General features: G+C 71.4%; 209 protein-coding genes, 1 tRNA gene and 1 riboswitch (1 of these 211 cut by a window edge). Of the genes, 114 read left to right on the top strand and 96 right to left on the bottom strand.

What is annotated here, in order from left to right:
- Positions 1-545, top strand: partial view of a thiazole synthase gene (locus RBR11_RS12180; RefSeq protein ID WP_308489616.1) — the 3' portion only. Its footprint begins 286 nt before the window's first position; 545 of the gene's 831 nt are visible here — the last part of the coding sequence; the start codon falls outside the window, past its left edge; its stop codon occupies positions 543-545.
- Between the two features lie 140 nt (positions 546-685).
- Positions 686-1,834, top strand: coding sequence for a ThiF family adenylyltransferase (locus RBR11_RS12175; RefSeq protein WP_373889795.1), 1,149 nt, complete (start codon positions 686-688; stop codon positions 1,832-1,834).
- A 92-nt stretch (positions 1,835-1,926) separates the two neighbouring features.
- Here RBR11_RS12175 and RBR11_RS12170 read toward each other — a convergent pair whose 3' ends face one another.
- From RBR11_RS12170 to RBR11_RS12140, 7 genes are all read right to left on the bottom strand, one after another.
- A complete protein-coding gene (locus tag RBR11_RS12170; RefSeq protein WP_308489614.1) occupies positions 1,927-2,772 on the bottom strand; it encodes an endonuclease domain-containing protein in 846 nt (281 codons plus the stop codon).
- Between the two features lie 285 nt (positions 2,773-3,057).
- A complete protein-coding gene (locus RBR11_RS12165) occupies positions 3,058-3,861 on the bottom strand; it encodes an HpcH/HpaI aldolase family protein (RefSeq protein WP_308489613.1) in 804 nt (267 codons plus the stop codon).
- A complete protein-coding gene (locus RBR11_RS12160) occupies positions 3,846-4,631 on the bottom strand; it encodes a 2-keto-4-pentenoate hydratase (RefSeq protein ID WP_308489612.1) in 786 nt (261 codons plus the stop codon). Before RBR11_RS12160 ends, RBR11_RS12165 begins: the two co-directional genes overlap by 16 nt.
- A 150-nt stretch (positions 4,632-4,781) precedes the next feature.
- Positions 4,782-5,957 (bottom strand): 3,4-dihydroxyphenylacetate 2,3-dioxygenase, encoded by a 1,176-nt coding sequence (gene hpaD, locus RBR11_RS12155; protein ID WP_308489611.1) that lies wholly within the window; start codon positions 5,955-5,957, stop codon positions 4,782-4,784.
- Positions 5,958-6,088: 131 nt separating this feature from the next.
- Positions 6,089-7,627: an aldehyde dehydrogenase gene (locus RBR11_RS12150; protein WP_308489610.1), complete on the bottom strand. Its 1,539-nt coding sequence runs from the start codon at positions 7,625-7,627 to the stop codon at positions 6,089-6,091.
- A 54-nt stretch (positions 7,628-7,681) separates the two neighbouring features.
- The gene (locus RBR11_RS12145; protein WP_308489609.1) at positions 7,682-8,365 is read right to left on the bottom strand and encodes a GntR family transcriptional regulator; all 684 of its coding nucleotides are present in this window, start codon (positions 8,363-8,365) and stop codon (positions 7,682-7,684) included.
- Positions 8,362-9,894, bottom strand: a complete 1,533-nt coding sequence (locus RBR11_RS12140; RefSeq protein ID WP_308489608.1) for a fumarylacetoacetate hydrolase family protein — start codon at positions 9,892-9,894, stop codon at positions 8,362-8,364. The genes RBR11_RS12145 and RBR11_RS12140 overlap by 4 nt, the downstream gene beginning before the upstream one ends.
- Before the next feature lie 186 nt (positions 9,895-10,080).
- Between RBR11_RS12140 and RBR11_RS12135 the strand changes: the two genes are divergently transcribed.
- A complete protein-coding gene (locus RBR11_RS12135; protein WP_308489607.1) occupies positions 10,081-11,463 on the top strand; it encodes an MFS transporter in 1,383 nt (460 codons plus the stop codon).
- Between the two features lie 412 nt (positions 11,464-11,875).
- On the opposite strand, the gene RBR11_RS12130 is transcribed toward RBR11_RS12135, so the two are convergent.
- The gene (locus RBR11_RS12130) at positions 11,876-12,574 is read right to left on the bottom strand and encodes an IclR family transcriptional regulator (protein WP_308489606.1); all 699 of its coding nucleotides are present in this window, start codon (positions 12,572-12,574) and stop codon (positions 11,876-11,878) included.
- A gap of 146 nt (positions 12,575-12,720) precedes the next feature.
- Between RBR11_RS12130 and RBR11_RS12125 the strand changes: the two genes are divergently transcribed.
- Positions 12,721-14,589, top strand: coding sequence for an FAD-dependent monooxygenase (locus RBR11_RS12125; RefSeq protein ID WP_308489605.1), 1,869 nt, complete (start codon positions 12,721-12,723; stop codon positions 14,587-14,589).
- Positions 14,590-14,759: 170 nt separating this feature from the next.
- On the opposite strand, the gene RBR11_RS12120 is transcribed toward RBR11_RS12125, so the two are convergent.
- Positions 14,760-15,650, bottom strand: a complete 891-nt coding sequence (locus RBR11_RS12120) for a PhzF family phenazine biosynthesis protein (protein ID WP_308489604.1) — start codon at positions 15,648-15,650, stop codon at positions 14,760-14,762.
- 141 nt (positions 15,651-15,791) lie between these two features.
- Between RBR11_RS12120 and RBR11_RS12115 the strand changes: the two genes are divergently transcribed.
- The 6 genes from RBR11_RS12115 (at position 15,792) to RBR11_RS12090 (ending at position 20,553) form a co-directional block, all read left to right on the top strand.
- Complete coding sequence (locus RBR11_RS12115; protein WP_308489603.1) at positions 15,792-16,094, top strand: urease subunit gamma; 303 nt, start codon at positions 15,792-15,794, stop codon at positions 16,092-16,094.
- 10 nt (positions 16,095-16,104) lie between these two features.
- Positions 16,105-16,446 carry an urease subunit beta gene (gene ureB, locus RBR11_RS12110; RefSeq protein ID WP_308489602.1) on the top strand — a complete coding sequence of 114 codons (342 nt, stop codon included), beginning with the start codon at positions 16,105-16,107 and terminating at the stop codon, positions 16,444-16,446.
- A 1-nt stretch (position 16,447) separates the two neighbouring features.
- The gene (locus tag RBR11_RS12105) at positions 16,448-18,151 is read left to right on the top strand and encodes an urease subunit alpha (RefSeq protein ID WP_308489601.1); all 1,704 of its coding nucleotides are present in this window, start codon (positions 16,448-16,450) and stop codon (positions 18,149-18,151) included.
- Positions 18,152-18,261: 110 nt separating this feature from the next.
- Positions 18,262-18,912, top strand: a complete 651-nt coding sequence (locus RBR11_RS12100) for an urease accessory protein UreF (protein WP_308489660.1) — start codon at positions 18,262-18,264, stop codon at positions 18,910-18,912.
- A 22-nt stretch (positions 18,913-18,934) separates the two neighbouring features.
- Positions 18,935-19,747 carry an urease accessory protein UreG gene (gene ureG / locus RBR11_RS12095; protein WP_308489659.1) on the top strand — a complete coding sequence of 271 codons (813 nt, stop codon included), beginning with the start codon at positions 18,935-18,937 and terminating at the stop codon, positions 19,745-19,747.
- A gap of 14 nt (positions 19,748-19,761) precedes the next feature.
- The gene (locus tag RBR11_RS12090; RefSeq protein WP_308489600.1) at positions 19,762-20,553 is read left to right on the top strand and encodes an urease accessory protein UreD; all 792 of its coding nucleotides are present in this window, start codon (positions 19,762-19,764) and stop codon (positions 20,551-20,553) included.
- A 150-nt stretch (positions 20,554-20,703) separates the two neighbouring features.
- Here RBR11_RS12090 and RBR11_RS12085 read toward each other — a convergent pair whose 3' ends face one another.
- From RBR11_RS12085 to RBR11_RS12075, 3 genes are all read right to left on the bottom strand, one after another.
- Entirely contained in the window at positions 20,704-22,350 is a 1,647-nt protein-coding gene (locus tag RBR11_RS12085) for a thiamine pyrophosphate-binding protein (RefSeq protein WP_308489599.1), read from the bottom strand.
- Between the two features lie 405 nt (positions 22,351-22,755).
- A complete protein-coding gene (locus RBR11_RS12080) occupies positions 22,756-24,279 on the bottom strand; it encodes an ATP-dependent DNA ligase (protein ID WP_308489598.1) in 1,524 nt (507 codons plus the stop codon).
- A 69-nt stretch (positions 24,280-24,348) separates the two neighbouring features.
- A complete protein-coding gene (locus tag RBR11_RS12075) occupies positions 24,349-24,768 on the bottom strand; it encodes a pilus assembly protein CpaE (protein WP_308489597.1) in 420 nt (139 codons plus the stop codon).
- Positions 24,769-24,842: 74 nt separating this feature from the next.
- On the opposite strand from RBR11_RS12075, the gene RBR11_RS12070 reads away from it, so the two are divergent.
- The gene (locus RBR11_RS12070; protein WP_308489596.1) at positions 24,843-27,050 is read left to right on the top strand and encodes a RecQ family ATP-dependent DNA helicase; all 2,208 of its coding nucleotides are present in this window, start codon (positions 24,843-24,845) and stop codon (positions 27,048-27,050) included.
- Between the two features lie 144 nt (positions 27,051-27,194).
- Here RBR11_RS12070 and RBR11_RS12065 read toward each other — a convergent pair whose 3' ends face one another.
- The 8 genes from RBR11_RS12065 to RBR11_RS12030 form a co-directional block, all read right to left on the bottom strand.
- Positions 27,195-28,619: an amidohydrolase family protein gene (locus RBR11_RS12065; protein WP_308489595.1), complete on the bottom strand. Its 1,425-nt coding sequence runs from the start codon at positions 28,617-28,619 to the stop codon at positions 27,195-27,197.
- A 1-nt stretch (position 28,620) separates the two neighbouring features.
- Positions 28,621-29,523, bottom strand: a complete 903-nt coding sequence (locus RBR11_RS12060; RefSeq protein ID WP_308489594.1) for an acetamidase/formamidase family protein — start codon at positions 29,521-29,523, stop codon at positions 28,621-28,623.
- Positions 29,523-30,467 carry a branched-chain amino acid transaminase gene (locus tag RBR11_RS12055; protein ID WP_308489593.1) on the bottom strand — a complete coding sequence of 315 codons (945 nt, stop codon included), beginning with the start codon at positions 30,465-30,467 and terminating at the stop codon, positions 29,523-29,525. The genes RBR11_RS12060 and RBR11_RS12055 overlap by 1 nt, the downstream gene beginning before the upstream one ends.
- A gap of 218 nt (positions 30,468-30,685) precedes the next feature.
- Positions 30,686-31,774, bottom strand: a complete 1,089-nt coding sequence (locus RBR11_RS12050; RefSeq protein WP_308489592.1) for an ABC transporter permease — start codon at positions 31,772-31,774, stop codon at positions 30,686-30,688.
- On the bottom strand, positions 31,771-32,718 hold the full coding sequence (locus RBR11_RS12045; RefSeq protein WP_308489591.1) for an ATP-binding cassette domain-containing protein: 948 nt from the start codon (positions 32,716-32,718) through the stop codon (positions 31,771-31,773). The genes RBR11_RS12050 and RBR11_RS12045 overlap by 4 nt, the downstream gene beginning before the upstream one ends.
- Position 32,719: 1 nt before the next feature.
- Entirely contained in the window at positions 32,720-33,565 is an 846-nt protein-coding gene (locus RBR11_RS12040; protein ID WP_308489590.1) for an ABC transporter ATP-binding protein, read from the bottom strand.
- Positions 33,565-34,548 carry an ABC transporter permease gene (locus RBR11_RS12035; RefSeq protein ID WP_308489589.1) on the bottom strand — a complete coding sequence of 328 codons (984 nt, stop codon included), beginning with the start codon at positions 34,546-34,548 and terminating at the stop codon, positions 33,565-33,567. The genes RBR11_RS12040 and RBR11_RS12035 overlap by 1 nt, the downstream gene beginning before the upstream one ends.
- A gap of 19 nt (positions 34,549-34,567) precedes the next feature.
- Entirely contained in the window at positions 34,568-36,046 is a 1,479-nt protein-coding gene (locus tag RBR11_RS12030; RefSeq protein ID WP_308489588.1) for an ABC transporter substrate-binding protein, read from the bottom strand.
- A 391-nt stretch (positions 36,047-36,437) separates the two neighbouring features.
- Here RBR11_RS12030 and RBR11_RS12025 point away from each other — a divergent pair, with 391 nt between their 5' ends.
- The 11 genes from RBR11_RS12025 to RBR11_RS11975 all read left to right on the top strand — a co-directional run bounded on the left by RBR11_RS12025 (position 36,438) and on the right by RBR11_RS11975 (position 46,490).
- Positions 36,438-38,762 (top strand): arylsulfatase, encoded by a 2,325-nt coding sequence (locus RBR11_RS12025; protein ID WP_308489587.1) that lies wholly within the window; start codon positions 36,438-36,440, stop codon positions 38,760-38,762.
- Between the two features lie 165 nt (positions 38,763-38,927).
- Positions 38,928-39,752, top strand: coding sequence for an MBL fold metallo-hydrolase (locus RBR11_RS12020; RefSeq protein WP_308489586.1), 825 nt, complete (start codon positions 38,928-38,930; stop codon positions 39,750-39,752).
- Positions 39,753-39,762: 10 nt separating this feature from the next.
- Entirely contained in the window at positions 39,763-40,581 is an 819-nt protein-coding gene (locus RBR11_RS12015; protein WP_308489585.1) for an MBL fold metallo-hydrolase, read from the top strand.
- A gap of 37 nt (positions 40,582-40,618) precedes the next feature.
- A complete protein-coding gene (locus tag RBR11_RS12010; protein ID WP_308489584.1) occupies positions 40,619-41,290 on the top strand; it encodes a cysteine hydrolase family protein in 672 nt (223 codons plus the stop codon).
- Between the two features lie 20 nt (positions 41,291-41,310).
- Positions 41,311-42,015 (top strand): MBL fold metallo-hydrolase, encoded by a 705-nt coding sequence (locus RBR11_RS12005; protein WP_308489583.1) that lies wholly within the window; start codon positions 41,311-41,313, stop codon positions 42,013-42,015.
- Positions 42,012-42,824, top strand: coding sequence for an MBL fold metallo-hydrolase (locus RBR11_RS12000; RefSeq protein ID WP_308489582.1), 813 nt, complete (start codon positions 42,012-42,014; stop codon positions 42,822-42,824). Before RBR11_RS12005 ends, RBR11_RS12000 begins: the two co-directional genes overlap by 4 nt.
- A 99-nt stretch (positions 42,825-42,923) precedes the next feature.
- Positions 42,924-43,847, top strand: a complete 924-nt coding sequence (locus RBR11_RS11995) for a polysaccharide deacetylase family protein (protein WP_308489581.1) — start codon at positions 42,924-42,926, stop codon at positions 43,845-43,847.
- Positions 43,844-44,254: a cupin domain-containing protein gene (locus tag RBR11_RS11990; RefSeq protein WP_308489580.1), complete on the top strand. Its 411-nt coding sequence runs from the start codon at positions 43,844-43,846 to the stop codon at positions 44,252-44,254. The genes RBR11_RS11995 and RBR11_RS11990 overlap by 4 nt, the downstream gene beginning before the upstream one ends.
- The gene (locus RBR11_RS11985; protein ID WP_308489579.1) at positions 44,251-44,982 is read left to right on the top strand and encodes an aldolase/citrate lyase family protein; all 732 of its coding nucleotides are present in this window, start codon (positions 44,251-44,253) and stop codon (positions 44,980-44,982) included. Before RBR11_RS11990 ends, RBR11_RS11985 begins: the two co-directional genes overlap by 4 nt.
- 115 nt (positions 44,983-45,097) lie before the next feature.
- Entirely contained in the window at positions 45,098-45,715 is a 618-nt protein-coding gene (locus RBR11_RS11980; RefSeq protein WP_308489578.1) for a helix-turn-helix domain-containing protein, read from the top strand.
- Positions 45,716-45,719: 4 nt separating this feature from the next.
- Positions 45,720-46,490: a maleate cis-trans isomerase family protein gene (locus RBR11_RS11975; protein WP_308489577.1), complete on the top strand. Its 771-nt coding sequence runs from the start codon at positions 45,720-45,722 to the stop codon at positions 46,488-46,490.
- 6 nt (positions 46,491-46,496) lie between these two features.
- On the opposite strand, the gene RBR11_RS11970 is transcribed toward RBR11_RS11975, so the two are convergent.
- Positions 46,497-47,390 (bottom strand): polysaccharide deacetylase family protein, encoded by an 894-nt coding sequence (locus tag RBR11_RS11970; RefSeq protein WP_308489576.1) that lies wholly within the window; start codon positions 47,388-47,390, stop codon positions 46,497-46,499.
- Positions 47,391-47,469: 79 nt separating this feature from the next.
- Here RBR11_RS11970 and RBR11_RS11965 point away from each other — a divergent pair, with 79 nt between their 5' ends.
- Genes RBR11_RS11965 through RBR11_RS11955 form a run of 3 tightly spaced genes read left to right on the top strand, consistent with a single transcriptional unit; the run spans position 47,470 to position 50,413 of the window.
- A complete protein-coding gene (locus tag RBR11_RS11965; RefSeq protein WP_308489574.1) occupies positions 47,470-48,837 on the top strand; it encodes a hypothetical protein in 1,368 nt (455 codons plus the stop codon).
- Positions 48,834-49,004, top strand: a complete 171-nt coding sequence (locus tag RBR11_RS11960; RefSeq protein ID WP_308489573.1) for a hypothetical protein — start codon at positions 48,834-48,836, stop codon at positions 49,002-49,004. Before RBR11_RS11965 ends, RBR11_RS11960 begins: the two co-directional genes overlap by 4 nt.
- Positions 49,001-50,413 carry an amidase gene (locus RBR11_RS11955; protein WP_308489572.1) on the top strand — a complete coding sequence of 471 codons (1,413 nt, stop codon included), beginning with the start codon at positions 49,001-49,003 and terminating at the stop codon, positions 50,411-50,413. The genes RBR11_RS11960 and RBR11_RS11955 overlap by 4 nt, the downstream gene beginning before the upstream one ends.
- A 70-nt stretch (positions 50,414-50,483) precedes the next feature.
- Here RBR11_RS11955 and RBR11_RS11950 read toward each other — a convergent pair whose 3' ends face one another.
- The 3 genes from RBR11_RS11950 to pdhA are packed head-to-tail and all read right to left on the bottom strand — an operon-like array spanning position 50,484 to position 54,102.
- The gene (locus RBR11_RS11950) at positions 50,484-51,944 is read right to left on the bottom strand and encodes a dihydrolipoamide acetyltransferase family protein (protein ID WP_308489571.1); all 1,461 of its coding nucleotides are present in this window, start codon (positions 51,942-51,944) and stop codon (positions 50,484-50,486) included.
- Entirely contained in the window at positions 51,941-52,969 is a 1,029-nt protein-coding gene (locus RBR11_RS11945; RefSeq protein WP_308489570.1) for an alpha-ketoacid dehydrogenase subunit beta, read from the bottom strand. Before RBR11_RS11945 ends, RBR11_RS11950 begins: the two co-directional genes overlap by 4 nt.
- Positions 52,966-54,102, bottom strand: coding sequence for a pyruvate dehydrogenase (acetyl-transferring) E1 component subunit alpha (gene pdhA, locus RBR11_RS11940; RefSeq protein WP_308489569.1), 1,137 nt, complete (start codon positions 54,100-54,102; stop codon positions 52,966-52,968). The genes RBR11_RS11945 and pdhA overlap by 4 nt, the downstream gene beginning before the upstream one ends.
- A 152-nt stretch (positions 54,103-54,254) precedes the next feature.
- Between pdhA and RBR11_RS11935 the strand changes: the two genes are divergently transcribed.
- Together RBR11_RS11935 and RBR11_RS11930 are read left to right on the top strand one after the other, a co-directional pair.
- Positions 54,255-54,692, top strand: coding sequence for an Lrp/AsnC family transcriptional regulator (locus RBR11_RS11935; protein ID WP_308489568.1), 438 nt, complete (start codon positions 54,255-54,257; stop codon positions 54,690-54,692).
- Between the two features lie 53 nt (positions 54,693-54,745).
- Entirely contained in the window at positions 54,746-55,255 is a 510-nt protein-coding gene (locus tag RBR11_RS11930; RefSeq protein WP_308489567.1) for a phosphoribosyltransferase, read from the top strand.
- Between the two features lie 50 nt (positions 55,256-55,305).
- Here RBR11_RS11930 and RBR11_RS11925 read toward each other — a convergent pair whose 3' ends face one another.
- The gene (locus RBR11_RS11925; RefSeq protein ID WP_308489566.1) at positions 55,306-55,956 is read right to left on the bottom strand and encodes an HAD-IA family hydrolase; all 651 of its coding nucleotides are present in this window, start codon (positions 55,954-55,956) and stop codon (positions 55,306-55,308) included.
- 88 nt (positions 55,957-56,044) lie between these two features.
- On the opposite strand from RBR11_RS11925, the gene RBR11_RS11920 reads away from it, so the two are divergent.
- The 9 genes from RBR11_RS11920 to RBR11_RS11880 all read left to right on the top strand — a co-directional run bounded on the left by RBR11_RS11920 (position 56,045) and on the right by RBR11_RS11880 (position 65,472).
- On the top strand, positions 56,045-57,223 hold the full coding sequence (locus tag RBR11_RS11920; RefSeq protein WP_308489565.1) for a DUF998 domain-containing protein: 1,179 nt from the start codon (positions 56,045-56,047) through the stop codon (positions 57,221-57,223).
- A 97-nt stretch (positions 57,224-57,320) separates the two neighbouring features.
- A complete protein-coding gene (locus tag RBR11_RS11915) occupies positions 57,321-58,166 on the top strand; it encodes a metallophosphoesterase family protein (protein WP_308489564.1) in 846 nt (281 codons plus the stop codon).
- 102 nt (positions 58,167-58,268) lie between these two features.
- Complete coding sequence (locus RBR11_RS11910; RefSeq protein ID WP_308489563.1) at positions 58,269-59,264, top strand: MurR/RpiR family transcriptional regulator; 996 nt, start codon at positions 58,269-58,271, stop codon at positions 59,262-59,264.
- Positions 59,265-59,365: 101 nt separating this feature from the next.
- Positions 59,366-60,514, top strand: coding sequence for an ABC transporter ATP-binding protein (locus RBR11_RS11905; RefSeq protein ID WP_308489562.1), 1,149 nt, complete (start codon positions 59,366-59,368; stop codon positions 60,512-60,514).
- 61 nt (positions 60,515-60,575) lie between these two features.
- Entirely contained in the window at positions 60,576-61,925 is a 1,350-nt protein-coding gene (locus RBR11_RS11900) for an extracellular solute-binding protein (protein ID WP_308489561.1), read from the top strand.
- Positions 61,922-62,680, top strand: coding sequence for a tyrosine-protein phosphatase (locus RBR11_RS11895; protein ID WP_308489560.1), 759 nt, complete (start codon positions 61,922-61,924; stop codon positions 62,678-62,680). Before RBR11_RS11900 ends, RBR11_RS11895 begins: the two co-directional genes overlap by 4 nt.
- Before the next feature lie 20 nt (positions 62,681-62,700).
- Positions 62,701-63,606, top strand: coding sequence for a phosphodiesterase (locus RBR11_RS11890; protein ID WP_308489559.1), 906 nt, complete (start codon positions 62,701-62,703; stop codon positions 63,604-63,606).
- Between the two features lie 2 nt (positions 63,607-63,608).
- A complete protein-coding gene (locus RBR11_RS11885) occupies positions 63,609-64,565 on the top strand; it encodes a carbohydrate ABC transporter permease (RefSeq protein WP_308489558.1) in 957 nt (318 codons plus the stop codon).
- 10 nt (positions 64,566-64,575) lie between these two features.
- A complete protein-coding gene (locus tag RBR11_RS11880; protein WP_308489557.1) occupies positions 64,576-65,472 on the top strand; it encodes a carbohydrate ABC transporter permease in 897 nt (298 codons plus the stop codon).
- A 13-nt stretch (positions 65,473-65,485) separates the two neighbouring features.
- Here the strand turns inward: RBR11_RS11880 and RBR11_RS11875 are convergent, their stop codons facing one another.
- Both RBR11_RS11875 and RBR11_RS11870 read right to left on the bottom strand, forming a co-directional pair.
- Positions 65,486-66,784 carry an MFS transporter gene (locus tag RBR11_RS11875; protein WP_308489556.1) on the bottom strand — a complete coding sequence of 433 codons (1,299 nt, stop codon included), beginning with the start codon at positions 66,782-66,784 and terminating at the stop codon, positions 65,486-65,488.
- 77 nt (positions 66,785-66,861) lie between these two features.
- Complete coding sequence (locus RBR11_RS11870; protein WP_308489555.1) at positions 66,862-67,554, bottom strand: GntR family transcriptional regulator; 693 nt, start codon at positions 67,552-67,554, stop codon at positions 66,862-66,864.
- A 173-nt stretch (positions 67,555-67,727) separates the two neighbouring features.
- Between RBR11_RS11870 and RBR11_RS11865 the strand changes: the two genes are divergently transcribed.
- The 6 genes from RBR11_RS11865 (at position 67,728) to RBR11_RS11840 (ending at position 74,135) form a co-directional block, all read left to right on the top strand.
- Positions 67,728-68,714 carry a LysR family transcriptional regulator gene (locus RBR11_RS11865; RefSeq protein WP_308489554.1) on the top strand — a complete coding sequence of 329 codons (987 nt, stop codon included), beginning with the start codon at positions 67,728-67,730 and terminating at the stop codon, positions 68,712-68,714.
- A 1-nt stretch (position 68,715) separates the two neighbouring features.
- Positions 68,716-69,609, top strand: coding sequence for an N-acetylglucosamine kinase (locus RBR11_RS11860; RefSeq protein ID WP_308489553.1), 894 nt, complete (start codon positions 68,716-68,718; stop codon positions 69,607-69,609).
- A complete protein-coding gene (gene murQ / locus RBR11_RS11855; protein ID WP_308489552.1) occupies positions 69,599-70,549 on the top strand; it encodes an N-acetylmuramic acid 6-phosphate etherase in 951 nt (316 codons plus the stop codon). The genes RBR11_RS11860 and murQ overlap by 11 nt, the downstream gene beginning before the upstream one ends.
- Positions 70,550-70,744: 195 nt before the next feature.
- Entirely contained in the window at positions 70,745-72,190 is a 1,446-nt protein-coding gene (locus RBR11_RS11850; RefSeq protein WP_308489551.1) for a glyceraldehyde-3-phosphate dehydrogenase, read from the top strand.
- A 272-nt stretch (positions 72,191-72,462) separates the two neighbouring features.
- The gene (locus RBR11_RS11845; RefSeq protein WP_308489550.1) at positions 72,463-73,131 is read left to right on the top strand and encodes a response regulator transcription factor; all 669 of its coding nucleotides are present in this window, start codon (positions 72,463-72,465) and stop codon (positions 73,129-73,131) included.
- Positions 73,128-74,135 carry a sensor histidine kinase gene (locus RBR11_RS11840; protein WP_308489549.1) on the top strand — a complete coding sequence of 336 codons (1,008 nt, stop codon included), beginning with the start codon at positions 73,128-73,130 and terminating at the stop codon, positions 74,133-74,135. The genes RBR11_RS11845 and RBR11_RS11840 overlap by 4 nt, the downstream gene beginning before the upstream one ends.
- 29 nt (positions 74,136-74,164) lie before the next feature.
- Here RBR11_RS11840 and RBR11_RS11835 read toward each other — a convergent pair whose 3' ends face one another.
- The 3 genes from RBR11_RS11835 to RBR11_RS11825 are packed head-to-tail and all read right to left on the bottom strand — an operon-like array spanning position 74,165 to position 76,966.
- The gene (locus RBR11_RS11835; protein WP_308489548.1) at positions 74,165-74,992 is read right to left on the bottom strand and encodes an FAD:protein FMN transferase; all 828 of its coding nucleotides are present in this window, start codon (positions 74,990-74,992) and stop codon (positions 74,165-74,167) included.
- On the bottom strand, positions 74,989-75,528 hold the full coding sequence (locus tag RBR11_RS11830; protein WP_308489547.1) for an FMN-binding protein: 540 nt from the start codon (positions 75,526-75,528) through the stop codon (positions 74,989-74,991). Before RBR11_RS11830 ends, RBR11_RS11835 begins: the two co-directional genes overlap by 4 nt.
- Before the next feature lie 25 nt (positions 75,529-75,553).
- On the bottom strand, positions 75,554-76,966 hold the full coding sequence (locus RBR11_RS11825; RefSeq protein WP_308489545.1) for a ferredoxin reductase family protein: 1,413 nt from the start codon (positions 76,964-76,966) through the stop codon (positions 75,554-75,556).
- A gap of 244 nt (positions 76,967-77,210) precedes the next feature.
- On the opposite strand from RBR11_RS11825, the gene RBR11_RS11820 reads away from it, so the two are divergent.
- The 3 genes from RBR11_RS11820 to RBR11_RS11810 all read left to right on the top strand — a co-directional run bounded on the left by RBR11_RS11820 (position 77,211) and on the right by RBR11_RS11810 (position 81,348).
- On the top strand, positions 77,211-78,275 hold the full coding sequence (locus RBR11_RS11820; RefSeq protein WP_308489544.1) for a winged helix DNA-binding domain-containing protein: 1,065 nt from the start codon (positions 77,211-77,213) through the stop codon (positions 78,273-78,275).
- A gap of 145 nt (positions 78,276-78,420) precedes the next feature.
- Complete coding sequence (locus RBR11_RS11815; protein WP_308489543.1) at positions 78,421-79,851, top strand: aldehyde dehydrogenase family protein; 1,431 nt, start codon at positions 78,421-78,423, stop codon at positions 79,849-79,851.
- A 3-nt stretch (positions 79,852-79,854) separates the two neighbouring features.
- Positions 79,855-81,348, top strand: a complete 1,494-nt coding sequence (locus tag RBR11_RS11810) for a GMC family oxidoreductase (protein WP_308489542.1) — start codon at positions 79,855-79,857, stop codon at positions 81,346-81,348.
- Here the strand turns inward: RBR11_RS11810 and RBR11_RS11805 are convergent.
- Positions 81,345-81,968, bottom strand: a complete 624-nt coding sequence (locus RBR11_RS11805) for a TetR/AcrR family transcriptional regulator (RefSeq protein ID WP_308489541.1) — start codon at positions 81,966-81,968, stop codon at positions 81,345-81,347. The two genes, RBR11_RS11810 and RBR11_RS11805, sit on opposite strands and share 4 nt — an antisense overlap.
- 219 nt (positions 81,969-82,187) lie before the next feature.
- Between RBR11_RS11805 and RBR11_RS11800 the strand changes: the two genes are divergently transcribed.
- From RBR11_RS11800 to RBR11_RS11780, 5 genes are read left to right on the top strand one after another with little or no spacing between them, the layout of a single operon-like run.
- A complete protein-coding gene (locus RBR11_RS11800) occupies positions 82,188-83,192 on the top strand; it encodes an ABC transporter substrate-binding protein (RefSeq protein WP_308489540.1) in 1,005 nt (334 codons plus the stop codon).
- 5 nt (positions 83,193-83,197) lie between these two features.
- The gene (locus RBR11_RS11795; RefSeq protein ID WP_308489539.1) at positions 83,198-83,977 is read left to right on the top strand and encodes an ABC transporter permease; all 780 of its coding nucleotides are present in this window, start codon (positions 83,198-83,200) and stop codon (positions 83,975-83,977) included.
- On the top strand, positions 83,977-84,813 hold the full coding sequence (locus RBR11_RS11790) for an ABC transporter permease (protein WP_308489538.1): 837 nt from the start codon (positions 83,977-83,979) through the stop codon (positions 84,811-84,813). Before RBR11_RS11795 ends, RBR11_RS11790 begins: the two co-directional genes overlap by 1 nt.
- A complete protein-coding gene (locus RBR11_RS11785; RefSeq protein WP_308489537.1) occupies positions 84,810-85,592 on the top strand; it encodes an ABC transporter ATP-binding protein in 783 nt (260 codons plus the stop codon). Before RBR11_RS11790 ends, RBR11_RS11785 begins: the two co-directional genes overlap by 4 nt.
- Positions 85,593-87,902: an arylsulfatase gene (locus RBR11_RS11780; protein WP_308489536.1), complete on the top strand. Its 2,310-nt coding sequence runs from the start codon at positions 85,593-85,595 to the stop codon at positions 87,900-87,902.
- Positions 87,903-87,956: 54 nt separating this feature from the next.
- Here the strand turns inward: RBR11_RS11780 and RBR11_RS11775 are convergent, their stop codons facing one another.
- The 3 genes from RBR11_RS11775 to RBR11_RS11765 are packed head-to-tail and all read right to left on the bottom strand — an operon-like array spanning position 87,957 to position 91,940.
- Positions 87,957-89,600, bottom strand: coding sequence for an amidohydrolase (locus tag RBR11_RS11775; protein ID WP_308489535.1), 1,644 nt, complete (start codon positions 89,598-89,600; stop codon positions 87,957-87,959).
- Position 89,601: 1 nt separating this feature from the next.
- Complete coding sequence (locus tag RBR11_RS11770; RefSeq protein ID WP_308489534.1) at positions 89,602-90,450, bottom strand: MoaF C-terminal domain-containing protein; 849 nt, start codon at positions 90,448-90,450, stop codon at positions 89,602-89,604.
- A gap of 47 nt (positions 90,451-90,497) precedes the next feature.
- A complete protein-coding gene (locus tag RBR11_RS11765; protein ID WP_308489533.1) occupies positions 90,498-91,940 on the bottom strand; it encodes an APC family permease in 1,443 nt (480 codons plus the stop codon).
- A 217-nt stretch (positions 91,941-92,157) separates the two neighbouring features.
- Here RBR11_RS11765 and RBR11_RS11760 point away from each other — a divergent pair, with 217 nt between their 5' ends.
- The 3 genes from RBR11_RS11760 to RBR11_RS11750 all read left to right on the top strand — a co-directional run bounded on the left by RBR11_RS11760 (position 92,158) and on the right by RBR11_RS11750 (position 94,452).
- Positions 92,158-92,904, top strand: coding sequence for an SDR family NAD(P)-dependent oxidoreductase (locus RBR11_RS11760; protein ID WP_308489532.1), 747 nt, complete (start codon positions 92,158-92,160; stop codon positions 92,902-92,904).
- 47 nt (positions 92,905-92,951) lie between these two features.
- A complete protein-coding gene (locus tag RBR11_RS11755) occupies positions 92,952-93,761 on the top strand; it encodes an SDR family NAD(P)-dependent oxidoreductase (protein ID WP_308489531.1) in 810 nt (269 codons plus the stop codon).
- A gap of 211 nt (positions 93,762-93,972) precedes the next feature.
- On the top strand, positions 93,973-94,452 hold the full coding sequence (locus RBR11_RS11750) for a DUF3465 domain-containing protein (protein ID WP_308489530.1): 480 nt from the start codon (positions 93,973-93,975) through the stop codon (positions 94,450-94,452).
- Positions 94,453-94,531: 79 nt separating this feature from the next.
- Here the strand turns inward: RBR11_RS11750 and RBR11_RS11745 are convergent, their stop codons facing one another.
- The 10 genes from RBR11_RS11745 to RBR11_RS11700 all read right to left on the bottom strand — a co-directional run bounded on the left by RBR11_RS11745 (position 94,532) and on the right by RBR11_RS11700 (position 106,284).
- Positions 94,532-96,016: an HNH endonuclease signature motif containing protein gene (locus RBR11_RS11745; protein WP_308489529.1), complete on the bottom strand. Its 1,485-nt coding sequence runs from the start codon at positions 96,014-96,016 to the stop codon at positions 94,532-94,534.
- A gap of 243 nt (positions 96,017-96,259) precedes the next feature.
- Positions 96,260-96,952, bottom strand: a complete 693-nt coding sequence (locus tag RBR11_RS11740; protein ID WP_308489528.1) for an ABC transporter ATP-binding protein — start codon at positions 96,950-96,952, stop codon at positions 96,260-96,262.
- The gene (locus RBR11_RS11735) at positions 96,949-98,754 is read right to left on the bottom strand and encodes a branched-chain amino acid ABC transporter ATP-binding protein/permease (protein ID WP_308489527.1); all 1,806 of its coding nucleotides are present in this window, start codon (positions 98,752-98,754) and stop codon (positions 96,949-96,951) included. Before RBR11_RS11735 ends, RBR11_RS11740 begins: the two co-directional genes overlap by 4 nt.
- Complete coding sequence (locus RBR11_RS11730) at positions 98,741-99,601, bottom strand: ABC transporter permease subunit (protein WP_308489526.1); 861 nt, start codon at positions 99,599-99,601, stop codon at positions 98,741-98,743. Before RBR11_RS11730 ends, RBR11_RS11735 begins: the two co-directional genes overlap by 14 nt.
- A 153-nt stretch (positions 99,602-99,754) precedes the next feature.
- Positions 99,755-100,927: an ABC transporter substrate-binding protein gene (locus RBR11_RS11725; RefSeq protein ID WP_308489525.1), complete on the bottom strand. Its 1,173-nt coding sequence runs from the start codon at positions 100,925-100,927 to the stop codon at positions 99,755-99,757.
- An 82-nt stretch (positions 100,928-101,009) separates the two neighbouring features.
- Positions 101,010-101,399 (bottom strand): nuclear transport factor 2 family protein, encoded by a 390-nt coding sequence (locus tag RBR11_RS11720; protein ID WP_308489524.1) that lies wholly within the window; start codon positions 101,397-101,399, stop codon positions 101,010-101,012.
- Positions 101,400-101,446: 47 nt separating this feature from the next.
- Positions 101,447-102,247, bottom strand: a complete 801-nt coding sequence (locus RBR11_RS11715) for a MoaF C-terminal domain-containing protein (protein WP_308489523.1) — start codon at positions 102,245-102,247, stop codon at positions 101,447-101,449.
- A gap of 189 nt (positions 102,248-102,436) precedes the next feature.
- Positions 102,437-103,393 (bottom strand): AraC-like ligand-binding domain-containing protein, encoded by a 957-nt coding sequence (locus RBR11_RS11710; RefSeq protein ID WP_308489522.1) that lies wholly within the window; start codon positions 103,391-103,393, stop codon positions 102,437-102,439.
- 136 nt (positions 103,394-103,529) lie between these two features.
- Positions 103,530-105,524 carry a primary-amine oxidase gene (locus RBR11_RS11705; protein WP_308489521.1) on the bottom strand — a complete coding sequence of 665 codons (1,995 nt, stop codon included), beginning with the start codon at positions 105,522-105,524 and terminating at the stop codon, positions 103,530-103,532.
- Between the two features lie 175 nt (positions 105,525-105,699).
- A complete protein-coding gene (locus tag RBR11_RS11700) occupies positions 105,700-106,284 on the bottom strand; it encodes a TetR/AcrR family transcriptional regulator (RefSeq protein ID WP_308489520.1) in 585 nt (194 codons plus the stop codon).
- 56 nt (positions 106,285-106,340) lie between these two features.
- Between RBR11_RS11700 and RBR11_RS11695 the strand changes: the two genes are divergently transcribed.
- Both RBR11_RS11695 and RBR11_RS11690 read left to right on the top strand, forming a co-directional pair.
- Positions 106,341-106,916 (top strand): hypothetical protein, encoded by a 576-nt coding sequence (locus RBR11_RS11695; RefSeq protein ID WP_308489519.1) that lies wholly within the window; start codon positions 106,341-106,343, stop codon positions 106,914-106,916.
- Positions 106,917-107,151: 235 nt separating this feature from the next.
- The gene (locus tag RBR11_RS11690; protein ID WP_308489518.1) at positions 107,152-109,323 is read left to right on the top strand and encodes an arylsulfatase; all 2,172 of its coding nucleotides are present in this window, start codon (positions 107,152-107,154) and stop codon (positions 109,321-109,323) included.
- Positions 109,324-109,341: 18 nt separating this feature from the next.
- On the opposite strand, the gene RBR11_RS11685 is transcribed toward RBR11_RS11690, so the two are convergent.
- From RBR11_RS11685 to RBR11_RS11660, 6 genes are all read right to left on the bottom strand, one after another.
- Complete coding sequence (locus tag RBR11_RS11685; protein ID WP_308489517.1) at positions 109,342-110,553, bottom strand: multidrug effflux MFS transporter; 1,212 nt, start codon at positions 110,551-110,553, stop codon at positions 109,342-109,344.
- A complete protein-coding gene (locus RBR11_RS11680) occupies positions 110,550-111,494 on the bottom strand; it encodes an alpha/beta hydrolase (RefSeq protein WP_308489658.1) in 945 nt (314 codons plus the stop codon). Before RBR11_RS11680 ends, RBR11_RS11685 begins: the two co-directional genes overlap by 4 nt.
- A gap of 92 nt (positions 111,495-111,586) precedes the next feature.
- Positions 111,587-112,582 carry an alpha/beta hydrolase gene (locus RBR11_RS11675; protein WP_308489516.1) on the bottom strand — a complete coding sequence of 332 codons (996 nt, stop codon included), beginning with the start codon at positions 112,580-112,582 and terminating at the stop codon, positions 111,587-111,589.
- A 46-nt stretch (positions 112,583-112,628) separates the two neighbouring features.
- The gene (locus RBR11_RS11670) at positions 112,629-113,600 is read right to left on the bottom strand and encodes an aldo/keto reductase (RefSeq protein WP_308489515.1); all 972 of its coding nucleotides are present in this window, start codon (positions 113,598-113,600) and stop codon (positions 112,629-112,631) included.
- 7 nt (positions 113,601-113,607) lie between these two features.
- Positions 113,608-114,708, bottom strand: a complete 1,101-nt coding sequence (locus tag RBR11_RS11665; RefSeq protein ID WP_308489514.1) for a zinc-binding dehydrogenase — start codon at positions 114,706-114,708, stop codon at positions 113,608-113,610.
- A 58-nt stretch (positions 114,709-114,766) separates the two neighbouring features.
- The gene (locus tag RBR11_RS11660) at positions 114,767-115,486 is read right to left on the bottom strand and encodes an SDR family NAD(P)-dependent oxidoreductase (RefSeq protein WP_308489513.1); all 720 of its coding nucleotides are present in this window, start codon (positions 115,484-115,486) and stop codon (positions 114,767-114,769) included.
- Positions 115,487-115,585: 99 nt separating this feature from the next.
- Between RBR11_RS11660 and RBR11_RS11655 the strand changes: the two genes are divergently transcribed.
- From RBR11_RS11655 to RBR11_RS11620, 8 genes are all read left to right on the top strand, one after another.
- On the top strand, positions 115,586-116,542 hold the full coding sequence (locus tag RBR11_RS11655; protein WP_308489512.1) for an aldo/keto reductase: 957 nt from the start codon (positions 115,586-115,588) through the stop codon (positions 116,540-116,542).
- 249 nt (positions 116,543-116,791) lie between these two features.
- Positions 116,792-118,321, top strand: coding sequence for an ABC transporter substrate-binding protein (locus tag RBR11_RS11650; protein ID WP_308489511.1), 1,530 nt, complete (start codon positions 116,792-116,794; stop codon positions 118,319-118,321).
- A gap of 93 nt (positions 118,322-118,414) precedes the next feature.
- On the top strand, positions 118,415-119,356 hold the full coding sequence (locus RBR11_RS11645) for an ABC transporter permease (RefSeq protein WP_308489510.1): 942 nt from the start codon (positions 118,415-118,417) through the stop codon (positions 119,354-119,356).
- On the top strand, positions 119,353-121,161 hold the full coding sequence (locus RBR11_RS11640; RefSeq protein ID WP_308489509.1) for a dipeptide/oligopeptide/nickel ABC transporter permease/ATP-binding protein: 1,809 nt from the start codon (positions 119,353-119,355) through the stop codon (positions 121,159-121,161). The genes RBR11_RS11645 and RBR11_RS11640 overlap by 4 nt, the downstream gene beginning before the upstream one ends.
- Positions 121,158-121,991: an ATP-binding cassette domain-containing protein gene (locus RBR11_RS11635; RefSeq protein WP_308489508.1), complete on the top strand. Its 834-nt coding sequence runs from the start codon at positions 121,158-121,160 to the stop codon at positions 121,989-121,991. The genes RBR11_RS11640 and RBR11_RS11635 overlap by 4 nt, the downstream gene beginning before the upstream one ends.
- A gap of 77 nt (positions 121,992-122,068) precedes the next feature.
- Positions 122,069-122,656 (top strand): TetR/AcrR family transcriptional regulator, encoded by a 588-nt coding sequence (locus tag RBR11_RS11630; protein WP_308489507.1) that lies wholly within the window; start codon positions 122,069-122,071, stop codon positions 122,654-122,656.
- 46 nt (positions 122,657-122,702) lie between these two features.
- Positions 122,703-123,410: an alpha/beta fold hydrolase gene (locus tag RBR11_RS11625; protein ID WP_308489506.1), complete on the top strand. Its 708-nt coding sequence runs from the start codon at positions 122,703-122,705 to the stop codon at positions 123,408-123,410.
- Positions 123,411-123,483: 73 nt separating this feature from the next.
- Entirely contained in the window at positions 123,484-124,467 is a 984-nt protein-coding gene (locus RBR11_RS11620; RefSeq protein ID WP_308489505.1) for a methyltransferase, read from the top strand.
- Between the two features lie 117 nt (positions 124,468-124,584).
- On the opposite strand, the gene RBR11_RS11615 is transcribed toward RBR11_RS11620, so the two are convergent.
- Entirely contained in the window at positions 124,585-125,910 is a 1,326-nt protein-coding gene (locus tag RBR11_RS11615; protein ID WP_308489504.1) for an amidohydrolase, read from the bottom strand.
- Positions 125,911-126,028: 118 nt separating this feature from the next.
- Positions 126,029-127,468, bottom strand: coding sequence for a helix-turn-helix domain-containing protein (locus RBR11_RS11610; RefSeq protein WP_308489503.1), 1,440 nt, complete (start codon positions 127,466-127,468; stop codon positions 126,029-126,031).
- A 110-nt stretch (positions 127,469-127,578) separates the two neighbouring features.
- Here RBR11_RS11610 and RBR11_RS11605 point away from each other — a divergent pair, with 110 nt between their 5' ends.
- Positions 127,579-129,447 (top strand): phosphoenolpyruvate carboxykinase (GTP), encoded by a 1,869-nt coding sequence (locus RBR11_RS11605; RefSeq protein ID WP_308489502.1) that lies wholly within the window; start codon positions 127,579-127,581, stop codon positions 129,445-129,447.
- A 423-nt stretch (positions 129,448-129,870) separates the two neighbouring features.
- Here RBR11_RS11605 and RBR11_RS11600 read toward each other — a convergent pair whose 3' ends face one another.
- From RBR11_RS11600 to RBR11_RS11570, 7 genes are all read right to left on the bottom strand, one after another.
- A complete protein-coding gene (locus RBR11_RS11600) occupies positions 129,871-130,074 on the bottom strand; it encodes an AsnC family protein (protein ID WP_308489501.1) in 204 nt (67 codons plus the stop codon).
- A gap of 68 nt (positions 130,075-130,142) precedes the next feature.
- Positions 130,143-130,583 carry a hypothetical protein gene (locus tag RBR11_RS11595; RefSeq protein ID WP_308489500.1) on the bottom strand — a complete coding sequence of 147 codons (441 nt, stop codon included), beginning with the start codon at positions 130,581-130,583 and terminating at the stop codon, positions 130,143-130,145.
- Positions 130,584-130,599: 16 nt separating this feature from the next.
- Complete coding sequence (locus RBR11_RS11590; protein ID WP_308489499.1) at positions 130,600-132,081, bottom strand: aldehyde dehydrogenase family protein; 1,482 nt, start codon at positions 132,079-132,081, stop codon at positions 130,600-130,602.
- Positions 132,078-133,289 (bottom strand): amidohydrolase, encoded by a 1,212-nt coding sequence (locus RBR11_RS11585; protein WP_308489498.1) that lies wholly within the window; start codon positions 133,287-133,289, stop codon positions 132,078-132,080. The genes RBR11_RS11590 and RBR11_RS11585 overlap by 4 nt, the downstream gene beginning before the upstream one ends.
- Complete coding sequence (locus tag RBR11_RS11580; RefSeq protein WP_308489497.1) at positions 133,282-133,953, bottom strand: DUF1028 domain-containing protein; 672 nt, start codon at positions 133,951-133,953, stop codon at positions 133,282-133,284. The genes RBR11_RS11585 and RBR11_RS11580 overlap by 8 nt, the downstream gene beginning before the upstream one ends.
- Complete coding sequence (locus tag RBR11_RS11575; RefSeq protein WP_308489657.1) at positions 133,950-134,384, bottom strand: RidA family protein; 435 nt, start codon at positions 134,382-134,384, stop codon at positions 133,950-133,952. The genes RBR11_RS11580 and RBR11_RS11575 overlap by 4 nt, the downstream gene beginning before the upstream one ends.
- Complete coding sequence (locus tag RBR11_RS11570; protein ID WP_308489496.1) at positions 134,384-135,706, bottom strand: flavin-containing monooxygenase; 1,323 nt, start codon at positions 135,704-135,706, stop codon at positions 134,384-134,386. The genes RBR11_RS11575 and RBR11_RS11570 overlap by 1 nt, the downstream gene beginning before the upstream one ends.
- 111 nt (positions 135,707-135,817) lie before the next feature.
- Here RBR11_RS11570 and RBR11_RS11565 point away from each other — a divergent pair, with 111 nt between their 5' ends.
- Positions 135,818-136,741, top strand: a complete 924-nt coding sequence (locus RBR11_RS11565) for a LysR substrate-binding domain-containing protein (protein WP_308489495.1) — start codon at positions 135,818-135,820, stop codon at positions 136,739-136,741.
- Between the two features lie 94 nt (positions 136,742-136,835).
- Here RBR11_RS11565 and RBR11_RS11560 read toward each other — a convergent pair whose 3' ends face one another.
- The 9 genes from RBR11_RS11560 to RBR11_RS11520 all read right to left on the bottom strand — a co-directional run bounded on the left by RBR11_RS11560 (position 136,836) and on the right by RBR11_RS11520 (position 146,552).
- A complete protein-coding gene (locus tag RBR11_RS11560) occupies positions 136,836-138,782 on the bottom strand; it encodes a primary-amine oxidase (RefSeq protein ID WP_308489494.1) in 1,947 nt (648 codons plus the stop codon).
- A gap of 76 nt (positions 138,783-138,858) precedes the next feature.
- The gene (locus RBR11_RS11555; protein ID WP_308489493.1) at positions 138,859-140,394 is read right to left on the bottom strand and encodes an APC family permease; all 1,536 of its coding nucleotides are present in this window, start codon (positions 140,392-140,394) and stop codon (positions 138,859-138,861) included.
- Between the two features lie 229 nt (positions 140,395-140,623).
- Positions 140,624-140,986: a Fe-S protein gene (locus RBR11_RS11550; RefSeq protein WP_308489492.1), complete on the bottom strand. Its 363-nt coding sequence runs from the start codon at positions 140,984-140,986 to the stop codon at positions 140,624-140,626.
- Between the two features lie 85 nt (positions 140,987-141,071).
- On the bottom strand, positions 141,072-141,545 hold the full coding sequence (ribH, locus tag RBR11_RS11545) for a 6,7-dimethyl-8-ribityllumazine synthase (RefSeq protein ID WP_308489491.1): 474 nt from the start codon (positions 141,543-141,545) through the stop codon (positions 141,072-141,074).
- Positions 141,542-142,831: a GTP cyclohydrolase II gene (gene ribA / locus RBR11_RS11540; RefSeq protein ID WP_308489490.1), complete on the bottom strand. Its 1,290-nt coding sequence runs from the start codon at positions 142,829-142,831 to the stop codon at positions 141,542-141,544. The genes ribH and ribA overlap by 4 nt, the downstream gene beginning before the upstream one ends.
- On the bottom strand, positions 142,828-143,484 hold the full coding sequence (locus RBR11_RS11535) for a riboflavin synthase (protein ID WP_308489489.1): 657 nt from the start codon (positions 143,482-143,484) through the stop codon (positions 142,828-142,830). Before RBR11_RS11535 ends, ribA begins: the two co-directional genes overlap by 4 nt.
- Positions 143,484-144,554 (bottom strand): bifunctional diaminohydroxyphosphoribosylaminopyrimidine deaminase/5-amino-6-(5-phosphoribosylamino)uracil reductase RibD, encoded by a 1,071-nt coding sequence (gene ribD, locus RBR11_RS11530; protein WP_308489488.1) that lies wholly within the window; start codon positions 144,552-144,554, stop codon positions 143,484-143,486. Before ribD ends, RBR11_RS11535 begins: the two co-directional genes overlap by 1 nt.
- A gap of 53 nt (positions 144,555-144,607) precedes the next feature.
- Positions 144,608-144,761: riboswitch (FMN riboswitch) on the bottom strand.
- A gap of 70 nt (positions 144,762-144,831) precedes the next feature.
- Complete coding sequence (locus RBR11_RS11525) at positions 144,832-145,707, bottom strand: Fpg/Nei family DNA glycosylase (RefSeq protein ID WP_308489487.1); 876 nt, start codon at positions 145,705-145,707, stop codon at positions 144,832-144,834.
- A gap of 50 nt (positions 145,708-145,757) precedes the next feature.
- A complete protein-coding gene (locus RBR11_RS11520; RefSeq protein WP_308489486.1) occupies positions 145,758-146,552 on the bottom strand; it encodes an IclR family transcriptional regulator in 795 nt (264 codons plus the stop codon).
- Positions 146,553-146,723: 171 nt separating this feature from the next.
- On the opposite strand from RBR11_RS11520, the gene RBR11_RS11515 reads away from it, so the two are divergent.
- From RBR11_RS11515 to RBR11_RS11485, 7 genes are all read left to right on the top strand, one after another.
- Positions 146,724-148,262 (top strand): ABC transporter substrate-binding protein, encoded by a 1,539-nt coding sequence (locus RBR11_RS11515; RefSeq protein ID WP_308489485.1) that lies wholly within the window; start codon positions 146,724-146,726, stop codon positions 148,260-148,262.
- 55 nt (positions 148,263-148,317) lie between these two features.
- Positions 148,318-149,124, top strand: coding sequence for an ABC transporter ATP-binding protein (locus RBR11_RS11510; RefSeq protein ID WP_308489484.1), 807 nt, complete (start codon positions 148,318-148,320; stop codon positions 149,122-149,124).
- Entirely contained in the window at positions 149,121-150,116 is a 996-nt protein-coding gene (locus tag RBR11_RS11505) for an oligopeptide/dipeptide ABC transporter ATP-binding protein (RefSeq protein WP_308489483.1), read from the top strand. Before RBR11_RS11510 ends, RBR11_RS11505 begins: the two co-directional genes overlap by 4 nt.
- Positions 150,113-151,060 (top strand): ABC transporter permease, encoded by a 948-nt coding sequence (locus RBR11_RS11500; RefSeq protein ID WP_308489482.1) that lies wholly within the window; start codon positions 150,113-150,115, stop codon positions 151,058-151,060. Before RBR11_RS11505 ends, RBR11_RS11500 begins: the two co-directional genes overlap by 4 nt.
- Entirely contained in the window at positions 151,057-151,926 is an 870-nt protein-coding gene (locus RBR11_RS11495; protein ID WP_308489481.1) for an ABC transporter permease, read from the top strand. Before RBR11_RS11500 ends, RBR11_RS11495 begins: the two co-directional genes overlap by 4 nt.
- The gene (locus RBR11_RS11490; protein ID WP_308489480.1) at positions 151,923-153,308 is read left to right on the top strand and encodes a serine hydrolase domain-containing protein; all 1,386 of its coding nucleotides are present in this window, start codon (positions 151,923-151,925) and stop codon (positions 153,306-153,308) included. The genes RBR11_RS11495 and RBR11_RS11490 overlap by 4 nt, the downstream gene beginning before the upstream one ends.
- A 193-nt stretch (positions 153,309-153,501) precedes the next feature.
- On the top strand, positions 153,502-154,401 hold the full coding sequence (locus RBR11_RS11485; protein ID WP_308489479.1) for a hypothetical protein: 900 nt from the start codon (positions 153,502-153,504) through the stop codon (positions 154,399-154,401).
- A gap of 209 nt (positions 154,402-154,610) precedes the next feature.
- Here the strand turns inward: RBR11_RS11485 and trpS are convergent, their stop codons facing one another.
- Positions 154,611-155,615 carry a tryptophan--tRNA ligase gene (gene trpS / locus RBR11_RS11480; RefSeq protein WP_308489478.1) on the bottom strand — a complete coding sequence of 335 codons (1,005 nt, stop codon included), beginning with the start codon at positions 155,613-155,615 and terminating at the stop codon, positions 154,611-154,613.
- Between the two features lie 55 nt (positions 155,616-155,670).
- Here trpS and RBR11_RS11475 point away from each other — a divergent pair, with 55 nt between their 5' ends.
- Both RBR11_RS11475 and RBR11_RS11470 read left to right on the top strand, forming a co-directional pair.
- On the top strand, positions 155,671-156,321 hold the full coding sequence (locus RBR11_RS11475) for an SRPBCC family protein (protein ID WP_308489477.1): 651 nt from the start codon (positions 155,671-155,673) through the stop codon (positions 156,319-156,321).
- Entirely contained in the window at positions 156,243-157,004 is a 762-nt protein-coding gene (locus tag RBR11_RS11470) for a DUF4166 domain-containing protein (RefSeq protein ID WP_308489476.1), read from the top strand. The genes RBR11_RS11475 and RBR11_RS11470 overlap by 79 nt, the downstream gene beginning before the upstream one ends.
- A 16-nt stretch (positions 157,005-157,020) precedes the next feature.
- Here the strand turns inward: RBR11_RS11470 and RBR11_RS11465 are convergent, their stop codons facing one another.
- The 7 genes from RBR11_RS11465 to sdhC all read right to left on the bottom strand — a co-directional run bounded on the left by RBR11_RS11465 (position 157,021) and on the right by sdhC (position 162,752).
- The gene (locus RBR11_RS11465) at positions 157,021-157,914 is read right to left on the bottom strand and encodes an exodeoxyribonuclease III (RefSeq protein WP_308489475.1); all 894 of its coding nucleotides are present in this window, start codon (positions 157,912-157,914) and stop codon (positions 157,021-157,023) included.
- A 10-nt stretch (positions 157,915-157,924) separates the two neighbouring features.
- Positions 157,925-158,809 (bottom strand): YihY/virulence factor BrkB family protein, encoded by an 885-nt coding sequence (locus tag RBR11_RS11460; protein ID WP_308489474.1) that lies wholly within the window; start codon positions 158,807-158,809, stop codon positions 157,925-157,927.
- Positions 158,806-159,108 carry a hypothetical protein gene (locus RBR11_RS11455; protein ID WP_308489473.1) on the bottom strand — a complete coding sequence of 101 codons (303 nt, stop codon included), beginning with the start codon at positions 159,106-159,108 and terminating at the stop codon, positions 158,806-158,808. The genes RBR11_RS11460 and RBR11_RS11455 overlap by 4 nt, the downstream gene beginning before the upstream one ends.
- A 94-nt stretch (positions 159,109-159,202) precedes the next feature.
- On the bottom strand, positions 159,203-159,982 hold the full coding sequence (locus tag RBR11_RS11450; protein ID WP_308489472.1) for a succinate dehydrogenase iron-sulfur subunit: 780 nt from the start codon (positions 159,980-159,982) through the stop codon (positions 159,203-159,205).
- Positions 159,982-161,808, bottom strand: a complete 1,827-nt coding sequence (gene sdhA / locus RBR11_RS11445) for a succinate dehydrogenase flavoprotein subunit (RefSeq protein ID WP_308489471.1) — start codon at positions 161,806-161,808, stop codon at positions 159,982-159,984. The genes RBR11_RS11450 and sdhA overlap by 1 nt, the downstream gene beginning before the upstream one ends.
- 69 nt (positions 161,809-161,877) lie before the next feature.
- The gene (locus RBR11_RS11440; RefSeq protein WP_308489470.1) at positions 161,878-162,318 is read right to left on the bottom strand and encodes a succinate dehydrogenase hydrophobic membrane anchor subunit; all 441 of its coding nucleotides are present in this window, start codon (positions 162,316-162,318) and stop codon (positions 161,878-161,880) included.
- Positions 162,318-162,752 carry a succinate dehydrogenase, cytochrome b556 subunit gene (gene sdhC / locus RBR11_RS11435; protein ID WP_308489469.1) on the bottom strand — a complete coding sequence of 145 codons (435 nt, stop codon included), beginning with the start codon at positions 162,750-162,752 and terminating at the stop codon, positions 162,318-162,320. Before sdhC ends, RBR11_RS11440 begins: the two co-directional genes overlap by 1 nt.
- Positions 162,753-162,921: 169 nt before the next feature.
- On the opposite strand from sdhC, the gene RBR11_RS11430 reads away from it, so the two are divergent.
- The 9 genes from RBR11_RS11430 (at position 162,922) to RBR11_RS11390 (ending at position 173,466) form a co-directional block, all read left to right on the top strand.
- Positions 162,922-163,737, top strand: a complete 816-nt coding sequence (locus RBR11_RS11430; protein WP_308489468.1) for an aldo/keto reductase — start codon at positions 162,922-162,924, stop codon at positions 163,735-163,737.
- 45 nt (positions 163,738-163,782) lie between these two features.
- Complete coding sequence (locus RBR11_RS11425; RefSeq protein ID WP_308489467.1) at positions 163,783-164,898, top strand: mannose-1-phosphate guanylyltransferase; 1,116 nt, start codon at positions 163,783-163,785, stop codon at positions 164,896-164,898.
- A gap of 237 nt (positions 164,899-165,135) precedes the next feature.
- Entirely contained in the window at positions 165,136-166,251 is a 1,116-nt protein-coding gene (locus RBR11_RS11420; RefSeq protein ID WP_308489466.1) for a BMP family lipoprotein, read from the top strand.
- 114 nt (positions 166,252-166,365) lie between these two features.
- Complete coding sequence (locus RBR11_RS11415; protein ID WP_308489465.1) at positions 166,366-167,880, top strand: ABC transporter ATP-binding protein; 1,515 nt, start codon at positions 166,366-166,368, stop codon at positions 167,878-167,880.
- A complete protein-coding gene (locus tag RBR11_RS11410) occupies positions 167,877-169,223 on the top strand; it encodes an ABC transporter permease (RefSeq protein WP_308489464.1) in 1,347 nt (448 codons plus the stop codon). Before RBR11_RS11415 ends, RBR11_RS11410 begins: the two co-directional genes overlap by 4 nt.
- Positions 169,220-170,506, top strand: coding sequence for an ABC transporter permease (locus RBR11_RS11405; protein ID WP_308489463.1), 1,287 nt, complete (start codon positions 169,220-169,222; stop codon positions 170,504-170,506). The genes RBR11_RS11410 and RBR11_RS11405 overlap by 4 nt, the downstream gene beginning before the upstream one ends.
- Before the next feature lie 10 nt (positions 170,507-170,516).
- Positions 170,517-170,912, top strand: coding sequence for a cytidine deaminase (locus RBR11_RS11400; protein ID WP_308489462.1), 396 nt, complete (start codon positions 170,517-170,519; stop codon positions 170,910-170,912).
- Complete coding sequence (locus RBR11_RS11395; RefSeq protein ID WP_308489461.1) at positions 170,909-172,201, top strand: thymidine phosphorylase; 1,293 nt, start codon at positions 170,909-170,911, stop codon at positions 172,199-172,201. Before RBR11_RS11400 ends, RBR11_RS11395 begins: the two co-directional genes overlap by 4 nt.
- A 149-nt stretch (positions 172,202-172,350) precedes the next feature.
- Positions 172,351-173,466: an adenosine deaminase gene (locus tag RBR11_RS11390; protein ID WP_308489460.1), complete on the top strand. Its 1,116-nt coding sequence runs from the start codon at positions 172,351-172,353 to the stop codon at positions 173,464-173,466.
- Between the two features lie 45 nt (positions 173,467-173,511).
- Here the strand turns inward: RBR11_RS11390 and RBR11_RS11385 are convergent, their stop codons facing one another.
- The 3 genes from RBR11_RS11385 to RBR11_RS11375 form a co-directional block, all read right to left on the bottom strand.
- The gene (locus tag RBR11_RS11385) at positions 173,512-174,462 is read right to left on the bottom strand and encodes an NAD-dependent epimerase/dehydratase family protein (protein ID WP_308489459.1); all 951 of its coding nucleotides are present in this window, start codon (positions 174,460-174,462) and stop codon (positions 173,512-173,514) included.
- Positions 174,459-174,620, bottom strand: coding sequence for a hypothetical protein (locus RBR11_RS11380; protein ID WP_308489458.1), 162 nt, complete (start codon positions 174,618-174,620; stop codon positions 174,459-174,461). The genes RBR11_RS11385 and RBR11_RS11380 overlap by 4 nt, the downstream gene beginning before the upstream one ends.
- Before the next feature lie 82 nt (positions 174,621-174,702).
- Positions 174,703-175,290 carry a GNAT family N-acetyltransferase gene (locus RBR11_RS11375; protein ID WP_308489457.1) on the bottom strand — a complete coding sequence of 196 codons (588 nt, stop codon included), beginning with the start codon at positions 175,288-175,290 and terminating at the stop codon, positions 174,703-174,705.
- A gap of 665 nt (positions 175,291-175,955) precedes the next feature.
- Between RBR11_RS11375 and RBR11_RS11370 the strand changes: the two genes are divergently transcribed.
- Positions 175,956-176,630, top strand: a complete 675-nt coding sequence (locus RBR11_RS11370) for a hypothetical protein (RefSeq protein WP_308489456.1) — start codon at positions 175,956-175,958, stop codon at positions 176,628-176,630.
- 107 nt (positions 176,631-176,737) lie between these two features.
- Here RBR11_RS11370 and RBR11_RS11365 read toward each other — a convergent pair whose 3' ends face one another.
- Positions 176,738-178,432 carry a phospho-sugar mutase gene (locus RBR11_RS11365; protein WP_308489455.1) on the bottom strand — a complete coding sequence of 565 codons (1,695 nt, stop codon included), beginning with the start codon at positions 178,430-178,432 and terminating at the stop codon, positions 176,738-176,740.
- Complete coding sequence (locus RBR11_RS11360) at positions 178,429-179,259, bottom strand: purine-nucleoside phosphorylase (protein WP_308489454.1); 831 nt, start codon at positions 179,257-179,259, stop codon at positions 178,429-178,431. The genes RBR11_RS11365 and RBR11_RS11360 overlap by 4 nt, the downstream gene beginning before the upstream one ends.
- Positions 179,260-179,393: 134 nt before the next feature.
- Between RBR11_RS11360 and RBR11_RS11355 the strand changes: the two genes are divergently transcribed.
- Positions 179,394-180,842 (top strand): NAD(P)H-quinone dehydrogenase, encoded by a 1,449-nt coding sequence (locus tag RBR11_RS11355; RefSeq protein ID WP_308489453.1) that lies wholly within the window; start codon positions 179,394-179,396, stop codon positions 180,840-180,842.
- A gap of 80 nt (positions 180,843-180,922) precedes the next feature.
- Here the strand turns inward: RBR11_RS11355 and RBR11_RS11350 are convergent, their stop codons facing one another.
- The gene (locus RBR11_RS11350) at positions 180,923-182,689 is read right to left on the bottom strand and encodes an acetyl/propionyl/methylcrotonyl-CoA carboxylase subunit alpha (RefSeq protein WP_308489452.1); all 1,767 of its coding nucleotides are present in this window, start codon (positions 182,687-182,689) and stop codon (positions 180,923-180,925) included.
- A gap of 77 nt (positions 182,690-182,766) precedes the next feature.
- Complete coding sequence (locus RBR11_RS11345) at positions 182,767-183,426, bottom strand: Maf family protein (protein WP_308489451.1); 660 nt, start codon at positions 183,424-183,426, stop codon at positions 182,767-182,769.
- Between the two features lie 90 nt (positions 183,427-183,516).
- Here RBR11_RS11345 and RBR11_RS11340 point away from each other — a divergent pair, with 90 nt between their 5' ends.
- The 4 genes from RBR11_RS11340 to RBR11_RS11325 are packed head-to-tail and all read left to right on the top strand — an operon-like array spanning position 183,517 to position 187,752.
- Positions 183,517-184,818, top strand: a complete 1,302-nt coding sequence (locus tag RBR11_RS11340; protein WP_308489450.1) for a class I SAM-dependent RNA methyltransferase — start codon at positions 183,517-183,519, stop codon at positions 184,816-184,818.
- 48 nt (positions 184,819-184,866) lie between these two features.
- Positions 184,867-185,532, top strand: coding sequence for a response regulator transcription factor (locus RBR11_RS11335; protein ID WP_308489449.1), 666 nt, complete (start codon positions 184,867-184,869; stop codon positions 185,530-185,532).
- Positions 185,522-186,745, top strand: coding sequence for a sensor histidine kinase (locus tag RBR11_RS11330; protein WP_308489448.1), 1,224 nt, complete (start codon positions 185,522-185,524; stop codon positions 186,743-186,745). Before RBR11_RS11335 ends, RBR11_RS11330 begins: the two co-directional genes overlap by 11 nt.
- A gap of 14 nt (positions 186,746-186,759) precedes the next feature.
- Positions 186,760-187,752, top strand: a complete 993-nt coding sequence (locus RBR11_RS11325; RefSeq protein ID WP_308489447.1) for a hypothetical protein — start codon at positions 186,760-186,762, stop codon at positions 187,750-187,752.
- A gap of 418 nt (positions 187,753-188,170) precedes the next feature.
- Here RBR11_RS11325 and RBR11_RS11320 read toward each other — a convergent pair whose 3' ends face one another.
- A complete protein-coding gene (locus tag RBR11_RS11320; protein ID WP_308489446.1) occupies positions 188,171-188,395 on the bottom strand; it encodes an acyl-CoA carboxylase subunit epsilon in 225 nt (74 codons plus the stop codon).
- The gene (locus RBR11_RS11315) at positions 188,392-189,981 is read right to left on the bottom strand and encodes an acyl-CoA carboxylase subunit beta (RefSeq protein ID WP_373889794.1); all 1,590 of its coding nucleotides are present in this window, start codon (positions 189,979-189,981) and stop codon (positions 188,392-188,394) included. Before RBR11_RS11315 ends, RBR11_RS11320 begins: the two co-directional genes overlap by 4 nt.
- A 134-nt stretch (positions 189,982-190,115) precedes the next feature.
- Between RBR11_RS11315 and RBR11_RS11310 the strand changes: the two genes are divergently transcribed.
- A complete protein-coding gene (locus RBR11_RS11310) occupies positions 190,116-190,892 on the top strand; it encodes a biotin--[acetyl-CoA-carboxylase] ligase (RefSeq protein WP_308489444.1) in 777 nt (258 codons plus the stop codon).
- Between the two features lie 17 nt (positions 190,893-190,909).
- On the opposite strand, the gene zapE is transcribed toward RBR11_RS11310, so the two are convergent.
- The 3 genes from zapE to RBR11_RS11295 all read right to left on the bottom strand — a co-directional run bounded on the left by zapE (position 190,910) and on the right by RBR11_RS11295 (position 193,823).
- Positions 190,910-191,896 carry a cell division protein ZapE gene (gene zapE, locus RBR11_RS11305; RefSeq protein ID WP_308489443.1) on the bottom strand — a complete coding sequence of 329 codons (987 nt, stop codon included), beginning with the start codon at positions 191,894-191,896 and terminating at the stop codon, positions 190,910-190,912.
- A gap of 11 nt (positions 191,897-191,907) precedes the next feature.
- Positions 191,908-192,399, bottom strand: coding sequence for a nucleoside deaminase (locus tag RBR11_RS11300; RefSeq protein ID WP_308489442.1), 492 nt, complete (start codon positions 192,397-192,399; stop codon positions 191,908-191,910).
- Positions 192,400-192,476: 77 nt separating this feature from the next.
- On the bottom strand, positions 192,477-193,823 hold the full coding sequence (locus RBR11_RS11295; RefSeq protein WP_308489441.1) for an HNH endonuclease signature motif containing protein: 1,347 nt from the start codon (positions 193,821-193,823) through the stop codon (positions 192,477-192,479).
- Between the two features lie 94 nt (positions 193,824-193,917).
- Here RBR11_RS11295 and RBR11_RS11290 point away from each other — a divergent pair, with 94 nt between their 5' ends.
- The 12 genes from RBR11_RS11290 (at position 193,918) to RBR11_RS11235 (ending at position 207,488) form a co-directional block, all read left to right on the top strand.
- The gene (locus tag RBR11_RS11290; RefSeq protein WP_308489440.1) at positions 193,918-195,738 is read left to right on the top strand and encodes an ABC-F family ATP-binding cassette domain-containing protein; all 1,821 of its coding nucleotides are present in this window, start codon (positions 193,918-193,920) and stop codon (positions 195,736-195,738) included.
- A 58-nt stretch (positions 195,739-195,796) separates the two neighbouring features.
- Positions 195,797-196,783, top strand: coding sequence for a LysR family transcriptional regulator (locus RBR11_RS11285; protein WP_308489439.1), 987 nt, complete (start codon positions 195,797-195,799; stop codon positions 196,781-196,783).
- Positions 196,784-196,957: 174 nt separating this feature from the next.
- Positions 196,958-198,412 carry an MFS transporter gene (locus RBR11_RS11280; protein ID WP_308489438.1) on the top strand — a complete coding sequence of 485 codons (1,455 nt, stop codon included), beginning with the start codon at positions 196,958-196,960 and terminating at the stop codon, positions 198,410-198,412.
- Entirely contained in the window at positions 198,412-199,602 is a 1,191-nt protein-coding gene (locus RBR11_RS11275) for a CaiB/BaiF CoA transferase family protein (RefSeq protein WP_308489437.1), read from the top strand. The genes RBR11_RS11280 and RBR11_RS11275 overlap by 1 nt, the downstream gene beginning before the upstream one ends.
- 12 nt (positions 199,603-199,614) lie before the next feature.
- The gene (locus RBR11_RS11270; protein WP_308489436.1) at positions 199,615-200,763 is read left to right on the top strand and encodes an acyl-CoA dehydrogenase family protein; all 1,149 of its coding nucleotides are present in this window, start codon (positions 199,615-199,617) and stop codon (positions 200,761-200,763) included.
- Between the two features lies 1 nt (position 200,764).
- Complete coding sequence (locus RBR11_RS11265; RefSeq protein WP_308489435.1) at positions 200,765-201,532, top strand: SDR family NAD(P)-dependent oxidoreductase; 768 nt, start codon at positions 200,765-200,767, stop codon at positions 201,530-201,532.
- Positions 201,533-201,577: 45 nt separating this feature from the next.
- Positions 201,578-202,732, top strand: coding sequence for a thiolase family protein (locus RBR11_RS11260; RefSeq protein ID WP_308489434.1), 1,155 nt, complete (start codon positions 201,578-201,580; stop codon positions 202,730-202,732).
- Between the two features lie 10 nt (positions 202,733-202,742).
- Positions 202,743-203,576 (top strand): crotonase/enoyl-CoA hydratase family protein, encoded by an 834-nt coding sequence (locus RBR11_RS11255; protein WP_308489433.1) that lies wholly within the window; start codon positions 202,743-202,745, stop codon positions 203,574-203,576.
- 28 nt (positions 203,577-203,604) lie between these two features.
- Entirely contained in the window at positions 203,605-204,381 is a 777-nt protein-coding gene (locus RBR11_RS11250; RefSeq protein WP_308489432.1) for an electron transfer flavoprotein subunit beta/FixA family protein, read from the top strand.
- Positions 204,382-204,434: 53 nt separating this feature from the next.
- Positions 204,435-205,385 (top strand): electron transfer flavoprotein subunit alpha/FixB family protein, encoded by a 951-nt coding sequence (locus RBR11_RS11245; RefSeq protein ID WP_308489431.1) that lies wholly within the window; start codon positions 204,435-204,437, stop codon positions 205,383-205,385.
- A complete protein-coding gene (locus tag RBR11_RS11240; protein WP_308489430.1) occupies positions 205,382-206,797 on the top strand; it encodes a cytochrome b/b6 domain-containing protein in 1,416 nt (471 codons plus the stop codon). Before RBR11_RS11245 ends, RBR11_RS11240 begins: the two co-directional genes overlap by 4 nt.
- Positions 206,798-206,969: 172 nt before the next feature.
- Positions 206,970-207,488: a 2-oxo-4-hydroxy-4-carboxy-5-ureidoimidazoline decarboxylase gene (locus RBR11_RS11235; RefSeq protein ID WP_308489429.1), complete on the top strand. Its 519-nt coding sequence runs from the start codon at positions 206,970-206,972 to the stop codon at positions 207,486-207,488.
- 84 nt (positions 207,489-207,572) lie between these two features.
- On the opposite strand, the gene RBR11_RS11230 is transcribed toward RBR11_RS11235, so the two are convergent.
- The gene (locus RBR11_RS11230) at positions 207,573-208,304 is read right to left on the bottom strand and encodes an IclR family transcriptional regulator (RefSeq protein WP_308489428.1); all 732 of its coding nucleotides are present in this window, start codon (positions 208,302-208,304) and stop codon (positions 207,573-207,575) included.
- 9 nt (positions 208,305-208,313) lie between these two features.
- Positions 208,314-209,594 carry a type III PLP-dependent enzyme domain-containing protein gene (locus RBR11_RS11225; protein ID WP_308489427.1) on the bottom strand — a complete coding sequence of 427 codons (1,281 nt, stop codon included), beginning with the start codon at positions 209,592-209,594 and terminating at the stop codon, positions 208,314-208,316.
- A 135-nt stretch (positions 209,595-209,729) separates the two neighbouring features.
- On the opposite strand from RBR11_RS11225, the gene RBR11_RS11220 reads away from it, so the two are divergent.
- From RBR11_RS11220 to RBR11_RS11195, 6 genes are all read left to right on the top strand, one after another.
- Positions 209,730-210,626, top strand: a complete 897-nt coding sequence (locus RBR11_RS11220; protein WP_308489426.1) for a sugar kinase — start codon at positions 209,730-209,732, stop codon at positions 210,624-210,626.
- A 10-nt stretch (positions 210,627-210,636) separates the two neighbouring features.
- Complete coding sequence (locus RBR11_RS11215; RefSeq protein WP_308489425.1) at positions 210,637-211,047, top strand: rhodanese-like domain-containing protein; 411 nt, start codon at positions 210,637-210,639, stop codon at positions 211,045-211,047.
- A 116-nt stretch (positions 211,048-211,163) separates the two neighbouring features.
- Positions 211,164-212,951 (top strand): Na+/H+ antiporter, encoded by a 1,788-nt coding sequence (locus tag RBR11_RS11210; protein ID WP_308489424.1) that lies wholly within the window; start codon positions 211,164-211,166, stop codon positions 212,949-212,951.
- A gap of 159 nt (positions 212,952-213,110) precedes the next feature.
- Positions 213,111-213,938 carry an ABC transporter substrate-binding protein gene (locus RBR11_RS11205; protein ID WP_308489423.1) on the top strand — a complete coding sequence of 276 codons (828 nt, stop codon included), beginning with the start codon at positions 213,111-213,113 and terminating at the stop codon, positions 213,936-213,938.
- Positions 213,939-214,033: 95 nt separating this feature from the next.
- A complete protein-coding gene (locus RBR11_RS11200; RefSeq protein WP_308489422.1) occupies positions 214,034-214,852 on the top strand; it encodes an amino acid ABC transporter permease in 819 nt (272 codons plus the stop codon).
- Positions 214,849-215,604: an amino acid ABC transporter ATP-binding protein gene (locus tag RBR11_RS11195; protein ID WP_308489421.1), complete on the top strand. Its 756-nt coding sequence runs from the start codon at positions 214,849-214,851 to the stop codon at positions 215,602-215,604. Before RBR11_RS11200 ends, RBR11_RS11195 begins: the two co-directional genes overlap by 4 nt.
- A 105-nt stretch (positions 215,605-215,709) precedes the next feature.
- On the opposite strand, the gene RBR11_RS11190 is transcribed toward RBR11_RS11195, so the two are convergent.
- Genes RBR11_RS11190 through RBR11_RS11180 form a run of 3 tightly spaced genes read right to left on the bottom strand, consistent with a single transcriptional unit; the run spans position 215,710 to position 217,508 of the window.
- A complete protein-coding gene (locus tag RBR11_RS11190; RefSeq protein WP_308489420.1) occupies positions 215,710-216,021 on the bottom strand; it encodes a thioredoxin family protein in 312 nt (103 codons plus the stop codon).
- 19 nt (positions 216,022-216,040) lie between these two features.
- Positions 216,041-216,988, bottom strand: coding sequence for a pseudouridine synthase (locus RBR11_RS11185; RefSeq protein WP_308489419.1), 948 nt, complete (start codon positions 216,986-216,988; stop codon positions 216,041-216,043).
- A gap of 13 nt (positions 216,989-217,001) precedes the next feature.
- Positions 217,002-217,508: a MarR family winged helix-turn-helix transcriptional regulator gene (locus RBR11_RS11180; protein ID WP_308489418.1), complete on the bottom strand. Its 507-nt coding sequence runs from the start codon at positions 217,506-217,508 to the stop codon at positions 217,002-217,004.
- A 113-nt stretch (positions 217,509-217,621) separates the two neighbouring features.
- Between RBR11_RS11180 and RBR11_RS11175 the strand changes: the two genes are divergently transcribed.
- The 6 genes from RBR11_RS11175 to RBR11_RS11150 all read left to right on the top strand — a co-directional run bounded on the left by RBR11_RS11175 (position 217,622) and on the right by RBR11_RS11150 (position 223,127).
- Positions 217,622-217,693 (top strand) — tRNA-Gln (locus tag RBR11_RS11175).
- Between the two features lies 1 nt (position 217,694).
- The gene (glmU, locus tag RBR11_RS11170; protein WP_308489417.1) at positions 217,695-219,125 is read left to right on the top strand and encodes a bifunctional UDP-N-acetylglucosamine diphosphorylase/glucosamine-1-phosphate N-acetyltransferase GlmU; all 1,431 of its coding nucleotides are present in this window, start codon (positions 217,695-217,697) and stop codon (positions 219,123-219,125) included.
- Positions 219,126-219,133: 8 nt separating this feature from the next.
- Complete coding sequence (locus RBR11_RS11165; protein WP_308489416.1) at positions 219,134-220,168, top strand: ribose-phosphate diphosphokinase; 1,035 nt, start codon at positions 219,134-219,136, stop codon at positions 220,166-220,168.
- Positions 220,169-220,236: 68 nt separating this feature from the next.
- Positions 220,237-220,710: an FMN-binding protein gene (locus RBR11_RS11160; RefSeq protein WP_308489415.1), complete on the top strand. Its 474-nt coding sequence runs from the start codon at positions 220,237-220,239 to the stop codon at positions 220,708-220,710.
- Positions 220,711-221,604: an FAD:protein FMN transferase gene (locus RBR11_RS11155; RefSeq protein WP_308489414.1), complete on the top strand. Its 894-nt coding sequence runs from the start codon at positions 220,711-220,713 to the stop codon at positions 221,602-221,604.
- Positions 221,601-223,127, top strand: coding sequence for an FAD-dependent oxidoreductase (locus RBR11_RS11150; RefSeq protein WP_308489413.1), 1,527 nt, complete (start codon positions 221,601-221,603; stop codon positions 223,125-223,127). Before RBR11_RS11155 ends, RBR11_RS11150 begins: the two co-directional genes overlap by 4 nt.
- A 16-nt stretch (positions 223,128-223,143) precedes the next feature.
- Here RBR11_RS11150 and RBR11_RS11145 read toward each other — a convergent pair whose 3' ends face one another.
- The 3 genes from RBR11_RS11145 to gndA all read right to left on the bottom strand — a co-directional run.
- Entirely contained in the window at positions 223,144-224,742 is a 1,599-nt protein-coding gene (locus RBR11_RS11145) for a sensor histidine kinase (RefSeq protein ID WP_308489412.1), read from the bottom strand.
- Positions 224,743-224,758: 16 nt separating this feature from the next.
- Positions 224,759-225,493 carry a response regulator transcription factor gene (locus RBR11_RS11140; RefSeq protein ID WP_308489411.1) on the bottom strand — a complete coding sequence of 245 codons (735 nt, stop codon included), beginning with the start codon at positions 225,491-225,493 and terminating at the stop codon, positions 224,759-224,761.
- A gap of 258 nt (positions 225,494-225,751) precedes the next feature.
- A partial coding sequence (gene gndA / locus RBR11_RS11135; RefSeq protein ID WP_308489410.1) for an NADP-dependent phosphogluconate dehydrogenase occupies positions 225,752-227,185 on the bottom strand: 1,434 nt, incomplete at its 5' end.

Here is a 227,185-nt window from a genome sequence, read left to right as displayed (position 1 = left end):
CCGCACAGCTGGCCCGCGACGCGCTCGAGACGGACTGGGTCAAGCTCGAGGTGATCGCCGACGAGGAGACGCTGCTGCCTGATCCGGTCGAGCTGTTCCGCGCCGCCGAGGAGCTCACGGCTGACGGCTTCCGCGTCTTCGCGTACACGAACGACGACCCGGCTCTCGCCCGTCGGCTCGAGGACGTCGGCGTCGCGGCCGTGATGCCCGCCGGATCCCCGATCGGGAGCGGACTGGGGATCCTCAATCCACACAACATCGAGACGATCGTCGCCCGCGCCGCGGTCCCGATCGTGCTCGACGCCGGCGTCGGGACGGCCTCGGACGCCGCGCGCGCGATGGAGCTCGGTGTCGACGCGGTGCTGCTCGCGAGCGCCGTCACCCGTGCGCACGACCCGGTGGCGATGGCGACCGCGATGCGCGGTGCGGTGATCGCCGGGCGGCTCGCGCGCGCGGCGGGGCGGATCCCGAAGCGGCCGCTCGCGCTCGCGTCGTCGGCGATGGACGGGCGGATCGCGGCGCGGCCCTCCGAGGCGGATCTGTGAGCGGTGCGCCTGGTCTCGGGGGCGGGCTCTCGCCGCTCGTCGGGCGGGCTCCGGGTCCGTCATCGCGCACGGGCCGGCCGCCGCTCGTCGGGCGGGCTCCGGGTCCGTCATCGCGCACGGGCCGGCCGCGGCTCGTCGGCCTGCCGCCGCTCGTCGAGCCGGGGCCGGAGCTGGAGCCCGAGCGCGCCGCCCGGTTCGCCCGGCACCTGACTCTGCCCGGTGTGGGGGTCGAGGGGCAGCGCCGGCTCGCGCACGCGCGGGTGCTCGTGATCGGGGCCGGCGGACTGGGCGCCCCGGCGATCCAGTACCTCGCCGCGGCCGGTGTCGGCCGGATCACCGTGATCGACGACGACCGGGTCGAGCGCACCAACCTGCAGCGTCAGGTGCTGCACACCGAGGGGGATGTCGGCCGGCCCAAGGCCGAATCCGCGCGCGACGCCGTCGGACTGCGGGACGGCGCGGTGCAGGTCACCGCCCTCGTCGAGCGGCTGCACCCCGGCAACGCGCTCGAGCTGTTCTCCGCGCACGACCTCGTGCTGGACGGCAGCGACAACTTCGCCACGCGCTACCTCTCCAACGACGCCGCCGAGCTCACCGGGACGCCCCTGATCTGGGGCAGCATCCACCGGTTCGACGGCCAGCTCAGCGTGTTCTGGCCCGGGCGCGGGCCGATGCTGCGCGATCTGTTCCCGGACATCCCCGACGCCGATTCGATCGAGGACTGCGCGACGGGCGGCGTGTTCGGGGTGCTCTGCGGCGCGGTCGGATCGGCGATGGCCGCCGAGGCGCTGAAGCTCATCTGCGGGATCGGCGAACCGCTGCTCGGCCGGCTCGCCCGGTACGACGCGCTCGCCGCCCGCTGGGGCGAGCTGCGCTTCGCGGCGGATCCGGATCGGCCGCCGGTGACGTCCCTCGAGGAGGTCGCCGCGGTGTGCCGGGCGGTCGCCCCGGCGGGCCGGGCCGACGACATCTCCGTCGGCGAGGTCGCGGCGCGGCTCGCGTCGGATCAGAGCGGGCTCGTCGTCGTGGACGTGCGCACCGCCGCCGAGCGCGCGGTGTCCGCGATCCCCGGGTCCCGGCATGTGCCTCTGGACCGGATCCTCGCCGAGGGCTGGCCCGCGATCGCCGCGGAGCTCGGCGACGCCGCGACCGACGGCCGCGACATCGTCGTGACCTGCCAGGTCGGGATCCGCTCCGCCCGCGCGATCGACGCCCTCGCCGCCACGGCGCCGTCGGGAACCCCGCTGCGCAACCTCGTGGGCGGCGTCGACGCCTGGACGGCCCACTGAGGCTGGCCGGCCGCTAGATCCGTTTCGAGGAGCGATGTTTGCTCTCAAAAGGGCGAAATAGGAGCAAACATCGCTCCTCGAACAGGTCTTGATCACCGGGCCAACGCGGCGCGGATCCGTCGCAGCAGTTCGGTCGGGTCGTTGAGGAGCGATGCGGTCACCTCGATGACCGTCCATCCGGCAGCCCGCAGGGCGTTCGCGCGCTCGACGTCGCGCGCCCACTGACTCGAATGCTGCAGCCCGTGATACTCGATGGCGACCTTCTGCGCGGGATAGACCAAGTCGACGCAACCGAGGAAGGCGCCGTGCTCATCGAAGACATCGGCGTTGAGCTCGGGCTCGGGAAGACCCGAATCGACGAGAAGCCAGCGCAGATGGGACTCTCGCGGCGACCAGGAATCGACACGGATGAGGCCGATCGCCTCTCTCAGCTTCGCGATACCGCGGCGCCTACCCGCCTCCATGAGCTCCTCGAGTTCTTCGATCGTCGCGAGCGGTGGCCTGCCGACATCACGACGCCCCGCGCCCGGTTTCCACTGCCGGCAGAAGTAGTCGCCGAGCGCCACGATGTCGACCACCCGCAGCTCCCCGAGCGAGGCCCAGGTTGCGGCCGGCGACGACACCCGAAACCCGTTGTACGTGGTCGTCGCCGTCATGCTGAGCAGCGTGCGGTGGCGCGTCACACCGCCAGCGCGGGGCAGCGGCACCGAGCCGAGGGCGCAGACGTGCAGAGCGAGGTCGGCGTCGTGTGCGGGACGGCCGTGCTCGTCGACAACGAGCGGGAGGGGCGCTCCCCAGATCGAAGCGGCCGTGTGATGGCTGAAGAAGTGTCCCGAGTGCAGACGGGGCGCGTAGTCCGCGGCGCGCGCGATGCGGGCCTGACGTTGTCTCTCATACGGATCTGCGATCTCTGTCAGATCGATGGGATCCGTCTGCACGCGCACCCCGGGAAAGGGGGCGCGTAGATCGGATCCGCGCAGCCGACCGTTTCCGACTCCGTTGCGGCGCGCGAGCCGGACGGCGAAGGAGGATCCGAGGCCGTCGGGCAGGGGGAGATGGGAAGGCATGCCCCTACTCTGCGTTCTGCGCCCTCCCCGTCGCCCGAGTTATCCACAGCAGCGGCCTGCAGATCCATTTTCGAGGAGCGATGTTTGCTCTCAAACGCGCAGTCCAAGAGCAAACATCGCTCCTCGAAACGGGAAAAGGGGACGCCCAGACCGACCTCAGTACGTGTCGGTCGAGCCGTCGGGCGCGGCCGGGATGAACCGGGCCGCCAGGGTCTCCGAACCTCGGGCCAGGATCGTCACGTCGGCGCTCGCCGACAGGAAGTGCGCGCCGTCGGTGAGGTAGGCGTCGGCGGCGGCCGGGTCGAACGCGTTCACGCCGACCTTCTTGCCGGCGGCGGTGACCGCGGCGAACACGCGGCGGACCGCGGCGAGCACGTCGGGATGCGTCTGCTGACCGGGCAGGCCCATCGACGCGGCGAGATCGGCCGGGCCCACGAGCACGCCGTCCACGCCCTCGACCGCGGCGATCTCGGCGGCGTGCTCCACGGCGTCGCCCGATTCGATCTGCACGAGCAGCGACACGTGCTGCGACGCCTCGGACACGTAACCGGCGACGCGACCCCATCGACCGGAGCGCGCGAGAGCGGATCCAACCCCGCGGATCCCCTCGGGCGGGTACCGCACGGCCGACACGGCGGCGCCGGCCTCGTCGGCGGTGCCGACCATCGGCACGAGCAGGTTCTGCGCGCCGGTGTCGAGCACCTGCTTGATGATCACCGGGTCGTTGAACGGCACCCGCACCACGGTCGTCACCGGGTAAGCGGCGACGACCTGTAGCTGCAGTTGCACGGACGGCAGCGTGTTCGGGGCGTGCTCCATGTCGATGAGCAGCCAGTCCACGCCCGACCCGGCGCAGAGCTCGGCCGCGACCGGCGAGCCGGTGCACAGCCACATGCCGATCAGGGGGCGGTCGGCGCCGGCCAGGACATCGCGGAAGGTGGGGGTCAGACGAAGCGGCATGTGATGGTTCCCATCGGTCCGTAGTCGCACAGCACCTCGTCGCCGGCGGACACCCACATCGGGCGCGTGAACGATCCTGCCAGGATGATCTCACCCGCCTCGAGGCGCGCGCCGTGCTGGTGGAACTTGTTCGCGAGCCACGCGACGCCGGTCGCGGGGTGGCCGAGGACGCCGGCGGCGACCCCGGTCTCCTCGATCTCGCCGTTCTTGGCGAGCACCCCGGGCACCCAGCGCAGGTCGATCTCGTCCGGGCGCTTGTGCACGGTGCCGAGCACCATCGCGCCGTACGCCGCGTTGTCGCTGATCGTGTCGACGATCGTGCGGCCCTCGAGCTCGATGTGCGAGTTCAGCACCTCGAGGGCGGGTACGGCGTAGTCGATCGCGGCGAGCGCGTCCTCGAGCGTGCAGTCGGGGCCTTCGAGCGGTTGCTTCAGGACGAAGGCCAGCTCGACCTCGATCCGCACGTTCGAGAAGTGGCTCGTCGGGATCTCGGATCCGGACGGGTACACGGTGTCGTCGAACATGACGCCGTAGTCCGGCTCGGTGATCCCGGTCGCCTGCTGCATCGCCTTCGAGGTGAGCCCGATCTTGCGCCCCACCAGCCGGCGGCCCGCGGCGACCTGCCGGTCGCGCCAGACGCCCTGGATCGCGTACGAGTCCTCGACGGTCGCCTCCGGGTGCCGCGCGGTGATGCGCGGGATCACGCCGTGCGTGCGGTCCGCCTCGGCGAGCTCGTCGGCGAGCTCGGCGATCGTTTCTGCGGGGAGCATGGGTACATCCTCTCGAAGTCAGGGGTCGTTGAGCGAGCACCGGCGAAGCCGGCGTGAGACGAAACGCGGTTCTCCGCGGATCACCGCGTTTCGTCTCGGTCGCCTTCGGCGTCCTCGCTCAACGACCCCGAGAGAGGACCCCGAAGGGGCTCAGAGCTGGTGGCCGAGCTTGTACTCGCCCTGCTTCCACTCCGGCATCTCCTCGGCGGCGGCGCCGTCCTCGGGGGCGCGGGTGTAGCTGAACCCGTCGGCGCCGATCGTGACCGCCATCTCGCTCGTGTCGGTGCGGGCGAGCACGGGCTGCGGGTTGCCGTCCAGGTCGAGCACGAGAGACGCGTCCGTGTACCAGGACGGCACGACGGGGTTGCCCCACCAGTCGCGGCGCTGATTGTCGTGCACGTCCCAGGTGATGACCGGGTTGTCCGGGTCGCCGGTGTAGTAGTCCTGCGTGTACACCTCGACGCGGTGGCCGTCCGGGTCGCGCAGGTAGAGGTAGAACGCGTTGCTCACGCCGTGGCGACCCGGGCCGCGCTCGATCGCGTCGGAGCGGCGCAGCGCCCCGAGCTTGTCGCAGATCGCGAGGATGTTGTGCTTCTCGTGGGTCGCGAAGCACACGTGGTGCATGCGCGGGCCGTCGCCGCCGGTCATCGCGGTGTCGTGCACGGTGGGCTTGCGGCGCATCCACGCGGCGTAGACCGTGCCCTCCTCGTCCTGGATGTCCTCGGTGACCCGGAAGCCGAGATCCTGCATGTACTTCACGGCGCGCGGCACGTCGGGGGTGACCTGGTTGAAGTGGTCGAGGCGCACGAGTTCGCCGGGGATGTGCAGGTCGTAGCGCCAGCTCATCCGCTCGACGTGCTCGGCCTGGTGGAAGAACTCGTACGGGAAGCCGAGCGGATCCACGACGCGCACCGCGTCGCCAATCCCCTTCACGAAGCCGTCCGCGGAGCGGCGCACGTCGCAGCCGAGCTCGGTGTAGAAGGCGACCGCGCGGTCGAGGTCCTCGGGGGTGCGCACGCGGTACGAGAACGCCGCCACGGCGGCGATCGGCCCGCGCCGCAGCACGAGGTTGTGGTGGATGAACTCCTCGGTGGAGCGGAGGTAGATCGTGTCCTCGTCCTCCTCGGTCACGTACAGGCCGAGCACGTCGACGTAGAACACGCGCGAGGCGGCGAGGTCGGTGACGACGAGCTCCATGTACGCGCAGCGCAGCACGTCCGGCGGCGTCGCGGTCGGGGTGGCGATGGGGTTGTCGGGGTGGATCGGCGCCTCCTGCGACACGTAGAAGCCGGAGGAGGTGAGCGTCATGTCTGCGCGGTTGGTCATATCAGCGTCCTTGCTTTCTTCCGGTCGTTGAGCGAGGAGCGAAGCGACGAGACGAAACGCAGCTTCGGTGGATCGCCGCGTTTCGTCTCGCTGCGCTCGCTCAACGACCGGGGTGGGTGAGTGGGGTCGGGTCAGCGGGGGTCCGGGTCGTCCAGGCCCTGCGCGACCGGCGGCTGCTGCTTGCCGAAGGACGGCGTGTGCGCCGTCCCCAGCGTGATCTGCACCGACTGTTGGGTCGTGTAGAAGTCGATCGAGCGGTAGCCGCCCTCGCGCCCGAGACCCGACGCCTTCACGCCGCCGAACGGGGTGCGCAGGTCGCGCACGTTGTTCGAGTTCAGCCAGACCATGCCCGACTCGATGCCCTGCGCGAAGTTGTGCCCGCGGCGCAGGTCGGAGGTCCACAGGTACGCGGCGAGGCCGTACTTCGTGTTGTTCGCCAGCGCGAGCGCCTCCTCCTCGGTGTCGAAGGGGGTGATCGCGACGACCGGGCCGAAGATCTCCTCCTGGAAGATCCGCGCGTCGGGCGCGACGTCGACGAAGACGGTCGGGGCGACGTAGTTGCCGGTGGGGAAGCCCTCGGGGCGGCCGCCGCCGGCGAGCAGACGGCCCTCGCCCTTGCCGATCTCGATGTAGCTCATGACCTTCTCGAAGTGGTTCGGGTGCACGAGCGCGCCGACCTCGGTGCGGTGGTCGCCCGGCAGGCCCACGACGATCTTCTTCGCGCGCTCGGCGAACCGGGCGATGAAGTCGTCGTAGATGCTGCGCTCGACGAGCACGCGCGATCCGGCCGTGCAGCGCTCGCCGTTCAGGCTGAACACGCCGAACACGGTGGCGTCGAGGGCCGACTCGAGGTCGGCGTCGGCGAAGACGACGGCCGGGCTCTTGCCGCCCAGCTCGAGCGAGAGGCTCTTGAACTGCGGGGCCGCGGCGGTCGAGATCGTCGCGCCGGTCGAGCTGTCGCCGGTGAACGAGATGATCGGCACGTCGGGGTGACGGACGAGGTGGTCGCCCGCGACGCCGCCGGATCCGAAGATCAGGTTGAAGACGCCGTCGGGCAGGCCCGCCTCGCGGAAGATCTCCGGCCACAGCACCGCGGACAGCGGGGTGTAGCTCGCGGGCTTCAGGACGACCGTGTTGCCCGTGGCGATCGCCGGGGCGAGCTTCCACGACTCCTGCATGAACGGCACGTTCCACGGCGTGATGAGGCCGGCGACGCCGATCGGCTTGCGGTTGACGTAGTTCATCTGGCTGCCGGGGACCTTGAACGCGTTGTCCACCTGGGCGACGATGAGGTCGGCGAAGAAGCGGAAGTTCTCGGCGGCGCGGCGGGCCTGGCCGAGGGCCTGCGTGATCGGCAGACCGGAGTCGAAGGCCTCGAGCTCGGCGAGGCGGGCGTCGCGCGATTCCACGATGTCGGCGATCCGGTGCAGCACGCGCGAGCGCTCACGGGGGAGCATGCGCGGCCACGGACCCTCGTCGAACGCGCGCTTGGCGGCGGCGACCGCACGGTCGACGTCGGCCTCGCGAGCGGACGCGGCCTGCACGTACGTCTGGTTCGACACGGGCTCGAGCACGTCGAACGTGTCGCCGTCGATCGAATCGACGAACTCGCCGTCGATGTAGTGCAGCAGCTTGGCGGGCAGGTCGGCGGGAGTCTGGGATTCAGTCATCATCGTCCTTCGATGTCGTCGGATGGTCAGCGGAGAGAGGTCAGCGGAGAGAGGTCAGCGGAGAGGGGTCTGCAGGGCGGTCTCGGGGTGGCGGGCGGCGAGGAACGCGTCCATCGTGCGCCAGCGGTGGTTGCGGGCGGCGAGTTCGATCTCGAGCGGATCGGCCCCGGTGCGGATGAGGTCGAGGATCTGCACGTGCTCCTCGACGGAGTGGCCGGCGCGGCCGGGCACGAACGCGAACGTGGAGTCGCGGATCCCGCTCAGGCGCGCCCAACCCCGGTGCACGAGGTCCAGCACGTGCGGATTCGGGCAGGGCTCGTACAGCACGGAGTGGAACTGCCGGTTCAGCTCGGTGAACCGGTGCGCGTCGAAGCTGTCCAGCAGCCGGATCATCCGCGCGTTGATCTCCTCGGCGCGGACGAGCGCGTCCTCGTCGAGGAAGGGGGCGCTGAGCGCGGTGGCCGCGCCCTCGACGAGCCCGAGCGTCTGCATCGTGTGCGCGTACTCGCTCTCGTCGACGAGCGAGACGCGGGCGCCGACGTTGCGTTCGAACGTCACCAGCCCTTCGGCCTCGAGCCGGCGGATCGCCTCGCGCACGGGCACCACGCTCATGCCCAGCTCGTCCGCGATCGGACCGAGCACGAGGCGGAAGCCGGGCCCGAAGGCCTGCGAGGCGATGCGGGAGCGGATCCAGGCGTACGCCTGCTCCGACTTGCTCGCGGCGAGGGCTGTGGTCATGCGCCGGTCACCGAGCCCTGCGAAGAGCCCGAGCCTTTCGCGGCGTCGTACTTCGCGCGCCACTCGGCGTTCATCGGGAACAGCCCGTCGACCCGGTGCCCGGCGGTCACCTGATCGGCGATCCAGGCGTCCTCCTCCTCCTGGGCGAGGGCGGCGTCGGCGACCTCCTCGGCGAGGGCCGCGGGGATGACGATCACGCCGTCGCCGTCGCCCACGATCACGTCGCCCGGCTGCACGGCCGCGCCGCCGCAGGCGATCGTCACGTCGACGTCCCACGGGACGTGCCGGCGACCGAGCACCGAGGGGTGCGCGCCCTGCGAGAACACGGGCAGTCCGATCTCGGCGACCGCGTCGAAGTCGCGCACGCCGCCGTCGGTGACGACGCCGGCCGCGCCGCGGGCCTTCGCGCGCAGGGCGAGGATGTCGCCGAGCGTGCCGGTGCCGGCCTCGCCACGGGCCTCGATCACGATGATCTCGCCCTCGTCCACCGCGTCGAACGCGCGCTTCTGGGCGTTGTAGCCGCCGCCGTGGCTCTGGAACAGGTCCTCGCGGGCGGGGACGAAGCGCAGCGTCTTGGCGGTACCGACGATCTTGGTGCCGGGCAGATTGGCCGAGACGCCGTCGATGAAGCAGGAGTGCAGCCCGCGCTTGCGCAGCTGGGCGGACAGGCCCGCGGTGGGCGCGGCCTCGAGCTTGGCGCGCAGCCCGGCGGAGAGCCCGCCCCGGCCGGAGCCTGCCGAAGGGCCCCCCGACTCTTCGGCAGGCGCCTCATCCGCGAGGCCCGCCTCCTCGCGCGAACCCCAGGCTTCGGCGCGCTGCAGGTCGTCGACCGCCGGCAGCGAGCCGAGCGCCGGGTCGAAGGCCACGGATCCCTGCGAGACCGTGGTGCGCAGCCCACCGGACGACGGATTGCCGTGCACCGTCGGGGCGTCCACCTCGATCACGACGACGTCGCCGGGGACGATCACGCTGGATCCCGCCGGCGTACCGGTGAGGATCACATCACCGGGTTCGAGCGTGAAGTGCTGCGACAGGTCGGCGACGAGCTGGGGGAGCGGGAAGAGCAGCCCGGAGGTCTCGTCGTCCTGGCGCAGGTCGCCGTTCACCCAGGCGCGCACCCGCAGCTGCGTCGGGTCGACCGTGGCGGCCTCGATGAGCTCGGGCCCGAGGGGCGTGTAGCCGTCGCCGCCCTTGGAGCGGACGTTGGATCCCTTGTCGTTCGCGCGCAGGTCGTACAGGCCGAGGTCGTTCGCCGCGGTCACCCAGGCGACGTGCGACCAGGCGTCCTCGACGCGCACGTGCCGGGCGGCCGTGCCGATCACGAGCGCGATCTCGCCCTCGAAGGCGAGCAGCTCGGTGCCGGCGGGGCGCTCGACGACGGCGTCGGTGCCCGCCAGCGACGAGGACGGCTTGAAGAAGTAGGAGGGGGCGGCGGGGGTGCGTCCGCGCTGGTCCGCGCGGGAGCGGTAGTTGAGGTGGATGGCGATGATCTTGCCGGGCCGGGGGATCGGTACGGACGGATCGGTCATGGACGGCGCCTCCTCGCGCTTTCGGGTGCCTCGGACCGGAGTCGTCGGCGTCGTATCCGAAATCGTATATTATCTCAACGGGCCCGGCAAGCACCGGATCCGGATCCGTTCGATCGCCGCCTCGACGCAGGCGGGGCGGATCCGAGACCGCGGGCCGACAACGTCGTCGCACGCAAAGGAGACAGCATGTCCGCGGAATCCTCACCGGGCTTCACCCCCACCGGCACCATCGCCTCGTCGATCGACCGGCGCCGCGTGGTCGTCGCCACCGTCATCGGCACCACCGTCGAGTGGTACGACTTCTTCATCTACGCGTTCGCGGCCGGGGTCGTGTTCGCCAACCTGTTCTTCCAGCCGATGGGCAAGGACTTCGCGCAGATCGTGTCGTTCTTCAGCGTCGGCGTGAGCTTCCTGTTCCGTCCGCTCGGCGCGTTCCTCGCCGGGCACTTCGGCGACAAGCTCGGCCGCCGCCCGATGCTCGTGATCACACTGCTGCTCATGGGCGCCTCGACCACGCTCGTCGGCCTGCTGCCCACGCACGCCGTGATCGGCGTGTGGGCGCCGATCCTGCTCATCCTCCTGCGCGTCGTGCAGGGCGTCTCGGCCGGCGGAGAGTGGGGCGGGGCGGTGCTGATGGCCGTCGAGCACGCGCCGCGGAAGAAGCGCGGACTGTTCGGCGCCGCGCCGCAGATCGGCGTGCCGATCGGCCTGCTGCTCGCCTCGATGGTGCTCGCGCTGATGGCGCAGATCGCCCCGGGCGCGGCGTTCGACGCGTGGGGCTGGCGCGTGCCGTTCCTGCTCTCGATCGTGCTGATCGGCGTCGGCTACTGGGTGCGCCGCCGGGTGTCGGAGAGCCCGGTGTTCACCGAGATCTCCGAGCGCAAGGAGGAGACGCGGATGCCGATCGTGCAGCTGCTGCGTCACCACCTGCTGCTGGTGATCGTCGCCGCGCTCGTCTTCGCCGGCAACAACGCCGTCGGGTACATGACGACCGGCGGCTACGTGCAGCACTACGCGACGGATCCTGCCGGCCCGGTCAAGCTGGGCACGGGCCCGGTGTTCTGGGTGGTCGCGCTCTCCGGCGTCACCTGGCTGATCTTCACCGGGCTCGGCGGCTGGCTGTCCGACCGCCTGGGCCGGCGCACGACGTACGTCATCGGCTGGATCCTGCAGCTCGTCGGCGTGGTGCTGCTGTTCCCTCTGACGGACATGGCGACCACCGGCTCGCTGGCCGCGGCGCTCGTGATCCTGACGGTCGGGCTCGGGCTCACCTACGGGCCGCAGGCGGCGCTGTACGCCGAGCTGTTCCCCGCGTCGATCCGCTTCTCCGGCGTCTCGATCTCGTACGCGATCGGCGCGATCCTCGGCGGCGCGTTCGCCCCGCTCATCGCGCAGGCGATCTTCCAGAACACGCACTCGACGGTCGGCATCACCTGGTACCTCGCCGGTATGACGGCGATCGGCCTGCTCGCGACCCTGCTGCTGCGCGACCGCAGCGGCATCCCGCTCGGCCCCGAGGCCGAGGCGGAACAGGCGGTCAGCCCGATCCGGGGGATGTCGAAGGTCTGATCCCGGTGCGGGCCGTTGATCGGGCTCCCCCGGGGTCGTAGATCAGGCTCCCTCGGGGTTCGTTGAGCAGGCCTCCCCGGGGTCGTAGATCAGGCTCCCTCGGGGTCGTTGAGCAGGCCTCCCCGGGGTCTTTGAGCAGGCCTCCCCGGGGTCGTTGAGCGAGCTTCCCCGGGGTCGTTGAGCGAGCACCGACGGAGTCGGAGCGAGACGAAACGCGGTCTCCGGCGGAGTCGGAGGGAGACGAAACGCGGTCTCCGGCGGAGTCGGAGCGAGACGAAACGCGGTCTCCGGCGGATCGCCGCGTTTCGTCTCGGTCGCCTCCGGCGTCCTCGCTCAACGACCCCGGGGGATGGGGTCCTCGCCAACCACTCCGGGGGATGGGGTCCTCGCTCAGCGCCACGGGTGGGTGGGCTCAGGCCCCGAGGGCCTCGCGGATCGTCGTGGCGGAATGCTGCAGGCGGGTGGCGATCTCCGCGTTCGTGCGGCTCGTCGCGACGTGCACGACGGCGATCGCGGCGGGGCGCTGGGCGCGCAGGGCGAGTGGCACGGCCACGGACTGCACGGTCGGGATGACCTCGTCGTGGCTCGTCGCGTAACCGTTGGCGCGGACGAGGGCGACCTCGGCGTGCAGCGGGTCCGGGGCCCCCTCCGGCCACCCCGCGTCCGGCAGCTGCGCGAGGATCGCCTTGCCCGGGGCCCCGACGACGACGGGGTGCCGGGCGCCGGGGCGCTGGGCGACGCTCGCGACCGTGTGCCGCGGCTCGACGCTGACCAGGGTGATGCACTCGTCGCCGTCGAGGACTGCGAGGAAGCAGGTCATGCCGAGCTCGTTCGCGACCGCGGTGAGCTCGGGGAGGGCCTCGGCCTGCAGGTCGTACGCGACCCCGGCCGCGAGCGCGGCCATGCGCGGCCCGAGCGCGACGAGCCCGGCGGCGTCCCGCCCGACGAGACGGTGGTCCTCGAGTGTGCGCACGAGGCGGTAGGCGATCGAGCGGTGCACACCGAGCCGTCCGGCGACGTCGTCGATCGAGAGCGGGCCGCGGGCGTCGGCGAGGATCTCCAGGATCCGGACCCCGCGACTGAGGGTCTGCGATGCCGGCGCCTCCGCCATGGATCCTCCTCGGGGTCTCGATCTTGATCGCGCACGCGACCTCGGATAGTCTGTGTTCAATAGTAGAACGTTGTGTTCGAATATAGAACACAGCGGAGCGAAGCGCAACAGAACCCGACGGCGCCGTCAGGAAGGAATCGACGACGATGCAGTTCCACCACCACGGATACGTCTCCCACGACCCGCGGGTGCTCCCCGCCGACGGCACCGGTATCGACCGGCCCGCCGAGCTCCCCGACGAGATGGACGTCCTCATCGTCGGATCCGGCCCCGCCGGTATGCTCCTCGCCGCGCAGATGTCGCAGTACCCGGGCCTCAGTACGCGCATCATCGAGCGCCGCGACGGCCGGCTCGTGCTCGGCCAGGCCGACGGCATCCAGCCGCGCAGCGTCGAGACGTTCCAGGCGTTCGGCTTCGCCGAGCGGATCATGGCCGAGGCGTACAACATCGGCTGGATGAACTTCTGGGGGCCCGACCCGGAGAACAAGCAGAACATCATCCGCACCGCCCGCACGGCCGACTACGCCTACGACATCTGCGAGTTCCCGCACCTCATCGTGAACCAGGCGCGCGTGCTCGACTACTTCGCCGAGGCCGCGGCCGACGGCCCCGGACGGATCCGGCCCGACTACGGGGTGGAGTTCGCCGGGCTCACGATCCACGACGAGGGCGAGTACCCGGTCGAGGTGCAGGTCCGCTACGTCGCGGGTGAGCGCGCGGGCGAGGAGCGCACCATCCGCGCGAAGTACGTGGTCGGCTGCGACGGCGCGCGCAGCGGTGTGCGCGAGGCGATCGGCCGCAAGCACGTCGGCGAGATGGCCGCGCACGCCTGGGGCGTCATGGACGTGCTCGTGAACACCGACTTCCCGGACTGGCGCACCAAGTGCGCGATCAACGCCGAGGCCGGCAACATCCTGCACATCCCGCGCGAGGGCGGCTACCTCAGCCGGATGTACATCGACCTCGGCGAGGTCGCCGCGGGGGACAACCGCCAGGTCAAGCACACCCCGATCGAGGCCGTCATCGCGAAGGCCAACGAGATCCTGCACCCGTACTCGATCGACGTGAAGCAGGTCGCCTGGCACAGCGTCTACGAGGTCGGCCACCGGATCACCGACGGCTTCGACGACGTCGACGAGGACGTGACGCGCCACCCGCGCGTGTTCCTGACCGGGGACGCCTGCCACACGCACAGCGCGAAGGCCGGCCAGGGCATGAACGTGTCCATGCAGGACGGCTTCAACCTCGGCTGGAAGCTCGGATCCGTGCTCACCGGCCGCAGCCCGCAGGAGCTCCTGTCTACCTACGGCTCGGAGCGGCACCCGGTCGCGCAGCAGCTCATCGACTTCGACCGGGAGTGGTCGTCGCTGATGGCCCGCAAGCCCGAGGAGATCTCCGACCCGCAGGAGCTCGCGACCTACTACCTGGCCACGGCCGAGTTCCCGTCCGGGTTCATGACCCGGTACACGTCGTCGATGATCATCGGATCCGAGGCGCACCAGGATCTTGCGACGGGCTTCCCGCTCGGCAAGCGGTTCAAGAGCGCCGAGGTCGTGCGGGTCGGCGACGGCAACGTCGTGCACCTCGGCCACCACGCCCGCGCCGACGGGCGCTGGCGCGTGTACGCGTTCGGCGATGCCTCGGGTGCGGGGCTGAACGACTGGGCGGCCCGGACCGCACCGCTGTTCGCCCGGTACACCCCGGCAGCCGGCGACGTGGACGCGGTGTTCGACGTGAAGGCGATCTACCAGCAGTCGTACGAGGAACTCGACGTCACGACCGCACCGGCACTGTTCCAGCCGAAGACCGGACCGCTCGGGCTGACCGACTGGGAGAAGGTGTACGCCGCCGGCCCGTCGAAGTGGACCGCCGCGGACATCTTCGCCGACCGCGGCCTGTCCCGCGACGGCGTCGTCGTGATCGTCCGGCCCGACCAGTACGTCGCCGCGATCCTGCCGCTGGGAGCGGTGGACGAGCTCGGCGCGTTCCTCGAGGGCGCGTTCCTGGAGGCGTGAGGTCACGCCGCCACCGACCGTGTCCCGTCTTCTCCGTACCGTGTGTCCCGTTTTCTCCGTACCGTGTCCCACTTTCTGCTCTGAAACAGGGCAGATCACGACCGAAAGTGGGACACGGTCGGAGGCGCAGGTCTGGGTGAGGAGCCGGAGAACGGGGAGAGACCCGGGTCTCAGCCGGGGATCGGCGTCGCGCCGCCGGAGACGACGATGCCGCCGGACTCCGGGATCCTCACCGTGAGCAGGCTCGGGCGGCCGACGTGCGCGCCCTGGTGGATCCGCACGGTGCGGTCGGCGGGAACGCGGTCGATCCCGCGCAGGTAGGCGCCCGTCGAGGCGGCCGCCGAGCCCGTCGCGGGATCCTCGGTGATCCGGCCGACCGGGAAGAGGTTGCGCGCGAGCAGCTCGCCGTCGCCGACCGCGTGCAGCACCGTGACGGTGCCGGTCCAGCCCCGCTCGCGCATCAGCGCCGCGACCGGAGCCGGGGCGAAGCGGAACTGGTGGAAGACCGTGGCGTCGTGCAGCACGAGCACGGGGTGCCAGTTGCCGGCGAACGACTCCCGGGGCGGGTAGGCGGGGTCCAGGTCCTCGGGGACGAGCCCCAGCAGGTCGAGCAGGCGGGCGAGGACGTCCGGATCCAGCTCCCGCTGCGCCGGCTCGACGCTCGTGAACGCGACCGCGGTGCCCTCCGCCGTCGTGGTCGCGGTGAGGGCGATCTCGCCGACCGGGGTGTCGAAGACCATCGCGCCGGGCCCCTCGCGCTCGGCGAGCACGACGGCGGTGGCCACCGTGGCGTGCCCGCAGAACGGGACCTCCGCGGCGGGCGACCAGTACCGGATCCGGTAGCGCCGGTCGCTATCGGCGGATCCGTCGCCGGATCCGTCGCCGTCCTCGCGGCCGAGCAGGAACGCGGTCTCCGGGTAGCCGATCTCCGCCGCGATCCGCAGCATCCCGGCGTCGTCGAGCGCCCCGGCATCGAGGACGATCCCGGCCGGGTTGCCGCCGTCCGGCGAGGCGGCGAAGGCGGCGTAGCGGAGGATCTCGGGTGCGGGCGCGGCGGTCATGGCTCGAGCCTAGGGCTGCGGATCCCGCGCGGGGCGGGCCGGAGACCTAGACGATCCCCAGACCCAGGAAACACACTGGACACATGGCAGAAACGGGCCGGTGACGCGGCCTGAAGATACTGGTCGCGGAGAGGCACGCCGATGAACCTGACCCCGTCCGACACGGAGAAGCTGCTGCTCGCGGTCGCCGGCATGGTCGCCCGCGACCGGCTGTCCCGCGGCGTGCGCCTGAATCACCCCGAGGCCGTCGCCCTGCTCGCCACCTGGGTCGTCGAGCGGGCCCGCGAGGGCGCCCTCGTCAGCGACCTCATGGCCGAGGGCCGGCGCGTGCTCACCCGGGACCAGGTGATGGACGGCGTCGCCGAGATGATCCCCGACGTGCAGGTCGAGGCGATGTTCCCCGACGGCCGCAAGCTCGTCACGATCCACGACCCGATCGCCTGAAGGAGCCCGCATGCTGGCAGGAGCGAACGGCCCCGGCGCGATCCGCGTCGCCGAGGGCGTGCACGTACTGAATGCGGATCGCGGCCCCGACGAGCGGATCGTCCTGGTCTTCCGCAACACCGGCGACCGGCCGATCCAGATCGGCTCGCACATCCACCTCCCCGACGTGAACCCGGCGCTCGAGTTCGACCGGGAGCGCGCGCAGGGCTTCCGGCTCGACATCCCCTCGGGCACGTCGCAGCGTTTCGAACCGGGGGCGAGCCGCGAGCTCGCCGCGGTCGCCCTGCGCGGCGCCCGCCGGGTCCCCGGCATCGCGATCCGCCCCGTGCCCTCTCCGGCAGAGGGGCGCTGACATGGTCGAGATCTCCCGCGCCGCCTACGCGGCCCTGTACGGACCGACGGTCGGCGACCAGCTGCGCCTCGCCGACACCGACCTCTGGATCGAGATCGAGGAGGATCGCACGTTCGGCGGCGAGGAGGCCGTGTTCGGCGGCGGCAAGTCGATCCGCGAGTCCATGGCGCAGGGCACCACGACCCGCCGCGAGGGCGCACCCGACACCGTTATCACCAACGTCGTCGTGCTGGACTGGTGGGGGATCATCCGCGCCGATGTCGGCATCCGGGACGGGCGGATCGTCGCCCTCGGTCGGGCCGGCAACCCCGACATCGCGGACGGCGTGCATCCCGACCTGCGCATCGGCCCGTCGACCGACGTGATCTCCGGCGAGGGCCGGATCCTCACCGCCGGCGCGATCGATTCGCACGTGCACCTGCTCTCGCCGTCGCAGATCCACGAGGCGCTTGCGACCGGCATCACGACGATCGTCGGCGGTGGAACGGGGCCGTCCGAGGGATCCAAGGCCACGACCGTCACCCCGGGCGCCTGGCACCTCGAGCGGATGCACCGGGCTCTCGACGCCCTGCCGGTCAATGTGCTGCTGCTCGGCAAGGGCAATACGGTCTCGGCCGAGGGGCTTCGCGAGCAGGCGCTCGCCGGGGCCGCCGGCTACAAGGTGCACGAGGACTGGGGGTCCACACCCGCCGCGATCGACGCCGCGCTGCGCGCCGCCGACGAGCACGGGCTGCAGGTCGCGCTGCACTCCGACTCGCTCAACGAATCGGGCTTCGTGGAGAGCACGATCGCCGCGATCGGCGGGCGGTCGATCCACGCCTTCCACGTCGAGGGTGCGGGCGGCGGGCACGCGCCGGACATCCTGCGCCTCGCCGGGCTGCCGCACGTGATCCCCGGATCCACGAACCCGACCCTGCCGCACACGGTCAACACGGTCGCCGAACACCTCGACATGCTCATGGTGTGCCACCACCTGAACCCCTCCGTGCCCGAGGACCTCGCGTTCGCGGAGTCCCGGATCCGGGCCACCACGATCGCGGCGGAGGACGTGCTGCACGACCTCGGCGCGATCTCGATCACCTCCTCCGACGCGCAGGCGATGGGGCGGATCGGCGAGGTCATCGCGCGCACCTGGCAGGTCGCGCACGTGATGAAGGCGCGCCGCGGCAAGCTCTCCGCATCGGAGCGGGCCGACAACGACCGGGCCCGCCGGTACGTCGCGAAGTACACGATCAACCCGGCGATCGCGCACGGGGTGGATCACGAGATCGGATCCGTCGAGCCGGGCAGGCTGGCGGACCTGGTGCTCTGGGATCCACGGTTCTTCGGGATCCGTCCGTCGCTCGTGATCAAGGGCGGCACGATCGCGTGGGCGGCGCTCGGCGATCCGAACGCGTCGATCCCGACCCCGCAGCCGGTGCTGATGCGCCCCGCGTTCGGCGACGCGATCGGGGCGGAGCGCTCCGTGACCTTCGTCTCGCCGGCCGCCCTCGACGACGGTCTCGCCGGGCGGCTCGGGCTGCGCCGGCGGCTGCTGCCGCTCGCTGCGACCCGCGGCGTCGGCAAGGCGCAGATGCGCAATAACGACGCCCTGCCCGCGATCGACATCCGGCCGGACACCTTCGACATCTCGATCGACGGCGAGCGCGTGGAGCCGGCCCCGGTGTCGGTCCTGCCCCTCGCCCAGCTCTACACGATGTTCTGAGCGGCGTGACCATGGATGCGGAATCTGCTGCCCGGCCCGGCCGGCCCGAGGCCGACAGGCACCGGCCCGGCCGGCCCGAGGCTGACAAACACTGGCCCGTCGTGGCGCTCATGCTCGCGGACTCGCGGACCCCGATCGGCGGACTCGTGAACTCGGGCGGCCTCGAGCCTGCGCTGCAGGGCGGGATGCCGGCCGACCGGGCCAGGGCCTACCTGCACGGCCGGCTGCGCACGGTCGCCGAGATCGAGGCCGCGGTCGCGGTGGTGACGCGGGCCGTGGCGCTCGAGCGGGATCCGGCGGAGTGGGCGTCGGCGGTCGCCGAGATCGAGGACGAGTGGGCGGCTCGGACGCCGAGCCCGGCGCAGCGCGCGTCCTCGCGGCTGCTCGCCCGCGGATTGCAGCGGATGGCGGGGGCGGTGTGGCCGAGCGCGTTCCTCGCCTTCCTCGCACCGATCGCGCCCTCGAGGGGCGTCGTCGTCGGCGCGGTCGCCGCCGCCACCGGCATGCCCGCGGACGCCGCCGTCCGCCTCGTCCTCTACGACGAGGCGCAGGCCGTGGTCGCCGCTCTCCTCAAACTCGCGCCGATGGATCCGCTGGTCACCGCATCGTGGGCGTTCGAGGCGTGCGCCGCGGCCGAGCCGCGCGTGGCCCGCCTGACCGAGATCACCGAGCCGTCCGCCATCCCGGCGAACGGCTGCCCGCAATCGGAGGAGTGGGCAGAATCCCACGCCGCCACGACCCGGAGGTTGTTCCGTGCCTGAGAACCCCGTCACATCGGTCCCCGTGCTTCGACAGGCTCAGCAGCCGGTCGAGGGGCCCGCCCGTTCCCTCCGTCTCGGCGTCGCCGGGCCCGTCGGCACCGGCAAGAGCTCGCTTATCGCGACGATCTGCCGCACCCTCGCCGACGAGCTGCGCCTGGGCGTGATCACGAACGACATCTACACCGACGAGGATGCTCGCTTCCTGCGCTCCGCAGGGGTGCTGGATCCCGAGCGGATCCGGGCCGTCGAGACCGGCGCGTGCCCGCACACCGCGATCCGCGACGACGTCACGATGAACCTCCTCGCCGTCGAGGACCTCGAGCGCGACTTCTCCCCGCTCGACGTCGTGCTCGTGGAGAGCGGCGGCGACAACCTCACGGCGACCTTCTCGCCGGCGCTCGTGGACGCGCAGATCTTCGTGCTCGACGTCGCAGGCGGCGGCGACGTCGCGCGCAAGGGCGGGCCCGGGATCGCCCGCGCCGATCTGCTGGTCGTCAACAAGACCGATCTCGCGCCCTATGTCGAGGTCGACGTCGCCCAGATGGTCGCCGACGCCGAGCACGCGCGGGAGGGCGGCGCGGTGCTCGCGCTGTCCCGCCACGACGCGGACTCGGTCGCCCGGCTCGCGGACTGGGTGCGGACGCTGCTCGCCGCGCACCGGGCCGGGGAGCACGCCCCGCAGGATCCAGGCCCGATGGCGCCGCACTTCCACGCCGACGAGAACGGCGGGTACGTGCACAGCCACGGCGAGGCCGGCGCGGCGCACTCGCACGACCATGCCGAACCCGACCACGCCGGATCCGACCACGTCGGGCACGCCCCGCACGCGCACTGACCGCCGAAGCACCCATGCAGACCACCGTCGTGCGCATCGAGCGGCGCCCCGACCGGGCCGCCCTCGACCTGCGGACCGGGCACCTCGCGCCCCGGGCCGTGGAGCGGGGTGCGGACCGCGCCAGGGTCGTGCTCGTCGCGGGCGGCGCCCTGCTGCTCGGCGGCGATCACGTGCGCGTGGAGATCCACGTGGGGGAGGGCTGCACGCTCGAGCTCGAGGACGTCGGCGGCACCGTCGCCTACGACGCGGACGGGCGGGCGTCGTCCTGGACCGCCGACATCGTCGTCGAAGCCGGGGCGAGGCTGCTCTGGGCCGGGCTGCCGTTCATCGCCGCCGACGGATCCGATGTGACGCGGGAGTCGCGGATCCGGCTCGGTGCGGGGGCGGTGGCGTGCCTGCGGGAGACGCTCGTGCTCGGCCGGCACGGTGAGACCGGCGGACGGCTGACGAACCGGTCGCGCGTCGTCGCCGAGGGCCGGCCGCTCCTCGTCGAGGAGCTTCGGATCGGCGGCGGCGAGGGGACCCCCGGCGTGCTCGGCGAGCACCGCGTACTCGACGCGATCGCGCTCTACGGGCGGCGGGCGGACGACGAGCCAGCGGAGTCCGGCGCGCCGGGTCTTCCCGTCCTCCAGCTGGAGGGGGAGGGCAGCCTGGTCCGGTTCCTCGGAGCCGAGACCCATCTGTCCCCGCTGCCGGAGACCTGGCGGGCCTGGCGCGCGGTCGCCGCGGGGACGGGATCGCCTCGGCCTCTGCCGCGTCGGGCCGGACCCCTCGGAATCCCCGCCGCCTTGCCCCGCCCGTCCTGAGCCCGAGGGGTGCTCCTGTCCGTCCGCCCGTCCGGCCGCCCGCCTACCGTCGGAAAACGGAGAGGGGGAGACGGATCGGCGGCGTGTCGTTCCCGCCAGAGAGCGACACGCCGACGGAGCTCTCCGTTTTCCGAGGCGGGCGCGGGCCCGTCAGGAGTTCACCCGGATGATCTCCTGCTGGTAGGGCGCGATGACGTCGCCGGAGATCCGCAGGTCCAGCACGAGGAAGCGCCGGGTGATCGGATCCTCCTGCGCCCAGGTCCTGAGGCGGTCGAGGTCGGCGAGCGTGCGCACGACGATGCCCTCGGCGCCGACCGCGCCGGCGAACGCGGCGAAGTCGACCTGCGGGATGAGCATGGGCTCGCGGGCGAGGCCCTTGAGGCCGTAGAGGTTGACCTCGGCGCCGTACGCGGCGTCGTTCCAGATCACGGCGACGCCGCGGCCGCCGGCGGAGCGCACCGCGGACTCCAGGTCGGCGATCGCCATCAGGCCTCCGCCGTCGCCCGAGGTGAGCACGACCGTGGCCTCGGGCCGCGCGCGAGCGGCGCCCACGACGCTCGGCCAGCCCTGGCCGATCGCCTGGAACGCCGTGCCGATCATCATCATCCGGTCGGGAGACGCCACCGGCCAGTACATGTTCGCCCAGCCGATGAAGTGCCCGCCGTCCGAGACGACGACGCGGTCCTCCGGCAGCAGCTCGGCGATGCGGCGCGCGGCGGAACGCGGGTCGAGGCGGCCGTCCGCGGCGAGCTCGTCGCCGGGCTCGTAGGCGCGCGCGGCGGCGACGTCGACGCTCTCGCGCCAGCCGGATCCGGCGTTCCCGACGAGCCGCGACACCAGCGCCTCGGCGGCGATCCGGGCGTCGGCGCGGACGAAGCCGCCCACGTGCGCATGGGTCGCGGCGGGTGCGACGTCGATCTGGAACACCTGCGTGTCCGGCGCGAACAGCGCGCCGAAGCGCATCGTGAACTGGTTCAGCGAGGCGCCGAACACGACCGCGACGTCGGCGGTGCGGATGAGGTCCATGGCGCCCTCGGCGCCGAAGCCGCCGGTCACGCCGAGGTCGTACCGCGCGTCCGGGAAGACCCCGCGACCGAGCGCGGAGGAGGAGGTGAGGGCGCCCGTGGCCTCGGCCAGCGCGCCGAGGGCCTCGCCCGCGCCGGCGAGCCACGCACCGCGGCCCGCGAGCAGGACCGGACGCTTCGCGGAGCGCAGCGCCGCGGCGATCCGGTCCAGCATGCCCTCGGCGAACTCGCCCTTCGCCTCGAGCGGCGCGGGGACGCGCGGCTTCGGCGCCACCGGGACCTCGCCCGCCTCGAGCGCGGCGACGTCGTAGGGGATCGCCAGGACGACCGGCACGCGGTAGGTCAGCGCGTGCTCGATCGCGATGATCGTGGTCGCCGCGGCGTCCGCCCGGCCCACCGTGTACGTGCGCGCGCCGACGCCGGAGGCGAGCGCGATCTGGTCGACGTCCCAGGGGCGCGGGCCGGAGGTGGGCTCGTCGCCGACGACGAGGACGAGCGGGATGTGCGCCTGCACCGATTCGGCGAGGGCGGTGAGGGTGTTCGTGAAGCCGGCGCCGTAGGTGCTCGTGGCGGCGGCGATCCGGCCGGAGGCGCGGAAGTGGGCGTCGGCCGCGACGACCGCGCCCTGCTCGTGCCGGACGGCGGTGAAGGCGGAGTCGGTCTGCTTCTCGATCGCGTCGAGGAAGTAGGCGTTGCCGTTGCCCATCACGCCGAAGACGGCGTCGATGTGCTGGGCGAGGGTGAGCGCGACGTGCGCGGAGACGGAGGGCATGCGAAACGTCCTTTCGAGACGACAACGGAAGAAGGATCCGTATGTGTCTCGCCGGAGCGTGCCGCCGCCGTCTTCGGCGTCGTGCGCTGCGGGCTTCGTGCCCCTTTTTCGAGCACCGGCGCACGGGAGCGGGTGACGCGCGGGGCGCCGGACGCGTTCATTCTATCGACGGTCGGCCGCAGGGGAAGGCCGGTGGGCGACGGTGGCGGGGCCCGGCCGACCGTCGTGTGCGAGCTGATCGCTCGGAGTTGTACGCGATCTTCGGACGGATTCGCCGGATCTGTCAGAACAGGCTGCACATCTCCGAGCTTGCGAATGTCTTCGGGCCGGGCGCGCTTGCGTCCCGTGGGTGCGCTTTCGGCCCGCGGTGGCGCTTGCGGGGCGAAGTCCGGGAATCCGGCGGGCTCAGCCCCGCAGCAGCGCGCGCAGGGTCTGGATGGTGTCGGCCTCGGCCGCGGTCTTGTCGGGCCGGTAGTGCTTCACCCGGGCGAAGCGCAGCGCGATCCCGCCCGGGTAGCGGGGCGAGCGCTGCACGCCGTCGATCGCGATCTCGACGACGAGCTCCGGGCGCAGGTGCACCGCCCACTCCGTACGGTCCGCCTCGTGCGCGGGGAAGGTCTCGGTCTGCCAGCGCAGCAGCTCGTCGGTGAGGCCCTTGAAGGTCTTGCCGACCATGACGAACCCGCCGGGTTCGCCGAACTCGCCGTCGGGGTCCCGAGCGCCGAGGTGCAGATTCGACAGCCAGCCGCGGCGCCGGCCGGACCCCCATTCGGCGCCGAGCACGACGAGGTCGTAGGTGAGCACCGGCTTGACCTTGACCCACGACTTCCCGCGCCGGCCCGCGGCGTAGGGCGCGTCGATCGCCTTGACGACGACGCCCTCGTGCCCGGCGGTGAGAGCCTCCCGGGAGAGCCGCTCGGCCGCGTCCGGGTCGTCCGTCACGACGCCGGGCATCCGCCACGCGCCGGCGACCCGGTCGAGCTCGGCCAGCCGGACGGCGAGCGGCTCGTCGATGAGGTCGCGGCCGTCGACGTGCAGCAGGTCGAAGAACCACGGCCGCAGGACCAGCTCGCGGGCCACGTCGGCGCCGAACCGTGACATCGTCTCCTGGAACGGCCGCGGGCCCCCGTCCTCGTCGAGCGAGAGCGTCTCGCCGTCGAGGATGAGGTCGTGCGCGGGGAGGGCCCGCACGATCTCGACGATCTCGGGCAGCCGGTGCGTGACGTCGGCGAGACTGCGTGTGAAGACGCCGACCTCGTCGCCGTGCCGGTGCACCTGGATCCGCGCGCCGTCGAGCTTGTACTCGACCGAGGCCTCGCCGGTGATCTCGAGTGCCGCGGTCGGGGTCGCGGCGGTCGCGGCGAGCATCGGCAGCACCGGCCGGCCGACCACGAGGCCGACCGCGTCCAGCTCCTGCGGGGTGCCGGTGAGCGCGATCAGCGCGGTCTCGCCGAGGTCGCCGGAGAGCATCGCCGCCCGGCGGACGGCGGCCGGAGGGCGATCCGAGGCACGGGCGATCGCGTCGAGCAGCACTCCGGCCAGCGCACCCGTGCGCAGCTCGCCCAGCATCGCCCGGGCCAGGAAGTCCCACTCCTCGGCCGTCGCCCGAGCCGCAAGGCCGGTCAGCAGCGCGGTGCGCGCGGCCGCGGAGCCGGATCCGGCCGTGCCCGCGAGGTCGTCCAACGCCGCGTCGACGTCCTCGATCGTCAGCGTCGCCTCGCTCGCCGGTGCGGCCTCGATCGCGGTGATCCCGCGCCAGCCGACGCCGAGCCGGCCCTGCCGCGGTGAGGCGAGGAGCAGCCCGACCAGGGGGACGATCTCATCCCGCGAAGCGCTGCGCAGCAGTCGCGCGAGCGCATCGATCTTGGCCAGCCGCGACGAGGTGGCGGCGGCCTCCCCGGTCGCGGTGACGAGCTCGTGGAGCCTCATCCCCGCATTCTCGCACCGGCCTCCGACATCGCGGCGGGAGGGAGGGTCCGGATCCCGATCCGGACCCGCTCAGCGCGACCGCGACACGAGCGCGAGCAGCGCCTGCCCGTAGGCCTCGGACGGATCCGGGTGCTCGAACACGAGCCGCTCACCGCGGATCTCGATCTCGACCCGGAACGCGTCATCGAGGCGGACGAGGCTGCGGAAGGTCCGGCGCAGCAGATCCCGGAGCTGGTCCTCGCGCGGCAGCCACACCGCATCGCCGATCATCACCGCGTCGAGCGCCCACTCGGTCGTGCCGTTGAACGAGAGGATCGTGCCGCTCGGAGTGCGCCGCGCCTCGATCGTCATCCCGCTGATCGTGAAGACGTCGGCCTCGGCCTCGAGCTCGACGTCGTCCGGGAGGTCGAGCTGGAAGCGGTCGCCCTCGGCGGGATGCCAGACGAGGCCGGCGTCCCGCAGCGCGAGAGCGAGTTCGCGCGTGATCATGCCACCCCCTGTTCGTCGGTCGAGCCTATTGTGCGAACACCCGTCGGCGGGAGGCATCGATCGATGTCGGCGGCATGCGGCAGGGTGGAGCTGTGACGTCGAACGCAGCGGCCGCCGGCATCCGGGACGACGCCCTGGGCGCGCTGCGCGAGCTCGTGGGCCGTCCGGACGCGGATTTCCACGACGGGCAGTACGAGGCGATCGAGGCCCTCGTCGCGGGGCGGCGCCGGGCGCTCGTCGTGCAGCGCACCGGCTGGGGGAAGTCGGCGGTGTACTTCGTCGCGACCCTGCTGCTCCGTCGTGCGGGCGCCGGCCCCACCGTGCTCGTCTCACCCCTGCTGGCGCTCATGCGCGATCAGATCGCGGCCGCCGAGCGCGCGGGAGTACGGGCGGTCGCGATCAACTCCACCAACCCGCACGAGTGGGGCGACGTGCTCGACCGGCTCGACCACGACGAGGTCGACGTGCTGCTGGTCTCACCGGAGCGGCTGAACAATCCGTCGTTCCGCGAGGAGCAGCTGCCGGCGCTCGTGCGCCGCATCGGCATGCTCGTGGTCGACGAGGCGCACTGCATCAGCGACTGGGGGCACGACTTCCGCCCCGACTACCGGCGCCTGCGCGACCTCATCGCGCAGATGCCCGCCGCGGTGCCGGTGCTCGCCACGACCGCGACGGCGAACAGCAGGGTCGTCGCCGACGTCGCCGAGCAGCTCGGCGCGCTCGCCGGCGCAGGCGAGGACGCACGCGAGGCAGGAAGGCTCGGCGCGCTCGCCAGCCCGGAAGCGCGGGAGGCGGCCGAGAGGGACGGATCCGCGGTGCTCACGATCCGCGGTCCGCTCGCACGCTCCTCCCTGCGCCTCGGCGTGCTGCGCCTGCCCGACTCCGCGAGCCGGCTGGCCTGGCTGCTCAGCCATCTCGACGCACTGCCCGGATCCGGCATCATCTACACGCTCACCGTCGCCGCGGCGGTCGACACGGCGCGCCTGCTCCGCGAGCGCGGGCATGAGGTGCGCGCGTACACCGGGCAGACCGACCCCGACGAGCGCGCGGAGTCGGAGGGCATGCTCAAGCGCAACGAGGTGAAGGCGCTGGTGGCGACGAGCGCGCTCGGCATGGGCTTCGACAAGCCAGATCTCGGCTTCGTGCTGCACCTGGGCGCGCCGTCCTCGCCCGTCGCCTACTACCAGCAGGTCGGGCGTGCGGGCCGGGCGAGCGAGAGCGCGGACGTGCTGCTGCTGCCGGGGGCGGAGGACCGCGACATCTGGCACTACTTCGCCACGACATCGATGCCCGACCGCGAGCGCGCCGAGCGGGTCATCGCCGCGCTCGGCGACGCGCCGATGTCGACGCCCGCGCTCGAGGCCGTGGTCGACATCCGGCGCACGCCGCTCGAGCTGCTGCTCAAGGTGCTCGACGTCGACGGGGCCGTGCGTCGCGTGCAGGGCGGATGGGTCGCCACGGGCGCGCCGTGGGTCTACGACGCGGAGCGCTATTCGCGCATCGCCGCGGAGCGTCTCGCCGAGCAGCAGCACATGATCGACTACGAGCGCAGCGGCGCGTGCCGGATGGAGTTCCTGCAGCGCTCGCTCGACGACGACACCGCGGCGCCGTGCGGGCGGTGCGACAACTGCGCCGGCGTCTGGTTCCCGACCGAGGTCGGATCCGCCGCGAGCGCCGCCGCCACCGCGTCCCTCGACCGGGTCGGTGTCCCGATCGAGCCGCGCCGGCAGTGGCCGACAGGCGCGGACCGGCTCGGCGTGCCCGTCAAGGGGCGCATCCCGGCCGGCGAGCAGGCGAGCGAGGGGCGGGCGCTCGCGCGCCTCACGGATCTCGGCTGGGGCGGAACCCTTCGCGAGCTCTTCGCCGCCGGTGCCGTGGACCAGCCGGTGCCCCCGCGGGTGCGCGACGCGTGCGTGCGCGTGCTCGCCGAATGGGGCTGGGACGAGCGCCCCGTCGCGGTCGTGTCGATGCCGTCGCGCTCGCGGCCCCTTCTCGTCTCGTCGCTCGCGCAGGGCATCGCCGAGATCGGGCGGCTGCCGTATCTCGGCGAGCTCGGATCCGCGGGCGGCCGGCCCGGCGGACAGCCGAGCGGGAACAGCGCCTTCCGCCTCGCCGGGATCTGGGACCGCTTCACCGCGGCGGGCCTCGACGTCCCGGCAGGGCCCGTGCTCCTCGTGGACGATCTGGCCGACAGCCGGTGGACGCTCACGGTCGGCGCGCGCGTGCTCCGCGCGGCCGGCGCGACGGCCGTCCTTCCGTTCGCGCTCGCGCTGCGCGGCTGACCCGGTCGCCCGCGGGAGCACCCGTGGGGGATCCTTCGGCGAGCGGACGCCGCTCGAGGACCAGCAGCGACGCCATCAGGCTCAGCACGAGCAGCCGCACCGAGCCGGACCCGCAGCGGGCGGAACGGCGCGGCATCGCGTGCCTCAGCAGGCGGGACGGTTGAGCACGTCGGACGCCACGCGCTGCTCCTGCAGCTCGCCGAGGGGCCCGGTCATCATGGTCCGGTCCTCGACGATCACGGTTCCGCGGAGCAGGGTCATCGTGTTCCAGGCGCGGGTGCGGTAGCCCTCCCACGCCGTGTAGTCGGCCTCGTGCAGGTCGGCGGCGCTGACCCGCTTGTCCACGTCGATGTCGAGCACGGCGAGATCCGCGTCGCTGCCGACGGCGATCGCGCCCTTGCGCGGATACAGGCCGAGGATCTTCGCCGCGTTCGCCGAGGTGAGGTCGACGAACCGGACGAGGTCGAGCCCCCGGTCCACCACGCCCTCGGTGTACGCCACGGCCATCCGCATCTCCACGCCGGCGAACCCGCCCGTCGCGTCGAAGATCGTCTTTCCGCGGGTCTTCACGTCGAAGTCGGTGCACACGCCATCGGTCGCGAGCGTGCTCAGCGTGCCGTCGATGAGCGCCGGCCACATGCGGTCGCGGTCGGGCGCATCCTTGAGCGACGGGTACGTGTGGTAGATGGCGCCGTGCGGCTGCCGGTAGTCCGCGGCGGAGAAGTACGCGTAGTGGGGGAGGATCTCGCCGTAGATCGGCGCGCCCTCTCCGCGGGCCTGGCGGATCGCCTCGATGCCGTCGTTCGCACTCACGTGCATGAGGTAGATCGCGGCGCCCACGTGCCGGGCGAGCGTGATCGCGCGCTGGAAGGACAGCCGCTCGGAGAGCACGTTGTGCGCGTGGTGCATGTTCTCCAGGCCGATCGCGCCCTGGTGCTTCAGGCGACGGTAGGAGTACATGACGATGTCGTCGTCCTCGGCGTGCACCGCGAGCATGGCGCCGGCCGCGGCCGTCTGCTCCATGATCCCCCACATGTTGCCGAGGTCGGTCTTCTGGTGCGGGCGGGTGGGCGTGGTGTTCGTCATCCACACCTTCCAGCTGCCGTGGCCGTTCCTGACCGCATCCGGGATCTGCTCCAGCACGGAGAACGGGATCTCCGGCTCCTTGAAGGTGCCGTGCAGGGCGAAGTCGGTGTAGCTGATCCCGTTCCACTCCGTCGCCTTGCGCCGGAAGGAGTCCTCGAGGTCGTCGCCGGGCTGCCAGTGCGCGAAGTCGACGAGCGTCGTGGTGCCGCCATACACCGCACCCTCCGAGACCCGATCGGACCCGAAGCACTTGATGCCGCTCTCCGCCGCCGTCGGGAGGACGGAGTTGGTGTGCACGTGCGGGTCGATCCCACCGGGCACGACCAGCTTGCCGGCGACGTCGACGACGCGGTTCGCGGCGTCGTGCGGCGTGGTGCCGGCGAGGGCGAGCGCGGCGATCCTCCCGTCGGCGATCGCGATGTCGAGGCGCGCGGGCCCGGAAGGGGTGACGACGAGGCCGCCGGTGATGAGGAGGTCGTACATGTCAGTCCTCTTTCCGTTCGAAGGGGGAGGCGAGCAGATAGCGCTCGTCGAGCGAGACCTTGATGCTCTTGCGGGCGTTGACGAGCTGGGACACGGCGACGTCGGCGGCGGCGGAGAGCAGCATCGCGGTGCGCTCCCGGCTCCAGCCGCGGTCGGCGCGCACGATCGCCATGGTCTCGTCGAGGGCGAGGGTCGCGGCCTCGTCCAGGGTCTCGCCGTCGCCGAGGACGATCATCCGTCCCTCGGCGAACACGACGGGACCGCGCACGGGGCCCGGTGCGACGACGTGGACCGACAGCTCGACCGAGCCCTCCATCTCGACGGCGGTCAGCGAGCACTCGCCGTCCCCCTGGACCGCGTGCAGGTCGCCGGCGTACAGGAGGCCGCCGACGACCTGGGCGGTGACGAACAGGGACGCGCCGGCGACGATGTCGCGGCAGTCCATGTTCCCGCCGTAACGGCCGACCGTCGACGAGTTCGGGCTCTCGCCGGCCGGCGCGACGCCGATCTTGCCGATCATCGGGCGGATCGGCACCCGGACGTCATCGGGGAAGTGCGCGTGGCCGTCGTGCACCGGCACGACGAGTCCGTCCATGCGCAGCGGCGCTCCGAAGCCGCCGCGCCCGGGCAGGGTGACCATGCCTCCACGGTCTGCGAGCCGGATCGCGTGCACGTCGATGCGGAGGAGGTCGCCGGGCTGCACGTCTTCGATCACGACGGGGCCGGTGACCGGGATCGAGAAGCGGGTGTAGTCGTCCGCGGTCTCGAACGCCGGATCCGTGAGCAGGCTCCGTGCGTCGAGCACGAAGTGCTCGCCCGGGGCGACCCGCAGGACCGGCTCGGCCTCCGGGTCGAACTCGGTGCGGGCGTGCAGGAAGCCGGCGTGCGCCGTGGCGGTGGGCATCACGCGCCCGCGGTGCCGTACACGGGAGTCACCCAGTGCTCGAGACCGGGGATCCGGCCGCGCACGGCGCGCTGGTACAGATCCTGCAGCTGCTGCGTGATCGGGCCCGGGTTCGTGCCGTCACCGATCGGGGTGCGGTCGACGGAGGTGACGTGGTTGACCTCGGCCGCGCTGCCGCACACGAAGATCTCGTCGGCCGAGTAGAGCTCGGTGCGGTCGATCGGCCGCAGGTCGACCTCGAGCCCGAGCTGGGTCGCGGCGAGCTGCAGCACGCTGTCACGCGTGATGCCCTCGAGGATGCTCTCGGTGGAGGGGGGCGTGCAGAGCCGGCCCTGCCGCACGATGAACACGTTGTACCCCGCGCCTTCGGCGACGTGCCCGCTCTCGGTGAGCAGGAGCGCCGCTCCGTAGCCGTTGCGGCGGGCCTCGAGCAGGGCGAGGCGGCCGTTCTGATAGTTCGCGATCGACTTGATGCGCGGCGGCATCGCGCGGTCGGAGAGGCGCGCCCAGCTGGAGATCTGCACGGCGAGTCCCGTGGCACCGAAGTAGTTGCCCATCGGGATCGCGGCCATGTAGACGGTGGAGGGGCCGGTGTCGTCGGGCTTGCCGTCGGCGGAGTCGACGAACACCTGGGTGCGCATGTGCAGGTTCGACCGCAGCTCGTTGGCGCGGATCAGGCCGAGGAGCTGGCCGGAGAGCTCCTCGATGTCGGTGGGGCCGTCGATCTCGACGACGCGCATCGAATCGACCAGGCGGCGCATGTGGTCGGCGACCCGGAAGGCGTACAGCTCGCCGTCCTCCTCGCTCCAGTACGCGCGGAAGCCCTCGAACACCCCGACGCCGTACTTCGCCGTCGTGGAGAGGACGTGCAGCCGGGCGTCGGCGTACTCGATGAGCTCGCCGTCGTGCAGCAGGTATCGGACCGGGGCGGAAGAGGTCGACATCGTCGTGAACCATCCTGTCTGTCTTCATTTAAAGAAGGTTGTCATCATAATAATGAAGAAATTCGGCCTGCATGTCAATCCGCGATGAAGAAGCTGCGAGGAGTGGGCGGGCGCGTGGCCCGAAAAACCTCGTATCGACCCGGAATCGCTGCGAGCGCCGGGCGGGGTGACCCCGACGGCACCTTCAATAAAGTGATGACTCGCGTGGGCGAGGGGTGTCAGGCCGGTCCGACGTCGTTCACGATGGGGACCACCGGCGCGGGCCTCTGGTGGTGCGTGCGCGTCGCCTTCCTGGCCGTGACCTGCGCACGCACCCGGGGATCGATGAAGGCGATCAGGATGTCGACGGCCACATACGCGAACAGCAGAGTCGAGGCGATGATGAGGACGAATCCCTGGATCACCGGAATGTCGACCTGAAGGATGCCCTTGAGCGCCCAGGTGCCGATCCCCGGCCAGGAGAACACCGTCTCGAGGATCACAGCGCCGCTGAGTGCCGCTCCGGTGAGGATCACCAGGAAGGTGAGCAGGGTGCGCCGGATGTCGCCCATCGCGTACCGGAACACCATCCACTCGCTGAGCCCGCAGGCCCGTGCGAACTCGACCTGCGGGGAGAGCAGCGCCGCCGAGAGTCCCGTCCTGACCACACGGGCGAAGAAGGCGGAGAAGAAGATCCCGAGAGTGACGATCGGGAGGACCGCATGGGCCAGCGCACCGCCGATCGTCTGCCACGAGCCCGACAGGGCTGCGTCGATGAGCACGGATCCCGTGATCTTCGGCGGCACCGGATCGAGCGGCGACAGCATGCCGAGCGGTGCCGGTGCGATCCGCAGCACCTGGAAGAAGACGTAGATGATGATGAGCGCGAGGGCGAACTCCGGCAGGGCCAGCGTGGCGGACGTGTACCCCGAGAGCGCCCGATCGAGATGACCGCCCCGGCGGTAGGCGCTGACCGCGCCCATGGCCGTTCCGAGAGTCACGGCGAGGAGGAGACCGGGGATCACGACCAGCAGGCTGGGGAGCAGGCGCACCATGATCTCTTGCGAGACAGGGGCACCGGAGAAGAACGAGGTGCCGAGGTCGCCCGACAGCACCGACGTCAGGTAGTGCCACCACTGGGTGAGGACGGGCTGATTCAACCCCAGTTTCGCGTTGAGGTCGGCCACCTGCTGAGGGGTCGCGAACTCCCCGAGCACCGCGTGCGCCGGGTCCCCCGGCATCAGCGACACGATGGCGAAGGAGGCCGAGATCACGGCCACCAGCAGAACGGCCGCCAGCACCAGGCGGCCCAGCACGAAGCGGATCATCGGTTGTTCCTTTCCACGGCGAGTTCCGGCGCCCCGGACTCGAGACCGCCTGGCCGGACGGAGCCCGGCGCGTCCGCGGCGGCTCCCGTCGGGAGGTCGGTCGGCAGCGGATCCGCGGGAGCGAGGTCTCTCGTCGGGACCCCCGGGGTCAGCGAGAGTTCGGCCGAGAGCAGCGACCTGGTGTACGGATGCTGCGGGCGCTGCATGACGTTCTCGGTCGGACCGATCTCCACGATGCTGCCGAGGTGCATCACCGCAGTGCGGTTGCAGAGCCGCCGGACGGTGTGGATGTCGTGGGAGATGAAGACGAATGTCAGCGACTTGGTGCGCTGCAGGTGGACCAGCAGCTGGAGGATGCTGGCGCGCACGGTCTGGTCCAGCGACGAGGTGGGCTCGTCCAGCACGACGAAGGTCGGCTCGCTGATCAGCGCGCGGGCGATCCCGACACGCTGCTGCTGCCCGCCGCTCAGAGCGCCGGGCTTCCGGGTGAGGAACTCCCGCGGCAGCCCGACTTCGTCGAGCATCGCGAGCACTCGTTCCCGGCGTTCCTTCGCCGATCTCACGAGCTTGGTCGCGACGAGAGGTTCCTCGATGATCTGCAGGATCGTCATGCGCGGATCGAGGGACGCATAGGGCTCCTGGAACACGACCTGGAACTTCGACCTCGCGCGCCGCAGCCTCCGGCCGCGGAGGGCGGTGAGGTCTTCGCCGTCGAGGACGACTGTTCCCTCGTCGGGCTCGACGAGTCGCGCGAGCAACCGGCCCAGCGTCGACTTGCCGGATCCGCTCTCGCCGACGAGACCGAGGGTGTCCCCGTGCTGCAGGGTGAGACTCACGTCGTTCACCGCGTAGACGGCGCTTCCCCTGCCCTGTGCGGCGAACGTCTTGCTCAGATGCTCCGCACGGAGGATCGGCATGTCCTGCGCGCCTGTTTCCCTGGTCATCTCACGACACCCTTGCTGTTTCGGCAGAAGGCCCTCGTTCGCGAAGCCCGTCCGTGGTCAAGCCCTTGCCGGCTGCGGCATTCAGCAGCGCGCGCGTGTACTCGTGCTGGGGATCGGTGAAGACCGACTGCACGTCTCCGACCTCGAGAATGTCCCCCCGGAACATGACGGCGACGCGATCGCAGTAGGTGGCGACGACGGTCAGGTCGTGAGTCACCAGAAGCATCGAGCGCCCCGTCGACAGGATGATCTCGCGCATGAGATCGAGCACGCGCCGCTGCACGGTCATGTCCAGCGCGGTGGTGGGCTCATCGGCGATGAGCAGTTTCGGATCGAGGCTCAGTGCGATCGCGATCACGACGCGCTGCGCCATTCCGCCGCTGAGCTCGTGGGCGTGGCCCGCGAGAACGCGTTGCGTGTCGTTGATCCCGACCGAGCGCAGAAGCTCCTCGGCACGCGCCCGGGAGTCCTTTCTGCTGATCTTCTCGTGCGCGCGCATGACGTTGAAGAACTGTCGTTCGATCGTGAGAATCGGGTTCAGCGCGTCGAACGGATTCTGCGCGACGAATCCGATCTGCCTGCCCCGGACGGACCGGATCTCCTTCGCGGAGGCCATGCTGATCTCGTTGCCGTCGAAGACGATCCTGCCGAAACTGCGCCCTGTCGGCGGCAGCAGTCCGATGACGGATCGCGCGGTCGTCGACTTCCCGGATCCGGACTCTCCGACGAGTCCGATGATCTCGTTCCGCTCGACCGTGAAGGAGATCCCATTGATGATCTGGCGGGTCTGACCGTGGGCGCCGAACTCGACGCTGAGATCGGAGATCTCCAGTAGCGGGTTCGTCATCACGAGTGTCCTCCTGTCGCCTCGGCGCGGGCCTCGATGCCGTCCGCGATCGCGTTGAACGCGACGACCACGAGGAAGATCGCCACTGTGGGGAAGGCGGATGCCCACCATCTGCCGTCGATCAGCAGCGTCATCCCGTCTCGGATCATGCCGCCCCAGGTGGGGGTCGGCGGGGTGGTGCCGACGCCGAGGAAGTTGAGGGCGGCGATCACGCCGATGGCGTTCGCGGCCGCGAGAGTGGTCTGCACGAGCACGATGCCGTACGCGTTGCGGACGATGTGCTGAACGGCGATGCGCAGCGGAGAGGCGCCCGCGGCGACGGCGGCCTCGACGAATCGCTTCGAGCGCAATGCCACCGCCTCGGCGCGTACCAGGCGGGCGAATCTCGGGGTGTTGACGATCGCGATCGCCACGACGATGTCGAACGCGCTTCCGCCCATGAGCCTGATCGCGACGATCACGAGGATGAGGATCGGCAGCGCCGAGAAGCCGTCGAGGCCGCGCATGAGGATGTCCCCCAGCTTTCCCCCCGACGCGGCGATCCCCACGGGGACGCCGAGGGCGAGCGCGACGAGGGCACCCGCGAGTGCGATGGGGATGTCGCGTCCGCCGGCGTCGAGGACGCGGGAGTAGACGTCGAAGCCGAAACCGTCGGTACCGAAGAAGTGCGTCGCGCTCGGCGCGAGTCCGATCGCCTCGACATCGGGCTTGGTCGGGCTGAACGGCAGAGGGAAGAGCACGCCCGAGAGCATGAACGCGACGAGGAACACGAGCGCGACGGCGATCGTGATGCTGCTCCTGTGCTTGCGGGCGAAGAGCTGCGCCCGCTTGAGGCGGGGGAATCTGCTGGAGGCGATGACCGAGGTCGTCGTCGGTCGGGCGGCCACTGCGGTCGTGGCCGCGGTGTTGTACTCCGCGAACTTCATGGCTTCACCGGGGGTTTCGAGGGATGCGGGTGAGGGGGCGGGGAGGCGACGGATCATGCCGCCTCCCCGCGTGCGACTACTTGCCGAAGTCCGAGAAGGCCAGCTGGCCGTTGGGCAGCGGGTTTCCGGTGGCGATGCCGTTCGTCGCGATCACGTACGGAGTCTCGACGAGTTCGATCAGAGGCAGCTCGGTGTCGCCGATCTTCGCGATCTGATGGAACAGATCGCTGCGGGTCTTCGTGTCGGAGGCCGGGGTCGCCGACACCTGGGACAGCAGGTCGAGCAGGGCGGGGCTGCTCCAGAACGTGCCGCTGTTGTTCGGGGACTTGCCGAACTTCACGTACGTGAGCCAGGCGGGGTCGGCGATCGCGATGGGCTCGCCGTAGAGCGCGCTCTGATACAGGTGGGTCGTGTACATCACGTCGGTGAACTGGGTCGGGCCGGAGATGACCTCGAGCTTGACGCGGATGCCCACGGCGGCGAGCATCGACTGGACCAGCACCGAGCTCTTCGAGGTCACGGGACCGGGTCGAGTCGGGCTGTAGGTCAGGGTCAGGTCGAAGCCGTTCGGGTATCCGGCATCGGCGAGCAGCTTCTTGGCCTTCGCCGGGTCGAACTTGTAGGCGTCTCCGGTCTGGCCGAAGTTGAAGGCCTTGTTGAACGAGGACACGGCGGGAGTCGCGTAGCCGGCGTAGGCGCCCTTGGCGAGTTCGTCCCGGTTGATGGCCATCGACACCGCCGTACGCACCCGCACGTCGTTCAGAGGCGCGTCACGGGTGGAGAACATCAGGTTGTCCATGTTGAGGCTGGCGCAGTCGGTGACGTTGATGCCGGGCTTGCCGACGAGGGCGCGGTACTGGCTCGGCTGGAAGCCCACCGCGACCTGAGCCTCGCCGGTCTCCAGGAGCTGCTGGCGCGTGGTGTCGTCGGGGACGCTCTGCACGGCGACCTTCTTCACAGCGCGCTTGGGGCCGCCCCAGTTCGGGTCCGCCGTGACGGCGAGCGACTCCCGCGGGCTGAAGTTGTCGAGCTTCCAGCCGCTGTAGTCGGCGAGGTGCGTGAAGAGCCACTTCTGGGCGACCGGGTCGTCGGAGGTCGCGTGCGACTGGGCCTCGACGGAGTCGTAGATGTAGCCGAGCGGGTTCTGCAGGACATCCAGCGCGGTGGAGGAGAAGGACTTCAGATTGAACTTGAAGGTGTGGTCGTCGATCTTGGTGATCAGATTGTCGACGTCGTACCCCGCCTGGGCGAAGGACGCCTTCAGTACCGGCTGGATGACGAAGCCGTACTTGCTGAAGCTCCACATCACGTCGTCGGTGCTCAGCGTGTGGCCGGTCTGGCTCTTCAGCGGGCGAAGCTTGACCTCGATCGACTTGAGGTCCTTGCTGAGCGCGATGCTCTCCGCGAGCTTTCCCGTCACCTTCCCCGGCACGGGGTTCTTGCAGGACACCTCGTACGAGCCCAGCTGCGAGCCCAGTCCCGAGAGGACGGCCTGCGATGCATTGCCGCCGTACGGGAAGATGGTGAGATTATCGGGAAGGCTCGGGAGTACCATGACCGCGGAATCGCGGACCGGCTTCTGGCTCGTGGATGAAGCGGCTTGCCCTGCGCCGCAGCCTGCCAGTCCAAGGACCGCGGCCACGGTCGCGGCGACGATTCCGATCGTTCTCTGTGATTTCATCATGCTGCCCCTTTTTCGGGGTGCTTCAGTCGAGCACCACACTGTGACTCAAGGAGTCTTCACTCTACTGAAGACGTCATCAGTATGTCAATCATTCTTCCGCGGGCGATGATGCCCCATCTCGCTCGTCTTCTGGTCCTTCCTGATGCCCGACCGCCCCGAGAAGAGGGGATCCTGTTCCCTTGGGCCGGCTTCGCGGGTACCATCGCGATGATCCCAATATTTTGAAGAGACATCATGATGATGAAGACGGGGAGGGTCGCCGATGGATGCCTCCACGACGCCGGGATATCCGGTCGGCGCGCGCGGATACGAACGGTTCTCCGGTGTGGTCCGAGAGCTCGCTTCGCAGTCGACGCCGTCCTGGCCGGCCGAGGTTCGCGCGCCCGATGACGCGCCGAACGTCGTCCTCGTACTGGTCGACGATCTGGGCTTCAGTGACATCTCGCCGTTCGGGGGCGAGATCGACACGCCCCACCTGCGGGAGATCGCGGAGGCGGGGTATCGGTTCACGAACTATCACACGTCGACGGTCTGCGCGCCGGCTCGGGCTTCCCTGCTGACCGGACTGAACCCGCACAGGGCGGGATTCGCGACGGTCGCGGGGTCGAGCCCGGGATACCCCGGGTTCAGCGCGGAGCTTCCTTCGGACGCCCCAACGCTCGCGGAGTCCTTCCGGGCGGCCGGTTATGCCACCTTCATGGTCGGCAAGTGGCACCTGACGCCCTCGAACAAGCTCCACGACGGCGCCGAGAAGTCGTCGTGGCCGGTCCAGCGCGGGTTCGACCGCTATTACGGCTGCATGGACGCGTACACCACGCTGTTCCAGCCGCACCGCCTCATGCGTGACAACAGTCCGATCACCGTCGACGAATACGACAGCTCCTTCTATCTGACGGACGCGCTCACCGCCGAGGCCGAGTCGATGATCGCGGGGCTGCGCGCCAACGACCCGACCAAGCCGTTCTTCCTCTATTTCGCGCATCAGGCCGCGCACGCTCCGTTGCAGGCGAAGGCGGACGACATTCAGAAGTACCGCGGCCGGTACGAGGCGGGCTGGGATGTCGTCCGGGCCCGACGAGAAGCCCGGCAGCGCGAGGAAGGGCTGTTCCCGGACGGCGGCCGGCCGTCGCCGCGCGATGCGGAGCTGACGGCCTGGGACGAGCTGACCGAGGCGCAGCAGCGCTGGTTCGCGCGGTGCATGGAGGTCTACGCCGCGATCGTCGACACGGTGGACCAGAGTCTGGGCAGAATCGTGGCTCAGCTCAAGGCGATGGGGGAGTACGACAACACGATCATCGCCTTCACCTCCGACAACGGCGCGAGCGGTGAGGGCGGAGACCACGGGACGGCGACGTATCTGGCGTCGATGGGAGCTCCGACGGATCTCGCGCTCGGCGAGGCCGGTTCTCCGATGGACCTGGACGAGGTCGGTGGTCCGCGCTCGATGATGCACTACCCGCGCGGGTGGGCCTCGGTGTCGAACACGCCGTTCGCGAAGTACAAGCGATTCATGATGGAGGGCGGCATCCGGGCTCCTCTGATCGTGTCCTGGCCTCGCGGGCTGCCGCGACGGGCCGACGACCAGGGGCTGCGCGCCCAGTACGCCTACGTGTCCGATCTCGGGCAGACCCTGCTCGCGCTCGCCGGCGTCGTCGCGCTCCCGCGCTGGAACGGGCGGGAGGTTCCGTCCGTCGACGGTGTGAGGTTCGACGACGTGCTCCGCGACCCTCGGGCGGCAAGCCCGCATGCCGAGCAGTATGCCGAGTTCGCAGGCAGTCGCGCGTTCAGCAGCGGCCGATGGAAGATCCTCACCGAACACCGTGCCGGCGAGGAGTTCTCCGATGCCGAGTGGCGGCTGTACGACATGGAGGAGGATCCCTGCGAGACCGTCGACCTCGCGCCGGGGAACCCCGAGCTCGTCGCGCGTCTCGCGGCGCGCTGGCGCGAGGAGGCCTGGCGCAACACCGTCTTCCCGCTCAACGACGACGGCACCCTGACGAGGACCCGCCCGTCGTCCGATCTGCGTCTGGAGCGACCGACCGTCCTGCGGCCGGCATCGCCGACGCTGGAGCGCTTCCGATCCAATCGGCTGATCCGGCTGAGGTCGTTCGAGGTGATCGTCCGCTTCGTCGCCGGACCGGACGGTGAAGGAGTGCTGTTCGCCCACGGCGACCAGGGCGGAGGCTACGTCGCCTTCATCGAAGACGACCGGTTCTGCATCAGCTACAACGAGTACGGACGCATGCACCGAGCTTCGGCGCCCCTGGGTGCGCGGTTCCCCGAGGTCATCCGAGTGACGTTCACCGCGGAACCCGGGATCCGGTGGGGGATCTCGGCGACGATCGACGGTGCGCGCGCGCTCGACCTCGGGCCGGTCCTGCAGATGGCGGGAGCCGCGCCCTTCACCGGCATCAGCGTGGGCGTCGACCGCGGAAGCCCGGTGGACGCGGAGCTGCACGAGCGGCGCGGCCCGTTCCGCTGCACGGGCGCACTGGAGTCGGTCGAGTACCGGCCGGGTCCGCGGGCCGAGTACAACACGGAGATCATCGTCGACATCGATCGCGCCGCCGCCTCGCGTTCGGACTAGGCGCCACCTTCATCTCACAGGCGGGTGCATCATCATAATGAAGTTTCGTGGCAGTGCTGTTGTCGAGCGAGGATGTCTCGATTGCCGCGGATGCTGGTTGTTTTGAGGGAGACTGCGCCGAGGTCGGCAGTTGACTCGCTCACTGAGATTCAATAGAATGAAGATATGTTCAATAAGCTTACCGATGGCTTGACGGTCCTTGGCGGCGCGTACGAGCTCGAGGACAGAGTGAGCTGGGTACCACGCGGCTCGACCGGGTATCAGGCATCCAACTGCTATCTGCTGACCGAGGGTGATGCGCATCTTCTCGTCGACTCCGGAATGGCGGTGCACGGCGGCGAGATCCTCGACGATCTCGCCGAGCTGATCGGAGAGGGCGGCGGGGTGTCGATCTTCTTCACCCGTCCCGAGATGGACTGCGTCTCCAACCTCGAGCCGATCTCCCGCCGCTTCGACATCCTCCGTCTCTTCACCGGTGGCGTGATCAATCCTTTCGACGCGTTCGACGACGTCAGCCGGTTCGCGCTGCGCGGCCGCCGCGAGCAGATCGACGGCACCCGTACCGTCGAGGGGGATGCCCTCGAGCGCTCGATGAGCATCGAGATCGCTCCGGGGCGGATCCTCGACGTGCAATCGCCTCTGCTGCGTCTCCTGCCCACCTTCTGGGGGTGGGATGGCAAGACCGGTGCGCTGTTCACCTCCGACACCTTCACGCACGGCGTGATGGAGCGGCCTGACGGCCCGCGGGTGATCGACGGATCCGTCGAGGACGACACGACGCCCGAGCAGGTCGCGGCGCACCTGTTCGCCAAGTACGAGTGGCTGCCGCGTGCGACCAAGCATCCGCTGCGCGACTGGCTCGTGGAGACCTTCGACCGTTTCGATCCTGAGATCATCGCGCCTTCGCGCGGATCCGTCATCCGCGGACGCGCCAGCGTCCGCCACCACCTCGACCTCATGCTGGCCGCTCTGGCCGACGACGCCGCATAGGAGACCTCGCATGGAGAACATCATCACCGAGACGATGGCGGCCGAGTTTCCGCGGGAGATCCGGGACGGCGTCTTCTGGATGGGTGCGTGCCTGCCGTTCCACCTCGCCGACCGCGTCATCCACGGCCACAACTCGGCCTATGTGATCAAGGGCAGTGAGAGCTCGATGATCGTCGACACGGGCAACCCGTCGAGCTGGACCACGATCTCCGCCAAGCTCGACGAACTGCTCGGCGACGAGCCGCTCACCTACGTCTTCCCGACGCATCCCGAGCTTCCGCACACCGGGAACCTGCCTCGACTCGTCGAGAAGTACCCCGATGTCCAGGTCGTCGGCGACATGCACGACTACCACCTGTTCTATCCGCAGATCGTGCCCAACCTGCACTCGCGGGTCCCCGGGGACGTGATCGATCTGGGCGGTGGCCAGGAGGTCCTCATCGTCGAGGCGATGATCCGCGACCTTCCGAACACGCAGTGGGCGTTCGCCCGACGGGAGAAGGTCCTCTTCACCGCCGACGGGTTCTGCTACATGCATCGTCCAGAGCTGGATGACGAGGATCCGCTGCACCTTCCGGGGGAGTGCGCGCTCACCACGGACGAGCTGTCCACGCCGATCGCGGTGGAGAACGCCGCTTTCTTCACCGGGAGCGCACTGTACTGGGCGCGCTTCAACGACGACGCCGACCAGGTCTACGACCGTGTGCTCGCGCTGGTCGACGAGCTCGGTGTCGAGCTCGTCGCTCCCACCCACGGGAACGTCATCACGAACGTCCGCGACGTCGAGCCCATCATCCGCGCAGGTCACAAGCAGGCCTACCGCTACTGACGAACCCGCCCCGTCGCGGGGCTGAAAGGAGAATCCCATGATCGAGATCTGCGGCAAGCAGGTGCGCGACACGTTCGCCGAGCTGCTCGACCCGACTTCGACCGCGCTCGTCGTGATCGACATGCAGAAGGGCGCGGTCTCGAAGGGCGGCGCGATCGCCGACTCCGGTCACGACATGAGCATGATGCCGCGCATCGTGGATCAGTGCGCGAGGGCGATCCGAGCTGCACGCGAGAACGGCGTGCCCGTCTTCCACATCTGCGTGGAGAACCTTCCCGACGGCAAGAGCTCCACGGCGGCGTGGCTGCGCGCGCTCTACACGGTGGGCCACGGCCGCTCCACCGACCTCGGCCGGCTCAGCGCGAAGGGCGACCCGCTCACCGAGTTCACCGAGTCCTGCGCTCCGGAGGGTGACGAGGTCGTCATCCGCAAGCGCCGGCAGAGCGCCTTCGTCGGCACCGAGCTCGCGCTGCTGCTGCGCAGCCAGGGCATCGAGTCGGTCGCGATCGTGGGCGTCTCCACGGGCGGCTGCGTCGAGGCGACGCTGCGCGACGCGGGCTCCAACGACTTCTACGCGGTCCTCCTCGACGACGCCGTCGGCGCCTACGACGAGACCGTGCACGACGCGGCGCTCACCGTGATGCGCGCGCGGCACGATCACTGCTCGCTGGACGAGGCCATCTCCGTCTGGGAAGGCGCCACCCGCTGAGGCGGGCTGGGGGCACCGGGATGTCAATCACGAGCATCCACCGCCTGGGCGGGGAGATCGACCTCGACGAGCGGGTGAGCTGGTGCCCTCCCGGCACGCGCACCACGCAGCCGGTGAACTGCTATCTGATCCGCGGTGCGCACGGCGCCCTGCTCGTCGACACGGGCCTGCGCGTGCACGAGACCGCGGTGCTGGAGGGCCTGGACGCGCTGCTCGAGGACGGGACGCCGCTCTCGGTGCTGTTGACCCGCACCGAGATGGAGTGCTGCCTGAACCTGCCCGCGATCGAGGAGCGCTTCGGCCTCGACGCGGTCTGGTACACCGGAGGCATCACCGTGCCGCGCAGCACCGCCGAGGTGCGTCGCGTGAGCGTCGAACCGGGGACGGCGCAGTGGATCGAGCCCTATCCGGGCATGAGGATCGAGCTGATCTCGCCCCTGCTGCGGCTGCTGCCGACGCTGTGGGTGCACGAGCCGGACACCGGCTGGCTGCTCACCTCGGACGCATTCACGCACGGCGACGCCGCCCCCGCGGACGGGCTGAGCAAGTTCCGCTGGTTCACGCTCGCCGACACCCGGCCGATCGCGGCGCACGTGCGCACGGTGGTCGGCGAGCGCGGGATCCGCACGCTCGGGCCCGGATACGGCCGCCCGTTCACGGAGGACGAGGTGCCGTCCGCGACGCGGGCGGTCGCGGACGAGATCGAGAGGATCGGGATCGCATGAGCACCGCATTCGAGAGCGCCCGGCGGATCGCCGACGGCGTGTTCTGGCTCGGCGGATGCCTGTCCGCCTTCGGCCACGGCGAGGAGGTGCACTACCACGTCAACGCATACCTGGTGATCGGGCAGGAGCGCACCGCCCTCGTCGACACGGGGGACCCCGCGCACCGCGCGGTGGTGCTCGCCCAGCTGGAGGAGGCGCTCGCCGGGCGTCCGCTCGACTACCTGGTCCCGACCCACCCGGAGATCCCGCACGCGGGCAATCTGCCCGCCCTGCTGGAGCGCTATCCGGACGCCGTGGTGGTCGGAGAGACGCGCGACTACCACCTGCACTTCCCCGAGCATGCGCACCGGCTGCGCCCGCTCGCGGCGGGCGAGTCGATCGACCTCGGCGGGCGCGAGCTCGAGCTCCTGCCCGCGCACATCCGCGATCTGGAGAACACGACGTGGGCATGGGATTCGGGGGCCGGGGTGCTGTTCGTCTCGGACGGCTTCTCCTTCATCCATGACGTCCCGGGCCCCGACGACGAGGACGAGCCCGTGCACCGTCCGGGGCAGTGCCGGCTCTTCTCCGGCGAGATGCCGGAGCCGCCGAGCGTGGCGCAGGCCGCGTACGGCACGGGACGGGCCCTGTACTGGACCAAGTTCGTGGACGTGAGCGATGCGTTCACGGCGATCGAGCGGATCCTGGACTCCCATCCGACGTCGTTCATCGGCCCCGCGCACGGCAACGTCATCGACGACGTCGACGGGATGCTGCGCACCTCGCTCGCCGCGCACCGCGCGGTGTATCAGGGAAGCGCCGTCGGCTAGACGTTCACTATAATGAAGACAGTTTTGAAATGATGAAATACAGGGCGGATCGGGACGCGAGGATGCGTCGGGATCCCGGCAAGGAAGCAGGCGGAGACAATGCGTGATCTCATCGGCTATGGAGAGCATCCGCCGGTCGTCGGCTGGCCCGGCGACGCGCGCGTCGCGGTGTCGCTCGTGCTCAACTTCGAGGAGGGGGCCGAGAGTTCGATCGAGGCGGGCGACGCACGGGACGAGGACATCTCGATCTTCGGCGGCTGGTCGGCGGATCCGACCCGGCGCAGCCTCATGAAGGAGTCCTTCTTCGAGTACGGCAGCCGCGTCGGCATCTGGCGCTACCTCGGCCTGTTCCGGGAGTACGGCGTCCGTTCCACGGTCATGGCCTGCGGCATCGCGCTCGAGCGCAATCCCGAGGCCGCCAAGGCCATCGCCCGCGACGGCCACGAGATCTGCGGGCACGGCTACAAATGGCAGGGCCTGGTCGGGATGACGGCGGAGGAGCAGCGTGCCGAGATCCGCCGCTGCGTCGCCGCGATCGAGCAGACCGCGGGCGTCCGCCCGTCCGGCTGGTACGTCCGCGAGGGCATCACCGAGGAGACCAGGGCCGTGCTCGTGCAGGAGGGCTTCCTGTACGACTCGAACTCGTACTCCGACGACCTCCCGTACTACGTCGACACCGCCGAGGGGCCGCACCTCGTCGTGCCCTACGCGGGCGACACGAACGACGCGAGGTTCTGGGGCACGGGCAGTCTGGGCAGCCCCGACGACTTCTTCTCCGTGCTCAAGGACTCCCTGGACTGCCTGCTGCTCGAGGCCGACGAAGTGCCTCGGATGATGTCGGTGGGCGTCCACCTGCGCATCGGCGGCCGGCCGAGCGTCGCGATGGCGGTGCGCCGCTTCATCGAGTACGCCCAGGCTCAGCAGGGCGTCTGGTTCGGAACCCGCGAGGAGATCGCGCGCTGGTGGCTGCAGAACGCGCCGGCGACCGCGCCCGCGACCGAGATGGAAGGGGCGAGCCGATGAGCCGTCCGCCGGCCGATCTCGACCGTCTCGTGCACAACGCGCACGACATCGGATTCTCCGACCTCGCGAAGACCGGGCTGAAGGGGCAACAGGATCAGGGGCAGGTGTGCAACCTGATCTCGCGGGACCTCAGCGGGTCCGACGACCTCAACGTGAGCCTCGGCCGGATCCTGCCCGGTCAGCACCACCTCTGCCACCACCATCCGGATGCGTCGGAGTTCTATGTCGTGATCGCGGGCACGCCGCTCGTGCACCTGGACGGCAGCGACTACCGCGCCCGGCCGGGGGACGGCATCTACATCCCGCGGGGCACGAGCCACGGCATCACGAACGACACCGACGAGAACGTCGAGCTCGTGGTCGGGATGAGCAAGCCCGCCGACTGGGAATTCGTGTCGGACGAATGAGCGCGCAGACCGCCCGCCGTCCCGAGGTCGGGCTCATCACCGCGGATCCGACGCCGACGCTGCTGGGACTCCTCGAGGTCGTCGGCATCGGGTCGATCGTGATCGATGCCGAGCAGACCGGGCTGGGACCGGCTCAGTGCGCCGAGGCGGTGCACCGGCTTCGCGGCAGCGGGGTCGCCGTCGGCGTGCGGGTGCCCTCGCTCGAGGCCGACTGCCTGCTCACCTTCGCGAACACCGGGGTGGACGAGCTCGTACTTCCCCGTGTGCGCACGACGGCCGAGCTGGAGGCCGCGCATCGCGCGACCCGCTTCCCGCCGGTCGGCGAGCGGCCGCGTCAGGTGTCGCCGGCGTCCCGCTACGGCACCCGGTACGAGCACGTCCCGGTGCTCTCCGTGCTGTTCGAGACCGTGGACGCGTTGGACGGCGTCGACGAGTTCGTCCGGCACCCGCTGTTCCAGGGCGGGTGGATCGGGCCGACCGATCTCGTCGACGACCTGCAGCGGCACGGGCGGGACGAGTCCGTGGACGCGGCGGTGCAGCGCATCATCGACGCCGTGGCGGGCGCGGGGCATCGCATCGGCATGCCGGCGCCCAGTGCGGCCCGGGCAGGCGACGTGCACTCCCGTGGCGCCGATCGCGCGGCGATCTACTGGGAGCGCGAGGTCGCCCTGACCCTGCGCACCCTGCACGAGGCGGGCGAGGGCCCACACGGGCCCGCGGGCCGATGACCGGGACACGCGGAACCTGCACACGGATCTCCGGGGGATGACGATGGTGCGGACGAGAATGGACCCGCGGGCGGATAGAATGACGCTCCTCCAAGCGAACGAAGAAGGACGGCCTGTGGACGGCACGGCAGCAGCAGCGAAGACGGCGGACGAGGGACTCGACCGCGACTTCTGGATCGCTCATCTCGGAGCGCAGCTGCGCGAGCAGCGCACCGGGCGGTTCACGGTGGAGGAGCTGGCGGAGCGCGCCGGCGTCAGCGCGGGCCTCATCAGTCAGATCGAGCGCGGAATCGGCAATCCGTCGTTCGCGACGCTGCTGCGCCTGGCGAGCTCCCTCGACCTGCCGCTGGCGAGCATGTTCGCGGATCCGGTCGTCGGCAGCGACCACATGGTGGTGCGCCGTGCGGACCGCCGGCGCATGGAGATCCCGTCGCAGGGCATCATCATGGAGCTCATCGTTCCCGACTCCGAGCGCAAACTCGGTGTCGTGAGCATGACGATCCCGGCCAGCTTCGAGGGTGCGAGCACTCCGCACTCCCACGAGGGCGAGGAGTGCGTGCTGGTCACGGCCGGAAGCCTGGTCGCCTCGGTGGCGGGCCGTGAGGTCGAGCTCGAGGCCGGCGACAGCCTCACCTACGACGCGTCCCTGCCGCACTGGTGGAGCAACCGCACGGGATCCGCCGCCGTGATGCTCGCCATCTCGACGCCGCCGTCGCTCGGCCGTGCGCACTGACGCCGTGACCACGGGCGCTGCGCCCGCGACTGCCGCTGCGGCCGTCGAGCGGCCGACCGGCTCGGCGCCCGGGCCTCGGCGCCGCCTGGGCGTGCTCGTCCCGTCGTCGAACTCCAACGCCGAGTCCTCGATTCTGCGGATGCTGGCCGGCGAGGCCGACGTGGCAGCGCACTTCAGCCGGTTCCGGCTGCCGCCCGACCTGGGCGACCGCATCGACGCCGGCGTGCTCGGGGACGCCCCGGCGATGCTCGCCGACGTCGAGCCCGACGCGATCGCCTTCCACGGGACCTCCGGATCCTGGACCGGGTTCGCGGGCGAGCGCGAGCTGTGCGCGCAGCTGGAGGTGGTCGTGGGTGCTCCCGCGACGACCGCGACGCTCGCCGTGCGTGCCGCCCTCGACGCGCTCGGCCTGCGCCGGGTGGGGCTGGTCTTCCCCGGTCCGCGCCCGATCGCCGAGCAGATCGCCGTGCAGTACGCCGCCGACGGCGTGGCGATGCCGGTGATCTCCGCCCCCGAGGTCGAGCTCGCCAATGCGGAGATCGCCCGGGTCGGCGAGGACTGGATCGACGCCCTCCTGCGCCCGGCGTTCCAGGGCGACGTCGACGGCGTCGTGTGCATCGGGACGAACCTGCGCTCGGCGTACCGCGTCAGCGCGTTCGAGGCCGAGTTCGGGGTTCCCGTGATCGACAGTGCGACCGCGACGCTGTGGCAGTTGCTGCGCCTCGCCGGCGCAGCGCGCCCGATCGCCGGGTGGGGCGCGCTGCTGCAGGCGTGATCCGCCTCAGACGGCGGTGACCGCCTGCCAGGCGTCGGCGATCTCCTGGCGTGTGGCGATCCAGGCCTCGGCCTCCGCGGCGCGGTCGAGGAAGGCGTCCAGCGCGCCGATGTAGGCAGGCCGCCCGATGATCCGCGGGTGCAGGCCGACGCTCAGCACCGACGGACCGTGCCGGCCCTCGGTCTGCAGCATCTCCAGTGCGCCGCAGAGGAACGAGGCGAACGCGTCGGCCGTCGGGTACTGGGAGAGCAGGGCCGAGTCGTTCGTGTCGCCCGCGTAGGGGATCACGAGCAGCGGCAGACCGTCGGCGCCGGGGTGCGGCAGGTCGTCGTCGAAGCTGTTCGAGTCGTAGCCGAACCCCTCGTCGATCATCGCGCTCCGGGAGTGCAGGGTGAGGCCGTCCCGCGAATACCAGGTCGTCGGACGGGCGCCGGTGAGGTCCTCGATGATCGTGCGGGAGCGGTGCATGAGGTCGGCCTCGACCTCGGGGGCGAGCTGCGAGTGCGCGTCCCAGCCCAGGCCGTGATCGGCGATCTCATGCCCGTCCCGTGCGAGCGCCTCGGCGATCGCGGGGTTCGCCTCGAGCGCGGTCGCGCAGCAGAAGGCCGTGGCCTTGGCGTCGTGACGGCGCAGGGTGCGCAGCACGCGCCAGATGCCGCTGCGCGCGCCGTACTCGAACGCGGACTCCAGGTCGAGGTTGCGCTGGCCGGGGAGCGCCCGGTGCTGCATCCAGTGCCCGCCGAGGTCGTCGGCGACGCCGCCGCGGGCGACGCTCCGCTCCGCGCCGTCCTCGATGTTCACGACGAGGGACACCGCGACCCGGGCGCCGCCGGGCCAGCGCACGTCCGGCGGGGTCTCGCCGTAGCCGCGGAGATCCCGGGGGAGGGGGAAGGCCGTCATCGATCCTCCTGGTTATAGTGAAGATGCTTCGATATGATGAATCTATCCGGTGAAGAGGCCGGCGTCGAGAGGAAGCGCGATGAGGACGCTGATCCGAGCCGGGGTGGTGGTTCCCGCGACGGGCGGGAGGACCGTGGAGAACGGCGGCGTCGTCATCGAGAACGGGCGCATCCTCGATGTGCTGGGTGCGCGCACCGCCGGGGAGCCGTTCGCCGGACGGATCGTGGACGTGCCCGACTGCGCCGTGATCCCCGGCCTCGTGAACATCCACACGCACGGAGTGAGCCCGTCTCCGCTGTTCCCGAGCGGCGCCGCCGCGCTTCCCGAGGAGCGCTGGCTCGGCCATCTCGATCGCCACCTCGCGGCGGGCACGACAACGGTGCTCAGCACCTGCGGGCTCGGCACGATGGCGGAGATCCGCGAAGCGGACCGCCGGCACGCCGTGCACGTGCGAGGCGCGACGGCGCACACGCCGGGGGCGCTCGCCGCGGCCCTCGCCGCCGACGGCGCGGGGCTCGGCCCCGCGCATCGCGCGTCGACCGTCGAGCGCATGCTCGAGGACGGCGCGGTCGCGATCGGCGAACTCGGCGGAGGGCAGACCCTGGGCGGGGGCGGGCAGGATCTCGTCTACCTTCCGGCGGCGATCCGCAGGCTCACGGGGCGAACGGTCACGCAGGAGCAGGCCAGGGGGCTCAAGGAGGCCGTGCTCGGCCGATTCATGGACGAGGGCTCGGGCGACGCGGAGCTGTTCGCGGCGCGGGCGGCGGAGGCGGGCCTCGGCGACGTCCCGCGGGACGAGCTCCGCGCCCTCGTGGTCGGCACGGTGATGCCCTCGGTGGGGCACGCCAGGGACGGGATCCGCGAAGGCATCGAGGCCGCGGTGCGGTTCGGCGTGCCCGCGCTCGTGCATTCGGCCGCCGCCTCGGCGGACCTGATCCGGAGCCTCCTGTCTCTTCCCCGGGCGCGCGGGACCGTGATCGCCGGGCATGTGAACCACACCTCGCACACGGTCGAGGAGGCCATGCGGCTGGCCGAGGCCGGGCGGGACGCCGGATGGCACGGTGAGGCCAGCGTCTTCGACCTGCTCGAGGGGCGCGAGACGGTGCGCACCCGGGAGCACTGGGACGCGCTTCTTTCGGCGCCCGGCCTGGTCGACGTGCTCGCCACCGACTACGGCCACGACGGCCGGCACGACCCGCTCATCGCGGGCGTGCAGGACCTCATCGACGCCGGGCACCGCACGCTCGCGCAGGCCGTGGAGATGGCCACCTCGGTTCCCGCCGCGCTCATCCCCGGGCTCGTCGACGGCGGCGCGATGCTCCGCCGCGGCGCTCCCGCCGATGTCGTGATCGCGCGCCGGGACGATCTGCGCGACGTGCGCGCGGTCCTGGTCGGCGGCGAGGACGTCGTGCGGCACGGGCAGGTCCTCGCGGGAGTGCACGCATGACGGGTCTGGATGCGCGGGATCGGGCGCTCGTGCGGACCCTGATCGGCGAGATGCTCGCCGATCAGGATGAGGCGGCCGTGGCCTCCGCGATCGAGGATCTTCGCGCCGGTCTGCCGGCGTTCCGCCGGGACGCCGCGCGTGTGCTCGCCGAGGAGGCGGCCCGATGACCGGAACCGGCGCGATCACCGAGACCTGGCGCTGGGGCGTGCCCGAGGCCGCCGCCGCGCTTGCAGACGGCGAGGTCACGAGCGCGCAGCTCGTGGCCGCGGCGCTCGAGCGGATCCGGGCCACCGAGGACCGCGTGCACGCCTGGGCGCACCTGGACGCCGCAGGCGCGCTGGCCGCCGCGCGGGCCAGCGACGAGCGCCGGAGCGCGGGAAGGCCCCGCGGACCCCTGGACGGCGTCCCGATCGGCGTGAAGGACGTCATCGACGTCGCCGGCATGCCGACGCGGGGCGGATCGGAAGTCTTCCGGGACGCGATGCCGGCGCGACACGACGCCGTCGCCGTGGGTCGCTTCCGCGCAGCGGGCGGCGTGCTGCTCGGCAAGACCGTGACCTATGAGTTCGCGTTCGGCCAGGGCCGGCCGCCCACGCGGAATCCGCGCGACCCGGAGCGCTACGCGGGCGGATCGAGCATCGGATCGGGTGTCGCCGTCGCCGTGGGATCCGTGCCGGCCACCCTGGGCACCGACACCGGCGGTTCCGTGCGCAACCCCGCCTCGATCAATGGTCTCGTCGGGCTCAAGCCCTCCTCCGGGCTCGTCTCCAGGACGGGATCGATGACCGTGAGCGGCACGATGGACGCGATCGGGCCGATCGCCGCATCGGTGCGCGGGGCCGCGCTGGTCCTCGATGCGATCGCCGAGCCGGCCGCACTCGCCACGCACTTCGGCGGCTCGGTCGTCGGCGCCGCCGACCGCGCCGTGGCCACGCGTGTCGGCGTCGACCGCGCGCAGTGGGAGCGCTGGGGCGTCGCGGGCCCCGTCCGCGCCGCCGTGGACGAGGCGATCGTCGTGCTGGAGCGGAACGGCGTCGAGATCGTCGAGGTGGACGCCTCCGACCTCGACCTCGCACTCACGGCGGGGCTCCTGGTCTCGCTCTCGGAGGCCGCCGAGCTGCATCGGCACCGTCTGCAGGCGGCCGCCGGCGACTATCTCCCCGAGACCCGGGTGATGATCGCGTCCGGCGCCCTGCTCCGGGCGGACGACGTCGAGCTCGCGCGGCGCCTGCGGGGCGCCCTGAGGCGGCGCCTCGAGGAGCTCCTCGCCGCCCGGGGCCTCGTCGCGATCGTCAGTCCGACGCTGCCCGCCGGCGCGCCGCGGCTCGCGGGCATGGCCGCCGAGCTGACCAGCGCAGGCGATGCGGAGTCCCTCGGCAGCGCCCTGCGCATGCTCTGCGCGGCGAACCTCACCGGGCTGCCCGGGCTCAGTGTCGCCTGTGGGGAGGTGGAGGCGGGCCCGGTCGGGATGCATCTGCTCGGACGGTGGAACGGGGACGCCGAGATCCTCGCCCTCGCCGAGCGCTACGAGCAGGCGGCGCCCTGGCGGGCACGCGTGCCCCTCGACCCGCGCTGATCCGTCCCCGCGGCGCAGGAGGAAGGCCCCGGACGACCCGACGTCCGGGGCCTTCTCACGTCTGGGCCGGTCAGCGCACCCGGCCGAACGCGCGGGCGGGGTGCTCCAGGAGCTCCATCACCCGCCGCAGGAACCCGGCCGCGTAGCCGCCGTCGCACACCCGGTGATCGAACACGAGCGACAGCTGCGCGATCCGGCGCACCACGATCTCGCCGTCGACGACCCAGGGGCGCTCGATCATCCGGCCGATGCCGAGGATCGCGACGTCGGGGTGGTTGATGATCGCCGCCGACCCATCGACGCCGAGGCCGCCGTAGTTGTTCAGCGTGAACGTCGAGCCGCGCAGCCGCTCGGGCGGCATGGTGCCGGCGCGGGCCGTCGCCGCGAGCTCGCGGAGGGCGATGTCGAGCTCCTCGACGTTCAGTTCGTGCGCGCGCGGGATCACCGGCACCAGGAGGCCGCGGTCGGTGTCGGCGGCGACGCCCAGGTTGATCCCGTCGAAGGAGAGGATCTCGCTCGCGTCGTCGCTGAGCCGCGACGCGAGCAGCGGGTGCTCGGAGAGCGCGATCAGCACGAACCGCGCGACCAGGGCGGTGAGAGAGGGGGCGCGGCCGCCCGCGGGCGCCATGGCGGCGCGCAGGTTCCACAGGTCGGTGACGTCGACATCGACCCAGACCGTCGCCTCGGGGATCTCGGAGCGGCTGCGGGTGAGCTTCGCGCTGACGGCCTTGCGCAGCGGCGACATCCGTTCGCGGTGCAGGATCCGCAGGCCGTCGACCGTGTCGGAGCCGACCGCAGCGACCCGCGGGGGCGCGGTCCGATCGACAGGCCCGGGGACCGAAGCGGCGGCGTCAGGGATCGGAGCGGACGCGAGCGTGTGCAGCGCGACGCCGTCCACGGCCTGGTCCACCGCGGCACGGAGCACGTCGGCCCGGGTGATCGCGCCGTCGGCGCCGGTCGGGGTGATCGTGCGCACGTCGAGGTGCAGATCGCGGGCGAGTCGGCGCACGAGCGGGGAGCGCACGGCGACGGGGACCCGGGCGACGGGCGCCTCCGGGACCGGGCGGACCTCGTCCCGCGGGGCGACCGAGGCCGGGGCTGCAGAGGCCGCGGCGACCGCGGGCACGCGGCGCACCCGACGGCGGCCGGAGCCCGCCCGCTCGGAGGTGCCGTACCCGATCAGCACGTTGCCGGATCCTGCCCGCTCCTCGGTGCGGTACGCCTCCTTCTCCACCGCCGGGGACGCCGCCTCGGCGACCGGGACGGGACCCGATGCCGCGGCGTCGGGATCGGCGACCTCGAGCACCGGAGCGTCGACGTCGATCGTCTCGCCCGGCTCGCCGTGCAGCGCCGTCACGACGCCCGCGAACGGGGAGGGCAGCTCGACGACGCTCTTCGCGGTCTCGACCTCGGCGATCGGCTGGTCGGTGCGGATCGTGTCGCCCACCTGCACCAGCCACTGCACGAGCCCGGCCTCGGTGAGGCCCTCGCCGAGGTCCGGCAGGCGGAACACCTTCGTCGCCGCCGTCATCGCTCGTCCTCGAAGTGCAGGGAGTCGATCGCGTCCAGCACGCGGTCGGCGTCGGGCAGGTACCAGTGCTCGAACTTCGGCGGCGCATACGGGGTGTCGAACCCGGTCACCCTGCGTACCGGCGCCTCGAGGTACTCGAAGCAGCGCTCGAACACGCGGGACTGGATCTCGCTCGCGACGCTCACGTACCCGGGCGCCTCGGCGACCACCACGGCCCGGCCGGTCGAGCGCACGGCGGCGGTGATCGTGGCGTCGTCGATCGGGGAGAGCGAGCGCACGTCGACGACCTGCACGCTGCGACCCTCCGAGGCGGCGATCTCCGCCGCCTCCAGGCAGGTCGCCACGGAGGATCCGTAGGAGAGGAGGGTGACGTCGGTGCCCTCGCGGACGACCCGGGCGGATCCGATCTCGGCGACGAGCGAGGTGTCGACCTCGCCCCTGGTCCAGTACAGCTTCTTCGGCTCGAGGAAGACCACCGGATCCGGCGACGCGATCGCCGCCCGCAGCAGCGAGTACGCGTCCTGCGGGGTCGACGGGCAGAGCACGGTGAGCCCGGGGGTGTGCGCGTAGTACGCCTCGGAGGAGTCGCAGTGGTGCTCGACGCCGCCGATGCCGCCGCCGGTCGGGATCCGGATCACCATCGGCAGGGCGAGGGCGCCGCGGGTGCGGTTGCCCATCTTCGCGACGTGGCTGACCACCTGCTCGAACGCCGGCAGGGCGAAGGCGTCGAACTGCATCTCGACGACCGGCCGCATGCCGTTCATGGCCATGCCGACCGCGGTGCCGACGATGCCGGACTCGGCGAGCGGGGTGTCGAAGCAACGGTCCTCGCCGTAGCGCGCGGTGAGGCCGTCGGTGATGCGGAAGACGCCGCCGAGCGCGCCGACGTCCTCGCCGAAGACGACGACCTCGGGATCGGCCTCGATCGCGTCGGCCAGGGCGCGGTTCAGCGCCGCGGCCATCGTCATGGTCTGCGTGGTCGGGGCGGGGGTGTCGACGCGGACGTCGTCGTGCGCGATGGTCATCGGTGGCCTCCTGCGGTCGCGGATCCGGATCGTTCGATTTCGTCGCGCAGCTGGTGCCACTGTTCGTCGAGCTGCGGCGAACGGGTGCTGCGGACGTGGCGGAACAGGTCTTCGGGGTCGAGGTCGGCGTCGGCGTTGAGCGCGTCGCGGAGGGCCGCGGCGATCGTCTCCGCACCGTCGGCGAGCTCCTGCTCGCGGGCCTCGTCGAGGAGTCCGCGAGAGGTGAGATGGGCGCGCAGCCGCAGCAGCGGATCCCGCTCCGCCCACGCCTGAACCTCGGCGCGCTCCCGGTAGCGGGTGTCGTCGTCGGCGTTCGTGTGCGCCTGCATCCGGTAGGTGTGCGCCTCGATCAGGGTCGGGCCGCCGCCCGAGCGGGCGCGGTCGACGGCCTCGCCGAGCACCGCGAGCAGGGCCGCGACGTCGTTGCCGTCGACGCGCTGGCCGGGCATGCCGTAGCCGATCGCCTTGTGCGCGAGCGACGGCGCCGCGGTCTGCCGGGAGAGCGGGACCGAGATCGCGAACTCGTTGTTCTGCACGAAGAAGACGACGGGCAGGTGGAAGACGGCGGCGAAGTTCATCGCCTCGTGGAAGTCGCCCTCGCTCGTGGATCCGTCGCCGCACATCGCGAGCACGACGGTGTCCTCCCCGCGGTGCTTCGCGGCCTGCGCGAAGCCGACCGCATGCAGCAGCTGGGTCGCGAGCGGCGTGGTCTGCGGGGCGACGCGGTGCTCGCGCGGGTCGTAACCGGAGTGCCAGTCGCCCTTGAGCAGCACCATGGCGTCGGCGGGGGAGACGCCGCGCGCGATCACGGCGACCGAGTCGCGGTAGGTCGGGAACAGCCAGTCGTGCGCGCCGAGCACGAGGGAGGCGGCGACCTGGCAGGCCTCCTGCCCGTGCGAGGACGGGTAGACGGCGAGGCGGCCCTGACGGACCAGCGCGTTCGCCTGGTCGTTGATCCGGCGGCCCTCGACGAGCCCCTGGTACGCGCGGCCGAGCAGATCGTCGCCGGGCATCGGGTAGCCGTCGTCGACGGTGACGGCGCCGGTCTCGTCGATCAGTCGCACGGGGACGTCGCGGGGCAGCAGATCACGAGGATCTGCGCCATGCGCGGGTGAGGACGTCGTCTGCTGCATCGGGTCCGCCTTCCTTGCCGAACGGGATGAGTCCAGTGTGCGCCCGGGGCAGCAGTCGTCCAACCAGATCGAGGCGAGTATGGATGATTGCTCGCATTATCCGTGGTGATGGTGCAAAGTGTCATCCAGAACCCTCATCGGAAGGAGTGCCCGTGACGAGCCTCGACGACGTCGACCGCGCGATCCTGGAGGAGCTGCGACGCGATGCCAGGGTGTCCATGACGGCGATCGCCGACGTCGTGCACATCTCCCGAGCGGGGGCGCACGCGCGGATCAAGCGCCTCACCGACGCCGGGATCATCACGGGCTACACCGTGCGCACGGATCCGGTGCTGCTCGGCCACCACGCCTCGGCGTACGTCATGCTGTCGCTCGAGCAGCCGGCGTGGCAGGAGGTGCGGGACCGGCTGCGGGAGATCCCCGAGGTCGAGCACATGGCGCTCGTCGGAGGCGACTTCGACGTGATCCTGCTCGTGCGTGCGGGCGACGCCCGCGATCTGCGCCGCATCGTGCTCGAGGACATCCAGGCGATCCCGGCCGTGCGGTCCACCCGCACCACCCTGATCTTCGAGGACTTCGCGCAGCACTGAATCCGACCGGATCCGTGGTTCTCCCGCGCCGCGCCGCACGGCAGAATGTACCCATGACGGATGCGGTGATCGAGCGCGAAGTGCTCACCTGGGACGGTTTCGGCGAAGCGATGCGCGATCTCGCGCGGAGGATCCTCGATTCGGGCTTCGACACCGAGGTGGTCGTCGCGATCGCCCGCGGCGGTCTGCTGCCGGCCGGCGCGATCTCGTACGGCCTCGGCGCGAAGAACTGCGGCGCGATCAACGTCGAGTTCTACACCGGCATCGGCACGGTGCTGGACGCCCCCGAGGTGCTGCCCCCGGCGCTCGACATGGAGTACTTGAACGGCCGCCGCGTTCTGCTCGTGGACGACGTCGCCGACTCCGGGCGCACCCTCGCGCTCGCCGTGCAGCTGCTGCGCGACAAGGGCGCCGACGTCCGCTCGGTGACGATCTACACCAAGCCGACCACGATCATCCAGCCCGACTACGCGTGGAAGGACACCGATCGCTGGATCGACTTCCCCTGGTCGGCCAAGGGCACCGTGCGCGAAGAGGACCTGGGCCTGCCGCCCACGGCCTGACCGGACGGGCACGCCCCGGGCCGACGCCGCGGGCGTCAGAGGTGCGGGCGTCAGTCGAGCGCGAGCAGGAATCCGTCGCCGTCGGCCTCGACCCGCACGTGCGTGAAGTCGGGCACCACGGCGTCGGGGGAGTGCGCGGCCGATCCGGCTCCCACGCCGATCACGCGCATCCCGGCGGCGCGGGCGGCCGCGATGCCCGCGCTGGAGTCCTCGAAGACGATGCAGTCTGCCGGATCCACTCCGAGCCGCTCGGCGCCGAGCAGGAAGCCCTCCGGATCCGGCTTGGAGGCGTGGACGTGCTCGGCCGTGACCGGAGACCCGGGCACCGCGAGCCGCGCGGCGTCCATGCGCACGCGCAGCAGCCGGTCGTCGGCCGAGGTGACGATCGCGTGCGGGAACGGGGCGATCGCGGCCAGGAACGCGCCGGCGCCGGGGATCTCGACGACGCCGTCGACGTCGGCGCTCTCGGCGCGCAGCATCGACCGGTTCTCCGTGATGTTCTGCTCGTGCGGGCGGTCCGGCAGCATGATCGCCATGCTCAGGTGGCCCTGGCGGCCGTGGATCACGCTGAGCACGTACTCCGGGTCGAGTCCGTGCGGCTCCGCCCACTCCAGCCACAGCCGTTCCACGACGGTCGACGAGTCGACGAGGGTGCCGTCCATGTCGAGCAGGGCGGCGCGAGCGCGGAAGGTCTGGGGCACGTCCCCAGGGTACCCGCGGGCGCGCCCGGGGACGGGCGCGACGGGCACGCGCGCGCCGGGGCCACCTAGGGTGGGACTCGGAGGGCGGATGAGGACGCAGTGGAACCGGCTCGTGGAGCGCATGCGCCGGGCGCGCGCCACGGCCTCGCCCCAGGAGATCCACGAGACGGACGCGCTGCTCGTGGGCATCGCGGCCTTCGTGCTCGGCTTCCTGGTCGCGCTCGCGCTGTTCTGGCACCGGACGCTGTCGATCGCCGGCCCGTGGTCGGTGGGCGTCGTCGCCGCTGCGGGCGGCGCCGTCGTCGCCGCGCTGAGCTTCGCGCTGGGGCGGGTCGCGCTGCGGCTCGAGGTGAGGGACGCGCGCAGGGATCCGGATCCGGTGGACCCGCGCGACGGCTTCCCGGAGCCGGGTCAGCGCCTGCGCTGGTACGAGCTCGCGGCGATCGGCCTGGCGCACGCCGCCGTCGCCCTGCTCGCCCTGTTCGGACTCGCGGAGCTGCTCGCGGCGGGATTCCGCGACGCCCCGGTCTTCCCGTTCCCCGGCGCGGTGCTCGTGGGCGTCGCGCTCGCCCTGACCGCCTACGTCTGCCATCTCAGCGCGGCGGCGCTCAGCCCCTCGTCGATCTCTCTGATCCTCGCGGTCTTCCTCGTCATCGGCGCGCTCACCGCGATGCTCGAGGCGACGGATCCGCATTGGTGGCGCGACAACCTGTCGGCGCTGGGCATGGCGGCCAACGCGTCGGCGCCCGCGTTCAACGGCACGCTCATCGTGGCCGGGATCATGGTCACCACGATCGCCCGGTACGCCACCGCGTCGGTGCCGATCCCCGAGCCGCGCGACCGCCGGGGGCGCGACCTCGTGCGGATCGGCCTGGTGCTGATCGGCGTGCTCCTCGCGTGCGTCGGCGTGTTCCCCGTCGATGCGTTCTTCGTGCTGCACAACACCGTCGCGACCGGGATGGCCGTGGTGTTCGCGGGGATCGTCGTCGGGCTGCCGTGGCTGCTGCGCCGGATCTCGCGGGTCTTCGTGGCGCTGGGCTGGGCGTACGTGCTCGTGATCGCGCTGCTCGGCGTGTTCTTCGCTACCGGCTACTACAACCTCACCGTGGTCGAGCTCATCGCGGGCGTGCTGATCCTCAGCTGGATCATCGTGTTCCTGCGCGCGGCCAGCGTCGACCACGGACCGTGGGACGTCGAGCTCGAACGGCGTCGGGCTGCCGCTGCAGTGCGCGAAGTAACGGAGTTCCACCAACTCGACGTCGAGTGAACGCATCGTTCACCTGACGTTGGAACGGCCGTCATCCGGCCCGTCTAGCGTGGCGGCGTCGCGCCCGCGGCATCCCCTCGCAGAAGCGGAGCCCTCGATGAAGCTCGTCCAGATCACCGACACCCACATCAGTCACCTGGGCGGCAGCCCGTCCGAGAACGCGCGGCTCTTCGTGCAGTTCATCGACGAGCTCGCCCCCGACATCGTCGTGCACACCGGCGACGTGACGATCCTCGACCCGGACGAGGATCGCGATCGGGTCGCGGCGAAGGAGATCCTCGCCGGCATCTCCGCCCCGATGCGGGTGCTCCCCGGCAACCACGACGTCGGCGAGCCCGGCGATGACCCGTTCGGAGACCGCCCGGTCACGAGCGAGAGGATCGCGGCGTTCCGCGCGCACTTCGGCATCGACCGCTTCGTCGAGATCGTGGACGGCTGGGCGGTCGTGGGCCTGAACAGCGAGCTGTTCGACTCCGGCCTTCCGGAGGAGGAGGAGCAGTGGGCGTGGATCGAGACCCTGCCCGAGCTGGTCGGCCCCCGCCCCGTCGCACTGTTCACCCACAAGCCGATCTGGGCGCACACGCCGGAGCACCAGAACACCCACCTGACGGTCGGACCCGACTCGCTGCCGCGGCTCGAGGCCGTGCTCGCCGAGCTCGACGTGCGCGCCTTCGGCAGCGGCCACCTGCATCGCTACGCCGTCACCGAGCGCGACGGCGCCGTCGTCGTCTCCGCACCCTCGACCGCGTTCGTGCACCGCAGCGCCGTGTCGGCGGATGTGATCGGCCCCGGCCTCACCCAGCTCGGCGTCGTGGAGTACGAGCTCGACGAGCGCGTGCTGCCGCTGTTCCGCGCCCCGCTCGGAATCGTCGAGCCGGAGTTCCTCGAGGTCGAGCAGGCTCGCATCGCGCTGGACGCGATGGGCGTCGTGCTCCCCGCCTGAGATCCCTGGTCAAGCCCCTCGCCCGATCCGCCCGCCCGTGCCGTGGCGCCCGTTCACCGCGGCGTCACGGCACGGGCATCGACACGTGATAGACCGAAAACCATGAATGCGCCCATCGCCGAGCCGCCGATCGGCGGCACGATCGATCACATCCTCTCCGTGCTGCCCTCGCTCATCCCGAGCGCCCAGCGCGTCGCCCGCATCTGCGCGGAGCGGCCCGAGGAGGTCGTGGAGATGTCCGGCGCCGACCTGGCCACCGCCGCCGACACGTCGGCCGCAACCGTGAGCCGCACGTGCCAGGCGCTCGGCTTCCAGGGGTTCCAGCATCTGCGCATGCTGCTCGTGCGCGACCTCGGCGCCGCCGCGCGCGCGGCAGGTCCCCAGGTGACCGGCACCTCCGGCTGGCTGCAGATGATCGCGGACGGATCCGCCGAGATCATCCAGACCTCCCTGGCCTCGGTGAATCCGGCCGCCTTCGACGCGGCGGCCGACGCGATCGTCGCCGCTCCGCGCGTGCTCGTCGCGGGAACGGGGGGATCCGGTCCCGCCGCGCAGTCCTTCGCCTTCAAGCTCACGATGAACGGGCGCCCGTGCGAGGCTCCCGTCGACGGCGTCGCGCAGCAGCTCACCGCGCGCGTGCTGTCTCCCGGCGACGTCTGCCTCGTCGTCAGCTCCAGCGGCGCGAACGGCGTCACGCTCTCCTCCGCCGCCGCGGCCGAGGAGGCCGGGGCGACGGTGATCGGCGTCACCAGCTTCTCGCGGTCCGCGCTCGCCGAGCACGCCGATCTGCTCCTCGTCGCCGGCGCGCGCTTCCAGTCCTGGGATCAGGGCGGGCTCGCGATCGGCCTCGCGCAGACCCTGCTGCTGTCGTCGCTGCAGATGGCGGTCGCCGAGCGGATGTCCGACGCGGCGGAGCGGGCCAGGGGGGCGGTGCGCGAGGAGCTCGTCGGGATCGTCGCCGAGACTCACGCGGATGACGCGGATGACGCGGATGACGCGGACGACCCGGATGACGCGGACGGCGGCGGTGACGCGGACGACGCGGACGGCGGCGACGCCGACGGCGGAAACGTTCGCGCTCGCAGCGGCGGCCGTTGACCCGGCGTTTCCCCGCAATTTACTTACGGCACTGAAACTCCTCATGTAAGCGAATTACGCGGGAGGGTCCCGCTGCACAGGTCGCTTGCAGGAGGCGACCCATGGGCACCATCCGGCTCAGCGGGATCGGGCGCAGCTTCAAGAGCACCGCCGCGGTCCGCGACATCACCCTGACCATCGACGACGGCGACTTCCTGGTCCTGCTCGGCCCGTCCGGGTGTGGCAAGACCACTCTGCTGCGCATGATCGCGGGCCTGCTCGAGCCCACCACCGGGCGCATCGAGCTCGACGGCGAGGACATCACCGACCTGCCGTCGAAGAAGCGCGATCTCGCGATGGTGTTCCAGAGCTACGCGCTCTACCCGCACCTCAGCGTCCGCAGGAACCTCGCCTTCCCGCTGCGCGTGCAGAAGCTCGGCAAGGACGAGATCGAGCGCCGCGTGCAGGACGTCGCGGCGTCGCTCGAGATCGACCACCTCCTCGACCGCAAGCCGAAGGAGCTCTCCGGCGGCCAGCGCCAGCGCGTCGCCGTCGGCCGCGCCCTCGTGCGCGACCCCAAGGCGTTCCTCATGGACGAGCCGCTCTCGAACCTCGACGCCAAGCTGCGCACCCAGACCCGGCAGGAGCTCACCGCCCTGCACCGCCGCCTCGGCGCGACCTTCGTCTACGTGACGCACGACCAGGTCGAGGCGATGACCATGGCCACCCGGATCGTCGTGCTCAATGCGGGCCGCATCGAGCAGTACGGCACGCCCGAAGAGGTCTACGACCGCCCCGAGTCGGTGTTCGTCGCCGGGTTCCTCGGCAGCCCCGCGATGAACCTCCTCGACGCCCGCGTCGTCGGCGCCGGCGGCCGCATCTCGGTCGCCGCCGAGGGTCTCGCCGGCGACCTGTGGGCCGGAAGCACCGACGCCCTCGACGTCGTGCTGGGGATCCGCCCCGAGCACCTCGAGATCGCGGACGCCGCGGGCCCCCGGGCGGGCGTCAGCATCGCGGTCACCGTCGACATCGTGGAGAACCTCGGCGGCGAGCAGATCCTCACCTGCACGAGCGGCGCCGGGCGCGTGCACATGCGCACCTCCCGCGCGGTGCGCATCGCCGAGGGCGCCGAGCTCACCCTGCGCGCCGCTCCCGAGCACGTGCACCTCTTCGAGCGCTCGAGCGGCCGCCGGCTCGAGTGGGTGCCCGACGACGGCACCGACGAGCCCGGCGTGAACGTCCGCGCCGCCAAGCGCGCGCTCGCCGCCTGACCCCGCCCCCTCCCTCCGCCCCCTCCCGAACCCGAAGCATCCCGAACAAGAGAGAGAACCCATGAACCTCCGCACCCGCGGCGCCGGCATCGCCGGTCTCGCCGCCCTGACCGTGATCGCCCTCGCCGGCTGCGCCAGCGCGAACGCCAGCACGACGCCCGTCGCCGGCAGCATGGCCACGCTGTCGCCGTCCGACAAGGTGGCGATCACGTTCGAGTCGTACAACCTGTCGAACGCAGGCATCTGGTCGAACACGATCACGACGCTGCTCGACGAGTTCCAGAAGGAGCACCCGAACATCACGGTCAAGGCCCAGCCGTCCGACTCCTCGTCGACCGCGGGCAGCGTGCAGAAGGAGATCCTCGCCGGCGGCGCCCCCGACGTCGCGCAGATCACGTTCGGCGAGCTCGACTTCGCGGCCACCACTCTCGGCGCGCAGAACCTCACCTCGGTGGTCGGCAAGACCGCCCTCGACGACGAGTTCGGCGGCAAGTACCCGTACAACCCCCGCGCCAAGGTGCTCGCCGACTGGAAGGGCGCGACCTACGGCCTGCCCTACGTCTTCTCCACCCCGGTGCTCTGGATCAACAAGGCGATGTTCACCCAGGCGGGCCTGGACCCGGCCACGGTCGACCTGTCCACCTGGGACGCGGTCGAGGCCGCGGGCAAGAAGATCAGCGCCGCCACCGGCAAGCCGTCCGTGAGCGTCACCTGCACGGTGACCGGCGGCAACTGGTGCATGCAGAGCCTGTTCCGCTCCAACGGCGCGCAGGTGCTCAGCGACGACCGCAAGAAGATCGGGTTCGGATCCGCCGAAGCCGTCTCGACCGTCAAGACGTTCCGCGACATGTTCGAGGCGGGCGTGCTGGCCAACCAGGACGGCACGACGCAGTACGAGTCCTTCGCGAAGGGCCAGACCGCGATCCACGTGAACACCTCGGCGCTGCAGGGCGCGTTCATGGCCGGCGCGAAGGCCGGCAACTGGACGCTCGACGCCCGCCCCCTGCCGTCCTTCGGCAGCAAGGCCGTCGTGCCCACGAACTCCGGATCCTTCCTCGCGATGTTCTCCAAGGACCCGAAGAAGCAGGCCGCCGCCTGGGAGCTGATGCAGTGGATGACCAGCTCGCACGCGTACGAGTCCATCTCGACCAAGATCGGCTACCTGCCGCTGCGCAGCTCGATGACGCAGAAGGGCGGCCCGCTGTACGACTGGGTCGAGCAGAACCCGCTCGTCAAGCCCAACCTGAAGCAGCTCGACGCGCTGCAGCCGTGGGTGTCCTACCCGGGCAACAGCTACGTGCAGATCGACCAGGTGCTCGCCACCGCGATCGAGAACTCGGTGTACTACGGCAAGGACCCGTCCGCGACCATGAAGGACGCCGCCCAGCGCGCCCAGGGGATGATCAAGTGACCCCCGGATCCACGACCTCGGCCGCGAACCGCCGGCACGAGACACCGGGCGTCTACAACCTGCGCGACACCGGCGGCTACCGCGCCGGGACCCGCACCTCGCGGTGGGGCAAGCTGCTCCGCTCCGATGCGCTGCACCGGCTGGACGCCTCGGGCCGCGACCTGCTCGGCGAGCTGGGCGTCGCCCACATCGTCGATCTGCGCGGTGCGGACGAGCTGCGCACCGCGCCGAGCAGCCTCGACGGGCTCGCCGTGCAGGTGCACCACCTGCCCGTGTTCGACGACGCGGCCCCGGCGTCGCGGGCCGGCCTGCAGGTCGGGCTCGCCCCGATCTACGACCACATGGTCGACGAGCGCGGCGCGAACCTGGCCGACGCGATCCGGGTGATCGCCCTGGCCGGCGACGACGAGGCGGTGCTCGTGCACTGTACCGCGGGCAAGGACCGCACCGGGCTCGTGGTGGCGTTCGCCTTGAGCGCCGCCGGCGTCGACCGCGACGAGGTCGTGGCCGACTACGCCCAGACCGCGGCGAACCTGCAGGGGGAGTGGGCCGACGCGATGCTGGCCGGCTTCCGCGACAGCGGCGCCGAGCTCACCCCCGAGGTCGTGGAGCTCGTCACCGCGAGCCCGGCTCCGGTGCTGGCGGCGCTGCTGGAGCGCGTCGACCGCGAGCACGGGTCCGTGCGCGCCTACCTCGCCGCCCACGGCATGACCGAGGACGAGCTCGACCGCCTGACCGCGGCGCTGGTCCGCTGACAACCCCGAAAGGACCTTCCATGACCGACTACCCCGGGCAGTTCCCCGCCCCCGAGCACTTCATCCTGCACATCTCCGACACGCACTTCGTGGCCGACAGCGCCCTGCTGTACGACCGGGTCGACCCCGACAAGAACCTCGCCGAGCTGTTCGAGGGCCTCGAGCGCGTGAACGCCCGCCCCGAGGCGATCGTGTTCACCGGCGACCTGGCCGACACCGGCCGCCCCGACGCCTACCGCCGGCTCCGCGAGCTCGTCGAGCCCGCCGCCGAGCGCCTTGGCGCCCAGGTGATCTGGGTGATGGGCAACCACGACGAGCGCGTCGCGTTCCGCCGCGGCCTGCTCGACCAGGAGATGGACGACACCGCGCCCGTGGACCGGGTGTTCGACGTGAACGGCCTGCGGATCATCGCCCTCGACTCGACGGTCCCCGGCCACCACCACGGCGAGATCAGCGAGGAGCAGCTCGCCTGGCTCGCCGCCGAGCTCGCCACTCCCGCGCCCGACGGCACGCTCATCGCGCTGCACCACCCGCCCGTGCCGAGCCCGCTCGGTCTGCTCGCGCTCGTCGAGCTGCAGGATCAGGAGCGCCTGGCCGAGGTGATCCGCGGCACCGACGTGCGCGGGATCCTCGGCGGTCACCTGCACTACTCGACGCACAGCATGTTCGCGGGCGTGCCCGTGTCGGTCGCGTCGGCCACCTGCTACACGCAGGACCTGAACGTCGTCTACCCTGCCGCGCGCGGGCAGGACGGCGGCCAGTCGTACAACCTCGTGCACGTCTACGGCGACCGGGTGCTGCACTCGATCGTGCCGCTCGGCCAGTACCCGACCACGTACGAGATGACGCCGGAGATGCTCGCCGGCTACCTCGCGATGAGCGCGCAGCAGCGGCTCGAGGCGGCCGACGCCTCGATGCGGGCGTAGTCGTGTTCGTCGCAGTCACCGCCCCCGCGGCCACGGCCGCGGCGGCGGGGACGGAGGCCGCTCCGCGCGCGCGGCGCGGCCTCCGTCCCCGGACGCTCGTGCCCTACCTCTACGTCCTGCCCGGCGTCGCGTTCCTGCTGGTGTGGACGTACAGCCCGCTCGTGCAGACCTTCCTGCTGTCGTTCTTCGAGTGGAACCTGCTGCCGACCAGCCCGAAGACGTTCGTCGGGGTGAAGAACTACGTCGACGTCGTGCAGCTGCCCGAGCTGCACACCGCGATCCTCAACACGGTCGTCTACATCGGCGCGTTCCTGGTGTTCTCGCTCGTGCTGCCGATCCTCGTCGCGCTGATGTCACGGCAGGTGCAGGGCCGGGCGCGCACGTTCTACCAGGCGCTGATCTTCGTGCCGTTCCTGATCACCCCGGTGGCCACGAGTGCCGTGTGGCGCTGGCTGTTCGCCGATCAGGGCGCGTTCTCGGTGGTGCTGGCGCAGTTCGGCGTGCACCTGTCGAACGTGTTCCGCGACCCGGCGTTCGCGATCTGGGCGGTCATCGTGATCGTCGGCTGGCAGATGCTCGGCTTCGGTGTGCTGGTGGTCGCGGCGGGCTTCGCCGGGATCAGCCCGGAGTACGGTCAGGCGGCGGCGCTCGACGGCGCCGGCTTCGGCCGGATCCTCCGCACGATCACGATGCCGCTGCTGTCGCCGACGATCGTCTTCCTCGCGCTCATGACGATCCTGCTCTCGGCGCAGTGGACGTACCCGATCATCGACCTGCTCACCCAGGGCGGGCCGACGAACGCCACGACGAACATCTACTACCTGCTGTACCAGTTCGGTTTCCAGAACTTCGACGCCGGCACCTCGTCGGCCGCCGGAGTGATCTTCTTCCTCGGGTTCGGGGTGATCGCGCTGCTCTTCCTGGAGCTGCAGGATCGCCTGAGCTTCTACGACAACTGAGAGGTGTGACATGGCCTTCGTGACCGTCGCCGCCCCGGCCGCCGTCTCCGGCTCCGTGAACCGCGTGCAGTCGAAGTCCGAGGATCTCGCGGTCGGATCGCGTCGCCGCGGCGGCGTGATCGTCGGGCACGTGGTCCTCGCCCTGCTGGCGCTGTTCAGCATGTTCCCCGTGTACTGGATGTTCGCGACCGCGCTGCGTTCGCCGGACCACGCGCTGGACCAGTCGCTGCTGCCGTGGCCGATCAGCTTCGACAACTTCGCCTACGTGTGGAAGACGATCCCGATCGGCAGCATGCTGCTGAACACGTTCGGGATGTCGGTCCTGCTCGCGGGCGCCCAGCTGCTGATCGCCGTGCTCGCCGCGTACGGGTTCGCGATGTGGGAGTTCGCCGGACGGAAGCTCCTGATGTTCCTGTTCATCGGATCCTGGCTCGTGCCGTTCCAGGTGACGATGATCCCGAACTACGTGCTCGTCTCGCAGATGGGGCTGCTCGGCACGGTCGGCGGCGTGGTCGTCCCGCAGCTCGCGGGCGCGTTCGCGGTGCTGCTGATGGTGCAGCACATGCGGGCGTTCCCCCGGGAGCTGCTCGAGGCGTCGCAGCTGGACGGCCGCTCGAGCTGGTCGACGCTGTGGACCGTCGTCGTGCCGAACATGAAGCCGGCGCTCGCCGCTCTCGGCATCATGGCGTTCATCTCGGCGTGGAACGAGTACCTGTGGCCGTCGCTGATCATGCGGCAGGGCGACGCGCTGATCCAGGTCGGCGTGCGCAGCTTCCTCACGGCGGAGGGCAACAACTGGGGCGCGACGATGGCCGCCGCCGGCCTCGCCTGCGTGCCGGTGCTGCTGATCTACGTGTTCCTGCAGCGCTACGTCGTGGACGCCTTCGTCCGGTCGGGGCTCAAGTAGCGGTCCGGCGCGCTCACCGCCGCGGCACGGCGTCCTCGGGCGCCGTGCCGTGGTAGCGCATCAGCGCCGGCACCGCGACGGCGATCACGATGAGCAGGACGATCTCCAGGGACGCGCTGATCACCGTCGTCAGTGAGATCCCGATGAGCTGCGCGACCACGCCGATCACCATCGCCGAGATCGGCTGCGCGCCTATCGCGAGCTCCTGCAGGCCCATCGCGCGGCCCTGCAGCTCCGGCGGGGTCGCGGACAGCATGAGGGTGGTCTGCATCACGCCGAAGGTCGCGGAGATCAGCCCGGCGATCGTGAACGCGACGGCGGAGAGCACCGGCGGATGGAGCACGGCGAACAGGATCCAGAAGAAGGCCATCGTCGCGGTGCCGATGACGAAGACCGCGCCCTTCCAGCGGATGTCGCCGAGCGCGGCGATCGTGAAGGAACCGACGATCCCGCCCAGGCCGTAGACGGTCAGCAGCAGGCCGAGCCCCGCCGCATCCAGGCCCTGCTCCCGGGCGAACACCGGCATGAAGCCCTGCAGGATCGTCCAGACCAGGGCGTTCGTGGCGATCGTCACGAGCAGCACGGCGAGCACGACGCGCAGCCGCACGATCGCGTGGAAGCCGTCCCACAGCATCCGCCAGATCGAGCCGTGCGGCTCCTCAGGCGGGGTGTACCCGCCGCGGGTCCAGCGCAGCGCGATCAGCGAGCCCAGGAACCAGGCCACGCACAGCCACAGCGCCGCGGGTGCTCCCAGGGTGCTCACCGCGACCCCGCCGATCGCGGGGCCGATCATCAGCGTGACGCTGAAGGTGAGCGCGTTGAGCGCGTTGGCGTTGCTCAGGTGCTCGGCGGGCACGCGCTCGGCGACGAGAGCGGCACGGGCCGGCTGCGAGGGGGAGTGCGCGAGCCCCAGCAGCAGCCCGGCGGCGGTGAGCACCCAGAACGACGCCAGACCGGCCGTGGCCAGCGCGGCCACCACGACGACCGCGACCGCCGCCATGATGCAGGCGATCACGAGCAGCCGTCGGCGATCCATCCGGTCGGTGATCGCCCCGGCGACGGGCCCGAGCAGGAGCGGCAGCAGGCGCACGGTCGTGAACACGGCGACGAGGACCTCGGATCCGGTCTGCGCGAACACCATCCAGCCGAGAACGAACGAGAGCGTCCACACGCCGCCGAAGAACAGGACGTTGGAGACGAGGAGGGCGGAGAAGTCGCGGTTGCCGTGCAGGGAGCTGAAGGGGCGCAGCAGGGCTGCGGACAGCCGGACTCCCGGGGTGGGCGGGCTCGGGTCGACGTTCTCGGCGGTCATCTGTCTCCGGTCCTCCTTCGCACGCGGGTGCGGAGGTGCGGGCCCTGATCGCCGAAAGCTACTTTTGGTATACCATCTTAGCGCTCGAACAGGCTCTCCACAACCGCGAGCGAACTCAGCCGACCGTGTTCGAGATGGGCCGCCGCCAGAGAGCCCGCCCAGTCGACGTGGCCCTGCACGATGGCCTTGCACAACGTGCTGTGCTCGGAGTGCGTGTTGTCGCTGCCCTCCTGGGTGATGATGTTGAAGAACCGCTTCACCCGCCCGCGGATCGGCATCATGATCTGCTGCAGCAGCACGTTGCCGCTGAGCTCGACGATCTCGTCGTGGAAGTCCGCGGTCGCGTTGGCGACGGTGCGTGCGTCGCCCGAGCGCATCGCGCGCTCCTCGGCCTCGAGGCTCTCCAGCAGCCGCGCCGGCGAGGCGCCCTCGGCGCAGCGCATCGCCGCTTCGCGCGCCGTGAGGGGCTCGAGGACCGAGCGCACCGTGAACAGCTCGGCGACCTCCTGCATCCGCATCGGGGTGACCACGGCACCGCGGCGGTGCAGGGTGCGGATGTAGCCCTCGGCCTCGAGTCGGGGCAGGGCCTCGCGGATCGGGTTGCGCGAGACGTTGAGCTGCGCGGCGATGTCGCGTTCGCGCACGCGGCTGCCGTGCAGCATGGTGCCGTCGATGATCCTGTCCCGGATCCACTCGTAGGCGAGGACGTCGAGAGCGGTGTCCTGGTCGGCGTCCACCGGGGCGTGCTGCCCCTCCGCTGCCTCTGGCATGCCAACCTCGCTATCCCCTTGGTAACCCCAGGTCTGCACAGAGTGTATCCGGCGGGCGTCGCAGCGCGGGTGCACGCGCGGCCGTCGGGTGCCCGCGCGATATCGGCTAGGAATCCGCCGACGATGACGCCACGGCATCGTCGAGATCATCTGAATAGACGTACCCTATGGCCATGAACCTCGAGCAGCTGCGCGGATTCGTCGAGATCGCCCGTCTCGGCAACTTCACGCGTGCCGCGGAGGAGCTGCATCTCGCGCAGCCGTCGTTGAGCCGGCAGATCTCGACGCTCGAGCGCGAGCTCGGCTCCGACCTGTTCCACCGCGCCCGCGGCAACATCTCGCTCACCGCCGCGGGGGAGCTGCTGCTGCCGTACGCCCGGCGGATGCTCGCCGATGCCGCATCCGTGCGTCGGGAGATGGCCGAGATCGCCGGGCTCAGCCGCGGACGGGTGCGCCTGGGGGCGCCGCCGTCGCTGTGCGCGAGCATCGTCTCCGACGTCGTGAGCGCGTTCCGCGAGGCGCACCCCGGCATCGAGCTGGAGATCACCGAACGCGGATCCCGGCGGCTGGTCGCGGCGCTCGCCGAGGGCGGGCTGGATCTCGCCCTGCTCGCCTCCTCGGATGCCGCCGCGGCCTCCCCCGTGAGTCTCACCCGCACCCCCCTGCTCACCGAGGATCTCGTCGTGATCTCCTCGGCCGAGCGGCCCGCGATCTGCTCCGGCCGGGCGATCGCGCTCGCCGCGGTCGCCGACCTGCCGCTCATCGCGTTCCCGCGCAGTTACGAGCTGCGCGCGGCGACCGACGCGGCGTTCGCCGCCGCCGGGCTCGCCGCCGAGGTGGTCGTGGAGGGGCCGGAGATGGACACCGTGCTGCGCTTCGTCGAGCGGGGCGTCGGTGTCGCGATCGTGCCCGCGATGGTCGCCCTCGGCAGACCGGGTCTCCGCGCGGTGCCGCTGGCCACGCCGCGGATGACCCGCACCGTGAGCCTCACCCACCGCGCCGACATGGCGCCGACCCGAGCCGCGGCGGCCCTGCGCGACACGATCATCGCGACCGCCGAGCGCCTCGCCGGATCCGGCGAGTTCGTCACGCCCTGGCATGCGGAGGGGAATGTCTTGATTCCTACTTCCTCAATCTCGGCCGATCGTGTAAATTATTAACATGCCTTCCTCCGGGACCCTCGCGGTCGATCTCGGCAAGTCCCTCTGCCGCGTGCGCGGCACCGTTTCCGACCGGCCGCTGCGGCGCGAGGGGGCCGGCGCCCCCGGCCTCGCCGCCCGCGACGGGGTGCAGCTCGCGCTCGACGCGATCCTGCCGCTGCTCGCCGACGTCCGCCCCGAGCGCGTCGGGGTCGGCGCCGCCGGAGCGCTGTACGCCGCCGGGCCCGCCGCGGAGCTCGCCCGAGCCCTCGCCGACGCCGTGCGGGCCCCGGCCGCGGTCGCCTCGGACGTGGTCTCGGCCCACGTCGGGGCCCTCGGCGGAGACGCGGGGGTGCTGCTCATCGCCGGGACCGGCGCGGTCGCGCTCGGGATCACCGCGCACGGGCATCGCAGCGTCGACGGCTGGGGGCCGGATCTCGGCGACCTAGGCAGCGGATCCTGGCTCGGCCGCGAGGGCGTGCGGGCGGTGCTCCGCGCCCGGGACGGCCTGGGCGCCGCGACTCCGCTCTCCGACGCGCTCGTGCTGCTCATGGGCGACGCCGAATCCCCGATCTCCTGGGTCGGGCAGGCCGCGGCCCCCGCCCGCCTGCTCGCCACCTTCGCCCCCGCGGTCCTCGACGGCGCCGATCAGGGCGATCCGGTCTCGGTCGCGATCCGCGACGAGGCCGCCGGCCTCCTGGCCGACACCGCGCGCGCCGCCGCGGGCGACTCCACCGCCGTCGCCCTGCACGGCGGCCTGATGTCGCACCCCGGCTTCCGCGCCACCGTGGAAGCCGCGCTCTCCGCCCGCGGGCTCGACGCCCGCGACTCCCGAGGGGACGCGCTGGACGGCGCGGCCATGATCGCCGAGGGGCGCGCCCCTCTTCACGAAAGGTTCGTGCACCGTGCCGAATGAGTCCGCCTTCGAAGACCCCTCCCGGCTCTCCGGCCTGATCGACGTGCTCGCCGGGCTCTCCACCGAGCAGGCGAACACCGACCGGGGCGACCTCGACCTGCTGTCGACGATCGACCTGGTCACGGCCATGAACGCCGAGGACCGGCGCGTGCCCGAGGCCGTGGCCGCCCAGGCCGGGAACATCGCCCTGGCCGTCGACGGCATCACCGCGCGGTTCCGCCGCGGCGGGCGACTCATCTACATCGGCGCCGGCACGGCCGGGCGCGTGGGCGTGCTCGACGCCTCGGAGTGCCCGCCCACGTTCGGCACCGACCCGAGCATGGTCGTCGGGCTGATCGCCGGCGGCGACACCGCGATCCGCTCGGCCGTGGAGAACGCCGAGGACGACGCCGACGCCGCCGTCGCGTCGCTGCGCGAGCTCGGCCTCACCGAGGCGGACACCGTGGTCGGGATCTCCGCCTCCGGCCGCACGCCGTACGTCGTCGGCGGGCTGACCTACGCGCGGGGGATCGGCGCCCTGACGGTCGCGATCGCCGCGAACGCGGGCTCCGCGATCGGCGCCGCCGCCGAGATCCCGATCGAGGTCGTGGTCGGCCCCGAGTTCGTCACCGGCTCGACCCGGCTCAAGGCCGGCACCGCGCAGAAGCTCGTGGTGAACATGCTCTCGACGCTGTCGATGATCCGGCTCGGCAAGACCTATCGCGGCGTGATGGTCGACCTGCGTGCCACGAACGAGAAGCTGCACGCCCGCTCGGTGCGCACCCTGATCCAGCTCACCGGTGCCGCGCAGGACGATGCGGTGCGCGCCCTCGTCGAGGCGGACGGATCGGTCAAGCTCGCCCTGCTGATGCTGTTCACCGGGGCATCCGCGCAGGCGGCCGCCCCGGCGCTCGCCGACGCCGACGGCATCCTGAGGGACGCGATCGCCGCGCTTTCCTGAGGATTCGCATGGCGCGTCGGCATATTTCTCATCGCGGAAGTTCTATCTCTTATACTGAAAGATAAGTTTCGGGATTCTTGCGACCCGGAACGGCTCAGAACGCCCCCTGCGCGGCTTTACGCTGGTAGTGGGCAGATCCGCCCTCTCGATCCCGCGCCGCCATCTCCTCGGCGCGCCTGTGCACCAAGGACGCTGATGAACGATTTCGCCGCGCGCCGCGACGACTGGAAGGCCCGAGAAGAACTCGCCGAGCGGATGATCCCGCTGATCGGCGGACTGAACCGCGACAGGGACGTCGTGACGTCGCTGCACGGTCACCGCCTGCTGGGCCTGTCCACCAACGAGATCCTCGAGGTGCACGAGCGCGTTGCCTCGCTCGGCCACGACGCCCTGGAGCTCGAGGACACGCTCGCCGTGCTCGAGGCGCTGCGCGAGCTCGCCCCCTCCGCGTCCTCCCTCGACATCGGCCGCCTGGTCGAGTTCGCGCAGGGCGCCGACCTCGTCGAGCGCCTGCGCTCCGAGCTCGCCCCGGCCCTCGGCGACGCCGCCGCGGCCGAGCCGACCGACGTGGTGCTCTACGGCTTCGGCCGCATCGGGCGCCTGCTCGCCCGCATCCTCATCGCGCACACCGGCGGCGGCAGCGGCCTGCGCCTGCGTGCGATCGTCGTGCGCAAGGGCGCCGAGAACGACCTCGTCAAGCGCGCCTCGCTGCTGCTGCGCGACTCCGTGCACGGCCGCTTCGAGGGGTCCGTCGACGTCGACGAGGAGAACTCGCAGATCGTCGCCAACGGCACCCGGATCCAGGTCATCTACTCCGACGACCCCGGCACCATCGACTACACCGCCTACGGCATCCACGACGCGATCGTCGTCGACAACACGGGCCGCTGGCGCGACGAGGCCGGCCTCAGCCGCCACCTCGAGTCCACCGGCGTCGCCCGCGTGCTGCTCACCGCGCCCGGCAAGGGCGAGCTGAAGAACATCGTGCACGGGATCAACCACGACACGATCGACGACTCCGACCGGATCCTGTCCGCAGCGTCCTGCACGACCAACGCGATCACCCCGGTGCTCAAGGCCGTCGACGAGGCCTACGGCATCGTGCGCGGCCACGTCGAGACGGTGCACTCGTTCACGAACGACCAGAACCTCATCGACAACTTCCACAAGGGCGACCGCCGCGGCCGCTCCGCCGTGCTGAACATGGTCATCACCGAGACCGGCGCCGCCAAGGCCGTGGCCCGGGCGCTGCCCGAGCTCGCCGGCAAGCTGACCGGATCCGCGATCCGCGTGCCCACCCCGGACGTCTCGCTCGCGGTGCTGCACCTGACGCTCGAGCGCCCGGCGGAGAAGGCCGAGATCAACGACTACCTGCGCCGCGTCTCGCTGCACTCGAAGCTGCGCCAGCAGATCGACTACGTCGAGTCGCCCGAGGTCGTCTCGACCGACTTCGTCGGCTCGCACCGCGCCGGCATCGTCGACGGCCTCGCCACGATCGCGAACGCGACCGACGTGATCCTCTACGTCTGGTACGACAACGAGTTCGGCTACTCGAGCCAGGTCATCCGCGTGCTCGAGGTCATGGCCGGCTCGCACCCCGTCGTGCTCCCGGCCCGCCGCGAGGTGACGCTCCAGGCCTGAGCCCCCGGCTCTCCGGCGCGTCGCCCCCGGCTCTCCGGCCCAGCGCCCCCGGCTCTCCGGCCCGGCGCCCCCGGCTCTCCGGCCCGGCCCCTCCGTCCCGGCGCCCCCGGCCCCCGGCTCCGACCCACCCCGCCGCGCGGGCCGCCCCCCCCCCACAGGCCCGCGATTTGAGGGCGTGTCGCGACCAGCGAGCGTCGTTTTCGGCGGGGGATCCGGGATCCTGGGCGCCGTCTTGGAGGCCGTGTGATGGAATCCTGGGGACAGGAGGTCCCATGGCCGACACCCGGGCGCGGCTGCTCTACGTCGAGGACGACGCCGACATCGCCGAGATGACCGTCGAGGTGCTCTCCGAGGCGTACGACGTCGACCACGTCGCCGACGGCGCGGCGGCCCTCCGCCGGGCGCTGGACGAGCGGTACGACGTCATGGTGGTCGATCGGCGCCTGCCCGGCATGGACGGCGCGAGCCTGGTCGAGGCGATCCGGACCGCGCGGATCACCACGCCCGTGCTCATGCTCACCGCCCTCGGCGCCGTGCCGGACCGGGTCGAGGGCCTCGACGCCGGCGCGAACGACTATCTGACCAAGCCGTTCGACTTCGACGAACTGCTCGCCCGGCTGCGCGCGCTGCGCCGCGGATTCCAGGCCGAGGGACGCCGGCGCGCGATCGGGGAGTGGGTGTTCGTCCCCGACTCCTGGGCGCTGTACGCACCGAACGGGCTGCGGGTCGCCCTGACCGCGACCGAGGCAGCGTTCCTGGAGTTCCTCTCCGCGAGCCCGGAGCGGGTGTTCAGCCGCGAGGAGATCCTCCGCGCCGTCTTCGGCTCGGCCGACGGCGTGGGCACTGTCGACACCTACGTGCACTACATCCGCCGCAAGACCACGACCGACATGATCGACACGGTGCGCGGGCGCGGCTACCGGGCGGGGATGCCGGCATGAGCGGATCCGCCGACCGGGACCGGGTGCGCCGGTCCGCCCGGCAGATCGGGCTGTGGACCGGTGTCGCCTCGGCCGTCGTGATCGCGGCGGGCGTCGGGATCCTCATCGCGGTGATCCTCAGCACCTCGCGTCCGCAGGGGCCGGGCTTCGGCGGGCCGGCCGGGCTGCCGGCCAACCCCGACCACATCGTCGTGGACGTGGACCGGGTGCTGCCCTGGGTGGTCGTGCTCGGCGTGGTCGGGGTCGCCGTGCTGGGGCTGATCGCCTGGGCCACGGCGCGGCGGGCGGTCGCCCCGCTCGAGGTGGCGCTGCGGGCCCAGCGGGACTTCGTCGCCGACGCGAGCCACGAGCTGCGCACCCCGCTCACCGCGATGTCGAGCCGGGTGCAGATCCTGCAGCGCCGCCTGCGCCGCGGCGAGCCGATCGACGACGCGCTCGAGCGGCTGCGCCGGGACACGGCGACGATGGACGACATCCTCACGGAGCTGCTGCTGGCCGCGCAGGCGGATCAGGCGGTGGCCGACGGGGCGCCCGTGGAGGCTGGGAGCACCGACGCGGCCGAGGCGGTGCGCGCCGCGGTCGAGCTGCTGCAGCCGATCGCCGAGGGCGCGGGAGTCGTGCTCGAGCAGAGGGCCGGTGCCGGCCTCGCGGTCGCGGCGCCGGCGGTCACCCTGACCCGGCTGTGCACGGCGCTGCTCGACAACGCCGTGCAGCACGCGCCGGCCGGATCCGCCGTGACCATCGCGGCAGGCTCCGGCCCGGCCGGGTACGTCGAGATCCGGGTCGCCGACCGCGGCCCCGGCGTGCGCCCGGAGGACCGGGAGCGGATCTTCACGCGCTTCGCCCGCGGGCCGGAGACCGGCCGCCGGCGCGGATTCGGGCTCGGGCTCGCGCTCGTGAGGGACGTGGCGACGCGGTACGGCGGCGCGGTCGGCATCGAGCGCACCTCCGCGGAGGGGACGACGTTCCTGCTCCGGCTGCCCGCCGCCACGACCGGTCCCTGAGCCCGTCGACGCGACGTCGCCGTGCTCGCTCAACGACCCGGCACGAGCAGGTCCGCGGCCTCCGCGATCTCGACGCCGTGCGCCCAGCGCCGGATCCGGCCGTCTGAGGCGATCAGCATCCCCGAGGTGTCCGGGGCGCTGCGCAGCCAGGTGAGGTCGTCGAATCCGGCCACGACCGCGATCGTGGCCCAGGCGTCGGCATCGCTCAGCCGGGGAGCGAGGACGGTCGCGGTCGCCGGGTCGACGACCGCGCTCCCGGTCCGCGGATCGACGATGTGCGCCCCGCGTTCTGCAGCGCCGGACGTCGCAACGGCCCCGTCCCGCACCGGCACGGTCGCGCGCAGGGCGCCGGGGGAGAGCGGATCCGCGATCCCCACGTTCCAGGTCCAGGCGGCGTCCGGCGCGGTGAGCAGCTGCATGTCGCCGCCCGCGGAGAGGCCGGCCGCGACGGTGCCCGCCTCGGCGACCAGCGGGGCGAGGTGGTGCATCGCCGCGCGCTCGACCGCCCAGCCCTTGACCAGACCGGTCGGGTCGAACCAGCCCTGCCGGCGCGCGTCGAAGCGACCGGCCGAGACGGTCGTGAGCCGGGCGCAGGCGTCCGCGACCTCGAGGATCCGTGGATCCGCGTCGTCCCAGCCGATCCGGCCGTCGCGCAGCGCGGAGATCTGCGAGTCGTGGCGGAACGGGGAGAACAGCCGGTCGAGTTCGTGCAGCTCGTCGAGCGCGGCCGTCATCGCCGCGGTGATCCGTGCGGACGTCCCGGCCCCGGGCTCGGACTCGGCGGCGAGCACGTGCACGCTCGCGACCGTCCCCATGAGCGCGGCCGTGCGGACGTGCCGGTGCGGGCCCGCGCTCATGCCTTCGCCTGGTCGAGGGCGCTCTGCAACGACTGCTGGTAGCCGTCCGAGGTGAACGTGGCGCCGGAGATCATGTCGACCTTCGCCGACTGCGCGCTGATCGTCTCCGAGATCAGCTGCGGGACGGCGTACGAGTTGATCTGCTGATCGCGGCGCTCGGTGTTCGGGTACTGCGGCACCGAGACGTTCGTGATCCTCCCGCCGGACACCGTGATCCTGACCTGCACCGGCCCGTAGCGGGTGTCCGCCGCCCGCCCGGTGAACGTGCCGTCCTTGAGGGTGCTCGACGAGGAGGCGGATCCGGACGACCCGGACGACGAGGATCCGGACGACCCGGACGATGACGACGATCCGGACGACGACGATCCCGACGACGATCCCGCGGATCCGGATCCGGTCGATCCCGTCGCGCCCGACGTCGTCGCGCCTGTCCCGCCCGCGAGCGGAGCGGCTTCGCCCTCGAGGGAGGTGCGGTAGCTGAACAGCAGCACGAGCCCGGCCACGGTGGCCAGCACCGCGTAGACGATCCTCTTCATGATGATTCCTCCCGGTCGGGGGCCGTCAGACGGCGAACGCCTCGCTGTGGATGCGGTCGGGGCCCAGACCCGCGGTGCGCAGATCGCGGTGGATGCTCCGCATCCACGGGGTCGGTCCGCACAGGTAGACGTCGTACTCCTCGAGATCGGGGGCGACGTGGCGCAGCAGCCCGACGCCGTCCCACTGCGCGTGGCTGGCGGGCAGCCAACTCGCCCCCGAGGCCGCGCGCCGCCCGTTCAGGGTGTAGTGCACGAGCCCGCGCGAGGCGGCCAGCCGGTCGATGTCGGCGCGGCGCAGGCCGTGCGCGGCGGAGTGGTCGCGCGTGATCAGGATCGCCTCTCCCGGCGCGTAGGGCTCGGCCTGCAGGAGCGCGACGAGGGGGGCGACGCCGGCGCCGGCGCCGAGCATGAGCAGTTTGGATCCCGTGCGCCGTTCGCCGGTCATCGAGCCGTAGGGGCCCTCGATCATGACGCGCGTGCCGGGGCGCAGCCCGGCGAGGCGCTCGGTGCCGTCGCCGACCCGGCGCGCGGAGAGCACGAGCTCCTCACCGAGCGGGGCGGCCGCGAGCGAGAAAGGGTGGCCGCGCGACCAGCCGGGTCCGTCGAGGAAGCGCCAGACGAAGAACTGGCCGGCCTGCGCGCCGAGGCGGTGCACCTGCCGCCCGGCGATGTGGACGCAGATCCCGTCCGGCCCGTCGGCCTCGACCGCGATCACCCGCAGCCGGTGCCGGGCGCTGCGGATGAGCGGCAGCGCGATCCGGAACCACAGCACGCACGCGGCGGTCACGGCCCACAGCGCCCACCAGTACACGGTCGCGCCGACGGAGGCGGTGAAGTCCGCCCCGGTCCAGAGCATGTGCGGGATCGCGAGGCCGGCGCCGAGGTAGCCGTACAGGTGCAGCAGGTGCCACGACTCGTAGCGGAGCCGGCGGCGGGCACGGCGGATCGAGGTCACCACGACCAGGATCAGCAGGCCGGTGCCGGCGGTGGCCAGGAGCATGCCCGGGTAGTCCCAGACGAAGTCCCACGCCTGCACGAACACGTTCGTCGAGGACGTGATCGCGTAGCCGATCGTGATGAGCACGAGGTGGGCCATCAGCAGCCAGAACGACCAGAAGCCGACGAGGCGGTGCATCCGGGTGATGCCGTCGCGGCCGAAGCCGCGCTCGAACACCGGCACCCGCGCCATGAGCAGCACCTGGTACAGCAGCAGGTTGGCCGAGCCGAGTCCGGTCACGCGCCCGAGTGTCGTGAACGTGTCGCCGTCGAAGGCGAAGGTCGACTGGATGCCGCCCCCGCTCACCCACAGCGCGAGCACGAACAGGCTGGTCGCCCAGATCAGCGTCACCGCGGTCAGCCGCCACAGCAGCGGGCCCCTGCGCGGCGTCGACGCGAGGAGCGGTCGCGGCGCCGGGGCGAGGGAGGTGAGCGAGGCCATGGCACCATCGTCCGCGCCGGTTTGACAGAGAAGGCCAAGAATCGGCCCCCTTGAGCGGGGTCATAGGGAATCCATCGGGTTCGCGGCGGACCCGGACGGGGCCTGTCCCGTCCGTGAGCCGGTCGCGGTGCGCGGGGGATGGGGGTATCCATCGGGTTCGCGGCGGACCCGGACGGAGCCCGTCCCGTCCGTGAGCCGGTCGCGGTGCGCGGGGATGTCGGCGGCACCCGGCAGGATGGGCTCCATGACGGCTCTGCTGAAGGAACGGCTCCGCTCGCACCGGCTCACCGCACCCGCGCGCACCCCGGTCGAGGCCGCGCGGCACATGCTCGCCGTGCAGAGCCAGGACTTCCTCGCCGGGCGCTGGGCCCTCGGCATCCGCGCGGCCGGATCCGCGACGCTCGCGGCGGTCGACGCCGCGTTCGACCGCGGAGAGCTCGTCCGCACGCACACGATGCGCGGCACTCTGCACACCGTCCCGGCCGAGGACGTGCGCTGGGTGCTCTCGGTCACGGGGGAGAGGCAGCTGCGCCAGGATGCGACCCGGCAGCGCCAGCTCGGCATCGACGACGCCCTGATCGCGCGTGTCGAGGCGGCGTTCCGCGATCGCCTCGCCGACGGCGGCCGCAACAGGGCGCAGCTGTTCGACGATCTCACCGACCTCGGCATCGACCCGGGCGGACAGCGCGGCGTGCACCTCATCTACGCGCTGAACGTGCGCGGGATCCTGGTGCAGGGTCCGGTCGTGCGCCGCGACGGCGCGGTCTCCCGCGAGCAGCTCTTCGTGCTCGCCGAACAATGGATCCCCGAGACCGCAGCGCCGGCGGATCCGCTCGCCGAGTTCTTCGTCCGCTACGTCGACGGGCACGGCCCCGCGACCGTGGACGACTTCGCGTGGTGGTCGGGGCTGCCGATCACCGCCGCCCGCGAGGCGGTCGAGCGCGGACGGCACCGTGTGACCGAGACCGCGGACGGCGTATACGTCGCGGCCTCGCATCCACGCCGGGCCGCGGGATCCGACGACACGCGGGTCCTCGCGCTGCCGATGTTCGACGAGTACTACATCTCCTACGCCGACCGGTCCGCGGTCGCGTCCGCCGAGAGCATGGCGCTGATCGGCCCCGGGAAGAACGGCATGGTCCGCGCGAGCCTGCTCGCCGCCGGCAGGATCGCCGGTGCCTGGACGCACTCGGCCGCCGTCGGCCGGCACCGCGAGCACCCGATCCCCGAGCTTTTCGACGCCGCGCTCGATCTCGAGCAGGTCGCCGCCGCCCTGCGCCGCTACGCGGACTTCGTCGCGGTGCACTGACGTCCGGTGTCGGCGGCCAGGCCGCCCGAGGCCGAGATCCTTCGCGCCACGACATGTGCGGCGCGCTCGACGACAACCGGCCGGCGGAGCTCGTGCCGAGAATGGAGGGGACGACTCGTCGCCCGCACGCTCGAAGGAGAGACCGATGACCGACACGTCCGCAGCAGCCCTGCTCGACCGCATCCAGGCTCCGGAGGGATCCGGCCGCGAGATCCCGGACGCCGCGACGCGGGAGACGATCGGCCGCGCCCCGGTGCACACCGTCGCCGACCTCGATGACGCGATCGCGCGTGCGAAGGCGGCCCAGCCGGCGTGGGAGGGGCTCGGGCACGCCGAGCGCAGCGAGCTGCTGCTCGCCGCCGCCGACGCGATCGACGCGAACGCCGAGGCGCTCGCGCACATCCTGTCCCGCGAGCAGGGCAAGCCGCTGAACGGCCCGAACGCGCGCTTCGAGCTGGGCGCGTGCACCGCGTGGCTGCGCACCAACGCGACCACCGTGCTCGAGCCCGAGGTGCTGATCGACGACGAGAGCATGCACGCCGAACTCGTCTACAAGGCGGCGGGAGTCGTCGGCGCGATCGGCCCGTGGAACTGGCCTCTGATGATCACGATCTGGCAGATCGGACCGTCGCTGCGGATGGGCAACACGGTCGTCGTCAAGCCCAGCGAGTACACGCCGCTGAGCGTGCTCGCGATGCTCGCGGTCATGAACGACGTGCTGCCCGCCGACGTGCTGACCGGCATCTCGGGCGACCGCGAGGTCGGCGCCCGGCTGAGCTCGCACCCCGACATCGCGAAGATCATGTTCACCGGATCCACCGCGACCGGCCGCAAGATCATCGAGGCCTCCGCGGGCAACCTCGCCCGGCTCACGCTCGAGATGGGCGGCAACGACGCGGGCATCGTGCTCCCGGGCACGGATCCCGCCGCCATCGCCGAGGATCTGTTCTGGGGCGCGTTCCTGAACACCGGCCAGACCTGCGCGGCGCTGAAGCGCCTCTACGTGCACGACTCGGTCTACGACCAGGTCGTGGAAGCGCTCGCCGGGATCGCCGCGAGCATGCCGATGGGCAACGGCCTGGACGAGAACAATGTGCTCGGGCCGCTGCAGAACAGGCCGCAGTTCGACATCGTCTCGCGCCTCGTCGAGGACGCGAGGGCCCGCGGCGCCCGGATCGTCACCGGTGGCGAGGCGGCGCCCGAGCTGGGGGAGCTCTTCTACCGTCCCACGATCGTCGCGGACATCTCCAACGACGCCGACCTCGTGCAGGAGGAGCAGTTCGGCCCCGCGCTGCCGGTCATCCGCTATTCCGACGTGGACCAGGCGTTCGCGTGGGCCAACGGGATCGACGCGGGTCTCGGCGCCTCGGTCTGGTCGAGCGATCCGGAGGCCGCCCGCGAGGCCGCCACGCGGATGCAGTCCGGCACGGTGTGGATCAACACGCACGGCGGGATCCACCCGATGGTGCCGTTCGGCGGCGTGAAGGCCTCGGGCTACGGCCTCGAGTTCGGCGTGGAGGGGCTCAAGTCGGTCTCGGTGACGCAGGTCGTCTCGGGCCCGGGCCGGAAGGGCTGAACCGTGCCGCGCTCGGTCGTCGTCGTCGGCGCCGGCACGTCCGGCAGCATCGTGACCCGCCGGCTCGTCGATGCCGGATACGACGTCACGCTCGTCGAGGCCGGCGGCTACGACACGAACCCCGCGATCCACGATCCCGCCCGTGCGGGGGAGCTGTGGCACGCCGCCGAGGACTGGGACCTGTACACGGTGCCGCAGGAGCATGCGGCCGGCCGTCGGCTGCACCTTCCTCGCGGCAGGGTGACCGGAGGATCCCATGCGCTGAACGCGATGATCTGGGTGCGCTGCGCCGCGAGCGACTACGACGGCTGGGAGCGCTCCGGCGCGACCGGCTGGGGCTGGTCGGCGGTGGCGCCCGTGTTCGAGGCGATCGAGAACGACCTGCTGCCGGTGACCGACGACTACCCGCTGACCCCGATCCAGCGGTCCATCGTCGACGCCGCCGTCGAGGAGGGCCTCGAGCGCAACCCCGACTACAACGGCGGCACGCTCGACGGGATCTCCCAGGAGCAGGTGACGATGCGCGACGGGCGCCGGGTGAACACCTGGATGGCGTACGTGCGGCCCGTCGAGGACGCCGCGAACCTGCGGGTCGTCACCGACGCGGAGGTGCACTCCGTGATCGTCGAGGACGGCCGCGCGGTGGGCGTGCGCCTCGGCGAGGGCTCGGAACAGCGGGACCTGCGGGCCGACGAGGTGGTCCTGGCCGCAGGTGCGCTGGGCAGCCCGGCGATCCTGCTGCGCAGCGGCATCGGCCCCCGCGCGGATCTGGAGACCCTCGGCATCGACGTCGTCCGGGATGCGCCCGCTGTGGGCGCCGACCTGCACGACCACCTGCTCTCCCCGGTGATCTTCACGACCCGCGAACCGGTCGGTCCGCCGCAGCCCGGCGTCTCGGTCACGCAGACGCACCTGTTCTGGCGCAGCCGGGACGACCTGGCGGAGCCGGACACCCAGCCGATCCACTTCTCCGTGCCGATGTGGGGCGAGCTGGAGCCGCGTCCCGGCACCCACGGCCCCGGCGACGGCTTCTCGCTCATGGCGGGACTCGTGACGCCGCACAGCCGCGGCAGCCTGCGCCTGTCCGGCGCGGGGCTCGCGGATCCGCTGCTCATCGACCTCGCAGCCCTCGAGGACGAGCGCGACGTGGCCGCTCTCGCCGCCTCCGTGCGTCAGGCCCGCCGCATCGGCGCCCGCCCGGCGCTCGCCGAGGCCTGGGGCGCGACCGAGGCGTATCCGGGACCCGAGGTGGCCGATGAGGACGTGGAGGACTGGGTCCGCCGGACCTCGATCACCTACCACCACCAGGTCGGCACCTGCCGGATGGGCTCTGACGACCGGGCGGTCGTGGATCCGCGTCTGCGCGTCCGCGGCATCGCCGGCCTGCGCGTGATCGACGCGTCGGTGATGCCCACGATCACGACGGGCAACACCAACGCCCCGGCCGCCGTGATCGGCGAGATCGGCGCGCGGCTCGTTCTGGAGGACGCGGACTAGGAGGCCGCGCGGCCGGGCTCGTCAGGGGTCCGGCCGCGCAGCTCCGCGAGCAGGGCCTGCAGTCCGGCCTCGATGCGCTCGTCCCCGGCGGCCTCCGGCAGCAGCACCGACACCATCTGCCAACCGGCGTTGCGCGAGGCGACCTCGCCGACCGCCGTGTCGATGTCGATGTGCGCGGCGAGTTCCCCGTCCTCCCGCGCCTCGACGAGGAAGCGGCGGAACTGGTCCCGCCAGCGCTGATTGTTCTCGCGGTGGATCTGGGTGATCCTCGTGTCCTGCGAGGCGTGGTCCCAGAACGCGATGACGACGCGGGCGTACTTGGGACCGAGTTCCCCGAACGGGAGGATCTCGCGGCACATCTGCTCCAGCGCGTCGAGGCCGCGCTTGCCCGCGACCTCGGTCAGGATCCGTCCGTTGGCCTCCACGTGGAGCCGCACGAAGGAGGCGGTGAGCAGGCTCTCCTTGGTGGGGAAGTAGCGGGCGATCGCGCCGTGGCTGTACCCGGCCGCCGCGGCGATCTCGCGCATGGTGAGCCGCTCGAAGCCCTCGCGGATGATCACCTGCGTCGCGGCGTCGGCGATGTGCTCGCGCCGCTCGTTGTGGTCGACGATCTTGGGCACGTGTTCCCCCTCCTGATGCTGTCGATCCTAGGGGGAGCCGTGCTCGCCCAGGTCTCCGCGGAAAGATAACCAATTGGAGACTAAAACGTGAGAATCCCTTGACAACACTAGTCGCCTGAGTATTCTTTGAGTGACCAAGTGGTGATTAAAGACGAGGATGTCGCGCCAAGAGGCCCTCCGTCCGATCCCGCAGAGAAGCGCCAAGACAGGAAGCACCCCATGGAAATCACCCGCGCACTCCGTGCCGTCGCCGCCCTGGCCGCGGTCGGCGCCGCCGTCGCCCTCGCCGGCTGCTCGTCCTCCTCCGGATCGGCCGAGCCCGGCCACGGCGGCCAGCTCACGACGGTGAAGGTCGCCACGATCGGACTCACCTCGGACGGCAGCCTGCTCACCGGCATGGCCAAGGGCTTCTTCGCCGACGAGGGCCTGAAGATCGAGACGTCGATCGTCGCGAACCCGCCGGCGGGCCTCGCGGCGGTGCAGAGCGGTCAGGTCGACGTGGCCTACGCCCCGAGCATCCCGCTGCTGAACGCGCTGAACCAGGGCGTGCCGATCAAGGTGGTCGGAGCCGCCGACGGCTACCCGCAGGGCGCGTCCACCGCCGCCGACCCGGCCAAGCTGGACGACACCGGGCTGTTCGCGAGCGCCAAGGGCGGGGTGACCTCGGTGAAGGACCTGGCCGGCAAGACCATCGCGATCCCCGCGCGCAAGGCCCAGCTCGAGGTCGTGATCTCCGAGGAGCTGAAGAAGGCCGGCGTCGATCCGGCGAGCGGCGTCAAGTGGGTCGTGCTCGATTTCACCTCGGCGGTCGCCGCGCTCAAGAACGGCACCGTCGACGCGGCCGGCCTGGTGAGCCCGTTCACCGCGCAGGCGCTCGCGAACGGCTCCACGCAGCTGTCCGCGCCGTCCGTCGGCTTCTTCGAGCAGGGCGCCACCGGCCTGTGGACGTCCGGTTCGTCCACGGTTCAGGCGAAGAAGGACGTGATCCGCGCCTTCCAGCGCGCGATCGTGAAGTCGAACGAGTACGCGACCGCGCATCCCGACGAGGCCATCAAGGCCGGCCTCGCCTACACGAAGTCCACGCTGACCCTCGACCAGGTGAAGGTGCCGTTCTGGCCCACCGTGGTCGCCCAGGAGGATCTGCAGCGACCGGACACGAAGATGGTCGACCTCGGCTTCCTGCCGAAGCCGGTCGACCTCACGGGCGTCATCGTCGCGAAATGACGGCGATGACACGTTCGAGGACGCTGCCCACCCTCACCGGGGCTGCGGGTGTGCTGGTCGCGCTGGCGATGTGGCAGTTCGTGGCCACCGTCGGGCCGCTCTCCCGGGCCCCGCTGCCCTCGGCGCTGCAGGCGCTGGAGGCGGCGGGAGGCCTCCTCGGCACCCCCGGACTGTGGCAGGCGACCGGCGACACCCTCGTCATGGCCTTCACGGGCCTCATCGCGGCCGCTTTCGTCGGGGTGCTGCTGGGGGTCGCGATCGGATCCTCGCCGCTGGCGATGCATGCGACGAGGGTGCCCCTGGAGTTCCTCAAGCCGATCCCGCCGATCGTCATCCTGCCCGTGGTCGTCCTGGTTCTCGGCCCCACCTCGGGCATGGGCACGTTCCTCGTGTTCTTCGGGTCGTTCATCGCGATCGCCGTGCAGAGCTCGGCCGGCGTCTTCGACACGGACCCGGTCACCCGCGCGACCGGCGCGTCGTACGGCATGAGCCGGGCCGAGATCCTCGGCCGGATCGTGCTCCCCAGTGCGCTGCCGTACATCGGCACGGCGATCCGGGTGGCCGCGCCGACGTCGCTCGTCATCGCCGTCGTCGCTGGTCTGCTCGGCGGTGGGCCCGGGCTCGGGCAGAGCCTGCTGATGTCCCAGATCTCCGGGAACCAGGCGCAGCTGTTCGGTTACGTGCTCATCCTCGGCGTCCTCGGGCTCGTCATCCAGGGGCTCAGCCAGTGGGGAGAGCGCACGCTGCTGCACTGGCACCCCCAGTACCGGAAGGAGCAGCACTGATGACCCTCACGTCCTCGGTCCAGACGACCGCGCGGCTGCGTCGCGGACGCCGCACGAGCGGCGCACCGCGGTGGGCGCTGATCGGCACCGAGATCGCGGTCCCCGTCGTCCTCGTGGCGCTGTGGTGGATCGTGTCCGCCGGATCGACCAACACGTTCTTCCCGCCGTTGTCGGCCATCGTCGGCCGCCTCGGTCAGCTCCTGGCCACACCGGCGTTCCTCGGCGACATCGGGGTCTCGGTGCTGAACCTCGTCCTGTCGTTCGCGATCGCGACCGTCGTCGGCGTGCTGCTGGGCTGCGCGCTCGGCCTGATCGCCTGGCTGAGCTGGTTCGTCGAGCCGACGATCCACTTCTTCCGGGCGATCCCGCCGGTCGCCCTCGTCCCCATCTTCGTCTCGATCATCGGCTTCGGGAACGAGACGCGCATCCTGTCCATCTCGCTCGCCGCGCTGTTCCCGATCCTCATCTCGACGATCGACGGCGTCAGGGCCGGGGATCCGACGCTCGAGATGGTCGGGCGGGTCTACCGGCTCAGCCGCGCGGAGCGGGTGTTCCAGCTCGTCCTGCCCGCGGCGAGCCCGCGCATCCTCTCCGGGATGCAGGTGAGCCTGATCACGGCGTTCGTCGTCATGATCGCGAGCGAGATGCTGGGCTCCTCGACCGGTCTGGGCGCGGCGACCCTGCTCGCGCAGCAGTCGTTCGCGATCACCGACATGTGGGCGGGCATCCTCGTCCTCGGCGTCATCGGATACGCCGCGACCGCCCTGTTCACCCTGTTCCGCCGCGCGATCCTGCGCTGGTACATCGCCTCGCAACAATTGGAGAAGAGCGAATGAGCATCGTCACGCCCGTGCGCCTGAGCGTCCAGGGTCTCGCCAAGACCTACCGCACCAAGAGCGGGGACGTGCCGGTCATCGCCGACCTCACGTTCGACGTGCACGTCGGAGAGGTCGCCTGCATCGTCGGGCCGTCCGGCATCGGCAAGACGACGCTGCTGAAGTGCCTGACCGGCCTGCAGCCGTACACGGCCGGTGTGGCGGCGATCGACGGCGTCCCCATCGACGGTCCGCCGCAGGAGATGGCGCTGGTGTTCCAGGAGTACACCCGCTCGCTGATGCCCTGGCTCACGGTGGAGCGCAACGTGCGGCTCCCGCTGCGTCACCTGCGGCTGCCCGCGGCGGAGCGGGAGGAGCGGATCACAGCGGCGCTCGCCGCCGTCGGCCTCTCCGGCGCCGAGACGAAGTACCCGTGGCAGCTGTCCGGCGGCATGCAGCAGCGCGTCGCGATCGCCCGGGCCATCGCGTACCGCCCCGAGGTGCTCGTGATGGACGAGCCGTTCGCCTCGGTCGACGCGCAGACCCGCTTCGAGCTCGAGGACCTGTGCCTGCGGATCCGCGAGCAGTTCGGCATGACCATCGTCATCGTCACGCACGACATCGACGAGGCCGTCTACCTGTCCGACCGCGTCGTCGTGCTCGGCGAGCGTCCCGCCCGGGTCACCGAGGTGATCGAGATCGCGTTCCCGGAGCCCCGCGACCAGCTGCGCACCCGGGCGCTGCCGGAGTTCGCGGAGCTGCGCACGCGCATCTTCGAGCACATCCGGAAGGCGGGCTGAATGGACGAGGGCGCCCGCGGCTACGAGAGGTTCGACGGCCGCGTCGGCGAGTTCACCTCGCAGTCCGAGCCCTCCTGGCCGGCCAGGGCGACCGCGCCGGCCGGCGCGCCGAACATCGTCGTCATGCTCGTCGACGACCTGGGCTTCAGCGACCTCGGCCCGTTCGGCGGCGAGATCGAGACCCCCGTGATCGACCGCCTCGCCGACGAGGGCTGGGTGTTCACGAACTACCGCACCGCCCCGATGTGCTCGCCCGCCCGTGCGGCCCTGCTCACCGGCCTCAACCCGCATCGCGCCGGGTTCGGCTACGTCGCGCACATCGATCCGGGGTACCCGGGATTCGCCTGCGAGCTGCCCGCCGACGCCCCGACGCTCGCGGAGTCACTGCGCGCGGGCGGCTACGCCACGTTCATGGTCGGCAAGTGGCACCTCACCCTGGAGTCCCGGCTGCACGACGGCGCCGATCGCTCCTCCTGGCCTCTGCAGCGCGGGTTCGACCGCTACTTCGGGGCGATGGACGGCTTCACCTCCCTGCACCACCCGCACCGGCTCGTACAGGACAACTCGGTCGTCGACGTGCCGGAATACCCCGAGGGCTTCTTCCTCACGGACGAGCTCACCGACCGGGCGATCGCGATGATCGACGAGCTGCGGGTGAACGACCGCCGCAAACCCTTCTTCCTCTACTACGCGCACACCTCTGTGCACGGGCCGATCCAGGCCAAGGCCGCGGACATCGAGAAGTACCGCGGACGCTACGAGCGGGGATGGAACGCCCTGCGGGAGGAGCGCTTCGCCCGCCAGCGCGCCCGGGGGATCGTTCCCCCGCACGCCGCACTGCCCGCGGATCCGATCGCGGACGGCGACCGGATCCCGCACTGGGACGCCCTGACCGACGAGGAGCGCGCGCGCTTCGCCCGGCACATGGAGGTCTACGCCGCGGCCGTCGACGAGATCGACCAGAGCCTCGGCCGGCTGCTCGCGCGCCTGGACGAGCTCGGCGAGCGGGAGAACACGATCGTCGTGCTGGCCAGCGACAACGGCGGCACCGCCGAGGGCGGTCCGGGCGGCACCCGCAGCTACTTCTCCCAGTTCGGCCTGCACGGCGCAGTGCCGGACGGCTGGGTCTCCGACGTTCCCCGCCCGATCGAGGACATCGGCGGCCCCCGTCTCTTCGGCCAGTACCCGACCGGGTGGGCACGGGTCTCCAACACGCCGTTCCGATCCTTCAAGGGCACCACCTACGAGGGCGGCGTGCATGCGCCCCTCGTGGTGTCCTGGCCCGCGGGGGCCGCCTCCGCCGGGATCCGCGACCAGTTCGTGTTCGTGTCGGACCTCGCCCCGACCCTCCTGGAACTGGCAGGGGTGGGCCGGCCGGCGCGGTGGAACGGGGCCGAGGCGCTCGAGATCGACGGCAGCAGCATCGTCGACGTGCTCGCCGACCGGTCCGCACCCGGCCGGGAACGGCAGTACTTCGAGTGCATCGGGCGCCGCGCGCTCGTCGACGGGGACTGGAAGGCGGTCTCGCCGGTGCCGCCCTCGGCCGCGGAGGGGGCGGCGGGCGGCGTCTGGGAGCTCTACCATCTCGGCAGCGACCCCACCGAGACGGTCGACCGGGCGTGGCAGGAGCCGGACCGGCTGCGCGGCCTCGCGGAGCGATGGCGTCAGGAGGCCTGGCGGAACACGGTGTTCCCGCTGGACGACGACGGGACGCTGCACACCGTGCGTCCGGACACCGAGGCGGCGCTCTCCGAGCCCGTGCGCCTCGTGCCGTTCCGCCCTCCGCTCGAGCGCTTCCGCTCCGCGCGACTGACCGTGCTGCGCTCGTTCGAGGTGCACGTCGATCTGCTGCTCGAACCCGGTGCGGCGGGCGTGATCGTCGCGCACGGCGACCAGGGCGGCGGCTATCTGCTCGCGCTCGAGGACGGCGAGCTGCTCCTGGGCTACAACGCGTACGGCGCCATGCGGCGGGCGCGGGCCGCCGCACCGGGACCAGGCCTGCACGAGGTCGTGCTGCGCGTGCGCGCCGACGTCGGGCTGCGCTGGAGCTTCGCCGTGGACGTCGACGGCGCCGAGAGGGTGCGGATCGACGACCTGCCGATGCTCCTCGGGATGGCGCCCTTCACGGGGATCAGCGTCGGCTACGACTACGGCGGGCCGGTCGACTGGGACCTGCACGAGGCGCACGGGACGTTCCGGTTCGACGGCGGAAGGATCCTCGCGGTGGACTACCTGCCGGGGGAGAGGTCGCCCGAGGACCCGACCGTGCTCCGGGCGATCGCACGCGAGGTGCAGGACCTCGTGGACTGACCGCGCCACGATGCCGGCCCCGGGCGCGCATCGCCCGGGGCCGGCGGTCGTGCGTCAGCCTGCGGTGTACACCTCGCGGCCGGCGAACCAGGTGGACAGCACGGTCGCGTCGACGATGCCGTCCGCCGGCCCACCGATCGCGTCGCGGTCGAGCACGACGAAGTCCGCCGACTTGCCGACCTCGAGCGAGCCCGTCTCGGCGCCCAGGCCCATGGCGACGGCGGCGTTGCGGGTGAACACCTGCAGCGCCTCCTCCGCGGTGATCGCCTGCTCGGGCCACAGCGTGCCCGGCGCCCGGCGCAGCGGATCCGCGCGGGTGACGAGCCCCTGGATGCCCTCGAGCGGGTTCGGGGACTCGCTCACCGGCCAGTCCGAGCCGCCCGCGACGAGGGCGCCGGCGTCGAGCAGCGCGCGGTTCGGCTGGGAGTGCTCCGCGCGCTCGCCGAGCACCTCGGTGAGCATCTGCGGGATGACGCCGGGGAACCAGAGGAACGGCGAGATGTCGGCGACGACGTCGAGCTCCGCGAGACGGGGGATGTCCGAGGGGGCGAGGAACTGCCCGTGCGCGATCTGGATCGGCGTGGTCACGCCCTCGCCGCGCAGCCGCTCGGCGACGTCCAGGACGAGCCGGGCGGATCCGTCGCCGGTGCAGTGCACCTTCGCGCCGAGTCCGCGGTCGGCGACGCGGCGCAGCCAGCCGTAGAGCTCATCGAAGTCCATCGTCGTCTCGCCGTGGAAGTGCGCGCCGTGTGCGGCGTCGGGCACGTACGGCTCGAGGAACGAGGCCGTGCGCGCCGGCGGCACGCCGTCCAGGAAGATCTTCACGAAGTCCGGGCGGTGGTGCGCCGTGCGGAACTCCTCGCCGCGCGCGATGAGCGGGGATCCGACCGGGTCGAACCCGAAGATCTCGTCGTTCACCAGCAGCGAGGACACGACCCACGCGTCCAGCTCACCGTCGCCGTCCAGCGCGGCCAGTGCGCCGAGGATGTCGGTGGAGACGCCGGCGTCCTGGAACGCGGTGATCCCGTACGAGTTCGCCAGGTGCACGCCGTGGCGGGACGCCATCCGGTGCTGTTCGGCGGTGAGCCCGCCCGAGCGGTCGTACGCCTCCTGCACGGGGATCCCCGCCGCCTCCAGCAGCACCCCGGTCGGAGTGCCGTCCTCGTCGTCCAGGATCGTGACACCGCCCGCGGGAAGCGACGACGCGGTGATCCCGGCGAGCTCCAGGGCCCGCGAGTTCGCCCAGCGGTTGTGCCGGGAGTCCTCCACGATCATCACCGGGCGCCCGCCCGCCGCCTCGTCCAACCGCCGCCGCGCCGCGGTGTTCGCGAGCGTCGGCAGCACCGTGCTGGCGACGGCCCCGCCGACGATCCAGGCGTCCTCCGGCAGCGTCGCGGCCTTCGCACGCACGCGGTCGAGGATCTCGTCCGGCGTCAGCGCCGGCGGCAGCACGAGCTCGAAGAGCTCGGTGCGGCCCGCGAGCGCGTGGTGGTTGTGCACGTCCGCGAAGCCGGGGTAGACCGCCGCGTCCCCGAGGTAGAGCGACCGGGTCTGCGGGCCCCGGAGCGCCTCGACCTCGGCGGCCCCGCCGATCGCGACGATCCGGCCGTCGCGCACGGCGAAGGCCGTGGCGGTGCCGGCGGGGGAGGAGGTGCGGATCGTCGCCGCGGTGACGATGAGGTCGGCGGGCCCGGTCATCTCACGCCCCGGTCGCGGAGCCGAATCCGGCCGGCTCGAGCTCGGGCGCGTGGTGGGTCACCGAGATGAGCCGGCCCCAGGCGCCGAACGTGAAGTGCGTCGGGATCTCGCCGGTCTCGTCCAGGCCGAACAGCACGCCGTGCGAGCGGATCCGGGTGACGTCGCGGTGGTCGGCGATCGTCACCGAGGCGCACGGGATGACCTTCTCGCGCCACGCGAACAGGTAGATGCCCGGACGGATCTCCCACACGCTGTTCTCGTCGGTGTCGGCGAGGCCGCGCTCGGGGCCGGCCAGGCACTGCCACGAGTACCAGCGCTCGGAGAGGTAGACGTGCTCGTAGGCGTGCACCTCGCTGTACACCCACTCGACGCGCCGGCCGATCAGGGCGGTCGTCGGGTGCGGTTCGGCGCCGGACACCTCGACGCCGTCGATGGTCGCCGTGCCGAAGTGGTGCTGCACGCGGGTGCGTCCCTGCTCCGCCTCGGGCAGGATCTCGCTGATCACCGAGAGCACCCGTCCCGCGCGCAGGTCGATCACGAGCGACACCGCCTCGTTCGGCTTGTAGTCGTGGTGGAACTGCACGTAGAACAGGTCGTCGTCGACCTCGATCGCTTCGTACGCGTCGGTGTCCGTCGCCGGGGCGGTCGGGTCTCCCTCGCCGGGGCTGTAGGTCCAGGTGACCTCGTTCTCGGCGAAGGCGTGCGCGATGCGGGTGCCGTTCGGCGCGGTGACGTCGATCCGCCGGCCGGCCAGGGCCGTGGTGTGCGGGGCCTTGTTCGCGTCGAATCCGGGGGCGAGGCCGTCCAGCGGCAGCCAGGTGGAGGTGTCGGCGGGGTTCATGGTCGTCATGGATCTCTCCTTCGTGTGGTCTGTTGTGCGGTCTGTCGGACGCCCGGTCAGCGGGCACCGACCTTCTCGAGGTCGGTGGCGAGCCCGTCGTACACGGCGGGCTTCGCGCGCTTCAGGTAGGCGGCGTACCCGATCCCGCCGACGAGGGCGAGGACGAGCAGCAGTGGCATCAGCCGGATGGCGAGGGCGTCGGATCCGGCGACGATGTCGAAGTTCACGATCGCGAGGATCGAGATCGCGGTGATGCCGAGGAAGCCGAGCCCGGGGGCGATGAAGGTGCTCCACCAGCGGGCGTCGCCCTGACGGCGGAAGGCGACGACGATCGAGAGCGCGGCGAGGCCCTGAAGGATGAGCACGCTGAGCGTGCCGAAGCCGAGCATCGCGGGCACGACGGTGAGGATCGGATCCGCTCCTGCGAAGAAGAAGATCACCGCGACGATCGCGGCGAAACCGGCCTGCACGATCCCGGCGACCGCGGGCGATCCGCTCTCCCGGGTGCGGGCGAGGACGCTCGGCAGCACCCGCGCGCGGCCGAGCGCGTACAGGTAGCGGCTGGCGGAGTTGTGGAAGGCGAGCATGGCGGCGAACAGGCTGACCAGCAGCAGGACCATCATCACCGTGGTGAGCGGGCCGCCGAGGTAGCGCTGCGCGAGCGAGAAGACGAGGTCGCCGTTCGCGAGGTGATCGGTGGCGACCTTCTGTGCCTTCGGCACGCCGATCGCGCTGACCACGGCCCAGGCGGTGATGCCGAGGATGAGGGCGATCGCGATGATGGCGGTGTAGGTGGCGCGGGGGACCGTGCGCAGCGGCTCCTTCGCCTCCTCGCCGAACAGCGCGGTCGCCTCGAAGCCGAGGAAGCCGGTCGCGGCGAGCAGCATGCCGATGGGCAGGGATCCGGAGAACACCCACTCCGGGCTGAACGCGGCGATGTCGAAGCCGCGCTGCACGAACACGGAGATGTCGAAGACGACGAGCATGAGCGTCTCCAGCACCAGGCAGACACCGAGCACCTTCGAGGAGAAGTCCACGCCGATCCGGGCGAGGACGAAGCAGACCGCGATCGAGAGCAGGCCCCAGACGATCCAGCTCAGGTCGAAACCGGTGAGGTCCTTGATGATCGTCTGCATGAAGAAGCCGCTCGTGCCGATCGTACCGACGACGAAGAAGTTGTAGCCGAGGGTCGCGATGAGGCCCGCCACGAGCCCGCCCGTGCGGCCGAGGCCGCGCACGACGAACGCGTAGAAGCCGCCGGCGTTGACGAGCTGCTTCGACATCTGCGCGTAGCCGACCGCGAACAGCAGCAGGATCACGGCGACGAGGAAGAACGACATCGGAGCGCCGCCGCCGTTGCCGAGTGCGATCGCGAGCGACGCGACGACGACGATGCCGGTGAGCGGGGCGACTGCGGCGAGCACCAGGAAGACGATCCCGGCGACGCCCAGCGCGCCGGTTCGCAGGGTGGTGTGCGCCTGTTCTGAGGTGGTGGTCACATCGGCTCCTTCGCTCGGGTGACGGGCACGACGACGTGCGTTGCTGTCTTCAGCGAGTCTGCCGCCTGCGTGGCGATGCGGCTTGCCCGTCAGCGAAGGACGATGGTGCCAGCGCGCACACCCGCGGGCGCCGCCCTCCGCGTCGCCGGAGCCTCGGAGCAGGATGGCGGGACGGGCCCCGCATCCCAGGGCGGGTCCGCATCCGGAGGGAACGGCGATGGAGCTGGAGCTGCAGGGCAGGACCGCCCTGGTCACGGGGGCGGCGAGTGGAATCGGCCGCGCGGTGGCGCGCGCGCTCGCCGCGGAAGGCGTCCGCGTGGCGCTCCTGGACCGCGACGCGGCGGGCCTCGCGGGCACCGCCGCGCTCTGCCCCGGATCCGTCGCGGTCGTCGCGGACGTGACCGACGAGGGATCCGTCGCCGCCGGGGTCGACCGGGCGATCGACGTGCTCGGGGCGCTGCACACGGTGGTGTGCTGCGCCGGGATCTCCGGCCCGGTCGGATCCGGGATCGAACAGACGTCGCTGTCGGCGTGGCAGGCCGTGTTCGCCGTCAACGTCACCGGGGCGTTCCTCGTGCTGCGCCGTGCCCTGCCGGCGCTCCGCAAGGCTCCGGCCGCCTCGGTCGTGCTCGTCGCCAGCGATTCCGCGTACGTCGCCTCGCCGGGCATGGCGGCGTACTGCGCGTCCAAGGCGGCTCTCGTGCAGTTCGGCCGCGCGCTCAGCGTCGACCTCGCCGGCGACGACGTGCGCGTCACGACCGTGTCGCCGTCGATCGTGGACACCCCGATGAGCCGCGGCGACCTCGGCGACGACGCGTTCGCCGCCCGCTCCTTCCCCGTGCAGAGCGCAGACGAGGTCGCCGCGCACGTCGTCTACCTCGCCTCGCCGCGCGCGGCGGCGGTGAACGGCTCCGGGATCCTCAGCGATTTCGGCTTCAGTGCCCGCTCCGGCTTCCCCGCCTGAGTTCAGATCCCCCTACGACATCAGATCCACCCACGACAGGAGACCCCATGCCCATCAGCGCAGGATCCGCCGGACGCGTCGTCGTCATCACCGGCGGCGGCACCGGCATCGGCGCCGCGATCGCCGCCCGCTACGCCGCGGAGGGAGCGCACGTCGTCGTCGTCGGACGCCGCGAGGAGCCGCTCCTCCAGGTGCAGCGCGCGGTCGGCGCGCACCCGATCGTCGCGGATGCCGCCTCCACCGAGGACGCCCGGAACGCCGTCGCCGAGGTGCTCTCGACGTTCGGGAGGATCGACGTGCTCGTGGCGAACGCCGGAGGGCACGGGTTCGCGCCCGTCGGCGAGACGGACGACGCCGGCTGGGAGGCCGCGATCCGGGCGAACCTCACCACGGCGTTCACGATGGCCCGTGAGGCGCTGCCGGCGCTCATCGAGGCCAAGGGGCAGATCGTCGTGATCTCGTCGCTCGCCGGCCTGTTCGCCGGCCCCTCGGTCGCGGGGTACACCGTCGGCAAGCACGCCCTGATCGGGCTCACCCGCACCCTCGCCCGCGACTACGGCAAGCACGGCGTGCGCGTGAACGCGGTGTGCCCGGGCTGGGTGCAGACGCCCATGGCCGACGAGGAGATGGACGAGTTCGCCGCGCACGCCGGCCTGGACAGCCGTGAGGAGGCGTACGCCACCGTCACCGCCGACGTGCCCCTGCACCGCCCCGCGCAGCCCGGCGAGATCGCCTCGGTGGTGCGCTTCCTGGGATCCTCCGAGTCGTCGTACATGACCGGATCGGTTCTCGTCGTCGACGGCGGCGCGCACATCGTCGACCTGCCCACCACGGCGTTCGAGCACGCCGGGATGTAGCGGACGGGGCTCGGACCGGGTCTCGGGCCGGCGTTGGTTCGCCGGATCGCCGTTCGGCCGGGCAGTGGTTCGGACGGGCAACGGTTCGGCCGGGCAATGACGGAGGGCATGCGGTTCCGCTCGGCCGGGCGCCCGTCGTGCCTCGTCCGCTCCGCTCGGCCGGGCGCCTGTCGTGCCTCGTCCGCAGACCCTCGGGTCTAGGCTGGGCGCCGTGACGCGGAGGGCGCGGTGGACGGCGATCGCGGCGGTCGTCGCCGTCGGCGCGCTCGCGGTCCTCGGCGTCGCGCAGGGGTGGATCCCGGGCGGTCCCGGCCCGGTGGCGGCCCCGTCCCCGGTGGTCGTGAGCGCACCGGTGGGAGCCGACGACCCCGTCCGTGCGCTTTTCGACGGCCGGCGCAGCGGGGTGGAGGTCCAGGGCGCCGGCGTCGTCACCCGCATCCTCCCGGACGACGACAGCGGCTCGCGGCACCAGAGGTTCATCCTCACGACGCCCGCGGGGATCACGATCCTCGTCGCCCACAACATCGACATCGCCCCGCGGCTGGACGGACTGTCGACCGGAGACCGGGTCGACTTCCTCGGCGACTACGAGTGGAGCGACAAGGGCGGCACGGTGCACTGGACGCACCACGATCCGTCCGGCCGGCACCAGGCGGGATGGCTGGTCTGGAGGGGACACCGCTACTCCTGACGTCCCCCGACGCCCGGGCCTGCAGCGGCGGGGCTGATCGGCCGGCGTGCTCCGGATCTGCGGTGCCGCCGTGATCGGATCACCATGGTGCCGGATCACGAGGCGGCGGAACAGGAGGCGGCGGATCCGGAGGCGGCTGATCATGAGGCGGCGGACTCGGGGGCGGCGGATCCGGCTCCGAGACGATGAACGTGACAGGTGACGGCGGTCGGTCGATGAAGGTGCGTCCGACGGGGCTGGTCCATTCGAGGACGCCGGCGCCGAGTTGCTTCACCGTCCAGAGGCCGTGGTGCTTGAGGACATGGTGACGCCGGCAGCACCCGCCGAGATTGTCCTCCTCGGTGGCGCCCCCGAACGCGGCGTCGATCGTGTGATCGAGGTCGTGGGCGGCGGGAGGAAGCCCGCACGTCGGGAACCGGCAGCGGGAATCGCGCGCGTGCAGGAGCCTTCGCAGATCGGCGTTGGGCCGGTACCGATCGACCGCGAGGACCGCCCCGGTGAGGGGGTGCGTGAGCACCCGCTCCCAACCGGGGATGCCCGCGGCGAGGATCCGGGCCGTGTCGGTGTCGATCGGCTGCCCGCCCGCGAACTCGCCCGGCCGCTCGCCGCCGAGGTCGCCGCCGAGGTCGCTGTCGGTCGTCGCACGGATCAGGGTGAGCGCGGGAACCGTGATCTCGACCCGTGCCCGGATCGCGGAGAGCAGGCCGTCGGGCGTGTCGTGCCCCGAGGGGGCGCCGGTCAGCTGCGTGTCGACGGCGAGGTCGGCGCGCAGCTGATCCAGGGTCCTCGCATCGGTCGGATCGCCCGACCAGGCATTCCCTTCCTCGTCACCTGGCGCCATGACCCCGGTGCGGGTCGACGTGGCGGCCCGGGAGTTCGAGACCTGAACCGCCCTCGCCTGCTGGGTGAGCCGGTCGTAGATCCCGTCGATGACCGCAGCCGAATGGATCAGGCCGAGCATCTTCTGCCCGTCCGCCAGATCCTCCCGCCACACCCTGCGGCACTCCTGCGCATCTCGATGCCGCTCGGTCAGCGACCGGGGAGCGAGGTGCTCCGCCGCCCGCTGGACCGCCCGGCGGGCCCGATGCGGCGTCTCCCCGACCGACGCGGCGACTGCGACGGTCTCGAACCGTGCGCGCACGGCGTCGTCGGCGAGACGCGCGCCGGCGTCCTGGATCGTGCGCACGTGCGGCAACCCGATCCGCGCCTCCGCCAGCGCCTGCAGGGTGGCGGGGAAGCGGCTGACCAGCTCGGCGGCCTGGGCCATGCGGCCCTGCACGACCCGGTCCGACATGTGCAGCACCGCCGCGATCTCCGCCGCGACCGCGCGGTGCGCGAGCTCGGACGCCACCCCCGGCACCGTCGACGAGGATGCCGAGGATGCCGCCGCATCCCGAGCGCACCGTTCGTCCGCGATCCGATGCGCGAGCGCGAGCTGCGCCTCCCGCACCGCCTGCAGACGCCGGATCGAGGCCTCGGTCGCCTCCAGGCCGTCGACGAGCACGGCGAGCAGCCCGTCCGGGTCGATGCCCGGATCCGCGGCGGCGGTGGTCGAGTTCGTCATGACCCCAGTCAACTCCGGACCACCGACATTCGAACGAAGATTCGAGCGGATCCGACGCCGGAGAGATCACGGTCGGATCACGAAAAGGCCGCTGGCCCCCGGAAACGCCGAGAACCCCGGTGACGCGATCCGCAGCGTTCGGTCGCCGAGGCCTCGAACCCGACCGGCGCTGCGCCGGACGAACCCGGACGAACCCGGACCGGCGCCGCGCCGGACGGACCGACGCCACCCGCCGGACGGACGCTACCCGCCGAGATAGGCCCGATGCAGCAACTGCGGGTCCGACTGCAGTTCGGACGCCGTCCCCTGGAACGACACCCGGCCTCCGGCCACGACCACGGCCTCACGGGCGAGGCCGAGCGCGAGGTGCGTGAACTGCTCGACGAGGAGCACGCCCACGCCCGATTCGGCGATCGACTGCACGATCGGCATGAGCCGCATGAACACCACCGGGGCGAGGCCGAGCGACATCTCGTCGATCAGCAGGATCCGCGGCTTCGCGGCGAAGGCGCGCGCGAGCACGACCATCTGCTGCTCCCCGCCCGACAGCAGTGCGGTGGGGGAGTCGATGCGCTTCTCCAACTCGGGGAACGACGCCAGCGCCGCCTCCAGGTCGGCCGGGGTGCGCGCCGTCAGCGAGAGGTTCTCCCGCACGGTCAGCGAAGGGAACACGGCCCTGCCCTGTTCGATGTGCACGATGCCCCTGCGCGCCCGGGTGACCCGGGAGAGCTTGTCGATGCGCTCGCCATCCAGCGTCAGGGATCCGGACGAATGCCCGGTCACACCCGAGATCGACTCGATCAGGCTGGTCTTGCCCGCGCCGTTCGGGCCGACGAGGGCGACCACCTCGCCGCCGCGCACGGTCAGCGACACGTCGGAGATCACCGGACCCGCGCCGCGGCTGACCGTGACCGTGTCCAGCACCAGTTCGCTCATGACAGCAGCTCCGTCTCTCCCATGTAGGCCCTGACCACGTCGGGGTTCGCGAGCACCTCGTCCTGCGGCCCGGTGGCGAGCACCTGACCGAAGTTCAGCACGGTGAGCATCGGGCACACCGAGCGGACGAGATCGAGGTCGTGCTCGATGATGACGAGCGCCACCCCGTACCGGGCGGGCAGCTCGCGCAGGCGCGCGGCGAGGGCGAGGTGCTCCTCGTGCGAGAGGCCGGCGGCGGGCTCGTCGAGGATGAGCAGCCGGGGCTGGGCGAGCACGTTCGCGGCGACCTCGACGAGCCGCCGCGTGCCCACGTCGACGCTGGACAGGCGGGCTCGGGCGGGCGGGCAGCCGAAGAAGGCCAGCGCCTCGTCGATGTCGGCACGGGACAGCCGGCGGCGTGCGACGAAGCGCACATAGCCGCCCACGGTGAGCAGCGGCGGAACCCGGTCCTGCTGGAAGGTGCGGCGCAGGCCCCGGCGGGCGCGACGGGTCGGGGAGAGTCCGGCGAGATCCCGGCCGCCCAGCAGCACCCTCCCGCCGTGCTTGGGCAGGAAGCCGCTGATCGCGTCGACGAACGTCGACTTCCCGGCGCCGTTCGGGCCGATGAGCCCCATGATCGACGCCGCCGGCACCTGGAACGACACGTCGTCGAGGGCCTTCAGCGCGCCGAACTGCACCGTCAGATGCTCGACGGTCAGGACCGGCTCGCCGGAGAGGGCGGCCTCGTCGAGCGTGGCGGTGGTCGTCGTGCGGACCTCCTCGGCGTCCTCGGATGCGCCGGGGGGCAGCGCCGTGAGATGCGCGTTCGCGGTACGGCGGTCCTGCCGCTTCCAGATGAGGTTGCGCACCCCCTGGCCCAGGCTCGTGCCGCTGGTCAGGGCCTGCACGCCGAGCACGCCGAACACGACGAACGCCCAGTCCTGCGGGACGCCCCAGCGCTTGAGCAGCTCCGGCACGAGCACCCAGAGGATGCCGCCGAGCACCGCCATGTCGATGAGGTGCGCCCCGGACATGATCGCCAGCACGTACAGCGCCAGCGACTGCAGCGGCGAGAAGCTCGAGGCGAAGGGGAGCTGCACCTGACCGGCGAGCAGACCGCCGGAGATCCCGCCCAGCGCGGCGGACACGGCGAACGCGGTGAGCTTCGCGATCTCCACGCTCTGCCCTGCCGCGGCGGTGCCGCGCTCCGAGAAGGCGACCGCCTTCCAGCTCGCGCCCCACCGGCCGCGCTGCAGGAAGAACACGACGAGGCAGCAGACCACGAGCACGATCACCGAGAGGAAGAAGAACTGCTTGTCGCTGGTGAAGCCGGCGGGCCGGTCGACCGGGATGCTGTTCGCGGAGCCTGGGAACTGGATCTGCACCAGGGTGACGTCGGCCGCCGCCGCGAACCCGAGGGTGACGACGGCGAGGTTGACCCCGCGCAGGCGCAGCGCGGGCAGGCCCACGAGCACCCCGACCAGTCCCGCGGCGATCCCGCCGGCGAGGAGCCAGACGAGGAACCCGCCCGGAGCGTGCCAGAGGTTGAGCAGGGCGACGATCCAGGCGCCGACGGCTGCGAACGTGAGCTGGCACAGCGCGATCATGCCGGCCGATCCGGTCACGATGCCGAGGCCCAGGATCGAGATCGCGGCGGTGACGGCGCTGATCGCGAGGAAGACGAAGTAGCCCGAGAGCGTATTCGACAGCACGAGACCGACGAGCACGGCGGCGATCCCGACCGCGAACGGCCAGGCGCTGCGGAACAGCGGGTTCTCGGCGAGGCCCCGGCTCGGGGCGAGCGGGCGGTCAGCGTGCGGCATCCCACACCTCCTTCCGCTGCGTCCAGAGCAGCAGGATCACGATGAACAGGAACGGCAGGAAGTTGCGCACGAGGGCGACCTGATTGATCTGCGCGACGAGACCGCCGAGCACGCCCAGCACGAGCCCGCCGACCACGGTGAGATCGAGACGCTTGAACCCGCCGAGGAGCGCGGCGGCGGCCGCGGGGATGATCAGCATCGCCAGGCTCGTCGCGTCGTTGGACTGCGACGGGGCGATGATGATGATCGCGATCGCGCTGATCACGCCGGTCACGAACCACACCGCGATCGAGAGCGGGCGGGAACGGATCCCGAGCAGCTCGGCGGTGGTGGGGCGCTCGGACAGCGCGCGCAGCTGGATGCCGACCCGGGTGCGGCTGAGCACCAGCTTCACCAGCACCGCGGTCACGACCGCCATGAGCACCGTGGCGACGGTGACCTGGCTGACCACGACGCCGCCGACGGAGAAGGCCGGGCCGGCGATCAGCGGGGCGAACGGCTGCGGCTTGTTGCCGAACAGGATGAACGACAGCGAGATGAGCAGCAGGAGAGGCCCGACGGTCATCGCCGAGCGGGTCGTGGTGGAGGCCTCGGACAGCCAGGTCGCGGCGATCCAGCCGATCGCGACCGCGAGGATCCCGGCGAGCAGCACGCCGAGGGTGGATCCGATCCAGACCGGGAGTCCGGCCTGGCGCACCAGCCACACCGCGGCGAACGCGCCGAACATGCCGGTGGCGGCCTGTGCGAAGTTCACCACCCGCACGAGCCGCGACATCAGGGTGAGGCACACGCCCAGCACCGCGTAGAGGCCGCCGGCGGCGAGGCCGGCGATGGCGCCCTGCAACATGGCGTCGTCCTTTCGTTGTCGTATCGGTCGTTGAGCGCCCTTCGACAGGCTCAGGGACCGGCCGCGGGCGACCGAGACGAAACGCGGTGATCTCAGAAACCGCGTTTCGTCTCGGTCGCGCTTCGCGCGTCCTCGCTCAACGACCCAAGGGGATCACTTGGCGAGGCGGAACCAGTCGTCCGCGACCTTCTCCCACTTGTGGGTGCCGCTCTTGAGCACGATCGGCCAGCCGGCGTTGTTGTTCACGCCGAAGGTGTACGGCGTGCCGATCATCTTGTCGTCGATCGGCTTCATGCTCTTCAGCGCCGCGCTGACGCTGTCCCGGGTGATGTCGCCCTTGATCGACTTCAGCACCTGGATGAAGTGCGTGGCGGCGAGGTAGCCGCCCTGGCTGAACGAGGTCAGCGGGATCTTGTTCTTCGTCATCAGGTCGCGCCAGCCCTTGTTGACGGCGTTGTCGTCGGTGAACGGGTAGAACTCGGCGGGCACGTAGACGCCGGCGCCGGCGTTGTCGACGGCCTGCGCGAAGTTCTCGCTGTAGACGCTGGTCAGCAGCAGCCAGGAGACGTCGTTCCAGCCCTGCGCGTTGGCGGCCTTGATCTGGCCGATCGCGTCCGGCTCGATCGGGTTCACGGCGAGCGCCTTGCAGCCGGCCGCGCGGGCCTTCACGATGTACGGCGTGTAGTCGCTGGCGCCGTAGGGCACCGTGTCGTCGACGTACTTCGGCTTCTTGCCGGTGGCCTTGGTCCACTTGTCGATCGCGGCCTGGTAGGTCGGGCGGGTGGATCCGGCGATCTCCAGCAGCACGCAGATGTCCTGCATGTGCAGCACCTCGGAGCCGTACGTGAGCGTGAGCGTCATGTCGTTGTACGGGCCGACGTTGGCGGGGGAGATGCTCTTGCTGTCGAAGCATCCGGTGTCCACGCCGATGCCGGGGATGGAGAGGATCCCCTCCTGCTCGTAGTACTTCTTGTTCAGGTCGCACTCGATGAGGCTGGCCGAGCCGACCATCGCCACGGCGTTGTCGCTGCCGACGAGCTCGCGGGCGTTCGCCGTGGCGGTGGCGGGGTCGCCCTTGTCGTCGAGCGCCTTGTAGTCGATCTTCCGGCCGTTCAGGCCGCCGTCGGCGTTGAACTGGTCGAACACGGCCTTCGCGGCCTGCGACGCCTCGGGGAAGGTCGCCGGGCCGCTGATCGTGTTGACGGATCCGACGACGATCGGGTCCGAGGAGCCCGATCCGCCGGATCCGCCCGATCCGGAGCAGCCGGCCAGGGCCAGCACGCCCGCGGTCAGCAGCGCTGCTGCGGCGGTGATGCGCTTGTTCATGTGATTCCTGTCTCTCGGGTGACGGGCGGGAGCCCGCAGGGGGTGCAGCTGCCGGGCAGCGGTGCCTGCGCCGGCGGGGAGCTCAGTCGCGGATCGCGCGACCGATCATCTCGGTGTCGGTGAACTGCTCGAAGGCGACGACCTCGCCGTCCTCCAGCCGCCACACGTGGGCGACCCGGGCGGCGAAGAACCGTCCTGTCCTCTTGTGCGTGCCGGAGTAGGTGCCGATCCCGACGACGGTGTCGCCGCCGTCCACGACCTCGTCCACGGCGAGCGTGTAGTCGTCCCAGTCCTCCTGGATCCGCGCGAACACGTTCTCGGCGACGGCCTCGGGGCCGACGTATGTGCCCCCGTAGGGGAACCCGGCCGCCTCGGTCCAGCGCACGCCGGCGCCGAGCGGGGCGAGCATCCCGTCGAGGTCGCCGCGGTCGCTGGCCGCGTAGTGCGCGCGGATGATGTCGGCGTTGGTCATCGTGCTCCTCTGCGGGATCGGGGTGGACGGGTCCACGGCGACCGCGGTCAGACCGGCTGGGCGTCGGGGTACGACACCGAGCCCAGCGGATAGATGTGGCCGCCGGCGCGGGAGTGCTCGGAGGCGCCCGCGCCGTTCAGGCCGAGGAAGATCCCCGTCGTGCGGAGCTGGTAGCCGAGATCGTGCAGCCAGACGCTCGCGACGGCGATCCGGAACTCGCGGAAGCAGAACAGGTACAGGCCGTCCGCGAACTTCCACACGGTCGAGAGGTCCATGTCGCCGTGGCCGCGCTGCACGCCCTCCAGGCACTGCCAGGCGTAGCGCCGGCTGGAGACGTAGACGTGCTCGTACAGGTGGTGCGGGCTGTACCGGTACACGTTGCGCTTGCCGATGAGGTCGCGGCTGGGCCCGGGCACCTCGCCGGTCGCCGCGCCGCCGTCCGTGGTCGCGGCCCAGAACTCCTGCCCGACCTGCGGGGTGCCCTCGACGGGCTCCGCCGCGATGCGGGAGCGGATCACGGTCGCGCGGTGCGTGCGCGTCGAGTACACGATCGTGACGGCCTCGCGCTCGCGGGTCTCGAGCGGAAGGTTGACGAAAACGACGTCCTCGCGCACGGCGACGGCGTCGTACGGGTCGGTGCCGGAGGATCCGAAACCCTCCCAGGCGACGGTGCCGGCACCGAAGCGCAGGGACAGGGTCGCGCCGTCCTCGAGGGTGAGGATCAGGTCGGTGCCGTCGAGGCTCGTCGACGGCAGGCGGTAGGCGTCGATCCCCGCGGCGAACTCGTCATACGTCCGCCACTCGTCGAGCGCCGGATCCACGGCGGGTGCGATCAGTTCATCGGACACGTTCGGGACTCCTTCGACCCAGTCTCCTCGCGGGAATGCGAGGCGTGTGCCCATGCTCGCCGGGGGCGATCCGATGCTCAACGGCGCGGGGCGGATCGCGCGCCGACAGTCAACCGGCGTGCCCGGAGGGGCAAGGGAGGGTCGTCCGGGCGCGCCGCGCCGTCCGACGCGGGCGGCGGAGGGCGCGGATCAGCGCGTGGAGCGGTACTCGCTCGGCGAGACGCCGTACGCGGTCTTGAACGCGCGGCTGAAATGCGCGGCGTCGACGAATCCCCAGCGGGCGGCGATCGCGGCGACGGGACGGTCGGCGAGGACCGGGTCGAGGAGGTCGCGACGGCACTGCTCGAGGCGGCGGGTGCGGATCCAGGTCGACACCGTGGTGCCCTGACCCTGGAACAGGCCGTGCAGGTGCCGCGTGGAGATGAAGTGCGCGGCGGCGATCGAGGACGGGCCGAGGTCCGCGGAGGCGAGATTGCGGTCGATGTGCCCGCGGATGCGCTGCAGGAGCGCGCGATGCGGGTCGGCAGCGGCCTCGTCCAGGCCCAGTTCGCGGGTGAACACCGTGGACACGAGGTCGAGCGCGCTGTGCGCCAGACGCGCGCCGGTGGAGCCCGCCAGCTGATCGAGGTTCGCGGCGAGCTGGCGCAGATAGGGCACGACCATGCCGCCGAGGCCCTCCTGGCCCGAGATCCGCACGGCGGTGAGCTGGCCGATCATGTCGGGAGGCAGGCTCAGCAGATGCTTCGGGAACATCACGACCATGGTGCGGAAGTCCTCGTCGAAGACGAGCGAGTACGGCCGGTCGGTGTCGTAGACCGCGAGGTCGCCGGGGGTGAGCACGGCCTCCCTGTCGTCCTGGATGAGCAGTCCGGTGCCGGCGAGCATGAGGCTGACCTTGAAGTACGACCGGTCGCCGCGCGCGATGAGCTCGGGCGTGCGCTCGACGACGTGCCGGGTCGCGCGCACGTCGGTGACGTGCACCTCGTCGACGGCGGCGCCGCGGATCACGCCGCGGAAGGCGCCGGATCCTTCGCCGCTCACGTGCAGCGGCACGAAGGAGTCCGAGACCGCGGAGCGGAACTCGCTGATGTTCCGCGCGACGAGTGTCGAGACGGACTCGGCGGGGGAGAGGGGGACTCCGGCCACAGCTGATCACCTCGGGTAGGACGGGGGCGTGACGACGTTGTATACGATCCGTTCCGGCATGGTATCACCGGCGCACAGGGGTGTTACGGGGGCGATCCGGGGGTCGGGGTGCGCGGCGCGCGCCCCTCGCCGTGCCTCAATGGCCGCACGCACACGCGTCGCCTCCGCCGCAGCAGGACTCACCGGCGACCGCGTGCGCCTGCGACGACTCCGGCACGTCCATGCCGGGGTTCTGGTCGAGGAACCCGTGCGGGCGGAAGGCGAAGCCGGCGGTGTCGACGGGCATGATGGGCCAGTCCTCGGGCCGCGGGAAGTGGGTGAGCCCGAAGGTGTGCCAGAGCACGAGGTCGGCGCCGTCCGGGCCGTCCAGCGGCGCGTCCCCGGCGGTGTACGCCGGAAGGCCGGATCCGCCCTGGTGCGCGTTCGGGAATCGTCCGGCCGGCCACAGCTCGCCCTCGCGGTGCGCGGTCGCCCACAGGTGCTTGGTCGCGAAGGTCGCGCGCGCGGCGACCGAGGAGGCCGGATCCGCCATCAGCAGCGCGGTCGGCTGCGGGACGAGCTGGTACGCGGTCGGGCGTCCCACGGCGTTGGCGCGCGAGGCGCTCTGCACCTCCCACACCCGGGCGACGGAGGTGTCCGCCTCGCGCCGGGCGGCGGACTCCGAGCCGAGCACGGTCTCCGTCCAGCTGAACGCGTTGCCGAAGGGGTTCTCCGGTCCCATCGGCACGCGCTCGGCGTCGACCTCGACGAGGCGGTTGTCGGATCCGTCGACGGCGACGTCGAGCCGCGCGCAGAACAGGTGCTGGTGCACCGGCGCGAACACCCCGGGCGCGAGCTCGGTGGCGTGGCGCTGCGGGACGCCGGGCTCGCCGGCGCCGACGAACACGATGCCGGTCGCCTTCGCGACGACCTCGATCGTGCCGTCCAGGCCGAAGTTCCAGTAGAAGCCGTAGTCGTAGTTGCCGATCGTGGAGAAGTACGACGCGACGAACTTCCGCGCGCGGCGCACCTCGGACCGGCCCTGCATGTCGGTGTGCTTCCAGAGGATCCCCGCGTCCTCCTCGTGCATGCAGATCACGTTCGGGATCCGCACCGGGTTGCCGCGGTCGTCGGCCACGTGGCCGTCCAGGTAGCGGATCACGCCGAGGCAGTCGCAGCCGAGCTCGAGGTGGTTCGCGTTCTTGCCGAGCAGGTACTCTCCGGCGTCGAAGTAGCTGATCCAGAACCGGCCCGGCGAGGTGTCTCCGTAGGGGACGACCATCTCGGGCACGCTCGCCCGGCTCAGCACGGGTCGGCCGTCGAAGCGCACGTCGTGCAGCACCAGGCCCTCCCGGGCGTTGAAGCTCACCCGCATCGACCAGTTCTCCCACTCGACGAGCGAGCCGGACACGGCGAAGCTCGGGCCGTCCGGCTGGATGATCTCGATCGGCTTGAGGCTGGTGCGGGCCTCGCCCTGCACCTCCGGGTAGTAGTTGCCGTGCCCTGCCGGAACCGGCACGTCGCCGTGGTCCTCGACCCGGATCACGCTGTCCGCGGTGAGGTCGATGTGCACGATGAGGCCCTCGACCGGGTGCGCCCAGGGCGAGTCCAGCTCGTCGTAGCGGAGGAACGTCAGCGAGCGGATCACGCGACGGCCGACCTCGTCGGCGCGGCCGGTGAAGCCCGGCGCGAGCGGCGAGCAGAACGCGAGGTCGATGTGCTCGGCGAGTCCGCGACGCTCCATCGCGGCGCGCCACTCGGGGGAGGCCTTCGCGATCGCCTCGGCACGCTCGTACTCCTCGAACAGGTACTGAGGCTGGCCGTACGGCGGGGCGTCGTTCGGCACGCGCTCGGCGCGGAGCACCTCGCCGCGCGTGACCGAGACGATCACGTCCGTCGCGACGCCGGTCGCCGTGTCGAGCAGGGTCGCATCGACCCGGCGGTCGATCGGCGCGCCCGGCGTCCACGCGGCGAGTTCCTGCCTGGTCGGCTCGTCCGGCAGCAGCATCGGCACCCGCACGGTCTCGCCGAGCAGGCCCGCGGACTCCAGGATCGCGCGGGCTGCGGCGATCTCGGATCCGGTGAGCGGATCCAGGGGGTGCGGTACCGCGATCGCGTCCAGGGTGATCTGCTGCGGGGAGTGGTGGGACATCGTCGACCTCTGCTGCCTTTTTCGAGCGATTGCTCAATAAACGGGTTGGAGCGATCGTACGCCGAACGGGCCGGCGATGCAACGGTCGTGCCGATCCCGTTTCGAGGAGCGGTGCCGGTCGGAAACCGGTCCGCGGGGGCGACGGACGTCACTCCTCCCGGGCGGATGGGAGCGGTCAGGCCCGCCAGGGGGTGACGATCGCGGCGAGCACCGCGAGGTGCGCCTCGGGTCCGACCGGCTCGGCGACCTCGACGACCTGCTGGCCGTAGGTGATCGCGCGGAGCAGCGCGAGCAGATCCTCGCGCGGCGTCCCGGCGCGCAGCTCGCCGTCCGCGACGGCCTCCTCGAGCGCCTCCTCGGTCTCCGAGCGCCAGAGCGGCAGCGTCGGCATCCCGGAGCCCTCGGTCGGGGCGAGCGAGGCCAGTCGTCCCCAGAAGCCGACCACGATGTGCGCTTCGGTGCGGGTGGTCGCATCGATCGGCAGCACCTCGCGCATGAGCGCATCGAGGCGGGCGAGGCCGCGCAGGCCCTCCGTCGCTCGCTGGATGCGCTCCTCGGTGCGCCGGGTGACCTCGGCCGCGGCGGCGCGGATCACGTCGTCGAATCCGTCGAAGTAGTGCCAGAGCGAGCCGACCGCGACTCCCAGTTCGCGCGCGACGGCGCGGGAGTTCACGCCCTCATGGCCATCCCGCGCGGCCACGGCGAGGAGCGCCGCGGCGATGTCGCGGCGGCGGGCGTCGTGATCGACCACGCGGGGCATGCCTCCATCCTGGCGCAGATCTTGATTTTGAGCATATGATCAATAAAACTTCTTCCGTGGCACCCCTGCACGAGACGGCGATGTGGCTGATGATCGGATCCGCGATCACGGCCGCGGTCTGCTGCCTCGGAGCGGGCCGTCTCTCCCGGGGGGCGGCGGTGCCCTGGCAGGGCCGGCAGAGCGCCGTGGTGATGGCTGCCGGCATGGTCCTGCTCTGGGCCGACGGTGCGGACGCGCGGATCGCGCTGCTCGTCGCCGCGGCCGGCCTGTGCTCCGCGATGCTCGGGGCCGCCGGTATCCGGGGCCGCTCGCACGCCGGCGCGTGCTTTCACCGCGCCTTCGGCTGCATCGTGATGACGCTGTGCGCGTTCGCATCGATCGGCGCGGCGCATCCGGCCGCAGGGGGAGTGGCTCCTGGAGTGGCAGTCGGTGGGGCTCACGGCGGACACGGCGGCGCGGTCCCCGCCGGGGTGCTCGCCGCGGCCGGTGTGCTCGTGCTGCTCGTGCTCATGACGGCGGAGCGGGTGCGGCACCGTCCGGCGGGTGCCGCCGGGGTTCGTCTCCTGCTCGAGGCCGAAGGGGCGGCCATGGCGATCTCGCTCATCGCGATGGGGGTCATGGTCGTGCTGTGAGGCGCGGCCCCGGTCCTCGCGAACGCCGCGGTCATGCTTTAGTCTACAGGTGTAGAGTTTCAAGGAGGAGACGTGAGCGCACCGGATCTGCGCGGCGCCGAGGGCGCCGACCCGCGCGGCTACGAGGGCTTCGGCGGCACGATCGCGACGAGATCGTCGCAGTCCCGCCCCTGGTGGCCGAAGCCGGAGCGCGCTCCCGCGGGAGCTCCCAACATCGTCGTCGTGCTCGTCGACGATGTTGGGTTTCAGCGACGTCTCACCCTTCGGCGGCGAGATCGACACGCCGGCGGTCCAGGCGCTCGCGGACGACGGATACCGGTTCAGCAGCTTCCACGCCACCCCGGTCTGCTCGCCCAGCAGAGCAGCCCTGCTCACCGGGGCCAACCCGCATCGGGCGGGCTTCGGGATGGTCGCCCATGCCGACCCGGGATACCCCGGGTTCCGCATGCTGCTGCCGACGACGCTGCCCACGCTCGCCGAGTCCCTGCGCGCGAACGGGTACGCCACGTTCATGGTCGGCAAGTGGCACCTCACTCTGGAGTCGCGCATGCACGACGGCGCCGATCGGGCGTCGTGGCCCGTGCAGCGCGGGTTCGACCACTACTTCGGTTCGATGGACGGCTTCACGACGCTGTACCACCCGCACCGCATCGTGCGGGACAACACCGTCGTCACGGAGCCCTTCCGCGACGACGAGTACCTCACCGACCGTCTGACGGACGAGGCGATCTCGATGATCGACGCGCTGCGTGCCGGCGACGAGACACGCCCGTTCTTCCTCTACTTCGCCCACCACGCGGTGCACGGCCCTGTGCAGGCGAAGCCGGCAGACATCGAGAAGTACCGCGGGATGTACGAGGACGGCTGGGACCGGGTGCGCGCAGACCGGTTCCGCCGGCAGATCGAGATCGGTCTGTTCCCGCCCGGCACACCGATCTCTCCGTCGACCACGGAGAACACCGGAGGCGTTCCGCGCTGGGACGACCTCGACACCGCGTCCAAGGAGCTCTTCGCGCAGCACATGGCCGTGTACGCAGCGGCCGTGGACGGCGTCGATCAATCGCTCGCGCGGCTCGTGGCCCACCTGAAGGAGATCGGAGAGTACGACAACACGATCATCGTCTTCACGAGCGACAACGGCGGCACCGCCGAGGGCGGGCTGCGCGGCACCCGCAGCTACTTCAGCCAGTTCGTGCTCGAGGCCGGGCTGCCGCACGACTGGACCCGGGATGTGGAGCGACCGTTGGACGAGCTCGGCGGGCCCCGGGTGCACGGCCACTATCCGGCCGGGTGGGCGCATGTCTCGAACACCCCGTTCCGGAGCTACAAGACCTCGGTGCACGAGGGGGGCGTGCACACCCCGCTCGTGCTGTCCTGGCCCGCCGGGCTCCGACGGCAGGGCGGCGACGACGGTCTCCGCGAAGGGTTCGCCTACATCACGGATCTGGCGCCCACTCTGCTCGAGCTCGCGGGCGCGCAGCGACCGACCCGCCTGCACGGCGAGCCGGTCGAGGAGGCCGATGGCGTGAGCCTCGTGCCGGTGCTGCGGACAGGACGCGAGGCGGAGGCCCGCGGCGGTCAATACCTCGCGCTCGTCGGGCAGCGCGCGCTCTTCCACGGACGGCACAAGGCCGTCTCTCCCGCCCTGAGGGAGTCCGACGACGACCTGTCGACGTGGCAGCTCTACGACCTCGTCGCCGACCCGGCCGAGACGAACGACATCGCCGATTCGGATCCCGAGCTCGTCGCGGAGCTCGCGGAACGATGGCGGCGCGAGGCGTGGCACAACACCGTCTTCCCCCTCGATGACGACTTCTCGCTGTTCGTCCAGCGCCCGGCGACGGACCTGGAGCGCACCTTGCCGGTCACGATCCGCCTCGGGACTCCCACCCTCGAGCGCTGGCGCTCGGCGCGCCTGACCGCGCTGCGCTCCTTCGTCGTCGAGGCGGAGCTGAACGGAGAGCTCGGCGAAGGCGTGCTGTTCTCGCACGGGGATCAGGGCGGCGGCTACATGCTCTTCGCCGAGGCGGGCGAGCTGGTGCTGTCCTACAACGCCTACGGCGTCATGCACCGCTCGCGAGCGGCTGTTCGCGGATCGGTGCGGCGCGTCACGACCCGCTTCGACGCGCTGCCCGGCTTCCGGTGGGCGATCTCCGTGGCCGTCGACGGGCGGGAGCTCCTCGGCGGGGTGGAGGTGCCGATGATGGTGGGGATGGCGCCGTTCGCCGGGATCAGCATCGGCTTCGACGGCGCGGGTCCGGTCGACTGGGACCTGCATGAGCGGCGCGGCGCGTTCCGCCACTCCGGTTCCCTGCGGTCCGTCCGCTACGTGCCGGGCGCCAAGATCCCCGAGAACCACGAAGTCATGATCGCGATCGACGAGATCAGCGCCCGCCTGCTCGACTGAGTGCGCAGGTCCCCGACGTCACCCGCGTGCGGCGGGGCGAACGGCCGTCCAGGCGACCGCGGCAGCCAGCAAGGACGCGGACGCCATCGTCACCCCCATCGTGATCGCGTTCGTGCCACCCGCGCTCGCGGCCAGCGGCGACACCAGCGGACCGACGAGGAACGTCGACATGCCGAGCATCGCCGAGGCGGTGCCGGCGCGGGCGCCGTGATGCGCGAGCGCGAGCGCGGAGGAGTTCGGCCCGCCCAGACCCGTGCAGAGCATGAACCCGACGAGCGCCGCGACGAATCCCGGCATGCCCGCGCTCAGCAGCGCCAGGATCGCCAGCAGGGCGCAGGCCAGTGCCATCGACGTGACCCCCAGCAGGTACACGCGGAGCGGACCGGCGCGCCGCACGATCGGTCGGCTGATCTGGCTGCCGAGGATGTTGGCCAGGGCTCCGAGCGCGAACGCGGTGCCGAACCCCTGCGGATCCAGCCCGAACTCGTCCTGCAGCACGAAGGAGGTGAGTGAGAGGTACGTGAAGAACGCCACACCTCCGCCGGCACCGGCGCACAGCACGGCGACGAACAGCCGGTCCCGCAGCACGGCGCCGGTATGGGAGCCCAGCTCGCGGATCCCTCCTGCATGTCGTCCGGCGGGGTCCAAGGTCTCCGGAAGTGCGAGCATCACGAGCAGGAGCAGCGTCGCCCCGATGACGGCGAGCACGCCGAACACGCCGCGCCAGTCCATGATCCGCGCCAGCTGCCCGCCCACGACGGGGGCGACCACGGGTGCCGTGCCCGAGACGAGGAACAGATGTGAAAGCATCCGGCTGAGCTCCGCGCCCTGGAACTGGTCGCGCGCGACCGCGAGGCAGATGACGATCCCGGCCGAACCCGCCAGGCCTTGGAGGAACCGGGCGACGAGCAGCAGCTCGATCCCGGGTGCGAGGGCGCAGGCGAGCGACAGGGCGGCGAACGCGGCGACGCCCACGAGCAGCGGCCGGCGACGGCCGAAGCGGTCGCTCAGGGGGCCGGCGACGAGCTGACCGAGGCCGAGGCCGATCATGCACGCCGACATCGTGGCCTGAGCGAGCGCGTCACTCGTGCCCAGAGCGCTCGCGAGCTGCGGCAGCTGCGGCAGGTACAGGTCCATGGACAGCGGGCCGAACGCCTCCAGCAGGCCGAGCACGAGCATCGCGCGCAGCGTGCCCATCCGCGCGACCGGGCCCGCGATCGTCCGGCTCACCCGTCGAGCCGCAGCACGCGGCGCAGCCAGCTCTCCCGTGCGGCGTTCGCGGCCACCGAGACGATCGCGTCGGGCGAGAAGCCGGAGAAGCCGTGGTAACCGCCGGCCCAGACGTGCAGCTCGGCCTGCCCGCCGGTCGCCCAGATGCGCGAGGCGTAGTCGACGGCCTCGTCCCGGAACGTCTCGGCGGCACCGACCTCGATGAACGCGGGCGGCAGGCCGGACAGGTCCTCCGCCCGGGCCGCCGCGGTGTAGGGCGAGACGCGGTCGGTGAAGCGGTCCGCGCCGGCGATCGCGGTCCAGGCGGTGTCGTTGTTGTTGCGGTCCCAGGCGCCGATGCCGTCGTACTGCCGGGCGGAGACGGTCTCGTTGCGGTCGTCGAGCATGGGGCATCCCAGCAGCTGCCCGGCCAGATGCGGGCCCCGCCGATCACGTGCCAGGAGCGCCACCGCGGCGGAGAGGCCTCCGCCCGCACTCTGCCCCGACGCGAGGATGCGCTCCGGATCGATCCCGAGCTGGTCGGCATGCGCGGCCATCCAGACGAGGGCGGCATAGCAGTCCTCGGCCTGCGCGGGGCCAGGGTGCTCGGGTGCGAGCCGGTACTCCACGGCGACGCCGACGACCCCGTGCCGCTCGGCCAGGTCGACGAGCTCCGGCGTGCCGAAGAAGCGCGTGCCGAGCACCATCCCGCCGCCGTGGATCGACAGCACCGCCGGTGCCGGGCCGGGGCGCGGCGACGATGGGCGCACGATCGTGATGTCGACGTCCGGGGCGCCGTCCGGACCGGGGATCGTGCGGTCCTCCCAGGTCACCGCCCTGCCCTCGGCCTGCACGGCCATCGGCGGGACGATCGTCGCGAAGTGCGCTCGGTTGGCGAGGATCGTGCCGGCACGGAGCGGGACGATCTCGACGAGGTCGAGGAAGGCGGCAAGGCCCTCCACGAGCTCCGGATCGTAGGGGACGGGCGGGACGGACCCGGTCGCGCTGCGGCCCGTCGCGGACGTCGCGCCCGTCTCCGTCGTGGCGGCGCCGGTCACGACCGGCCCCAGATCCGGCGCAGCCACGACGCCCTGGCGGCCAGGGCCGCCCGGCTGATCTCGGCCTCGGGCATGTACATGTCGAACCCGTGGGCGCCGCCGGCCCAGACGTGCAGCTCGGCCTGGCCGCCCGCAGCCCAGATCCGGAGGGCGTACTGCGTGTCCTCATCGCGGAACATCTCCGCCGCGCCGACCTCGATGTATGCGGGGGCGAGGCGCGACAGATCGACGGCGTGCGCGGGGGCGGCGTACGCCGACGCCTCGGGGCTGTGCGCGAGCTCCTCGCCGAGCAGGCACGACCAGGCGAGCAGGTTCGCCTCGCGCTGCCAGGTCCCGATCCCGTCGTACTGCCGGCTCGACACCGTCGCGTTCGTGTTGTCCAGCATCGGGCAGAGCAGCAGCTGCCCGGCGATCGGCGGGCCCTGACGGTCGCGCGCGAGCAGCGCCACGCCGGCCGCCAGGCCTCCGCCCGCACTGCCGCCGCCGACGACGATCCGGTCGGGGTCCACGCCGAGTTCGGCGGCGTGCGCGTGCAGCCAGAGAAGCGCGGCGTAGCAGTCGTCGAGGCCGGCGGGCGAGGGGTGCTCGGGGGCGAGCCGGTACTCCACGTTCACCGCGACGACGCCGTGCTCGGCGACGATGTCGACGACGCGGCCGGTCTCCCAGCTGCGGTGCCCGACGATCTGGCCTCCGCCGTGGATGTTCAGGAAGGCCGGGAGGAGGGATCCGGCGTCACCGCGCGGGCGGAAGACGGTCACCTCGACGCCGGGGTCGCCGGCCGGTCCCGGGATGACTCGGTCCTCCCAGTCGATCGGGCGCCCGGAGATCACGGTGTCGTTGTCGGGGAACATGGTCGCGACGCCCTCCCGGGGCAGCGTCTCCCGGGTGAGCGGAGGCTGCGGGTCCGCGGCGAGGGTGTCGAGGACGGCTTGGACCTCGGGATCGAACGGGACAGGGGGGACGGTGGGGTGCCCGGCGGCGGTGAGGGTCATGGCGGGGATCCTTCTGGGTGGGGAGGGACGGCGCAGCGGCCGCGGGTCAGGGTCCTTCTGGATCGACGACGTCGCGGTCGGCCCAGAACGGCGCGACCAGCGTGCGCAGCTCGGCCGGCCCGACGCGGTCGACGAGCGCCGCGGCGTCGAGGTTCGCGCGCAGCTGTGCGACGCCGGACGCCCCGAACAGGGTCGTGGTGAGCGCCGGGTGAGTGAGTGTGAACGCGATCCCGAGCTGCGCCGCGGTCACGCCGAGCGACTCCGCGAGCGCGACGAAGGCGGGGACGTCGTCGATGATCCGCTCGCGGATCCCGCCCGGGTCCCGGCCGATCTGCCGGTCGCCGTTCACCTTTCCGGCGAGCACGCCCCCCTCCAGGCAGTCGGAGGCCTGCAGGGTCAGGCCCTGCTCCCAGAGCCGGGCGAACGGCTCTCCGTCGGGGATCGAGCGGCGCGAGACGCTGTACTTCAGCTGCGCGATCTGCGGGCCGGCGACGCCTTCGGCCGCGGAGATGTCGATGAGCTGCTGGATCGTCGACGCCGACCAGTTGTTCACGCCCCACGCCCGGATCAGCCCGGCCTCGGAGAGCGAGGCGAGGTCGAGCACCAGGTCGCGAAGCTCCAGGTCGTCGCGGCGCAGATCGCCGAGGATGACGAGGTCCGCGTGCTCCGCACCGACCCGGATCAGGGCGTTCTCCAACTGCGGGCGGAAGCCGTCCGCACCGAACGCCTCGAGCCACAGCTTCGACGACAGCAGCCATTCGTGACGACGCAGGCCGGCCGCGCGCACCATGGCGCCGAAGATCACGTCGGTGAAAGCCGGCGGCATGCCGGGCCCGGTGTACACGCCGACGTCGAACAGGTTGACGCCGCGGTCCACGGCCTCGCGCAGCATGGCCGTCGCGTCGCCGAAGTCCATGCGGTCGTAGGTATGCCAGGATCCGAGTGAGAAGAGCGACGCGCGAATGCCGCTCGTGCCGATCTCGCGCTGGGGGAGTGCGGTTGTCGTGGTGTCGTTCATGGGGTCCTCACAGTCGGGGATCGATGACGGCCTTGACCTCGTCGAGGCGGTGCATGTGCGCGATCTTCTCGGACGCCTGGTCGAGGCCGACCGGCACGCTGAACAGGTCGTCCCACGGGAAGCGTTCGGCGAAGGCCTGGAAGAACTCGAGCGAGCGGGCGTAATCGGCGATGTCGCCGTTCAAGGAGCCGACCATGGTCAGTTCCTTGCCCATCACGGTGCTGAGAGGGAAGGGATCCCCGGCGGGGCCGGTGGATCCGACGATCACGACGGTGCCGCGCCGCGCAGCCATCTCGACCGCGTCCGGGCCGACGCCCGGTGCGCCGGCGAAGTCGAACACGTGATCCGCGCCGCGTCCGTCCGTGAGCTCGTGCACCTGCGCGACGACCGGACCGTCGCGGAAATCCACGACAGCGTCTGCGCCGAAGCGCGCGGCGAGCTCGAGTCGGGCCGCGGGGGCGCCGACCGTGATGACCCGGCCGGCGCCGGAGATCCTCGCCACGGCTGTCGCGAAGATCCCGAGCGCGCCCGCGCCCTGTACGACGACCGTGGAACCGGGACGGATCCGGCCGCCGCGCTCGAACGCTCGCAGGACGGTCTTCGCCGCGCAGCCCGCCATCGACGCCCAGGTGTCCTTGACGGCGGCGGGCAGCAGCAGCTTGGCCGCGCCCGGCGTGACATACGCGTATTCCGACAGGCCGGCGGTGGCGAACGGCGGGACGTCGGAGCGCTGGAGGAAGCCGTAGCCGCGCCGCGAGCAGTGCACGGGCTCGCGCAGCACGACGCAGCCATGGCACTCGCCGCAGACCGATTCCGACCAGCCGATCCGGTCGCCGACCCTCAGGTCGCGGCCCAGCGCGTCGACCGTGCCCTGGCCGAGCGTGACGATCTCGCCGACCATCTCATGGCCGAGCACCATCGGCAGCATGCCGGGGAAGGACATCCTGCCCTCCCAGATCTCGATGTCGGTGCCGCACAGGGTCGAGCACGCGATGCGCACGAGCGCCGCGCCGGGCGCGACCTCGGCGGGCAGGGGGAGGTCCTGCAGGACGAGCGGCTGCCCGTGCTCGACGAGCACCGCGGCGCGGGTGGTGGTGGGGAGGGGCATTCGGATCCTTCCGGAGGATGGTGAGGCGGCCTGAAGGACCGCGTCTCGGCGGTCGACGTCAGACGAGCAGCTGGCCGCCGTCGACGGGGACGGAGACACCGGTGATGTGGCTCGCGCCCTCGCCGGCGAGGAAGACGACGAGCGGGGCGACCTGCTCGACCTCGGCGATCGCGCCGAGCGGAATCCGCGCCTCCCAGGCGGCCCTCGCCTGCGGATCCGTCGCGAAGCCGGCGGTCAGCGGGGTCAGGATCGGGCCCGGTGCCACCGCGTTCACGCGGATCCGACGTCCGGAGAGCTCGATCGCGGCCGTGCGCGTCATCGCGTCGACCGCGGCCTTGGTCATCTCGTAGTGGCCCATTCCCGGAGTCGGCTGCCGACTGCCGATCGACGAGGTGTTCACGATCGCGCCGCCGTCGGGCAGGCGCGGGGCGAACTCGCGGAGCATGAGGAACGTGCCTCGGATGTTCACGGCGACCGCGGTGTCGAACACCTCGAGCGGGACCTCCTGCTGGGTGCCGCCGCCGAGCACCACGCCGGCGTTGTTGACGAGCACGTCGATCGTCCCGAGCGCGGCCCCGGCGGCGGCGACGGACGCGGGGTCCGCGATGTCCAGCGCGATCGCGGTGGCGCCGAGTTCCGCAGCCGCGGACTCGGCGCCCTCGGCGTTCACGTCGCCGATGATCACTTCGTCTCCGGCCTCGGCGAAGGCGGCGGCGATGCCTCGGCCGAGTCCGGAGGCTCCTCCGGTGACAAGAATGCGGCGGGGCGAGACGGTCATCCCAGGTCCTCTCTGACGGGTGATTCCCGTTATATTCTACAAGCATAGAAAAAAGCAACCCGGCTTCTCCGGGTCCTCGGTCCGAGTCGAAGGAGTCTCATGTCCGCCCTCACCCGCCCCCGCCGCAACCTCGGCGGACTGGCCGTGCCGCCGCTCGCCCTCGGATCGTGGAACACCTGGGATCGGATGGATCCCGCCGACGCGGTGACGATGATCCGCCGCGCCGTCGAGCTCGACGCGGGCTTCTTCGACGTCGCGTACTACAACATGGGTCCGCACGCGGAGAACGCGCGCACGGACATCCTCTTCGGGACGGCGCTGCGCGAGAGCGGGGTAGCCCGGGATGACGTCGTGCTGTGCGGCAAGCTGTGGCTCTGGGATTGGCCGAACCAGGGCTTCCGGGCCCAGCTCGCGGACAGCCTGGAGCGCGCGGGCCTCGAGCGCTTCGACACCCTCGTCGTCGGCGACTACCTGGACGAGCCGGACATCCCGCGCGTCGTCGCCGACGTGAACGAGCTCATCGACGAGGGCCTCGTCGGCGGATGGGGCATCAACAACTGGCGGATCGGGCACACCCGTGCGGCGCTCGACTCCGCCGCCTCCATGGGCCTCGTCGGCCCGACGTTCGCCCAGCTCAAATACGGGATCGCACGACGGTCGATGGCCGAGGGTGCCTCGTATGCGCCGCTCTTCGCGGACGGCACGCTCGCCCTGCAGGCCTCGGACGTCTTCGAGGGCGGGATCCTGGCCACGGGACTCGCGCCGCAGCGCAAGATCGGAGCCGACGTCGGCGGGATCCGGGACCGGATCCTCGCGCTCTACCCCCGGGTCGCGCACGTCGCCGCGGAGTTCGGGGTCACCCCTGCCGCGCTCGGCATCGCGTTCTGCCTGACGAATCCCGCGATCGCGAACGTGCTCTTCGGCGCCTCGCGCCTGTCCCAGCTCGAGCAGAACCACGCCGCCCTCGCGCTCTCCGCGGCACACGGCGCGGAGCTCCGTACGGCGCTCGCCGGCCTGCAGGCCGACGTCGACGTGCGGGATGACGGGGCGTGGTGAGGCGGCTGGGATCGGCCGCGAGCCCATGCTCCGCGGAGAGGATCCTGCGCTCCCGGTCACCCCGGATGCACTCGGAGACAAGAGCGCAGGGGGGGTCGCGCCGTTTCGTGGAAAAGAGGACTTGCGCTCTTTTTCCACACATGTAGACTAAACGCAACGACACATCGAAGTGACGTCGGCGCGACTCCCCGGAGTGCGACCGAGGGCTCTTCGAACCTTCTTCCCCACCCGCACCCGAGAGAAGGAACCATGAAACGAGTGCCCCTCGCGATCGCCGCGGCCCTGGCTGCGGCCTTCGCCCTCACCAGCTGCTCCGGCGGCGGCACCCCGCAGGCGAGCGACGCCGCCGCCGCGAGCGCGCCGGACGACCTGAACATCGGCAACTTCCTGGATGTCACGTCCTGGGATCCGTCGCTCGCCGACATCGGCTTCGACGGGCCGTACCTGTCCGCCGTGTATGACGCGCTCATCGCGCTCGACAAGGACGGCAAGCCGATTCCCGCCCTCGCGGAGAAGTGGCAGGTCGCCTCCGACGACCTGAGCATCACCCTCACTCTGCACAAGGGTGGCACATTCAGCGACGGCACGCCGGTCGACGCCGATGCGGTGGTGAAGAGCCTCGACTACCTCAAGGCCGGCGCACGCTCCGGCGAGGCGTACACGAACGTGTCGTCCTTCGAGAAGGTCGACGACCGCACCGTCAGGATCAACCTCACCCAGCGCGACGACACCATCCTGTACTTCATGGGACTCGGCCGCAGCTACGTGATGTCGCCCAAGGCGATCGCGGCCGGCACTCTTGGCAAGGCACCGGTGGGCTCCGGACCGTACACGCTCGACGCGGCCAAGAGCGTCGCAGGATCCGAGTACCACTTCACCAAGGTGGCCAACTACTGGGATGCCAAGACCTACGCGTTCAAGAACGTCGCGATCTTCCCGATCCTGGACGCGACGGCTCGGCAGAATGCGATGCAGAGCGGGCAGATCAACGTGCAGTACGGCGATGTCGCGAACAAGGCGCAGGCCCAGCAGCAGGGCTGGAACACTGCGTCCCGTGTCTCCGGCTGGGCAGGCCTGGTGATCACAGACCACACCGGCGCCAAGAACAAGGCCCTGGGCGAACTCAAGGTGCGCCAGGCCCTGAACTATGCGTTCGACGGCGCTGCGATCCTCAAGGCGGTCGGCAACGGTGCGGGCGTGGCGACGACCCAGGTCTTCCCCGACGGCGGTCCGGTCAACGACACGGCGCTGAACAAGAACTACGCCTACAGCGTGGACAAGGCGAAGAAGCTCCTCGCCGACGCCGGCTACGGGAGCGGCTTCGCCATCTCGATGCCGATGTCGCCGATCTTCGAGCAGTGGAAGCCCGCGGCCGAACAGGCGCTGACCGCGATCGGCGTCAAGGTGACCTGGGACAACATGCAGATGCCCGACTACCAGCTGAACGCGCCGAACTACCCGATGTTCATCTCGTTCCTCGCGATGGACGGCAACGATGTGGCCACGGTGGCCCGGCAGGTCACCTCCAAGCAGTGGTTCGACCCCGCGCCCGACTACGCGAGCAACTCGGTGCTGAAGCCGCTCGTGGATAAGGTGCACACGGCGAAGGGCGCCGAGCAGACGGCGGCGGTCAAGGAGCTGAACAAGGCGCTCGTCGATCAGGCCTGGTGGTCTGTCTGGTACCAGGCGGACAACACCTACTACTCGGTCCCCGGTATCAAGGTCCAGCCGGTCATCGGGATGATGTTCCCGACGCTGCGCTACTTCACCAAGGGCTGACGCCCGCACGCGCGACCGGTCGTCGAGCGACGGCAGCCCCGCGGCTCCTCGCTCGACGACCGGATCCTCACCCCTTCCCTTCGAGAGGCCCCCATGCTCCTGTTCACCGCGAAGCGGCTGCTCTCCGGTGTCGTGCTGCTCGTGGCGGTGTCGGTCGCGACGTTCTTCCTCGCGCATCTTGCGATCAAGGACCCGACGGCCGCGCTGCTCGGCACGACGGCGACGCCGGCGCAGCAGGCCGCGCTGGCGACGAAGATCGGCATCGACCGTCCGCTGATCGTGCAGTTCTGGGACTGGTTCTCCCACCTCGTGACAGGCGATTTCGGCACCTCCTGGCGCAACTTCCAGCCGGTCGGCGCTCAGCTCGCCATCAAGATCCCGGTCACGCTGTCGGTCGTGACGTTCGCGACGCTGCTGACCGCAGTGCTCGGAATCGCCTTCGGGATGATCACCGGCCTCCGCCCGGGCACCTGGTTCGACCGGATCCTGAAGGGCGTCTCGGTCGTCCTGTTCGCTTTGCCGGGCTTCTGGGTCAGCCTCGTGCTGGTGCTGTGGTTCGCGGTGCAGCTGAAGTGGTTCCCGGCGGTCGGCTACGTGCAGCCGGCGCAGTCGCTCGACGGCTGGATCCGCTCCCTCACGCTGCCGGCGATCTCCCTCGCGCTCGGCGGCGTGGTCGCCGTGTCGGAGCAGCTGCGCAACGCGGTGATCGCGCAGAGCAGGCAGGACTGGGTGCGCACGCTGCGCAGCCGTGGCCTGTCCCCGGCCCGGGTGAACCTGCACATCCTGCGCAACGCGTCGCCCGCCGCCCTCACGGTCATCGCGCTCATGTTCGTCGGCCTGCTCAGCGGGGCGATCGTCGTCGAGCAGATCTTCAGCCTCCCCGGCATCGGCATGCTCACCAACCAGTCTTCCCAGAACGGCGACATCCCGATGCTGCTGGGCATCACGGTCGTCTCGATCGTCTTCGTCGTGATCGTCAACCTCGTGCTCGACCTCGTGCTCGGCTGGATCAACCCGAAGGTGCGCGTCGCATGACCACGACCGACATCCGCGTCGCCTACGACCGGGCGCGGCAGCGCCGCCGCTCCGGCCTGTTCCGGCGCTTTCTGCGCCACCCCGGCGGGTACCTGCCGCTCGCGCTGTTCCTGCTCATCGTGCTCGCGGGGGTGTCCGCCCCCCTGCTGGCGCCGATGGACCCCAACTTCGTCGACCTCGCCGCCGCCAAGGCGCCGCCCTCCGCCGCGCATCTGCTCGGCGCCGACTCGACCGGACGCGACATCCTCAGCCGCCTCGTGTACGGGACCCGCATCACGATCTGGGGTGCGCTCGTCACGATCGTCACCGCGGTCGTGATCGGCGTGCCGACGGGCGTGGCGGCCGGCTACTTCCGCGGCGGGTTCGACCGGATCGCGATGTGGCTCAGCGACGCACTGCAGTCCATCCCGGGCATGATCATCCTGCTCGTGGTCGCTGCCGGCAGCCGCAACAACTTCGAACTGCTCATGGTCACGCTCGGCGTGTTCATGGTGCCCGGGTACTTCCGGATCGCGCGCTCGCAGACCCTCGCCGTGCGCGAGGAGCCGTACATCGACGCGGCGCGCGTCTCGGGGTTGTCCGACGCGCGGATCATCTCCCGGCACGTGGTCACCGCCGTGTACCCGCCGGTGATCATCCAGACCGCGCTCACCGCAGGCATGGCCATGGGCATGCAGGCGGGCCTGCAGTTCCTCGGCATCGGCGACTCGAACGTGCCGAGCTGGGGCGCGATGATGCTCGAGGGCTTCCGGCTCATGCTCACCTACCCGCTCATGCTGCTGTGGCCGTCGGTGGCCCTCGGGCTCACGATCGCCGCGCTCGCGATCATGGGCTCGACCCTTGCCGAGCTCGCCCAGGTGCGCACGCCCCGGCTGCGGCGCGGCCGCGTCCTCGCGCCCGCGGCCGAGGCGGGCCCGGCCACCGGCACCGTGCGGCACGGCGCAGAGGCCGCGGCGCTGCGGGTGGAGAACCTGCGGGTCAGCCATGCGACCCCGAGCGGGGTGGTCGAGGTCGTGCACGGCGTCACACTCGACGTCGCGCCTGGCGAGGTCGTCGGCATCGTCGGCGAGTCCGGATCCGGCAAGTCCCAGACGATCTTCTCGATCCTGGATCTGCTTCCCGCCAGCGGCGCGAGCTCGGCCGACGCGATCCGGATCGCCGGCCACGACGTCGCGGGCGCCGCCCCGAAGCAGCGTCAAGCGATGCTCGGGCGCGAGCTCGGCTACGTGCCGCAGGAGCCGATGTCCAACCTCGACCCCTCCTACACGATCGGGCATCAGCTCATCGAGCCGCTGCGCCGCGTGCACGGCATGTCGGCCGCCGATGCCAGGGCCAGGGCCCGCGAGGTGCTGCTGCGGGTCGGGCTCGCCGATCCCGAGCGGGTCATGCGCAGCTACCCCCACCAGGTCTCCGGCGGCATGGCGCAGCGCGTGCTCATCGCCGGTGCGATCTCGGGCCGTCCGTCGATCCTCGTCGCCGACGAGCCCACAACCGCCCTCGACGTCACGGTGCAGGCGGAGGTGCTCGAACTGCTCCGCGAGCTGCAGCAGGAGTACGGCATGGCCCTGCTGATCGTCACGCACAACTTCGGCGTCGTCGCCGACATCTGCGACCGCGTGATCGTCATGCGCGGTGGGGCGATCGTCGAACAGGGCGATGTGGATCCGCTGTTCGCCCGTCCGCGGCAGGAGTACACCCGCGAGCTCATCGCGGCGTCGCTCGACGACGCCCCGGGACGCGCGGGGCTGGACGCCGAGGCCGCGCACGCGGTCGGCTCGGCCGAGACGACGGAGGTGTCCGCATGACCGCGCTGCTCGAGGTGCAGGACCTGGTCGTCGAGTACGGCCGAGGCCGCAGCGCCTTCCGCGCCCTGCACGGTGTCTCGATCGACGTGGGGTCGGGAGAGTGCATGGGACTCGTGGGCGAGTCCGGCTCGGGCAAGTCCACTCTCGGCAAGGCCATCCTGGGCCTGGCGCCCGTGACCGGCGGCCGGATCCACTTCGACGGACGGGACATCACGGCGCTCGGCCGCGCCGCGCGGCGCGAGCTCGCGAGGGACGTGCAGGTGGTGTTCCAGGATCCGTACGGATCCCTGAACCCCGCGCTGACGATCGGCGACATCCTCTCCGAGCCGCTGCTGGCCACCGGCCTGGGCAGCCGCGAGGCGCAGTCCCGCGTGCGCGAGATGCTCGACCGGGTGCGTCTGCCCGAGACGGCGATGGACCGCTATCCCAGCGAGTTCTCCGGAGGTCAGCGGCAGCGCATCGCGATCGCCAGGGCTCTGGTGCGCCGGCCGCGCCTCATCGTGTGCGACGAGCCCGTCAGTGCGCTCGACCTCACGACTCAGGCCACGATCCTGGACCTCTTCATAGAGCTGCAGCGGGACACCGGTGTGTCGTATCTGTTCGTGTCCCACGACCTGGGCGTGGTCCGCCGGGTCTGCCATCGCGTCGCGGTGATGTATCGCGGCGAGATCGTGGAGACCGGCGAGGGCGAGCAGATCACCCGGGCACCCCGGCATCCGTATTCCGAGCGGCTGCGACTGGCATCGCCGGTCGCCGACCCTGCCACGCAGAGGGCACGGCGCGCGGAATGGCTGGCACTGCGCGAGGCCGCGGATGCCCCGGTACGGTAGCAGGCAGCGATCCAGCGCGTGCACACCCTGCGGCGCGGGACGTGCGGAGCGCAGGATCGTCTGGGCGGAAGGAACCCATGCCGAAGATCATCGATCACGATCAGCGTCGTCGCGAGATCGTCGAGGTCGCCAAGGGAATCATTCTCAAGGGCGGTTTCGAGGCGGCGACCATGCGCAGCATCGCCTCGGAGGCGGGCTTCGCGAACGGAGCGCTGAAGCACTACTTCCCTGGCAAGGAGAGCATCGTCGCGGCGACATTCGAGACGATCCTCGCGCAGATCTCCGAAGGGATCCAGGAGGCCGGATCCGCTCCGGAGTCCGCCGAGGCCGCCCTGCGCGGGTTCCTCGATGCCACGATCCCCGGCGATCCGGAGCAGATCGCGGCGGGACGCGTGCTGCTGGCGCTCTGGGAGTACGCGATGTCGAACGAGGCGCTCGCGGAGCTGTACCGGAGTCACCTGAGCTCCTGGCGGGTGCAGCTCGTGGAGCGCATGGAGGCGGCCAGCGACGAGGGCGCGATCCGCGCACAGGACTTCGTCCCGTTCGCGAACGAGTTCATCTCCGCCGCGGTCGGCGCGACCGTGATCAACCTCATGTACCCGGACGGCGAGCGCATCGTCGAGTACCGGGGCTACATCGACCAGTTCCTCGCGCGGCTGCGCTGAGCCCGTTCCGGGTCGCCGCCGCGCCTCAGCGAGAGGAGGGCGCCCGATGACCGGAGCTCCCGAGACCGCCCTGTCCGTCCGCCGCCGCGAGGGATCCGGCAGGCCGATCCTGTTCCTGCACGGGCTCGCCTCGCGCGCCGGGGTCGATTGGCCGGACTCCGAGTGGGCTCCGGCTGAACGGCCGCACGTGCTCGTCGACCTCCCCGCGCACGGCGACAGCCCCGAGGTCGGCGTGCTGCCGACCTCCGCGGTCGTCGACCTGCTCGCCGAGACGGTCGCGGGGGAGGAGATCGACCTCGTCGGGTACTCCCTGGGCGCCCGGCTCGGATGGGCCCTCGCCACGCATCCGCGGATGCGCGTGCGCCGTGTCGTGCTCGGGGGGCTCAGCCCGGTCGAGCCCTTCACCCTGGTCGACCTGCCCGGCGCGCGCGCGGCGCTCGCCTGCGGCGAGGCGCCGACGGATCCGATCACAGCCATGATCCTCGGGATGGCGATGCTGCCCGGCAACCGCCCCGCCGCTCTGCTGGACCTCGTCGAAGGACTCGCCTCCGAGCCCTTCGACCCGGCGGCGGACGCGCCCACGCAGCCGACGCTGCTCGTCGGAGGGGTCGAGGATCCGATGGCACAGGGGGTCGAAGCGCTCGCCGCCACCGCGCCCTTCTCTCGCGTGCAGCGGGTGCCCGGCGACCATCTCGCGGCCCTGCACACCCCCGAGTTCCGCGCCGCCGTCCTCGCCTTCCTCGCCGCGGATTGATGCGGCGCTGCGCCGACGAGGTGAAACCTTCAGCTTTAATTCCAACATACGTAGACAATACGAAAGGCACGACATGACGAACACCTCCGACGCCACGCGGATCCTGGACATTGCCACCGGCTACATGGCGTCGCAGCAGCTCTTCGAGGCGAGCCGGATCGGCCTGTTCGCCGCGGTCGCCGACGGCGCCGACACCGTCCCGGCGATCGCGGCCCGCACGGGCGTGAGTCCGCGCATCGCGCGCATCCTCGCCGACGGCATGGCCGGGCTGGGGCTGATGACGCGCGCCGACGGTCGCTACCTCCTCGCGGACGACGCCGCCGCGTATCTCGTCGGCGACGCCTCGGTGCTCGATCTCGCGCCGTTCCTCACCTTCCTCGGCGGGATCAGCTACCCGCACTGGCTCCAGTTCGCACGCACGGTCGACACCACGGAGCCGGGCGACCTGCAGATGGACGACGCCCGTTGGGGCACGTTCATGTCCGGCGTGATGACATACAACACCCTGCACGCGCAGGAGTTCGGCAGACGAGTCGACCTTGCGGGCGCGACGAACGCCCTCGACTTCGGCGGGCTCTCCGCCGACTTCGCGCTCGAGGCCATGGCGCGCAATCCCGAGCTGCGCACGACATTCCTCTACGCCCCCGGCTTCGAGGACGGCGTGGCGGAGGCCGTCGCGGCGGCGGGGTTCGCGGATCGCACGACCGTCCAGACCGGTGACACCGCGACCTCGCAGCCGGAGGGCTCCTACGACCTCGTGCTCGCCAACCACGTGATCCACCGCTTCTCGGCCGAGGAGAACGCGCAGATCTTCCGACGCCTGCGTGCGGCCGCGGCCCCCGGCGCCACTCTGACCGTGCTGGACTTCTTCCTCGACGGCGACGCCGACCAGCGGCGCATCGACGCGCTGCACGCGGGCGAGTACCTCGTGATCGACGGCACGATCGTCCACCCCGAGGCCGAGGTGCGCGGCTGGCTGGCCGACGCCGGCTGGGACGTGCGCGAGCGGATCGACCTTCCGGCGAGCCCGCGCGTGCTCGTTGCCACGGCCGTCTGATCCAGTTGCCGTGACGAGATGCCGTTCCCGGCGACCGACCGGGAACGGCGTCTTGTTCTGCGGGGAGCGCTCGGCGAGGCAGCGGGCGCCCGACGGTCCGCGGGTCTTCGGGAAGCTTCAGGCACGCAGGTGCACGGTGCGCCCGTCCACGATCGTGCGCGCGATGCCGATGCCGGCGAGAGCGCGACCGGGCTCGACGGGATCCTCGTCGAGGACGGTGATGTCGGCGACCTTGCCGGCCTCCAGCGTGCCCTTCCAGTCCGCGGCGCCGTCCTGGATCGCGGGGGAGACCGTGATGCTCCGTAGAAGGGCCTCGCGCGACTCGGCGTCGTCGCGGCCGAGCAGCGCGAGTGAGGCGTCGAGGCTCCGTCGCCAGTCCGGGGTGGCGATGGGCGCGTCGCTCGTGATCGTGGTGAGCGCGCCTGAGCGGAGCATCCTGTCGAGCGGCCATGCCGTCGCGATCCGCTCCTCGCCGAGTTGGGCGCCGGCCCACTCCCGGGTGTGCGCCGCGATGAGCGGCTGCACGGCGAAGCCGCTCCCGATCGCCCGCATCCGGGCGATCTGCCCGGGCGTGGCCAGGTCGCCGTGTACGACGTAGTGCGGCGCGGCGTCGTTGCGCGGGCGCGCCTCGAGCACGCGCAGGAACTCCTCGATCGATCGGTCGCCGGTCGCGTGCACCGCGACCTGTTCGCCGTGCGAGACCGCCAGCTCGATCATCCGCCGGTAGGCGTGCAGCGCGCCCTCGGCGCCCCGGGGAAGCAGCGCTCCCGTGCTGCCGTCCGGATAGGGTTCGCTGACCCATGCCGTGGTCATCGGCGGGATCCCGTCCGCGAAGATCTTCACCCCGGTCACGGCGAGCCAGCGCGGATCCGTCTCCGGACGAGGCTCGGCGATCCCGCGCTCGAACGCGTCGAGGTCGGCGGACCCGTCGAGCGTGCCGAACAGTCGCAGCAGCGTGACGCGCGCGGTCTGCGCGCCCCGGCGGTGCAGGTCGAGGTAGGCGTCGAGCATGGCGGTGCCGAAGCACCCGGTCTCGCCGTCGTCCTCGCCGGGCCCGATCCCGGGCTCGGTGTAGCTCGTGATGCCGAGCTCGGCGAGCAGGCGCCAGGCTTCGCGAAGGGCGCCGCGGCGCTCCGCGTCCGTCCGCACGAGCTCTCCGGCGGGCTGGTGCGCCTGGGGCGCATCGGAGAAGAAGAGATGCGGCCAGCGGGCGCCGAGCCAGGCGGCGTGCAGGTGCGCATCGTTCACCCCGGGGATGGCGGTCCGGTCGTCGAGGTCGATGACCTCGGTCGCGGGGAGCCGTTTCGCCTCCGCCCCGACCGCGACGATGCGGCCGTCCGCGACGGCCAGGGCGTCGGTGACGGATCCATGCGGATCGAACGTGCGAATCCGTCCGCCGTGCAGGAGGAGATCGGCTGCGTCGCCGAACCGTGTCGCTTTCATTATTCCACTACTGTAGACGAAAGTTCCGGCGACACGATTCCGACCCTCCGCCCCCGGCTGAGGCACGATCCGGCCGGCCCTCCGTCCCGAACGGGACGATGAGGGTCCGGCGCCCGCTCTACTGCGCCGCGTGCCGGTCGAGGAAGGAGTACACCTCGTTGTCGTCGACGCCGGGGAACGCGCCGCGGGGGAGCGGCGAGAACATGTGCGTGTGCACGCGCGCGCTCGGCCACGCCTTGTCGCTCCAGCGCTCCGCGATCGCGGCCGGCGGGCGGCGGCAGCACGCCTCGTCCGGGCACGTCGACTGCGCGCGGTCCGTGGTCTCGCGGCCGCGCCACCAGCGCGCGTCGTCGAACGGCACGCCGACGGTCACGGAGAAGCCGCCGCCGTCGGTGGATCCGGTCTGCGTCGAGCACCAGAACGTGCCGGACGGGGTGTCCGTGTACTGGTAGTGCTCGGTGGTGCGGTTGCGCTGGCTGAACGCGGCGCGCGCCGAGAACTTGCGGCACACCGTGAGCCCCTCGACGGATCCGGTGACGTCCATCGGCAGCGGCAGGTCGTCGTTCTCGTACACCCGGGTGAGGGCGCCCGACTCGTCCACCCGGAGGAAGTGCAGCCGCATGTCGAGGTGCGCGGTCATCAGATTCGTCATCCGCATCCCGGCGGCCTCGTGCGTCACGCCGAACGCGTCGCGGAAGTCCTCCACGGCGAGGTTGCGGTCCTTCTTCGCCTGCTGCAGGAACGCGACACCGGCCGTTTCCGGGATGAGGCAGCACGCGGCGAAGTAGTTGATCTCGAGCCGCTGCTGCAGGAAGTCGGCGTAGTCGGTGGGCGGAGTGTGCCCGAGCAGCCGGTGCGCCATCGCCTGCAGCGCCATCGAGCGCAGGCCGTGCCCGCCGGGGATCGACGCCGGCGGCAGGTAGATCCGGCCGTGCTCGAGGTCGGTGACCGAGCGCGTCGAATGCGGCAGGTCGTCGACGTAGAGCAGCTCGAAGCCGAGCTGCTCGGCCATGATGCTGACCGTGCGGTGCGTGAGCGCGCCGGAGGCGTGTCCCGCCGACTTCAGCTGCTTCTCCGCGAGCGCCTCGATGTCGGGCAGGTGGTTGTCGAGCGCGCGCATCTTCAGTCGCAGCTCGGTGTTGGCCCGGCGCGCCTCCTCGGGCGTGGCGATCGCCTCGCGCTCGCGGCGGTGCAGTTCGCGGTGCAGGCCGAGGATCGACTCGATCGTCTCGTCCGGCATGCCCTTGTTCACGCGCACCGGCGCGATCCCGAGCTGGCGGAACACCGAGCTGGACTGCGCGCGGTCCAGCTCGATCTCCAGTGCCGCACGCCGGTTCGGCGGCTCCCCGGAGATGAGGTCGCTCACCTCGGTGCCGGTCGCGTCGGCGATCGCCTGCAGCAGCGACAGCTTCGGCTCGCGCTTGCCGTTCTCGATCAGGCTGAGCTGCGAGCCCGCGACGCCGACCGCGGCACCCAGTTCGTCGAGGGTCAAGCCGCGCTGCGTGCGGTGGTGCCGGATGCGGTGTCCGAGGGTTGAAAGTTCGAGTCCGGTGGCCATTCCTTGATCATAGCGAAAGAAATGCAATTCTTGTGCACCCCAGGGGCGCAAAACACGGGCAAAGAAGGCGCAAACTGGATCCATCGCCCCACTCTTGTTAGGAGCAAGACATGGCCATCGCTGAGACGCTCACCCCGCGCACCTCGTCCTTCGCCCCCGTGCACGAGTACGGTGCCTCTCCCGACTACGACACCCCTGCCTTCGCCGAGCTGGCGGCCTGGGTCGAGGAGATCCGCGCGCTCACCCAGCCGGCGCGCGTGCACTGGGTCGACGGATCCGCCGCGGAGAACGACGCGATCCTGCACGAGCTCGTCTCCGAGGGCAAGCTCATCAAGCTCAACCCCGAGTGGCGGCCCGGCTCCTACCTGGCCCGCTCGCACCCGAGCGACGTCGCGCGCACCGAGGCGCGCACGTTCATCGCCTCCGCCGAGCAGATCGACGCCGGCCCCACGAACAACTGGGCCGACCCGGCCGAGATGCACGCCAAGATGACCGAGATCTTCGAGGGGTCCATGCGGGGCCGCACGATGTACGTCGTGCCGTTCTCGATGGGCCCGGTCGGCGGCCCCATCTCGCAGATCGGCGTGCAGATCACGGACAGCGCCTACGCGGTCGCCTCGATCGGCATCATGACCCGCGTCGGCAACGCCGTCGTCGGCCAGATCGCCGAAGGGAAGCAGTGGGTGCGCACCGTGCACTCGGTCGGCGCCCCGCTCGCGGCCGGCGAGCCGGACAGCACCTGGCCCTGCAACGACGAGAAGTGGATCGTGCACTTCCCCGACACGCTCGAGGTCTACTCCTACGGCTCGGGCTACGGCGGTAACGCGATCCTCGCCAAGAAGTGCTTCGCGCTGCGGATCGCCTCGGTCCTCGCCCGCGACGAGGGCTGGATGGCTGAGCACATGCTGCTCATCCGCGTCGTCTCGCCCGAGGGCAAGGCCTACCACGTGGCCGCCGCGTTCCCGTCGGCCTGCGGCAAGACCAACCTCGCCATGCTCCGCCCGACCATCCCGGGCTGGCGCGTCGAGACCCTCGGCGACGACATCACCTGGATCCGTCCCGGCGCCGACGGCCGCATGCACGCGATCAACCCGGAGGCCGGCTTCTTCGGCGTCGCCCCCGGCACCGGCGAGTCGACCAACGTCACCGCGGTCGAGACGCTCTGGGGCAACACGATCTTCACGAACGTGGCGCTGCGCCCCGACGGCGACGTGTGGTGGGAGGGCCTGACCGACGAGGCACCCGCGCACCTCATCGACTGGGAGGGCAAGCCGTGGACGCCGGAGTCCGGTCGTCCCGCCGCGCACCCGAACTCGCGCTTCACCGTCTCCGCCGCCCAGTGCCCGCAGATCGCGGCCGACTGGGAGGACCCGGAGGGCGTGCCGCTCGACGTGATCCTGTTCGGCGGACGCCGGGCCACCAACGTCCCGCTCGTCGTCGAGGCGACGGACTGGAGCCACGGTGTGTTCCTCGGCGCGACCATCTCGTCCGAGCGCACCGCGGCGGCCGAGGGCACGGTCGGCGAGCTGCGCCGCGACCCGTTCGCGATGCTGCCGTTCTGCGGATACAACATGGGCGACTACTTCGCGCACTGGCTGAAGATGGGCCGTGCGGTCCGCTTCGACAAGGCCCCGCGGATCTTCCAGGTGAACTGGTTCCGCCGCGGCGCCGACGGCCGGTTCCTGTGGCCGGGCTTCGGCGACAACGCCCGGGTGATCGACTGGATCATCCGCCGCATCGAGGGACGGGTCGGCGCCGTGGAGAGCCCGATCGGCCGCCTGCCCAGGATCGAGGACCTCAACCTCGAGGGCGCGGGCGTGACCGCGGCAGACATGGAGGAGCTGTTCTCGATCGACGCCGCGTCGTGGACCCGCGAGGCCGAGTCGACCGAGGAGTTCTTCGCCATGTTCGGCGACCGCCTGCCGGCCGCCCTGACCACCGAACTCGCGTCGCTGCGCTACCGCCTGTCGAACGCATGAGACGCGCGTCCGGTCCCTGAGCCTGCAGGGATCGGACACGCAGGGGCCCTGCCGGCCCCTCGGCGCACAGCGCCACCAGGACCCGCGGCGGCGGGATGTCGGGGACGAAAAAGCTGAGTGGTCCCGGCGTCCTGCCGCCGCGTTCGTCGTGCGCCCGGAAGCTCCGGCCGGGATGGTCCTGTCCGGGATCGTCCTGTCCGGAGGCCGTCAGTGTGCCCGGGTGTGGTCGAGCAGGGCGAGGGCGGTCGTCGAAGCCGACTCCACGTCCCTCGCGCGGATCGCGCTGAGCAGTTCGGCGTGATCCGGCTCGCCTCGCCCGCGGATCCGGGCAAGGCCGGACTCGTTTCGAAGTGCGTGCTTTGCTGCAATCCGGGCTCGGATCCAGCCGAATGCGCACTTCGAAGCGGTGGGGACCGGGTCGGCTCAGCGCTTCCCGAACCGGCGGTGCGCGGCCTGGCGGGTCGTGCCCAGCGCGCTCGCGATCGCCTGCCAGGAGTAGCCGGCGGCGCGCGCCCGGCGCACCTGCACCTCCTCGGCGCGGGCGATGTCGCGCCGGACCTCGACCAGCCGGTGCAGCTCGGCGAGGGGTTCGCCCTGCGGATCCAGGGCGTTCGCGGTTCTCACCATGACAAGACCTCCTGGCGTCAATGTACGTTGACGCCAGGAGGTCTGTCAAGGGATGTTGACAACCGTGCTCAGGCCGGCATCGGCCGGGATCCTCCCCGCCGCCGGCGCACCCCGATCGCGATCGCCGCCGCCATCACCAGCGCGAGCTCCAGGCCGTTGCAGGCGATCGCCGCCGTGTGCAGGGCGCCGCCCGAAGCCGCCGCCGGCCCCGCACCGAGCACCGACGCGCCCGCCCGGTGCCGGTGCTCGCCGGCGCCCGCCGACCAGACATGGAACAGCAGCATCCCCGCCGACATCGCGAGCGCGGATCCCCAGGCGGCCTCCGCGGCGATCGACCGGCGCGGGCGCAGGCACAGTCCGCACGCGGCGGCCACGCCGGTCATCACGACGGCGGTCGGTGACCCCGTCGTGAGCGTCAGGGCGGCATGCAGGACCACGCAGGCCACCGCCGCGGCGAACGCCGCCAGCTGCAGCCCGCGCCACGTCGCGGCTGCCCGGGATATCGTCATGGTCGTCCTCGCCTCGTCAGCCGTGCTGGAACCAGGTCGTCTTCCAGTCGGTGTAGTTGTCCAGCGCATGCCGGGACAGGTCGCGGCCGAAGCCCGACTGCCGGAAGCCGCCGAACGGCGTGGTCAGGCCCAGCGCGTCCACGGCGTTCACGGAGACGGTCCCGGCCACCAGCCGCTGCGACACCCGGTGCGCGCGACCGAAGTCGTTCGTCCAGAGCGAGGCCGCCAGGCCGTACTCGGTGTCGTTGGCGAGCCGCACCGCCTCGTCCTCGTCGTCGAACGCGAGCACCGCCACGAGCGGACCGAAGACCTCGACCCGGTGCAGGTCGTGCCCGGCGTCGAGGCCCGTGACGATCGCCGGGTTCAGGTACGCATCGGATCCGGTGATCGTCACCCGCTCGCCTCCCGCGACGAGCTCGCCGTCCGCGGCCGCCCGCGCGATCGCGGCGGAGACGTCGTCGGCGTGCGCGCGGCTGATCAGGCTGCCGTTGCCGTCGCCGCCTGCGAGCGGGTCGCTCGGCGCGTACTCCGCCGCCGCGGCGGTGAGCAGCGCCACGAACTCGTCGTGCGCGCGGCGCTCGACGAGGATCCGGGAGTTCGCGGAGCACACCTGACCCTGGTTGTAGAACGCGCCGAACGCGGCCTTGGCCGCGGCGGTCGCCAGGTCGGCGTCGGCGAAGACCAGGTTCGAGCTCTTGCCGCCCGCCTCGAGAGCCACCCGCTTCATGTTCGAGTTCCCGGCGCTCACCATGAGCCGCTTGGCGACCGCGGTCGAGCCGGTGAAGGCGAGCACGTCGACGTCGGGGTGCAGCGCGAGCCGCTCGCCGACGACCGATCCGCGCCCGGGCACCACGTTCAGGACGCCCGCCGGGATCCCCGCCTCCAGCGCCAGATCGGCCAGGCGCAGCGCGGTCAGCGATGTCTCGGTCGCGGGCTTGTGCACGACGCTGTTGCCGCTCGCGAGCGCGGGCGCGAGCTTCCAGGCGGCGATCTCGAGCGGGTAGTTCCACGGCGTGATCGCGCCGACGACCCCGAGGGGCACCCGCTGCACGAGGGCGGTCGCGCCCGGGGGAGTCGCCGGGATCTCGTCGAAGCGCTTGTCGGCGAGCTCGCCGTACCAGCGGAACGTGTCCGCGGTGCCCGGCACGTCGACCGCGAGGGTCTGCGCGATCGGCTTGCCCGAGTCGAGGGTCTCCAGCAGCGCGAGCTCCTCGAGGTTCGCCATCACCAGGTCCGCGAGGCGGACCAGGGCGCGGCCCCGGTCGGCGGCGCTGCGACGGCTCCAGGATCCTTCGTCGAACGCGCGCCGGGCGACCGCGACCGCACGGTCCACGTCGTCGACGGTGCCCGCCGCGAGATCCGCGAGGTGGCCGAGCGAGCCCGGGCTCTGCACGGGGATGGTCGCGGAGTCCGACGCCTCGATCCGGCGGCCGTCGATGACGGCGCGGCCGTCGATGGCGAGGTCGCGGCTGCGCGCGGTCCAGTCGATGGCGGTCATGCGGTGCTCTCCTTCGGAGTGGTCGGGGCGGTCGCGGTGACGACGTCGATCGCGGTCCAGGCCATCAGGACCGCGGCGTCCAGAAGCGCCTTCTCTGCGACGGGTCCGACGCAGGCCGCGGCGAACTCCTTCTGGTGGTTGCTGTACGGCAGCGAGTCGACCCCGATGTAGGGATGGATCGCCGGGACGAGCTGCGAGACGTTGCCCATGTCCGTGGAGGCGCGGTTCATCCGGCCGGCGACCTCCGGATCCGCGAACACGCGCCCTCGGGCGATCGCGTTGGCGCGGTAGGCCTCGAGCGCCCGCTCATCGGTGCGGAACTCCGAGTAGGGCTTGCTCTCCGGGGTGATGCTCAGCGTCGCCCCGGACGCCAGAGCTCCGGCCTCGAAGCAGCGGCGGACGCGCTCCTCCAGCACCTCCAGCTCGGCGAGCGTGTTCGCCCGCGTGTACCAGCGGCCCTCGGTGCGCTCCGGGATCGCGTTCGGCGCGTACCCGCCGACCGTCTGCACGCCGTGCACCCGGGTGTCGGCGGGCAGCTGCTGGCGCAGCAGCCCGATCGCGACCTGGGCGAGCACGAACGCGTCGTTCGCGTTCACGCCCTCGTCCGGGTAGGCGGCCGCGTGCGCGGACACCCCGTCGTACGCGATGTGGCTGTGCGAGACCGCGAACGGGCGGGCCTCGGCGACGTCGACCGGCGCCGGGTGCACCATCATCGCGAGGTCCAGATCGCGGAACGCGCCGGCCTCGATGAGCTCGATCTTGCCGCCGCCGCCCTCCTCCGCGGGGGTGCCGTAGACGCGCACGGTGATGCCGAGCTCGTCCGCGAGCGGTGCGAGCGCGAGGCCCGCGCCGACCGCGCCGGCGGCGATGAGGTTGTGCCCGCAGGCGTGTCCGAGGCCCGGCAGGGCGTCGTACTCGGCCATGATCCCGATGATCACCGGTCCCGATCCGGCCTCGGCGAGCAGCGCCGTCTGCAGACCCAGGTAGTGCGGGGTGACCCGGAATCCGGCGGCGGCCAGGGCTTCGCCGACCCACGCCGCGGCACGGTGCTCCTTCCACGCGGTCTCGGGGTGCGCGTGCAGCGTCTCGGAGAGCCGGATCAGGTCGGCCGCCGCCGCGGCGACCGTGCGGTCGGCGGCGTCTTTGAGGGCGGCGACGTCCCTGGCCGGCGGGGGCGGGGCGTCGGAGAGCGCGGTCGTGTCACTCATCGCCCGGGACCCCGTAGGAAGGCGCGTCCGAGGGGGCCAGCGCACGGGTCACGTAGTCGTCGCGCTGCGGCAGCCAGCGCTGCACGAGGTCGTCGAGTTCCGCGATCGGATCCGTCTCGCTCCAGTCCACGCGCAGGTCCGTCACCCGCCAGCCCGCGTCACGGACGACGGCGAGCCCGGCCGAGTGCACCGGTCCCTCCTCGCCGCCGGCGGCGACGGCCGCGCGCATCGCCGCGAGCAGGCGGTGCTCGAGCTCGCCCTCCGCGGCGTGGAAGGCGTCGACCATGCGCTGCGGGATCTCGTGGGAGGCGAGCATGTTGCCGCCGGCGGCGACGCCGTGGCCGGTCGCGGCGGCCACCCGGCCGAGCGCGCGCTCGCCGGAGTACACCGCGGAGCGGCCCTCCGCGTCGACGACGAGGAGCTGGCGGAACGCGATGTGCGGGGTCTGCGCGGTGACCGCGTCGACGGCCTCGGCGGCGGACGCGCCGCTGCGCAGCGCCGTCAGCAGGAGCGGTCCGAGTCGCGGGTCGGTGACGTTCTGCGAGTTCACGGCGCCGATCCCGTCGGCGAGGTGCACGCAGCGCGCGGCGACCGCGGGGGAGGACGACGAGATCGCGGATCCGAAGGCGCCGGTCTCGTCGCGCGCGACGATCGAGAAGGTCATCCCCGCGCCCCCTCGGCGGGAGCCGAGATCACGGCGGTGGCGTCGATCTCGACGAGCCACTCCGGGCGGGCCAGCGCGCTGACGACCAGGCCGGTCGAGACGGGGAAGACGCCCTTCAGCCAGCGTCCCATCACGCGGTAGACCGCCTCCCGGTAGCGCGGGTCGATGATGTAGACGACGACCTTGACGATGTCCTCGAGCGAGGACCCGGCCTCCTCCAGCAGCATCGCGATGTTCGCCATCGCCTTCTCGGCCTGCGCCTCGACGTCGCCGATGCCGACCGACTCCCGCGTGTCCAGGTCCTGTCCGATCTGGCCGCGCAGGTACACGACGCCGTTCGCGACGACGGCCTGGCAGAGGTCGTTGTCCAGGTTCTGCTCCGGGTAGGTGACCTTGGTGTTGAACGGGCGGATGCGGGTGTGCGTGGGCATCATGCGACTCCAGTCGATGCGAGCTCGGCCTCGAGGGCGCGGGCGGGGTGGGTGCGGTGGTCGGGGGCGGCCGCGGCGGGGTAGGCGGCGTAGCCGCGCTGGATCCCGATCTGGTCGGCGATGTAGCGGGCGTCGTGCCAGACGCCCCAGAGGAAACTCGATCCGCGGCGGGACTGCCACGGCAGGCCGAGGAAGTACACCCCGGGCTCGGCGGACACGCCGCGCTGGTGCCGGGGCCGGCCGCGCTCGTCGAACGCCGCCGGGTCGATCTGCAGCCAGGAGTAGTCCAGCGCGAAGCCGGTCGCCCACACGATCGAGGTCACGCCGGCCGCCTGCAGATCGAGGGACAGCAGCGGATGCGTGAGGCTCTCCGGATCGGGACGGATCTCGTGCGCCTCGGGCTCCTCCGGAAGGTCCAGGCCGTTGCGCGCGACATACGCGTCGGCCTCGTCCAGGACGGACAGGTAGTTCGCGTCCCCGGCGAGGACGTTGTCGCGCAGGTCGGAGGCGATCGAGAGCACGCCGTCCGCAAACGCGCCGGCCCGGCCGAGCAGGGTCACGCCCGACTCCGCAAGGGCGCGGAAGTCGACGGTCTGCCCGCCGTGCGCGCCGCTCACGGCGATCGTCACGTGCTCGGCGCCCGCCGGGGGAGCGGCCATGTCCCACTTGCCGAGCACGCCCAGCCACCAGCAGAAGTCGCGGCCACGGTATCGGCGCGGCGGCCGGTCGTGCGGGCCGACCGCGAGGAACACCTCGCGCCCGGAACGGCGCAGCTCGTCGGCGATCTGCACGCCCGAGGACCCCGCCCCGACCACGAGCACCGCGCCCGCGGGGAGCCGGCCGGGGTTGCGGTACCGGCTCGAGTGCAGCTGGTGGATCCCGGCGTCGGCGGGGACCACGTCCGGGACGATCGGCCGCTGGAACGGTCCGGTCGCGGCGACGACGTAGCGGGCGTCGATCGTTCCCCCGCTCGTCTGCACGCGGAACCCGGGCCGGCCCTCGTGCCTGCGGACGCTGAGCACCTCGACCCCGGTGCGGATCGGGGCGTGGATCTTCTCGGCGTAGGCGACGAGGTAGTCGGCGACCTGCTCCTTGCCGGCGAAGCCGTCGGGATCCCCGTCGAACTCCAGGCCGGGGAAGCGGTCGTGCCAGGCGGGTCCGTTCGCGACCAGGGAGTCCCAGCGCCACGAGCGCCAGCGCTCCGCGATCCGGTCCCGTTCGATCACCAGGTGCTCCACGCCGGCCCGGGTCAGGTGCTCGCTCATCGCGATGCCCGCCTGGCCGGCGCCGACGACCAGCACCTCCACGTCTTCGTGCGACATCCGTTCCTCCACAGCTTCGGGGTCTTGATCTCCATCGTCCCGAGCGGCGTGACATCTGTACACTTCACAGATCCGAAGGGGTGCATCTGCTCTGTTGATACACTTGGGTTCATGGCCAGACTCCAGAGCGCGGACATGACGCTCGTCCAGCTGCGGTACTTCGTCACGGCGGCCACGCACCGCTCCATGACGGAGGCGTCGATCGACCTGCACGTCGCGCAGTCCGCCGTGTCGACGGCGATCGCGCAGCTGGAGAAGTCGCTGGGCGTGCAGCTGTTCGTGCGCCAGCGCAGCAAGGGGCTCGCCCTGACCGAGGCCGGGGAGCAGCTGCTCCGCGACGCGCAGTCGGTGCTCGCCCAGGTCGAGGAGATGACCGACACCGTCCGCGGGCACCACCATCAGGTGCGCGGCACGCTGCGGCTGGCGTGCTTCGTCACGCTCGCGCCGTTCGTGCTGCCGCAGCTCATCTCGCGCGTGGAGCAGGAGCACCCGGAGCTGCGGATCGAGATCATCGAGGCCGACATGGAGGACACCACCGAGCTGCTGCTGTCCGGGGCGGTCGAGGGCGGCATCGTCTACGACTTCGGCCGGGTGCACGATCTCGTGTTCGACCCGCTGTTCTCCGCGCCGCCGCACGTGATCCTCGCGGCGGACCATCCGCTCGCCCGGCAGGACGAGGTGGCGCTGGCCGATCTCGCCGACTCCGAACTGGTGCTGCTGGATCTGCCGCACTCGCGGGAGTACTTCCTGGGCATGCTGCAGGACGCCGGGGTCGTGCCGCGCGTGCGGTACAGCTCGCACAGCTACGAGACGGTGCGCTCGCTCGTCGCACGCGGGCACGGATACTCGATCCTGAACCAGGTGCCGCTCACGCCGCGCACCTACGACGGCGGGGAGCTGCGGGTGCTGCCGATCGCCGGTGCGGCGCCCGCGCTGGACGTCTGCTTCGCCCGCGTCGCGAAGGTGCGGCCGACCGCGCGGACCAGGGCCGTGGCGGTTCTGGCCCGCGAGCTGTTCGGCGCCGACGCGCACTGAGGCGCGGGTGCCCCGCTGGGAGCACCCGCGCCTCAGGGCCCGGGCCGGTGCGAATCCCCCGACCGCACCGACTCGGGAGCCGTGTGGACGTCCGTCAGCAGTGGCAGGCGCCGTCCGCGCAGTGCGTGCAGGCGTGGCCGCTCGGCGACGGCGGCACGTCGAGCGCCGGGTTCCGGTCGAAGAAGCCGGTGGGCTTCAGCGTGAACCCGGCGTAGTCCACGGGCATGATCGGCCAGTCCTCGGTGCGCGGGTAGTGCGTGAGGCCGAAGCTGTGCCACAGCACGATGTCCTCGCCGTCGATGCCGCGGTCCGCGGCGACGTATTCCGGCAGGCCCGGGGATCCGACGCTCTGGTTCACGAAGTCACCGGCGGGATAGCGCTCGCCCTCCGCGTAGCGGGTCACCCAGAGGTGATCGGTCGCGAACGCGGCGCGTTTGCTGATCGACGAGCCGTCCGCCGCGGCGAGGGTGGGCTGTCCCTCCGGGAACAGGGTGTAGGCCACGTGCTCGCCGACGTGATTGCGCTTCTCGGTGTTGACGACCTCCCACACTCGGCCGAGGGATCCCTCCGCCTTGCGGCGCCCCTCCGACTCGTGCGCGAGCACCCGGCGGGACCGGGTGAACGCGTTGCCGTGCGGGTTGCCGGGGCCCTGCGCCACGCGCTGCAGGTCGAGTTCGTGCACCGCGTTGCTCTCGCCGTCCACGGCCATGTCGAGCCGGGCGCAGAACAGGTGCTGGTGGTACGGAGCGGCCAGGCCCGGGGCGATCTGCGAGGCGTACGGGTACCCGGCGCCCGGGTATCGGGCCGTGAACACGATGCCGGTGGCCTTCGCCTCGAACTGGATGGTGCCGTCCAGGTAGAAGTACCAGTAGAAGCCGTAGTCGTAGTTGCCGACGGTGGTGAAGAAGCTCACCACGAGACGGCGCTGGCGGCGGGACGAGCGGTGGTTCGCCCACTCGTCGGTGTGCTTCCAGAGCAGGCCGAAGTCCTCCTCGTGGATGCAGATGCCCTGGGTGATCTCGCGGGGATTGCCGAAGTCGTCGGCCACCACAGGAGAGAGGTAGGTGATCTCGCCCAGGCAGTCGCAGCCGAGCTCGAGCGAGTTCGCGTCGCGTCCGACCAGGTACTCCCCGGTGTCGAAGTAGTTCTGCCACGAGCGGTACGGGGCGGGGTCGCCGTAGGGGACGACCATCTCCGCGATCGAGGCGCGCTCGATGATCGAGCGGCGCACGCCGTGGTCGTCGAAGCCGATCTGGCCGAGGATGAGCCCCTCCCGGGCGTCGAACCCGACGTGCAGGTCCCACTTCTGCCAGCGCAGCACGTTGCCCTCGAGGGTGAAGCTCGGGCCCTCCGGCTGGGTGATGTGCAGCGGCTTGAGGTCGGTGCGCAGCGGCCCGGTGATCTCCGGATCCTCGAAGTTCCCGTCCGTGAGCGGGTCGTCGCTCGGGCCGTCGTCGATGATCCGCACGACCTTGCGCTCGATCATGTCGACGAACGCGACCAGCTGGTCGACCGGGTGCCCCCAGGCGTAGTCGCCCGGCTCGCGCTGCACGAACGCGAGCCCGCGCAGCAGCCGGCGGCCCTCCTCGCCCTCGTAGTCGAAGATGCCCGCGGACAGCGGGGCGACGCGCACCTGGTCCGGGGCGAGACCCCGGGTCGCGAGCGCCGCCCGCCAGCCCTCGTCCGCCTGGAGGATCCCCTCGATCGCCTCGAACTCCTCGATCAGCACCGGCGCCTGACCGGCCAGAGCCGGGTCGACGTCGGCGGCCGACACGGTCGATCCGGCGTGCAGGTCGACCACCACATCGGTGGTCCGCCCGGTCGCGGTGTCGAGCAGGATCGCGCGGGCCTCGCGCGGGACCGGCCCGCCGGCGCGCAGCACGGCCTTGGCCGGCTCGCGCAGCGACAGGTAGGCCACCCGCACGGTCTCGCCGAGCCGCCCCTCGGCGATCAGGTGGTCGCGCGCGGCGGCGATCTCCTCGGCGCTCAGCGGATCCAGCGGATGCGCGACGACCACGGGGGTGATGAGGGGAGTGCTCACGGTGTCTCCTTCGGTGAACCCGGATCAGGGCTCGGGTGGCGGGTTCTGGCGGTTCGGTCGGGGGCTGGACGGCGCGTCACGCCTCCTGCGGCTGGGCCGCGAGAAGGGTCTCGACCGGTTCGGCGGTGTCGGGGGAGCCGGCCTGTGCGACGTATCCGGGACGGCGGCGCTCGTAGAGGTAGCCGACGATCGCGAGCAGTCCGATCACGACGAGGGTGCCGATCGTGAAGGTCTCGAACGTGCCGCGGTCCACGCCCCACACGTCCATGAACTTGTAGGGCAGGCCGAACAGCGACTCGAGCGTGCCGGGGAAGACGGCGACCCAGGCGCCGAGCACGACCCACGCGTAGATGACGACGGTGCAGATCCACAGGCCCGCGGTGCCGCCGGGGATCCGGAACGGCCGGGGCACGTCGGGGTACTTCCTGCGCAGCGCGATCACGGTCGGGAAGATCACCAGGTACGACAGCAGCAGGGTCGAGATCGCGACGGTGAGCACGACCGTGAAGACCGCGGCGGTGCCGCCCTTGAGCAGCAGTGTCGCAGCGACGCAGAACACGGTCGCGATGATGCCGGACAGCATGTTCATCCGCACCGGGGTGCCGAAGCGCTTCGAGAACGTGCCGAAGTAGCGGAAGAACGCGCCGTCGGCGCCGGCGGCGGCCTGGACCCGGTCGGAGGCGATCATCCAGGCGCTCGCCTGGGTCAGCACGACGAACACGAACAGGATGCCGGCGACGACCATGAGCGGCTGGGCGGCGGCGCCATAGACGGTGAAGACCTCTTTGAAGGCGTCGAGCAGGCCGGTGGCACCCTGCACCTTGTCGGCCGGCAGCACCGCGAGGATCGCGAAGATCGGCACGAGGTAGCAGAGGATCGAGATCAGTCCGGAGGATGCGACGGCGCGCGGGATGTCCTTCTGCGGGTCGCGCATCTCCTCGGCGGCGCCGTTCGGCGCCTCGAACCCGACCACCGCGAAGAGGATGACCGGGGTGACGGCGAGGAAGCCGCCCATGGTGGGGGAGAAGTCGCCGACGGCGTAGCCGTGCACGCCGTGCTGGATCGCGTAGAGGACGACCGTGACGACGAAGATCGCCAGCAGCGCGACCTTGACGATGCCGCCGGCCGCGACGATGTGCTTGCCGTACTGCAGGCCGACGATCGCGGTCGCGATCGCGATCCAGATGAACGCGATCTTGAACAGCAGATCCAGCGGGGAGCCGTCCGGCAGCGGAGAGATGTAGGCGTTCCAGGTGGCGGCCGAGATGAAGACGAGGGACCCGCCCATCCACAGCGGGTTGGTGATCCAGTAGAACATCGTCGAGATCGAGGCCGCGAGCTTGCCGAATGCGAGGCGCACCCAGACGAACGGCCCGCCCTCCTCGTGGAACGCGCTGCCGAGCTCGGCGACGACCAGGGCGTACGGGAACAGGAACGCGATGCCGATCACGAGCGTCCAGGTGAAGGCCTGGGCGCCGCCGCCGGCGGCGATCTGGGCGACCGTGTCGATCGAGATGATCGCGGCGATCGACAGGAAGATGATGTCCAATCGGCCCAGCGTCTTGCGGAAGTTCTGGGTGCGAATCGCGGATGTGGCGATCTCAACGCTCATGGGGACTCCTCTGTCCGAGCAATGCTGATCTTCGCAGCTCCGGTCGCGGATGCGCCGGGAGCCTCTTCGGGTGGGTGCTCACAGTCAACCCCGGAGATCAGAATCACGCCAATACACAGAAGCGCGGCGCCACATCAATTCAAATGATGCAGCGCCGCAGACACGAAGACGCGGGATCCGAGGGGTCGGCTCCCGCGTCCTCGCCGTGCTGTCGGAGTGGATCGGGCGCTCAGTGCCAGAAGAAGCCGAGGATGGCGTTCAGCAGGGTGAGCGCGCCGACGGCCCAGAACATCCCGGCCGGAACCCCCGCGCCGCGCTTCTGCCGGGCCATGCCGATGCCGAGCAGGGCGCCGATGATGATGAGGACCACGAACTTGACCGTGATCTTCATGTAGAAGCTCATGCCGGGTGTGAAGGTGATCCCCCAGGGAGCGGCGAGGGCGAGGCCGGCGATACCGGCGATCGCCAGTCCGACGTTCATCAGCGTCGTGAACTGGCGCTTGCCCCCGAACGCCTGGGCCAGCCAGGCGCCGAACAGGGTCGCGAAGCCGAGCAGGTGGATGAAGACGACGATCTCGCGCACGGTCTGCATGACCCCAGGCTAGGCCCGGTCGCACCCCCGCGCCAGGCAGGCGCGCCCGCCCGACGCCCCGGGCCGTCGCCCGGTGCCCGGCGACTCAGCCGCGGAGCGCGCGGATGACCTGGGCGGTGCGCAGGGCGGCGTCGGCCGCCTCGGCGCCCTTGTCCTCCTTGGATCCCGGAAGGCCCGCACGGTCGAGGCCCTGCTGCTCGTCGTCCAGCGTGAGCAGGCCGAAGCCGACCGGCCGGCCGGCGTCGAGCGAGACCCGGGTGAGGCCGTCGGTGGCGGCCGCGGACACGTACTCGAAGTGCGGGGTGCCGCCGCGGATGATCACGCCGAGCGCGACCACCGCGTCCGCACCGCCTGCGAACGCGGCCTGCGCCGCGACGGCGAGCTCGAAGGATCCGGGAACGCGGACCAGACGGTGGTTCGCCCCGGTCTCCTCGAGGACGCGCTCGGCGCCCGCGATGAGGCCGTCCATGATGACCTCGTGCCAGGTCGCCGCGATGACGACCACGTTCAGCCCGCTCGCGTCGAATCCGCCCGTCGCCGGTGCTCCCGCGCCGCTCATGCGTCGTCCTTCCCGGCCTGCGACCCGTGGTGGGCCAGCGCCGCGGCGAGCTCGGACTCGCCGATGATGTGGCCCATGCGGTCGCGCTTGGTCTCAAGGTACTGGTGGTTGTTGGGGCCGACGCCGACGATCAGCGGCACCTGCTCGATGACGTCCAGGCCCAGCTCGCGCAGCTGCGCGACCTTGTCGGTGTTGTTCGTCAGCAGGCGCACCTTCGAGACGCCGAGGTCCGTGAGGATCCCGGCCGCCGCCGCGTAGTCGCGCGCGTCGGCGGGCAGGCCCAGGGCGAGGTTGGCGTCGACGGTGTCGAGCCCCTCCTCCTGCAGGCTGTACGCGCGCAGCTTGTTGATCAGGCCGATGCCGCGCCCCTCGTGGCCGCGCATGTAGATGACGATCCCGCCCTCGTGCTCGATCGCGTCCATCGCCGCCTCGAGCTGCGGGCCGCACTCGCACTTCAGGGAGCCGAACGCCTCGCCGGTGAGGCACTCGGAGTGCACCCGGACGAGGGCGGTCTCGCCGGGTTCGCCGGCGACGATCGCGACGTGGTCGGTGCCGGTGACGCGGTCCTTGTACGCGAGGAAGCGGAAGACGCCGTGCGTCGTGGGCACGGTCGCGTCGGCGCGCAGGCTGACCCGGCGACGGGTGTTGTTCGCGACGCAGTCGGCCTCGTCGCGCGGATCCGTCTCGTTGAGATAGGTGACGAGCTGCTCGATCGTGATCACGGGGATCCCGTCGCGCTCGCCGAGCTCCAGCAGGCCGGGCAGGCGCATCATGCTGCCGTCCTCGGCGACGACCTCGGCGATCGCGCCGACCGGGCGGAGGCCCGCCAGGCGCATCAGCTCGACGGCCGCCTCGGTGTGCCCGCCGCGCTGGCGCACGCCGCCGTCCACGGCACGCAGCGGCAGCACGTGACCGGGGCGGATCAGGTCGGTGGCGGTCGAGGCCGCGTCCGCGAGCACATTCAGGGTGTGCGCGCGGTCGGCGGCGCTGATGCCGGTGGTGACGCCCTCGGCGGCGTCCACGCTGATCGTGTAGGCGGTGCCGCGCGCGTCCTCGTTCGACTCGACCATGGGCGGCAGGTTGAGGGTGTCGGCGATGTCGCCGGGCATGGGCGCGCACAGGTACCCCGACGTCCAGCGGACCGTCCAGGCGATCCACTCCGGCGACGCGAGCTCGGCCGAGAGGATGACGTCGCCCTCGTTCTCGCGGTTCTCGTCGTCCGCGACGAGGACGGGGCGGCCCGCGCGCAGGGACTCCAGCGCCTCGGGAATGGTGGAAAGGCTCATCGCGAGCCTCCTTCCGGTGATGCGGCGCGGTCGGCGCCGGTGTCTGCGGAGCGGAACGCGAGCAGCCGCTCGACGTGCCGGGCGAGGATGTCGGTCTCGAGGTTCACGCGGTCCCCGGCGGCGCGGGATCCGAGGGTGGTCGCGGCGAGGGTCTCCGGGATGAGGGACACCTCGAACCAGCCGGTGGGGGCGGCCGGCTCGCTCACCGCGCTGACGGTCAGCGAGGTGCCGTCCACGGAGATGGATCCCTTGTCCACGACGAGCGGGGCGAGGTCGTGCGGCAGCGAGATCCGCAGCACGCTCCACTGCGCGCCCGGGCGGACCTCCCGCACGACGCCCGTGCCGTCGACGTGGCCCTGCACGATGTGGCCGCCGAGGCGGGCGCCGACCGGCATCGCCTTCTCGATGTTCACGCGGGTGCCGACGGTCGCGCCGCCGATCGCGGCGACGTCGAGGGTCTGCTTCATGACGTCGGTGTCGAACGTGTCGGCGGTGGATCCGACGACCGTGAGGCACACGCCGCTCACCGCGATGGACTCGCCGTGCACGGCGTCCGCCGCGGCCTTCGGCGCGCGCACGGTCAGCCGCCAGCCGTCTCCCGCGGGCGTGATCGCGGTGATCTCGCCGATCTCCTCGATGATTCCGGTGAACATCAGGCTGCTCCCTCGTTCCGGGTGGTCTGGTACTGGGTCTCGGCCCCGGGCGCCGCCTCCTGCTCCGGTCGCGCGATCGCGAGCAGGTCGGGGCCGAGCGGGAGCCACTCGTCGACGGTCAGCCTCCGCGCGGCCCCGATCGACGGCACGCCGATGTCGGTGAGCGCCAGCCGCGGTCCGCCGAGGAGGACGGGCGCGAGGTATGCGAGCACGTCGTCGGCGAGGCCGGCGGCGAGGAACGCGCTGGCCAGGGTGGGCCCGCCCTCGACGAACACGCGCTGCACGCCGCGGTCGCGCAGGTCGGCGAGGACCGCGGCGAGGTCGTGCCCCGCATAGAACAGCGGCTCGTGCGGGTGGCGGCGGAGTGCGGCGTCGGCCGGGGTCCGCCTCGTGCCGATCACGACGGGGATCGGCTGGTGCGGGAAGAGCCGGTCGCCGTCCCGTGCGGTGAGGGCGGGGTCGTCGGCGAGCACGGTCCCGGTGCCGACGACGATCGCGTCGGACGCGGCCCGGCGGCGGTGCACGTCGGCGCGGGCGTCGGGTCCGGTGATCCACTGGCTGGATCCGTCCGCCGCGGCGGCCCGGCCGTCCAGGCTCTGCGCCCACTTCACGGTCACGCGGGGGCGGCCGAGCCGCTGCACGTCCAGCCAGTCCGCGATCAGGGCGCGGGCGGCGTCCGCCTGCTCGCCGGAGACGACGTCGACGCCCGCTGCGCGGAGCCGGTCCGCTCCGCCGCCGGAGTGGTCGCCCGGGTCGTCCAGGGCGTAGACCACGCGGGCCACGCCGGCGTCGATGAGCGCCTGCGCGCAGGGACCGGTGCGCCCGGTGTGGTTGCACGGCTCGAGCGTGACGACGGCGGTGGCGCCGCGGAGTTCGTCCGGCAGGAGCTGCGAGAGGGCGTCGACCTCGGCGTGGGCCGTGCCGGCGCCGCGGTGCCAGCCCTCCGCGAGCACGGCGCCGTCGGGGGAGAGGATCACGGCGCCCACCTGCGGATTCAGCCCGCGCGGGCCGCGGCGCGCGATCTCGAGCGCGTGCGTCATCGCTGCCCGCTCCGCCGCTGTCGCCGTCATGTGGTTCTTCCTCGTCCTATGCAGGGATCGAATGCCCGGGGCGCGCGGCGATCATCCGTGCTGCCTCTCATCCGGACTAGCGAGCGCTGCTCGCATCACCGTCGGTCCCGGAATTCCACCGGATCGGCCTCGGGCGCATCTGGGATGCCCCTCGGTTCGCGGACTCTCACCGCCGGTTCGGATTCGCACCGACCCCGGAGCACGTGTACTGCTCTCAGCTTAGTCAACGCGCTCATCGCCGTTTCATTCCGCCGCATGCGCTTTGTGACGGCCGATGTCACTTCAGCAGCCGGGACAGCCGGCGGTCGGCGAGGGGCTTGCCGCCGGTCTGGCAGGTCGGGCAGTACTCCAGCGAGCGGTCGGCGAAGAAGACGCTGCGCACGGTGTCGCCGCAGACCGGGCAGGTCTCGCCGCGCCGGCCGTGCACCTGCATTCCGCGTCGTTTGGCGTCCTTCAGGTCCGCGGGCGGTCTGCCGGTCGCCTCCGCGACGGCTTCGCGCAGCGTCGACTGCATCGCGTCGTAGAGCCGCGTGACGTCGTCGGCGGAGAGCCCGCCGGAGGGCGCGTACGGCGACATCTTCGCCGCGTGCAGGATCTCGTCGGAGTAGGCGTTGCCGATCCCGCCGATCACGCCCTGGTCGCGCAGCAGGCCCTTGATCTGCGTGCGCCGCCCCTCGAGCAGCGCCGCGAACGCGTCGCGCGTGAACGACGGCTCGAGGGGATCCGGTCCCAGCCGTGCGACGCCGGGGACGTCGGCGGGATCGTGCACGACGTGGACCGCGAGGGACTTCTTCGTGCCGGCCTCGGTGAGGTCGAACCCGCTGCCGTCGTCGAACGCGATCCGCATCGCGATCGGCGACCTGCCGGGACGGATCAGCGTCGTCGGCAGCTTGTCGTACCAGCGCAGCCAGCCCGCCTTGGCGAGGTGGAAGACGAGGTGCAGCCGCGGCTCCGTGTCGCTGCCGAGGCTGAGATCGAGGAACTTGCCGTGCCGCGCGGATCCGGTCACCCGGCTGCCGGTCAGGGCCGTCACCGGAGGGTCGAAGGTCTTCAAAGCGGAGATCGCGGACACGGAGGCGCGGGTGATGGTCAGCCCCACCACCCGTTCCGCGAGGAAGTCGACCAGCCCCTGCACCTCTGGCATCTCCGGCATGCGCCCATCCTGCCACCGCGCATCGGCATCGGGGCCCGACCCGGACGATGTCAGCGCACGGGGGAGGCGGCGCCCAGGCGCCGGGAGATGTCGCCGGCCGCGGTGGTCACGAGCGGAGCGAGGGCGGCGACGCGCTCGCTCGGCACGCGGGATACCGGGCCGGAGACGCTGATCGCCAGGCTGCACTCGCCGGACGCGTCGAAGACGGGCGCGGCGACGCAGCGGATCCCGTCCTCGTTCTCGACGTCGTCGATCGCCCAGCCGCGCTCGCGGATGAGGGCCAGCTCGGCGCGCAACGCCGCTTCGGTGGTGATGGTCGCCGGGGTGCGCGGCGGCATCCCGGCGGCGACCACGGCGGCGATCAGGTCGTCGCCGGCGTGCGCCAGAATGCACTTTCCGACGCTCGTGGAGTACATCGGCTGGACGTTGCCGATCCTCGACACCATGCGCACCGCATAGGGGCTGTCCACCTTGTCGATGTAGACCACGTTCGTCGTTGAGGCGCGCACGAGATGGGTCGTCTCGCGCGTCGCCGCGCTGAGGTCGACGAGAGTCTGGTGCATGTCGCGGTCGGGGCGAAGGCTGCCGAGGTAGGCCTGCCCGAGCCGCGCGTTCTGCCAGCTCAGGCGATAGGTGCTGGGCGCGTCCCCGGCCTCGACGAACGAGGTCTCCAGCAGCGGCTGCAGCAGGCGGGTGACCGTGCTCTTGTTCAGATCGAGCGCGGTAGAGATCTGACCGAGGCTCTGATCCTCCCCGGCGGCGTCGCCGAGGTGCTGCAGGATCGCCAGGGCCTTGCGCAGCGAGGCCGAGTTGTTCCGGGGGTTGGCGGGCTGAGTCGTGTTCACGGCATCCGATCCTGTGGGCGCGGTGGTTCGGTGACGCAGGGGTCGGCGTCGGGACAACTTTCTCATACGTCGCATCGCGTTGCAATGCAAATCAGTGTGTTGCAGTGCACACTGAGACCTGTTATCTTCACTCACGATCCCCTTGATCTTCCAAAGACGGAAGGAACCCGAATGTCTTCTCCGCAGCGCATCCTGAAGCGCCTGGCCCTGGTCGGCGTCGGCATCGTGAGCGTCGCCGCGCTCGCCGCCTGCAGCCCGCCCAGCACGGGCAGCGCCGGGGGTGGAGCCGGGGGAGCCTCGGCCGACCTGACCGTCGCCGAGACCACCGCGCCGTCGTCGCTCGACCCGCAGGCCTCCAGCCTGTTCGCGGACCGGTTCGCCTGGCAGCTCAGCTACGAGTGCCTCATGACCACGACGGCGGACGGGCAGCTCAAGCCGTCGCTGGCGACCGGCTACCAGAAGTCCTCGGACGGCCTCACGTACACGTTCACGCTGCGCGACGGGGTGAAGTTCTCCAACGGCTCGACGTTCACCGCCGATGACGTCGTCTACACCTTCACGCGCATCACCTCGAGCCCGAACCGCATCGACAAGGAACTGTTCTCGACGTTCACGAGCGTCGAGAAGGTCGACGCGAAGACCGTCAAGTTCCACCTCTCGAGCCCGGACGCCGGCTTCGTGAACAACATGGGCAACCCTCTGGTGTGGGGCTGCGCGATCATGAGCAAGGACGCCGCCAAGGAGAACCTCGCCACCAAGATGGTCGGCACCGGACCGTGGAGCCAGACGGACTACCAGCCGGAGACCAGCCTCACCTTCACCCGCAACGCGGACTACTGGGGCGACAAGGCCAAAGCGGCCAAGCTCACCGTGCTGTACATGCCGACCATGGGCACCCAGGTCAGCAACCTGAAGGCGAAGAAGGTCGACATCATCTTCCCCGACCAGGGATCGGCGAAGGATCTCAAGAGCGCCGGGTTCACCGTCGACCAGGTGCACACCGACTCGACGATCTTCCTGCAGATCAACAACACCAAGGCGCCGTTCGACAACCCGAAGGTCGCCCAGGCGATGGCCCTCGCCTTCGACCGCAAGGCCCTGGCCGACCAGGCCTACGGCGGCGCCGCCCGGCCGAGCGCCTACCTGCCGCCGAGCCTCGCGTGGGCGCCGAAGCTGAGCGACGTGCCGAACCACACGCAGGACGTCGCGAAGGCCAAGCAGCTGCTCGCCGACGCCGGTTACCCGAACGGGCTCGACATCAGCCTGCTCTACATCAACGGCTACGACCCGGGCACGAACGACCTCATGGCCGTGATGCAGGCGCAGCTCGCGAAGGCCGGCTTCAAGGTGCAGCTCGAACCGCTCGAGGCCGCCACCTGGAGCGCGCGTCGCAAGGCGCTGAACTACCAGCTGAGCTGGAACGCGCAGTCGTACTACTCGAACCCGTACCAGTACGTCGCGCCGGTCGCCGGGCGCCAGGGCCCGGTGCCGGACTCGCTGCAGAAGCTGATCAACGCGGCCTTCGCCGCGGGCAGCGAGACCGACTACCAGAAGGCGCTGAGCAAGGTCGAGATGCAGGAGGCGACCCTCATCTACCCGACGATCACCCTGCTGGCCAAGGACATGTTCGTGGCGCACGCCTCCAGCCTCCAGGGCGTCAAGGTGCCCTCGAGCCAGAGCCGCACCTTCCTCTCGCAGGTCTCGAAGTAATCGATCCGGTGGGGTCGGATCCCCGGTCCGGCCCCACCCCAGAAAGGCTCGTCCCATGCTTGAGCTGAACGATGTGTCCATCACGTACCGGGCCGCACCGCGCCCGGCCGTGGCGGACGTGTCCCTCTCGATCGCCGCGGGCGAGCGCGTCGGAATCGTCGGCGAATCCGGATCCGGAAAGAGCACGCTGACCTCCGCGATCCTGCGCTCGCTGCCCACCGGCTCACGCGTCGACGGCGGCATCGCCTTCCGCGGCACCGAGCTCGGCGGACTCAGCACGGCCCGGTTCCGAGAACTGCGCAGCGCCGAGATCGCGCGGATCCCGCAGGATCCGCTCGCCAGCCTCAACCCGGTGATCCGCGTCGGCGACCAGCTGCGCGACGTGCTGCAGGCGCACCGCAGGATCTCCCGCGCCGAGTGCATCCCGCTCATCGAGGAGGCCCTCGCCGAGGTCGGCATCCCCGAGCCGGCGGTCAAGCGCAAGGCGTTCCCGCACGAGCTGTCCGGCGGCATGCGTCAGCGCGTGCTCATCGCGATGTCGCTCATCAACGAGCCCCGCCTGCTCATCGCGGACGAGCCGACCACCGCGCTCGACGTCACGGTGCAGGCGCAGATCCTGGATCTGCTCCAGCGGGAGCTCGACTCCCGCGAGATGACCCTGCTGCTGATCACGCACGACATCGGCGTCGTCACCGAGGTGTGCACGCGGATCGTGGTGATGCGGCACGGCCGGATCGTCGAGGACGGCCCGACCGAGCAGCTGATGGCGAACCCGGGCCATCCGTACACGCGGCAGCTCTTCGCCGCCGCCCGCATGCAGGTCTCGGCGCCCCGCGCCTCCGACAGAAAGCCCCAGTCGTGACCATCACCCAGTCCGTGCCGTTCGCGCTCGAAGCGACGGGCGTGGAGCGGCGGTTCCCGCTCCCGCAGGAGAAGCTGTTCGGCCACCGTCGGTATCTGCACGCCGTCGACGGGATCGACGTCAGGGTCGAGCCCGGCCGCACGCTCGGCGTCGTCGGCGAGTCCGGCTGCGGCAAGTCGACCCTGGGCCGCGTGCTCGTGGGCCTGGACAAGGCCGACGCCGGCACGATCCGATGGAACGGCACGCCTGCCGGCGCCCACACCGGTGCGGTGCAGGCCGTCTTCCAGGACCCGGCGAGCGCCCTGAACCCGCGCCGCACGATCGCGCAGGCGATCGGCGAGGCCCTCCCGCGGATGTCCCGCTCCGCACGCACGACGCGGATCGGCGAGCTGATGGGGATGGTCGACCTCGACCCCGCTTTGATGAGCCGCTACCCGCACGAGCTCTCCGGCGGCCAGCAGCAGCGCGTCTGCATCGCCCGCGCCATCGCATCCGACCCGGCCCTGATCCTCCTCGACGAGGCGGTCAGCTCGCTGGACGCCTCCCTGCAGATGCAGGTGATCGAGCTGCTGCGCGACCTGCAGGAGCGCACCGGCGCCGCCTTCATCTTCATCTCGCACGACCTGCGCGCCGTGCGCGGGATCAGCGACTGGATCGCCGTGATGTACCTCGGCCAGATCGTCGAGCTGGCCCCCGCCGACGAGTTCGACGACCAGCTGCGCCACCCCTACTCGGTCGCGCTGCGCTCCGCCGAGCCGAGCATCCCGGGCGACGAGTTCCAGCCGGAGCGGATCATCCTCGAGGGCGATCCGCCGAGCGCGGTCGAGCGCCCGGTCGGCTGCCGCTTCGCCTCGCGCTGCCCCGTCGCGCAGGACCGCTGCCGCGTCGAGGCGCCGGAGCTCGTGCACGACGACGACGGTCGCGCCGTGCGCTGCCATTTCCCGGGCTCGCTGCAGCTCGCTCGCCGCGTCGTGGAGGGAGCGGACGCATGACCAAGTACATCTTCGGCCGGATCGGCACGTCGCTCGTGGTGCTGTTCGTGCTCAGCGCCCTGATCTTCTTCGCCGGGCGCGGCCTCGTGGACGGCAACCCCGCGCTGCTCATCGCGGGGTCCCAGGCCACCCCGGCCCGCATCGCCGAACTCGAGCACCACTTCGGCTACGACCGGCCGATCTTCGTGCAGTACTTCGACTGGCTGTTCGGGGTGCTTCGCGGCGACTGGGGCACCTCGCCGATCTCGGGCCTGAAGACGACGCAGATCCTGCAGCAGCAGATCCCGGTGTCCTTCGAGCTCGCGACCATGAGCCTCATCGTGGCGATCCTGATCGGCGTCCCGCTGGGCGTCCTCGCGGCCAAGCGGGCGGGATCCGCCGTCGACGTCACCATCCGGGTGCCGATGATCCTGCTGTTCGCGATCCCCGGCTTCATCACCGGCACGATCGCGATCATCCTCGCCACGAACTTCCTGACGAACCTGTATTCGCCGACCTACATCCCCTTCCAGGACAGCCCGTCCGGCAACCTGCAGACGATGCTGCTGCCGGCGATCGCGGTGGGGATCCCGACTGCGCCGCTGATCATGCAGATGACGCGCGCCGCGATGCTCGAGGTGCTGCACCAGCCGTTCGTCACCTCCGCCCGGGTCAACGGGCTGTCGGACGCGCGGGTCACCTACGGCTACGCGCTGCGCGCCGCGCTCCCGCCGATCGTCACCTTCGTCGGGTTCACCTTCGGTGCGCTCATCGGCGGACTGCTGATCGTGGAGCAGATCTTCAGCCTGCCCGGCCTCGGCCGCGGCATCCTGCAGTCGATCAGCTCCCGGGACTTCGTGCAGCTGAACGCCCAGGCGCTCGTGCTCGCCGGCTCGTTCATCGCCGCCAACCTCATCGTGGACCTGCTGGTCCCGGCCTTGGATCGAAGGATCGCGAGAAAATGACCACGGAACTCACCGAGACCATCGCCAACACGGTGCCGAAGGCGCGCAAGCGCCGTCGCCCCTCGGTCGTCGGCGGGATCGCCTTCGGGGTGCTCGCCCTGTTCGTCGTGCTGGCCGTCGTCGGCCCCTGGGTCGCGCCGTACCCGCCGACCCAGCTGGCCGTGGGCGCGCGCCTGCTCGGCCCGACGCCGCAGTTCCTCTTCGGCACGGACGCGCTCGGCCGCGACCAGCTATCCCGGGTGCTCGTCGCGATCGGGCCCGCCGTGGCCGCCGCGGTCATGGCGACGATCTTCTCGCTCGTCGTCGGCACCGCGCTCGGGCTCATCGCGGGCTTCTGGGGAGGACGGATCGACGGCCTGATCTCCCGCGTGGTCGACTTCCTCTTCGCCATCCCGGAGTACCTGCTGGCGATCCTCGTGCTCGCGATCCTTGGACGAGGTCTCGCGAACGCGGCGGTCGCGATCGGCATCGTCTTCATCCCGCGCTTCGCCCGCACGGTGCGCAGCGCGACCCAGGAGGTGATGACGCGCAACTACATCAGCGCGGCCCGGCTGAGCGGGCACGGCAACGCCTGGATCATCCTGCGTCACGTGCTGCCGAACATCGCGTCTCCGCTGATCGTCATCGCCGCCATCAACCTGTCGATGTCCTCCGGCGCCTACGCGGCGCTCAGCTTCCTCGGCTTCGGGGTGCGGCCGCCGCAGCCCGACTTCGGATCCATGATCTCCGACTCGCTGCAGTACATCGGCAGCGCACCCTGGCTCGTGGCCCCGCCTGCGATCGTGTTCGTGATCTTCATCCTCGCGATCAACATCGCCGGCGACGCGCTGCGCGACCTCCTCGACCCCAAGACCGTGAACGGATGACGATGACGACGATCCGCACCGACGACCTGACGTCCCTGCTCGGCGTGCTCGACGAGCGCGTGCCCGCGCTGCTCGACGAGCTGCAGGTCCCGGGCGTGGGCATCGGCCTGAGCCTGGGCGGCGAGTCCGTCGCGACCGGCTACGGCGTGACGAACCTCGAACACCCGCTGCCGGTCACCGGCGACACGATCTTCCAGGTCGGATCGATCTCGAAGACCTTCGTCGGGCTGATCGCCGCCCAGCTCGAGGCCGAAGGGCTGCTCGACATCGAGGCGCCGATCGCCCCGCTGCTCGCCGACCTCGGCGCGCTCGATCCGCGGATCACGATGCGGCACCTGCTCACGCACGGATCCGGGATCGACGCGCAGTACATGATCGGCCGCGCCGGCGAGCTGCTCGCGAATCACGCCGACGACAGCATCGCCGCGTCCATCCGGCACTTCGCCGACGACGCCCTGATGTTCGCGCCGGGCACGGACTTCTCGTACTCGGGTCCCGGCTTCATGGTCGCCGGTGCCGTCATCGAGCGCATCACCGGGCGGGCGTGGGCCGACGTCCTGCGCGAGCGCGTGCTCGTGCCGGCCGGGATGGCGCAGACGTTCACCACGGCCGACGAGGCGATCACCTACCGGGTCGCGGCCCCGCACGACATCACCGACGGCGTCGCGCGCCTGGCCCGCAACGAGGGCTGGCAGCGGGGCTGGCAGCTGCCCGGGTGGGACGTGCCGGGTGGCGGCGTGCTCAGCACCGGCCGGGAGCTCATGCGCTACGCGGCATACGCGCGCCGGCGCGACCCCGAGCTGGGCTTCACCCGCTGCCTCGCATCGCGCGGCGTGCCCGGCCAGGAGGTCGGCTACGCGTGGATGCGCGAGCACCGGCGCGGCCGTGCCGCGTTCGGTCACGACGGCCTCACCATCGGCTACGCGAGCCGGTTCCGGATGATCCCCGAGGACGACTTCGCCTACGCGATCCTGTCGAACTCGGTCAAGGGCAAGCGGATCACCCGCGCCCTCGAGGCCGTGCTGCTGGAGGCGCGTTACGGTGCCGAGGAACGCGTCGAGGTGGCGCCGTTCGACGCCGAGACCCACCGCGACCTCGTCGGCCGGTACGACTGCGGGTTCTACGGTCAGGTCGACCTGCGCGTGCGCGAGGACAGGCGGGCGTTCGAGCTCATCTCGCTGCCGGCGGCCCGCCAGGACGGCACCTTCACGATCGACCCGCTGTCCAGCCCGTGGCTGCTGCCGCGGGGGGAGAGCGTGCTCTCCAGCGACCCCGGCGTCGAGGACCCCGAGCAGTCGATCGCCTACGTGCGCGACGGCTCGGGCGCCGTCACGGCCCTCCGGATCGGCGACCGGATCGCCCGCCGCGTGGAAGCGGTCTGACCGGCTGAACCATCCCAGGTTCCGCCGGCATAGGCCCGGTGGGCGCTTACCCACAACACAACGCAGGAGTTTCTCCGCCTGAACCCGGATCAGCCGGGGGGTTAGGCCGGCATTCTCCTGCGTTGTGTGCGTGGTCCGGGGGAGGAGCTGGTCCTCCACAGCCGTCGTCTCCGCGGACGTTCTCACCGATTGCGTGAACGCCGCCCACCCGTCCGACGCGCGCTGCGACGATCCCTTGATGGATGAGTTCGACGCATTCGGGATCCCGACGCACCGGTGCGTCAGCTATCAGGAGCTGCGCGGGTCCGGGGTCAGTCGGGAGCAGATCCGCGACGCGTTGGCCCTGGGGCTGCTGAGGCGCGCACGGCGCGACGTGTATCTGTCCGGTGACATCCCCGACGTCGTGTTCCGAGCCCAACGGGTGGGCGGCCGGCTGGATTGCGTCGCGGCGCTCGAAGCGCGGGGCGTGTTCGTGCATCGCCGAGGGCAGCTCCATGTGCAGGTGGAGCCGCACCGCGCTCGTCTCCGTTCCCCGCATTCACGGCGGAAACGCTTGGAGGCGGACGGGGCGACCGCCACCATCCACTGGCGGAGCCAGAGCGGTGACGCGCACACTGTCGATGTCGTCAGCGCGCTGGTTCAGTCGTTCGACTGCCAGGAGCCGCGACAGATCGTGGCGACCCTCGACAGCGCCCTGTTCCTCGGTGAGGTCGATTCCGACGACGTCGCGCAGATCTTCTCCCGCGTACCGCATCGTTACCGGTCCCTGCGGCGGCTCATCGATGGTAGGGCGGAATCGGGACCGGAGAGCCTCGCCCGTCTGCAGCTGCGGCAGTTCGGCCGACGCATCGAACTGCAGAAGGTGATCGACGGGGTGGGGCGGGTCGACATCCTCGTGGACGGGTGGATCGTCGTCGAGTGCGACAGCCGTGCACATCATGCGGGGTGGCAGAAGCAGGAGGAGGACCGTCGCAGGGACCTGGCTCTTGCGGCTCGCGGATATGCCTGCGTGCGCCCCACCGCGAACATCATCCTCACGGAGCCCCACGTGCTGACGGACGCCGTGCGCGGGCTACTCGCCTGCCGACGGTGACGCTCGGGCAGTGCGGGGCGATCGGCTGCCACGTCACGACACAACCCAGGAGAAGCGGTCCCGCTGGGCGGTGGGCACCGCGAGGCCACCGGAATCTCCTGCGTTGTGTCGGGACGGGGAGGTTGAACTTCGGCCAGGATCGGCCCGACCGCACCACCCCGGCCGAAACCGCGACTAAGGCAGGGCCGCCGGGCGCAGCCGGCGCGCCGTCAGACCCGGCGGAGCAGGCCGACCCGGTCGTACACGTCGGCGAGGGTCCGGTCGGCGACCTCGTCCGCGCGCGCGGCGTTCGCGGCGAGGATCCGGTCCAGCTCGGCGGGGTCCGTGAGCAGCTCGTTCGCGCGCTCGCGGACCGGGCCGAACACGTCGACCACGACCTCGGCGAGGCCCTTCTTGAAGTCGCCGTAGCCGCGGCCCGCGTACTCGTCCTCGATCGCGCCGACCTGGCGGCCGGTGAGGGCGGCGTAGATCGTGAGCAGGTTCGAGACGCCGGGCTTGTTCTCCCGGTCGTAGCGGACCGAGCCCTCGTTGTCGGTCACCGCGCGCATGATCTTCTTCGCCGACTTCGCCGGGTCGTCGAGCAGCCACAGCACCCCTGCGTCGCTCTCGGCCGACTTCGACATCTTCGACGTCGGGTTCTGCAGGTCGTAGATCCGCGCGGTCTCCTTCTGGATGACCGGCTTCGGCACCACGAACGTCTCGCCGAAGCGCGCGTTGAACCGCTCAGCGAGGTCGCGGGTCAGCTCGACGTGCTGCTTCTGGTCGTCGCCGACCGGCACGACGTCGGTCTGGTACAGCAGGATGTCGGCGGCCATGAGCACCGGGTAGGTGAACAGGCCGACCGAGGTCGCGTCGGCGCCGAACCGGCTCGACTTGTCCTTGAACTGCGTCATCCGGCCCGCCTCGCCGAAGCCCGTGATGGTGCTGAGGATCCAGGCGAGCTCGGCGTGCGCGCGCACGTGCGACTGCACGTACAGCGTGGACTGGGACGGCTCGATGCCCGCGGCGATGTACTGCGCGGCGGTGCGACGGGTCTTCTCGCGCAGCTCGGACGGATCCTGCGGCACGGTGATCGCGTGCAGGTCGACGACGGAGAAGAACGCGTCGTAGGAGCCCTGCAGATCCCGCCACTGCAGCAGCGCCCCGATGTAGTTGCCGGCCTGGAGGGAGTCGGCGGAGGGCTGCATTCCGGAGTAGAGGCGGGGTTTGGTCACGGTTCAATCCTATGGTGCGGCAGGGCGCCGACTGTCAGGCCCCTAGGGTGGGGGCATGGCGACTCCCGGGGGGAAGACGCGGATCGGTCCGCGCAGGGACCGAGCGCTGTACGTCGAGATCTCGATACGAGCATCGCTGGAGACCGTGTGGGAGCTCACTCAGGATCCGCATCGGCACGTCCGGTGGGACGCGCGTTTCAGCGTGATCCGGCCCGTGCGGCTCCGCCTCGACGGCGCTCAGGAGTTCGAGTACGAACGCGGCCTCGGGCTGCACACCATCCGCGGCACCGGGGTATCGCTCGGCACCCGGAACGGAGGCGGGGGCGAGCGGACCTCCGCTCTCGTCTTCGACTCCCGCGATCGTCTCTCGCCCCTCCGCAAGGGCAGGGGCTACTGGCGCTACATTCCGACCTCGGACGGTGTTCGCTTCCTCACCGGCTTCGACTACGAACCGGGCTGGGGCGCGCTGGGGCGGGTGCTCGACCCGCTGCTCGTGCGACCGTTCGTGTGGTGGCTCACCGCGCGCAGCTTCGACCGCCTGCGTCTCTGGGCGGAGGAGGGAGTCGCGCCGGAACGCACCGCATGGTGGCGCGCACTCCGGCCCGGGCCTCGCCCGCGAGCGCGGCGATGTCTGTCGCGACCGCCGGTGCGCGGATCCGAGATCATGCGGGACGCACCGCCCTCGCTCGCGGGGATCGAGCGGTGACCCGAACCGAGGGAGTCTTCAGGCGCGCACTGGGGGAGGAGTTCGTCCGGCTCCATCCGCAGCTGCAGCGGCGGTTCGGCGTCGGCGTGTCGGCCGGGTACGGCTGCATCGGCCACGGGGTGATGACCCAGGTGCGGCGCGGACCGTGGTGGACCGTCCCGTTCCTCGCACTCGGCTCCGTACGCAACATCATGTTCCCGGAGAAGGGCCGCGGGATCCCGTTCCGGATCGACAACCATCCGTACCTCGACAGCTTCGGTCGCGAGACGGTCACGTTCGCCCGCACCATGCACGTGCGGCAGGGACGGCGGCGTCGCTTCGATGCCACGATGATTTACAGTGAGGCGCGCGGGCGGATCGTCGACTATCTCGGCACGCATCAGCATCTCGCGGTGGAACTGGATCTGTCCGTCAGCGACGACGGCGCCCTCCAGCTGGTCTCCGGGGCGCAGCGCTTCTACGAGGGACCGATCGCGTTTCGAGTCCCCTCGCTGTTGAGCGGGCGCGCGTACCTCACCGAATACTTCGACGATGAACGAGAGCTCTTCGTGATCGATCTCGAAGTCCGCAACTGTGTGTTCGGGCTGCTGTTCGGCTATCGAGGCGAGTTCACCTGCGAGTTCCCCCAGGGGAAGGACGCACCGGAGACAGCGAAACCGTACCGTGAGGAGCGCCGGGACTGAGCAGTGTTGCCGCGGGTCAGTACGTGTAGTCGACGACCACCGGGGTGTGGTCGCTCCAGCGCTCGGCGTAGGTCGCGGCGCGGGCGACGTGGTAGCCGGTCGCGCGCTCCGCGAGGGGAGCGGTGGCGAGGTGGTAGTCGATCCGCCAGCCGGCGTCGTTGTCGAACGCCTGGCCGCGCATCGTCCACCAGGTGTACGGACCGGGAACCTCGCCGGCCGCCACCCGTCCGACGTCGACCCAGCCGAGGCCCGTGCCGCCGCCTTCCGCGGCGTACGCCCGCGTGTCGCTGAGCTGCCCGACCATGCCCCGGCCGATGCCCTCCTGGCCGACTGCGGGCTCACCGGCGGCGCCGAGGAAGCGGTCGAAGTAGGCGCGCTCACGCGCCAGGTAACCAGACTTCTTGACGTTGCCCTTCCAGTTCAGGATGTCGAGGGGGCGATGCCCGACGTTGAGATCGCCGGTGACGAGCGCAAGGGCGCCGTCGGCGGAAAGCTCCTGCATGCGCGCCGTCATCGCGTCGAGGAACTTCCACTTCTCCTCCTGCTTCGGAGTGTCCGCCTCGCCGCTGTGCACGTACGCGCTCACCACGGTGAGCGGGGTGTCGCCGAGCAGGAAGTCCGCCTCGAGCCAGCGCCCCTTCGAGTCGAAGTCCTCGGGGCCGAGCTCGGTGCGCGAGGCGAGCGCGGGCACGCGGCTCAGCACGGCGACGCCGGCACGGCCCTTCGCGGTCGCCTCGTCGTGCAGGATCGACCAGCCGGGGAACGAGGCCTCGATGTGCTCGTCCTGCGCGCGCACCTCCTGCAGCGTGAGCACGTCGACGCCCGCGTCGTCCAGCCAGGCGTGCATCCCGTTGCGGACCGCGGCGCGGATCCCGTTGACGTTGACCGTGGCGATACGCAGATGGGGCATGGGATCCAGCCTAACGAGGGCCGGGGACATCGCCCCGCGCGCGCCGGAGCCCGAACGGATCCGCGCTCTGCAGAGCCGACTCCTGCTCGTCCGCGAGCGCGTCGCCCCACTCCTGCCTCGCCTCGCGCAGGGCGCGGGAGGTCGCCCGTCGCCGCCACCACGGCGCGGCGTCGTGCTCGGCCTGCGCGCGGCGCAGCCGCACCTGTGCGGCGAGCGCGAGCGCGGCGAGCTCGGCCCGGCGCGCGGCGTCCGCGTCCTCCTCCTGCAGCGGCTCGTCGCCGTCCTCCGCGGTGAGCGCGATCCAGGCCGCCGCGACGAGGACGACGACCGCCACCCAGCGGCACCACAGCAGCATCGCGACGACCACCGCGAACGTGGCGAGCAGGGGGTTGCCGGGCGTGTGCGCCAGCAGCAGGCCGGCGCCCAGCTGGAGCACGACGACCGCCGCCCCGCCGAGCACCGAGCCGGGCAGGATCGTGCGCCACGCCAGCCGCGTCCCTGTGAGGAACCGCACGAGCAGCGCCATCGCGGCGGAGTCGATCACGAGCATCACCAGGATCGACCCGATCCTGGTGAGCGTGTCGAACACGGTCGCGCCGACGGTCCAGCCGAGCAGGTCGAACACCTGCCGCAGCGCCCAGACGCCGACGAAGCCGAGCACGGATCCGATCAGCAGCACGAGCCCGAACGCGAGCCCGGCGAGCCCGTCCGCGATCTTGAGGAGCACGAAGCTGCGGGTGTCGTACGGCAGCCCGAAGATGTCGCGCACGGCGCGGCGGGTGAACGTGACGGCGGTGATCCCGGTCCATGCGACCACCCCGGCGGCGATGATCCCGGTGACGCCGAGCACTCCGGTCGAGGAGGCCGCGAGCGTCTGCACATCGTCGGGCTTCACCAGGCCGTTCTCGCCGACGATGCCGGGGATGTAATTGGCGCGATCCGGGTGACCAGCCGGATCGCCCGCTCGCTGCCGCCGAGCCAGAGCCCGACCGAGGCGAAGCCGGTGTACAGCAGGCCGAACACGGCGAACAGGCCCTGATAGCTCATCCCGGCGGAGAGCAGGAAGCCGTTGCGGCGCAGGAAGCGTCGCCACACCCGGATCGGGAACGCCTGCATCGTGCGGCGGGTGAGGGCGGCGGCCCGCTCGAGGGGCGCCTCGAAGCGCTCCCGCAGCTCGGATCCGGAATCCCCCACGGACCTCACCCTAGCGAGTGGGCGGGATCCGCCGGCAGACGCGGAGAGGCGCCACCCCGGGGGGTGGCGCCTCTCGACAGATGGGCGGATCCGATCAGGGACGGCCGCGCAGGACCGCCTGCTTGACCTCGGCGATCGCCTTGGTGACCTCGATGCCGCGCGGGCACGCCTCGGTGCAGTTGAAGGTCGTGCGGCAGCGCCACACGCCCTCCTTGTCGTTGAGGATGTCCAGACGCACATCGGCGCCGTCGTCGCGGGAGTCGAAGATGAAGCGGTGCGCGTTCACGATCGCGGCAGGTCCGAAGTACTGCCCGTCGGTCCAGAACACGGGGCAGGACGAGGTGCACGCGGCGCACAGGATGCACTTGGTGGTGTCGTCGAAGATCGCACGGTCGGCGATCGACTGCACGCGCTCCTTGCCCTTCGCCGGCTCGCTGGTCGCGAGCAGGAACGGCTTCACCTCGCGGTACGCGGCGAAGAACGGCTCCATGTCGACGACGAGGTCCTTCTCCAGCGGCAGGCCCTTGATCGCCTCGACGTAGATCGGCTTGGAGATGTCCAGGTCCTTGATCAGCGTCTTGCAGGCGAGGCGGTTGCGACCGTTGATGCGCATCGCGTCGGATCCGCAGATGCCGTGCGCGCAGGAGCGGCGGAACGTGAGGGATCCGTCCACCTCCCACTTGATCTTGTGCAGCGCGTCGAGCACGCGGTCCGTGGAGTACAGCTCCACGTCGTAGTCCACCCATCGCGGCTCGCTGTCGACCTCGGGGTCGAAGCGGCGGATGTTGAACGTCACCAGGAACGACTGCACGCCGTTGTCATCGGCGGCCTGCAGGTCGGCGACGGCGTCCGGATCGACAAGAGCGGTGGACATCAGTACTTCCTCTCCATCGGCGGGTAGTTCAACTCGCCCTGCTCGTTCTTCGTGAACACGACCGGCTTCCAGTCCAGCCGGATGTGGTCGCTCGGCGTCGACGAGTGCGGGTCGCCGGTCAGGTAGGCCATCGTGTGCTTCATGTACTTCTCGTCGTCGCGCTTCGGGAAGTCGTCGCGCATGTGGCCGCCGCGGCTCTCCTCGCGGTTCTGCGCGGCGTAGACCACGACCTCGGCGATGTCGAGGAGGAACCCGAGCTCGACGGCCTCGAGCAGGTCGGTGTTGAACCGGTTGCCCTTGTCGTCGACGTGCACGTTCTTGTACCGCTCGCGCAGCTCGGCGATGACGCCCAGCACGTGCTGCAGCGAGTCGTGCGTGCGGAACACCTGGGCGCCCTTGTCCATCTCGTCCTGCAGCTTCTTGCGCAGCACGGCGATCCGCTCGGTGCCGGCGTTGTTGCGCAGGCCCTCGAGCATCTCCTTGACCGCGGTCTCCGGCGCCTCGGGGAGGGGCAGGAACTCGGCGGTCTTGACGTACTCGACGGCGTTGCGACCCGACCGCTTGCCGAACACGTTGATGTCCAGCAGCGAGTTCGTGCCGAGGCGGTTCGCGCCGTGCACCGAGACGCACGCGCACTCGCCGGCGGCGTACAGGCCGGGCACGATCGTGTCGTTGTCGGCGAGGACCTCGCCGTTGTTGTTCGTCGGGATGCCGCCCATCGCGTAGTGCGCGGTCGGCATGACCGGCACCGGCTCGACGACCGGGTCGACGCCGAGGTAGGTGCGCGCGAACTCGGTGATGTCGGGGAGCTTGGTCTCCAGGACCTCGGCGCCGAGGTGCGTGCAGTCCAGCAGCACGTAGTCCTTGTGCGGGCCGGCGCCGCGGCCCTCCGCGACCTCCTGCACCATGCAACGGGCGACGATGTCGCGCGGCGCGAGGTCCTTGATGGTCGGGGCGTAGCGCTCCATGAACCGCTCGCCGGAGGCGTTGCGCAGGATCGCTCCCTCGCCGCGGGCGCCCTCGGTGAGCAGGATCCCGAGCCCGGCGAGACCGGTGGGGTGGAACTGGAAGAACTCGAGGTCCTCGAGCGGCAGACCCTTGCGCCACACGATGCCCACGCCGTCGCCGGTGAGGGTGTGCGCGTTCGAGGTGGTCTTGAAGATCTTGCCGAAACCGCCGGTCGCGAAGATCACGGCCTTGGCGTGGAAGACGTGCAGCTCGCCCGTGGAGAGGTCGTAGGCGACGACGCCGGCGATGCCGGTCTTTCCCGCCTCGTCCTTCACCGTGATCAGGTCGAGCACGTAGAACTCGTTGAAGAAGTTGATGCCGAGCTTGACGCAGTTCTGGAACAGCGTCTGCAGGATCATGTGGCCGGTGCGGTCGGCCGCGTAGCAGGCGCGGCGGACGGGGGTCTTGCCGTGCTCGGCCGTGTGCCCGCCGAAGCGGCGCTGGTCGATCTTGCCCTCGGGGGTGCGGTTGAACGGCAGGCCCATGTTCTCGAGGTCGATGACCGCGTCGATGGCCTCCTTCGCGAGGATCTCCGCCGCATCCTGGTCGACGAGGTAGTCGCCGCCCTTGACGGTGTCGAAGGTGTGCCACTCCCAGCTGTCCTCCTCGACGTTCGCGAGCGCCGCGGCCATGCCGCCCTGCGCCGCGCCCGTGTGCGAGCGGGTGGGGTAGAGCTTCGAGATCACCGCGGTCTTCGCGCCGGGGCCGGCCTCGATCGCGGCGCGCATGCCCGCGCCTCCGGCGCCGACGATGACGATGTCGAACTGATGGTGGTGCACGCCGTTCTTGACGACGGAATCCTGGGTCTCAGTGGTCACTGGGATATGCCTATCTGTGTATTTCGCCGCTGTCGCTGGTGGCTGCGTAGCTTCGCGCTGTCCGGGGGATCACTTGCCGGGGTGGCAGGTCGCCCACATCGCGCCGTCCTGGAACACGCCGTTGCACGGGTCGAAGGTGAACACGACCAGCGTGCCGAGCAGGATCAGCAGCGCGGCTGCGAGACCGAGCACGACGAGCAGGGCCTTGCGGACGCCGGTGTGCCCGACGTAGTCGTTCACGACCGTGCGCATGCCGTTGGCGCCGTGGATGAGCGCCAGCCACAGCATCAGCACGTCCCACCACTGCCAGAACGGGGTGGCGTACTTGCCGGCGACGAACGCGAAGTCCAGCGCGTGGATGCCCTCGCCGAGCATCAGGTTCACGAACAGGTGGCCGAAGATGAGCACCACGAGCACGACGCCCGAGATGCGCATGTAGATCCAGCCCCACTTCTCCCAGTTGACGCCCTTGTTGCGCCGCGGGGCGGCGAGATGAGCCTGCGTGGTCATCAGTGGCCACCTCCCACCGCGGAGAAGACGTTCATCAGGTGGCGGGGCGCGAAGCCGAGCATCAGCACCGCCCAGACGCCGATGACGCCCCAGAACATCTGCCGCTGGTAGCGGGCGCCCTTGGACCACACGTCCACCAGGATGATCCGCAGTCCGTTCATCGCGTGGAACACGATCGCGGCCACCAGCACCGTCTCACCAAGACCCATGATCGGGTTCTTGTAGGTGCCGAGGACCGCGTTGTACGCCTCCGGCGAGACCCGGATGAGCGACGTGTCGAGCACGTGCACCAGGAGGAAGAAGAAGATGGCGATTCCAGTGATGCGATGCAGAACCCAGGACCACATGCCTTCGCGGCCCCGGTAGAGGGTGCCGCGCGGCGTCTTGGACGTGGTTTCCGAAATCGACGGTGTCAAGCGAGTGCTTGCGGACACGGTCGTCCTCCCTGATCGATAGCGAAGGATCGCGGCGCGCAGGCGTCCGATCTCCCACATCCTATTCCTGTCAGAACGCTGAGATCGACGTAGGTGACCCTTAGCGCGATGCAGGTCTCCGATCGGATCCATGCACGGAAGCGATCGCAGGCGGCCGTACGGTGAGTGCATGAGCATCCGTTTTCCGCACGGTCCGGTGGTTCCGGAGATCGGCATCGGCACCTGGTTCATCGGCGACGACCCCTCCCGCCGCGACGAGGAGATCGCCGCGATCCGCGCCGGTCTCGACGCCGGCCTGCGCGTCGTGGACACCGCCGAGATGTACGGATCCGGGCGCTCCGAGGAGCTCGTCGGGGAGGCGATCCGGGGCCGCCGCGACGACGTGTTCCTGGTGAGCAAGGTGCTCCCCAACAACGCCGACGCGGCCGGCGTGCGCCGCGCCGTGCACGGCAGCCTCACCCGTCTCGGCACCGACCGGCTCGATCTCTATCTGCTGCACTGGCGCGGGCCCGTGCCGTTCGAGGAGACGGTCGAGGCGTTCGAGCGGCTGTGCGACGAGGGCGCGATCCTGGCCTGGGGTGTGAGCAACCTCGACCCGGACGATCTCGCCGAGCTCCCGGACGGCGCTGCGACCGATCAGATCCTGTACAACCCGACGCGGCGCGGACCCGAGGCGGACCTGCTGCCGCTGCTGCGCGAGCAGGGTATTCCGGCGATGGCGTACTCGCCGCTCGAGCAGGCCCGGGTGCTCCGCGATCCCGTGCTCGCCGAGCTCGCCGCGACGCTCGGCCTCACGGTCGCGCAGCTCGTGCTCGCCTGGGCGGTCCGCGCGGGAGACGTGCTCGCCATCCCGAAGGCGGCGACGGTCGCCCACGCGCGGGAGAACGCGGCGGCGCTCGGCACGACCCTGCCCGAGGACGTGCTCGCCGTGATCGACCGGCGCTTCCCGGCGCCCGCCCATCCGGTGCCGCTGGAGATGCTCTGAGCACATCACCGCACCCCGTCGGGCGGCACCGATAGCCTGGGGGCCATGCGCGCGCCCATCAAGGACTTCTACGCCGTCATCCCCGCGGGGGGCATCGGGTCGCGGCTCTGGCCCCTGTCCCGGGCCGACGCGCCGAAGTTCCTGCACGACCTGACCGGGTCGGGGCAGTCCCTGCTCCGCGACACCTGGGATCGTCTGGCGCCGCTGACCGGGCCCGACCGGATCGCCGTCGTCACCGGTCGCGCGCACCGCGCCGCGGTCGAGCAGCAGCTGCCCGGCATCGCCGACAAGAACGTGATCCTGGAGTCCGAGCCGCGCGAGTCGGCCGCCGCGATCGGGCTCGCCGCCGCGATCCTGCACCGCCGCGACCCGGACGTCATCATCGGATCCTTCAGCGCAGACCATGTCATCCGCGGCACCCGGGTGTTCGAGTTCGCCGTGCGCGACGCCGTCGAGGTCGCCCGGCAGGGGTACATCGTCACGATCGGGATCACCCCCACCGAGCCCGCGGTCGGCTTCGGCTACATCAAGCAGGGCGGCGAACTCGTCGTCGAGGGCGCGCGCGAGGCCGCCCTCGTCGAGCGCTTCGTGGAGAAGCCCGACCTCGCGACCGCGAAGTCCTACATCGCCGACCGCACCTATCTGTGGAACGCCGGCATGTTCATCGCCCGGGCCGACGTGCTGCTGGCCGAGCTCGCGCTGCACCAGCCGGCGCTGCACGCGGGGCTGATCGAGCTCGCCGAGGCGTGGGACGACCGCGACCGGCGCGGACCGGTCGTCGACCGGATCTGGCCGGGACTGCCGAAGATCGCGATCGACTACGCGATCGCCGAGCCGGCCGCCGAGCGCGGGCGCCTGGCCGTCGTGCCGGGGCACTTCGACTGGGACGACGTGGGCGACTTCGCCTCGCTCACCAAGCTGATCCTGAACGGGCGCAAGAACGACCTGGCCGTGCTCGGGCCGTCGGCGCGGGTGCTCTCCGACGCGGCGACCGGGATCCTGGTCAGTCAGACGTCGCGGGTGATCAGCCTCGTCGGCGTGAAGGACATCGTCGTGGTGGACACCCCGGACGCGCTGCTCGTGACGACGATCGAGCACGCGCAGCGGGTCAAGGGCGTCGTCGAATCGCTCAAGCTCACCGGCCGCGGCGACGTGCTGTGAGCGGATCCGCCGCGGCGTCCGCGAGCGGCTCGACCGGTGCGGGGACGGGCGGACGGACGCTCTGAAGCGGGGGACGAGAACCCCCTTCTGCTCATATGAGCACGACCGAGCGCAGATGATCTCAGGTTTGTAACCATTGGCCAGTGCCTCAGGGACGAGGGTGCCCGATCCGCGTCACAGTAGGTAACTTTCCAATTGACCCGCGATGGCCGCGGGTCTCGTGTTCTGGAGGCCCGAGTGACCATCTCCCTCACCAAGAAGCTGATCGGCGCGACCGTCGCAGCCGGTGTCATCGTCGCCCTGGCAGGCTGCGGCACTGCTCCTGCTCCGGCGAGTTCGGGCGCGGCGAAGCCCGCCGACTCGAACTTCAAGCCCTGCCTCGTCTCCGACAGCGGAGGCTTCAACGACAAGTCGTTCAACGAGTCCGCCAAGAACGGCATGGACAAGGCCGGCAAGACCCTCGGTGTCAAGCCCCTCGAGGTCGAGTCGAAGTCCGACAACGACTACAAGTCCAACATCGACGCGCTGATCGCCGGCAAGTGCACGCTGATCATCGGCGTCGGCTTCAAGCTCGACGCCGCGATCGCCGCGGCCGCGATCGCGAACCCGAAGCTGAACTTCGGCATCATCGACTCGATCGCCGACCCGGACGGCGACGGCAAGCCGGACGCTCCGAACATCAAGCCGATCCTGTTCGACACCGCCCAGGCGGCCTACCTCGGCGGCTACGCGGCTGCGGCCTGGTCGGCGCAGGCGGGCGGCAACAAGGTCGGCACCTTCGGCGGCATGCAGATCCCGCCGGTGACGATCTTCATGGACGGCTTCGTCGACGGCGTCAAGAAGTACGACGAGGACAAGGGCGGCAAGGTCACCTCGGTCGGCTGGGACAAGGACTCGCAGAAGGGTCTGTTCACCGGCGCGTTCCAGGCGAACGACGTCGCCAAGCAGACGGCGAACTCGGTGCTCGGCCAGGGCGTCGACGTGATCTTCCCGGTCGGCGGTCCGATCTACCTGTCCGCCAGTGCGGCCGTGAAGGACAGCGGCAAGAAGACCGTCATGCTCGGCGTCGACTCCGACCTCGCGGTGGCCGACCCCTCGGTCGCCGACCAGATCCTGGTCTCGGTCATGAAGCGCATCGACGACGCGGTCAACACCACGGTCACCGAGGCGGCGAAGGGCACGTTCGACCCGACCCCGTACGTGGGCACCCTGGCGAACAACGGCGTCGGCCTGTCCCCGTTCCACTCCTTCGACAGCAAGCTGCCGAAGGGCCTGAAGGACGAGCTGACGGCTCTGCAGAGCAAGATCGTCAAGGGCGACATCAAGGTCGCCTCGCCCAGCTCCCCGAAGTAATCAGCTCCTCACGCGGGACGCTCCGATCCGCCGTCGTCGCCTCCGGGCACGGCGGCCGGATCGGGCGTCCCGCGCCTCTTTCTCGCGTGAATCCTCCCCGATAAGGTCACTGATATGAAGCTTGAGCTCCGCGGCATCACCAAGCGCTTCGGATCCCTCGTCGCCAACGACCACATCGACGTGGTCGTCGAAGGCGGCGAGATCCACGCCCTGCTGGGCGAGAACGGGGCCGGCAAATCGACCCTGATGAACGTCCTCTACGGCCTGTATCAGGCGGACGAGGGCGAGATCCTGCTCGACGAGGTGCCGCAGCACTTCCGCGGGCCCGGCGACGCGATGGCGGCGGGCATCGGCATGGTGCACCAGCACTTCATGCTGATCCCCGTGTTCACCGTCGCGGAGAACGTCATGCTCGGACATGAGCAGTCGAAGGCCCTCGGCGTGCTGGACATCGCCGCGGCCCGCGAGCACGTGCGCTCGGTCGCCGCCCGATTCGGCTTCGAGGTGGACCCCGACGCGATCGTCGGCGACCTGCCCGTGGGCGTGCAGCAGCGGGTGGAGATCATCAAGGCGCTGTCCCGCAACGCCAGGGTGCTCGTGTTCGACGAGCCCACCGCGGTGCTCACGCCGCAGGAGACCGACGAGCTCATGGGCATCATGAAGCAGCTGCGCGACGAGGGCACGGCGATCGTGTTCATCACGCACAAGCTGCGCGAGGTGCGCGCCGTCGCCGACAGGATCACCGTGATCCGGCTCGGCAAGGTGGTCGGCGAGGCCGACCCGCAGTCCTCCAACACCGAGCTCGCCTCGATGATGGTCGGCCGCCCGGTCGAGCTCACCGTGCACAAGGACCCGCCGAAGATCGGCGAGGGCGGCCTGACGGTGAAGGACCTGCGGGTCATCGACGCGGTCGGCGTCGTGGTCGTGGACGACGTCAGCTTCGAGGTCCGTCCCGGCGAGGTGCTCGCGGTCGCGGGCGTGCAGGGCAACGGGCAGACCGAGCTCGCCGAGGCGATCATGGGCCTGGACTCCCGCACCAGCGGGTCGATCTCGCTGAACGGGGTCGAGCTGGTCGGGCGCAGCGTGCACCAGGTGCTCGCGGCCGGCGTCGGATTCGTCCCCGAGGACCGCAACGAGGATGGCCTCGTGGGCGGGTTCTCGGTCGCCGAGAACCTCATCCTCGACCGCTCGGACGACCCCGCCTTCGCCCGGGCCGGCACGATCCAGCGCGGCGTGCTCGACGCGTTCGCGAAGGACCGGATCAAAGAGTTCGACATCCGCACGCAGGGATCCGGTCAGGAGGCCGGATCCCTCTCCGGCGGCAACCAGCAGAAGGTCGTCATCGCGCGCGAGCTGAACCGCGACCTCAAGCTGCTGCTGGCATCGCAGCCGACCCGCGGCGTGGACGTCGGCTCGATCGAGTTCATCCACAAGCGCATCGTCGCCACGCGCGACGCCGGGATCCCGGTGGTCGTGGTCTCCACCGAACTGGACGAGGTCGTGGCCCTCGCCGACCGGATCGCGGTGATGTACCGCGGCCGGATCGTCGGCATCGTCCCCGCGGACACCCCCCGCGACGTGCTCGGCCTGATGATGGCCGGCGAGAACCCCACGGAGGAAGCCGCATGAGCACCGAGACCACCCCGGCGGCGCCCGCGTCCGAGCCGGCGTCGAGCTCCAACGGCGGACCCGAGTCGCCCGCGGCGCCCCCCACCCGGCGCATCCAGGAGATCCCGGTCTCGAACCGCGTCCTGCGCGAGATCCTCCGCGGCAGCGCCGTGACCACGGTTCTCGCCGTGCTTCTCGCGCTCATCGTGGGCGGCGTGCTCATCGCCGTCACCAACCCGGACGTGCAGACCGCCTCCGGCTACTTCTTCGCACGCCCGAGCGACATGCTCGGCGCGGCGTGGACGGCCGTCTCCGGCGCCTACTCGGCGCTGTTCACCGGATCGATCATCGACTTCGGCGCGAGCGACTTCTGGTCGGCGGTCAAGCCGCTCGGCAACACGGTCGGCTTCGCCGTGCCGCTCATCGCCGCCGGTCTCGGCATCGCGGTCGCGTTCCGCGTGGGGCTGTTCAACATCGGCGCCCGAGGGCAGATGCTGATCGCCTGTGCAGCGGCCGCACTGGTGACCTTCCAGCTGAACCTGCCCGCGATCATCCAGGTGCCGCTCACCCTCGTCGTCGGCATCGCCGCCGGTGCGCTCTGGGGCGGACTGGTCGGCCTGCTCAAGGCGCGCACCGGCGCGCACGAGGTGATCCTCACGATCATGCTCAACTACATCGCGTTCTATCTGCTGACGTGGATGGTGCGCGTGCCGCAGCTGCTGCAGAAGCCGGGGCAGATCCAGCCGATCACCCGGCCGACGCCGCACAGCGCCGTGCTCCCGCCGCTGCCCGGACTGAGTCTGATCGACTGGGGCTTCGTGATCGTCATCGTCGCGACCCTCTTCGTGTGGTGGCTCGTGGAACGGTCCAGCCTCGGCTTCCGGATGCGTGCCGTGGGGGAGAACCCGCGGGCCGCCCGCGCGGCCGGCATCAGCGTGCCGCGCGTCTACATCTACGCGATGCTCTTCTCCGGCGGCCTCGCGGGCCTGGCCGGCATGTTCCAGATCCAGAGCTCGATCACGAGCGGCTTCGACGGCGGGATCGACGCCGGCGTCGGGTTCACGGCGATCACGGTCGCCCTGCTCGGCCGCAGCCGCGCGTGGGGCACGTTCTGGGCGGGCCTGCTGTTCGGCGCGCTGAAGGCCGGATCGTTCCCGATGCAGGCGCTGCAGTCCATCCCGGTCGACATCGTGCTGGTGGTGCAGTCGCTCATCGTGCTGTTCATCGCAGCGCCCCCGCTGATCCGGACGATCTTCTTCCTGCCGAAGGACGACTCCGAGCGCTCCCCGCGCGCCCGCGCCCGCATCGCGCGTCGCCGGGCCGCGCATACCGAACCCACCGACTCGAAGGCGGCGGCCGCATGAGCACCTCTCTCACCTCGGCCCCCGCGCTCGGGGAGCCGACCGTCGTCAAGGTCCGCTCGCTGAAGACGCCGATCACGCTGCTGGCGATCGTGGCGCTGCTCGGCCTGCTCTTCCTGCTGGCCCCGCGTTCGGGCACGGCCGTCTACCGTCTCGCCGAGTCGGGTGCCGCGATCGCGCTGGGCGACGTCTCGGTTCCCGCGGGACCGGTGATCTGGACGACCTGGATCCTGGCGCTCGTGCTGGGCGTCTGGTCGCTGATCGCCGCCCAGACGTATCGCCGGATCGGCCTGTGGCTGCCGATCGTGTACGCCGTGCTCGCGATGACCGCCTTCCTCACCTGGGCGGGCGCAGGCGCGGCCGGCGCGATCACGCTGACCGGACTGCTCGGCGGATCGATCTCGCTCGCCGTGCCCCTCGTCTTCGGCGCCCTCGCCGGTGTGATCGGCGAGCGCGCCGGCGTGGTCAACGTCGCGATCGAGGGGCAGTTCCTCCTCGGTGCGTTCACCGCGGCGATCCTCGGATCCATCACGCACAATCCGTTCGTCGGCCTCATCGGCGCCATGCTCGGCGGCGTGCTGATCTCGCTCGTCCTGGGCGCGTTCGCGATCAGGTACCTCGTCGACCAGGTCATCGTCGGCGTCGTGCTGGACGTGTTCGCCTCCGGCCTGACCGGCTTCCTGTACCAGGGGCTGCTGGCGCCGAACGGGCAGACGCTGAACAGCCCGGTCCGGTTCTCGCTCATCAAGATCCCGATCCTGGGCGACATCCCCGTCATCGGCCCCGCGCTGTTCAATCAGACCTTCCTCGTGTACCTGATGTACGTGGTGGTCGCGATCGTCGCCTGGGCGATGTACCGCACCCGCTGGGGCCTGCGCGTGCGCGCCGTCGGCGAGCACCCGCACGCCGCGGACACGGTCGGCATCAAGGTCAACCCCACCCGGTTCTGGAACCTCCAGCTCGCCGGCGCGATCGCCGGCATCGGCGGGGCGTACTTCACGCTGGTCTCGGTGCCGCAGTTCACCAAGGACATGACCGCGGGCCTCGGCTACATCGCGCTGGCCGCCGTGATCTTCGGGCGCTGGGACCCGCTGCGCGCGGCGCTCGCCGCCCTGCTGTTCGGCTTCGCGACGAACCTGCAGAATCTGCTCTCGGTGCTGAAGACGCCGATCCCCGGGGAGTTCATGCTCATGCTGCCGTACCTCGTCACGATCCTCGCGGTCGTCGGCTTCGTGGGGCAGATCAAGGCCCCTGCGGCCGACGGCAAGCCGTACATCAAGTCCTAGGAGGGCGTTCGTGGACATCGATTGGGACGAGCTGCGCCAGGTCGCGGACGACGCGACGAAGAAGGCGTACGCACCGTACTCGCACTACCGGGTGGGGGCCGCTGCGCTCGTCGACGACGGGCGGATCGTCGCGGGCTGCAACGTCGAGAACGCCTCGTACGGGGTGACCCTGTGCGCCGAGTGCGCGCTCGTCGGCGACCTGTTCATGTCGGGCGGAGGGCGCCTGGTCGCCTTCGTCTGCGTGAACGGCGTCGGCGAGACGATCATGCCCTGCGGCCGCTGCCGGCAGCTGCTGTTCGAGCATTCCCTGCCCGGCATGCTGCTGGAGACCGTGTCCGGGATCAGGACGATCGACGAAGTGCTGCCCGACGCGTTCGGGCCGAGGGATCTGGAGAGCGCCCGATGAGTGTTGAGCCGTTCGACGCGGTGGACGTCATCCGCGCCAAGCGCGACGGCGGTGCCGTGCCCGAGCCCGCGCTGCGCTGGATGATCGACGCGTACACCCGCGGTTACGTCACCGATCCGCAGATGGCGTCCTTCGCGATGGCCGTGTTCCAGCGCGGCATGCAGCGCGACGAGATCCGCGTGCTGACCGACGCGATGATCTCCTCGGGCGAGCGGATGAGCTTCGCAGCCCTCGGCAAGAGGACCGTGGACAAGCACTCCACCGGCGGAGTGGGCGACAAGATCACCCTGCCGCTGGCCCCGCTCGTCGCCTGCTTCGGGGTGGCCGTCCCGCAGCTGTCGGGCCGTGGCCTCGGGCACACCGGAGGCACCCTGGACAAGCTCGAGTCGATCCCGGGCTGGCGCGCCGCGCTGAGCAACGAGCAGATGTTCCTGCAGCTGCAGGGGGATGTCGGCGCGGTGATCTGCGCGGCCGGATCGGGCCTCGCTCCCGCCGACAAGAAGCTGTACGCCTTGCGCGACGTGACCGGCACGGTCGAGGCGATCCCGCTGATCGCGTCCAGCATCATGTCGAAGAAGATCGCCGAGGGCACCGACGCGCTCGTGCTGGACGTGAAGTTCGGATCCGGCGCGTTCATGCAGGACATCGACCGGGCGCGCGAGCTGGCCCGCACCATGGTCGCCCTCGGCACCGACTCCGGCGTCTCCACCACGGCACTCCTCACCGACATGAACGTGCCACTCGGCCTCGCGATCGGCAACGCGAACGAGGTCCGCGAGTCGGTCGAGGTGCTCGCCGGCGGCGGCCCCGCCGACATCCGCGAGCTCACCGTCGCCCTCGCCCGGGAGATGCTCGCACTGAGCGGCAGGCCCGACGCCGACGTCGAGGCGGCCCTCGACGACGGCCGCGCGATGGACTCCTGGAAGCGGATGATCCGTGCGCAGGACGGCGATCCGGACGCGCCGCTGCCGGTCGCGAACGAGACGCACACCGTCACCGCCGATGCGGACGGGTACATCACCCGGATGGACGCCCTGCCGTTCGGTGTCGGCGCCTGGCGTCTGGGCGCGGGCCGGGCCCGTGCCCAGGACGCGGTGGTGTTCGCCGCGGGCATCGACCTGCACGTCAAGCCCGGCGACCCGGTGCGCCGCGGGCAGCCCGTGTTCACGCTGTCGGCCGACGACGGAGCACGGTTCGAGCGCGCCCTGGACGCGGTCGAGGGCGCCTGGGAGATCGGTGGCGAGCAGGTCGCGCGCACCCCGCTCGTGCGCGAGCGGATCACCGCGTAGGCGGGGTCGACCCGCACCGGGCGGCCCTCGCGCCGGGGCGCGTCACCGCCTAGGCTGATTCCGGACACGGCGTCTGCACGCGTCGCCGTCCGGTTCCCGTCGGAACATCCGCTTTCCATCCCCCTGCCCGACTCGAGGAAGGATCCGTCATGCCCATCGACGCGAACGGCGACCTGGACGTGGAGGGCATGTCCCTGCGCGCGCTGCCCAAGGTCTCCCTGCACGACCACCTCGACGGCGGGGTGCGCCCGGCCACGATCATCGAGCTCGCCGACGCGGCAGGGCTCGCGCTGCCGTCCACGGATTCCACCGCCCTCGCCATGTGGTTCCGCACCCAGGCGAGCGCCGGATCCCTCGTGGACTATCTGAAGACCTTCGAGGTGTCGGTCTCGGTCATGCAGACGGCCGACAACCTGCGCCGGATCTCCCGCGAGTTCGTCGAGGATCTCGTCCGCGACGGCGTCGTCTACGGCGAGATGCGCTGGGCGCCCGAGCTGCACCTGACGAGGGGACTCACCCTGGAGCAGGCCGTGGACGCCGTGCAGGACGGCATCGACGAGGGCGAGGACGCCGCCGATCGGGCGGGCAGGAGCATCCGCGTCGGGCAGATCCTCTCCGCACTGCGCCAGACCGACCGGGTCCGCGACATCGCCGAGCTCGCCGTCGCCTACCGTGACCGCGGGGTCGTCGGTTTCGACACCGCCGGGCCCGAGGCGGGGTATCCCTCCTCGCGCTACCGGGACACGTTCGAGTACCTCGCCGGGCAGATGTTCCCCATCACGGTGCACGCGGGCGAGGCCGCCGGGCCCGACTCGATCCGGTCCGCCCTCATCGACGGCCGTGCGCTGCGCCTCGGGCACGGCGTGCGGATCGCGGAGGACCTGGAGATCGTGAACCGCGACGGCGAGGAGGTGCAGGTGCGCTTCGGCGACCTCGCCCGCTGGGTGCGGGACCGGGAGATCCCGCTCGAGCTGTCGCCGTCCTCGAACCTGCAGACCGGCGCGGTCGCCGCGTGGGGCGGCGAGTTCGCCGACCACCCGTTCGACCTGCTGTACCAGCTCGGCTTCGCCGTCACCGTGAACGTCGACAACCGCACGATGAGCGCGACCTCCCTCACGCGGGAGATGGCGCTGCTCGTCGACGCCTTCGGCTACGACCTCGAGGATCTGGAGTCGTTCCAGTTCAACGCCGCGGCGGGCGCGTTCCTGCCGGTGGAGGAGCGCGAGGAGCTCGTCGAGCTCATCGCCGAGGGCTTCGACGAGTAATCGGCGCGCGGGGGCCGTCGGGCGGCCCGGCGGCGCCGGCCCGGCTCAGGCGCGGACGACCTCCGGGTGCGTGCGCACGTACTCCTCGAACGCCTGCATCGACGTGCGCGCGGGGACATAGCCGAACTCGGCCTTGAGCCGGTCGTTGCGCAGCACCGGACGGTAGCGCAGGAGGCGGATCCTCTCCGGGCCGTGCTCGGTGAGCCGCAGGAGGCTCCCGACCGCCAGGGCCACGGCCAGCGCCGGCGCCGGCACGGTGAGCAGCGGCTTGCCGAGCCGGAGCGCGATCTCCGGCACGCTGAGTGCGCCGTCCCCGGCGAGGTTGTAGATGCCTGCGGGCCCCTCGCCGAGCGCCGCGCGCAGGATGGCGGCGGCCACGTCGTCGACCCAGACGAACACGAACCGGGAGTCGGATCCGGCGATGTGCAGGATCCGCTTCGCGTCCCACAGTGCCGTGACCTGGTTGCGCACGGTCGGGCCGAGGATCGTGCCGATCCGGAAGACCACTTGCTCCAGGTCGGGGTGCGCGGCGCGCGCGCCGGCGAGCATCTCCTCGATGAGGCGCTTGTGCCGCGAGGACGGGAACTCGTCGTTGCCGCGCAGCGGATCCGTCTCGTCGATCCAGTCCGGGCTGTCCGGGTGGTAGCCGTAGGCGGCGCCGGAGCTGGACACGACGATGCGGTGCACGTCGGCCTCCACGCAGGCGGCGAGCACGTTCGCGGTGCCCTGCACGTCCACCCGGTACTCCATCGACGCGTCACGGCCGGGGTTCGCGATCGCCGCCAGGTGCACGACCGTGTCGATGCGGTGCAGCCGCAGGACGTCGGCCAGCCCCTCCGACTCCGTCACGTCGACCCGGATCGAGACGACGCCGGGCACCTCGGAGTCGCGGAGGTCCCCGGAGACGACCAGGTCGACCTGCGGGCTGTCCGCGAGCAGGGAGGTGACCCGGGTGCCGAGGAATCCGGCCCCGCCGGTGACGAGGATCCGCTTCATCCTGCTCCCGCCTCTGCGGTGGGGACGGCGCGCAGGGATGCGTCGCCGGCGATCGACCCGGTGCGACCGGTCGCGACGATGCCGGCGGTGCCAAGCGCCCGCATCACGGCCAGGCGGGATGGGCCCGTACCGATCACGGCGTACGACGTGGTCGTCATGCTCTCCTCCGTGCGCGCGGTCCGGGTCGCCGCGCGCAGTGCCCCGATCCTATCCCGCGGCTCGGAACGCAGAGGGCGCGGATCAGCGCCGCTTCGCGAGCCGCGCGTCCAGGCCGTTGCGCACCGCCGGCCACTCGTGCGGGAGGATCGAGTACACGACCGTGTCGCGCAGGGATCCGTCCGGCATCACCGAGACGTTGCGCAGGATCCCGTCGAGCTTGGCGCCCAGCCGCTCGATCGCGGAGCGGGACTGCCGGTTGTGGAAGTGCGTGCGCAGCTGCACGCAGTGCGCAGCGCAGACATCGAAGGCGTGGCCGAGCAGCAGGTGCTTGGCAGCGGGGTTCACCGCCGTACCGTGCACGGCGGGGGAGAGCCAGGTGGAGCCGATCTCGACCACGTGGTTGGGCTGGTCGATGTTCATGAACGTGGTCATGCCGACCGCGCGACCGGTGGCGAGGTCGCGGACCGCGAACGGGTTCATCCCACCCCGCGCCTGCAGCTCGCGGCGGCGGTCGATCTCTGCCGGAACGCCGTCGGCGGTCGGCACGGACGTGTACCAGCGGTCCTCCAGGCCGGCCGTCGCCGCGGCGAGGTCCTCGGCGTGCTCCGGGATCAGCGGCTCCAGCCGGACGAACTCGTTCTCCAGGGTGACGGGCGCGGCGAAGTCCATTGTCCGAGCGTATCCGGATCGGCGGAGCCGATCCGCCGAGGGGTCGGCCGTGGTTTTGGGCGCGCTGTGCACGGCGACCTGTTCCGCGTGCGCCCAGAAGGCCCGAGCGCGCCCCAAACGGGTCGGGATGGGGAGGGGGAGTCCGGTCACGGCGAGTCCGTCTCGTTCGTCGACAGACCCCGCGCGTTCGGCGACCAGAAGGGCTTGGGGCGTATTCCGACACCCCGGGGCGCGGCTCGCCGGCCGATGCTGGCGAACCACGCCCCAAAGGCATGGTGCGAACCGGTGCTCTTGTCCTCCACACCGCGTGCGGCGGGCGTCTCCGCACGGATCCTGCGACGGCCCGCACGCCGACTGCACGGACGGCGCAGGATTGGGCCGTGTTCCTGTACATTCCCGCCGTGCATCGTTCGAGCGAACTCGGGCGCGTGCGTCGGAGCGACGACGGATATCGCACAATCGGTGACGGCCGAACCTTGGAACGGATCCGCCCGGGCGTGTATGCGGGGGCCGAGGACTGGGCGGCCGCGACACCGGAGGGCCGCGTCATCGCCCGTGCTGCCGCACTTTCCCTCGTATCGACCGATGCTCCGGTCTTCTCCCACGAGACCGCGGCCGCTCTGCATGGGCTTCCGCTCTTCCACGCCGACCGGAGCCGCGTTCACGTGACTTTGGCAGACGCGCGCCCCGGGTCCGCGGCCGGCACCGTGCGACATCGCGGATCCGTGCCGGAGGACGAGATCGTCGAGATCCGGGGCCTGCGCTGCACGTCGCTCCGTCGGACCGTCGCCGACGTGGCTCGCACTGCCTCGTTCGAAGCTGCGGTTGTCATCGCCGATGCGGCGCTGCGGCAGCGATGCGTGCCCGCGCCGGGCCGGTACGACGAGGCGGCGGCGGAGTCGTTCCTCGAGGGGGTTCGCGGCGTCACCGCGGGGTTCGCCCATGGACGCGCACGCGCGGATGGCGTGCTCGCCTTCGCGGACGGGCGCGCGCAGCTTCCCGGTGAGAGCATCAGCAGGATCCGCCTCGTCGAGCTCGGATTCCGGCGGATCCGTCTGCAGGTCGAAGTCGATGGCCCTCGAGGGCCGTACTACGTCGACTTCGCTCTCGACGACCCGGGAGCGCACGCGTTCGGCGAGTTCGACGGGACAGGCAAGTACACGGATCCGGCGCTGCTGGCCGGCCGCTCAGGGGCCGAGGCCCTGGACGAGGAGAAGCAGCGTGAGGACTGGATCCGCGGGACCACCCAGCGGCCCTTCGCGCGCTGGGGCTGGAAGCACATCGACACCGCAGCCGGGCTTGGGCGACGCCTCAGCGCCTTCGGCATCCGACCGCTCTGATCGGGGCGCGCACGTGCATTTTGGGGCGCGTCCCGCCGGGAATTGCAGGCGGGAAGCGCCCCAAAACGTCAGAACACGCCCCAAACGGCACGGGGCGGAGCCGAAGCTCAGATGAGCGTGTCCAGCAGCGCGTGGATGGCGGTGTCGAGGGCCGCGATCGAGGCCTGCGCAGCCTCGGCGGAGTCGGCGTGCGCGTCGAGGTACACCTTGAGCTTGGGCTCGGTGCCGCTGGGGCGCACGATCACCCGGGAGCCGTCGGCGAGACGGTAGCGCAGCACGTCGCCGGCCTGCGCGCCGTCGCCCGCGGCGAGCAGATCCTCGGCCGCCTCGATCGCGACGCCGCCGAACGCGGCGGGCGGATCCTGCCGCAGCGCGGCCATGATCCGGCCGATCACCGCGACGTCCTCGACGCGGATCGAGACCTGGCCGCTCGCGAAGAACCCGATCTCGGCGGCCACCTCGTCGAGCAGGTCGGCGATGGTCGCGTCTCGCCCGCGCGCCTCGGCGGCGAGGCCGAGGAGCGCGACCGCGGCGGAGATGCCGTCCTTGTCGCGCACGGTCTCCGGGTTGACCAGGTAGCCCAGTGCCTCCTCATAGCCGAAGAGCATGCCGGGCGCGCGGGAGATCCACTTGAAGCCCGTGAGGGTCTCGTGGAAGTCCAGCCCGTAGTGCGCCGCGACGGCGGCGAGGGCAGGGGACGAGACGAGCGAGCAGGCGAGGGAGGCGCCGGGTGCCGCGGGGCCGTCCGCGGTGGCGGCGCGGGCCGCGCGCCAGCCGAGCAGCAGCCCGACCTCGTTGCCCGTGAGCCGGCGCCAGCCGCCCTCGGCGGACGGATCCGGGATGCCGACGGCGAGCCGGTCCGCGTCCGGGTCGTTCGCGATGACGAGCTCCGCGCCGAGAGCGCGCGCCTTCGCGAAGGACAGGTCCATCGCGCCCGGCTCCTCCGGATTCGGGAACGAGACGGTGCGGAAGGTCGGATCCGGATCGCGCTGCTCGCTCACCGTCCACGGCGCCGGGTACCCGGCCTCGGCGAGGACCCGGGAGGCGGTCTCCCAGCCCACGCCGTGCATGGCCGTGTAGACCCAGCGCAGGCCCGCGGTGCCGACCGGCGCGGGCGCGACGGCGGCGGTGGCCGAGACGTAGGCGTCCACGACCTCCTCGTCCGCGATCCGGTACGACTCCGACCGCGGGATCGCGCCGACGTCCGCCTGCTCGGCGACGCGCTCGATGTGCGCGGCGATCTCGGCGTCGGCGGGGGCGACGATCTGCGAGCCGTGGTTCTCCCCGCCGAGGTAGACCTTGTACCCGTTGTCGTTCGGCGGATTGTGGCTCGCGGTCACCATGACGCCGGCGTCGGCGCCCAGGTGGCGCACGGCGAAGGCGAGGACGGGCGTCGGCAGCAGCCGCGGCAGCAGGACGGCGTTCAGTCCGGCGCCGGCGAAGATCTCGGCCGAGTCCTTCGCGAACACGCGCGAGTTCTTGCGTCCGTCGTAGCCGATCACGACGGTCGGGGTGGTCCCTGCGGCGGCGCGCTCGGTGAGGTATGCCGCGAACCCCGCCGCGGCCTGCGCCACGAGCACCCGGTTCATCCGATTCGAGCCGGCCGCGATCTCGCCGCGCAGGCCCGCGGTGCCGAACTCCAGGCGCGCGCGGAAGCGATCCTCGAGCTCCGCGACCGCCGCCTCGTGCCCGGAGGCGGCGCGGGTGATGATCCCGGCGAGCTCGTCGCGGGTCTCCGGATCCGGGTCCTGCCGCAGCCAGGCGCGTGCCTGGGCGAGGCGCGCGGCCTCGTGCGCGCTCACAGCGCCTCGATGACGCGGGCCAGGAGGGCGGAGATCACCGGCTCGGCGAGCTGTCCGGCCTCGATCACCTCGGCGTGGCTGAGCGGGGTCTTCTGGATGCCGGCGGCGAGGTTCGTGATGAGCGAGAAGCCGAGCACCTCCATTCCCGACTGGCGGGCGGCGATCGCCTCGAGCGCCGTGGACATGCCGACGATGTGACCGCCCAGGTGCTTCGCCATCTGCACCTCGGCCGGGGTCTCGTAGTGCGGCCCGGTGAACTGGCAGTAGACGCCCTCGTCGAGGGTCGGGTCGATGCCGCGCGCCAGCTCGCGCAGGCGGCTCGAGTACAGGTCGGTGAGGTCGACGAAGGTCGCGCCCTCCAGCGGGGAGTCGGCGGTGAGGTTGATGTGGTCGCTGATGAGCACCGGCTGCCCGGGCTTCCAGGTCTCCTTGATGCCGCCGGCGCCGTTGGTGAGCACCATCGTCTTGGCGCCGGTGGCCGCGGCCGTGCGCACGCTGTGCACGACCCGGCGGACGCCGTGCCGCTCGTAGTAGTGCGTGCGGGCGCCGATCACGAGGACGTTCTTGCCGTCGGGCGTGACGATGCTGCGCAGCGTCCCGGCGTGTCCCTCGACGGCCGACTTGGAGAAGCCGGTGACCTCGGTCGCGGGGATGGTCGCCACGGTCTCTCCGATGAGCTCCGCGGCCTTGCCCCAGCCGGATCCGAGGGTCACGGCGACGTCGTGGTGATCGATGCCCGTGAGCCGGTGGATGTCGGATGCCGCCTCCGCGGCGATCGCGAAGGGGTCTGCGTGCGGGTCGTCGAGGGGATGGTTCCAGTCAGCCATGAGATCGAGGATACGGCCCGGGGCCTCACGCGGGCGAGGCCGGGCGCGGATGAGCGCCGAGGCGCGCGGATCCCGAGCACGCGGCGCGGGTACGGGCGGGCCGGGATCGTGGGCGCCGGTCCGGATGCGGAAGAATGGATGACATGAGTCTGATGTTCGAGCGCTCCCAGCGCGTCGCCGTGCTCGGCGGCGGTCCCGGCGGTTACGAGGCGGCGCTCGCCGCGGCCCAGCTCGGCGCCGAGGTGACGCTCGTCGAGCGGGTCGGCGTCGGCGGATCCGCGGTGCTCACCGACGTGGTCCCCTCGAAGAGCCTCATCGCCACCGCCGACGCGGCCGTCGCGATCGCCGAGGCGAGCGACCTGGGCGTGCAGTTCTACGCGAAGGGCGCGGAGGGCAAGCCGCTCAAGCCGCAGGTCGCGATCAACCTCGCCGCCGTGAACAAGCGGCTGATCGCGCTCGCCGGTCAGCAGTCCGAGGACATGCGTGCGGCCCTGCTCGAGGCGGGTGTCACGATCCTGTCCGGCCACGGCCGCCTGGACGGCCCGAACGCGATCGTCGTCTCCACCTCCGAGGGCGGCACGGACTTCGACCGGGTCGAGGCCGACACGCTCGTCGTCGCCGTCGGCGCGGCGCCCCGCGAGCTGGACTCCGCCAAGCCGGACGGCGAGCGGATCCTCACCTGGACGCAGCTGTACGACATGAAGACGCTGCCTGAGCACCTCGTCGTGGTCGGATCCGGTGTCACCGGCGCCGAGTTCGCCTCCGCCTACATGAACCTGGGCTCGAAGGTCACCCTGGTCTCCAGCCGCGACCAGGTGCTCCCCGGCGAGGACAAGGACGCCGCGCGCGTGCTCGAAGAGGTCTTCACCCGGGGCGGCATGCAGGTGCTCTCCAAGTCCCGCGCCGAGAAGGTCGAGCGCACGGGGACCGGCGTGCGGGTGACCCTGTCGGACGGCCGCACGGTCGACGGCAGCCACTGCCTGATGGCGGTCGGATCCATCCCGAACACGGCCGGCATCGGCCTGGAGGAGGTGGGCGTCGAGCTCACCGCGTCCGGGCACATCCGGGTGAACCGGGTCGCGCGCACCTCGATCTCGAACATCTACGCCGTCGGCGACTGCACGAACTTCTTCCCGCTCGCCTCGGTCGCCTCGATGCAGGGGCGCACCGCTGTGTTCCACGCCCTCGGCGACATCGTGATCCCGCTGGAGAAGCTGAAGATCACCGCGAACATCTTCACCGCTCCGGAGATCGCCACGATCGGCTTCACCGAGAAGGACATCGAGGACGGCGTCGCCGACGGTATCGCGTACAAGCTGCCCCTGGCCGCGAACCCGCGCGCGAAGATGCAGGGGATCCGCGACGGCTTCGTGAAGATCCTCGCCCGCAAGGGATCCGGCACCGTGATCGGCGCCGTGATCGTCGCCCCGCGCGCCTCCGAGCTGATCTACCCGCTCGCGATCGCCGTCGAGCGCCGGCTGAACGTCGACCAGGTGTCGCGGGTGTTCGCGGCGTACCCGTCGATCACGAGCAGCATCACCGACGCCACCCGCGCGATGCACCAGGTGTACATCGCGAACTGATCGGATACGACGAAGCGGCGCCCTCCGAGGAGGAGCGCCGCTTCGTCGTGTCCGGGCCCTTCGAGAGCCGCACCGACGGGTCAGCTGATCGTGAGCAGCTGGTGCCCGGCCGAGACCGTGGCGCCCGGGTCCGCGTTGATGTTGCCGATCACGCCGTCCTTGTGCGCCTGCAGCGGCTGCTCCATCTTCATCGCCTCGAGCACGACCACGAGGTCGCCCTTGACGACCGCCTGGCCCTCCTCGACCGCGACCTTGACCACGGTCGCCTGCATCGGCGACTTCACCGCGTCGCCGGAGGCGCCCGCGGAGACGGTCTTGGCGTGGCTGCGGCGCGACTGCGGCACGACGGCCGGGCGTCCCGCGGCGCTCACCGTGGCGGCGACGCGGTCGGGCAGGCTGACCTCGAGGCGCTTGCCGGAGACCTCGACGACGACCGTGTGCCGGCCCTTGGGCTCGGACGGGGCCTCCATCTCGCCGTCCCACGCGGGGATGTCATTGACGAACTCGGTCTCGATCCAGCGCGTGTACACGCCGAACCGGCCGTCCTCGGCGACGAAGGCGGGCTCGTTCACGACCTTGCGGTGGAACGGCAGCACGGTGGGCAGGCCGGCGACCTCGAACTCGTCGAGGGCGCGGCGGGAGCGCTCGAGCGCCTCGGCGCGGTCCTTGCCGGTCACGATGATCTTCGCGAGCAGCGAGTCGAACGCACCCGAGACCTCGTCGCCCGCGGTGACGCCGGAGTCGAGGCGCACGCCGGGGCCGCCGAACGTCTTGAACACGTGGATCGGGCCGGGCTGCGGCAGGAAGTTGCGGCCGGGGTCCTCGCCGTTGATGCGGAACTCGATCGAGTGGCCCTGCGGGGTCGGGTCGTCGTAGTCGATCAGGCCGCCGGCCGCGATGCGGAACTGCTCGCGGACGAGGTCGATCCCGGTGACCTCCTCGGAGACCGGGTGCTCGACCTGCAGGCGGGTGTTCACCTCGAGGAAGGAGACGGTGCCGTCGGCGCCGATGAGGAACTCGCACGTGCCGGCGCCGACGTAGCCGACCTCGCGCAGGATCGCCTTGGACGACTCGTAGAGCGCGCGGTTCTGCTCCTCGGTGAGGAACGGCGCGGGCGCCTCCTCGACGAGCTTCTGGTGGCGGCGCTGCAGCGAGCAGTCGCGGGTGGAGATGACGACGACGTTGCCGGCGGAGTCGGCCAGGCACTGGGTCTCGACGTGGCGCGGCTTGTCGAGGTACTTCTCCACGAAGCACTCGCCGCGGCCGAAGGCGGCCACGGCCTCGCGGGTGGCCGACTCGAACAGCTCGGCGACCTCGTCCAGCTCGCGGGCGACCTTCAGGCCGCGTCCGCCGCCCCCGTAGGCGGCCTTGATCGCGATCGGCAGGCCGACCTCCTGTGCGAAGGCGACGACCTCCTCGGCGGTCTCGACCGGGCCGGGGGTGCCGGGGGCGAGCGGGGCGCCGACGCGCTCCGCGACGTGCCGTGCGGTCACCTTGTCGCCCAGGGCCTCGATGGCCTCGGGGGACGGGCCGATCCACACCATGCCCGCGCCGATCACGGCGCGGGCGAACGTGGCGTTCTCGGCGAGGAAGCCGTAGCCGGGGTGTACGGCGTCGGCGCCGGCGCGGCGCGCGACCGAGAGGATCTTGTCGATCTGCAGGTAGGTGTCGGCGCTGGTGACGCCGTCCAAGGCGTACGCCTCGTCGGCGAGCCTGGCGTGCATGGCGTCGCGGTCCTGGTCGGCGTAGACCGCGACGGAGGAGAGACCGGAGTCGCGCGCGGCGCGGATGATGCGGACGGCGATCTCGCCACGGTTGGCGATGAGAACCTTGGCGATGGCAGGCATGAATGTCAGCCTATCGACCTCGGGGCCGATCGTTTTGACGACTCTCCACAAGAATCCGTCGGATCGTGTGTCGGACCCTACGAAGGATCCGGCACCGCGTTCCAGAGATCCGTCCAGCGGATCCCGAGCCGGCCGGTCAGGTGGCGGATCGTGGACAGCGACATGCCCACGACCGTGGAGGGGTCGCCCTCGACGCGCTCGATGAACGCGCCGCCGAGGCTGTCCACCGTGAACGCCCCGGCGACCAGCAGCGGCTCCCCGGTCGCGACGTACGCCTCGATCTCGGCGTCGTCGACGTCGGCGGCGAAGGTCACCGCAGCCTCCGCGACGCCGTGCACCTCGTGGTCCTCGGCGCCGGGCCGGATCAGGATCACGCTGTGGCCCGAGTGCAGCACGCCGGTGCGGCCGCGCATCGCGCGCCAGCGGGCGATCGCGCGCTCGGGACGGTGCGGCTTGCCGTGCACCTCGCCGTCGATCTCGAACATCGAGTCGCCGCCGATCACGATCCCCTCGAAGCCCGGATCGGTGTCGCGGATCCGCGCCGCCACGTCCTCGGCCTTGGCGCGGCCGAGCAGCAGCACGACCTCGTCGGGGGCCAGCGGACGGCCGAGCCGCTCCGCCTCGGCGACGGCCACCGCATCCTCGTCCACACCGGGGGAGAGGCAGACCGGCTCGATCCCGCTCTGCCGGAGCAGGGCGAGGCGGGCGGGCGAGGTGGAGGCCAGGCAGACGCGCATGCCCCCACGCTATCCGTCGTGGCTCGGCGGCGTCGCTCCGGCCCGGTCGCGGGCCGCGCCGGACCGGCCGCGGTCTGGAATGATCGAGGGGTGAACGAACCCGGCGCCCTCCTCGACCTCGACGTCACCGGCATCGCGCACGGCGGCGTCTTCGTGGCCCGGCACGAGGGCAGGGTCGTGTTCGTCGCCGATGCCGTCCCCGGCGAGCGGGTCCGCGCCCGGCTGACCGCGCCGTCCACCGCGACCGCGTCCGGGGCCGACAAGCGCTCGTTCTGGCGTGCCGAGACGGTCGAGGTCCTCGACGCGTCCCCGCACCGCCGTCCGCACGTGTGGGCCGAGGCCGACGTCTCCCGCGCTCCCGAGCAGCGTCCCGGCGGCGCCGACCTCGGGCACATCGCGATCGACCACCAGCGCGCGCTCAAGCGCCGTGTGCTGCAGGAGGCCCTGGACCGCTTCGCCGGCGGCGGGATCGACGCCCCCGAGGTCGAGGCCACCGGAACCGACGAGCACTGGCGCACCCGGGTCACCCTGCACGTCGACGCCGAGGGCCGGATCGGACCGTTCGCGGCCCGCAGCCACCGGGTCGTCCCGGTGGGCGAGCACGTGCTGGCGCGCCCGGGGATCGACGCCGCCGCGCGTGAGCTGAGCGGGCTGGCGGAGGGCCGCGTCGAGCTCATCGAGCCCGCGGACGGACGGGTGCGCCGGCTGATGCTCCCCGAGGCGGAGCGGAACGCCCACCGCAGCGGCCGCGGCGGTCAGAGCGGCAGGGGCGCGCGCGGCCGTCGCCCGGCGCGGCGCCCGCGCACCGCACCGGAGACGATCCTCGAGCACGTGGGCGAGCGCACCTTCGGGCTCGATGCCGACGGCTTCTGGCAGATCCACCCCGCGGCGGCCGGCCTGCTGGACGGCGCCGTCGCCGATCTCCTCGACGGGCTCGTCGACCCCGACGCCGCGCACCTCGACCTGTACGGCGGCGTCGGTCTCTTCGCCGCGACGCTCGCACGGCTCGGCGCCCGGAGGATCACGACCGTGGAGTCCTCGCCGCGCGCCACCGGCCACGCCGGGGACAACCTCCGCGATCTCGGGGTCGAGGCGGTGACCGCGCGCGTGGACCGGTTCCTGCGCACCACCGCCGCCGCGGCGGCCGGGGTCGCCGGCGGCGCCGTGATCCTGGACCCGCCCCGCTCCGGCGCCGGTCGCGCGGTGGTCGAGGACGTCGCCGCGCTGGATCCCGGAGCCGTCGTCTACGTCGCCTGCGATCCCGTCGCGCTCGCCCGCGACCTCGCCACGTTCCGCGCACTCGGGTTCGAGCCGCGGCGGATGCGCGCGTTCGACCTGTTCCCGCACTCGCACCACCTCGAGACGGTCGCCCTGCTGACGCGCGAGAGATGACCCGTCAATAGGCGCGGATCGGGCCAGGGGGAGGGATAAGGTGAGACCGTGAGCAGCGTAGCCCTGATCGACGACCACGAGTCGGTCCGTCTGGGACTCTCAGCCGCACTGGAGCGGGCCTCGTTCGACGTCGTGTTCGCCGGTGCCGGTGTCGCGGAGTACCTGGACGCACGACGGCGCGTCCTCACCGCGCCCGCCGACGTCGTCGTCCTCGACCTGACGCTGGGCGACGGCACGACCGTGACCGAGAACGTCACCCGGCTCGTCGCCGACGGATCCAGTGTCGTCATCCACAGCGTCGCCGACCGTCCCGCCGCCGTGCGCGAGGCGCTCGCCGCGGGCGCCGCCGGCGTGATCAGCAAGTCCTCGCCGCTGGACGACGTCATCGGCGCCGTGCGCACCGTGGCGCGCGGCGAGGCGCTGAACAACGTCGAGTGGGCCAACGCGGTGGACGGCGACACGGCGTTCGCCGATGCGCAGCTGTCCACCCGCGAGCGCGAGGTGCTGCGCCTGTACGCGACCGGCCTGCCGCTCAAGGTCGTCGCCGAGCGGCTCGGCGTGGCCTACTCCACCGCCAAGGAGAACATCACCCGGATCAGGGTCAAATACGTCGAGGTCGGCCGTCCCGCGCCGACCAAGGTGGATCTGCTGAGACGTGCCATGGAGGACGGCATCGTGAATGCGTCGCAGGAGGATCCGCAGGGTGTCGGCTGACCAGGGGCTTCGCGAGGCGTGGGAGAAGATCCCCACGGGGGAGGTCGGACAGGAGCTGGAGCGCTTCGCCGGGCGACGGATGGAGCGGATCATCGCGATCGTCGTCGCTGTCGGCGCGCTCGCGCTCGGCATCCAGGCGCTCCTCAACGCGCTCGCCAAGTTGACCGTGGTCGACTTCCCGCACGTGTCGATGATGGCGCTCGTGTTCGTGCCCTGGTTCGTGATGCTGGTCTGCTGCACGATCATGCGGGGGGTGCGCGTCGCCGCGGGGGCGTTCTTCGTGGCGTACATCATCGATCTCCTGCTGTGGCCCTTCGTCGCATCCCGGATCGACGTGATCTCGGCGGATCAGCCGTGGATCTTCTTCCTGGTCAACGTCGCCGGTGTCGCCGCGGTCGTGGCCTTCCCGCTCGGGATCCAGGTGCTGTGGGCCGTGGTCGGCCCGTTCCTCTACGGGCTGGTGCGCCTGATCCAGGGCGGGTTCGGCGCGGACTTCTGGATCGTCACCGCTTTCGACGTCTCGTTCACGCTCATCCTGGGCCTCGTGCTCGTCGCGCTCGGCTGGATGTTCCGCTCCATCGCGACGGGCGTCGACGACGCCCGCGGCCGGGCCGTGGCGTCCTACACCCAGGCCGCCGCGGCGGACGCCGCGGAGCACGAGCGGGTCGCCGTCGCGGCCCTCATGCACGACAGCGTGCTCGCCGCGCTCATCGCGGCCGAGCGCGCGCACTCCGATCGCGAGAAGCACCTCGCCGTCGAGATGGCCCGTGAGGCGCTCACCCGTCTCGCCAACGCCGAGGCGCCCGCCCAGGAGGGCAGCGACGAGCCGGTGCAGATCGAGCTCATCGCGGCGGATCTGCGTCTCACCGTCGAGCAGCTCGGGGTGCACGCCGCCGTCGAGCACTTCGGGCACGGAGCCGTCCCGGACAGGGTGGCCCGCGCCACGGCGCTCGCCGCGCGCCAGGCGATCGGGAACGCCGTGTCGCACGCCTCCGCCCGGGGCCTCGCGATCGTCGTCGAGGGCCACGGCGACACCGGGCTCACGGTCAAGGTGAGCGACACCGGGGGAGGGTTCGACCCCGAACGGGTCAGCCCGGACCGGCTCGGGATCCGCGCGTCGATCCTCGCCCGCATGGCGGCCGTCGGCGGCGTCGCCACGATCGACTCCGACCGTCGAGGCACGGTCGTCACCCTGGCCTGGTCGCACTCATGAGGCTCACGGTGCGCATGGTCGCGACAGGCCTCGCGCTGACCTTCTCGTTCTACTTCGCGGCACGGGCGATGTGGTGGACGACGCCGCCCGCGCGGCCGCTGTTCGTGGTCCTGTCGGTGCTCGTCTTCCTCGGCGCGATCTCGCTGACGTCGGTCATCGGGGCCGGCCGCAGCGTCCGGATGCCCGCCTGGGCGGCGGTGGTCGCGCTGGTCGCCGCGATCGCGATCCCGGAGCTGACGAACCTCGGGCTGGAAAAGGACGCACTGCGTGCGCCGTTCGCGACCTGGTACATCGGCTCGGTCGGCCTGATCGGAGTGGTCTGCATCGTGCGCCGCCGGCCGATCGTGGGCTGGGGCGTGCTGCTCGTGCTGACGGCGTCGGGGTGGGCCTGGCTGGGTCTGCTCGACTCGCTGGGGCTGGGCCTGGTCGGTTCGATCGTGTGGATGGTCATCGCGCAGCTGCTCGTCGCGTTCTGGGGGCGCGCGATCCGGGACACGGATCGCCTGGCGCGGATCCAGCAGGCGGCGTCGGCGTGGCAGGCCACGCAGACCGTGCGGCAGCGGGAACGCCGTGAACGGGTGCAGTACGCGCTTCAGGTCGCGGGGCCCAGCCTGTCCCGGGTGATCGAGACGCGCGGCGACCTGTCGGCCGAGGAGCGGCGGACCGCGCATCTGGCCGAGGGACGGCTGCGGGACGAGATCCGCGGCGGCGCGCTGCTCAACGAACGCGCGCGGGCGGCGATCGAGGCGGCCCGTGCGAAGGGCGCTGCGGTGACGGTGTTCGACGACGGCGGCCTGGACGGCCTGGACGAGCACAACCTGGTCCGGATCCAGGAGGAACTCGCGGATGTCCTCGGCGGCGCGTCCTCCGCCCGCCTCATCATCAGAGCCCCGAAGGACGAGCGGATCGCGGTCACGGTGGTGGGACGCTCCGCCGCCGGGGAGTCCTCGGACGAGGACTCCGTCGAGCTCTGGCACGAGATCCGCCGCGAGACGCCCGCGGAGTGACCCGCGGGCCGCGATTTCCTCCGGTTCCTGAGCGAGCGCGGCGTGACGAAGATCCACTGCGCGCAGCAGTGCCGGCAAAGGCCCGGGGAAATGCGCGCACGTCGATCCGGAAAGGACCGGATCCATTCTTCTCGGATTCCCGCCGGCATGACTCGGCCCGGCCCCGAGGCCCTCGAGGCGAGAGAAAGGGCGAGGGGCGGCGAAGCCGCCCGCCCCTCGCCAGGTGCGGATCGGTTACCCGAAAACCGTCCGCAGAAGCCGGAGATCGTCCGCCTACCCTGTGGCGGAGATCCGGCCGAACGCGAAGCGTTGCAAGAAAGAGTCTTCCGGGTCGCAACCCCGAAGTCTGTAGGTATTTTGGGGGACAAATCCGGACAGAGGCGAAAATCCTCCGGAATGACGCGGAAACGGCGGAGAATCAGCCGGAGAAACGACCCCAGGGAATGTCGCGTCGCAGTGGCGCGCGCAGGCCGCGCTGACCGCGCGACCACACCGACACGTGCCGCTCGGCCGCGAGTGTTCCGGCCTCCTCGGCGACGAACGCCTCGGAGAGCACGGCCATGAGCGCGGCCAGCTCCTCCTCGGTCGCGTGGCCGCTGCGCACCTGGATCTCGATCGGTTCGGCCGACTCCTCCGCGCTCACAGCGGGATGTTCCCGTGCTTCTTCGGGGGCAGCTCCGCGCGCTTGCCGCGCAGCGCCCGCAGCGCCTTCGCGATCGAGACGCGCGTGTTGGCCGGCTCGATGATCCCGTCGATCTCGCCGCGCTCGGCCGCGAGGAACGGGCTGGTCACGTTGTACGTGTACTCGTTCGCCAGGCGCGTGCGGACCGCGGCGACGTCTTCGCCGGCCTCCTCGGCCCGCTTGATCTCGCCGCGGTAGAGGATGTTCACGGCGCCCTGGCCGCCCATGACCGCGATCTCCGCGGTCGGCCAGGCGAGGTTGATGTCGGCGCCGAGCTGCTTCGAGCCCATCACGATGTACGCGCCGCCGTAGGCCTTGCGCAGGATCACGGTGACCAGCGGCACGGTCGCCTCGGCGTACGCGTAGATGAGCTTCGCGCCGCGTCGGATCACACCGGTCCACTCCTGGTCGGTACCGGGCAGGTAGCCCGGGACGTCCACCAGCGTGACGATCGGGATCGAGAACGCGTCGCAGAAGCGCACGAAGCGGCTGGCCTTCTCGCCGGCCTCGATGTTGAGGGTGCCGGCCATCTGCGACGGCTGGTTGGCGATGATGCCGACCGAGCGGCCCTCGACCCGGCCGAACCCGATCACGATGTTCGGGGCGAAAAGCGGCTGCACCTCGAGGAACTCGCCGTGGTCGACGACGTGCTCGATGACGGTGTGGATGTCGTAGGGCTGGTTCGCCGAGTCCGGGATGATCGTGTTCAGCGTGCGATCCGCGTCGGTCGTCTCGAACTCGAAGCCGCTCTCGTACGTCGGCAGCTCGGCCATGTTGTTGTCCGGCAGGAAGCCGAGCAGGGTCCGCGCGTAGTCGATCGCGTCGTCCTCGTCCTCGGCCAGGTAGTGCGCGACACCGGAGCGGGTGTTGTGCGTGTACGCGCCGCCGAGCTCCTCCATGCCGACGTCCTCGCCGGTGACCGTCTTGATCACGTCGGGGCCGGTGACGAACATCTGGCTGGTCTTGTCGACCATGATCACGAAGTCGGTGAGCGCGGGGCCGTACACGGCGCCGCCGGCGGCCGGACCCATGATGATCGAGATCTGCGGCACGACGCCGGAGGAGCGCGTGTTCAGACGGAAGATCTCGCCGTACTTGCTGAGCGCGAGCACGCCCTCCTGGATCCGAGCGCCGCCCGAGTCGAGGATGCCGATGACCGGAACCCCGTTCTGCAGCGCGAACTCCATGATCTTGATGATCTTGTCGCCGGAGACCTCGCCGAGGGAGCCGCCGAAGGTGGTGAAGTCCTGCGAGTAGACCGCGACCGTGCGGCCGTTGATCGTGCCGACGCCGGTGACGACGGAGTCGCCGTAGGGACGGTTCTTGTCCATCCCGAACGCCGTGGTGCGGTGGCGCACGTACTCGTCGAACTCGACGAAGCTGCCCGGGTCGACGAGCAGCTCGATGCGCTCACGGGCGGTCATCTTGCCCTTGGCGTGCTGCTTCTCCTTGGCCTTCGCCTCGGCGGCGACGACGGCCTCGTCGTAGCGGAGGCGAAGGTCGGCGAGCTTGCCGGCGGTCGTGTAGAGGTCAGGCGTGTCCGTCACGGTCTCCACATTAGCGGCGGGGCCCGTCGGCTCGTTGGATGCCCGGCACAACGAGATCGGCGATCCTCTGTGCGGACCCTCCGGGCATCCGTGCCTCCCGACCGGGCGCTCCGCGTGCTGAGTAGGGTGACGGCATGGACTTCCCGCACAGCGCCGCAGCAGCCGCCCGCCTCGAGGTGCTCGCCTCGACCGGATCCACGAACGCCGACCTGCGCGCGCACGCGGACGACGAGTCGGGGTGGCCGCACCTGTCCGCGATCCTCACCGAGGATCAGGTCGCCGGGCGGGGAAGGCTGGACCGGAGCTGGACCACGCCCGCCGGCTCCGCGATCGCCCTGTCCGTGCTGCTGCGCGTCGCGGGCATCCCCGCCGCGGAGCGAGGCTGGATCCCGCTCGCCGCCGGGCTCTCGATGGCCGACGCGATCGTCGCGCAGTTCGAGCCCTCGCGCGCGGCGGAGGTCGGCGTGAAGTGGCCGAATGACGTGCTCGTCGGCGACCGGAAGATCTGCGGGATCCTCGCCGAGGCGACCGGGCCGGATGTCGTCACCGTCGGATCCGGCGTGAACACCGCGATGACCGCCGAACAGCTGCCGGTGCCCACGGCCACCTCGTTCGCCGTGGCGGGGGTGCAGGCCGACGTCGATCTGCTCGTCGCCGGGTACCTCGCCCGGCTGGACGGCTGGATCGCGGGGCTCGCCGAGCACGGGTCGGCGGTTGCGAGCGGGCTGCGCGATGCGGTCGTCGCGCGCTGCGTCACCCTCGGCCGCACCGTGCGGGTCGTGCTGCCGGGCGACGCCGAGCTCGTCGGCGAGGCGACCGGCATCGGCGAGGACGGCTGCCTTCTCGTGACGGCGAACGGATCCGAGCACCGCGTCGCGGCCGGCGACATCGTGCACCTGCGGCTCGCCTGACCCTTCGCGGTCGGACGTCAGCCCGATGAGCGGCCGAGCAGGGAGAGGCGGCTGAGCGCCCGCTCGAGGGAGACGGGCGGCACGGCCGAATCACGAATCCGCTCGGCGAGGGCCTCGGCGCGCACGTCGAGCCGCACGTCGCGGTCGTGGAGCACGTCGATCAGATGGCAGAAGCGGAGCAGGGGCTCGCGTCCGACCGTGGCGAGATCCGGGACGTCCTCGAGGAGGACCGCATCCGTCCGCTCCGCGAGCCAGAGGTACTGCAGCGTGCCGAGCGGTGCGCCGCAGAGCCCGTCGAAGGAGGCCCGGATCCGGTCGCCCGAGTGCTCCCGCACGGCGATCGGGATGCCGGTGCCCGTCGTCAGCACGGTGTCCGCGGCGGGGGAGGGATCGGCCAGGATCCATGACCCGCTCGCGAACCCGGTCGCGGGGCGGCCTGCGGCGTCGAGGCCGCGATAGTCGATCCCGGCGCCGATCGGGATGACGTCGAGGTGCTCCTCGATGAGCCGGATCGCCGGGACGAAGCGCTCATGCCAGAGGCCCGGCATGAGCTGCGACGGCGCGTCGTTGGACGTGGCGATGAGGAGCACGTCGCGGGTCAGGAGATGCCGCAGCACGGCCGTGAGGTAGACGGCGTCGGCGACGTCGTGCACGTGGAACTCGTCGAAGAGGAATGCACGGGCATCGCCCACGAGGTCGGAGATGACGTGGTCCAGCGGCGCACGTGCCGCGGGAAGCGCCGCCTGCAGGTCGCGGAAGAAGTCGTGGAAGTGCACGCGGCGCTTGCGCCGAGTGGGCAGCGCCGCGAAGTACGTCTCGGCGAAGAGCGACTTGCCGCGTCCTACGCCGCCCCACAGGTAGGCGCCGTGGGCGTGCGGCGCCTCCAGCACCGCGACAGCCGACTGCTGCGCGGCGTCGAGCACGATCCCGTCCGGGAGGCGCTCTGCGAGGCGGGTCGGTCGCACGGTCAGCCGGTGCGCCGCGATCGTCGTGTCGTCCTGCATGCGGCCGGGCCTCAGGCCCGGTGCAGCCGCGCGTGAAGGCGGCGCACCTCGTCGGCGAACTCCTCGACCGGGCCCGCGGTCTCCACCCCGGGCGCGATCGCGGTGATCGGGAGCACGGCGACGGGCCCGGCGGGGATGCCCCACTCCTCGAGCCATGCCGCGAGCTGCGCGGATCCGGTCGCGTACACGATGCGGCCGAGGCCGACCCACGCGTGCGCGGCCGAGCACATCGGGCAGTGCTCGCCGGAGGTGTAGACGACCGCGGTCGTGCGCTCGGCGGGGGTGAGGTTCTCCGCGGCCCAGCGGGCGATCTCGAATTCGGGATGACGGGTCGCGTCGCCGTCCTTCACGCGATTGCGGTCCTCGAAGAGCACCCGGCCTTCGGCATCCACGATGAGGGATCCGAACGGCTCGTCGCCGTCCGCCAGAGCCTCGGCGGCGAGGTCGACGCAGCGGCGGAGCAGGGCGCGCTCGGTCTCGGTGGGGGTGTGGAAGGAGGTCATGACTTCGAGCGTATCCGCCCCGCGGTCGCCGGGTCCGGGCCCGTCGTGCTCCACGTCGTCGGAGCGACCGGGTGCGCTCACGCCGCGACGGGTTCCGTGCGCGCCCGTCCGCCGAGGCGGGGCGTGCGGCTCGGATCGACGTGGGGAGGCGGGATGAACCACACCTTCGCGCGTGTCCCGATCCCGTCGATCCTGATGTCCCATCCGACGTCGTGGATCAGATGATGGCAGGTCTCACACAGCAGCACACCGTTCGACAGGTCGGTGGGGCCGTTGTCCCGGGCCCACCAGCGGATGTGGTGGGCCTTCGTCATCCCCGGCGGAAGTCCGCATCTGGCGCAGCCGCCGTCGCGTTCGGCCAGCGCGAGCCGCTGCGCCGTGGTGAAGAAGCGGACCCTGCGGCCCCAATCGAGGATCTCGCCTCGGGATCCGCAGACCCACGGGATGACCCCGCCCGCCGCTGCCATCCGGCGGACGGTGGTGATGCCGACCGGCTGTTCGATCCCGTCGATGAGTCCCGCCCCGGTGCCGTTTCGCAGCTCGTCCAGACCGACGCGGACGATCACGGTTGCGCCGCTCAGCGAGTCCTCGCTGTCGCAGCTCAGCGCGTGCGCGGCGAGATGCACGAGCGCGTCGGCCTGGATCTGCCGGACCGTCCTGCGGTCCGCGTCCGGGGCGTCCGGATCGCGGCCGTCGCGCTTGGCGGCGAACTCCGCCGACACGTAGCCCTGGATCGCGGTCTGCACCGCTGCCGCTCGCTCCGGATCGAGGACCGCGGTCAGGTGCAGCATCCCGCCGCGCTGGAACATCGACACCGAGGCCTGGCTTCGGAGGTCGTCCTCCCGCGGTTCCACGCCGTCCGGATCGAGGTGGGCTTCGAGGCGTGCGAGCATCCTTCGCACCTCGTCCAAGGAGAGGCCGGGCGCCTTCTCCGCCAGGAGGACCTCCGCTTCGGCGACGCGGTCGCGGCCGGCCCTCAGGAGCATCCGGTCGAGGAAGGTGACGATCAGATCGGCCGTCGCGGCGCCGATCCGCCCCACCGCGAGCGCGCGACGGACGTGCGGGAGCTTCGCCGGCAGCACCTCGCCGATCAGGTTCGTGCGCGGCGCCGTCGCCTCGCCGACCTTCATCAGCCGGGCCGCATCGCCCGTCGAGGATCCGGTCGTGGAGGCGATGAACAGGGCAGGATTGCGGAATCCCTGCTGCTTCGCAAGCCCGTCGGGACCGAGCTCCCGCCGGGACTCGTGCGCGATTCCCGCCGCCACCTCGGCGTGCACGGCCTCCAGCCGGCGACGGGTCAGCCCGATCGCCTCGTTCGCCGCGATCAGCCGCGCCCGGGACAGCGTCGATCCGCCCTCGGCGTCCGCCCAGGCCCGCTCGAGAAGCGCGACTGCTTCGAGGAGCGGGGCGAGGCTGCTGGACATGGCCTCAGCATAGCAAGATTCGAACATATATTCTAGTATTCTTCAGGATCTTCGCGCGGGTCGGGGACCCTCGCCGACTACCCTGGAAGGCGATATGGCACATCTTCTCGGGGCCGAAGGCCTCCACCTCGAGTTCCCCACGCGCGTGGTCTTCGACTCCGTCACCCTCGGCATCGAGGAGGGCGACCGCATCGGCATCGTCGGTCGCAACGGCGACGGCAAGTCCAGCCTGCTGGCCATGCTCTCCGGCCGGCTGGAGCCGCACGCCGGCCGGGTCACCGTGCGCGGCGGCACGCGGATGGGCGTGCTCGACCAGGCCGACGTGCTCGACGACGCGCTCACCGTGGGGCGGGCGATCGTCGGCGACACCCCCGAGCACGAGTGGGCCGGTGACCCCAGGGTGCGCGATGTGATCGACGGCCTCGTCCGGGATCTCGACTGGGAGGCGTCCGTCGCCGACCTGTCCGGCGGTCAGCGCCGGCGCGTCGCGCTCGCGCAGCTGCTCGCGGGGGATTGGGACATCGTCGCCCTCGACGAGCCCACGAACCACCTCGACGTCGAGGCCATCACCTGGCTCGCCGCGCATCTGAAGCGGCGCTGGGCCGCGAACCAGGGCGCGCTCATGGTCGTCACGCATGACCGGTGGTTCCTCGACGAGGTCTGCACCGAGACCTGGGAGGTGCACGACCGCATCGTCGAGCCCTTCGAGGGCGGCTATGCGGCGTACATCCTGCAGCGCGTCGAACGCGACCGGATGGCCGCGGCGACTGAGGCCAAGCGGCAGAACCTCGCCCGCAAGGAGCTGGCCTGGCTGCGCCGCGGTGCCCCGGCGCGCACCTCGAAGCCGAAGTTCCGGATCGACGCCGCGAACGCCCTCATCTCCGATGTGCCCGAGATCCGCGACCGGATCGCGCTGCAGTCCCTCGCCGTCTCCCGGCTCGGCAAGGACGTCGTCGACCTCATCGACGCGGGCGTCACGTTCCCGGCGACCGGATCCGCCCCCGAGCGGGAGGTGCTGCGCGAGGTCGAATGGCGGATCGCTCCGGGCGAGCGGACCGGGATCCTCGGCGTCAACGGCGCCGGCAAGTCGACCCTGCTCAGCCTCGTCGCGGGCACGGTCGCGCCGACCTCGGGGCGCGTCAAGCACGGCAAGACCGTGCAGGTGCGCACCCTCACCCAGCGCCTCGACGAGCTGCAGGACGTGTGGGACGAGCCCGTCCGCGTGGTGATCGGGCGCCTGCGCACGACGTACACCTTCGGGACCGGATCCAAGGCCGCCGAGCTCACGCCCGGGCAGCTGCTGGAGCGGCTCGGGTTCACCTCAGCACAGCTGTCCACGCCTGTCAAGGACCTCTCCGGCGGGCAGCAGCGCCGGCTGCAGCTGCTGCTCGTGCTGCTCGACCAGCCCAACGTCCTGATCCTCGACGAGCCCACGAACGACATGGACACCGACATGCTCGCGGCGATCGAGGACCTGCTCGACTCCTGGCCGGGCACGCTCCTCGTGGTGAGCCACGACCGGTACTTCCTGGAGCGCGTCACCGACCAGCAGTACGCGATCCTGCACCACCGCCTGCGGCACCTTCCGGGCGGGGTCGACGAATACCTGCGGCTGCGTGCACTCGAGGACGCGGCGCCGAAGGGCGCCGCCCCGGCCGAACCCGCCCCTGCGCAGGGCATCACGCCCGCGCTGAGCGGCGCGGAGCTGCGCACGGCGGAGAAGGAGCTCGCCGCCCTCGAACGCCGGATGCAGAAGCTCAACGACGCGATCGGGAGCGCCAAGCACGCCCTCGCCGATCACGACCAGTCCGACTACGCCGGGCTCGGTGAGAAGATGAAGGCCATCCAGGAGCAGCAGGACGAGGTGGACGAGCTCGAGCTGCGCTGGTTCGAACTCACCGAGCAGATCGGCTGACCCGCTCCGCTCCGATCCGCCCCGCGGATCCGCCCCACGCCGACGAGAGGCAGCGACGATGAACCTCCGCCACCTCGAGTACTTCCTCGCGATCGTTGAGCACGGCGGGGTGCACCGCGCCGCCGAGGCGCTGCACGTCGCCCAGTCCTCGATCTCGCAGACCATGCGCGCGCTGGAGAAGAGTCTCGGCGTCGAGCTGTTCCACCGGGTCGGGCGGGGCATCGTGCTCACCAGTGCGGGGGAGGGCCTGGTCGGATCCGCCCGGGCGATCCTGCGCGAGGTCGAGAACGCGCAGCGCGTGGTCACCGACATCGCCGCGGCGCGCGCCGGGCACCTGGACATCGCGTGCCTGCCGGAGCTCGTGACGGATCCGGTCTCCAACTGGATCGCGGGTTTCCTGAAGGTGCATCCCCAGGTGCGCTGCCGGGTCGAGCAGAGCCCGGACGTCGGGCGGGTCACCGAGATGGTGCGCGACGGCACCAGCGAGGTGGGCTTCGTGAGCGTGGCGAGCGCCGACGACCTGGAGTACATTCGGCTCGTCGAGCAGACCTATGTGCTGCTGTGCCCGCCCGGCAGCGAGGAGAAATGGCCGGATCCGGTGCCGCTGGCGATGCTGCGCGACGAGCTGTTCGTCTTCGGCGACCGCGAGTCGGGCGTGCGCGAGGTGATCGAGTCCACCCTGCGCCGGCACGGGGTGGAGCCCAAGGTCGTGCTGGAGGCCCGTCAGCGCGAGGCGGTGCTGCCGCTGGCGCTGTCCGGGCGGGCGATGGGCATCGTCCCGCTGCGCCTCGGCGCCACGTTCTGGCAGCGCGGCGGGGTGGTGCGGGAACTGGACCCGGCGATCTCGACCTCGATCTACCTGGTCAAGCGCCCCGGGCCGCTCACCGTGGCGGGTGCCGCGCTGCTCGCCGCGGCGCAGGCGTCGCTGCACTCCTGGGTCGCGGCGGTCGAGGCCGACGACGCGACAGCGGTGCCGCTGGTCGAACGCGCCGCGGCCGAGATGGCGCAGTGGGACGCCCGCATGGCAGCGGACGCGTCGCTCTGACGGGGAGCGCGACGATCGATAGGTGATTACGGTCAATCCGGTCCAATTCTTGTATTGGACGTGATCGGTCTCTTCTTCTTGGATGGATCCATCGAGATGTGATCCGCATCTCGGTCGACGAGGACCAGCGGCACCGACCGGCAGGTCGGAGCCCCCCAAGAGTCAAGGATGACCATGTCTTCACACGCAGTGACCGCCGCCGCGACGGCGCCCGGACGCCCGGGCAGGAGGATGACGCCGGTGCGCGCGTGGACCATCACGCTGCTGCTCGCGATCTTCCTGTTCTTCAACTACTCGGACAAGGCGCTGATCGGCCTCGCCGGCACCCACATCCAGCACGACCTGGGCCTGAGCGCGCAGCAGTTCGGCGTGATCCAGAGCGGCTTCTACTGGCTGTTCGCCGCCGGGGCGCTGCTGCTGGGCGCGCTTTCCAGCAGGATCAAGCTGCGCTGGTACCTCGCCGCGCTGATGCTGGTCTGGGTCTCGACCATGATCCCGCTGCTGGGCGTCATCGGATTCGGCACGCTGCTCGCCTGCCGCGTGATCCTCGGCTTCGCCGTCGGCCCCGCATACGCGCTCGCCAACCACTCGGTGCAGCTGCTCTTCCCCGCCGAGAAGCGCGCCCTCGCCTCGGGCGTGGTCACCGCCGGATCCTCGCTCGGCCCGCTCGTGATGGCGCCGGTGCTCTCCTGGATCATCGTCCAGTGGAGCTGGCACACCGGCTTCGCCGTGCTCGCCGTCGGCGGTATCGCCTGGGCGCTCGCCTGGCTCGTCTTCGGCGGATCCGCGCACGACGACGGCGGCACGGGCGAGCCCGCCGCGCTCTCGCCGCGCGCCGCCGCACGCGCCGCCAAGAGGGCGCAGAAGAAGGCCGCGATCGCCGCGACCGTCCCGGCGCACGTGCCCTACCGCGTGCTGCTCGGTACCAGCACGGTGATCGGCGTCGCGCTGCTGAACTTCTTCAGTTACTGGTCCACCAGCCTCAAGGTCGCCTGGCTCCCGGTGTATCTCGCGGACGGCCTCGGCTACGACACCATCACCGTCGGCCGCCTGGTCGCGCTTCCCTTCGCGACCGCCGCGGTCTTCTCGATCCTGGCCGGGTGGGTCTCGAACCGGCTCTACGCCCGCGGCTTCTCCCGTCGCGTCTCGCGCGGCTACCTCGCCGGCGGCCTGGTCGCCGGGTCCGGCCTGGCCATGTGGGGCTTCACCCTGGTTCCCGTCGGCTGGTTCCAGCTGACCCTGGTCGCCCTCGCGTTCTCGCTGAACACCGCCTCGATCGGCGTGGGCTTCGCCGCCCTCGGCGACATGATCAACCCGAAGAAGCGCGGCGGCATCATGGGCGGCATCGTCGCCCTGTCCAGCCTCGCCGGCATCGTCTCGCCGCTCGTGCTCGGCTTCACCGTCGGCGGTGCGAGCAGCAGCCCCTCGGCGGGCTACGACGCGGGTTTCGCCGTCATCGGCCTCATGATCGCCGGCGGCGCCATCCTCGCCACGATCTTCATCCGCCCCGACAAGGACCTCGACCGCGTCAACGCGTGGGCCGCCAGGCACGGCGAACTCGGCGCGAAGGGCGACGGGAAGGCCGTGGCGACGACCGCCGCGGACGCCGCCGCGACGGAGGACGACTGATGTCGCGGCCGCTCGAGGGAGTGCGGGTGATCGACTTCGGTCAGTTCATCGCCGCCCCCGCCGCCACCCAGCTGCTCGCCGACATGGGCGCCGAGGTCATCAAGGTCGAGGCGCACTCGGGTGACGCCGCGCGCTCGATCGGCGTGCACGGCGAGGCCATGATCAACGCCTTCAACCGCGGCAAGCGCAGCATCGTGCTGGACCTGAAGTCCGCCGACGGACTGGCGATCGCCCGGCGCCTGATCGCCGCGGCCGACATCGTGGTGCAGAACATGCGTCCCGGCGTGATGGCCTCGTTCGGCCTCGACGGCGAGACGCTGCTCGCCGAGCATCCGCACCTGGTCTACGCCGGCATCTCGGCCTTCGGCACCGCCGGGCCGTCGAAGATGCGGTCGGGGCTCGACATCACGGCGCAGGCCGAGAGCGGCCTCATGCACATGACCGGCGAGCCCGACCGCGACCCGCAGAAGGTCGGCGCGCAGATCGTCGACGCGGCCACCGCCTACGCCGCCGCGGCGGCCGTGCTCGGCGCGTACGTCAACCGGCTGCGCACCGGCAGGGGCGACATCGTGGAGACGTCGCTGCTCGAGGTCGCGATGCACCTGCAGGCGCCGATGATCGGGGCGTTCCTGGCGAACGGCGTCGAGCCCAAGCGGGTCGGCAGCGGTCAGCCCACGGTCGCCCCCGCGGCCGACATCATCACGACCGCCGACGGCGCCTTCATCCTCTCCGCCTACTCGCAGACCCACTTCGCCAGGCTGTGCACGCTGATCGGCCGCGACGATCTCGCCGTCGACGAGCGCTTCGCCACGAACGCCGCCCGGGTGCGCAACCGCCCGGCGCTGCTGGACGAGCTGCGCGCGGCGTTCGCCGAGCGCACCACGTCGTCGGCACTCGAGCTGCTCACCGGCAACGGCCTGGTCGCGGGCCGGATCAGCACCTACACGGACCTCACCCGCAGCGAGGACGTGCGCGCCATCGGGATCCTCATCGACACCGACGGCGCCCTCGGTCGCGTCGGGACGGTGGGCTCGCCCTACACGATCGGCACGGACACGCGCCGCCCCGCCGCCGGAGCGCCCGCGCTCGGCGAGCACACGGCGCAGATCCTCGCCGAACTCGATTACAGCCCCGCCGAGATCGCCTCCCTCTCCCACGCCGGCGCCATCGGCCCGGTCGACGCCCAGTAAGGAATCAGCACCATGCGACGCACCATTTTCGACGAAGACCACCACGCGTTCCGCGAGGCCGTGCGCGACTTCATGCGCAGCGAGGTCGTCCCGCACATCGACCAGTGGGAGAAGGACGGATCCGTCCCGCGCGAGGTGTTCCGGCGCACCGCCGACCTCGGCATCAACGGCCTGCAGATCCCCGAGGAGTACGGCGGGGGCGGGATGGACAGCTTCCTGTTCAACATGATCGCCTTCGAGGAGATCGGCTACGCCGCCGCCTCCCTGGGCGGGCTGCAGGTGCACCTCAACACCGTGCTGCCGTACTTCCTGCATTACTGCAACGACGAGCAGAAGCAGCGCTGGTTCCCCGGCTTCGCCGACGGATCCCTGATCGCCTCGGTCGCGATGACCGAGCCGGGCACCGGATCCGACCTCGCCGGCATGAAGACCACCGCCGTCCGCGACGGCGACGACTTCATACTCAACGGCGCGAAGACGTTCATCACCGGCGGCATCAACGCGGACCTGGTCATCGTCGCCGCGCGCACCTCCCGCGACGACGACGACCGCCGGCACGGCCTCACCCTGCTCGTGGTCGAGGACGGCATGCCCGGCTTCATCAAGGGCCGCAACCTCGACAAGCTGGGCCTGAAGTCCTCCGACACCGCGGAGCTGGCGTTCCAGGACGTGCGCGTGCCCGCGGCCAATGTGCTCGGCGAGGTCGACAAGGGTTTCGGGATGCTCGGGAACAACCTCTCCCAGGAGCGGCTGTCGATCGCGATCACCGCGCAGGCCACGGCCACGGCCGCGCACCGCCTCGCGCTGGACTACGTCAACGAGCGCCTCGTCTTCGGCAAGCCGGTCGCGCACTTCCAGAACACGAAGTTCGTGCTCGCCGAGTGCGCCACCCAGCTGCAGGCAGGTCAGAGCATGATCGACCAGGCCGTCGTCGCGCTGGACGAGGGCACCCTGACGCCGGCCGACGCCGCGATGGTGAAGCTGTTCGTCACCGAGGCGCAGGGCAGGATCATCGACCAGTGCCTGCAGCTGCACGGCGGCTACGGCTACATGCGGGAGTACGCGATCTCGCGGCTGTACGCCGACGCCCGCGTCAGCCGGATCTTCGGCGGCACGAACGAGGTCATGAAGGTCGTCGTCGCGAAGTCGCTGGGGCTCTGAGATGCGGATCGCCGATTCGCACGTCGTCGTCACCGGCGGCGCCTCGGGCCTGGGCCTGGCCACCGCCGAGCGCCTCCACCGTGCGGGCGCCACCGTCACCATCCTCGACCTGCCGCAGTCCGCCGGCACCGAGGTGGCCGCCCAGCTCGGCGAGCGCGTGCGCTTCGCCGGCGTCGACATCACCAGCGAGGAGCAGGTCTCCACCGCGTTCGCCGAGGCCGCCGCCGCGCGGCCGGTGCGCGCACTGGTGCACTGCGCGGGCCGTGGCCGCCCGATGCGGATCCTCGACCGCGAGGGCAACGCCGCACCGCTGGGTGACTTCGCCGGGATCGTCGACCTCAACGTCGTCGGCACGTTCAACGTGCTGCGCTTCGCCGCGCAGCACATGGCGAAGAACGAGCCGCTCGACGGCGACCGGGGCGTGGTCGTGCTCACCGCCAGCGTCGCCGCGTTCGAAGGCCAGATCGGGCAGATCAATTACGCCGCCTCGAAGGCCGCGATCGTCGGCATGACCCTGCCCGCGGCCCGCGACCTCGCGAAGGTCGGGATCCGGGTGTGCACGATCGCCCCCGGCACCTTCGCCACCCCGCTGCTGCTGAACGCGGGCCGCCCCGACATCGTCGAGTCGCTCGCCGCGTCGATCCCGCACCCGAGCCGCCTCGGCGACCCGGACGAGTTCGCGGCGCTCGCCGAGCACATCATCTCCAACGGGATGCTCAACGGCGAGACGATCCGCATCGACGGCGCGATCCGCATGGCGCCGCGCTGAGCGACCGCCGCCCGAGAAGAACCGTCAGAGAAGAAGAGAGTCATCATGCGTGATGCAGTCATCGCCACCGCGGTACGCAGCCCCGTCGGCCGCCGCAAGGGCGCCCTCGCCGGTCTGCACCCGGTCGACCTGTCCGCCGCCGTGCTCAACGCCCTGGTCGCCAGGGCCGGCATCGACCCGTCCGTCGTCGACGACGTGATCTGGGGCTGCGTCGGCCAGGCCGGAGAGCAGGCCAGCAACATCGGCCGCAACGCCGTGCTGTCCGCCGGCTGGCCGGTCACCGTGCCCGGCACCACCGTCGAGCGTCAGTGCGGATCGAGCCAGCAGGCCATCCACTTCGCTGCGGCCGCGGTGATCTCCGGGCAGAACGACATCGTCGTCGCCGGCGGCGTGGAGAACATGACCCGGATCCCCCTGGGCACGGCCCGTCGCAACGGTCCGGGCGACCCGTTCAGCGAGCAGCTGCTGGCGAACGTCGGGGCGTCCGAGCTCAACCAGGGCCGCGGTGCGGAGATCCTCGCGAAGCGCCACGGTCTCAGCCGCGAGTGGCTGGACGAGCTCGCGCTCCAGTCGCACCAGCGCGCCGCCGCCGCGCAGGACGCCGGGCACTTCGCCGAGGAGATCGTGCCGATCATGACCGAGGACGGCGTCTTCTCCGCCGACGAGGGCATCCGCCGCTCCTCGACGATCGAGGCGCTGGCGGCCCTGGCCCCGGTCTTCGGCGAGGACGGGCGGATGACCGCGGGGAACTCCTCGCAGATCTCCGACGGCTCCAGTGCGGTGATCATCACCACCAGCGAGAAGGCGCGCGAGCTCGGTATCACCCCGCTCGTGCGCGTGCACGCGACCGCCGTGGTCGGCTCGGATCCGATCGCGATGCTGGACGCCCCTGGCCCCGCCACGCACAAGGTGCTGTCGCGCGCCGGGCTCGGCATCGACGACATCGGCACGTTCGAGGTGAACGAGGCGTTCGCGAGCGTCGTCGGCGCCTGGTTCGCCGACACCGGGGTGTCGCGCGAGAAGGTCAACCCGGACGGCGGCGCGATCGCCCTGGGCCACCCGCTCGGCGGATCCGGCGCGCGCCTGACCGCGACGCTGGTGCATCGCATGGTGCGCGAGGGGCACCGCTACGGCCTGCAAACCATGTGCGAGGGCGGCGGCATGGCGAACGCCACGATCTACGAGAACCTGCAGATCTGAGGCCACAGCCGTGACAGAGCAGAACGTCGCTGCGGCCGCGCCCGCCGCCGTGCGCGACGCCGCGCCCGGAGCCGCCGCCGCGGAGGAGCCGCTGCGCCGCGAGGTCCGCGATCGGATCCTCGTGCTGACGCTGAACCGTCCGCACGCGAAGAACGCCGTCAACCTGGCGCTCGCGACCGCGCTCGCCGGGGCCCTGGAGGAGTTCGATGCGGACCCGCAGCTGCGGGTGTGCGTCGTCCGCGGCGCCGGCGGCAGCTTCTGCGCCGGCATGGACCTCAGAGCGTTCGCGGCGGGGGAGGTCCCGATCGTCCCCGGCCGCGGGTTCGGCGGCGTGGCCGAGCGCACCGCACGCAAGCCGGTGATCGCGGCCGTCGACGGGTTCGCCCTCGGCGGCGGATTCGAGATCGCGCTGGCCTGCGACCTCATCGTCGCCGGCGAGGACGCCCTGTTCGGCCTGCCCGAGGTGACCCGCGGCATCACCGCGAACGGCGGCGGACTGCTGCGACTGCGCGAACGGATCCCCTACCACGTGGCGATGGAGCTCGTGCTCACCGGCCGCAGGATCTCGGCCGCGGAGGCCGGTGCGCTGCACCTGGTGAACCGGGTCACGGCCGCCGGCGCTGCCCTGGACGGTGCGCTCGCGCTCGCCGCCGAGATCGCGAACAACGCGCCGCTGGCCGTGCAGGCCTCGAAGGAGGTTCTGCTGCACGCGGCGGACTGGCGTCTCGAGGAGCGCTTCGAGAGGCAGCGCGCCGTCACGTCGGCGATCCGCGGATCCCGCGATGCGGCCGAGGGCGCGAGGGCCTTCGTGGAGAAGCGCGATCCGGTGTGGACCGGATCCTGATGACGAGCATGTGCAGAAAGGCGAGCCGATGAAGATCGTGGTCCTCGTGAAGGAAGTGCCGGACACCTACGGCGAGCGCACGCTCAGCCTGGAGACCGGGCTCGCCGACCGCGGCGCATCGGAGGCGGTGATCGACGAGATCGGCGAGCGCGCACTCGAGGTCGCGCTCGCGCACGCCGACGCCGTCGACGGTGTCGAGGTGTCGATCCTCACGGTCGGCCCCGACTCGGCGACGACCAGCATCCGCAAGGGCCTCGCGATGGGCGCGGGCACGGCGACCCACGTCGCCGACCCCGCACTCGTCGGCGCCGACCTGGGCCTGACCGCCGAGGTGATCGCGGCCGCGCTGCGCGCCGACGGATGGGACCTGGTGATCGCCGGCAACCAGTCCACGGACGGAACCGCGGGGATGCTCCCCGCCATGGTCGCCGAGCTGCTCGCGGTGCCCGTGCTGACCGACCTCGGCACCGTCGCGATCGAGACCGGCGCCGTCTCCGGCACCCGTGCGGGCGACGAGGCCGTAATGCAGGTGCGGGCGGAGCTGCCGGCGGTGATCTCGATCACCGAGCAGCTCCCGGACGCGCGGTTCGCGAACTTCAAGGGCATCATGGCGGCCAAGAAGAAGCCGATCGCGGTGAAGACCCTCGGCGACCTGGGCATCGACGCCGAGGACATGACGGCCTCGCGCGCCATCATGATCGGGATCTCCGCGCGCCCGCCGCGGCAGGCCGGGGTCAAGGTCGTCGACGACGGCAGCGCCGTCGCGCAATTGACCTCGTTCCTGATCGAGAACCGGCTCGTCTGAGCCCGCGTTCCGGCAGGCAGACACACATTTCACGGACCGCAGGGGATCACATCATGGAATTCGCAACGGACTCGATTCTGGTGCTGCTGGACGCCTCGCCGAGCGGAGCGCCCGCGAGGTCGTCGGGGGCGCTGCTGGGCGCGGCCGCGCTCGTCGGCACGCCGGTCGCGGTCGTCCTCGGCGACGAGAGCGCGGCGGCCCAGGCGGCCGGTCTCGGCGCGGTCCGTGTGCTGCGCGCGGCTTCCGGGACCGCGCCCGTCGACGCGCTCGCCGCGGCCGCCGCGCAGGTGCACCCCGAGGCGGTGCTGGTGTCGCACTCGAACGCCGGGCGCGAGGCCGCCGCCCGCTTCGCCGCGCGCACCCGCTCCGGGCTGATCTCCGACGCGGTCGGCGTCGCGCGCGACGACGAGGGCGTGACCGCGGTCAACGCGGCCTACGGCGGGGCGTACACGGTCAGGTCCGCGGTGACCTGGGGCGCCCCGGTGATCACGGTGCGCCAGGGCGCCGTGGACGCGCGCGCCACCGCCCAGCCGCTCGTCGAGGCACTGCTCGAGGTGCCCGCGAGCGAGGTCCGCCCGGTCGCGGTGCTCTCGGTCGAGCCGGTGGTCGCGGCCGGTTCCCGGCCCGAACTGCGCGGCGCGAAGATCGTCGTCGCCGGCGGTCGCGGGCTCGGGTCCAAGGACGACTTCGTGCTCACCGAGCATCTTGCCGACGCGTTCGGGGCGGCCGTCGGGGCATCCCGCGCGGCGGTCGACGCGGGCTGGGTGCCGCAGAGCCACCAGGTCGGCCAGACCGGGGTCTCGGTCGCGCCGCAGCTCTACGTCGCGCTCGGCATCTCCGGGGCGATCCAGCACAAGGCCGGCATGCAGACGTCGAAGTTCATCGTGGCCGTGAACAAGGACGCGGACGCGCCGATCTTCGAGATCGCCGACTTCGGGATCGTCGGCGACGTGCACGAGGTCGTGCCGCAGCTGGTGTCGGCCCTCGAGGGGCTGCGGGCGTGAGCGCGACGACGATCGAGCGCGGCATCCGGCAGGGTCTGCCGCGCGTCGCCGGGGGCGCGCCCTGGCCGCCCGTGGGCCCGGCCTGGCCGGGCGCGGGGACGGCCACGGTCACGGCAGCGGTCTCCGCTCCCACGGTCGCCGCCGTCGCCGCCGTTGAGGCGGTGTGCTCGCCATCACCTGCTGTTCCCGCCGCGACGCCGGTCTCCTCCGCGGTCGGGGCGGGTGAGACACCGCTTCGACGCGGCCTGCCGCGCGAGGCCGGGGGAGCGCCCTGGCCGCTCGCAGGATCCGCCCCGATGACGGCGAAGACGCCGGGGACGACGCCGGCGACGGCGCCGGCGACGGCGGATCCGGTCCTCGCGTCCGCGGAAGCGGATCCGATCGCCGTGCCGGCCCTCGCCGACCCCCGCCCTGCGCCCCTGACGGCGCGAGAGCACCGCGCGGTCGCCGGGGCGACCGCGGCCGCCCCGGCGACCGCGGACCGTTCCGAGACGACCCCCGCCCCCGCGCCGGTCGTCCGCGGCACGACGCGAGGGCAGCGGGCGAAGCGCATCGTGCTCGGCGGCCTCGGCGCCGTTCTCGGACTCGGCGTGCTCGTGCTCGCCGCCCGCGGCGTGACCACGCTGCCCGGGGTGCCCGCGTTCCTGGAGCGCTTCCCCGGCGCCTACCAGCCGGCCCCGCAGCCGGACCCCGGCTTCGCGCCGTGGGTCGGCTGGACGCACTTCCTCAACCTCTTCTTCATGGCGCTGATCGTGCGCACCGGTCTGCTGGTGCGCCACCAGCAGAAGCCGCCGGCCTACTTCGCCCCGCGCTCCGGCGGCAACAAGATCAGCATCCACCTGTGGCTGCACACCGCCGTCGACCTGCTCTGGATGCTGAACGGGGTCGTCTTCGTCGTGCTGCTGGCCGTCTCGGGGCACTGGGCGCGACTGGTTCCGACGAGCTGGGACGTCGTGCCGAACGCGATGTCGGCGGCGCTGCAGTACGCGACGCTGGACTGGCCCACCGAGAACGGCTGGGTGAACTACAACAGCCTGCAGCAGCTCATGTACTTCGCCGTGGTGTTCGTCGCCGCGCCGCTCGCCGCGATCACCGGGGTGCGCATGAGCCGGTGGTGGCCGCAGAACGCGGGGCGGCTGAACAGGCTGTACCCCGCGCCGCTCGCGCGCCGGATCCACTACCCGGTGATGCTGTTCTTCGTCGTCTTCGTGATCGTGCACGTGTTCCTCGTGCTCACCACCGGCGCGCTGAAGAACCTCGGGCACATGTTCGCCGGATCCGATCAGGCCGGCCTGGGCGGGCTGTGGCTGTTCCTGGGCGCCCTGGTGCTCACCGGTGCCGCCGTGGCGGCCGTGCGCCCGCTGCTGCTCGCCCCGATCGCCGGACTGTTCGGCAGGGTCAGCGAGCGGTAGGGCGGCCGCATCGTCATAGTGGGTCTCACCACAGCCGGGTCGGCGGGGCGAGGTGTAGAAATGGGGTGGGGGTGCGCGACGAAGCGCCCGCGTCCGAACGCCCTCAGCCGATCACGAGCGCGTTCGCGCGTGCGGCTCTTCGACACATCCCCCACCGGAAGGACCCCTGCCCATGAGCAACGGACTTGACGTCTTCAACGCCTACCCGACCGAGGAGCTCACGGAGATCCTCTTCGAGTCCTGCCACCTTCCCGTCCGCCGGTTCGCCGACGCCGTCACCGCCGCGCGTCCGTACGACAGCGTCGACGCCCTCGTCGCGACCGCGCAGGCGCAGGTCGCCGACCTCACCGAGGACGAGGTGCGCAGCGCCCACAACGGCCTGGACCGGATCGGCATCGTCTACACCGGCAACGACGCGGAGTCCCGCTGGTCCCGGGACGAGGAGGGCGGGATCGCCCAGGACGCCGAGACCGCGAAGGCCTTCGACGATGCGAACCAGGCCTACGAGGACCGTCACGGCCACGTGTTCCTGATCTGCGCGACCGGCCTCAGCGGCGACGAGATCCTGTCCGAGCTGCACCGCCGGACCGCGCTCGACGACGCGGCCGAGAACGAGCAGATCAAGTCCGAGCTGCGCGGACTGATGAACGTGCGCCTGCCGAAGATCCTGGGCGCCCTCGCGTCGGCCTGACCGCCGACGCACCGCCGAACGACGAGGCGGGGTGCGGGAGAGTCGATCTCCCGCACCCCGCCTCCGTGTCGTCGGGCGACCGGATCAGCCCAGTTCGCGGGCGATGCGCGCGGCCGTCTTCTGCAGCAGCGGGACGCGGCGGGTGATCTGCTCGACGTCGTGCACCATCCGGATCGCGGTCATCGACAGCGCGCCGACCACGCCGGCGGGCGTCCGGATCGGCACGGCGACGCAGTTGACGAAGTCCTCGAACTCGGCGTCGTCGACGGCCCAGCCGCGGGCGGCGACGATCTCGAGCTCGGCGTCCAGGGCGGCCCTGGTCGTGATCGTCCGCTCGGTGTGCGGGGTCCAGTCCGTGTCCGCGAGCAGGGCGTCGCGGCGCGGGACGTCGAGGTCGGCGAGGATCGCCTTGCCCACGGCGGTGCAGTGCGGCAGGACCCGGGATCCGATGCGCGAGTACATCCGCACCCCGGCCGGATCCTCGACCTTGTCGACGTACACGATCGTGTCGCCCATGAGCGCGGCGACGTGCAGGGTGTTGCCGAGGACCTCGTGCAGCGCCCGCACGTGGGCGGACGCCGCCTCGCGGAGGTCGAGGTTGTCGAGCGACGCCTGCGCGAGCGAGACCAGGTGGAAGCCCAGTGTGAACGTGCCGTCCTGGCGCCGGCGCGCGTAGCCGACCTCCTCGAGGGACTGCAGCTCGCGGAACATCGTGGACCGGTGCAGACCGAACTCCTCGGCGAGCTGGGCGACCGTCTTGGGGCGGGTGGCGATCGCATCGAGGATGGCCGCCGCGCGCTTCACGCTCTGTGACATCGCGGCCGCCTAGAAGAAGGTGCGCACGAGTTCGACGACCCGGTCGGATCCGGCGGACTCCACGACCGGCAGGAAGTGCCATTTGTCGAAGGCGGTGCACGGGTGCGAGAGCCCGAGCCGGACCACGTCGCCGATCGCGACGGCGGTCTCTCCCGGCCTCAGATACGTGTGCTGGTCGTTCATCGCCGCGACCGCGGCGCCGGGCAGCGGCTGTGCCGGCGCGCCGAGGTCGACGGCGACCTGCTGCGGTTCCGGCAGGCCCTCGTCGAACGGGAAGTCGCGCTTGCCGCCGTCGATCAGTGCGAGGCCGGGCTCGGGGTGCGAGACGACCCGGGCGAAGCCGTGCATCGCCGAGCGCAACCGGCCGCCGGTCTCGTCGGCCGCCGAGCGGTCGAGGGGCGAGATGCCCCGGTAGAAGCCGTCGTCGTGGACGATGTAGGCGCCGGATCGCAGCGTCCACCGGGTGCGGGCATCGGCGGCGATCGCGTCGGCCCAGACATCGGCGACGAAGTCGAAGTAGGCGCTGCCGCCCGCGGTCACGTAGACGTCGCCCTCGTCGTACAGGTCGCGGAAGGCGGCGTGCACGGCCAGCTGATCGCCGAGGTATCCGCGCACGGCGTCGATCGCGGCGGGGGAGCGGTCGTGACCGAGGCTGCCCTCATACCCCGCGACGCCGGCGAGCCGGAGCACATCCGATGCGGCGATGCGCCGCCCGATCCCGATCGCCTCCTCGACGCTGCGGGCGCCGGTGCGCCCGCCCGGGGCGCCGAGCTCGACGCACACGTCGACCGGACGCGGGGTGCCGGCCTCGCGGAGCACCTGCTCCATGCGTTCGACCGTCCGGATCGAGTCGGCCCAGCTGACGAACCGGAAGCCGGGGTCGGCGAGCTCGCCGGCGAGGTAGTGCAGCGACCGCTCGTCGACGACGCTGTTCGCGAGCAGCAGCGAGTCCGCGCCGAACGTGCGGGCGACGCGGATCTGCCACATCGTGGCGAGGGTGATCCCGGTGCAGCCCGCGTCGAGCTGGCGCTGCCAGAGCGCCGGGGCCATCGTCGTCTTGCCGTGCGGCATGAGGGACAGTCCGCGCGCGGCCGTCCATCGGGCCATCACGTCCAGGTTGCCGCGCATCGCCTCGTCGTCGAGGGCGATGATCGGCGTCCAGAACTCGGACAGCCGCGGCTCGGTCGCGAGGAACTGGTCCACGGTCAGTCCGACGGCGCGGTCGGGGAGCCCCTTGTCGCGCGCGGTCAGGCGCTCGGCGCCCAGTTCGTCCAGCTGAAGCGGTGCCATGCGTCCTCCGAGCGGGTGTCGACGCGGATGCGGATCGCATCGCGTGTGACTGCCGATGCTACCGACTCGGGTCATGCTGTGCAAATAGTGCAACGGCTGTTGCAGATACCGCTCAAGCGCGCCATGATCGCGGAGATGGATGCTGACACTGTCCCCGCGCTGATCGCCATCGGCGAGACCATGGCCATGATCGCCCCGTTCGACACCGAATCCCTGCTCACCGCGCAGGACGTGCGGCTGAGCATCGGCGGCGCCGAATCGAACGTGGCGATCCACGTCGCCGCACTGGGCGGATCCGCGTCCTGGGTGAGCGTGCTCGGCAACGACGTGCTCGGCCGGCGGGTGCACCGGGAGATCTCCGATCACGGCGTCGACACGCGCTGGGTGACCTTCGACGGCGTGGCCCGCACGGGCGTCTACTTCAAGGACCCCGGCCGGGGCGTGCTCTACTACCGGGCCCGATCGGCGGCCTCGCGGATGAGCCCGGCCACGATCGCGCACGTCCCGCTGGAGCAGGCGCGGATCGTGCACGTGTCCGGCATCACGCCCGCGCTCTCCGCGGACTGCGCCGCGCTGATCGAATCCGTGATCGCCCGGGTCGCCGCGAGCCCCGCGCTGCTGAGCTTCGACGTCAACCACCGGCAGGGTCTGTGGACCGCCGAGGGTGCGGCCCCGGTGCTGCGCGACATCGCGAACCGGTCGGATCTCGTCTTCGTCGGCCGCGACGAGGCCGAGACCCTGTGGGGCTGCCGGACGGCGGACGACGTGCGCGAGATCCTGCCCGGCCCCGGGCGCCTGATCGTGAAGGACGGGGACGTCGGCGCCACCGAGTTCTCCGCCGAGGGCAGCGTGTTCGTCGCGGCGATCCCGACCACGGTCGTCGAACCGGTCGGCGCCGGGGACGCATTCGCCGCCGGCTATCTCGATGGCCTGCTGCACGGCCGCACTCCGCGGGAATGCCTGCAGGGCGGGCACGAGCGCGCGCACCTGGTGCTCCAGTCGACGAGCGACGGCGCGCCCGCCGCACGATAGGGGATCCGACATGCCCGATCTGCGCGCGCGCCTCGCCTTCGTCGACGCCCTGCTCGACTACCAGATCGACGTCGTCGCGGCCTCCCGCGTGGTCGCGGAGGGGACGGCGGTGCTCGTCGACACCCGCCGGCAGGAGTCGTGGGACCACGGGCACGTCCTTGGCGCCCTGCACCTGCCGTCCACGGCACCGGACGCGTTGCCCCGGGACCGGACCCTCCTCGTCTACGGCTGGGGGCCGGGGTGCAACGGCGCCACGGTCGCGGCGCGGGATCTGCTCGCCGCCGGGTTCGATGTGCGGGAGATGATCGGCGGCTACGAGTACTGGGCGCGCAACGGCTTCCCGGTCGTGCGCGGCGGCGAGGTCGTGCGCATGACCCCCGATCCGCTCGTGACGGCCGAGACCGGCCCCGAGAAGGACTGATCCGCGGAGCTGGATCCCTCCCGCTCCGTACGGCACGGGAATACAGTGGCAGTGCGCGGCGCTGTGCCTTCCGCGGGCGGCGCACGTCGTCGCGCCAGCGAGCTCGGGAGGCGTCGATGCAAGGACTCGAGGTCACCGTCCTGCTGGGGTTCACGATCCTGGCGGGCGCCCTGTTCGCACCGCGCCTGCGCGTCGCCCTCCCGCTCGTGCTCGTCGTGCTCGGCCTGCTGCTCGGCTTCGTCCCGGCCCTGCGCGCCGTCCAGCTCCCGCCCGAGACCACGCTGCTGCTGTTCCTGCCGGTGATGCTGTTCTGGGAGAGCCTGACCACGTCGCTGCGGGCGATCCGCCGCGACTTCCGCTACATCCTGCCTATGAGCACGCTGCTCGTGGTCGCGTCCGCGTTCGGTGTCGCCGGCATCGGACTGCTGTTCGGCCTGCCATGGGAGACCGCGCTCATCCTCGGCGCCGCCGTCGCGCCGCCGGACGCGACCGCCGTCGCCGCACTCGGCCGACTGCTGCCTCGGCGGATGTTCATGAAGCTCAAGGCGGAGAGCCTCACCAACGACGGCACCGCGCTCGTGCTGTACGCGATCGGCATGTCGCTCGCGGTGGGCCGGCACGTCACTCCGCTGAGCGTGACCTGGACCGTACTGGTCTCCTACGTCGGCGGGATCGCGGCCGGGGTCGCGGTCGCCGCGCTGGGCTACCTGCTGCTGCGCTCGATCGCCTCGACCATCGTGATCAACACGACGCTGCTGCTGATCCCGTTCGTCGCGTTCCTGCTCGCCGAGCTGATCGGGGCCTCCGGGGTGCTGGCCGTCGTCGTCGCCGGCGTCATCATCGCCTACGTCTCGCCGCGGGTGACCACGGCCCCCTCCCGCCGGCAGGCCGAGTCCGCGTGGCCGTTCGGCGTGTTCCTGCTCAACGGATCCCTGTTCGTGCTGATCGGGCTCGAGGTGCAGTACGTCGTGCATCAGACCTCGGTGGGGGCGATCGGGCGCCTCGTGCTGGTCACGCTCGCCGTCTGGGTGGTGCTGCTCATCGTGCGCTACCTGTTCCAGCTGCTCAGCGCACCGTTCCAGCGGCATCCCGGACCACGTCCGCCGCGGGGCGTGCGCGCGCGCTCGCGCGTGCTCACCACCATCGCCGGCATGCGGGGTGCGGTGTCCCTCGCGATCGCGCTGTCGGTCCCGGCCGGGACCGTGGCCGGCGGTGCGCTGGACGGCCGCGACGAGGTCGTCTTCGTCACCGCCGGGGTGATCCTGCTCAGCCTGCTCGTGCAGGGCACGATGCTGCCCGCGATCGTGCGCTGGGCGCGGATCCCCGCGGATCAGGCCGAGGTCGAGGAGTACGAGCTCGCCGAGCGGTCGATCTCCGGTGCAGCGCTCGCCGTGCTGGATGAGCTCGCGGTCGAGCACGGCGTGAGCGACGAGGTGCGCGACCGGATCCGGTTCGAGGGGTACCAGGCGCTCGAGTACGCGAATGCGCGGACGTTCGCCCGGGAGCAGGCGCTCGTCGACGCCGAGGTGGACGCCCTGGACAAGCTGCTGGGCGAGCCGGATCCGCTCGCCGCGGCCGGCGGGACGGACGGGATCGGCGGCACGGGCGAGGACGGCGTCGACACCGTCGACGCCACAGGCACGGCCCCGCCTCGCCGGACGATCATCGAGGGCGCGACGCTGCAGATGATCGCCGCCTCGGAGGACGTCGATCTGATGCAGCGCTCGCCGCTGATCCGGCACGAGGAGTTCACGCGGCTGAAGCTCGCGCTGCTCGATCGCAAGCGCGAGGTGCTGCTGGGGCTGCGCCGCTCCGGCACGGTCGACGACCTCGTCGTGCGGCGGATCTCGGCGCGCCTCGACCTCGAGCAGCTGCGCCTGCAGGGGCTCGAGGACTTCGACTGACGCTTCCCGCCGCCGGTCCCCGCCCCCGGTGCCGACCGCTTCGGCAGGCGCGGCGACCGTTCCCCGGCCGGCTGTGACGGCGTGTGACGAATCGATTCGGCGGGACCGGATACCACTAATACCGTGACGGAGTCCCCCCAGAGAGGAACCCGCCCCACCATGTCCCGCACCCTGAAATCCGCCCTCGCCGCCACCACGGCGATCACCGCACTCGTCGTCGCCCTCACCGGCTGCTCCTCCGCGTCCAGCAGCGCGACCGGCGCGAACGACAACCCCTACGCTCTGGTTCAGTCCGGCACGCTGCGTGTCGGCACGCTCACGGACGCACCGCCGAACATCTTCCTGAAGGACGGCAAGTTCACCGGCTTCGACAACGACCTGCTCACCGCGGTCGCGAAGAAGCTCGATCTCAAGGTCGAGTTCGTCGGCACCGAGTTCAGCTCGCTGCTCGCGCAGGTCAAGACCAAGAAGTTCGACGTCGGATCGTCCTCGATCACGATCACGGACGCGCGCAAGAAGACCGTCGACTTCACGAACAAGTACGACTTCGGCTACCTGGGTCTCGAGGTCCCCGCGGGCTCCGCGATCACCTCTTTCGACCAGCTCAAGGGCAAGCGCGTCGCCGTCGTGCAGGGCACCGTGCAGGACGACTACGCGACCCACAACGGGCTCGACCCCGTGCGCGTGCCGGACTACAACACCGCGCTCAACCAGCTGAAGACCGGCACAGCCGACGCCTGGATCTCGCCCGCCGAGATCGGCGAGAAGACGGCGTCGGAGTCAGGTGGCAAGATCGTCGCCGTCGCCAAGAAGCTCAGTGAGAACGGCATGGCCTTCGCGGTCGCACCGGGCAACGACAAGCTCCGCGAGGCGCTGAACAAGGGCCTCGACGAGGTCATCGCCGACGGCACGTGGAAGAAGCTCGAGGACCAGTACTACCCGGGTCGCGAGATCCCGGCGGGCTTCGTGCCCGGCAGCGGCAAGTAATCGGACCCGAGGGCAGGGTCGATTCCGAGCAGTGAGCCGATGCGGTACCGTCCCAATGCGGACGGACCGCATCGGCTGAGGGGAGCGAAACAGGCGTGGATGCGCTGAACACGATCTGGTCGACGTTCTTCGACCTGGACGCCATGGCCAAGGCGTTCCCCGACCTGCTCACGGTCGGGCTGCCGAACACCCTGCTCCTGGCGGTGACGTCGGGGATCCTCGGCACCGCGCTCGGGATGCTGGTGGCGGTCGCGGGCCTGTCCCGTCATCGTTGGCTGCGCTGGCCGGCGCGCGTCTACACCGACGTGCTGCGGGGACTGCCCGCCGCGGTCACGATCCTGCTCATCGGAGTCGGCTTCGCCCCGTTCGGGGTGATGGTCTGGGGCCCGAACCCGTATCCGTTCGGGATCCTGGCGCTCGGGCTCATCGCGAGCGCCTACATCGGCGAGATCTTCCGGTCCGGGATTCAGAGCGTCGATGCCGGGCAGACCGAGGCGGCACGCGCGATCGGGTTCTCCGGCCCGGCGGCGATGCGCCTGGTGGTCATCCCGCAGGGCGTGCGGCGGGTGCTTCCGGCTCTGGTCAACCAGTTCATCGCGCTGATCAAGGACTCCTCGCTCATCTACTTCCTCGGGCTGCTGGCGAGCCAGCGCGAGCTGTTCCGGATCGGGCAGGACGCGGCGGCCAACACCGGCAACCAGTCGGCGCTGGTGCTCGCGGGTCTGTTCTACCTGGCCATCACGATCCCGCTGACCCATGTCGTGAACGCGATCGACAAGCGCCTGCGCGAAGGGAAGCGGGTCGACGCGGTCGACCCCGACGCGGACGACTTCGACACGGAGATGGACGCCGCGGGTGTGGCCGCCGGGGGCCCGGCCGCAGACGTCCTGGACATCGAGAGGCAGACCCGATGAGTGCCGACAACGCTCCGACGCGCGGCCGCGGCGTGAGCGTCGCGACCCGCGACATCCGCCTCGCCTTCGGGAACAACCAGGTGCTGCGCGGCGTCGACCTCGACGTGCCCGCCGGCTCGGTCGCCTGCGTCATCGGACCCTCGGGATCCGGGAAGTCGACACTGCTGCGCACCGTGAACCGGCTGATCGAGCCCGACTCCGGAGACGTTCTGCTCGACGGCCGCTCGGTGCTGAAGGAGAACCCCGACCGGCTGCGCCAGCGCGTCGGCATGGTCTTCCAGCACTTCAACCTCTTCCCTCACAAGACCGTGCGCGCGAACATCACGCTCGGCCTGACCAGGCTCCGGGGCCTCTCGAAGGACGAAGCCGCGGCACGGGCCCTGCGGGAACTCGACCGGGTCGGTCTTGCGCACAAGGCCGACGTGCGTCCCTCGCACCTGAGCGGCGGTCAGCAGCAGCGCGTCGCGATCGCCCGCGCGCTGGCGATGGATCCCGAGGTGATGCTTTTCGACGAGTCGACATCGGCCCTCGATCCCGAACTCGTCAAGGGCGTGCTCGGGACGATGGCCGACCTCGCGGCCGACGGGATGACGATGCTCGTCGTCACTCACGAGATGGGCTTCGCGCGGTCGGTGTCGCAGCAGGTGCTGTTCATGGACCGCGGCAGCGTCGTCGAGGCCGGCTCACCGGAGCGCATCTTCGAGGCGCCGGAAAGCGGCCGTCTGCAGAGGTTCCTGTCCCAAGTGCTGTGATCCGCTCCGTCGGGAAGTTCGGGGCGCATCTGTGCGTTTGGGGCGCGTTGTGCCGCCGCCGGGCGGCGTGACGTGCCCCCAAACGCAGGATCGCGCCCCGAAACGTCAGGTTCCGCGCGAGGCCCGGATCGCGGGGATGAGCATCTCCGCGGTCGGGGCTCCTGCGGGGCCGGCCGGGGTGAGATAGACCCGGCAGGCGAGGTCGGTGATCGGTGCGGAGCCGGCGATCGCGTCGACGCCGTCGACGAGGATCGTCGGGGAACCGGCGAACGCGGTCGCTGCGGCCTCCTCGGGCGTCCGGATCACCCGGACCACGGGGTCGGCGCGGATCCCGAGGTCGTCGAGCGCGCGACGCACCTCCCGCTCGGCGGCGGGGCTGTTCGGGCAGTCCTCGATGGTCAGGATCTCGATCCGCATGGATCCATCCTCCTCCGGTTCAGCGGGTGGCCGGGGCGTCCTGCAGCACCCGTCGGGTCACGAACTCACGCGGCTCGCCGGAGAGCGGATCGGTGAAGCGCAGCTCACGCGCGAGCAGCTGCAACGGCTTCGTGAAGTCGTCGGGCGCCTCGGGCAGCAGCGTCGGGTAGAAGCCGTCGTTCAGGATCCCCGCGCCCCGCTCGGACAGGTGCACGCGCAGCTGGTGCATGCGCCCGGAATGCGGCCGCAGCAGCGTGTGCAGCACACGGTCGTCGAAGTCGAGCAGCTCGATCAGGGTCTCCGCGTTCGGCTCCCGGGCAGGGTCCACCTGCACCCGGACGTTGCCGCGCAGCTTCTCGATGTGGTTGCGGTGCACGAGCGGGAACGCGGATCCGCCGAGCGCCGGCGCCAGCGGATCCCAGTCCTCCGGCAGCAGCGACACCGCCTCGTACACCTTCTCCACCTCGCGCTTCTCGAACAGCAGCTGGTACGCGCCGCGCGTCACCGGGCGGGCCGAGAACATCAGCAGGCCGGCGGTGGCGCGGTCCAGCCGGTGGATCGGGGTGAGATCCGGGTTGCCGAGGGCGTTGCGCAGCCGCACGAGCGCCGAGTTCTGCAGGTACTTGCCCCCCGGCGTCGTCGGCAGGAAATGCGGCTTGTCGATCACGACGAGGTCGAGGTCCTGATGCAGGATCTCCGCTTCGAACGGGATCTCCTTCTCCACGGGCGGCTCGCGGTAGTACCAGACGAAGTCGTGCACTCCGAGCGGGGTCCGGCGGGTCAGGGCGGACCCGTCGATCGCCACGATCTCGCCGCGGTCGAAGCGGCGCAGCAGCCGCTCGGGGTCGAGGTGGAAGAACCGCTCGACCATGTACGCGGCCACGCTCGGCCACGGCCCGTCGGACGGCACCGCAAGCCGGGTCGCGCCGACCCCGTCGCGGACGGGGAGGGGGGAGGGCATGCCCATCAGGATCGGATCCTCACGCGTCGAAGCTCAGGCTGAGCTTGCGCAGCAGTGCCGCGAGCCGCTCCCGGTCGCCGCGGGGGAGCGCCGCGAGCAGCGTCGCCTCGGCGTCGACGAGCCGGGTGATCGCCGCGTCCACGCGGACCCGTCCGTCGTCGGTGAGGGTCACGAGCACGCTGCGGCCGTCGTCCGGATCGGCCTCGCGCCGCACCAGCCGGCGGCCCACCAGCCGGTCGATCCGGTTCGTCATGGTGCCGCTGGAGACGAGGGTCTGCTGCAGCAGCTGCTTCGGGCTCAGCTGGAACGGCGAGCCGGCACGGCGCAGCGCCGACAGCACGTCCCACTCCCACGTCTCCAGGTCGCTGCGGCGGAACACGTCGCGGCGGGCGCGGTCGAGCAGGCGCGAGAGCCGGTCGACGCGGGAGAGCACCTCGAGCGGGGAGAAGTCGAGGTCGGGGCGCTGCGTGTTCCACGCCGCGACGATCCGGTCGACCTCGTCTCCGGATCCATCGCTCGCGCTCATCCGTCCATTATCCGGCACGCCTCCGCGCGGCCTGCACCGATGCCGCCGGGGACGGTGCCCTGGCGTGGTCTGGCAGAATCGTAGAGCGGCGGGGGGAGCCCCTCGGTCCGCGGTCCGCCGTGGTGTAATGGCAGCACGACAGCCTTTGGAGCTGTGAGGTCCGGGTTCGAATCCTGGCGGCGGAGCATGACGGAGAACACGCTCGCCATCGTCGTCCTGGCGGCAGGCCAGGGCACGCGCATGAAGTCCCGGCTGCCCAAGGTGCTGCACCCGATCGGCGGCCGCACGCTGGTCGGCCACGTGCTGACCACGGCCGCCCGCCTCGGCGCCGACCGGATCGAGGTCGTCGTCCGGCACGAGCGCGACCAGGTCGTCGCCGCACTCGCGAGTTCGCATCCCGAGGTCGGCATCGTCGATCAGGACGAGATCCCCGGCACCGGCCGCGCGGTGCAGGTCGCCCTCGACGCGCTTCCCGCCGATTTCGACGGCGACGTGCTCGTCCTCTCCGGCGACGTGCCGCTGCTCGAGGCCGAGACCCTGCAGGCCCTCGTCGACGCGCACCGCGCCGCCGCCGCGGCGGCCACCGTGCTCAGCGCGATCGTGGACGACCCGAACGGCTACGGCCGGATCATCCGCGACGCCAACGGAGACGTCGCCCGTATCGTCGAGCAGAAGGACGCCGACGAGGAGGAGAAGGCCACCCGCGAGATCAACGCGGGCGTCTACGTCTTCCGTGCGGGCCTGCTGCGCGCCGAGCTCGCCAAGGTCACCACCGACAACGCCCAGGGCGAGATGTACCTCACCACGGTGATCGGACAGCTCCGCGCCGCTTCCGAGAAGGTCGCCGTCGAGATCGCCGCGGACACGAGCGCGACGTTCGGCATCAACGACCGGATCCAGCTCGCCGAGGCGGCGCGCACCCTGAACGACCGCATCGTGCGCCGCTGGCAGCGCGAAGGCGTGACGATCCAGGATCCGGCGACGACGTGGATCGACGACGACGTGACCCTCGCGCCCGACGTCACGATCCTGCCGAACACGCACATCCTGCGGGCGAGCACGGTCGCGAGCGGTGCGACCATCGGCCCGGACACGACGCTCGTGAGCACCGAGGTGGGGGAGGACGCCCACGTGCGCCGCTCCGAGGCCACCCTCGCCGTGATCGGCGCCCGCGCCGACGTCGGCCCGTTCTCCTACCTGCGTGCGGGCACCTCGCTCGGCGCGGACGGCAAGATCGGCGCCTACGTCGAGACCAAGAACGCGCAGATCGGCGACGCCTCGAAGGTGCCGCACCTGTCCTACGTCGGCGATGCCACAGTGGGCCGGGGCGTGAACCTCGGCGCGAGCACCATCACCGCGAACTACGACGACGTGAACAAGCACCGTACCGAGATCGGGGACGAGGTGCACACCGGCTCGCACACGGTGCTCGTCGCGCCCGTTAGGCTGGGAGCCGGCGCGAAGACCGGCGCCGGAGCCGTCGTCCGCAAGGACGTCCCCGCCGGTGCACTCGCGATGACCGTCGCACCCCAGCGCAACATCGCGGGGTGGGTCGAGAAGAACAGGGCAGGCACGGCCGCGGCGGACGCTGCGGCACGGGCCGATTCAGCGGAATAGGCGGGCCGATGGGGCGCAAGAAGAAGACGGTCGAACTGGATCGGGACAACGGCGTCGCGCCGGGTCTCGTCGCGAAGACCAAGAAGCGGCTCGTGGTCGCGGGCGGTCGTTCGCATCCGGAGCTGACCGCCGCGGTGGCCGCCGCCCTGGGCACCGAGCTCGCCCCGGTCGAGCACCGCACCTTCGCGTCCGGTGAGATCTACGCCCGGTTCGAGGTGTCGATCCGCGGCTGCGACCTGTTCATCGTGCAGTCGTTCGGCGAGCCCGTGAACGAGTGGCTCATGGAGACGCTAATCATGCTCGACGCGGCCAAGCGCGCCTCGGCCAAGCGGATCACCGTCGTCGCCCCGTACTACCCGTACTCCCGTCAGGACAAGAAGGGTCGCGGCCGCGAGCCGATCTCGGCCCGCCTGGTCGCCGACATGCTCAAGGTCGCCGGAGCGGACCGCGTGATGAGCGTCGACCTGCACGCCGCGCAGATCCAGGGCTTCTTCGACGGCCCGGTCGACCACCTGTTCGCGAAGCCCGTCCTGCTGCAGCACTTCGAGGAGACCCTGACGGCCGAGGACCGCGAGACCCTCACCATCGTCTCCCCGGACATGGGCCGCGTCCGCGTCGCCGACACCTGGTCGGACAGCCTGGACGCGCCGCTCGCGATCATCCACAAGCGCCGCGACCCGAAGGTCGCGAACCAGGTCTCCGTGCACGAGATCGTCGGCACGGTCGACGGCCGCACCTGCCTCCTCGTCGACGACATGATCGACACCGGCGGCACGATCGTCAAGGCCGCGCAGGCGCTCAAGGAGAACGGCGCGCGCAAGGTGATCGTCGCCGCGACCCACGCCGTCTTCTCGGATCCGGCCGCCGAGCGCCTGCAGGACGCGGCGATCGACGAGGTCGTCGTCACCGACACGATCCCGCTCCCGCCGGAGCGCCGGTTCCCCGGCCTGCTCATCCTGCCGATCGCGCCGCTGCTGGCGACCGCGATCCGCGAGGTCTTCGAGGACGGCTCGGTCACGAGCATGTTCGGCGGAGACGCCTGATCACGTCGCGGGGCCGGGCCGGGGCGATCCTGGTGCCGGCCCATAACCGCGCCCGCCAGGATGTCCTCATGAACGTCTCTCCGGCCGTCCGCCGCGGATCCGCCCTGGTCGGCGTCGCCGGAGCCCTGCTGCTCTCCGGCTGCGCCGCGGGCGCCACCCCGGCCGCGGTCGGATCCACCCCGCAGGCCACGTCGGAGACCGGGGTCGGAGCTGCGCCCGCGCCCTCGACCGGATCCTCGCCCGGTGCGTACAGGGACGGCAGCTACACGGCGAACGGCTCGTACCGCACGCCGGAGACGGTGGAGAGGATCACCGTTTCGGTGACCCTGGCGGGTGGCACCGTGACCAGGCTCAAGGTCACCGGGGACCCGCAGGCCTCGGAGACCAGGCACTACCAGGCGCAGTTCATCGGCGGCATCCAGGCGCTCGTCGTCGGCAAGAGGATCGACGACATCTCGGTGAGCCGGGTGGCAGGATCCTCGCTGACCAGCCGGGGCTTCAACCAGGCCCTCGCCACCATCCGCACCGAAGCCGCGGGCTGAGTGGACGCCTGGCGGTTCGAGGCGCTCGGCACGGGCTGGGAGATCGGCACCGCCGGTCCGCTGCCGGACGGGGAGCGCGCGGCGGTCCTCGGCATGATCGACGATTTCGACCGCACCTGGTCGCGGTTCCGCAGCGGCTCGCTGGTGACCGCCCTCGCCGCCGCACCGCAGGAGGTGCCCGCTCCGCCCGACGCGGTCGCGATGCTCGATCTCTACCGGGACCTGTCGGAGGCGACGGCGGGCGCCGTGCAGCCGCTCGTCGGCGACAGTCTCGCCGCGCGCGGCTACGACGCCGGCTACTCCTTCCACGATCGCGGCGCACGGCCCGCCGCCGCGGACTGGATGGCGCGGCTCACCTGGGCCGACGGCGTGCTCGCCCTGCGGACGCGGGAGACGATCGACGTCGGCGCGCTGGGCAAGGGCCGGATCGTCGACGTCGTGCACGACCTGCTCGGATCCTTCGGGCACACCGAGCGGATCGTCGACGCCGGCGGCGACATGCGGGCGAGTGGACCGCCGATCCGGGTCGCGCTCGAGCACCCGTTCGATCCGACCAGGGCGATCGGAGTCGCGACGATCGCCGGCGAGGCGCTGTGCGCGTCGGCCGTCAACCGGCGGGCCTGGCCCGGCGGGGCCGCCGGCCTGCACCACGTGCTCGACGCGCGCACCGGCGAGCCGGTCCGGACGATCGCCGCGACCTGGGCCATCGCGCGCGAGGCGATGCTCGCCGACGCGGCCGCCACGGCGCTCTTCTTCGATGGAGGTCCGGCGTTCGCGCACCGCCACGGGGTGGAATGGGTGCGGATGACGACTGCCGGCATGGTCGAATGGTCGGCAGGGGTCGCCTCGGAGTCGGATCGGAACGGCAAGGCGCGGGTGGAGGTGTTCGCATGATCGCGACGCTGGTCGGCGCGCGGCAGCGCGTGCTCGCGCAGCTCGGCCGCCTGTCCATGTACCGGCTCACCCTCTACGCCCTGCTCGCGCTCGCCGCGGTCGCGGTCATCCTGTCGGTGTTCGGAGCGATCGCGCCCACACCGCTGGAGATCCTCGCCACGCTCGCGCTGCTCGCCCTCGCCGTGTTCTGCACGGACGCGGTCGCCCAGGCGCTGCTGCACATCCCGCGGCGGATCGAATCGTCGCTGATCACCGCGCTCATCCTGCTGTTCGTCGTCCAGCCCGGCGCGAACCCCGACCAGATCGGCGGCATCGCCGTCGCCGGCGTGGTCGCCGCGCTGTCGAAGTACGCCCTGGTGTGGCGCGGCCGGCACCTGCTCAACCCCGCGGCGGTCGGCGCGACCGTGCTGACCCTCACGAACCTGGGCTTCTCGGCCTGGTGGGTGGGCAGCCCCGCGATGGCGGCGCCGGTGCTCGTGCTCGGGCTCCTGGTGCTCTGGCGGACCGAGCGGATCCGGGTCGCGCTCGTCTTCGTCCTCGTCTTCGTCGCGGTGTCGATGCTGCGCCTCGGGGTGCAGTCCGCGGCGGCGGGCCTCGCCGCCGACCCGTGGGGCGACCTCGCGCTGAGCCTGCTGCAATCCCCGGCGCTGTACCTCGCGGCGTTCATGCTCAGCGAGCCGCTCACGCTGCCCTCCCGGCGGGGGCAGCAGTTCCTCGTCGCGGCCGTGGTCGGGGTGCTCGCCGGCTGGCCGCTGAGCCTCGGGGTGATCACGCTCGGCCAGGAGCGGGCGCTGCTCGTCGGCAACCTCCTCGCCGCGGTGCTCGTCGCCCGTGCCGGGATCCGGCTCGCCTTCGTGCGCCGGGTCGAGACGACGCCGACCGTGCGCGAGCTGGTCTTCCGCGCCCGCCGGCCGTTCCGGTTCCGCCCCGGCCAGTACCTCGAACTGCAGGTGCCGCACCGCCGCCCGGACAGTCGCGGCACCCGGCGCGAGTTCAGCATCGTGTCGACCCCGGCCGAGCTGCCGTTCGTGCGGGTCGCGTACCGCGAGTCCGAGCCGTCCTCGACGTACAAGCGCGCACTCGGCTCGCTGCAGGCGGACGACGTGCTCACCGCCACCGGGGTGTGGGGCGACTTCATGCTGCCCGTCGGGCCGGCGCCGGTGCTGCTCGTCGCCGCCGGGATCGGCGTGACCCCGTTCGTGTCGCAGCTCGCCGCGGCGGATCCCGCGGACGCCGTGCTGGTGCTCGTCGCGTCCTCGGCGCAGGAGTGCGCCTATCTGCGCGAGGTCTCCGGATCCGGTGCCCGGATCGTCGTGGCGACCCCGGATCGCCCGGACGACCTGCCGCCGTCCGTCGAGTGGGCGGGCGGGGACCGCCTGGACGGGGCGCTGCTGCACCGGCTCGTGCCGGACCTGGACCGCCGTCACGCGTACGTGTCCGGCCCTCCGGCGCTGATCGCCGAGCTCGCGCCCGCCCTCCGCGGAGCCCGGGGTGTGACGACGGACGCTTTCGCCGGCTACTGAGGATCGGCGACCGGGTTCAGCGCCCGCTGACGGTGTCGCCGATCCGGTGACCGCCCCGCGCCGCTCCCTCGTCCTCGACGGACGATCCGGATTCGTCGGCATGCTCGTGCAGCACCGTGGCAGGCGTCCGGGGCAGCCGCACGGTGAAGACCGTCGCACCCGGGGAGCTCTGCACAGCGATCGTGCCGCCGTGGCCCTCGACGATCGCCTTCGTGATCGACAGGCCGAGGCCGGATCCGCCGGTCGCGCGGTTGCGCGAGCGGTCGCCACGGGCGAATCGCGAGAACAGCTCCTCGCGCACGGCGGGGTCGATGCCCGGGCCGTCGTCGCGCACCAGGAGCACGGCCTCGCCGTCCTCCTCGGTCACCTCGATCGAGATGTGCGTGCCGGCCGGGGTGTGCGTTCGCGCGTTCGCGAGCAGGTTCGCGACCACCTGCTGCAGTCGCCCGGTGTCGCCGATCAGCTCGACCGGCTCCTCCGGCACGTCGATCGACCACTCGTGGTCCTGGGCGGTGGGCCGGGCGTCCTCGACGCCCTCGATCGCGAGCCGGGACAGATCCACGGCCGCGAGCGTGAGCTCCCTGCCCTCCTCGAGCCGGGCGAGCAGGAGCAGATCCTCCACGAGGCTCGTCATGCGCAGCGACTGCGCCTGGATGCGCTCCAGGGCCGTGTGTGCGGACGCGGTCGCGGGATCGGCCGCGGTGTCCACGCGGGACAGAGCGCGCAGCGACAGCTCCGAGTATCCGCGGATCGACGACAGCGGGGTGCGCAGCTCATGGCTCGCGTCCGCGACGAACTGCCGCATCCGCTCCTCGTTGCGTTGACGCACGGCGAGCGAGGCGTCGACGTGGTCGAGCAGGGTGTTCAGCGCGGCGCCGACGAGCCCGGTCTCGGTGCGCGGATCCGCCTCCGACGCGGGCACCCGCTCGGTGATCGACACATCGCCGCGGTCCAGCGGCTGGTTGGCCACCCGGTTGGCGGTCGCGGCGACCTCGCGCAGCGGTCGCAGGGCGAGCCGGATCGTGATCGCCGTGGACAGCGCGAGCAGGATCAGGCCGCCGATCGTGGTGATCGCGATGACGGAGAACAGCGTCGTGATCTGCGTCTCCGTGGTGCCGCGGGACAGCCCTGTGATGACCTCGAACTGCGGTTTCGCGGAGTTCGGGAAGCTCTGGTGCGCGAACTGGTAGTCGCCGAGACCCGCGAGCTCCTCGGCGACGCGCCCTGCGGCGAGCGCGGTCACGACCTGGCGCATCTGCAGCGGAGTGAGGTCCTGCGCCACGTGGTCCGCGCTCACGAACGTGCCGCTCGCGGCCCCCGACGTCGACACCACCATGACGAGCGTCCCGGTCTGCACGCCGGTCTGTCCGACGACGAGGTCCGTGGCGTCGGGGATCCTGCCCCCGATCACGGCCTGCTGGGCGGCGGCGGCACCCGCGCCCTTCGCGGCCGAGGCGAGCTCGTCCTGCAGGCGGCCGTCGAGGACGTTGCCGAGCACGACGCTGGTCGTGATCGCGATCACGACGAGGATGAGCGAGACAAACCCGGTCACCGCCGCCATGAGCCGCGTCTGCAGGGACAGCGGCCCGCGCGCGCGGGGGCGGAGCGTGCTCATCGTCGTCGGGCCTCGATCACTGCTGCGGGGCCTTGATCATGTAACCCACGCCGCGGACGGTGTGGATCAGGGCCACGTCGCGTCCGGCGTCGAGCTTCTTGCGCAGGTACGAGATGTACAGCTCGACCACGCTCGAGCGTCCGCCGAAGTCGTAGCTCCACACCCGGTCCAGGATCTGCGCCTTGGACAGCACCCGTCGCTCGTTGCGCATCAGGTAGCGCAGCAGCTCGAACTCGGTCGCGGTCAGCTCGATCTCGTCGCCGGAGCGGACCACCTCGTGGCTGTCCTCGTTCAGGGTGAGGTCGCCGACCTGCAGGATCGAGTCGCTCGCGTCCGTGGTCGCGCCGCCCGAGCGCCGGATGACCGCGCGCAGCCGCGCGACGACCTCCTCGAGGCTGAACGGCTTGGTGACGTAGTCGTCCCCGCCGGCGGTGAGGCCCGCGATCCGGTCGCCGACCGCGTCCTTGGCGGTGAGGAACAGGACGGGCACCATGTTGCCCTGCTCGCGCAGGCGCTTGAGGACGCCGAGCCCGTCCAGGTCGGGCATCATGACGTCGAGGATCAGCGCGTCCGGCCCGAAGTCCCGCGCCACCTGCAGCGCTTCGAGACCGGATCCGGCCGTGCGGACCTCCCAGCCCTCCATGCGGAGGGCCATCGCGAGAAGGTCGGTGAGCATCGGCTCGTCGTCGACCGCGAGGATCCGCAGGGGAGAGCCATCGGGGCGGCGCAGCTCAGTGGCGTGATCGTTCATGAGGACCATTCTCCTCAGTTTCCTATGAGCAGACTATGAACTGTGACGACGATGATCGGCGGGACCCGTGCTCAGCCCGCGCATGGCTGCGTCATCGCCGGATGCGAGAGCCGCTCCCGCCGGGCTCGGGGTCGTTGAGCGAGCCCCGAGCGCAGCGCGGAGCGAGACGAAACGCCGTTTCGGACGATCACGTCCGGGACGGCGTTTCGTCTCGGTCGCCTTCGGCGTCCTCGCTCAACGACCCCGGAGGGGTGGCGCTCAGTGCGTGTCTTCGGCTTCGATCTCGGTGCGGTCGCCGGACCACTGGGTGTGGAAGGTGCCGGGCTTGTCGATGCGCTTGTAGGTGTGCGCGCCGAAGAAGTCGCGCTGGCCCTGCACGAGCGCGGCGGGCAGGCGGTCGGCACGGATCCCGTCGTAGTACGACAGCGAGGACGAGAACGCGGGGGAGGGGATCCCGGCCTGCGCGGCGGCGACGACGACGCGGCGCCACGCGGCCTGGGCGCGGGTGAACGCCTCGGCGAAGTACGGGGCCGTCATCAGCACCGGCAGATCCGGGGTCTCGGCGTAGGCGTCCGCGATCCGGTTCAGGAACTGGGCGCGGATGATGCAGCCGCCGCGCCAGATCTTGCTGATCGCGCCGAGGTCGATGTTCCAGCCGTACTCGGCCGCGCCCGCGCGGATCTCGTCGAAGCCCTGCGAGTACGCGACGATCTTCGACGCGTACAGCGCCAGGCGCACGTCCTCGATGAACGCGGCCTCATCCGCCACGACGAACTCCTCCGCCGGGCCGGGGAGGGACCCGGCGACCGCGCGCTGCTCCGGGTGCGAGCTCAGCGAGCGGGCGAAGGTGGCCTCGGCGATGCCGGAGACCGGCACGCCCAGGGACAGCGCGGTCTGCACGGTCCAGGCGCCGGTGCCCTTGGCGCCGGCCTGGTCCAGGATGACGTCGACGAGGGGCTTGCCGGTGGAAGCGTCGACCTGACGGAGCACCTCGGCGGTGATCTCGATCAGGTACGACTCCAGCTCGCCGCGGTTCCACTCCGCGAAGATCTCCGCGATCTCGGCCGGGCTCTTGCCCGTGCCGCGGCGGATCAGGTCGTACGCCTCGGCGATGAGCTGCATGTCGGCGTACTCGATGCCGTTGTGCACCATCTTCACGAAGTGCCCGGCGCCGTCGTGGCCGACGTGCGTGACGCACGGCTCGCCCTCGGCGATCGCTGCGATGGAGCGCAGGATCGGGCCGAGCGTGACCCAGGACTCGTCGGACCCGCCCGGCATGATCGACGGACCGGTCAGCGCGCCCTCCTCGCCGCCGGAGATCCCCGCGCCGACGAAGTTGATCCCGGTGGAGCGCACCGCCTTCTCGCGGCGGATCGTGTCCGGGAAGAACGCGTTGCCGCCGTCGACGATGATGTCGCCCGGCTCGAACACCTTGACGAGCTCGTCGATCACCGCGTCGGTGCCCGCACCGGCCTTGACCATGATGATCGCCGTGCGCGGCTTCGACAGGCTCGCCGCGAACTCCTCGTACGTCGCCGCGGGGATGAAACCGGCCTCCGGGTGCGCGTCGAGCACGCCCTGCGTCTTCTCGTAGGTGCGGTTGAAGATCGCCACGGTATTGCCCTCGCGGCTCGCGAGGTTGCGGGCGAGATTCGAACCCATGACAGCGAGTCCGACGACTCCGATATTGGC

This window comes from Microbacterium capsulatum (assembly GCF_030865425.1).
GTDB lineage: Bacteria > Actinomycetota > Actinomycetes > Actinomycetales > Microbacteriaceae > Microbacterium > Microbacterium capsulatum.
Note: the sequence above shows the minus strand (reverse complement) of the source record. Positions and strands in the feature narration are given on the sequence as shown.

Excerpts from the sequence above, each read along its gene's own strand:
- RBR11_RS12165 (WP_308489613.1), bottom strand. The coding sequence starts at position 3,861 with ATGCCGCTTCGTCTGACCCCCACCTTCCGCGATGTCCTGGCCGGCGCC.
- RBR11_RS12160 (WP_308489612.1), bottom strand. The coding sequence starts at position 4,631 with ATGCTCCCCGCAGAAACGATCGCCGAGCTCGCCGACGAGCTCGCCGAG.
- hpaD (WP_308489611.1), bottom strand. The coding sequence starts at position 5,957 with ATGACCAACCGCGCAGACATGACGCTCACCTCCTCCGGCTTCTACGTG.
- RBR11_RS12150 (WP_308489610.1), bottom strand. The coding sequence starts at position 7,627 with ATGACTGAATCCCAGACTCCCGCCGACCTGCCCGCCAAGCTGCTGCAC.
- RBR11_RS12145 (WP_308489609.1), bottom strand. The coding sequence starts at position 8,365 with ATGACCACAGCCCTCGCCGCGAGCAAGTCGGAGCAGGCGTACGCCTGG.
- RBR11_RS12140 (WP_308489608.1), bottom strand. The coding sequence starts at position 9,894 with ATGACCGATCCGTCCGTACCGATCCCCCGGCCCGGCAAGATCATCGCC.
- RBR11_RS12135 (WP_308489607.1), top strand. The coding sequence starts at position 10,081 with ATGTCCGCGGAATCCTCACCGGGCTTCACCCCCACCGGCACCATCGCC.
- RBR11_RS12130 (WP_308489606.1), bottom strand. The coding sequence starts at position 12,574 with ATGGCGGAGGCGCCGGCATCGCAGACCCTCAGTCGCGGGGTCCGGATC.
- RBR11_RS12125 (WP_308489605.1), top strand. The coding sequence starts at position 12,721 with ATGCAGTTCCACCACCACGGATACGTCTCCCACGACCCGCGGGTGCTC.
- RBR11_RS12120 (WP_308489604.1), bottom strand. The coding sequence starts at position 15,650 with ATGACCGCCGCGCCCGCACCCGAGATCCTCCGCTACGCCGCCTTCGCC.
- RBR11_RS12115 (WP_308489603.1), top strand. The coding sequence starts at position 15,792 with ATGAACCTGACCCCGTCCGACACGGAGAAGCTGCTGCTCGCGGTCGCC.
- ureB (WP_308489602.1), top strand. The coding sequence starts at position 16,105 with ATGCTGGCAGGAGCGAACGGCCCCGGCGCGATCCGCGTCGCCGAGGGC.
- RBR11_RS12105 (WP_308489601.1), top strand. The coding sequence starts at position 16,448 with ATGGTCGAGATCTCCCGCGCCGCCTACGCGGCCCTGTACGGACCGACG.
- RBR11_RS12100 (WP_308489660.1), top strand. The coding sequence starts at position 18,262 with ATGCTCGCGGACTCGCGGACCCCGATCGGCGGACTCGTGAACTCGGGC.
- RBR11_RS12090 (WP_308489600.1), top strand. The coding sequence starts at position 19,762 with ATGCAGACCACCGTCGTGCGCATCGAGCGGCGCCCCGACCGGGCCGCC.
- RBR11_RS12085 (WP_308489599.1), bottom strand. The coding sequence starts at position 22,350 with ATGCCCTCCGTCTCCGCGCACGTCGCGCTCACCCTCGCCCAGCACATC.
- RBR11_RS12080 (WP_308489598.1), bottom strand. The coding sequence starts at position 24,279 with ATGAGGCTCCACGAGCTCGTCACCGCGACCGGGGAGGCCGCCGCCACC.
- RBR11_RS12075 (WP_308489597.1), bottom strand. The coding sequence starts at position 24,768 with ATGATCACGCGCGAACTCGCTCTCGCGCTGCGGGACGCCGGCCTCGTC.
- RBR11_RS12070 (WP_308489596.1), top strand. The coding sequence starts at position 24,843 with ATGCGGCAGGGTGGAGCTGTGACGTCGAACGCAGCGGCCGCCGGCATC.
- RBR11_RS12065 (WP_308489595.1), bottom strand. The coding sequence starts at position 28,619 with ATGTACGACCTCCTCATCACCGGCGGCCTCGTCGTCACCCCTTCCGGG.
- RBR11_RS12060 (WP_308489594.1), bottom strand. The coding sequence starts at position 29,523 with ATGCCCACCGCCACGGCGCACGCCGGCTTCCTGCACGCCCGCACCGAG.
- RBR11_RS12055 (WP_308489593.1), bottom strand. The coding sequence starts at position 30,467 with ATGTCGACCTCTTCCGCCCCGGTCCGATACCTGCTGCACGACGGCGAG.
- RBR11_RS12050 (WP_308489592.1), bottom strand. The coding sequence starts at position 31,774 with ATGATCCGCTTCGTGCTGGGCCGCCTGGTGCTGGCGGCCGTTCTGCTG.
- RBR11_RS12045 (WP_308489591.1), bottom strand. The coding sequence starts at position 32,718 with ATGACCAGGGAAACAGGCGCGCAGGACATGCCGATCCTCCGTGCGGAG.
- RBR11_RS12040 (WP_308489590.1), bottom strand. The coding sequence starts at position 33,565 with ATGACGAACCCGCTACTGGAGATCTCCGATCTCAGCGTCGAGTTCGGC.
- RBR11_RS12035 (WP_308489589.1), bottom strand. The coding sequence starts at position 34,548 with ATGATCCGTCGCCTCCCCGCCCCCTCACCCGCATCCCTCGAAACCCCC.
- RBR11_RS12030 (WP_308489588.1), bottom strand. The coding sequence starts at position 36,046 with ATGGTACTCCCGAGCCTTCCCGATAATCTCACCATCTTCCCGTACGGC.
- RBR11_RS12025 (WP_308489587.1), top strand. The coding sequence starts at position 36,438 with ATGGATGCCTCCACGACGCCGGGATATCCGGTCGGCGCGCGCGGATAC.
- RBR11_RS12020 (WP_308489586.1), top strand. The coding sequence starts at position 38,928 with ATGTTCAATAAGCTTACCGATGGCTTGACGGTCCTTGGCGGCGCGTAC.
- RBR11_RS12015 (WP_308489585.1), top strand. The coding sequence starts at position 39,763 with ATGGAGAACATCATCACCGAGACGATGGCGGCCGAGTTTCCGCGGGAG.
- RBR11_RS12010 (WP_308489584.1), top strand. The coding sequence starts at position 40,619 with ATGATCGAGATCTGCGGCAAGCAGGTGCGCGACACGTTCGCCGAGCTG.
- RBR11_RS12005 (WP_308489583.1), top strand. The coding sequence starts at position 41,311 with ATGTCAATCACGAGCATCCACCGCCTGGGCGGGGAGATCGACCTCGAC.
- RBR11_RS12000 (WP_308489582.1), top strand. The coding sequence starts at position 42,012 with ATGAGCACCGCATTCGAGAGCGCCCGGCGGATCGCCGACGGCGTGTTC.
- RBR11_RS11995 (WP_308489581.1), top strand. The coding sequence starts at position 42,924 with ATGCGTGATCTCATCGGCTATGGAGAGCATCCGCCGGTCGTCGGCTGG.
- RBR11_RS11990 (WP_308489580.1), top strand. The coding sequence starts at position 43,844 with ATGAGCCGTCCGCCGGCCGATCTCGACCGTCTCGTGCACAACGCGCAC.
- RBR11_RS11985 (WP_308489579.1), top strand. The coding sequence starts at position 44,251 with ATGAGCGCGCAGACCGCCCGCCGTCCCGAGGTCGGGCTCATCACCGCG.
- RBR11_RS11970 (WP_308489576.1), bottom strand. The coding sequence starts at position 47,390 with ATGACGGCCTTCCCCCTCCCCCGGGATCTCCGCGGCTACGGCGAGACC.
- RBR11_RS11965 (WP_308489574.1), top strand. The coding sequence starts at position 47,470 with ATGAGGACGCTGATCCGAGCCGGGGTGGTGGTTCCCGCGACGGGCGGG.
- RBR11_RS11960 (WP_308489573.1), top strand. The coding sequence starts at position 48,834 with ATGACGGGTCTGGATGCGCGGGATCGGGCGCTCGTGCGGACCCTGATC.
- RBR11_RS11955 (WP_308489572.1), top strand. The coding sequence starts at position 49,001 with ATGACCGGAACCGGCGCGATCACCGAGACCTGGCGCTGGGGCGTGCCC.
- RBR11_RS11950 (WP_308489571.1), bottom strand. The coding sequence starts at position 51,944 with ATGACGGCGGCGACGAAGGTGTTCCGCCTGCCGGACCTCGGCGAGGGC.
- RBR11_RS11945 (WP_308489570.1), bottom strand. The coding sequence starts at position 52,969 with ATGACCATCGCGCACGACGACGTCCGCGTCGACACCCCCGCCCCGACC.
- pdhA (WP_308489569.1), bottom strand. The coding sequence starts at position 54,102 with ATGCAGCAGACGACGTCCTCACCCGCGCATGGCGCAGATCCTCGTGAT.
- RBR11_RS11930 (WP_308489567.1), top strand. The coding sequence starts at position 54,746 with ATGACGGATGCGGTGATCGAGCGCGAAGTGCTCACCTGGGACGGTTTC.
- RBR11_RS11920 (WP_308489565.1), top strand. The coding sequence starts at position 56,045 with ATGAGGACGCAGTGGAACCGGCTCGTGGAGCGCATGCGCCGGGCGCGC.
- RBR11_RS11915 (WP_308489564.1), top strand. The coding sequence starts at position 57,321 with ATGAAGCTCGTCCAGATCACCGACACCCACATCAGTCACCTGGGCGGC.
- RBR11_RS11910 (WP_308489563.1), top strand. The coding sequence starts at position 58,269 with ATGAATGCGCCCATCGCCGAGCCGCCGATCGGCGGCACGATCGATCAC.
- RBR11_RS11905 (WP_308489562.1), top strand. The coding sequence starts at position 59,366 with ATGGGCACCATCCGGCTCAGCGGGATCGGGCGCAGCTTCAAGAGCACC.
- RBR11_RS11900 (WP_308489561.1), top strand. The coding sequence starts at position 60,576 with ATGAACCTCCGCACCCGCGGCGCCGGCATCGCCGGTCTCGCCGCCCTG.
- RBR11_RS11890 (WP_308489559.1), top strand. The coding sequence starts at position 62,701 with ATGACCGACTACCCCGGGCAGTTCCCCGCCCCCGAGCACTTCATCCTG.
- RBR11_RS11880 (WP_308489557.1), top strand. The coding sequence starts at position 64,576 with ATGGCCTTCGTGACCGTCGCCGCCCCGGCCGCCGTCTCCGGCTCCGTG.
- RBR11_RS11875 (WP_308489556.1), bottom strand. The coding sequence starts at position 66,784 with ATGACCGCCGAGAACGTCGACCCGAGCCCGCCCACCCCGGGAGTCCGG.
- RBR11_RS11870 (WP_308489555.1), bottom strand. The coding sequence starts at position 67,554 with ATGCCAGAGGCAGCGGAGGGGCAGCACGCCCCGGTGGACGCCGACCAG.
- RBR11_RS11865 (WP_308489554.1), top strand. The coding sequence starts at position 67,728 with ATGAACCTCGAGCAGCTGCGCGGATTCGTCGAGATCGCCCGTCTCGGC.
- RBR11_RS11860 (WP_308489553.1), top strand. The coding sequence starts at position 68,716 with ATGCCTTCCTCCGGGACCCTCGCGGTCGATCTCGGCAAGTCCCTCTGC.
- RBR11_RS11850 (WP_308489551.1), top strand. The coding sequence starts at position 70,745 with ATGAACGATTTCGCCGCGCGCCGCGACGACTGGAAGGCCCGAGAAGAA.
- RBR11_RS11845 (WP_308489550.1), top strand. The coding sequence starts at position 72,463 with ATGGCCGACACCCGGGCGCGGCTGCTCTACGTCGAGGACGACGCCGAC.
- RBR11_RS11840 (WP_308489549.1), top strand. The coding sequence starts at position 73,128 with ATGAGCGGATCCGCCGACCGGGACCGGGTGCGCCGGTCCGCCCGGCAG.
- RBR11_RS11835 (WP_308489548.1), bottom strand. The coding sequence starts at position 74,992 with ATGAGCGCGGGCCCGCACCGGCACGTCCGCACGGCCGCGCTCATGGGG.
- RBR11_RS11830 (WP_308489547.1), bottom strand. The coding sequence starts at position 75,528 with ATGAAGAGGATCGTCTACGCGGTGCTGGCCACCGTGGCCGGGCTCGTG.
- RBR11_RS11825 (WP_308489545.1), bottom strand. The coding sequence starts at position 76,966 with ATGGCCTCGCTCACCTCCCTCGCCCCGGCGCCGCGACCGCTCCTCGCG.
- RBR11_RS11820 (WP_308489544.1), top strand. The coding sequence starts at position 77,211 with ATGACGGCTCTGCTGAAGGAACGGCTCCGCTCGCACCGGCTCACCGCA.
- RBR11_RS11815 (WP_308489543.1), top strand. The coding sequence starts at position 78,421 with ATGACCGACACGTCCGCAGCAGCCCTGCTCGACCGCATCCAGGCTCCG.
- RBR11_RS11800 (WP_308489540.1), top strand. The coding sequence starts at position 82,188 with ATGGAAATCACCCGCGCACTCCGTGCCGTCGCCGCCCTGGCCGCGGTC.
- RBR11_RS11795 (WP_308489539.1), top strand. The coding sequence starts at position 83,198 with ATGACACGTTCGAGGACGCTGCCCACCCTCACCGGGGCTGCGGGTGTG.
- RBR11_RS11790 (WP_308489538.1), top strand. The coding sequence starts at position 83,977 with ATGACCCTCACGTCCTCGGTCCAGACGACCGCGCGGCTGCGTCGCGGA.
- RBR11_RS11785 (WP_308489537.1), top strand. The coding sequence starts at position 84,810 with ATGAGCATCGTCACGCCCGTGCGCCTGAGCGTCCAGGGTCTCGCCAAG.
- RBR11_RS11780 (WP_308489536.1), top strand. The coding sequence starts at position 85,593 with ATGGACGAGGGCGCCCGCGGCTACGAGAGGTTCGACGGCCGCGTCGGC.
- RBR11_RS11775 (WP_308489535.1), bottom strand. The coding sequence starts at position 89,600 with ATGACCGGGCCCGCCGACCTCATCGTCACCGCGGCGACGATCCGCACC.
- RBR11_RS11770 (WP_308489534.1), bottom strand. The coding sequence starts at position 90,450 with ATGACGACCATGAACCCCGCCGACACCTCCACCTGGCTGCCGCTGGAC.
- RBR11_RS11760 (WP_308489532.1), top strand. The coding sequence starts at position 92,158 with ATGGAGCTGGAGCTGCAGGGCAGGACCGCCCTGGTCACGGGGGCGGCG.
- RBR11_RS11755 (WP_308489531.1), top strand. The coding sequence starts at position 92,952 with ATGCCCATCAGCGCAGGATCCGCCGGACGCGTCGTCGTCATCACCGGC.
- RBR11_RS11745 (WP_308489529.1), bottom strand. The coding sequence starts at position 96,016 with ATGACGAACTCGACCACCGCCGCCGCGGATCCGGGCATCGACCCGGAC.
- RBR11_RS11740 (WP_308489528.1), bottom strand. The coding sequence starts at position 96,952 with ATGAGCGAACTGGTGCTGGACACGGTCACGGTCAGCCGCGGCGCGGGT.
- RBR11_RS11735 (WP_308489527.1), bottom strand. The coding sequence starts at position 98,754 with ATGCCGCACGCTGACCGCCCGCTCGCCCCGAGCCGGGGCCTCGCCGAG.
- RBR11_RS11730 (WP_308489526.1), bottom strand. The coding sequence starts at position 99,601 with ATGTTGCAGGGCGCCATCGCCGGCCTCGCCGCCGGCGGCCTCTACGCG.
- RBR11_RS11725 (WP_308489525.1), bottom strand. The coding sequence starts at position 100,927 with ATGAACAAGCGCATCACCGCCGCAGCAGCGCTGCTGACCGCGGGCGTG.
- RBR11_RS11720 (WP_308489524.1), bottom strand. The coding sequence starts at position 101,399 with ATGACCAACGCCGACATCATCCGCGCGCACTACGCGGCCAGCGACCGC.
- RBR11_RS11705 (WP_308489521.1), bottom strand. The coding sequence starts at position 105,524 with ATGTCCCACCACTCCCCGCAGCAGATCACCCTGGACGCGATCGCGGTA.
- RBR11_RS11700 (WP_308489520.1), bottom strand. The coding sequence starts at position 106,284 with ATGCCCCGCGTGGTCGATCACGACGCCCGCCGCCGCGACATCGCCGCG.
- RBR11_RS11690 (WP_308489518.1), top strand. The coding sequence starts at position 107,152 with ATGTTGGGTTTCAGCGACGTCTCACCCTTCGGCGGCGAGATCGACACG.
- RBR11_RS11675 (WP_308489516.1), bottom strand. The coding sequence starts at position 112,582 with ATGACCCTCACCGCCGCCGGGCACCCCACCGTCCCCCCTGTCCCGTTC.
- RBR11_RS11670 (WP_308489515.1), bottom strand. The coding sequence starts at position 113,600 with ATGAACGACACCACGACAACCGCACTCCCCCAGCGCGAGATCGGCACG.
- RBR11_RS11665 (WP_308489514.1), bottom strand. The coding sequence starts at position 114,708 with ATGCCCCTCCCCACCACCACCCGCGCCGCGGTGCTCGTCGAGCACGGG.
- RBR11_RS11660 (WP_308489513.1), bottom strand. The coding sequence starts at position 115,486 with ATGACCGTCTCGCCCCGCCGCATTCTTGTCACCGGAGGAGCCTCCGGA.
- RBR11_RS11655 (WP_308489512.1), top strand. The coding sequence starts at position 115,586 with ATGTCCGCCCTCACCCGCCCCCGCCGCAACCTCGGCGGACTGGCCGTG.
- RBR11_RS11650 (WP_308489511.1), top strand. The coding sequence starts at position 116,792 with ATGAAACGAGTGCCCCTCGCGATCGCCGCGGCCCTGGCTGCGGCCTTC.
- RBR11_RS11645 (WP_308489510.1), top strand. The coding sequence starts at position 118,415 with ATGCTCCTGTTCACCGCGAAGCGGCTGCTCTCCGGTGTCGTGCTGCTC.
- RBR11_RS11640 (WP_308489509.1), top strand. The coding sequence starts at position 119,353 with ATGACCACGACCGACATCCGCGTCGCCTACGACCGGGCGCGGCAGCGC.
- RBR11_RS11635 (WP_308489508.1), top strand. The coding sequence starts at position 121,158 with ATGACCGCGCTGCTCGAGGTGCAGGACCTGGTCGTCGAGTACGGCCGA.
- RBR11_RS11630 (WP_308489507.1), top strand. The coding sequence starts at position 122,069 with ATGCCGAAGATCATCGATCACGATCAGCGTCGTCGCGAGATCGTCGAG.
- RBR11_RS11625 (WP_308489506.1), top strand. The coding sequence starts at position 122,703 with ATGACCGGAGCTCCCGAGACCGCCCTGTCCGTCCGCCGCCGCGAGGGA.
- RBR11_RS11620 (WP_308489505.1), top strand. The coding sequence starts at position 123,484 with ATGACGAACACCTCCGACGCCACGCGGATCCTGGACATTGCCACCGGC.
- RBR11_RS11615 (WP_308489504.1), bottom strand. The coding sequence starts at position 125,910 with ATGAAAGCGACACGGTTCGGCGACGCAGCCGATCTCCTCCTGCACGGC.
- RBR11_RS11610 (WP_308489503.1), bottom strand. The coding sequence starts at position 127,468 with ATGGCCACCGGACTCGAACTTTCAACCCTCGGACACCGCATCCGGCAC.
- RBR11_RS11605 (WP_308489502.1), top strand. The coding sequence starts at position 127,579 with ATGGCCATCGCTGAGACGCTCACCCCGCGCACCTCGTCCTTCGCCCCC.
- RBR11_RS11600 (WP_308489501.1), bottom strand. The coding sequence starts at position 130,074 with ATGGTGAGAACCGCGAACGCCCTGGATCCGCAGGGCGAACCCCTCGCC.
- RBR11_RS11595 (WP_308489500.1), bottom strand. The coding sequence starts at position 130,583 with ATGACGATATCCCGGGCAGCCGCGACGTGGCGCGGGCTGCAGCTGGCG.
- RBR11_RS11590 (WP_308489499.1), bottom strand. The coding sequence starts at position 132,081 with ATGACCGCCATCGACTGGACCGCGCGCAGCCGCGACCTCGCCATCGAC.
- RBR11_RS11585 (WP_308489498.1), bottom strand. The coding sequence starts at position 133,289 with ATGAGTGACACGACCGCGCTCTCCGACGCCCCGCCCCCGCCGGCCAGG.
- RBR11_RS11580 (WP_308489497.1), bottom strand. The coding sequence starts at position 133,953 with ATGACCTTCTCGATCGTCGCGCGCGACGAGACCGGCGCCTTCGGATCC.
- RBR11_RS11575 (WP_308489657.1), bottom strand. The coding sequence starts at position 134,384 with ATGCCCACGCACACCCGCATCCGCCCGTTCAACACCAAGGTCACCTAC.
- RBR11_RS11570 (WP_308489496.1), bottom strand. The coding sequence starts at position 135,706 with ATGTCGCACGAAGACGTGGAGGTGCTGGTCGTCGGCGCCGGCCAGGCG.
- RBR11_RS11565 (WP_308489495.1), top strand. The coding sequence starts at position 135,818 with ATGGCCAGACTCCAGAGCGCGGACATGACGCTCGTCCAGCTGCGGTAC.
- RBR11_RS11555 (WP_308489493.1), bottom strand. The coding sequence starts at position 140,394 with ATGAGCGTTGAGATCGCCACATCCGCGATTCGCACCCAGAACTTCCGC.
- RBR11_RS11550 (WP_308489492.1), bottom strand. The coding sequence starts at position 140,986 with ATGCAGACCGTGCGCGAGATCGTCGTCTTCATCCACCTGCTCGGCTTC.
- ribH (WP_308489491.1), bottom strand. The coding sequence starts at position 141,545 with ATGAGCGGCGCGGGAGCACCGGCGACGGGCGGATTCGACGCGAGCGGG.
- ribA (WP_308489490.1), bottom strand. The coding sequence starts at position 142,831 with ATGAGCCTTTCCACCATTCCCGAGGCGCTGGAGTCCCTGCGCGCGGGC.
- RBR11_RS11535 (WP_308489489.1), bottom strand. The coding sequence starts at position 143,484 with ATGTTCACCGGAATCATCGAGGAGATCGGCGAGATCACCGCGATCACG.
- ribD (WP_308489488.1), bottom strand. The coding sequence starts at position 144,554 with ATGACGGCGACAGCGGCGGAGCGGGCAGCGATGACGCACGCGCTCGAG.
- RBR11_RS11525 (WP_308489487.1), bottom strand. The coding sequence starts at position 145,707 with ATGCCGGAGATGCCAGAGGTGCAGGGGCTGGTCGACTTCCTCGCGGAA.
- RBR11_RS11515 (WP_308489485.1), top strand. The coding sequence starts at position 146,724 with ATGTCTTCTCCGCAGCGCATCCTGAAGCGCCTGGCCCTGGTCGGCGTC.
- RBR11_RS11510 (WP_308489484.1), top strand. The coding sequence starts at position 148,318 with ATGCTTGAGCTGAACGATGTGTCCATCACGTACCGGGCCGCACCGCGC.
- RBR11_RS11500 (WP_308489482.1), top strand. The coding sequence starts at position 150,113 with ATGACCAAGTACATCTTCGGCCGGATCGGCACGTCGCTCGTGGTGCTG.
- RBR11_RS11495 (WP_308489481.1), top strand. The coding sequence starts at position 151,057 with ATGACCACGGAACTCACCGAGACCATCGCCAACACGGTGCCGAAGGCG.
- RBR11_RS11490 (WP_308489480.1), top strand. The coding sequence starts at position 151,923 with ATGACGATGACGACGATCCGCACCGACGACCTGACGTCCCTGCTCGGC.
- RBR11_RS11475 (WP_308489477.1), top strand. The coding sequence starts at position 155,671 with ATGGCGACTCCCGGGGGGAAGACGCGGATCGGTCCGCGCAGGGACCGA.
- RBR11_RS11470 (WP_308489476.1), top strand. The coding sequence starts at position 156,243 with ATGTCTGTCGCGACCGCCGGTGCGCGGATCCGAGATCATGCGGGACGC.
- RBR11_RS11465 (WP_308489475.1), bottom strand. The coding sequence starts at position 157,914 with ATGCCCCATCTGCGTATCGCCACGGTCAACGTCAACGGGATCCGCGCC.
- RBR11_RS11450 (WP_308489472.1), bottom strand. The coding sequence starts at position 159,982 with ATGTCCACCGCTCTTGTCGATCCGGACGCCGTCGCCGACCTGCAGGCC.
- RBR11_RS11440 (WP_308489470.1), bottom strand. The coding sequence starts at position 162,318 with ATGACCACGCAGGCTCATCTCGCCGCCCCGCGGCGCAACAAGGGCGTC.
- RBR11_RS11430 (WP_308489468.1), top strand. The coding sequence starts at position 162,922 with ATGAGCATCCGTTTTCCGCACGGTCCGGTGGTTCCGGAGATCGGCATC.
- RBR11_RS11425 (WP_308489467.1), top strand. The coding sequence starts at position 163,783 with ATGCGCGCGCCCATCAAGGACTTCTACGCCGTCATCCCCGCGGGGGGC.
- RBR11_RS11415 (WP_308489465.1), top strand. The coding sequence starts at position 166,366 with ATGAAGCTTGAGCTCCGCGGCATCACCAAGCGCTTCGGATCCCTCGTC.
- RBR11_RS11410 (WP_308489464.1), top strand. The coding sequence starts at position 167,877 with ATGAGCACCGAGACCACCCCGGCGGCGCCCGCGTCCGAGCCGGCGTCG.
- RBR11_RS11405 (WP_308489463.1), top strand. The coding sequence starts at position 169,220 with ATGAGCACCTCTCTCACCTCGGCCCCCGCGCTCGGGGAGCCGACCGTC.
- RBR11_RS11395 (WP_308489461.1), top strand. The coding sequence starts at position 170,909 with ATGAGTGTTGAGCCGTTCGACGCGGTGGACGTCATCCGCGCCAAGCGC.
- RBR11_RS11390 (WP_308489460.1), top strand. The coding sequence starts at position 172,351 with ATGCCCATCGACGCGAACGGCGACCTGGACGTGGAGGGCATGTCCCTG.
- RBR11_RS11385 (WP_308489459.1), bottom strand. The coding sequence starts at position 174,462 with ATGAAGCGGATCCTCGTCACCGGCGGGGCCGGATTCCTCGGCACCCGG.
- RBR11_RS11380 (WP_308489458.1), bottom strand. The coding sequence starts at position 174,620 with ATGACGACCACGTCGTACGCCGTGATCGGTACGGGCCCATCCCGCCTG.
- RBR11_RS11375 (WP_308489457.1), bottom strand. The coding sequence starts at position 175,290 with ATGGACTTCGCCGCGCCCGTCACCCTGGAGAACGAGTTCGTCCGGCTG.
- RBR11_RS11360 (WP_308489454.1), bottom strand. The coding sequence starts at position 179,259 with ATGGCTGACTGGAACCATCCCCTCGACGACCCGCACGCAGACCCCTTC.
- RBR11_RS11355 (WP_308489453.1), top strand. The coding sequence starts at position 179,394 with ATGGATGACATGAGTCTGATGTTCGAGCGCTCCCAGCGCGTCGCCGTG.
- RBR11_RS11350 (WP_308489452.1), bottom strand. The coding sequence starts at position 182,689 with ATGCCTGCCATCGCCAAGGTTCTCATCGCCAACCGTGGCGAGATCGCC.
- RBR11_RS11345 (WP_308489451.1), bottom strand. The coding sequence starts at position 183,426 with ATGCGCGTCTGCCTGGCCTCCACCTCGCCCGCCCGCCTCGCCCTGCTC.
- RBR11_RS11325 (WP_308489447.1), top strand. The coding sequence starts at position 186,760 with ATGGTCGCGACAGGCCTCGCGCTGACCTTCTCGTTCTACTTCGCGGCA.
- RBR11_RS11310 (WP_308489444.1), top strand. The coding sequence starts at position 190,116 with ATGGACTTCCCGCACAGCGCCGCAGCAGCCGCCCGCCTCGAGGTGCTC.
- zapE (WP_308489443.1), bottom strand. The coding sequence starts at position 191,896 with ATGCAGGACGACACGACGATCGCGGCGCACCGGCTGACCGTGCGACCG.
- RBR11_RS11300 (WP_308489442.1), bottom strand. The coding sequence starts at position 192,399 with ATGACCTCCTTCCACACCCCCACCGAGACCGAGCGCGCCCTGCTCCGC.
- RBR11_RS11295 (WP_308489441.1), bottom strand. The coding sequence starts at position 193,823 with ATGTCCAGCAGCCTCGCCCCGCTCCTCGAAGCAGTCGCGCTTCTCGAG.
- RBR11_RS11290 (WP_308489440.1), top strand. The coding sequence starts at position 193,918 with ATGGCACATCTTCTCGGGGCCGAAGGCCTCCACCTCGAGTTCCCCACG.
- RBR11_RS11285 (WP_308489439.1), top strand. The coding sequence starts at position 195,797 with ATGAACCTCCGCCACCTCGAGTACTTCCTCGCGATCGTTGAGCACGGC.
- RBR11_RS11280 (WP_308489438.1), top strand. The coding sequence starts at position 196,958 with ATGTCTTCACACGCAGTGACCGCCGCCGCGACGGCGCCCGGACGCCCG.
- RBR11_RS11275 (WP_308489437.1), top strand. The coding sequence starts at position 198,412 with ATGTCGCGGCCGCTCGAGGGAGTGCGGGTGATCGACTTCGGTCAGTTC.
- RBR11_RS11270 (WP_308489436.1), top strand. The coding sequence starts at position 199,615 with ATGCGACGCACCATTTTCGACGAAGACCACCACGCGTTCCGCGAGGCC.
- RBR11_RS11265 (WP_308489435.1), top strand. The coding sequence starts at position 200,765 with ATGCGGATCGCCGATTCGCACGTCGTCGTCACCGGCGGCGCCTCGGGC.
- RBR11_RS11260 (WP_308489434.1), top strand. The coding sequence starts at position 201,578 with ATGCGTGATGCAGTCATCGCCACCGCGGTACGCAGCCCCGTCGGCCGC.
- RBR11_RS11250 (WP_308489432.1), top strand. The coding sequence starts at position 203,605 with ATGAAGATCGTGGTCCTCGTGAAGGAAGTGCCGGACACCTACGGCGAG.
- RBR11_RS11245 (WP_308489431.1), top strand. The coding sequence starts at position 204,435 with ATGGAATTCGCAACGGACTCGATTCTGGTGCTGCTGGACGCCTCGCCG.
- RBR11_RS11235 (WP_308489429.1), top strand. The coding sequence starts at position 206,970 with ATGAGCAACGGACTTGACGTCTTCAACGCCTACCCGACCGAGGAGCTC.
- RBR11_RS11230 (WP_308489428.1), bottom strand. The coding sequence starts at position 208,304 with ATGTCACAGAGCGTGAAGCGCGCGGCGGCCATCCTCGATGCGATCGCC.
- RBR11_RS11225 (WP_308489427.1), bottom strand. The coding sequence starts at position 209,594 with ATGGCACCGCTTCAGCTGGACGAACTGGGCGCCGAGCGCCTGACCGCG.
- RBR11_RS11220 (WP_308489426.1), top strand. The coding sequence starts at position 209,730 with ATGGATGCTGACACTGTCCCCGCGCTGATCGCCATCGGCGAGACCATG.
- RBR11_RS11215 (WP_308489425.1), top strand. The coding sequence starts at position 210,637 with ATGCCCGATCTGCGCGCGCGCCTCGCCTTCGTCGACGCCCTGCTCGAC.
- RBR11_RS11210 (WP_308489424.1), top strand. The coding sequence starts at position 211,164 with ATGCAAGGACTCGAGGTCACCGTCCTGCTGGGGTTCACGATCCTGGCG.
- RBR11_RS11205 (WP_308489423.1), top strand. The coding sequence starts at position 213,111 with ATGTCCCGCACCCTGAAATCCGCCCTCGCCGCCACCACGGCGATCACC.
- RBR11_RS11195 (WP_308489421.1), top strand. The coding sequence starts at position 214,849 with ATGAGTGCCGACAACGCTCCGACGCGCGGCCGCGGCGTGAGCGTCGCG.
- RBR11_RS11190 (WP_308489420.1), bottom strand. The coding sequence starts at position 216,021 with ATGCGGATCGAGATCCTGACCATCGAGGACTGCCCGAACAGCCCCGCC.
- RBR11_RS11185 (WP_308489419.1), bottom strand. The coding sequence starts at position 216,988 with ATGGGCATGCCCTCCCCCCTCCCCGTCCGCGACGGGGTCGGCGCGACC.
- RBR11_RS11180 (WP_308489418.1), bottom strand. The coding sequence starts at position 217,508 with ATGAGCGCGAGCGATGGATCCGGAGACGAGGTCGACCGGATCGTCGCG.
- glmU (WP_308489417.1), top strand. The coding sequence starts at position 217,695 with ATGACGGAGAACACGCTCGCCATCGTCGTCCTGGCGGCAGGCCAGGGC.
- RBR11_RS11165 (WP_308489416.1), top strand. The coding sequence starts at position 219,134 with ATGGGGCGCAAGAAGAAGACGGTCGAACTGGATCGGGACAACGGCGTC.
- RBR11_RS11160 (WP_308489415.1), top strand. The coding sequence starts at position 220,237 with ATGAACGTCTCTCCGGCCGTCCGCCGCGGATCCGCCCTGGTCGGCGTC.
- RBR11_RS11150 (WP_308489413.1), top strand. The coding sequence starts at position 221,601 with ATGATCGCGACGCTGGTCGGCGCGCGGCAGCGCGTGCTCGCGCAGCTC.
- RBR11_RS11145 (WP_308489412.1), bottom strand. The coding sequence starts at position 224,742 with ATGAGCACGCTCCGCCCCCGCGCGCGCGGGCCGCTGTCCCTGCAGACG.
- RBR11_RS11140 (WP_308489411.1), bottom strand. The coding sequence starts at position 225,493 with ATGAACGATCACGCCACTGAGCTGCGCCGCCCCGATGGCTCTCCCCTG.